A 162,588-nucleotide genomic window follows, 5' to 3' on the forward strand; every position below is an offset into this window, starting at 1 on the left:
AGAATAATAGAAGCTTTTTTAGAAACTTCTAAGTTTTCCAATACATTCAAATTATACTTAGCAAGTCCATCAATTTCTTTTTTGAAAATAATTGGATCGAGTACAACGCCATTACCAATGATGTTTTGTACATCCTGACGGAAAATTCCAGAAGGAATTTGGTGCAAAACATGTTTAAAACCATCGAATTCAAGGGTATGTCCAGCATTTGGGCCACCTTGAAAACGTGCAACTACCTGATATTTAGGGGCTAAAACATCTACTATTTTACCCTTTCCTTCATCACCCCACTGCAAACCCAACAATACATCTACTGCCATTTTTTTGTTTTTTGGTTGTCAATCTCACGAAGGAAGCATCTGGCGGTGGCAGACCAGTTCCCTCCTGACGTTAAGATAACAGGAAACAGAAAAATCAAAAAAGAATAAACCACCTAATCAAAGTCGCAAAGATAAACAAACAAAAATAAAACCTCACAAGAATTTCAATAATGCTGTAGTTTTAGTGATGAGTATTTCAAAATAATTTCCTAGAAAACATAAAATCTGCCATATCATTCATAACCCGAATGATATGGCAGATTTTATGTGGTTGATAAATAATGTTAATTGTGGTCTCTGTTAGACATTTCTCTTTCAGCTAACATCGCTTTTTTATGTTCGCATTCAGTTTTAGTACAAGCACCATAAAAAATCAATGAATGGTGCATCACATTAAACTGTAACATTTCACCTACCATTGATTGTATTGTTTGGACTCTTGGGTCACAAAATTCGGTAACATGATGGCATTCCGTACAAATCAAATGATCGTGTTGACGACGTCCGTAAGATTTCTCATACTGAGCCTGGTTTCGACCAAATTGATGCTTTGAAACTAAATCACATTCTACTAGCACATCCAATGTGTTATAAACTGTAGCACGTGAGACTTGATATTTCTTATTTTTCATCGAAATATACAATTCCTCCACGTCGAAATGATCATCTCTTGTGTAAATCTCCTCCAAAATAGCAAAACGTTCTGGAGTTTTTCGAAGACTTTTATTTTCAAGATAAGCAGTAAAAATCTTCTTTACTGCCTCTAATGTGGCGTTTGATGGCATTACTGACTGTTTTCAGAAAAACAAAAAATAAAATTCATTGATTCAGTATTTAGACTAAATCAATTTTGGAAAGTAAAATAAATCAATTTTTAAGAGAAAAAGAAATTCTACTCACCTCTTTCAATTTGAATAACGCCATCAACTTGCTCTAAAGAATGAACAAGTGTTTCAAGATGTTGTGTATCTTGAACCATTAATGCGATTTTTCCTTCGAAGATTCCTTCTTTTACTCCAATAGATAGATTTTGGATATTTACTTTTAATTCTTGTGAAATTACTCTTGTCACATCGTTCATTAAGCCCATCCTGTCAGTTCCTCTGATAATTAAATGAGCGACAAACGACATCTTCACTTGGCTAGTCCACAAGGCTTTGATTACTCTATCACCATGACGAGACAATAATTCTGTTGCATTCGGACAAGACGTTCTATGAATTTTAATACCTTCATTAATCGTAACAAATCCAAAAACGGTATCACCAGCAATAGGATTACAGCATTTGGCGAGCGTGTAATCTACTCTGTCCATGTCTTCTCCAATCAAAATCGCATCGGCATTTTTCACATCGCCATGTAATTTTTTGAGTTCTTTAATGACATTTTTGGTATTGGTTAATGGCTCTTGAATCGCTTTTGTCGCTTGCTTGCGTTCATGAGCTTCACGATCAGACTTCCATTTTTTGATTTCATCTAAACTGATATAAGCTTTTCCGAAACGATAAAAAAGGTCATTAGAATCCTTCGCATTAAAATATGCACGAAGTTGATTGGTGATTTCGAGCGTTAAAGTATTTACACCAAGTACTTTTAAGCGATGTTCAATCATATCACGCCCCATGATGACGTGCTGCTTATTGGCTTCTTTTATATAATCTTTGATACGAGCTTTCGCCTTGGTCGTCGCCACAAAAGCCAACCAATCTTCTGAAGGTTTTTGCTTAGGCGAAGTCATACATTCAATAATATCGCCAGTTTTGAGTTTATGACTCAAAGGGACTAACTTATTATTTACTTTTGCCCCAATACACCTCGCTCCTACTTCAGAGTGAATCTCAAATGCAAAATCTAGTGCAGTTGCACCATCTTTTAGCACAATTAGTTTACCTTTTGGAGTATAAACAAAAATTTCATCATTGTACAAACTACTTCTAATATCATCTACCAATTCAACGGCAGACTGCGATTTATCAGAAGTATCTAAAGCTTCACGTATCTGGCTTAACCAAGATTCAAAAGCTTTATTGGTACGAGTATCGTTTCCTTTATATTTCCAGTGAGCAGCAAAACCTTTTTCGGCAATTTCATCCATCCGAGTCGTTCGGATTTGTACTTCTACCCAACGTCCACGCCTTCCAGAACTCATTACTGTAGTATGTAAAGATTCATAACCATTTGATTTTGGGTTAGAAATCCAATCTTTCAAACGTTCTGGATTAGGTTTGTAATGGTCGGTTACCATCGAATAAACAGCCCAACAAGCAGATTTCTCTAATTCAGTAGGAACATCTAAAATTACCCGCACCGCAAAAAGGTCATAAATTTCCTCAAAGGGAGTATTATTCTTTTTGAGTTTATGATAGATAGAATAAATTGATTTCGGGCGACCTTTCACAATGTGTTTGTAACCCATCAGGTTTAAGTCTTTCTCAATCGGTCGAATAAAGTTTTGAATAAAACTCTCTCTTGAAGTTTTGGTTTCTTTTAACTTCTTAGCAATATCTTTATAGGCTTCTGGTTCAGTATATTTCAAGCATAAATCTTCTAATTCAGATTTGATAGCATGAAGCCCCAAACGATGCGCCAATGGTGCATACAAATAAAAAGTTTCAGAACTGATTTTCAATTGTTTATCACGAGGCATACTTCCCAAAGTTCGCATATTATGCAAACGGTCGGCAAGCTTTATCAGAATTACTCGAATATCATCCGAAAGTGTCAATAACATTTTACGGAAGTTTTCCGCTTGTTGCGAACTTCCATAATCAAAAACACCTGAAATTTTAGTAAGTCCATCAATGATTTTAGCCACATTTCTCCCAAAAATGGCTTCGATTTCTGACAACTCAATTTCTGTATCTTCTACCACATCATGCAGTAAAGCACACATAATCGAAGTAGCACCTAAACCTATTTCCTCAACACAAATCTGAGCTACCGCAATAGGATGATAAATGTAAGGCTCACCAGATTTCCTCCTCATCTCTTTATGAGCTTCGGCAGATAACATGAAAGCTTTTTTTATCAGTTTAGCATCATCATCTTGCAGGTATGGACGGGCAATATTGAGTAATTTTCGGTATCGCTTTAGGATCTCTTTTCGTTCTTGCTCTAAATCTATTTCTTTTACTTCCACGGTGTTATTCAAGGACAAATGAGTATTTTTTGAAAGACTATGAATTAGTGTTTAATCTAAATTAGCGAATTTTAAGGGAAACGACAAATTGAAGTCTATTTAATTTTATAGACTTGTGTATGCTTTTTTCAGAAATTAGAGTAAAGTCCTGATTGATAATTAGTCGCAATTATTTTATTGAATCACGGGGCATTTTATATTTGGAGAGAGATGGTAAATTAAACGAAAGCTAGTCAATACATAAATATCATCTAATCTACTTGCTCCATTTCTAGCAGAACCTTGAGGAAAAATATTAGGGAAAGAGCTTACAGGTGTTAATGAGGGATTGGCATAAATAGGATTCACATTTCTAGCTAAATATTGCCTTATTGCAGCTTCTCTATTATTACCTGAATTAACAGCAATCAATTCGTACTCTCTATGACCCATAGCAGCAGCAAGTGGACTTATTGCAAGCAATTCATTGGAGCTAGCATAGTTCCCTCCAATATCATCAAGATAATCAGTTAAGTTATAACGTACTCCAATTTCTACTCCTAAGTCAACCTTTCTGTTTATTTTGTATTTTAATCCAAAACCGAGTGGAAAATTCAAGGCAAATAGCTCATATTTTGATTTTGGATTAATTGCCAGACCTTGCCCTTCTGTATGAAGTGGCTGAAGACTAACCCATTCACCAGCAGTTGCTTCAGAACCAACAAAATCTAATGGTACTTTAGCAACAGGATTATGGTGAAAAAAAGCAAATCCTAAAAATAAGTACGGAGTGATAGTTGCTCGTTTTTGAAAATTTCTACTTCCTCTAATGATATTAAAAATACCTTTAAATGATAATTCTTGTATATCATTTCTAAAATGCGCATTTCTCATAAAAGCATTTTGCTGAACAGCAACTCCTTCTAATTCGTTATCATCTCCAGCAATTCTTACCCATGTTAACGCTATATTTCCGGAAAATCTAGGAGAAAAATGTCTTGTTAAATCAAAGGAGAGGTTCCAACGTATATTTTGTAAAGTAGATTGTATTGGTCTATTAATAGGAACAATGTCTCCATAATAGTTTGCTGTTCCTATTCCAAAAGCAATATCAGAGTGTTTTTCAAATAGTTTTTTCTGTGAAAATACCTGAAAACACAGGCATAGAGCAATCATTATTTTACAAAAGGTTCTGACTAGCATCCGTAAATCTGTCTGTTTTATTTTTAAACGAGCAAATAACTATAAAAATACAAAGAATTTCACAAATTAAGCCACCGTTACTTTTCAATCGATATTAAATAATTTTATTTCACTATCTATATCCTTTGTTTCTTTTATAAAACAAAAAATCTCCTGAGTACGACTTAGGAGATTTTTTGCAAAAATGATACAATTGAGGATTAAGCAACAGTAGAAATCGCTTTCATATCAGTCATCGCTTGACGCAACTCAGCACCTACATATTCAATATCGTGTGAACGAAGTGCTTCGTTTACTGCAATGATTGTTCTGTTATCAACACCATTATCTTTCCCTGCATTGAAGTTAGTACCGATAATATCTGTTTCAACAGTTGTCATGAAATCAGCTAATAAAGGCTTACAAGCGTGGTCGAATAAATAACATCCGTATTCAGCAGTATCTGAAATTACAGAGTTCATTTCGAATAATTTTCTACGAGCAATCGTGTTAGCAATTAGCGGAGTTTCGTGTAATGATTCATAATAAGCAGATTCTTCTTTGATACCTGCTTCAACCATTGTTTCAAATGCCAATTCAACACCTGCACGAACCATCGCAACCATCAATAAACCGTTATCGAAGTATTCTTGTTCTGCAATTTTAACATCACCTGCTGGCGTTTTTTCAAAAGCAGTTTCGCCAGTAGCAGCTCTCCAAGTCAACAAGTTTTTGTCGTTGTTTGCCCAGTCAGCCATCATTGTTGAAGAGAACTCTCCGCTCATGATGTCGTCTTGGTGTTTTTGGAACAACGGACGCATAATATCTTTCAATTCTTCAGAAATTTCAAATGCTTTAATTTTAGCAGGGTTTGAAAGTCTATCGAACATCGCAGTAATACCACCTTGTTTCAACGCTTCAGTGATTACTTCCCATCCGTATTGAATTAATTTAGAAGCATAACCAGCATCGATTCCTTTTTCAACCATTTTGTCAAAACAAAGGATAGAACCCGTTTGTAACAAACCACAAAGGATAGTTTGCTCACCCATTAAGTCAGATTTTACTTCTGCTACGAAAGATGATTTCAACACACCCGCACGGTGTCCACCAGTACCGACACAATAAGCTTTTGCGTAAGCCCAACCTTTTCCTTCAGGGTCGTTTTCTGGGTGAACGGCAATCAAAGTAGGCACACCAAAACCACGAACATATTCAGCACGTACTTCTGAACCTGGGCATTTTGGAGCAACCATGATTACAGTAATATCTTTACGGATTTGCATTCCTTCTTCAACGATGTTGAAACCGTGTGAATAAGAAAGTGTAGCACCTTCTTTCATCAAAGGCATTACAGCGTTTACTACTGAAGTATGTTGTTTATCTGGCGTAAGGTTGATTACTAAATCAGCCGAAGGAATCAATTGCTCATAAGTACCTACTGTGAAATTATTTTCAGTAGCACTTTTCCAAGATTGTCTCTTGCTATCAATTGCTTCTTGACGTAAAGCATAAGAAACATCTAAACCTGAATCTCTCAAGTTTAAACCTTGGTTCAAACCTTGTGCTCCACAACCTACTACTACGATTTTCTTTCCGATTAATGCACTTACTCCGTCAGTGAATTCAGTGTTATCCATGAATTCACAAACACCTAACTGATTTAATTTTTCTCTTAATGAAAGAGTATTGAAATAATTTGCCATTTTTTGAATGTTTTTGATTTTAAAGAACGCTGTCGAGACCTAAAATTCACGACATCGTTAAAATATTTACAAAGTTGATAAAAATCATTAATTAATGATTGGTAAATTCATGTTTAATTTAGGTACTTTTTATGGCTAAGTTATATTTACTTAAATACTTTTTATTTTAAACAGATGATTTTAAAACTTTTACAGAAAAAAGCAATTGTGTAATTTTATCAAATGAAACAGCTTGACATTCCCGTTTATAGCATTGATAGGTTTAATAATAAATCTGAAAAAACGATTCAATTTCAGATTGAGCACTATGATATTAATCGAAATTTTAAAGTAACGTATCCACATCGTCACGATGATTTTTATGAAATACTCTTTCTTACACAAGGAGAAGGCATTCATACGATTGATTTTCAGAATTATACCATCAAGCCTAATACGATTTTCTTTCTTTCTCCCGGACAAATTCATGAATTGAATCTCTCAGAAGATGTGAAAGGTTATATATTTCTGTTCACTTCTTCTTTTTATCATTTTAATAAAACCGACCCTTACAAACTTTTTGAACTTCCGTTTTTCTATAATTTGAATCAAGAAACGCCACCAATTTATTTGGAAAATGAAAGTGAGAAACAAGTAATTACGGAGCTTTTCAAAAATGCTATTTACGAAAATCAGCAAAACCTAACTGATTCAGAAGAAGCTATTCGGGCTTTGTTGGATTTAATTTTGATTCAGTGTAAGCGAATTTATCCACTCAGTAATTATGACGATAAAACCAGTAAAGGTAAAATCATGGTGAAGCGTTTCAAGCAATTGATTGAAGAAAAAAGTCAGGAAAATTTATCGGTGAAAGATTATGCCAGCTTACTTTCCATCACACCTAATTACCTTAGCGAAACCGTAAAAAGTGTAACAGGAAGAACTTCTACCGATTTAATTAATGATAGAATGATTATGGAAATAAAGCGTTTTTTAACCCATACCGATTTAGGAATCTCAGAAATTGCTTATCAATTAAACTTTTCAGACCAATCGTATTTTTCGAAGTATTTTAAAAAATTGACGAATCAATCGCCCTTAGAATTCAGAAATTCACTTTCAAAATAAGGAAAGGCATTTATTCCTTACAAACTATCTTATATTTGTAAAATAAAAATTAAAGGCTTTATTTCATCAACATGGCTAATAAAACAGATCAAAAACAAGATGCTATTTTCCCCACGCTCGAAAGTATTTATGAAGCGGCTGAGCGCCTTCGTGGTGTAGCAGTTCATACTCCACTTACCGAAAACATTGTTCTTTCCGAACGCTATGATGCTAATATCTTTTTAAAAAGAGAGGATTTACAAATTGTTCGCTCCTATAAAATCAGAGGTGCATACAATAAAATGGCTAGGCTTTCTGCGGAAGAATTGGCGAAAGGAGTAGTTTGTGCTTCTGCGGGAAATCATGCACAAGGCATGGCTTACGCTTGCCATAAAATGAAAGTAAAAGGCACGATTTTTATGCCTACAACTACGCCTAATCAGAAAATCAAACAAGTAAAAATGTTTGGGAAAGATGATATTGAAGTAATGCTAGTTGGCGATACTTACGATGATGCGTCAAATGCTGCCAAGCAATATTGCGAAGAACACAATGCTACTTACGTTCATCCTTTTGATGATATGGATGTGATTACTGGTCAGGCGACTGTCGGGCTTGAAATCTTTAAAGATTCGGATGTTAAGATAGATTATATCATTTTGGCAATTGGTGGCGGTGGAGTTTCAGCTGGTGTTTCTACGGTTTTCAAACAACTTTCTCCACATACCAAAATCATCGGTGTTGAACCTGCTGGTGCGGCTTCAATGAAAGCAAGTCTTGAGATTGGTCATGTAATTGAATTGGAAAGCATTGACAAATTTGTAGATGGAGCAGCCGTTAAGCGTGTTGGCGAAAAGACTTTCAATATTTGTAAAGAAACATTGGATAATATTATTGTTGTTCCAGAAGGCAAAGTATGTACAACTATTTTAGAACTGTATAACGAATCTGCCATTGTAGCCGAACCAGCAGGAGCTTTAACCATTGCCGCTTTGGATTTTATGAAAGAGGAAATAAAAGGTAAAAATGTGGTTTGTTTGGTTTCTGGTGGAAATAATGACATTACTCGTACCGAAGAAATAAAGGAACGTTCACTCCTTTATGAAGGCTTAAAACATTACTTTATTATTCGTTTTCCACAAAGAGCAGGCGCATTGAAGAATTTTTTAAATAATGTATTGGGAGAAGAAGATGACATTACTTTATTTGAGTACCAGAAAAAAACAAACCGAGAATCTGGTCCTGTATTGTTAGGCATCGAACTGAAACACAAAGAGGATTATGAACCCATGTTAGAGCGAATGATTGAACAAAATATAGTCTATCAAAAATTGAACGAACAACCTGATTTATTTTCGGTGTTGGTGTAAAGAATTAGGATTTGTCTTAGCTGGGTAAAAACTCGTTTGAAATATTTCGAGATTTTGCCCAGTAAGAAGCCATCATTTCTTCTGAACCCCCAAGATTATACCAAAAATGTTCAACAGTATCGGGAGATTGGTAAGCAAAGAAAAAATGCCATTGAAATAGATATTTGGCTTGGGGTTTATCAATTTCAAAAGTATCTGCATACAAAGTAACCTCCTCAATAATAGCCAAATATTTATACTTCAACTTTGGGTCATAGCTTCTAATGTCCTCTATTATTTGCGGGTCTTTCTTTTCTGCAAGATTAAGTAAATTGAATAAATCAAGCATTTTCTCATCTCCCAGAAATGATTTCCACAAAGAAGATAAATTTTGTAATCGCTTAAACTTTTGTTGTTTTTGGTACTGGTACAAAGCAAAAATACCTCCAAAAATTACCATTAAAGGCTGAATAATATCTTTTAAAATGTTCATTATTTCGTGTTTTTTGCTTGCTAAGGTATTATTTTTTCACACAATAGTCAAGAATTTGTGATTCATTAAATCAAAAATTAAGGCTATGTTTAGTGTACTCCTGAGAAGTATCAAAAACATAGCCTTATTATACTAACGCAAATTATGGAAATTGAAGCTTTATAATGCTGAGTCAAAAACTTTTAAATCTTCGCTTCTTTAAAGCTATTTTTCTCTGCTTTAGAAACACTCAATATCAACTCTGCGACAAGACCAGTCCAACCCGTTTGGTGTGCAGCTCCTAGCCCTTTCCCAGTATCACCGTCAAAATATTCATTGAAAAGAATCAAATCTTTGAAGTGAGGGTCGCTTTGCATTTTTTCGTATTTCTCATACATTGGACGTCTTCCTTCACTGTTTTCAGTAAATAGATTTATCAAACGCTCTGAAATACTTATCGCAGCTTCTTTAATACTCACCATATTACCAGAATTGGTAGGATATTCTACCTCATAATCGTTTCCATAATATTCTTGGAACTTCATCAGCGAATCAATCAATAAGAAATTCATTGGGAACCAAATTGGTCCACGCCAGTTTGAGTTTCCACCAAACATACTTCCAGTTGATTCGGCAGGTGTATAATCCACTCTGAGTACATCGCCATTTACTCTGAACTGATAAGGATATTCTAAATGATATTTTGAAAGTGAACGAATACCAAAATCAGAAAGGAATTCTGTTTCGTCAAACATTCTTTTCATAATCATTTTCATACGGTGACCTCTCAGAATTGCGAGTAATCTACTTTCTCCTTTACCTGATTCATACCAACGGGAAATCAAACTTGCTAAGTCGGGTCTATTCGCTAAAACCCATTCTACTCTTCGACGGAAATCTGGTAACTTTTCAAGCATTTCAGGATTCAAGACTTCTACTGCAAAAAGAGGAATTAAACCAACCATCGACCTGATTTTCAACAACATACTATTATTGTTCGGTAAATGAAGCATATCATAATAGAATTGGTCTTCTTCATCCCAAAGACTAATTTCATCTCCTCCAAGCGATTGCATCGCTCCTGCAATATGCAAAAAGTGTTCGAAGAATTTTGAAGCCATGTCTTGATAAACAGGACGTTCCAAGGCAATTTCTACGGCAATTCGTAACATATTCAAGCTGTACATAGCCATCCAACCAGTACCGTCAGCTTGTTCTAAACGTCCGCCAGTTGGTAAAGTAGCCGAACGGTCGAATACTCCGATATTATCCATGCCAAGGAAACCTCCACCAAAAATATTATTACCTCCTTCATCTTTTAGGTTTACCCACCAAGTAAAATTTAGTAATAATTTATGAAAGATTTTTTCAAGGAAGGCAATATCGCCTTTGCCATTCATTTCTTTGTCAATTTCATAAACCTTCCAAGTTGCCCAAGCATGTACAGGCGGATTCACATCCGAAAACGACCATTCATAAGCAGGAATTTGTCCGTTCGGGTGCATATAATACTCACGGAGGACTACAGCTAATTGACGTTTCGCAAAATCTGGGTCAACCCTAGCCAATGGCAAAGTATGGAAGGCTAAATCCCAAGCTGCAAACCACGGATACTCCCATTTATCGGGCATCGACAAAATATTGGCTGAATACATGTGTCGCCAACCTGCATTTCTTCCATACTTTCTATATTCCGAAGGCTTTGGCATAGCAGGGTCACCTTTTATCCATTCGTTGATATTATAATAATACCATTGCTTCGTCCAGAGCATTCCTGCGTAAGCTTGTCGCTGGATTTTTAACAATTCTGGATTTTCTACACCTTGCTGTACTTCTTCATAAAACTGATTTCCTTCACGAATACGTTTATCCATTGTATCTTCAAAACCACCAAATGGTTCAAGAATAGAATGGTCAACTAAACGAAGTCTAACCGTATAACTATCACCGCCTTTAATGGTTTTAGTGTATCTAGCCGCTGCTTTTGTACCAATGTTATTCGGATTTATAGCGGTTTTCTTATCATCAACAATATAATCATTGATACCATCCTTACAATAAGGCGAAGCATTTCCTACTTTATAAAGACGTTCAAAATTGGTTTCGTTTTCACAGAAAAGTAATTCCTGAGCATTTTCGCAGTACAGTTTGTAATGACCAATATTTTTATTGTCAATATCGATGGCTTTCTTCGCCACACCAGTCATCATTGGTTTGTACTTGTAGTTTTCGTAGCCCCAGCTCCAAGTATTTCTAAACCAAACAGTTGGTAAAATAGTAAGTGGTGCTGCTTTTTTACTTCTATTATGAGCCGTTATTTTGATAAGAATATCTTGTTCGTCTGCTTTAGAATATTCTATAAAAATATCGAAGTACTCATTGTTATCAAAAACACCTGTATCAAGAATTTCATATTCAGGCTCTAAACGAGAACGCTTTCTACTTTCAGAAACCAATTGATCATAAGGATATGAATTAATTGGATATTTATAGAGCATTTTCATGTAGGAGTGTGTCGGCGTAGAGTCAAGGTAATAATATAATTCCTTTACATCTTCTCCGTGATTAGACTCGCTACCAGTTAAACCAAAAAGACGTTCTTTTAAAATATGGTCGTTATGATTCCAAAAAGCCAAAGCAAAACAAATATGAGATTTGTTGTCTGAAATACCAGCAATTCCTTCTTCGCCCCAACGATAAGCAATTGAACGTGCCATATCATGTGTCACTGAATTCCAAGCATCCTGATTGGCTGAGTAATCTTCTCTAACTGTACCCCATTGCCGCTCTGAGAGATAAGGCCCCCACTTTTTCCACCCCTTATTATCTTTGCGAGTATTCAATCGCAGCTTCTCCGCACTTATACTTTTACTCATACCTTTTTATATAAATGGTTATCAATAAGTTTCTAATAAAAATTTACTTTTTTATTTATAATTTTAATATGTAAAATACCAAAAGATGCAAAGTATTGCAATATTCTATTCACTCAATGCACTTGTATGCAATAATACCTCCAAATTTAAAAAAAACACCCAAACCTTTATCATAATAGCCTTGCTAAATAGCTTAAAATGCAACTTTTAGAGTAATTATACTTAATAAATGCTATTGTTCCATCATTAAAAGGTTAAAATTTCTATTATTTTTTTTGCGTTTTACCTTCAATAAAGCCTAAAAATAGCCCAAAAAGTTGCTATTATTAAATCTTGTAAGACCCAACAATGGATTGCTTCATTTATAGCGCATTTTTCCGCATGATAGTACAGGACGGTTTAAGATACGGAGAATTCTAGTTTTGCTAAACATTAATTATTATATTTTTTATAAAAAAATGGCAACCAAGACATTCAAATACGTAAGCTATCTTTGGGACGAAGCCAAAGCTGCTGAACTAGCAGGCGACGAAGTAGCTTTATTCATTTATCGCTCAAACCTCTTAGGAGCGGATCTCCGTTTAACAAATTATGGCGGTGGAAACACTTCTGTTAAAATCGTAGATAAAGACCCATTAACGGGAAATCAAACTGATGTGATGTGGATTAAAGGCTCTGGTGGTGACATCGGTACTTTGAAAAAATCAGGTTGCGCAGCTTTATATGTTGACAGACTTCGTGCTTTAGAAAACGTGTATCGTGGCATCGAATTCGAAGATGAAATGGTAGAATTATTCAACCACTGTATCTTCGATTTAGCTTCTAAAGCTCCTTCTATTGATACTCCTCTTCACGGGTTTTTACCATTTGCTCATATCGACCACTTGCACCCAGATGCAGCCATTGCCATCGCAGCAGCAAAAGACGGTAAGCAAATCACAGAAGAATTATTTAACGGTGAAATCGGCTGGGTAGGCTGGCAACGTCCAGGTTTCGACTTGGGTCTTCAATTACGTGAATGTTTGGAAGAAGCAGCTTCTCGTGGTATCAAATTAAAAGGTATCATGTTGGGTTCACATGGTTTGTTTACTTGGGGCGATACTTCTTTCGATTCTTATATCAATACTTTAGAAGTAATCGAAAAATGTGCTGAATACTTAGAAGCAAACTATGGTAAAAAAGCACCAGTTTTCGGTGGACAAAAAATTGAAAGTCTTCCTGAAGCTGACCGTAAGAAACAAGCAGCTTCTATTGCTCCTATCTTACGTGGTTTCTGTTCTTCATATCGTAATATGATTGGACATTTCACTGATGATGCTCGTGTGTTAGAATTTACTAATTCAAACGACCTTGCAAAGTTAGCTCCACTTGGTACTTCTTGTCCTGACCACTTCCTACGTACAAAAATTTCTCCTTTGGTGCTTGAATTAGAGCCAAACGAAGATTTGACAGACGTAGCTGCTATCAAAGCAAAATTAGAACCTGCTTTTGAAGCTTACCGTGCGATGTACACCGAGTACTACAATACTTGCAAAAGAGATAACTCTCCAGCCATGCGTGACCCTAACCCAGTGGTAATCCTTTATCCAGGTGTAGGTATGTTTACTTTCTCGAAAGATAAAACAACAGCACGTTTAGCTTCAGAATATTATGTAAATGCTGTGAACGTAATGAAAGGTGCAGAAGCTGTTTCTGAATATACTTCATTGCCACGTCAGGAAGCATTTGATATTGAATATTGGTTATTGGAAGAAGCTAAATTACAACGTATGCCAAAACCAAAAGCACTTTCTGGTAGAATTGCTTTAATCACTGGTTCGGCTGGTGGTATTGGTAAGGCAATCGCTAAGAAATTTGCAGAAGAAGGTGCTTGCGTAGTAATCAACGACATCAACCAAGAACGTTTGGACGGAGCAAAAGCTGAATTCATTGGAAAATTCGGAAAAGATGCTGTTTCTTCTACTTTACTGAATGTGACAGACGCTACTTCAATCGCTTTAGCTTTTGACGAAGCAGCCTTGGCTTTCGGTGGTGTTGACATCGTAGTAAATAATGCTGGTATCAGTATTTCAAAATCTATTGCCGAACATTCTATCGAAGAGTGGGATAGATTATATGATATTTTAGTAAAAGGTCAATTCTTGGTTTCACAAGTAGGAGTGGCAATGATGCGTAAACAAAATTTAGGTGGCGACATCGTGAATATTGTTTCTAAAAATGCCGTAGTAGCTGGACCAAACAACCCTGGTTATGGTTCTGCGAAAGCTGCTCAAGCACATTTAACTCGTTTGATGGCGGCAGAATTAGGCGGAGACAAAATCAGAGTAAACACAGTAAATCCAGATGCAGTAATTTCAGATTCAAATATCTGGGCAGGCGGATGGGCTGAAGGCCGTGCGAAAGCTTACGGAATCACAGTGGCTGAATTACCAGCTTATTACGCAAAACGTACTTTATTGAACGAAATCATTCTTCCAGACGATATTGCTAATGCTTGTTTTGCTTTTGTAGGTGGTTTATTAAGTAAATCAACTGGAAATGCCTTAAACGTAGATGGCGGTGTGGCAATGGGCTTCTATCGTTAATTGAATTATGAGTTAGTAATTATGAATTATGTGAATGAAAAAGGAAACTTGAAACATCTCATAATTAATAATTCATAACTCATATTTAAAATTCATCTTTTTTCCTTTCTCTCCAATGCAACTCGAAAAATATAAAATCCAATCACATAACGAAGATGTACTTGCGGGTCATCAACGTAAATTAGCATACACACTTTCGGAAGTAGAAAATGCTGAGAATATCATCCAAAAATTAGTTGATTTCCAAATTGCGATTCCTTCTTGGGCTTTAGGCACTGGTGGTACACGTTTTGGTCGTTTTTCAGGCGGCGGAGAACCTAGAAGTTTGGAAGAAAAAATTGAAGATGTAGGTTTACTTCATTCATTAAACCAAGCAAGTGGTGCTATTTCTTTACACATTCCTTGGGACATACCACAAAATGCACAAGCTATCAAAGTATTGGCGGCACAACATGGTTTGAAATTCGATGCAGTAAACTCAAATACTTTCCAAGACCAAGCTAATCAAGAGTACTCTTATAAATTCGGTTCACTTCAAAACGTTAACAAGGCTATTCGTAAACAAGCGATTGACCATAACATTGAAGTAATTAAACAAGGAATTGAATTGGGTTCTGAATCTTTAACAGTTTGGTTATCTGATGGTTCTTGTTTTCCGGGTCAATTAAATTTCCGTAAAGCTTACCAAAATACTTTGGAAAGTTTAGAGGAAATCTATGCAGCTTTACCAGATAACTGGAAATTGTTCCTAGAATATAAATGTGCTGAACCTAATTTCTATTCAACTACGGTTGGAGATTGGGGACAGTCGTATTCATACGTTAAAAAATTAGGTGATAAAGCTTTTACTTTGGTTGACTTAGGTCACCACTTGCCAAATGCTAACATCGAGCAAATCGTTTCGTTATTATTAATGGAAGGCAAATTAGGTGGTTTCCACTTCAATGATTCTAAATATGGTGATGATGATTTGACTGCTGGTGCATTAAAGCCTTACCAATTGTTCTTAATCTTCAACGAATTAGTAGAAGGAATGGATGCAAGAGGAATGAATCACGCTACAGATTTAGGTTGGATGATTGATGCTTCACACAATGTGAAAGATCCTTTAGAAGATTTATTACAATCTGTTGAAGCTATCATGACTGCTTATGCTCAGGCATTATCGGTTGATAAAAAAGCTTTAGAAATAGCTCAAGAAGAAAATGATGTAGTGCGTTGTCAGGAAATTTTGCAAGATGCTTTCCGTACTGACGTTCGTGCATTGGTAGCAGAGGCTCGTCTTCGTGCTGGTGGTGCATTGAATCCAATTGCATTGTATCGTAACTTGAAAATTAGAGAAAATTTGATTCAAGAAAGAGGCTTGAAAGCCGTTTCTACTGGGCTTTAATGTTGTATGGCAAATAAAACTTCTGTCATTGCGATTTTTGACATTGGCAAAACCAATAAAAAACTGTTTCTCTTTGACGAACAGTATAAAATTGTTTTAGAAAAATCAACCCAATTCGACGAAACCAAAGACGAAGATGGTGATAATTGTGAAGATTTAGACCTCCTCAACTCATGGGTAACCAAAACGTTTGAGGAGGTACTAAACCTTCCTGATTTTGCTATAAAAGCATTAAATTTTTCAACTTACGGAGCAAGCTTTGTTCATCTTAATGCTGATGGCGAAGCCATTGCACCTTTGTATAATTATTTAAAAACGTATCCAGAAAATCTAAAAAAGCAGTTTTACGATACTTATGATGGCGAACAGAAATTCTCACAAATTTCGGCTTCACCAGTATTAGGGAATTTGAATTCTGGAATGGTTTTGTATCGTCTGAAATACGAAAAGCCTGAATTATACGCTAAAATCAAGTATTCGCTTCATTTGCCACAGTACTTGAATTTCTTGTTTACAGGAAATTATTATTCAGATATTACAAGTATTGGTTGCCATACAAACCTTTGGGACTTCACTAAAAATACTTATCATAGATGGGTGCATGAAGAAGGAGTTGACGAGAAATTAGCACCAATTTTTCCTTCTAACCAAGTTCAGCAGAAAAGTATTGGCGAACATGAATTACAAGTAGGCGTAGGTTTACACGATAGTTCGGCAGCTTTGATTCCTTACTTGGCGAGTTTTACAGAACCTTTTATTTTACTTTCAACGGGTACTTGGTGTATAAGCTTGAATCCTTTCAATCATATTCCATTAAGTGCTGAAGAATTGCAATACGATTGTTTATCGTACATGCACTACGAAGGTAAGCCCGTAAAAGCTTCAAGATTATTTGCAGGATATGAACACGAACAACAAACCAAACGTTTGGCTTCGCATTTCAATTTGGCAAATGATTATTACAAAACAGTAAAATGTGATGATGAGCTTTTACAAGCATTAAGGGAAAGTCAATTGCATGGTGATGACGACCATTTGCGAGAAGCAAAGCGTCCGCCATTGCAAGAATCACTTTTTGGAAGTAGAGATTTAACCGTTTTTAGTAATTACGAAGAAGCTTATCACCAATTAATTATCGACATCGTTGCTCAACAATTAATTGCTACCGAATTAGTATTGAATAATTCGCCTGTGAAAAAACTCTTTGTAGATGGTGGTTTTGGAAAGAATGAAATCTTCATGAAACTTTTGGCTATGGCATTTCCAACGTTGGAAGTTTATGCTGCATCGGTAGCTCAAGCCACTTCGTTAGGAGCAGCACTTTCAATTCATAAGTATTGGACAGCGAAAGCTTTACCTGAAAACTTAATTGAATTAAAACATTATCAGCTTTAATTTAAGCTTAGTAATTAAGCCACATATAGAAATTCTTCAAGAAGCGAGCATCTAAAAAATGCTCGTTTTTTATTTTACGGCACAAAAAAAAGTGATTAAACGTATTTGGGGCGTTTAATCACTCAGCTCTGTTAAAAGCACAATTCAACCACGAATTGATTATTATGCCACAAAATTAGTATAAATACTCATACTACAATAAGTATTTGTACTTATTTTTAAAAATAATTTTGATTCATCATTTCACCCTTAAATTGTAATAACACATAAGTACTTGTAAATTGCATTCGCATTGAATTCAAACAAAAGGTAAATGATTGTTTGACACACAATTATAATTAACATGAGTGTTTTAAAAAAACTAGCGAGCGAAACAGCATCGTATGGCATAAGTACTATTTTGGGTAGATCACTAAATTTTCTATTGGTGATTGTTCATACTGCGGCTTTTTTGCCAAAAGAGCTTAACGTAAATGTAAAGCTTTATGCCTACGTAGCCATTGCCAATATTATTTATACTTATGGCATGGAAACAGCTTTTTTCCGTTTTGCAGCAGACGATAAAGCCAAGTATTACAATATCATTCAATCTGCCATTATTGTTAGTAGTTGTATTTTCTCTGGAATACTCATTGTTTTTTCAACGCCCATTATTACAGCTTTAGGTTTTCCCGGCAAAGAAATTTTCTTAATTTGGATTTCACTCATTGTAGCAATTGATGCCATCACTGCCATTCCATTTGCAAGATTGAGATTGGAAAAACAAACCAAAAAATTTGTCAAAGCAAAAATTTTCAACATTCTGGTAAATGTTTTACTAAACGTTATTTTCTTGTTAGGATTCAAAAAAATTGCCGAAGGAGATTATTTACTTTTCTTGCAACCCTTGGCTCAGAAACTGTATTTACCAAGTGTTGGTGCTGGTTATATTTTCTTAGCAAACCTACTTGCCAATGCTTGTTTCTTTTACTTTTTAAGAGCTGAATTCAAAGACTTCAAATTTCAGTTTGATAAAGCTGTTTTAAAAAATTTATTGATTTACGCTTATCCAATCATGGTAATGGGTTTGGCAAGTACATTCAATTTGATGTTTGATAGAATTTTATTAGAAAGATTACTTCCCGAAGGTTTCTATCCCAATCGTACTTCTCAAGAAGCCCTTGGCATTTATGGCAACGTTTATAAACTTTCCATTTTTATGGCTTTGGCTACTCAGGCTTTTCGTTATGCGGCTGAACCATTTTTCTTGGCAAAAGCAGAAGACAAAAATTCACCAGAAACTTTGGCTGATGTTACAAAATGGTTTTTAATTACTTGTGTATTTATTTGGCTTGGAGTATGCTTAAATCTTGATATTTTAAAAGTATTGTTTTTACGAAAACCAATCTATTGGGAAGGCATGAAAGTAGTACCCATTTTACTTTTGGCAAACCTTTTCTTAGGTATTTATTATAATATTTCTGTTTGGTTCAAACTGAATAAAAAAACCTATTTTGGTACTAGAATCACTTTTGCGGGTTTAGCCATTACTATTCTTTTCAACTTTATTCTCATACCCAAAATGGGTTATATGGGCTGTGCAGTCGCTTTTTTGATTTCATGCTTTTCGATGACAGCCCTGTGTTATTACTTCGGTCAAAAGTATTATCCAGTACCTTATAAAATTTTCTCAGGCTTTGGTTATATCATTTCTGCGGGCGTGTTAATTTATTGTACCATGCAAATTCATATTGAAAATCTATGGATTTCTATCCCCTACCATTTCTTATTATTGAGTTTATACACGGCAAGTGTTGTTTTGATTGAGCGAAAGACAATTATTCCACTGAAAGTCAGAGATAAGTATGCTTTTTTAAGATAAAAACATAAACTTTTCGAGTAAATTATAGAACTTTGTATTTATATAGGATTAAAGCCAATATAAATTTTAGGCTTTTCAATAATGTATCGTTTTTTATTTAGATTTTTAATATCTAAAGAGTTTACAGGAAAAATCACAAACAGACGGCATGATAACTGACAATCAAATTCGGAATCAATTTGAGGCCTTAGAAGTAAAACTAAGGAATGTCGTCTTGAGATATAAAGAACTGAAGAATAAACTTGAACAAGCCAATAAAGAAAACGAATCGCTGAAAAATACCTTGGCGGAAACATTAAAGGAAAACCAAGAATTAAATAAAAAATTAAACCAAAGAATAAAAAACTTTAAAAAATCAGATAAAATCAGTAAGATTGCAGTAAACAATCTAAATAGTACAGGCAATAATGCCGAATTGAAAGAAAAACTTGACCAATATATCTTAGAAATAGACAAGTGTATTAGTCAACTTAGTAAATAACAAAGTTTCAAAAATCAATCGTTTAATAGTTCATAGTCTCATTAACTAAATAACTGAAAACTTTTAATTTAAAACTTGAATATAATGGCCGAGAAAGTCCCTTGTAATATAGTCGTTGCCCATGAACCCTTCAACCTATCTGTAGGTAGAGAAGAAGAGGAATTCGTTCGCAAGGCTGCTAAGTTGATTAATGAAAAAATGGATTCTTATCGAGAAACGAAAAAGGTTGAATCTCACCAACGTCTGTTAGCAATTGTTGCTTTAGATTTTGTAATGAGTAACCTTAAATTTGGTGCCAAACACAGTGATCTTCAAAAATCAGTGATGGGGAAGGTTTCTGAATTGGACAAATTATTAAGTTCTGTTACAGAATGAGTTAATATATTTCTTTATTATTTGTTTAAACGTTTTTGTATAAAATTGAGCGAATTAAATCATCCTTTATAAAATTAATACAAGTAACTGAATTCCATAAATTAAACCTTATACATTCTAACGACATGATTTTGACTGGATTCGTTCCCAAAAACAACGCCATACAAATTTCTAGTTTACTTGTTTGATTTATTTTTGAAATAACATTCTCAATTTTAAATAAGATAATACCAACGTTTATTTTTCTTTTCACATTCAAGGCATCTGTCTGTTTTAGTTCCTTTTTTTCACTCAATAGTTGGTCGGATTGCATCACAAAATGCACGAAAACTATTAACTAAAACGATATAAATAATGCTAACTCCCATCATTGCCGCAGTTGCTTCGCTGATAGCGGGAATATTTGTCGGTAAACTTGCTTTTGCAAAGAATACCCAGAGAATTGAAGAAGAAGCAACTTCCAAAGCTGCAGATATTGTCAAAAATGCTGAATTACAAGCAGAAAACATCAAGAAAGATAGAATACTAGAAGCCAAAGAAAAGTTTCTAAAACTTCGTTCAGAATTTGAAGATGATTCAAATAAGAAAAAGCAGATTTTGGTTCAAAATGAGCAAAAATTAAAGGAGCGTGAGCGTAATATTCAGATTTCTATGGAACAAACCAAGAAATTAGAATCTGACTTAAATTCACAAAAACAATCGTTGACTTCTAAAGAAGAAAATCTTAGAAAGAAAACTGAAGAGGCTGATAGAAAAAGAATACAAGCAGAAGAAATGTTGGCTTCGCAAGTAACGCAATTAGAGAAAATTGCAAGCTTAACGGCTGAAGAAGCTCGTCAACAATTGATTGATGCTTTGCGTGCTGAGGCTGAAACGAAGGCTTCGTCTATCATTAAAAATACCATTGAAGAAGCGAAATTAACGGCAACCAAAGAAGCAAAAAAAGTAGTTATTGAAACCATTCAAAGAACGGCTGCTGAAAATGCAATTGAAAACTGTGTATCTGTTTTCAACATTGAATCAGACGATGTGAAAGGTAAAATCATTGGTCGTGAAGGTAGAAATATTCGTGCTTTAGAAGCCGCAACTGGTGTAGAATTTATCGTTGATGATACGCCAGAAGCGATTATTATTTCTGGTTTCGACCCAGTTCGTCGTGAAATTGCTCGTTTGTCATTACACCGTTTAGTACAAGATGGGCGTATTCACCCAGCTCGTATTGAAGAAGTAGTAGCAAAAACGAAGAAAAATATTGATGAAGAAATCATCGAAATTGGAGAACGTACTGTGATTGACTTAGGTATTCACGGTTTACATCCAGAGCTAATTAAAATGGTTGGTAGAATGCGTTTCCGTTCATCTTATGGACAAAACCTTTTACAACACTCTCGTGAAGTAGCAAAGCTTTGTGCTACTATGGCTGCTGAATTAGGTTTAAATGCGAAGTTGGCTAAACGTGCTGGTTTATTACACGATATTGGTAAAGTTTGGCATGAAGAAGCTGAATTGCCTCACGCTATTTTGGGGATGCAATTGGCTGAAAAGTATAAGGAAAATGTAGAAGTTTGCAATGCAATTGGTGCTCACCATGATGAAATTGAAATGACTTCTATGATTTCGCCAATCATTCAGGTTTGTGATGCGATTTCGGGTTCTCGTCCGGGAGCTAGACGTGAGATGATGGAATCTTACATGCGTCGTTTAAAAGAATTAGAAGAATTAGCAGTAAGTTTCAGTGGTGTTCAGAAATGCTATGCCATTCAAGCTGGTAGAGAATTAAGAGTATTGGTAGATTCTGAAAATGTATCTGATGAAAAAGCAAGTATGCTATCTTATGATATTTCTCAAAAAATAGAAAAAGAAATGCAGTATCCGGGGCAAATCAAAGTAACGGTTATTCGTGAAATGAGAGCTGTAAATTATGCAAAGTAATTTTAAAATTAGTTTCAAAAGTGGGATTCAAAATTAGTTTTTGAATCCCACTTTTTTATTAAAACTGTTTTGGTTTCAGTTTTTGACTTGCCAATTCAGCAATTTCTGTAATTCTTCTTTGTCGAGTTTCCGCTTGTTTAGCAAGGACTAACCATTGTAAAATAGCTTTTCTGACAGACTTACTTAAACTTAAAAAGAAGTCCTTTGAACCCGATTTAGTGTTGAATTCATTTTCTAAATCTTCAGGAATGATTAATTCTTCTACTTCATCTAAAATTGACCAAGAACCATTTTGCTTCGCCTTTTCAATACTCTCAAAACCTGCTTCTGTCATCAGTCCTTCATCAATTAAGCGTTGAATCTTTCCTTTATTTATCTTCGACCAAACACTATTAGGTTTTCGTTTACTGAAAAACTGCATAAATGTATCATTCCCAAGCGATTTCTTAGTACTATCTATCCAGCCAAAACAAAGTGCTTCGTCAACAGCATCATTATAACTTACTGTTGGAATATTAGCCTGTATTTTATAATAAACAAGCCAAATTGATTGTTTTGAACGATGATTTTCTGCTAACCACTCTCGCCAATTTTCTCGACTAGTTGGGCTAAAAGTTTCAATTGCTGTTGTCTGCATTTTCACTATTTCATTGAAACGATGATAAAACTTACAATCAAAATACCTACTAAATGATATGCTCCACTTATCATTCCATAAAGAATTGGTCGAGGAATATTTGGATTAATAGCAATGTTAATCGTATTGGCAACCAAATAACCAATGCCAATAAGTAAGGCGAATTCAAAGGCTGAACCCAAAGACTGAACTTTTAAGGCTTCAATCAAAATAGCACTTGCCAGAGTAATCACGAATGAACAAATTGCTGGACCGACGATAAAAATAGTTTTGTTAGGCAAGATTTCTTTATCTCGCCCCAATGAAACTTTGTAGGATTTATTGAAAAACAAAGTGAACCATAAAGCTCCCAATAAAAAATAAATGATAAATGCGAGTAAAACACTCATCCAATTTAAGTTTGTAAGTTGACTAATCATGATATTATTTTTTAGATTATGTCACAAAACTATATTGGAGAAATGACAGCCCTATGTCAGGGGTATAAAATAAATTAATAGAATTTATCAAAATATTCTTGTAAGGTCATTTTATGAGGAGTAAATTTTTCGGTAAGGATTTCCAATTTTTTAATCCTATCCAAACGGAAATATCGAAATTCATTTCGTAAACGGCACCACGCTACCAATAACCAATTTTCTTGTGTACTCAGTAGCGCAAATGGCTCAATCAATCTCTCTGTCGTACTATCGGCTTCGTTGGTGTATGCTATTTTGGTTAGATAAAAATTCGTTAGTGCAAACTGTAAATCAGATAAATTATTACTGTTTCTTTCACCGTTAACATTCTGGCTGAATCTAGTTCGTTCAGCAAGTAAGTTTGCGTTGTCTTTCAGATTATGTTTTAAAACCGCTTTAATTTTGTCGATAGCTTCTGTGTAATCTTTAATAAATGAAGCATCCTTATTTTTCATCACTAACTGTTCTGCAAGAATCAACGCATTAGCTTGATTTTCTGTAAACATGATAGGCGGGATACTATAATGCTCCATCATTGAATAACCTTTTCCCTCTTCTGTAATAATAGGAATTCCTGCCTGTTCCAAAGCTCTAATATCTCTATAAATTGTACGAACACTTACTGAAAATTTGGCAGCCAATTGTGGAGCAGTCGAGATACGCTTTGTTTGCAATTGAGTTAAAATTGCATTCAGTCGTGAAAGACGTTTAGTATCACTATCATTCATTTTTTAGATTTTATGAGTAGCAATTTCGTTAACACAAATTGAAATAGCTAAGACTAATTCCACAAAGTTCCGTCTAAGCCTAAAACAATACCTAGCCAAAGTGAAATAACGAATGAAAGAATGCTGAAAGCAAAAGCCAATACTTTTTTCAAAGTACCTTGAGAACCTACAAAGTCGATTGAATAAAAAGACAAACTCCCAAATGCAGTAGCAATAGGAACAATTATTAAAGGTCTAAGCATCCAAAATTTTCCCCATTCAGGATTAGGTTCTCCAGTTCCAGAAAGGAATAATGAGATAACGATTAATCCTACTCCTCCACCTATTAACATCCTTGTAATAAGCGATTTTCGATTAATTCCTTGTATTGTAAAATTGTTTCTCTGTGTCATAACGAATTGATTTAAAATTTTAAATACAATAAAGTACTTTGAAATACAAAGTAAAATTAAATAATAATCTTATACAAGAAAAGGTTTCAATCTTTATTAAAAAAAGAGAACAAAAAAAAAGAGATTACCTTGATTGAAGGTAATCTCTTTTTGATAAAACGAGTTATTTACGAATACTCTACACAATTTCCCATTCATGCTCTGGTAAATATTCTACCAAACCTTTTTCGGTTTTACCTACGGCTACTCTTCCAGACTTTAGGTATTCCAAAATTTCCCAATTTTTCATGTATTGGTAAAATTCTGCGATTTCAGTTTCTGTACCGTTTTTTTCAATCACTACGTAGTCAAGTCCCCAGTGAACTACTTTCGCATTCCAATCGAGATTGATTTCTTTGATGTTTAAAGGTGAACCTCCAAGCGGTGTAGCCAATTTGAAAAGGGCGATTTCGTTGAAAACAATTTCGTGGTCTAAATAACCGAAAACTGCAAGTACATCAACTACTTTACGAATTTGACGAACCAATTTTTCAACAGCCTCACGACTTTCGTGACGAATTACAATCGTAAATCTTGAAACACCTTTGCGTTCAGTTTCGCAAACATTCAAGGATTCAATATTCAACCTTCTCCTTGTAAAAATAATGGTAATTCGATTTAACAAACCAATGGTATTGGTCGTGAAAACGGATAATGTGTATGTTGTCATTTTTAACTTCTAAATTTAGATTTTAGCTAACAGAATAAACCGTGATTAGAATAATCTGAGAAAAAATGATAGAATGGTAAAAAAATCACTCAATCAGCAATCACTCATTCACTCAATAAATTTACTCTAATCTAATTGCCGAAACACTTGCACCTGCAGGTACCATTGGGAAAACATTTTCTTCTTTCTCACAAATGATTTCTAACAAATAAGGTTTATCAGAAGCCAATAAAGTATCTAAGGAATCTGACAAATTCGCTCTGTCACTAACAGTATGTCCTGCAATACCAAAACCTTTGGCAATAGTAATGAAATCTGGGTTTTGTAATTCTACAAAAGAGTAGCGTTTTTCAAAAAACAGTTGTTGCCATTGGCGAACCATTCCCAAGAAATTATTATTCAAAATAATAATCTTAACTGGCAAACCACTTTGGGCAATCGTTCCTAATTCTTGAAGTGTCATTTGGAAACCACCATCACCAATAATAGCAATTACTTCACGGTCTGGCGCACCAACTTTTGCACCAAATGCTGCTGGCAAAGCAAAGCCCATTGTGCCTGCCCCTCCTGAAGTAACCAACGAATTCCAAGTATTGTATTGATAATAACGATTTGTAACCATTTGGTGTTGACCAACATCTGTAACGGTTACTGCTTCACCTTTTGTTTTATTAGAAAGCATCGTAACGGCCTCTCCCATCCTGATTTTATCACCATCATGGAATACGTCACGCTTCGTAATCTTCTCAAATTCAGCTTCGTCGTACTTCTTAAATTCAGCCTTCCACGTTTCGTGTTTACGCTCTTTTACCAATGGTAATAATGCTTTTAAAACTTGCTTAGCATCGCCAATTACTGGAGCATCTGCAAACACGTTTTTATTGATTTCAGCTGGGTCAATATCAATATGAACAACTTTTGCTTGCTTGATGAATTTTGATAAATCACCTGTAACACGGTCATCAAAACGCATACCTATTGCAATGATTAAATCTGCTTCATCCGTTAACACATTGGCACCATAATTTCCGTGCATACCCAACCAACCGATATAATTCGGATGGTCTGATGGCAATGCCGACATACCTAATAATGTTGTAGCAACTGGAATATCTGTTTTACGAACAAAATCATCAAATTCTTGCTGTGCATTAGAAATAATAATACCATGTCCAGCAAAGATATAAGGCTTCTGTGCAGCATTAATTAATTTGGCTGCCGCTTCCACTTGTTCTTGTTTTGGAGTAAGTCTTGGTCGATAACTTACAATTTCAGTACAAGGTTTGTATTCGAAAGGAATCGTCATCAAATCTGCTTGTGCAGTACGAGTAATGTCTAATAAAACTGGACCCGGACGACCAGACTCAGCAATGTAAAATGCTTTCGCCATTGCCTCTGGGATTTCGTTAGGGTCGGTAATCTGAAAATTCCATTTCGTTACTGGCATCGACATCCCGATAATATCACATTCTTGGAAAGCATCAGTTCCTAATAAATTTGCTTTTACTTGACCAACCAAACAAACCATCGGTGTTGAATCTAATAAAGCATCAGCAATAGGTGTCATTAAGTTGGTTGCTCCCGGTCCAGAAGTTACCATGGCAACCCCAGCACGACCCGTCATACGAGCATAACCTTGTGCTGCATGACCAGCACCTTGTTCATGACGGACAAGAATATGTTTGATTCTATCTTGATAATCGTAGAGGGCATCATACGTTGGCATGATTGCGCCACCCGGATAACCAAAAATGGTTTTTACATTATTTTCTACCAAGCATTGCATGATTGCTTGCGCTCCTGTCAAAAACTTAGCAGGTTCTGTTTTCTTTTCCTCTACGGTCATGGTTTGTGAGTTTTCCATGGTTAACATTATTTATTTTTAATGAATAAATATATTATTGTGGTTTTGTTAGTCTAATCTATTAATGGCTTTCCTATTTTTTCAAATTTTCAATATCATTCAAATCTCTTGGACGACCAGCTGCTTTTTTTGCTAAAATCAAATCATCATAATGTATCAACTTTATACTTAATTCATTATCTATCTGATAATCAATATACTTTTCAAAGGAGTCACCAAAAATCAAACCTTTAACATTAGTGAGAATTTCTATTGCCACAGGTGGCCTTCCAAAAGTAAAGACATCTATTAAGGGATTATTTAAAAAATTATCAATGGTCATATCAAAAATTGGCATACCAAAATCTGCAAATGCACTAACAATTCTTTCATAATTTTCACTGGTTTTTTCAGCCCATAAATCCATATCACCTGTTGTGCGAGGATAACCGTGTAGTATTACAGAATATCCTCCTACCAACAAATATTTCACTTCATACTTGTTAAAAGCTTTAAGAAAGTCTTGAAAGTCCTCATTAAAAATATTACTCATAAGTGTTTTCTATGTGAAAAAAGAGTTTTGTCCATTTTAGGAGGATTCTTAATGTCAAAATTATAAGAGATACTATTCAGATAAAATGATGCTTCTAATCGTTCTATTATAGTTTTATCCTTCCAAAAATTCCGGTTATCACCACTTTCTAAATGGCTTCCCATCTTGAAAAAGTTACGATCTAATTTCATATACTTCTCTTAGTTTTTTAATTATCGAGAGCTTTCAAAAATAGGAATTAATACTAAATTCCTACAAATCCGTCACACAGCCATCGCTTGCTGATGATACGTTTTTCACGTATTTACGTAAAACACCTTGCTTAAATGGTGATTCGATTGGCTTCCAAAGTTTACGTCTTTCAGCTAATTCTTCATCTGAAACATGTACATGAAGAATGTTATTTACGGCATCAATCGTGATTAAATCTCCGTCTTTTACTAAACCAATATTTCCTCCTACTTGAGCTTCAGGCGTAACGTGTCCAACCACAAAACCATGTGTACCACCTGAAAAACGTCCATCGGTAATCATCGCAACTTTATTTCCTAAGCCCGCACCCATCACTGCTGAAGTTGGTTTTAACATTTCTGGCATTCCTGGTCCACCTTTTGGTCCTTCATTACGAATTACAACTACTTGTCCTTCTACGATTTCACCTTTTTGTAAAAACTCAATTACTTCTTCTTCGCATTCGCAAACTTTGGCTACGCCTTCAAATTTCTCACCTTCTTTTCCAGTAATTTTTGCTACGGCGCCACCAGTGGCTAAATTGCCATATAAAATTTGCAAGTGACCAGTTGCTTTGATAGGTTCAGTTAAAGGTTTTATAATCTTCTGAGTTTCAAAATTAATTTCAGGAATTTTAGCCAAGTTTTCTGCAATTGTTTTTCCTGTAATTGTCATACAATCACCGTGCAATAAACCTTCTTGTAATAAATACTTCATTACAGCAGGAACTCCACCAATTGCCAACATATCTTCCATATAGTATTTTCCAGAAGGTTTTAAGTCAGCAAGTAAAGGAGTACGGTCTGAAATATCTTGAATATCTTTTAATGTAAAATCAACTTCTGCGGCACGAGCAATTGCCAAGTAATGAAGTACTGCATTTGTAGAACCACCCATTGCCATTACTACAGTCATCGCATTTTCAAATGCTTTGCGAGTCATAATATCACGTGGACAGATGTTTTTCTCCAACAAGTTCTTCATTGCTGCACCAATAGCTAGACACTCTGCTTTTTTACCTTCGTGAGTAGCTGGATATGATGAAGAGTTTGGTAAAGTTAAGCCCATTGCTTCCATTGAAGATGCCATTGTATTAGCCGTGTACATACCGCCACAAGCACCAGCACCCGGAATTGCATTTTTAATGACTCCTTCATAATCTTCATCAGAAATATTTCCTGCGAATTTTTTCCCTAAAGCTTCAAAAGCCGAAACGATGTCTAATTTTTGTCCTTTATACTCTCCAGAACGAATTGTTCCACCATACACTAACATTGCTGGGCGGTTTAAACGGGCAATTGCCATCATTGCACCCGGCATATTTTTATCGCAACCAACTACGGCAATTACGCCATCGTACCATTGCGCTCCAACTACGTTTTCTATTGAATCGGCAATTAAATCACGAGAAGGCAATGAATAAGACATCCCATTGTTTCCATTCGTCATCCCATCAGAAACCCCAATTGTATGAAAAATCAAACCTACCATGCCATTTTCTTGGATTCCTTTTTTCACATGAACCGACAAACCGTTGAGGTGCATGTTACAAGTATTTCCTTCATAACCCGTACTGGCAATACCAATTTGGGCTTTTTGCATATCTTCAGTAGTTAAGCCAATGCCGTATAACATTGCTTTTGCTGCTGGGTTTGTTACTTCTTGCGTAAGGGTTCTTGAGAATTTGTTTAGTTCTTGTGACATCTTGAATTGAAATGTTTTGAATCAGCATTTAGTGTTTTCACTAAATTTCAACATGATTACTTGGTTAAGTTATTATATCAAAAATGAGATTTGTACTTTATCTGCTTTTTTTACATTTTTCTAAGAATTGAAATCCTTTTAAACAAAAGACCTTTCTCCGGTGTGAGAAAGGTCTTGGTATAGTAAAAATATCAAACCGTCTCACACCTGTTGGGGGAGTAGAATAACCACTAGGACGATATTGATAATTTGATTGAACATCTTTTCTTAGAATTTTTTCTAGCGAAATTTCGCTATTGTTTCTTTGTTTACTTAACAAATATACAGGAGTTAATTTCTTAATTCCAAAGAAACACCAAATAATATTTTAGTAATAAATACTTATACCAATTATTATTTTCTGAATAAACCTTTCGCTTCAAAAGATAATTCTTTAAATAGTTAAAATCATTAGGTTTTATTTTGCAAAACTTTTAAGATTCCAGAGAAAATATTTTTTATTATAATTACCGATTTTTCATTTAGCGAAAATTCGCTAAATGAAAAATCGGTAATAAATTTCAGTGTCAGCTTTATGTGTGTTAATACTTCAAGACAAATATGAGATAGTATTAGAAAGTATAAGCTATTTTATAAGCTTTAGAAATCTAAATAAACAATGATAAAGCCTATCAAACTACATGGCTATTTATATTACATTTGTATAATGTGAAAACAGCTCATATTTGTTTTTATCGGAATAACTATTTATAAAATAACAACGATTTCAAAACTTCCCTGAATTTTATTTAAATGACTTACCTTGCTAATCCTGCTCGCTACGACCAAACGGGTAGCCGTCCGATGGAATTTCGCCGTTGTGGAAATAGTGGCTTACAATTACCTGCTATTTCTTTAGGTTTATGGCATAATTTCGGTGGTGTTGATGTCTTTGAAAACTACCGTGCTATTCTTCAAACAGCTTTCGATAATGGTGTCACGCATTTCGATTTAGCCAATAATTATGGTCCGCCTCCGGGTTCTGCTGAAGAGAACTTTGGCATAATCATGAAAAAAGACTTCATTCCTTATCGTGATGAACTCGTGATTTCTACCAAAGCGGGTTACTTGATGTGGCCTGGTCCTTACGGAGATTGGGGTTCAAAAAAATACTTGGTGTCTAGTCTCGATCAAAGTTTAAAACGCATGGGTTTAGACTATGTGGATATTTTCTATCATCACCGTCCAGACCCAAATACGCCATTGGAAGAAACAATGGCAGCTTTAGACTTAATCGTTAGACAAGGAAAGGCTTTGTATGTTGGTATCTCTAATTATCAAGCGGAAGAAGCTGAAAAAGCCATCGCCATTCTGAATAGATTAGGTACTCCTTGTTTAATTCACCAACCCAAATACTCAATGTTTGAGCGCTGGGTTGAAGGTGGTTTATTAGATGTACTCGGTCGTGAAGGCGTGGGTTGTATTCCTTTTTCTCCTTTGGCACAAGGACTTTTAACCGATAAATATTTAAAAGGTATTCCAAGTGATTCGAGAGCTTCTAAAGCACATGGTTTTTTACAAACCAGTCAAGTGACGCCAGAAGTGATTGCTAAATTAGAAAAACTCAATGCAATTGCGTTGGAACGTGGACAATCTTTAGCTCAAATGGCTTTGGCTTGGTTATTAAAAGATTCAAGAGTTACTTCGGTGTTGATTGGCGCAAGTAGAGTTTCGCAATTATTAGATTCTTTAGATTGCTTGAAAAACAAAAATTTCAGTCAAGAAGAATTAATGAAGATTGAAGAGATTTTAAGCTTTTAGCTATGAGCCGTGAGCTTTGAGCTTTTTAGATTATTTTAGAAAAAAAAGGCTCAAAGCTCATAATTCACTGCTCAAAGCTTTTCTAATAAAAGATAAACAAAAATAACAATCCTAAAAATGCAATATAGAAAGTTAGGAAAAACAGGTTTCGACATCTCAGAAATCAGTTTGGGTACTTGGCAAGTAGGTGGAAAATGGGGTGCTGATTTTAGTCATGAAACGGCAGACGCTATTCTGAATACTGCCGTAGATGCTGGTATTAATTTTATTGATACTGCCGATGTCTATGGCAATGGCGAAAGCGAAAAAGCAGTTGGAAGGTTTGTAAAATCTCATTCTGAACGCCTTTTTGTAGCAACAAAATGTGGGCGACAATTGAATCCACACGTAAACCAAGCGTATCAACCAGCGGTACTTCGCAAATTTGTGGAAGATAGTTTGACCAACATGGGTTTAGAAACCCTTGATTTGATACAACTACATTGCCCACCAACGGAAGTATATTATCGCCCAGAGATTTTTGAATTATTCGACCGTTTAAAAGATGAAGGAAAAATCTTGAATCTGGGTATCAGTGTCGAGAAAGTGGAAGAAGCTTTGAAGGGAATCGAGTACAATAACGTTACTTCGGTACAAATTATCTTCAATGTTTTCCGTCAGCGTCCTGCTGAATTGTTTTTTGAACAAGCCAAGAAAAAGGACATTGGTGTAATTGTAAGAGTACCTTTGGCGAGTGGTTTATTGACTGGTAAATTCTCTAAAAACTCTACTTTTACCGAAGGCGACCACCGCAATTTCAACCGCAATGGCGAACATTTTGATAAAGGTGAAACTTTTTCGGGTATCGACTACGAAACTGGTTTATCGGCTGTGGATGAATTGAAGGCTTTATTTCCAGAACACCCGAATTTAGCGCCTATCGCCTTGCGTTGGATTTTACAACACGATGCCGTAAGTACGGTTATTCCGGGGGCTTCTCGTCCAGAACAAGTATTGTCGAATTTAGATGTTTTCAATATTGCAGATTTAACAACGCAACAAGTTTCTAGTATTAATCAAGTATATCAACAGCGTATTAAACCATTAGTTCATCACTTATGGTAGTGAACAATGGTTATTAATAATCTGAAATTCGTTAATTGCGACAGATTGCTGAAATATTACAACAATATTCTATTATCTTCTTATTCAACTATCAACTATTTCAAGAAAATGAAAAATAATCTCTTCAAAAGTACTCTTTTGTTTTTGTTGGCTTTATCATTTACCAGCACGACTTTTGCACAGCAATTTAAAGTGTTGTTATACACTAAAACTGCTGGCTTTCACCATGAATCAATTCATGAAGGCGTAGCAGCGATTCGTCAATTGGCGGCTCGCCATAATTTCTCGGTAACTTGGCAGGAAAATGCTACTGTTTTCAACGATAAAGATTTGGCGAATTTCAGTGCTGTGATTTTTTTAAATACAACTGGTGATATTTTGAATGATGAACAACAAGCAGCATTCGAGAAATTTATTCGTTCGGGAAAAGGTTATGTGGGAATTCATGCGGCATCGGATACTGAGTACGATTGGACTTGGTACACTAAAATGGTGGGTATGATGTTCAAAATTCACCCTGCACAGCAAACGGCTTATTTGAAAGTTGAAGATAGCAACTTTCCAGGAATGGAGCGTTTCCCTAAAAAATTCCTTTGGACAGACGAATGGTATGAATTTGGCGACCTAAAATCAACAGATTTACACTATTTGATTTCGGTAGATGAAAAATCTTATGAGCCTTATGCAAAATGGGGAACAAACGAAGGAAAAGGTATGGGTAAATTCCATCCAATTTCTTGGTACCATAACTACGATGGTGGTAGAGCATTCTATACTGGTTTAGGACATATTCCATTGACGTTCTCTGACCAAACTTTCTTAGATCATATCTATGGCGGTATTTACTGGGCAGCTACTGGTAAAGGTTTATAGAACTGGTCAGTCTAACGAATTCGATTCTGGTTTATACCTCAAAAAAAATCCTCATATCAACGATATGGGGATTTTTTTGTTTGCCCGAACAACCGCAAGGCTTTGCATCTACAATGATAATATGTTCCAAAATGATTGACCTAATCCACATTTGTATCTAAGCATTTTCCAATAGAAACAGGCTAGATACAAGTATTTCTAAGTATTTCTCAATTGAAACAAATTAGATACAAGTGTTTCTAAGCATTTCTCAATTGAAATATACTAGATACAAGTGTTTCTAAGCATTTCTTAACAGAAACAGATGAGACACAAATGTTTCTAAGCATTTTCCAATAGAAATATACTAGATACAAGTGTTTCCAAGCATTTTCCAATAGAAATAGATTAGATACAGAATTTTCTTAGCATTTCCCACTCAGAAATACTAAGAAACACTTTATGATTTTCACATGAATTATGAAAGGAATGGTCATCATCATATCAATCGCTAAAAATGCTCAAAGCTGACAGCTCATCGCTCAATACTATCTCACAGCCCCTTCAAATAAGTAATACTCAAAGGTACATTTTCTAATTCGTGTTCGCTTTCGTCTTCAATAAAGTAATGTTTGATACCAATCTTTTTGGCTATCTTCAAAATCGCTGGCCAATTGGCTTGTCCTGTTCCCAAAACTACATCATTCTCTGCGGGAGTATGTCCAGAAAAATCACCCACAATACCTTTTTTCAAATCTTTCACGTGCATCAATTTCCAGCGAGAACCATATTTTTGTAACAAAGCTTCTGGATTCGCTCTACCATGAAGTGTCCATAAAACATCCATTTCAAAAGACACATAAGCAGGATTGGTATTCTTTACCAAGTAATCGAAAAGCGTTCCATCTTCGTAAGGTCTGAATTCATAACCGTGGTCATGATAACAGAAAGTAAGTCCATTTTCTTTCAATACTTTTCCTGCCTTGTTGAAAACTGCTACCGCTTTTTTAATGTCCTCAATGGTAAATTCATTGCCTTTGTGAGGAATCCAAGCACACATCACATATTTTGCACCCAAAGCCTTGGCGTTATCCACAACCTCTTGCGGGTTTTTCTCTAATTGTTCATAACTACAGCCCGCCGAAGGAATACTGATACCTCTGTCGTTACAAAGTTTTTTATAATCAGCATTACTCATTCCTTTTGCCCCGCTACTTTCTATTTCTGTAATGCCCATCGCCTTGATTTTATCCAAAGTATTTTCAACAGAAACAGGGAAATGATTACGAAAAGTATAAGCCTGCACACCAAACGGAAAGTTAAATAATGGTTTTGCTTTTTGAGCAAAAGTATCGCCGATACTCAACAAGAACAGCAAAGTAAGAGCGATAATATAAGATTGTTTTTTCATGATTTGTGAAATTTATAATTGAATTGGATGATTGAATGCTAAAAAAATAAGAATCGTTTTTTACGATAAATATGCTTTAAATCTTTCTCGAAAAGCGTATAAGGGTCGTCATAGAACTTCAAGAAATCGGGAACGCTTGTTTGTGTAGGAAAAGGTGCATAAAAATGGGTTGGACTTTTAACATCATTTCGCCAAACCAAGACATAAGCTAGATTCATTTTTTCAGATTTCAGGGCTTTCAACAAAGTCTCCGTCCACCAAGTAGGATTAGGAATTGACTCTAAACCGGTTTCCGTTAAAGCCGCCAAACGATTGGCTTTTTTGGCATAATCAGATACGATTTTTAATTTCTTAATACCCAATGCCAGATTATATTTTCCATTTCTTCCAAAGTCTGCATAATTATCCATTCCCAACATATCTACCCATTCGTCGCCCGGATAACGCTCCAAAAACTCTTGTTCAGTAGTGAATTTACAATCAGGCGAAAAGGCATAAATAAAATTATGAACATCCAGACTATCACGCAGATAAGTAATGGTAAACTGCCACACCGAAATAAAATCTTCCCGAGAACAATAGCTTTTTCCCCACCAAAACCAATCGCCATCAAATTCATGATATGGTCTGAAAATCATCGGTGCTAAAGTACCATCTTGTCCTTTTACCGAATGAGCAAAGTCTGCAACAGTTTTCAAGATTTCCTTATACTTTTCATGATGCGAACCACCCGGTTTTATCAAAGCCATTGAAGCCAACGAAACGGAATCTTTCCAATAAAAACCGCCCTCAGAAGCTGGATTTGAAAAATGCCAAGCAACTGTTATAATGCCCCCACGGTTATAAGTATCGACAACATTTTTGCGTAAAGCCTCCGCCGTTTTGGCAATTTGTTCTTTAGAACGACCCGACAAACCACTAAAATCAACACCAATTACAGCAGGATGCGAACCTGTAACCGATTTTACATCTGAACGATTTTGGTCGCCAGCCCAGCCATGTCCATATTCGGTAGCATGCTGATGTCCAAAAAGAATATTTTTCTTGGAAATTTTTGCTAAACTTTGATAAAGCCTTTTCGCTTCTTTAGTGGCTTTTTTGTCGATTTGTGCCAGCGTAGATTCTACAAAAACGGTACAGAATAATAAGAGTACAAATAGTTTTGGCATAGTTCAACGCTTTAAATGGAGTGAATAATAGATAATTCTTTAAAAATATTGCGTAGAAAATCGACTTCTACCCTTTTCTGAGTGTAAGCAGGTCAGCCAGAAGGCTAAAATTGCATTTTAAAAATATTTTTTAAAATCATTTAGGGATTTTGACGACTTGTTTGACTATACATCAAATATTGATTCCGGAACAATCACATGAAGCATTCACAATTAAGCGATGAACAATTAATAGACTTTCTGAAAAAGGACGATAAAAAGGCCTTTGAGGAAATCTATCATCGTTATTGGTACAAACTTTTTGGCGTTGCCTATCACGAAACAGGTACGAAAGAAGAGGCGGAAGAGCTTGTTCATGATTTGTTTGAGAGTCTTTGGCTAAAACGAGAACAGTTGAATATTCGTTTTTTGAGTGCTTACTTGGTAGTTTCGATAAAACATCTAACAACCAATTATATCAAATCTCAAATCACGAATAGAAAATTTCAGGAGTACATCATTTTCCATGAAATTCAGCAATCGTTCTCTACAGAAGAAATTGTACATTTTGCAGATTTATCAAAAGCAGTAGATGAAGTATTGAAAAAATTACCAGAAAAAACCTGCGAAGTATTTAAGATGAGTCGATTTGAAAATCAATCTGTCAAAGACATCGCCCAACGTTTAGAACTAAGTGAAAAAGCGGTAGAGTATCATATTACCAAATCGTTGAAAGTACTTAGAGAAAACTTAAAAGTATATCATTCTGATAATTAATTCATCAACGCCTATTGTTTACAATTTCAAATCAAATTACAGCAAATACGAAAGATGAACCAATACGATTTCGATAAATTACTAGAAAAATACCTTGAGGGCGCTTGCACAGCAGAGGAAGAAGCGATGGTAAAGGAGTGGTCGGACAATATGCTAAAACATAGTGAACTTAGATTGAATTCAAGCGAAAAAAGCAATATTGAACAACAGCTTTGGGCAAGAATTCAGCAAAGTTTATTTCCTAAAAACATTGTTGCATTACGCTTCAAATGGACGGCAGTTGCCGTGGCGGCTTCCTTGATTATAGGATTTTTTGGCTTATTTTATTATCAAAAAACTACGGCGTACAGCCATTCATTCACAGAAAGTATCGCCAGCAATTTGGGCGTTATTGAAGTAAAAAACACCTCTAATAAACCTCAAAAAATTAAATTAGAAGACGGTAGCGAAATCGTACTAAAAGCAGAAAGTAGCATTAGTTATCCTGAACATTTCAATGATAAAACCCGTAGCGTATATTTAAAAGGCGAAGCATTTTTCAAAGTAAAAAGAAACCCTTCAAAACCTTTTATTGTACATACCCGAGATTTAGTGACAGAAGTATTAGGCACAAGTTTCACCATCAAATCTTACGATGATTCAAAAGCCATTGAAGTATTGGTGGCTACAGGAAGAGTATCGGTTTATGAAAATTCAGAGAAAGATGGCTTTCATAGAAATGGCGTAATTCTGACACCGAACCAGAAAATTGTTTTTGATAAAGAAACGAAAAAACTGATTCCAAGTTTGGTTGAAAATCCAGTTATCGTAAATATTCCTGCTACAACATTAGATTTCATTTTTGAAGAAACGCCACTGACAGAAGTACTTGAACGTTTGAAAGAAGCTTATCAAATAGAATTTGTGGTTGAAAATCACGAACTCAACAAATGTGTATTCACGGCAGATTTAAACGAAATTTCATTACACAGTCAGCTTGATTTAATCTGTAAATCGGTCAACGCTACTTATGAACAGCGTGGAACGGTGATTTTTATCAACGGCTCAGGATGTCAGTGAGGAGTTATGAGTGAGGAGTTGTGAGTTGCGAATGAGGAGTAAAAATTATTCATTCTCAATTCATAACTCACAACCCCTCACTCAAAACTCTTCCCTCAAAAATTCTTAATTCCAAACTCATAACTCAAAACTCTTAATTCCCTTTAACTCCATGAAAACATAGTCGCTTTCAAATGAAAAGCCGATAATGTTACGAGCATTACCGGCCTAAGAAACCCCACCAAACGCCAATTCGGTGACATCAGGACGATGTTCAGGGTTTGTTTTTCCACATTTCACAGTTTAAAAACAGTTAAAAGTATGAAAAAAAAATTATCATTTAAAAAGATTCTCTCCAAAGCGATGCGAATTACCATTACTCAATTATTCCTCTCGATTATCTGTTGCGGAATTTCTCTGGCAAACAGTGCTTTTTCGCAAGAGGTACTCAATAAAAGTATTACGCTAAGAACTGGGACGAGTACAGTTAAAAAAGTATTATTCCAGATAGAGAAGAAAGCAGATGTAAAGTTTGTGTATAGTTCAAATGCCATTCAGGCAGAGCAAATTGTGTCTTTTGACTTTACTGACGATAAATTATCAAAGGTTTTAGAGAAGCTTCTTAGTCCATTAAATATTTCGTATGAAGTAATGGATAATCGTATTCTTCTTCGTAAAAAAACGGTTACTGAAAAAGAAAACATTCAAACAATCATCCCAAACGAAATAATCGCCGAACAAACCATCACGGGAACAATCACCGATGAAAAGGGACAATTTTTACCCGGTGTTTCGGTACTCGTAAAAAATACCAACAGAGGTACAGCAACAGACAGCAAAGGTCAATACAAAATTGCAGTGCCAGACGGTAACAATACTTTGGTTTTCTCATTTGTAGGTTACCAAAAACAAGAAATTGCTGTGGCTGGTCGCTCGGTAATCAACGTTTCGATGTTAGTTGAAAACCAAAGTTTGGAAGAAGTAGTAGTAGTTGGTTATGGTACACAATCACGTAAAAACTTAACCAGTGCGATTACAACCATCAAACCAGAAGACTTGAATAAAGGAGCCATCAGTGATGTTGGGCAGTTATTACAAGGTAAAGTTCCGGGATTGAACATCACAAGAAGTGGTGACCCTAACCGTGCGGCGGCTATCATTTTACGTGGTGCATCTTCATTACGTGATGGCGCACAATCACCATTATTCGTAATTGACGGTGTACCGGGTGCAGATATTTCTTTGATTGCACCAGATGATATTGCTACAATGGACATTTTGAAAGATGCTGCTGCTACTGCAATTTATGGTAACCGTGCTGCCAATGGTGTAATCATGGTTACGACAAAACGTGCTAATAAAGGACAAATGCAGGTTTCATATAGTTCGTATATGGCAATCGACAAAGTGTCTAAGCAATACAACATGATGGATGCTAATCAGTTGAAAACATTTTTAACGAAAAATGGACAAGCTTTATCACCAGAAGATGATTTAGGTGCAAATACCAACTGGCAAGATGCTGTTCAACGTAGTTCAGCGATTAGCCAAAACCATAATGTTTCATTTGGTGGTGGAAACGAAAATACGATTTACAATGCAAGTATCAACTACTTCGACCAAGAAGGTATTGTAAAATCAAGTGCTTTAAACCGTGTGGTAGCAAGATTATCTATCGAACAAAAAGCATTTAACGATAATTTGAAATTAGGTTTATCAGTAACCAATTCAGTAAGTGATGCAAAATGGGTTCCATATAGAAACACTGTTTTAGCACAAATGTTGACTTATTTGCCAACTGCTCCTGTACACAATGCAGACGGTTCTTTTTATGATAACTTCAACAAATCTAGTTATTACAACCCTGTTTCTTTGATTGAAAATGGACAAGAACGTTTGAAATACAAGAGTTTAATCGGTACTTTCTTCGGGCAGTTAAAACTTCCTTTAGGTTTTACTTATGATGTTAAATTCTCGTACCAAAACTTCCAAACGAATTATGGCGCTTACTACAACAGTTATTATACACAATATTATAATAACATCCGTAGTACACCAGAACCTCCGGGAAACCCATCTTTCATCACTTTAGTAGGTGCAAATGGTTTGGCAACAAGAAATGCGTATCAGAATACTCAGAGTTTATTAGAAACATATCTTACTTGGGATAAACAAATCGGCGACCATTCAATTAATGCTGTTGTGGGTTATTCTTGGCAAGAAAGTATCAATGGCGATGGCTTCCAAGCAACTAGCACAAACTTTCCAGTTGATGCCGTTGGTTACAACAATTTAGGTTTAGGAAACCCTTATGCGGTTAACTCATTCAGAGTAAATTATGGTGGTGATAATTACCAACAAGTACGTTTAATTTCAGATTTCGGACGTGTTAACTATAATTATAAAAACAAATACTTATTACAAGGCTCAGTTCGCCGTGACGGTTCGTCAGTATTTGGGTTGAACAAACAGTGGGGATATTTCCCAGCAGTAGGTTTTGCTTGGAGAGTTGACCAAGAAGCATTCATGGAAAAACAACGAATTTTTAGTGAATTAAAATTACGTCTTAGTTATGGTGTAACAGGTAACTCCGCAGGCTTTAGCCCATATACCACGAAATTGATTTACGGAAACGTTGGTACATTTTATTACAATGGGGCACAACAAGCAGCGATTGGTGCATTACAAAACGAAAACCCAGATTTAGGTTGGGAAAAAACAGCGACTTCTAACTTAGGTCTTGATTTTGCCATTGCTAAAGGAAAAGTAAGCGGTACATTAGAAGTATATGATAAAACAACTTCTGATTTGATTTGGACATATCCAGTAAGTACTGTCTTATATCCAAATGGTTCATTAACTGCCAATGTTGGAAAAATGAGCAACAAAGGGGTAGAATTTACCTTAAATGTAAATGCGGTTAAAACCCAAAACTTTTCTTGGAATACTACTATCAACTTAGCGCATAATCAAAACAAAATTGTTAGTCTTTCGAATTCAACGCTTAAAACAGATTCAGTTAAAATTGTACAACCTGATGGTGCTGGACAAACTGGAGAAACTGTACAGGTAATCGTAGCAGGACAACCAATCGGTCAATTCTTTACTTATGAATATGCAGGAAAAGATGCAAATGGTGTTTCGCAATACTACAATGCAAAAGGTGAATTGACGACCAAACCAATTAGTGTAAAAGACTATAAAGCTTTGGGAAATGCACAACCTAAATTATTAATAGGCTGGTCAAACAATTTTACATACAAAAACTTCGATTTGAATATTTTCATGCGTGCGGTTTTAGGAAACAAAATCATGAATATTACTCGTGCAGATTTGTTCAGACCAAGTACAGCAAGATTTACCAACATTCCTGTTGAAGTTGCCGAAGAATCAGCAAACGATTTTAACTCTTATCGTTACTCATCACGTTTCTTAGAAAATGGTAGCTACTTGCGTTTAGATAATGCTACTTTGGGCTATTCGTTCAAAAACATTTCTAAAGACGTCAAACGTATTCGTTTGTATGCCTCAGTAAACAACTTGTTTGTGATTACGGGCTATAAAGGTATCGACCCTGAAATCAATCAAGGTGGTACAGCTCCGGGTGTAGATGCTAACAACTTCTATCCTAAAACACGTACATTCTTGTTTGGTGTTTCCGCCTCATTCTAAAAACATTTACAATAATTCAAACAGTACCTAGAAGCAATTACTGAATAAATGATGCTTTTGGAGAAATTCTTCTTAGAGAATTAGGTACTGTTCAAAACTATTAATGCTAGAAACAGATGAAAAAAATATTTCAATTGATAATAACCATTGCAAGCATAAGTGGATTAATGGCTTGCCATGACCTTGACGTCCCCGTAACAACACAACTAACGCCAGATATTTTCCCTCAAACGCCTACTCAGTTTATCCAAGCTGCGGGACCAACGTACAATGCTTTTCGTCAAAATTATTCAACTGACTACTGGTTTTTACAGTCGTTGAGTACTGATGAAGCTATTTTACCTGCACGTGGAGGAAACTGGTATGATGGCGGACGTTATGAGCAACATCATAAACACACTTGGAACCAAGATAACCCACACGTACAAAGTGCTTGGTCATGGTTAACAAGTACCATCAGTACAAGTAATCAGAATATTTTCTTGATTTCAAAAGCACCAGAATCTCCCGCAAAACAAACCAGTCTTGCTGAACTAAGAACAATGCGTGCGATGTGTTATTTTATGATGATGGATATGTGGGGAAATATCCCAATTTCAACAAAATTTGGTGATACAACCACAGCTAGAACAACTGCAAGAGCTGATGTATTTAAGTTTATCGAGAAAGAATTACAAGAAAGTATTCCAAACTTAAGCACAGTAGTTGGTCAAGAAACATACGGTCGTCCAAACAAATATACTGCTTATACAATATTAGCGAAAATGTATTTGAATGCTGAAGTTTACACAGGTACTGCACGTTGGAACGATGCCATCATTGCTTGTGATAATGTCATCAGTTCAGGAAAATATGCTATCGAAAGTGATTATCGAAAAATGTTTTTCGTGAATAACGGACCACAAATCAAGGAATTTATTTTTGCCATTCCTTACGATGCCTCCGCTCCTAACGGTTATATGTTTTATGCTCGATACTCGCTACCAAGATCATTGCGTGCGAAATACAGCTTGCCTTTTACTCCAAGTTCAGCAGCAAGTACACTTCCAGAATTTTATGCTTATTTCAACGATGCAAAAGATGTAAGAAATCAGCAATGGATTACTGGAAAACAATTTGATTACAAGGGCAATCCAGTAATGGTAAGTACAACAAAACAAGGTTATGACGAAGATTACAAAGGTGCAGATGCTGGAACGGCTTTATCTTATCAAGTTGACATAACACCAGATGTTATCATCAAAAAACCTGCAACGTTTGACTTAGGAAATGATGAAAAAGCATGGAATATGGGTTACCGTAACAACAAATTCTATGCAGACAGTACTTCGGCAACTAGAAATCAAAATAACGATGTGCCGATTTTCAGATATGCTGATGTATTGTTGATGAAAGCTGAGGCAATTGCTAGAGGTGGTTCTGCGACAAACGGACAAACAGCAATCTCTTTAGTAAACGAAGTAAGAAGCAAACGTACTACTTCAGCGGCTTGGACTTCTGTTACTTTACAACAACTTTATGAAGAAAGAGCAAGAGAATTCACTTGGGAAGCTTGGCACCGTAATGATATGATTCGTTTTGGTAAATACGAAGATACTTGGGGAGCAAAAACGGATAAAGATGTTAAAAAACGCCTTTTCCCGATTCCAACCAATGCTTTGCAATTGAACAGATCGTTAACGCAAAACCCTGGTTATTAAAATTTAATTGACTGACTAATTATCAATAGCTTTGTATTAAAGAATTTTCTTGGTGCAAAGCTATTGTTTTCAAAAGCCATCTTGAAAATCTGTTCAGACTATTATTACAAACATTACTTATGCAAAAAGGTATAAATTCAACTCGATTACAATCCTTGGATGCGCTTCGAGGTTTTGATATGTTTTGGATTATTAGTGGCGAAGGCTTGATTCACGAATGGGCAAAAGCTTCTGATAACAGCACAATCAACTGGATCTCTAGTCAATTACATCATTCAGAATGGAACGGTTTTACCTTTTACGATTTAATATTTCCACTTTTTATTTTCATTGCTGGTATTTCAATGCCATACAGTATCGGCAAACAATTAGCAAATCCACAAAATACTAAACTCTTTATTCTAAAAAGTTTATTCAAGAGAACGATTATCTTAATCATTTTAGGAACAATCGTCAATGGTTTATTCAAATTCCAAGGCTATGAAAATACTCGTATCGCCAGTGTTTTGGGTAGAATTGCCCTTTCTTGTTTATTCGCAGGAATTATTTTTATTTATACTGAACTCAGAACGCAAATCATCCTTTTCTTCGGTATTCTCATTGCTTACTTTTTACTTTTAAAATACGTTCCTGTTCCAGATTTTGGTGCTGGAATATTCACGAAAGAAGGCAATTTATCAGCCTATATCGACCGATTATTTTTACCGGGAAAACTTCACCGAAAAGTATATGACCCGGAAGGTTTACTTTCTACTTTACCTGCCATTTGTAATGCTTTATTAGGTGTATTTGTTGGGCAATTTTTACGTTCAGTAAATATTTCAAAAATCAAAAAAGTAATAGCAATGTCAGCAACGGGCATTGTTTTGATTCTCTTCGCTTGGGCTTGGAATCCGATTTTTCCAATTAATAAAATCATGTGGACAAGTTCATTCGTACTTTGTTCGGGAGGATTCAGTTTACTTTTTATGGCTTTCTTTTACTTAATTATTGATGTATTGGAAATCAAATTTTGGATAGCGCCATTCGTTTGGATTGGTATGAATTCCATCACAATTTACTTGGCAGCACACGGATTAATTAATTTTGAATCAACAACACTTTATTTATTTGGTGGTTTAATACAGCAAGTAGCCATCACTTGGCAACCAGTAGCTTTAGCAGGCGGAATCGTAATAGTACAATTAGGGTTTTTATACTTTTTATATCGTCAGAAATGGTTTTTGAAAGTATAAATTCAAGATAGCATTTACCAAAAAATCGAAATAAGTATTCGGAATAAATTAATTAAGGATATTAATTGAGCTTAAAGTCTCATCATTAAACATCATACAAATCCTTATAGGTTTGAGTAAATTCCTCCGAATACTTCACATATTCTAAATAAACATGAATTATAAAAAAATTCTTTTTGCGCTGTTATTGCCTCTAGGAAGTGTGGCACAAAAACAGCCCGCAGATTATGTCAATCCGCTGATTGGTTCAGCACCAAGTACCACAGAAAGTGCCAAAAAACACAGCGAAGCAGGTTCTGAAATGAAAGGGCAAATTGTACCAGCCATTGGCGTGCCACAAGGTATGACTTCTTGGACGCCCCAAACCAGAGCAACGGAATTAAAGTGTATTCCACCATTTTATTATAACGATACTAAAATTCAAGGTTTCAGAGGAACGCATTGGATGAATGGCAGTTGCGTACAAGACTACGGAAGTGTTACCATCATGCCAATGTCTGGAAAATTAAATGTAAATACTACAGACAGAGGAAGCGATTTTGACCGAAAAACGGAAACTGTAAAACCATCCTATTATCAAGTAACGCTGAAAAAAGGCAACATTAAAGCTGAAATGACTGCTCTTTCTCGTGCAGGATTTTTACAGTTTAATTTCAGTCAAAATCAGGAAAACTATATTGTTGTTGAACCAAATTCTGATGAAGGCGAAGGCTTTGTGGAAATTCATCCAGAAAAAAATGAAATCGTAGGTTATAATCCCGTTCACAGAATTTATCAAGGTGTTGGAAAACCAGCAGGTTTTAGCGGTTATTTCGTCATTCAATTCGACCAAACTTTTACTGATTTTGGCGTTTGGAAAAATAATGAAATAAATAATAAAGTAACAAAAGCACAAGGAAACGGACAGAAACAAACTGTTGGTGCTTATGCCCAATTTGGCAATAAATTAGTAAAAGTACGCATCGGTACTTCTTTCACAAGTTTGGAAGGAGCCAGAAAAAATTTGGAAGGCGAAATCAATCATTGGGATTTTTCTAAAACTCGTCAAGCATCCAATAATGCTTGGAACAAAGCTTTAGGGAAAATAGAAGTAAAAGGCAGCGATTACGACAAAACCTTATTTTATTCTGCACTTTATCATGCCAAACTTACTCCAAGAGTATTCTCGGATATTGATGGTACTTACACTGGTTTTGCCGACGATGATAACATTTATCAAGCCAAAGGATTTGATTATTATGAAGATTATAATCTTTGGGATACTTATCGTGCAGTGCATCCATTGCATACTTTATTAGAACCAAAAATAACGGCAGATATGATGCAGTCTTTGGTTAAAAAAGCCGAACAAGGCACTTGGTTACCCATTTTCCCATGCTGGAATAATTATACCGCTGCCATGATTGGCGACCACGCTACTGCTGCCATTGGCGATGCTTATATCAAAGGAATCAAAGGTTTTGATATAAAAACGGCCTACCAATTCATGCGAAAAAATGCTTTTGAAGTAAATACAGACCAAAAAAGTTATGAAGAAGGAAAAGGCAGAAGAGCTTTGGCATCGTATTTACAATACAATTATATTCCTTTAGAAGATTCTGTTTGGCAAGCTTTTCATAAAAGAGAACAAGTTTCACGTACTTTAGAATACGCTTATGATGATTTTGTATTAGCACAAGTAGCCAAAAAATTAGGCGAAAAAGCGGATTATGAAGCGCTAATGAAACGTTCTAAAAACTATCAAAACGTCATCGACCCACAAACTGGCTACGCTCGTGGACGCTATGCCAATGGCACTTGGATTAAAACTTTTGACCCATTTGCGCAACGCAGTAGTTTCATTACCGAAGGCTCGCCTGCTCAATATACTTTCTATGTTCCACAAGATGTGGAGGGTTTGATTAAACACATTGGTGGAGAAAAATGCTTCATTGAAAAATTAGATACATTGTTCGACCAAGGTTATTATTGGCATGGAAACGAGCCGAATAATCAGATTGTGTATTTGTATCCTTTCGCAAATCAGGCTTGGAAAACACAAGAAAAAGTACGCCAAATTATTAGAGAAGAATACGATATTTCAGCGGGTGGAATGAGTGGAAATGAAGACGGCGGACAAATGTCGGCTTGGTTGGTTTTCAGCATGATGGGCTATTATCCTGTTTGTCCGGGTACACCAAATTATATCATCGGTAGCCCAACATTTGAAGAAACGACTTTGAATTTACCGAATGGTAAAACATTTAAAATCATCGCCAAAGGTAACTCTGCCAAAACACCTTACATTCAATCGGCAACACTCAACGGAAAACCATTTACTCAGAATTTCTTGACACATCAGCAAATTATGGCAGGTGGTATTTTAGATTTGAAAATGAGTAGCCATAAAAGTTTATGAGTTTAGGGTTTATGAGATTATGAGTTCTAGGTTTATTGATTGTACTTGCTATAAGCATGAATTACTTTTAATGGACATTTTCATTTAAAATGTTTGGCAACCCTTTCGGTTGTCAAACTGATTTTTTTTATTGTATAAAAATATTTTATCTATGATATAAATTTGTCCAGCATTCAGATTTCAAGATTAATACAATGTCTTAAAAGCTTCAAATCCAACTACTTATCAGAACAGCTGTTGATACTTCTAAAAAATCTAAATACAACAAACTCTTCAACCTTAAACTCATAATCTCATAGACTCATAAACTCCATAATAACACAGGGCAGAGTTAAACTATTTCATTAAAAAGTTTAATTCTGCGTCAATTGATAACGTTTTTTTCTTTACTTTACTATCTAATAAAAACTACCGAGTACAGCTTTTTATAAAAATCTAATAATCAATCATTTAACTAAAATATGAACCGTAGAGAAGCCGTCCAACGAGTTGCCCTTCTAATGGGAGGCGTACTTTCTGCTCCATTAATGGCAGGAGTAATGGGACAAATTATCAATACTGGAGACAGTGTAGCCGTAAGTATTGAACAAGAAACATTACTGGCAGAAGTAGCTGATATTATCATTCCAACAACTGACACTCCGGGTGCAAAAGCTGCTGGTGCTGAGAAATTTATTGTACGTGTAATGCGTGATTGTTACAAGAAAGAAGACCAAGATAAGTTTTATGCAGGTTTGGCAAAATTAGATGCTGATAGCAAAACTAAATTTGGTAAAGGTTTTATAGAATTAGATACAGCTCAGAAGAACGAAATGGTTAAATTAAGCACAACTGCCGACAAACCTTTCTTTATGAGAATGAAAGAACTAACAGTAACTGGTTATTTTACTTCAGAAATTGGTGCTACTAAAGCATTAGCTTATTTGCCTATTCCGGGTAAATTCCAAGGTTGTGTTCCTTTGAAACCGGGACAAAAAGCATGGGCGTTGTAATAGCTTTTTAGCTTTGAGAAGTGAGCCATGAGATTTTAGATTTTATGCTAAATTCATCCGCTATTTCTCAAAATCATTATCTAATTTTTTGTTTAAACTCAAAGCTGATAGCTCATCGCTCAGGCTTAAAAATATCAAGAGATGTCAAATTTGAATATAGATGCAGTAAAAGGGATGACTTACGATGCCATTGTAATTGGTTCGGGCGTTTCTGGTGGTTGGGCTGCTAAAGAACTAACCGAAAAAGGTTTGAAAGTACTTATGCTCGAAAGAGGTAAGCAATTAGAACACGTTACTGGCTACGAAAATGCCATGAAAGACCCTTGGGAAATGAAATACAATGGTCGCTTAACAATAGAACAAAAAGAATCTCATCCAAAATTAGCCCGTGATTATCCATACAATGAAATGACGGAAAAGTACTGGATGAACGATTCTGACTCATTATATAAAGAAGAAAAACGTTTTGACTGGTATCGTCCAAACATCGTTGGTGGGAAATCAATCATGTGGGGTCGTCAATCTTATCGTTTAAGTGATATTGACTTTGAAGCGAATTTAAAAGATGGTATTGCGGTCGATTGGCCAATTCGTTATAAAGATATTGCTCCTTGGTATTCTTATGTTGAAAAATACGCTGGAATTTCAGGAGAAAAATTAGGTTTGCCTCAATTGCCAGATGGCGAATTCCTTCCTCCAATGGAAATGTTCTGTGTGGAGAAAGAAGTAAAACAACGTCTTGAAAAAACATTTCCGGGTCGTAACCTTACGATGGGACGTGTTGCCAACCTTTCGGAAGCGGCGAAAGAACAATTAGGAATTGGTCGTTCTTCTTGTCAATACCGTAACAAATGTTCTTTGGGTTGTCCATTCGGAGCTTACTTCAGTACACAATCTTGTACTTTACCTCCAGCAGCTAAAACTGGTCGTTTAACTTTACGTCCTGATTCAATCGTAACAGAAATTATGTACGATGAAAACAAGAAAAAAGCAACTGGTGTCCGTGTACGTGATGCTGTAACGATGCAAGATCGTGAGTATTTTGCTAAAATCATCTTCGTGTGTGGTAGTACAATTGGTTCTACTTCATTGATGATGAACTCTGTTTCACATCGTTTCCCAGAAGGTATGGGTAATGATTCTGGTCAATTAGGACATAATTTGATGGATCACCACTTCCGTACAGGTGCTTCGGGTACTTGGGAAGGTGATTTAGATAAATATTACTACGGACGTAGAGCAAATGGTATTTATGTACCACGTTACCGTAACATCGGTTCTGACAAACGTGATTATTTACGTGGCTTTGGTTACCAAGGTGGAGCGAGCCGTCAAGGATGGCAACGTAATGTAGCTGAACTTACTTTTGGTGCTGACTATAAAAACGAAGTAACACAACCGGGTAACTGGTCAATGGGTCTAGGAGGTTTCGGTGAAACTTTACCTTACTACGAAAACAGAATGTTCCTTGACAAAACTACTAAAGATAAGTGGGGAATGCCAGTAGTTGTATTCGATGCTGACTTACGTGAAAACGAAAAGAAAATGCGTATTGATATGATGAACGATGCTAAAGAAATGTTAGAAGCATCTGGCGTGAAAAATGTGAGAACTTATGACAATGGTTCGTATTTAGGAATGGCGATTCACGAAATGGGAACGGCTCGTATGGGACGTGACCCTAAAACTTCGGTATTGAATGCACATAACCAAGTACACGCTGTGAAAAACGTATTTATGACTGACGGTGCTGCCATGACTTCTGCTTCATGTGTGAATCCATCGCTTACTTATATGGCTTTAACAGCAAGAGCAGCAGATTTTGCAGTGAAAGAATTAAAGAAATTGAATCTTTAATAATCAATATTCAATCCAATAAAAATCCCTACAGGAATTGTTTCTTGTAGGGATTTTTTGTTGACTTTATCACTAGAACTGGACTTGAGTGATAAGATTGTATTTAATCTTTCTCTTCCGTCGAAAACTCATGCCATGATTTCAAGTCATGGCATGAGTAAAACTTACAAAGCCTTCGTCTGTTCTGCCACAACAGCAATTCCCTCTTCAAAACTTACTGGATTGTATCCTAATTCAGCAATAGCTTTATCCAAAATAAAACCTGTTCTTGGTGGACGTTTGGCAGGCTGAGTGAAATTACTTGAATCGGCTTCGCTGATTAGTGATTTATCTAAATGGAAAAAATCAGCCGTTTTAATCGCCATTTCATAAGGCGTTAAAAAGTCTTTTCCCGAAATATGAAAAATCCCTTCTTCTTCTTTATCAGTCATCAACCAACAGCCTTTGGCTAAGTCTTCTGCCAAAGTTGGTGTACGAAATTGGTCGGTAACCACTTTGATATTTTTGCCTTCTTCTAAAGATTTTTTTACCCATAAAATTATATTACTTCTGCTCATATCTGAAACAATACCATAAACCAAAACCGTTCTGGCAATACTCCAACGGCATGTTGAACGTCTTACGACTTCCTCCGCTGCATACTTCGTCCAGCCATAATAACTTACTGGACTTGGTTGTGCTTCTTCTGAATATGGCCCAGCCGCACCGTCGAAAACAAAATCCGTTGAAAGATGACAAAGGTAAATATCGTGCTTTTCGCAGGCTTCTGTCAAATACTCCACAGCTTTTACATTCATTACCCAACATAAATCTTTTTCAAATTCGCATTGGTCAACATTCGTCATGGCGGCTGTGTGAATAATGGCATTTGGTTGTATTTTATCAATTACTTCTGCTACTTGTTCAGCATTGGTAATATCCATTTCCTGATATTCGTAGCCTTCTGTAAATGGCAAACGGTTTTTACCTCTTGCCGTAGCAACTAAATGAATATCATTTTGGTTTGCTAATAACAAAACTAGCTTTTGCCCTAGCAGACCATTTGAGCCTGTAATGAGTATTTTCTTTTTTGACATTATATTCTCTATTTCAAGATTTACTCTCCAAAACTATAAGCATACAGTTTTGTAATCTTCTTTTTACGCATTTTTTTACAAGTAATTTTCATCGGAATATCTTTTAAAGGACGATTATTTTTGTCTCTCGCCTGATTTGCTACCGAATCTACGACCCATAAATTATCAATTACTTGTCCGAAAACAGTATAATTTCCATCCAAATGTGGTGTTCCACCAATGGTTTTATAAACGTTTTTCTGTTCTTCTGTATAAGTTCTCAACGGACTTCTCGCCATTTGCTTCGTCAAACTTGAATCATTCCAAATCTGACCTTGTACAATATAATACTGACAACCCGAAGACGCTTTTTCTGGATTATTATCTCGTGCCGCCGCCAAAACACCTTTTTTATGAAACAATTCTGGTGTAATTTCTGCGGGTACTTTGTAGCCCACATCGCCATTCCCTAATACTTCTCCTTCTTTTGCTTTTTTAGAATTCGGGTCTCCACCCTGAATCATAAAAGCCTTAATAACACGGTGAAAAAGTAAACCATCATAAAATTTATGATTCACCAATTTCAAGAAATTCTTTTTGTGCTGTGGCGTTTCATTGTGCAAAATTGCGTGCATTTCGCCAAAAGGCGTGCTAAAAGTAACCAGATAATCTTTTCTTTTACTTTGCGAAAAAGTCTGCAAAGAAATGAATGATGCAAGTAGGAATAAGAGTGTTTTTTTGTTTGAAATCATGCCAAACGAGACCATTTTAGTGAGATGAAATGTTAAAAACTAAATGTACTATTTTTTTCTTGATGCGCAGAATCTCACTTCATAAAAACCAGCATCAGTTTTTGGAATTGGCATATTGTTAACTGGTAATTCATGATTAACTTCAAGCATATTTTGTCAGACATCGAATTATAATCATGCTGCTTAATTCATTACAATCTCAAATATAAATAACTATGAAAAAAACACATTACAGTTTAATTTGCGCTTTACTCCTCAGCTCATCAGCTTTTGCACAGGAAGTCACCAAATTGTATTCAGGTAAAGCCCCAGATTCTGAAAGTTGGACTTGGTCGGAAGCCGAAAGTACGAATAACATTTTCAAAACCAGAGTAATCTATAACGTAGCCGAACCAACCATCACGGCTTTTTTACCCGACAAAGATAAAGCGACTGGAACGGCAATGCTGATTGCACCGGGCGGAGCATTTCATACACTTTCTATTGACAGCGAAGGAATTGAAGTAGCCAAATACTTGAACTCAAAAGGTATTGCGGCATTCGTTTTGAAGTACAGAGTAGCCAGAAGTTTTACCGACGACCCCGTGAAAGAATTAATGGGCAAAATGGGTAACTTCAAAACTTTGGATGAAGAAAACGCTCCAGTGATTCCTTTAGCCATTCAAGATGCTTCAACAGCGATTAAATACATCCGAAAAAATGCAGAAAAGTACGACATCGACCCGAACAAAATTGGGATGATTGGCTTTTCGGCTGGCGGAACACTTACTTTAGGTGCAATGTACAAAGCTACCGAAGAAAGTAAACCTAATTTTATCGCTCCTATTTACGCTTACACAAAAGCAGTAGAGGAAATCAAAAATATTCCTAAAGAAAAAACGCCCATTTTTATCGCTTTGGCTTCCGACGACCAATTGGGTTTTGCACCAGCAAACGCACAATTATATTTAGATTGGAAAGCCGCAGGACAACCTGTGGAAATGCACATTTACGAAAAAGGTGGACATGGTTTTGGTATGAACAAACAAAAAATTCCAACAGATACTTGGTACGAACGTTTTGGCGATTGGCTAAAACTACAAGGTTATCTCAAAAAACGTTACCCTAACAAATGGGAACAACAATTTACCGAAGAACAATTAGAAATGTTTTCAAAACAAAATGCTGAAAGAGAAAGAAGAGATTGGGCAAACTTGGTAAAATACAAAAAAGCCAATGCCGAAATCGGCGAGCCTAAACAAGGACAAACAAGAGTAGTTTTTACAGGAGATTCTATCACAGAAGGCTGGGTTGGTGCTGACGCTGACTTTTTTAATAGCAATAATTATGTAGGAAGAGGCATCAGCGGACAAACGTCTCCACAAACTTTATTACGTTTTCGTCAGGATGTGGTGGATTTGAAACCTAAAGTAGTCATTATCAACATCGGTATCAACGACATTGAAGAAAACACGGGGGATTATATGCAAGAATATACTTTGGCAAACTATAAATCTATGATTGAAATCGCCAAAGCAAATAATATTAAAGTGATTTTGGCTTCGGTGATGCCAGCGGCTGCTTTTCCGTGGAGAAAAGAAATTAAAGATGTACCCATTAAAGTAATGGCTTTGAACGAAGGCATCAAACAATTGGCGAAACAATACAACTTGGTATATCTTGATTACTTCACGCCTTTGAAAGATGAAAGAAATGGATTGAGCAAAGAAATGGCAGAAGATGGCGTACATCCAACAATTACTTGCTATAAAATCATGGAGAAATTAGCTAAAGAAGCTATTACAAAAGCTTTGAAGTAGTTTTTTGATTTGAAAATGTGGGATGATTTGAAGATTTGAAAATGACTTTTTGGTAATTATGTGTCAATAAGTAATTTTCAAATTACCACATTTTCAAATCTTCAAATCACCATTTTATCATTTTCCCACCATAGAAACAGGTCTGCCACGCAAGGCTGACCAAGTTTCATCAATGGCTACTTGTGAAACCGCTTGAAGTCCGATTAAATCAAAAGCAGTCCAAACCGTTTCACGTTTAATATCACTTTTTATTTTACCTGTTCCTTTCGGATAACAAGCCCAAAATACACAATCGAATTTCCCAGCCTTACTTACAGACTGCATTAAAGTCTCTAATTCAGCTTGCTGAACGGCAAATACTTGTACAAAATCGTAAATTCCCTCCGCTTTGGGTTCAGTATCATAATTAGAGCCTACCAATAACGATAAGTAACTTTCAGGAGCATTCACAATCAAAAGCTGTTTATTGCTATCCAAACGAAGTTTTTTGAAGATATTTTCAGCAGACATAAGTAAAAACGTTAATTGTTTATCTATTATCAGTATTTCTAAAAAAGCGGTTTACTAAAACATAATCACTCAATCAAAAATCACTAATTCACTAACTGCTTAGTCCCTCACGAATTTCTTTCAAAATTCTATCTCCGCCCAGTTTTAAAATCTTTTCTGCTAAAGTTTCGCCGATTTCAATCGCATCCGTTCCTGATACTCTTTCTTTTAATACTTCTTGTCCGTCTAAACCGATAATTCCGCCTGTCATCGTCAATTCGCCATTTTCAGCAGTTTGTGCCAAGCCAAAAACTGGAATACTACAACCACCTTGCAAGCGTCTCAAGTAAGCACGTTCTGCCAATAGTTGTTGCTCCGTTTCGGCATGATTACACAATTCACGAATTTTTGCTTTCTTTTCAGCATCCAACGAAACGGCACATTCTATCGCCACAGAACCTTGTCCGACGGCCGGCGTAAACTTATTTAAAGAAATCAACTCAGCAATATGTTCTTCGTAGCCCATGCGATGCACTCCTGCATAAGCCAATAACAAAGCATCACAAACGCCACTTTCTAATTTGCCCATACGAGTTTGCAAATTGCCACGCATATCCACGGTTTTGATGTGCGGATAAAAATGCTTCAACATCGCTACTCTTCGGGTTGAAGAAGTACCAACTACAAAAGGTTTTCCACTTTCCAGCGATAAACTTTTATCATAACTTACCAAAACGTCGTTTACTTTTTCACGCTCGGTAAAGGCAATTAATTCTAAATCATCCGCCAATTCCGATTGTAAATCTTTGGCAGAATGTTGTGCTATATCTATTTCGCCAGAACGAAGTTTTTCTTCTAATTCTTCTGTAAATACTCCTTTTGAGCCAATTTTCGACAAAGAACGGTCTAAGATTTGGTCTCCTTTGGTATTGATAATAACGATTTCAACAGATAAACCGCCTTTTTCTAATGTTTCTTTGATGAAGTACGCTTGCCAAAGTGCTAATTTTGACCCTCTCGTTCCTAATTTTATTGTACTCATGGTTGGATGATTATTAGCTCTGAGCTATAAGCCTTGAGCTGTAAGCTTTTAGTTTTTGGATAATTCCATTTAAAGTAGCTGGAATTATTAAATGATAAATCTTTTACCCTTATTACTCAACAAATTCCAATTAGCAGGCGAATTAATTCGCCTGCTAAAAAGGTAATATTTTCTATCTGCTTGTTAATAATAAAATACAGATAACGGATATACTGTTGACGAATAACGTCTTTTTACTTAGCTTTTGAACAATCGGGCGATGGTTAATGATAAATCTAAATGTAAAATCTTCGCCCTTGCGTTGCGTTCTAAATAATAATATACTTGACTGAATTCTTGTACAATCAGTTCGATAGCTTCAATTTTTACTGCTTTTGAAAAATTTTGCACAAAAGTAAGCTCCTCTCCTTCCAATCTCACCAAAGCTTCTGCTCCGTTTTTCCAAAGTAATAAATCTCTGAAAATATTCAAGCCGTACTCCATCATGCCTTTTTGGTCTTCTTTCGACATTCCGTCAAATTCATCAGCCAATTTTATTAAAGCTGGCACATTGGGTTTGTACGCCATTCGCATCCAATTGGCAAACCATTCGTGCTGTACTTGGCCTTCGTGCGTAGTTAAAGCAACTGCTTTTGAAATATTTCCTTCAGATAAGTACGCAATTTGTTTGGCTCTTTCTGTTGTTACTCCTGTTTTTTCGGTAAGATATTCAACCGTATTTTCATCTGAAAAAGCAGGAATCATTACTCTTTGCGTTCTGGAAAGTATCGTTGTTAATAACTTGTTGGTATCGTTACATACGAGAATAAACAGCGTTTTGGTAGGCGGTTCTTCTAAAATTTTCAATAAAGAATTCGCCGACTCGATGTTCATTAATTCTGGTTGCCAAATAATCAGGATTTTGTACTCCGCTTCAAAAGCCTTGAGCGAAATTTTCTCAATAATATTATGAGCTTCCTTGATAGGAATAATTCCTTGCTTATTGCCAGTTGCACCCGTAAACTCCAACCAATCTGTTAAACTTCTGTACGGACTTTCAATCAAAAACTTACGCCAAGTAGGCAATAATTCCAAAATGGTTTCCTTCGCACTCGGAGTCGGGAAAATATGGTGAATATCAGGATGCACCATTTTTGCCATTTTGATACAAGACGCACAACGTCCACAAGCATCAGTTTCGGTCTTATCCTCGCAATTAATATAAGTTGAATATGCCCAAGCCAAAGCCAAGTTTGCTCCGCCAACTGCTCCATGAAACAATTGTGCATGAGCCACATGGTTCATTTGCACCGAACGAATCAGCGTATTTTTGATGGCACTTAAACCTGGGATTTCTTTAAATAACATTTATTCTTTTTCGATTTGAAAATTTGATGATGTGGGAGAATTTGAAAATTTGATGATTTGAAGATTTGAAAATAAGTAATTGCCCTTTATTTCATTTTCAAATTACCACACTTCCAAATCATCAAATCATCTCAAAAATTGCTTTTAAAATTTGTTCTTCAACGGCATCAAATTCTTTTCCTCTACGTTCCAAGACGGCACGAGCCACTTGGTTTGCTTTACGCAAATGATACGTTTTGAAAGTACCATTTCCATTACTCCACGAAAACGAAGGAATATGTTTTGGTTGAAAATCTGCTCCGAAAATATTGCAATTCACGCCCACAACCGTTCCAGTATTAAACATCGTATTGATACCACATTTAGAATGGTCGCCCATGATTAATCCCACAAATTGCGAACCTGTATTTTCGTAGCGATTACTTACATAACTCCACAATTCTACTTTTGAATAATCATTTTTCAAGTTAGAATTATTGGTATCAGCTCCCCAATTACACCACTCGCCAATCACAGAATTACCCATGAAGCCTTCGTGTCCTTTGTTTGAATTGCCAAAGATAACGGAATTACTGATTTCTCCGCCTACCTTACAATGCGGGCCAATGGTTGTATTTCTACGCATTTTTGCGCCCATATTCACGACAGATTTTTCGCAAATGGCAAAAGGACCTTGAATTAATGCTCCAATACTCAGACTTACATCTTTGCCAATATAAATCGGTCCATGAGTAGCATCGAGCACAACAGATTTTAAATCAACGCCTTCTTCAATGAAAATCTGTGATTCATTATAAAAAGCAGTAAAGCGGTCGCTGATTGGCTGTGAAGTTCTTCCCTGAGTAATTCTCTCAAAATCGCTAATAATTTGCTCGCCGTTGTGTGTATAAATATCTATTGCATGGCGAATGATTCGGAGAGAACCTTCAAAAGTAACCGTATTTTCAAAAGTATTTTTCGTTTCTTTACTTCTATAAGCAAGAATCGTTTCTCCTTGAAGCAAAGCAGTTTCTGGAGCTAATTCTTGAATGGCTTCAACTAACGTTTTCGTCGGACAAACCGCTCCGTTGATAAATATATTATCTTCAGTCAAGATTAATGGATACTTTGTCTGTAAATAATCTTGTGTATCAAATGAAACTTCACTTTGTAAGTACGCTTGCCATTTTTCACTGATGGTTTGAATTCCGATGCGGATTTCGCTGACAGGACGAGTAAAAGTTAGAGGCAACAAAGACTGACGAATCTGTATCTCATCAAAAAGGATAAAATTCATAAACTTAGTACGGAGTATCCCATCCGCTGGGCAAGATTAGTTTAGCGTTTGTAATCGTACAAAATTAATGAAAGTGCTACATTTCACTAATTTTCAGTGTTATCTGTTCATCATTAACAGATAATCGCCACAAATATAAGTTATATATTACCGATAATTTATCATAAAAAAACCTTTCAGATTGCTCTAAAAGGTTTTTTTTCAATTTCGACACCAGTTGGGTAGAAGAATTATTTCTTGCCACCGAAACGTTTGTAGAATTTATCAACACGACCCGCAGTATCCAATAATACATTTTTACCTGTATAGAATGGGTGCGACTCAGAAGAAACCTCGATTTTGAATACTGGATAAGTTTCTCCTTCAAATTCAGTTGTTTCAGTTGTTTTTACACATGATTGTGTTAAAAACTTGTAATCAGCAGACAAATCATGGAAAACCACTGGTCTGTAATCTGGATGAATTCCTTGTTTCATGGTAATATTTTGATTTTGAGACGATTCCCCGCCGTCTCTGGATTGTATATAATGAGTCGTTTGTTAAATTGGGAGATACAGTATTCAAGATGTTTAAAATAATTAAACGAATTACTGATAACAATCGACAAAAGCACTTTTTCTATTTGAGGGTGCAAAATTACATTTTTTTTGGTGGTTTCAAAAACTTTTTTAAGGTAATTTGATTTAAGTTTTCAAGAAAAAGTATTCTTAATTTTTTATAAAAAACTTCAGTATGATTATTCCAAGTTAGACACTTGGCTGAATGGCACTGGGCTTGAATTCTTGTTGTACATAACAAATAGTTTGCTTTTTTTCTTGCTTTTTAATGGTTGGTTATTCGTTGCGAATAGATTAAGAAATTGTTATCTTTGAAGTGCATACCAAAATCATTCATTATTAAAGTTTCTGTTTTATTTAAAGATTTAGCCCATCGAATCAGTCCTTGATTTCTTTGAGATTGCTAACACAAAAATTCTTAAAATTTTAGCCGAATTAATTCTTAAATCATTTTTCATCTTCAAGAAAAAACAATGATTTAAGTAAAAAATAATGGAGATTAAGGAATGAAAAACAAAAGGTTTGTGTTGAAGAGAACACCCACAAAATGGTTTCAACAATATACTCAAGGAATGATTATTTGATTTCTTTGAATGATTATATTCAAGCCTTCTTTCTTTATTTTAATAGAACTGAACACAATAAAAAACCCGAGTTAATATGTACGTTATCAAAAGAGATGGCAGACGTGAGTCTGTAAAGTTTGACAAGATTACCGCCAGAATCGAAAAACTTTGCTATAGTCTCGATCCATTCTTTGTGCAGCCCCTCGAAGTAGCCAAAAAAGTTATTACTGGGCTTTATGATGGAGTAACCACGAGCGAATTAGATAATTTGGCGGCAGAAACAGCTGCGTCGATGACGACGAAGCACCCTGACTATGCCGTACTTGCAGCCAGAATTGCTGTTTCTAATTTGCATAAAGGGACTTTAAAATCGTTCTCGGCAACGATGAAACGTCTCTATAATTACACAGACCCAAAAACTGGCGAAAATGCCGCTTTATTGTCGAAAGAAGTATATGATGTCATTAAGAAAAATGCAGGTGAATTAGACGCTGCTATTATTTATGACCGTGACTTCGGCTACGATTACTTTGGGTTCAAGACTTTAGAAAAATCTTATCTTCTAAAAATGGAAGGTAAAATTGCTGAACGTCCACAACACATGTTGATGCGTGTATCTATTGGTATTCACGGTAGCGATGTTGAAAAAGCCATTGAAACTTACAATTTATTGTCAGAACGTTGGTTTACTCATGCTACTCCTACCCTTTTCAATGCAGGTACACAAAAACCACAAATGTCATCTTGTTTCTTATTAACGATGCAAGACGATTCAATTGAAGGAATTTATGATACATTAAAACAATGTGCTAAAATTTCTCAATCGGCTGGTGGAATTGGTTTATCAATTCACAATGTTCGTGCTACGGGTTCATATATTAAAGGAACAAACGGTACTTCAAACGGTATTGTACCGATGTTGAAAGTATTTAATGATACTGCTCGTTACGTTGACCAAGGAGGAGGAAAACGCAAAGGTTCATTTGCGGTTTACTTAGAACCTTGGCATGCAGATATTTTTGATTTCTTAGAATTAAAGAAAAATCACGGTAAAGAAGAAATGCGTGCAAGAGATTTATTCTACGCATTATGGATTCCAGATTTATTCATGAAACGTGTTAAAGATAATGACACTTGGTCATTACTTTGTCCACACGAATGTCCAGGTTTAGCAGATACTTATGGTGAAGAGTTTGAAAAACTTTATACCAGCTATGAATTAGCTGGAAAAGCACGTAAAGTAATTAAGGCTCAAGATTTATGGTTCGAGATTTTAGAATCTCAAACAGAAACTGGAACGCCTTATATGTTGTTCAAAGACCACGCTAACCGTAAATCAAACCAGAAAAATTTAGGTACAATCAAGTCTTCAAACTTATGTACTGAAATTATGGAATATACTTCTAAAGACGAAGTAGCGGTTTGTAACTTAGCATCTTTAGCTTTACCAAAATTCGTAAAAACTAACGAAAGAGGTTTCCAAGAATTTGACCACCAAGCTTTATATAAAGTAACAAAGGTTGCAGCGAAAAACTTAAATAAAATCATCGACCGTAACTATTATCCAGTTGAAGAAGCAAGACGTTCAAACATGCGTCACCGCCCGATTGGTTTAGGTGTTCAAGGTTTGGCTGATGTATTTATTTTGTTAAGAATGCCTTTTGAATCGGCAGAAGCTAAACAATTGAATAAAGATATTTTTGAAACCATGTACTATGCAGCGATGGAAGCTTCAATGGAATTGGCTATTCAAGAAGGTCCTTATGAAACTTGGGCAGGTTCACCAATCTCGCAAGGTATTTTCCAATTTGATATGTGGGGAGTTACGCCAGAGTCTGGTCGTTGGAATTGGGAAGATTTAAGAGAAAAAGTAAAAACACATGGTGTAAGAAACTCATTATTAGTAGCACCGATGCCAACGGCTTCGACCTCACAAATCTTGGGTAATAACGAATGTTTTGAGCCTTATACTTCAAACATTTACGCACGTAGAGTACTTTCTGGAGAATTCGCTGTAGTGAACAAACACCTTCTTCGTGACTTGGTGAAGTTGAACTTATGGAATGATTCAATGAAAAATAAATTGATTTCTGCCAACGGTTCGGTTCAAAACATTGCTGAAATTCCGCAAAGTTTAAAAGACCTTTATAAAACAGTTTGGGAAATCAAACAAAAAGTAATTATTGAAATGGCTGCCGACAGAGGTGCATATATTTGCCAGTCGCAATCATTAAATATTCATATTCAAGACCCGAACTTTGGTAAACTTACTTCGATGCACTTCTACGCATGGGAAAAAGGCTTGAAAACTGGGATGTATTATCTTAGAACAAAAGCTGCTGCCGATGCTATCAAGTTTACAGTCGAAAAACAAGCCGAAGTGGCCATTGAGCAAGCAAATGTTGTGCAAGAGCACGAGATGAGTTATGAAGCTTATGCCGCACAAGCAGCACAAGCGAAATCATCAGCTGCCTCACTCGTTGTAGGAGGCCTAGACAGCGTAGTCGAACAAAATTGGTCGGCGATGCAATGCTCAATTGACGATCCTGATGGATGCGAAGCCTGCGGGTCTTAATCATTTCAGTTTTTAAAAAGCCCTCATTCCACAAGATTGAGGGCTTTTTTTATAAACTTCATCTAAAATACTGAAAAGAGTAGCAGAAAATTATTAATTTAACTGTTCATTCTTTGAAGTACATGCAATTACTTTGACAAAGATTAAATTGCTTAACATAAAAACAAATCAAGTAACCCGATGAAATCCAAAAATTACTTAATACTTTTAGTCACTTTGTGCTTTTCTATTTTCCTACATATTCATGAAAGTAATGCTCAGTATGGCGGTGGATATGGCTATGGAGGTTACGGAAGAGGTGGAATGGGAAGAAGTACACTACCTCAAGCAGGTGAAGGTACTACCCGAAAAGCAGATTTAGACCCTGAAAAAATGGCTAATGAGGATACTCGTTGGATGATAAAAAAATTAAAACTAACCGAAGAGCAAATTCCAAAAGTTGAAAATGCTAACATTAACTTTGCCTTCAAACGTTTAGATTTTTCGGAAGAAGTAAAGAAAATTGTACCTCCAATTACGGAAGAAGTACGTTCAAAAATCAGAGCAAAAGCTGTGACTATCAAAGAAGAAAGAGATAAAGAAATGAAAGCTATTCTAACAGAAGAGCAATTTCAGATTTATTTGAAAAAGAAGGATAATTATTAAATTGAAACGTAAAGTTGAGCAATAGATAAAAGTATCTTGATTAAAGTAAAATATAACAAAACATCGGAAGTCATCAGCATATATTGCTGATGGCTTTTTTTATGTTAAAAAAATAATTAAAAACATAAAGGTTTACTTCGTAAAAACGCCTAAATTAGTCATTGATTCTTTACCCATTAAACGTTAATTATGAAAAAGCTACTATCCTACTTATCTCTTGCTTTGCTAGCAAGCAGTTGTTTCAAACTTGATAGCCCACCTGATTTCCCAATCACTAGCGAAGGGTATCGACCTATTTATGCAAATGCCGACGAAATAGACAAAGTAGTTATCACTACTCCACAACCATTAAAATCTCCCGGTAAAATTTATATCAAAGACCAGTTTTTATTTGTGAACGAACTTGGTAAAGGCGTTCATATCTTTGATAATAAAGACCCGAAAAGCCCCAAGAAAATTGCCTTTTTGCAAATTCCAAGCAATGTAGATATTGCCATTAGGGGCGATATTTTATATGCCGATAACTTGAAAGATTTGATAAGTATTAATATTAGCAAACCTTCAGAAGCCAAGCTAGTACATCGCCTAAAAGACGTGTTTGAATCTCAAGATTATCCACCAGTTACCAATGTGCGTTTTGAATGTGTTGACAGTAACAAAGGCGTAGTAATTGGTTGGGAAAAAGTTTTAAACGTTGACTACACACTAAAATGCTACAGATGAAAAAGACACAATTATTATATTGTATTTTGGGGTTAATATACCTTCAAAGTTGCCAACAAGGAGCTAACGATTCGGTGTCTCCCTTTGGAAATGGTACAGGTGGTTCTATGGCTCGTTTTACTTTAGGAGATGGCTATCTTTATACAGTAGGCACTAGCAATATGTCTATTTTCGATATTAAGAATACTTCTCCTCAAAAAATCAAAACTATCAATTTAAGCTTTGGCTTAGAAACCATTTACCCTTATAAAAACATGCTTTTTATTGGAAGTAATACGGGAATGCAAATTTTCAATAACCAAGACCCTGCAAATCCATTTTTGCTTTCTACTTATACACACATAAAGAGTTGTGATCCCGTGGTGGTTCAAGATAATTATGCTTATGTGACCTTAAGAAATGGAACATTATGCCAAAGAGGAGTAAATTCTCTGGATATTGTCAATATCAGTAATCCCTCAAACCCTACATTAGTAAAATCCATTCCAATGAAAAACCCTCATGGATTAGCTGTAGATGGGAAAAACCTATTTATCTGTGAAGGTAGTTTTGGGTTAAAATCTTTTGATTTATCAGACCCAGTAAATCCTGTTGAAAAGGAGTTTTTAACTGATGTGGTTTCGTATGATGTTATTCCAAATCAACAAAAACTAATAGTAACTGGTCAGAATGGTATTTATCAATACGATTATAGCGACCCAAAAGCATTAAAACTTCTCAGTAAAATACCTATCGAATGAAATATTCTATCTTAATTATATTATTAGTCTTCAGTCGAATTTTCACATTTGCCCAAAGTGATACTACCATTTCGCATCGACACTTACTTCTCAAAATAGCACCATTGACATATCTAGGAGCCCATGCCGCAATTCAGCTTGGGCTTGAAACAAATATTAGTGCCAGAACCACCATTGCGTTTGATTACGCCTATGGTAATGCTGATATTTCACTATCTGGCACAAAGGGTACTTATGATGAAGGCGAAATATCACAACGATACAGATTAGAATTTAGAAGATATACAAAACCATTTGCTTTGAGAAATAAGGGCATAAATTCTTTTTATGGACTTGAACTCTTCAACCGCACCAATACTTATCCAAGTACTACAACCATTGGTAGAGGGGGAAATTCTTGGAATAATGATTATAAATATTATGAAAAACTCTCTGACGATACTATTTATAAAGTTTGGGGAGCTTATGGAAAAATAGGAGTAATGGGACAAATCAGTGAGCGATTTTGGCTAGAATGGTATGGGGGAATTGGTATGGCTACTCATACAAATACAACTGGTGAATACACATTAGAGCCCAATGACCATGTTTTCTCTGAGAATGGGCGTCCACAAACGATATACTTTAATTTTCATAATCCACTAAACTTTAAAATAACAGGTGTGGATTTTTTATGGTCTTTAAAGTTGAGCTATCAAATTTTATAGAATGGTTATTAACAACATGAGTCATCCCGAATTTTCTCCTAAAATAGCGAGTTTTAGAAGATTTAAAAGTTTTTTGGATTTGTTCTCGTCCTTACTTTTTGTCTTGATACAAAAAGTAACCGCAGCGGCGGCCGCAAAAAAATCAAGAATTCCTAAACTCGCTTCGCTCAAACAGTAGGAATTCGTTACCCATCAATCACCAAAAAGCGGTCGAAAAACTAATTTCGACCGCTTTTTGGTGATTTTAAAATTCGGGATGACTCATGTTTTAATTATTTACTAATCTCCAACATTGCTTTCAACGCCTTTAAAGCAGGAATTCTTACTTCTTCAGGCACTTGAATTTCTGGTAATTCATAGAACATTGCATTGTAGAGTTTTTCCATCGTATTCATTTTCATATATGGACATTCTGAACAAGCACAAGCATTTTTTTCATTCGCTGGTGCAGGAATAAGCTTTTTATGAGGCACAGCCATTTTCATTTTGTGCAAAATACCTGCCTCTGTCGCCACAATAAACTCCTGACAGTCTGATGATTGAACAAAACTTAAAAGCGCCGTAGTTGAACCTACAAAATCTGCTTGAGATAAGATTACTTCCTTACATTCTGGGTGAGCAATCAATAAAGCATTCGGATTTTCTTCTTTCGCTTTCTTGAGTTTTTCCAAAGAAATATCAATATGAACAATACAAGCACCTTCCCACAAAATCAAATCACGACCTGTTTTTTTCGCTACATATCTTCCTAAATTGGCATCAGGAGCAAAAATAATTTGTTTATCGGCAGGAATTGATTCAACCACTTTCACTGCATTTGACGAAGTACAAATAATGTCCGTCATCGCTTTAATATCTGCGGTACAATTGATATAACTCACCACAACAGCCTCCGGATATTTTGCTTTGAAAGCAGCAAATTCCTCTTTCGGAGCAGCATCAGCCAAAGAACAACCAGCGTTTAAATCTGGCAATACTACTTTTTTATTCGGATTAAGAATCTTAGCTGTTTCACCCATGAAGTGTACTCCACAGAAAACAATCATATCAGCATCGGTTTGTTCCGCCGCTTGTGCCAAACCCAAACTATCTCCTAAAAAATCTGCGATTTCCTGAATTTCAGCATCAACATAATAATGAGCTAAGATTACCGCATTTTTCTCTTTTTTAAGTTTTAAAATCTGTTCTTTTAAATCTTCTCCTTTGAACGGAACAGAGCGACTCACATAGCCAACTCGTTGTGATTCTTCTAATAAATTCATTGTTAAAATTTTATATCGTGAGAAAAGACACCTTTTTATTGAGTGATTAAGTAAATAATATTAAAATTGCTAATTACTATTCACCAATCACTCTAATAAGCTTTTAAGCTTAAATCCAAACTATTTACATGATGTGTTAAAGCGCCACAAGAAATATAATCTACACCACAGTCTGCATATTGTCGGACGGTCTTTTCATTAATTCCACCAGAAGCTTCAGTAGGATATTTACCATCAATGATGCTTACAGCCTCACGTAAATCATCAAATGAAAAATTGTCTAACATAATTCTGTTTACTTGTCCTATTGCTAAAACTTCCTGAAGCTCTGTTAAGTTTCTTACTTCAATTTCAATACTTAATGCACGTCCTGTTTCTTTCAAATAATCGTTTGCTTGTTTGATAGCATTGTGAATTCCTCCAGCATAATCCACATGATTATCTTTTATCAAAATCATATCGAACAATGCGTAACGATGATTTTCGGCACCCCCAATTTTACAAGCCCATTTTTCGCAAAGGCGGAAATTTGGCGTTGTTTTACGAGTATCCAATAATTTGGTTTTCGTTCCTTCCAATAATTTCACCATCGAATCGGTATAAGTAGCAATACCAGACATTCTTTGCATACAATTCAGCACCAAGCGTTCTGCCTTTAAAATTGATTGCGAAGAACCTTCAACAGTCAAAACAATTTCTCCTTTTTTTATCGTCGTGCCGTCTTCCAGCAATACTTTTACTTCAAGGGCTTTATCAACTTCTTCAAAAATCATCGTTGCTAAAGTTACTCCCGCTAACATTCCATCTTCTTTTACCAATAGCTTTGCTCGTCCAGTGGCTGTTGCAGGAATCGTTGATAGTGAAGTATGATCACCGTCACCAACATCTTCGGCAAGAGCAGTTTGAATGAATTTTTTGATATATGATGGTTCTAAATAATTAAACATTTCTGCGCTGTTTATGAATGACGGCTCAAAAGTAAGAAATAATTTCTAACAGGTGGAACAATTATTTTAAGTGAGAATTTGGAATTACCAAACAAAAAGTGATAGTTTTGTAATTCAGAATGCAAAAAAATTCACACATAGCTCGTTTGTTCAGCGTCTTTTTGATGTCGCTCGTTATTGTTTTTACCGTTTTTGGTAAAACAATTAATGTTACTCAAAAAAGCCAAAACTTGCTTAGTAAAGTAAAAACAGAACAAAGACAGGACAATCAGGTACCTAAACAATGTTCTGTTTCTGAACTTTCGGTGATGCAGGTTTCTGTACCTGTTAACATTGATTTTGCACAAGAATTCATTTTCCATCCTTGTGAATTTGCTTTTTTATCTTTTGAACGCACCATTCAATCTGTTCAAAATTTAGCATTTCGCCTTCCGCATCTCGAAGTACTTTTCGAGCATTTTATCGTTACCAACGCCCCATAATTTTTTCTTGATAAACATTTTTGATAGAAAATTTCTATCAAATCAAAGACGTTTTGCTATGTCGGCTAAAATGTTACAACCCTAATCATCCGTTTATTTACTCACAATTACTTTTTCCCTACAAAAATGCGTTATAAAAGTGCCATAATTTGGCTGACTGGAATTATTTCAGCCTTATGTTTATTTTTCCTTTCGTTTACTTGGAAAGCAAGCTCAGTTCGTGAAGACGCTATTAATTATGCGACTTCAAAATCTGGAGAATTAGATCCAGCAAAGAAAACTCATTACATTGACTCTCTTTGGAAACAACCTATTTATTTAGGCTTTACTTTACAAGAAGTAACTACTTATGCACTTCATAAAGGTTTGGACTTAGAAGGCGGTCTTCATGCAGTGTTAGAAGTTTCTCCAGTAGAAATCCTTCGTGCATTGTCAGGAAAAAGCAATGATCCTAACTTCGAAAAAGCAATTCAAGAAGCATCTGCTGCACAAGCAACTTCAACAAAAACTTTCAATGAATTATTCTATGAGGCTTTTGCTAAAATTGCTCCGAATCAAAAATTGGCATCAATTTTCGCTAACTCTGTAAATCGTGAAAAATTAAATTCTAATTCTTCAGATTCACAAGTAAAGAAAGTAATCAACGATGAAATTGATGGAGCTGTTGATCGTGTTTATAAAACAGTTCAAACTCGTATTGATAAATTAGGAGTTGCTAACCCTAACATCCAACGTTTACCAGGAACAAACCGTATTCAAGTAGAATTACCAGGTATTGATAATCCTGAACGTGCTAGAAAATTATTATCAGCAGCTTCTAAATTAGAATTTATAGAAGTAGCTGAAATTTCTGAATGGGGACCAGGCTTAAATTCTTTAGGTGAATATTTAACTGCGGAAGAAAAGGCTAAAAAAGCAAGTACTGCAACAGCGACAACTTCTACCGATACTACAAAAGCTGGTGGATTGGCTGGTCAATTATCAGGTGCTGCTAAAGTAGCGAAAAAAGATTCTGCTGTAAAAGACACAACTGCTGGTTCGGCACTTACAAAATTGTTTTTGCCTTTGGATAACCAAGGAAGATCTTGGGGTGTTTTCCGTAAAGATACTGCTCGTGTAAATGAATTGTTCAGTCGTCCTGAAGTAAAAATCATGTTCCCTTCAGGTCTGCAATTTGCTTGGAATGCCATTGGAATTCCTGCAACAAATGGTGACGAAATTATTCCTTTTGAATTCTTGAGAAAAGCAGAAGGACAAAAAGCACCATTGGATGGAGAAGTAATTACAGATGCGGCTCAAGATTTTGACCAAAACGGACGCCCAGAAGTAACCATGAATATGAATGGTACTGGTGCTAGAATTTGGAAAAATTTAACAGCTGCGAATGTTGGAAAACGTATTGCAATTGTATTGGATAACTATATTTACTCTGCTCCAAATATTAACGGAGAAATCGCTGGCGGACGTTCATCAATTTCTGGTTCATTCACAGTTGAACAAGCAAAAGATTTAGCGAACGTAATTAAATCAGGTAAATTATCTGCTCCTACTCGTATCGTTGAAGATGCTTTTATCGGTCCTTCATTAGGTGCTGAGGCTATCAACCAAGGTTATTTCTCAATGGCATTGGGTTTATTGTTAGTTGTTATCTTCATGATTGGTTACTATGGTAGCCCAGGTTGGATGGCTAATGCTGCACTTTTCTTCAACGTATTCTTTATTGCAGGTGTACTAGTACAAATTCAAGCAGCATTAACATTGCCAGGTATCGCAGGTATTGTGTTAACATTAGGTATGGCGGTTGATGCTAACGTATTGATTAACGAGCGTATTCGTGAAGAACTTCACCAAGGAAAAGGTTTATTAGAATCTATCAAACTAGGTTATGAAAAAGCACTTTCGGCTATTATTGATGGTAACGTTACCACAATCATTATCGGGGTTATTTTGATTATTTTTGGTTCAGGTTCTGTAAAAGGATTTGGTGTTACTTTGTGTATCGGCTTAGTTACGTCTGTATTTACTGCTGTATTTGTTTCTCATGTTTTTGTAGATTGGATGGCAAATCGTGCTATCAAAGCTGGAAAAGAAAAAGACGTTACTTTTGAAACATTCATTTCTAAAGATCTTTTCAAAGGACTTAACTTTGACTTTATCGGAAAACGTAAGTATTCATACTGGTTCTCATGGGGTTTAATTGCTGTTGGAGCTATCGTATTAACAATCCAAGGTGGTTTTAACTTAGGTGTTGACTTCAAAGGTGGTCGTTCTTACGTAGTAGAATTATCTAAACCAGTAGAAGCTGGAACAATTAAAGATGGTTTAGCGGATAGCTTTGAAGGAAAAGGTGTTGAAGTAAAAACTTTTAATGGTGACACTAAATTAAAAATCACTACGGCATACTTAGTAGAAGACGAAACGATTCAAGCAAACCAGAAAGTTCGTAAAGCATTAGAAAATGGTTTGAAGACATTTGCTGATGCTAAACCAACAATTGTTTCAGAATCTAAAGTAGGTGCAACCATTGCAGATGATATTTTAAAACAATCATTCATTTCAATTCTTTATGCTCTAGTTGGTATTTTCATTTACATTTTATTACGTTTCCGTAAATGGCAATATTCATTAGGTGGTATTATCGCCCTTTTACACGATTCATTAGTAGTATTAGGAATGGTTGGTATTACTCGCCTTTTCGGATTTGAGTTAGAAGTTGACCAAATCTTTATTGCAGCGGTATTAACTGTAATTGGTTACTCTATTAACGATACCGTGGTAGTATTCGACCGTATTCGTGAAGAAATTGGTCTTGATGCCGATTTGAGCAACAAAGAATTGATGATTAAAACAATTAACCAATCTATTAACCATACTATGAGCCGTACAGTAATGACTGCTACAACAGTATTCTTGGTAGTAACTGTATTGTTATTCTTTGGTGGAGATATTCTAAGAGGTTTCTCATTCGCCATGTTTATCGGTGTTGTTTTCGGTGCTTATTCTTCAATTTTCGTAGCTGCGCCAATCGTAATCGATTTAGGTACGGGTAAGAAAAAAGTTGAACCTGCCGCAAAAGCTTAAATAGTCCATTAAAAGACCTGTAAGTTGATTGACTTGCAGGTCTTTTTTTGTTTTGACACAAAATATTCTGTATCTTCAAAGATGTTTAAACAAAATATACTTTCGTAGAATGAAGTATTAATACTTTTTTATCTCGAAAGGATTTCTTTGAACAAAAAACAGATTTATTAAACTAACCAAAATCTAAAAATCACTTCAAATTCACACAAAAACTAAAACCCTATGAATAACAGTATTTGGCGTAAAAAACCAATGGCAGCCTACGAAGCTGACATGAAAAAATCTGAACTTAAACGTGTTCTTACAAAGTGGGGGCTTACTTCACTAGGTATCGGAGCAATTATTGGTGGAGGTATTTTTACTTTAACGGGTATTGCTGCCCACGACCACGCCGGTCCAGCTTTAGCACTTGCTTTCGTCATTGCAGCCATCGGTTGTACATTTGCTTCCCTTTGTTATGCTGAATTTTCATCCATTCTTCCCGTTGAAGGTTCTGCGTATGCGTATTCTTACGGTACCGTTGGTGAAATCTTTGCTTGGCTAATTGGCTGGAACCTTATCCTTGAATATATGATGGGCGCTACCACAGTAGCGGTAGCATGGTCTGGTTATTTCGAAAAACTCGTTCATTTATTTGGAATTGAATTGCCAGTAACTTTAATGAACGACCCTTATACGGCTGGTACAAAACTAGGTGTTGATGGCCCAGTTCCAGCTTTCAATATTGCAGCCTTTTTTATCACATGGATTGTAACTTCTGTATTAGTAAGAGGTATTCAAGAATCTGCTAAAACAAACAATATTATTGTAATTACTAAACTTTCGGTAGTATTATTCGTAATTATTGTAGGTGCATTCTTTGTAAAAACAGAAAACTGGCATCCATTCATTCCAGAAAGAGTATTTGATGCAGATGGTAAAGGACACTTCGGCTGGGATGGTGTTGTAACTGCAGCAACCATTGTATTCTTTGCTTATATCGGTTTCGATGCCGTATCTACGCAAGCTGGTGAAGCCATCAACCCTCGTAAAGATATTCCTTTTGCTATCGTAGCATCTTTAGTAATCTGTACTATTTTATATATTTTGGTATCTTTAGTATTAACAGGAATGGTAAAATACGACACCCTAGATTTAAAAGCACCAGTAGCTTCGGCTTTTGCTGATGCTGGCTTACCTTGGGCAGTGTTTATCATTACCATTGCTGCTGTAGCTGGTCTTACTTCTGTAATGTTGGTAATGATGCTTGGACAAACTCGTATTTTCTTAGGAATGGCGAAAGATGGTTTATTACCAGCTTTCTTCAAAACGATTCACCCAAATTTCAAAACACCTTGGAAAAGCACAATCTTAGTTGGTCTTATCGTATCAATTGTATCAGCACTTACACCAATTGATAAAGTATCTGAAATGTGTTCAATGGGTACTTTGTTAGCTTTCGCTATGATTTCGGGTGCAGTACTTTTATTGCGTTACCAACAGCCAGACATCGAACGTCCATACAAAGCGCCACTTATCTGGTTTGTAGCACCGATGGGAGTACTTTTCAATGTGTTTTTAATGACACAAGTAAGAAGAGAAACTTGGCACGCATTCTTGATTTGGAGTACTTTAGGTATTTTAGTGTATTTCCTTTACAGTAGAAATAAAAGTAATTTGAATAAGAACTAGTAATTATTTGATTACTCCATTTAAAAACCTCACAGAAAACAAATTTCTGTGAGGTTTCTTTTTTTATGAGTAATTTTGCAACTTATTTAAAAGATTTTTCAGGATTGAGGTGAATTAAAGTACTCAATCACTCATTTATAGATTGAAAATGGCAACCATACAAGAAGAAATACATAAACGCCGTACTTTCGGTATTATCTCTCACCCCGATGCGGGAAAAACAACACTTACCGAAAAATTACTTTTATTTGGAGGTGCTATCCAAACGGCTGGTGCAGTAAAATCAAATAAAATCAAAAAGGGAGCAACTTCCGATTTCATGGAGATTGAACGCCAAAGAGGTATTTCGGTAGCTACTTCTGTAATGACTTTCGAGTACAATAATCTTAAAATCAATATTTTGGATACTCCTGGTCACAAGGATTTTGCTGAAGATACTTATAGAACTTTAACGGCTGTCGATTCTGTAATTTTGGTTATCGACTGCGTAAAAGGTGTAGAAGAGCAAACCGAACGTTTGATGGAAGTTTGTCGTATGAGAAATACGCCTGTAATCGTATTCATCAATAAAATGGATAGAGAAGGACAAAATCCTTTTGATTTACTAGATGAATTAGAACAAAAACTGAATATCAAAGTACGCCCGCTTACTTGGCCAATCAACATTGGTTCAAACTTCAAAGGTGTTTATAATATTTATGAAAAATCGCTGAACATCTTCAATGCGAATAAAACCAAAATTGAAAAAGAAGTTGTTTCAGTAGATATTTGGTCGGAAGAATTAGACAAAAAAGTAGGCGAAAAAGATGCTAATCAATTACGTGAAGATATTGAATTGATTGAAGGCGTTTACGGAGATTTTGACAGAAGTATTTATTTGTCGGGAGAAGTAGCGCCAGTTTTCTTTGGTTCGGCTGTTAATAATTTTGGTGTGCAAGAATTATTGGACACTTTCACTGAAATTGCCCCAAGTACGCAAGCACGAAAAACTGACGTAAGAATTGTAGAACCAGAAGAGAAAAAATTCACTGGTTTTATTTTCAAAATCCACGCCAATCTCGACCCAAAACACCGTGATAGAATTGCTTTCTTAAGAGTTTGTTCAGGAACATTCGAGCGTAATAAATTTTACAAACACGTTCGTTTAGATAAAAACCTTCGTTTCAACAATCCATATAATTTCATGGCTCAAGAAAAAGAAGTAATCGAAGAAGGTTTTCCGGGCGATGTAATTGGTTTATATGATACTGGAAACTTTAAAATTGGCGATACTTTGTCGGAAGGAGAAGTAATGCAATACCAAGGTATTCCAAGTTTCTCTCCAGAAATTTTCAAAGAATTAATGAACCTTGACCCTATGAAATCTAAACAATTGGAAAAAGGAATTCAACAATTGACTGACGAAGGAGTAGCACAATTATTCGTTCAACCACATTTAGGAAATAGAAAAATTGTAGGAACAGTTGGAGAACTTCAATACGAAGTAATTCAATATCGTTTGGAGCATGAGTACGGTGCAAAATGTCGTTTCGACCACCGTGACATTGCCAAAGCTTGTTGGGTAACTTCTGATGACGAGAAAAAACTTACAGAATTTGTAAGATTAAAAGCTCAAAACATCGCACAAGATAAAGACGGGAACTTTGTATTTTTAGCAGAATCAGAATGGATTTTAAGAATGAATATCCAAAATAATCCAGATATTCAATTTCACTTTACTTCGGAATTTAAGAGAGCGGTTGAAGCATAATTATAACTTTTCAAAGAAAATCGACCGTATAATAAGTTTTAAACTCTTGGTAATAATAAATATCAGTATTTTGGCTATATTGTTCTTTTAAATAGATTTAGAACTCACTTAAATCCTGTCTTTTCCATGAAAAAAATTATCGTCTTATCATCTATGCTGTTTTTAACAGTATGTTCAAAATCATTCGCTTCTACGCCAAGTGAATATTTAGCTAATGATGCTGCCATAGAAGCAACATTGAGCAATGGTGTTGAAGTAGCAAGTTTAATGCCTTCTGTTAATGCTGAAGCATCTAATAATGCATTGGCTACAACAAGCAGTTTACCTACAACTTCAGTAGCTGGTAGTAAAAATGCAGCAACAGCATTTATATTATCAACATTCTTAGGGGGTTTAGGGATTCACCGTTTCTACATGGGTACAGCAACATTAACTGGAGTGGGGTATATCCTAACTTTAGGAGGTTGTGGTATTGTAGCTTTTGTTGACTGGGTAGTGTTGTTAATCGCTTTAGTTAACGACGAAGGTATTTCAAAATATGAAGACAACCCTAAATTCTTTATGTGGTAGGTTTAATAGTCTTCAATTTTTTCTTAATAAAAAAAGCCAAGAACAAAATATCGTTCTTGGCTTTTTCAATTTTCAAGTTCTATTAATGCCTTGGTTACTTTCATTGTATATAAGTCTATCAATTGGCGATTCTTTTGCTCTGCCAATAATTCTGTACGTCTTATTCCTCCAAAATAAAATGCCTGAAACAAACCAAAACCAGTAAAAAAACCCGATAAGTAATATCCTTTAGAAATATTATGAAAGCCAAAACCAAGTGTGGCAATTTGTAAACCCAATGAAACCAAGCCTTCTGTAGTATTTCCAACATAAAGCATTCCTGCACCGGGTAAAAAAGTAGCCAAAGCAGCTGCTTTTTTCACATTTTTAAATTTGTTTGACTTTTCAAATGCAAAAACGGAATCGACATTCATTTTTACATTTTTAGCGCTGGCATAAGCACCAAATACTTCTTTTGCTTCGGGATAGCGTTTAAGTTGTGTTAAGCAAAGTATTTCCCACAGTTTGCTATTTTGTGTTAGTAAAGAATCTTTTACAAAAAATCTTAATTGCTGAATCTGACTAAGTGCATCCTCATAAAAACCTGATAAATAATAACATACAATCAACTCGTTTCGCAAAAGAAACTGACTTGAATCCGATAAATTTGACAAATCGAATCTCAAAGCTGTTTTCCCAGCCTCAGCATACTTTCCCATTACTTTCAAGCAATAGACTTTCTTTAATAAACAGTTATTTTTCGCTTCTTGTAAACTGATTGCAGAAAGTGTAGTATCTGGAAATTCTACTAATTCAAAATAACTCCTTTCATAAGTCAACAATGCAACATCATATTGTTTGTTCAACAATAAGCTATCTCCTTCCCGAAAATCCTGAGCATAAGATTTAGTTGAAAATAGTACGCAAAGGAATGTGCATATCAAATAATATTTGTTCATCTATCTTATCGTTAAATTCTTGTCTTTTGATTTTTAAACTCAAAGCACTTCCCCAAATATTGCCTATATAAAATAAACTAAATAAACCTCCATAAATAATAAATCTAGGGCTTGATACTCCATCTTTTCGCAAACCTTCGTAAGCTTGCATACCCAATATAGCATTTTGTATAAATGTTGAAACCCCTTGTCCTAATTGCCCACCAACATATATTTTCCCTGCTCCAGGTATAATGGCAGATAGTAAAGCGGCTTTCAATGGCGACTTCCGTTGTTGTTTCTGAATAATTTCTCTGTAATCTTTAAAATTACTTTGTTGCTTTTGGAGTGGATAATATTCCTCTGAAAAATGATTCTTAAGAGAATCAAATACACTAAGGTTACGATTTAAAAGATTAAGACCTGCCAACTCAAAAGTACGAATTGCCGTAGTCAGACTATCTTTTGCATCAACAGCAAGAAACAATTTTTGAGCCTGATTAATATTACGAAGATAACTATAGGAAATGCCTGATAAGAATAATGATTTTTTAAAGTATTGACTCGAAGGATTTACTTTCGAAAAATAAAAAGTGCAAGAATCAAGTTTTTTGAGAGAGTAAAAAGCTAATCCTTTCCAATATGGAAGTTCAAATCGTTGCTGTGTAGCGTCTGGATAACGATTTTGTAATTGAGAAATTAAAGTAATAGCATCTCGATGCTCATCTTTTGCTAACAAATACTGTAAAAACAAACTATCTTTTTTGATTTGAGAGCAAGCTATTTTAGGCATTATAGCGACAAAAAGCATCAAGATTAAGCTTTTTGAGATAGGTTTTCTAAAAAGAGAATTGTGTAGTTCCATTATTCTATTTTATACATCTTGGGAGAATCTATTACTTTACCTTGTTCATTTACTCTGAATGGATTAATTGTAGTTCCACTTATTCTATTGCATCTAGCCAAACGGTCAGCAGTAAGTGCCAGTCCTTTTACAATACCATATTCTTGAATAGCTGATTGGCTAAATCTTGAACATGAAAGTTCATATAAACAATTGGCTGAAAATTGTGGAGATATTACTTTCTGATAAACCTTTAATGAACCATTCAAAAACAGTAATATCGGATTGAATGTTTTAGGTTTTTGTGTTTGAGCCGAAAGCTTTGAGCTACTGTCTTTTTGAATCAAATATGTTAAATCTGTTTTTAAACTTTGTGCCCTAATTCCTTGAGCAAGAAAAAAACAGGAAATCAACAAAATCACATGAACCGAAACTTTATTTAAGGACTTTCGCATTGGCAGGAATTGTAAAATCTGACAGTTTGCTATTTACAGCTTCATTGATTTTTATATCAGCGTATGTTGTCTTCGCAATGACAGAATCTTTAGCAGAGAAATAATCTATTTGAGTAACAGTAAGTGGAAAATCAAGCCCGCCAAAGTTCTGATAATTATAGTAATACATCTTTTTGATTACTTGTCCATTCCCACCGATATACTTCGTATAAATTGGATTAGCACCATCATGCACTAACTCAACCGACTTTATATCTTTCGCCAATCGTGCTGGTGCAGCCCAAGTACTTATCATTAAGTTTTTTTCGAACTTGGTATTTTTATTAACAAAACCCATTGCTCTTAAACCTAAATCTGCCTTTTGGTTATTCAGGAAATAATAAAACTGAGAAGTCTCTGTACTAAAAAGATAATTCACTTGTTGAATTACAGTATTTTTAACAGGATCGTAAATAGAAATTTCTCCTTTAGAAGTATTAATAATATATTGGTTACTTGGTAGAGAATAATGACTAATCATTTTGCCACCAGCTAATTGATAAAAAATATCAGCTTTTACAGTAACAGTCTTCCCTGCTCTTACTGAACGAGAAATCATCGATGCTCCTATTTTTTTGATATTACTAGAGGAAGTAAAAGCTAGTGAGAAGAAGGTTATCAGAACCCCAAAAATAAATGTTGACCTTTTATTAAGCATAGTTAAAATAAGATAGGGATTTCAGACTCAGTTTCTTGGTAGAATAAAATTAGGCCAAACCTGATTTATAAAGATAATAGTGATACAAAAACGATGGTTCTTGCATCACTATTATTTGTGATTGATTTCTTTACTTCAAACCCAAATCCTCTTGAATCGCTGAAACCTTTTGTTTCAATTTAGCAAGAACAGCATCAAAATCTTCTGCTTTTTCTAATGGTTCATTGACAGAAACATAGAATTTAATCTTAGGTTCAGTTCCTGATGGACGAGCAGATACTTTCGTTCCATCTGCTAAAACCAATTGAATTACATTGGAAGCTTCCATTCCTAATCCTGTTGGAATGCTTGTAATTACTCCAGATTTTAAATCTGTTGAAGTTAAGTTCGTATAGTCAATTACTGTTACTGGTTCTGAACCTGCCACTGTTGCCGGAACATTACTGCGTAAATCAGCCATCATTTTCTGAATTTCTTCTGCGCCAGCCTTTCCTTTTTTCGTTAATGAAATCAAGCCTTCGTAATAGAAATTATTTTCCATATACATACTCGTCAAGAAATCGAATAATGATTTTCCATTATCTTTAGCATAAGCCGTCAATTCAGCAATCATTGCACAAGAAGCAACAGCATCTTTATCACGAACAGCATCACCAATTAAATAACCATACGATTCTTCGCCTCCACCGATAAACTTCTCTTTTCCTTCTAATTCACGAATTACCGCAGCGATAAATTTAAAGCCAGTTAAAGTATTATAACATTTAACGCCTTGTGTTTCACACATTTTATCAATGATATTCGTCGTAACAATGGTTTTTGCGATGAACTCCTTTCCTGTCAATTTCCCTGCCTTTTTCCAAGCATCTAACAAGTAATAAATAATCAAACTTGCCATTTGGTTACCGTTCAAAAGTACCCATTCGCCCGCTGGATTTTTAACTGCTGCTCCTACTCTATCCGCATCTGGGTCAGTAGCAATTACCAAATCTGCATCAATTTCTTTTGCCAAATTCATGGCTAAAGTCATCGCTTCTGTTTCTTCTGGATTTGGATAAACCACTGTTGGGAAATCTCCATTTGGCTCTGCTTGTGCTTCAACGATGTTTACATCTTCAAAACCTAATAATTTTAACGCTTTTGGTACAAGTGTAATACCTGTTCCATGAATTGAAGAATAAACGATTTTTAAATCTTTCTGACGAGTAATTACTGCTGGATTTATTGAATTTACTTGAATTGTTTTCAAGTATTCAGCATCAATTTCTTCGCCAATTGAAGTAATCAAATCTGGATTTCCTGTAAAATTGATTTCATCTACCGATTGAATTTTGTTTACTTCTGCTACGATATTTTTATCGTGCGGAGCAACTACTTGTGAACCATCGTTCCAATAAGCTTTATAGCCATTGTATTCACGTGGGTTGTGCGAAGCCGTAATTACTAAACCAGCATTACATCCTAAATGTCTAACAGCAAAAGATAATTCAGGCGTTGGGCGCAATTCTTTAAATAAATAAACCTTGATGCCATTCGCCGAAAAAATATCTGCAGCTACTTTCGCAAAGTATGAAGCATTATTTCTTGAATCGTGAGCAATCGCTACGCTAATACTTTCGCCAGTGAAATTAGCTTTCAAATAATTGGCAAAACCCTGTGTGGCAGAGCCAACCGTGTATTTATTCATACGGTTTGAACCAACACCCATTTCACCACGCATTCCACCCGTTCCAAACTCTAAGTCTTTATAGAAAGAATCTGTCAATTCTGTTTCTTTTCCTTCATCTAAAAGTTGTTGGATTTTGGCTTTTGTGTCAGCATCATAGTTTCCCGAAAGCCACAAGTTGATTTTTTCTTGGGTAAGTGCGTCTAAGCTAGCAATCATAGTATTATTTGTTAAGTTAAAGTCTGAGATTTTTCGACCAACAAATATAAAAATTATTTGTTGTATTGAATACTGTTCTATGCCTTTAGTGAATAGTGATTTATTGAGCGGTACTTTTTAGCAATTAGCTAATAAAATAATGTATTTTATTAGCTTTTGTATAGTAAAATATTACCAACAAATGCTATCTTTGAAATACCTAAAGTATCAATATTTGTTTACTTATTGTTAATTTTCAAGAATAAATTTTGCGACTTAGTAAAACCTAGTTTATCAAGCAATTCTAACTAAACATTCAAATTAAACAACAAAATCAACAACATGAACAGAAAATTACTAATGATTTTTGTGCTGATGCTGACTTTAACGCTGAAAATGGCGGCTCAGGACAGAATTGTCTCAGGAAAAGTAACCTCCTCTGAGGATGGAGCAGTACTTGCTGGTGTGAGTGTTTCGGTGAAAGGTACATCCAAAGGAACAACTTCTGCAGCCGATGGTTCGTATAAAATTAGTGTTCCAAATAATGCAACATTAACCTTTGGTTTTGTTGGCTTTATTAAACAAGATATTGCTGTTGGAACAAAAACCATTATCAATGTTGCTTTAGTAAATGATGTAACTGACATCGAAGAAGTAGTTGTAGTTGGATATGGAACAACCAAAAAACAAAACCTTACGGCTTCTCAAGCCAATATTTCAGGGAAAGCTTTAGAAGGGAAAGCTGGAGGTTCAACATTTGATAATCTTTTGCAAGGCAAAGCAGCTGGATTACAAATTACTTCAGTGAATGGTCGTCCTTCAGGACAAAACTTTATCCGTATTCGTGGAGAAGGTTCATTAACGGCTGGTTCACAACCATTAGTTGTAATTGACGGTGTGCCAGTTGCCAATAGTGAAGCGCAAGGTGGCATCAATATTTTAAATACGATTAATCCAAACGAAATTGAAGATGTTCAAGTATTGAAAGATGCTTCTTCAGCAGCAATTTATGGTTCAAGAGGTGCCAATGGGGTAATTCTTGTTACTACCAAACAAGGGAAAAAAGGGTTACCAAAAATTACTTATTCTTTCCAAGCAGGATACTCAGAAAAAACACCTGACAATTTCAAAATGATGACTTTTGAAGAAAAGCTTCGTTATGAAAAAGACTTGGGTTATACCAATGGATATTTTCTGGATGATGTTACAACGATGACTGATGCAGAGTATCAAGCAGAAGTAACAAGATTGTCTGCTGGTAAAACAGATTGGTTCAAAACACTTTTACAGAAAGGTCAGTTAAGAACACATCGTTTGGGTATTAGTGGAGCTAATGATGCCTTTTCGTATAACATCGGCTTACAAACTTCTAAAGTTGGTGGTTTGGTAAACGGTTCTAACTCTGATTTGAACACTGGAAGAATCAATTTGGAATATCGTGCTTCAAAATGGTTAAAAACTGGTTCTAATTTACAGTTTTCTGTTATTCAAACGAATGAGCAAAGAGATCGTTACAACGTTCAAAACCCATTTTATGCCATTTATGCTTACAATGCTTATGAACCAGAATTTAATGATGATGGAACTTACAACCTTACAGCCAACGGTTTCAGTATCTCGGAAGCAATCTTAAACAATACAGAAAAGCAAAATATTGTGAATGGATTAGGAAGCTTTTTTGTAGCATTAACTCCTATTAAAGATTTAGAAGTACGTTCTCAGATTGGTCTTACTTATACTGATTATGCAAGAGAATATTATATCAAGCCTAATTCAATATTAGACCAATACGTTGGTGACCCAGCCGCAAGAGGTTCAAAAACAGATAATGGTTTTCAAAACTTCAACTATGTATTTACCAATACTGCTACGTATTTTAAATCAATTGATGACACTCATAACTTCAAAATATTAGGAGGTATAGAATTTACCAGAGATAGAATAAAAACTTATACATTGTCATCTAAAGGCTTTCCATCAGATAAAGTAAGTACACAAGATAACTCATCAACTCCAACGGGTGCATCTACTGGTAAATCAGATTGGGCATTATATTCATTATTTGGTCGTATCAATTATGATTTTAATCAAAAATACTTCCTTGATTTATCTGTTCGTCGTGATGGTTCTTCTCGTTTCGGGATAAACAATCGTTATGGTCTATTTGGTGCTGCTAGTGCTGGCTGGCATTTAGATAAAGAATCATTCATACAAGACTTAACCTTTATCAATTCATTAAAACTTAGAGCTAGTTATGGTTTAACAGGTAACGACCGTATCGGTAATTATACTTCATTAGGTTTATATCGTTACAATAGTTATGGCTTGACTTCAGCTACTTTCCCTTCACAGGTACAAAACCCTGATTTAACTTGGGAAAAACTAGCAGCTACTGATATTGGTGTTGACTTCTCGGTATTGAATAATCGTCTTTATGGTACAGTGGATTGGTACAACAAAAACAATTCATCATTATTATATGATCGCCCTCTATCGTCAACAACTGGTTTTCAATCAAGAACTGAAAATGTAGGAGCTGTACAAAACAGAGGTTTAGAGTTTACGCTTGGCTATAAAATTCTCAATACAAAAGACTTGAAATGGGATGTAAATGTGAACTATTCTATCAATAAAAATAAGGTTACAGCCCTTACTGAAGATGGAATTAACCGTCCGGGAGGTCTTAGTAAACTTCAAATCGGACAACCTATTGATGTTTATTTTATGACTCGCTATGCAGGAGTAAATTCTCAAACGGGTGCTCAACAATTCTATAATATCAATGGTGAAATCGTTGAAAATTATAGCCCAAGCGATGCAGTAGTATTAGAAGGAAAATCACGTTTGGCAACTCGTTTTGGTAATTTCCATACAGATATTAGTTATAAAGGCTTTTCTTTAGGGGCTGATTTATATTACTCTGGTGGTAATTATATCTTTAACTCATTGTGGAATGACTTGACCTCTGATGGTGAATACATTTATAATAACCAAGCTGCAGATGCTTTGAATTATTGGAAAAAAGCTGGTGATACTGGTGTACTTCCTGAACCAACTGGAATCAGTTACACTACAGACCGTTATTTACAAAAAGGAGATTTTATTCGTTTAAGAAATGTTACTTTAGGTTATACAATTCCTACAGGTATTACAAAAAAAGCAAAAATTCAATCTGTAAGAATTTATGCGCAGGCTCAAAACTGGTGGTATCACGCATTTGAAGCTAAAGGTGACCCTGAAATTGGTTTCGGACAAGCAGAAAGTACAGGTGGACAAACACAAGGTTTATTCCGTGGATATAGCTATCCTGTTGCTCGTCAATTAACATTCGGTATTGATTTAACCTTCTAAATTCATCCATAAATAGACTTTCAAAATATGAAAAAATATATTTTAACTCTTGGCATTTTTACTCTGATAGGAGTAACAAGTTGTAGTGAAAAAGAACTTGAATTAACGCCCTACAACTCAGTAACGGATTCACAAGCATTTGAAACACAAACAGATTTTGATAATGCTGCACGAGGTATGTATGCTCGTAATGTTGGTGGTTTATCAGGTTTATCGGGTGGTTCATATTATGCTGGTTCATCCATTAGTCTTCCAGATATTATGTCTGATAATGCTATCATGAGCCGAACAGGTCGTTTATCAAATCGCTTTTTTCATGAATGGCGTTATAATGGCGACATCGCTTGGGATTTATGGACACAAGCATACTCTTCTATTCGTAGAGCCAATGGAATCCTTGTTAACATCAATAAATTGCCAGATGGAGCTGCCAAAAATAACTTTAAAGGCGAAGCATTAGCAGTAAGAGCGCTTGCTCATTTTGACATGGTTAAATTGTACGGAAAAGCCTTTACACAAGCAAGTGATGCTGATTTAGGTGTTCCTTTCGTTACAAGTATCGACCCAACTGCCAGACCATCTCGTGAAACCGTGAAATCTAATTATGCAAAAATTGAAGCAGATTTAGTAGAAGCAGCAAGCCTAATCGGTAGTGGGAATGGTATTTATCGTTTCAACAAAGCCGCAGTTTATGGCTTACTTTCACGCTTGTATTTGTATGAAGCTCAATGGCAAAAAGCTGCCGATGCTGCTACACAGTCTTTAGCGTTAAGTTCAAGTCCGGGTTCAATTGCCAATTTCTCAAGCATTTGGAAAGATGCAAGTAACGACGGAGTATTATTGAAACTACAAATTGTTGATAAAGACGCTGTATCGCCCGGTGTTGAATATAGCCAAAGTTCAGCATCAGGAGTACGTTCTGAATATGTTGTTGACTTTGACCTTTTTAGATTATACAAAGACAATGATATTCGTAAAACGGCATATATCGGTTCAAGTACTTTTGGTGGATTCAGATATAACAATATCATCAAATATTTCGGACGTACTACTGGTAATGCAAACGTAGTTGACCCTAAGGTAATCAGAGTAGCAGAAGTATTATTGAATCGTGCAGAAGCTTTGGCACAATTGAACAAAGATGCTGACGCACTTAAAGATTTGAATGCTTTGAGAGCAAGCCGTTACATAGGTTTTGTAGCTGCTGACAACCAAGAAGGTGGTACTGCTTTGAAAACTGAAATTGATTTGCAAAGACGTCTTGAATTAGCTTTTGAAGGACATCGTTTCTTTGACATTAAACGTAAAGGATTGTCTATTGCTCGTTCAAATTGGGGAGATAGATACGACGGAACAGGAACAACTTATGGTTTCAAAAGCTTAACGGTTGGTGATGCTAGATTCCAGTTACCTATTCCAACTAATGAAATTCGTACAAATGCCAATGTTAAACAAAACCCTGGTTATTAGTATTTAAAATAAATTTATGAAAAAGGCTTTCTTGATATAAAAAGAAAGCCTTTTTTTTCGTTTACATAATGCTTGCTCCTTGATTAATTATCGTTTCTAAATCCTTTATTAATTTCTATCAAAAATAGTTATTATCTTGTGTAGCAAACACTTCAATTTCTATTTAATAAGTCTCCTAAAAACATTTGAATATGAAAAAAATATTACTTTTTACTTTCTTTATAATGGGAAGCATTGGGGCTTTCTCTCAAAAAATCAAAATTGAGTCTATTCCCGGTACTCAAATTGTTGATTATGCCCAAACTCCTGAGCAAGCCAAAGAACGTGTTTTCCCAATGGGCTATACAGAGATGATGAAAGCTAAATTAGAAGCTGACAAAAAACTCGCTGCCAATACTCGTAAATCATCAAGCCAAGCGTCAAACTTCCAAGTGTTTTATGAACAAGGTTCAAATTTATCTACAGAAGTAAAAGCCATATTCGAAAAAGCGGCAGCTACTTGGGCAAATGCTTTAAATTCAGACGTCCCTATTAAAATATTAGTACGTTGGAGAAGTCTTGCCACTGGTGTTTTAGGTTCAGCTGGTGCTTCTACATATTATCGTAATTTCCCCGGAGCGGCTAAAGCAGGCACTTGGTATCCAATTGCACTTGCTGAAAAAATGGCTAGAAAAGATTTGAACGGAGAAGACCAAGCTGATATCGTTGCTACTTTTAATTCTGACCGTACAGACTGGTACACTGGCGAATCAACACCAACTCGTTTACAGTATGACCTTTATTCAATTGTATTACATGAGTTTGGACATGGACTTGGTTTTATTGGTACTTTCGGGGCAAATGAAACAGTCGCAGGTTGGGGAAGTGGTAGCTTTGTAGGTTCAGCAGGTATTTTTGATAATTTTATAGTAAACAGTACGGGAGTATCTTTAATTGACTCTACTACGATTGACAACTTTTCGGAAGCTCTTCGTAAGGAAATTACTGGTGGAAAATTGTTCTTGAATAGCCCATCTGCAACAAAAGCAAATGCTAATAAGCAAGCCAAACTGTATGCCCCAACAACCTATAGTGCGGGTTCAAGTATTTATCATGTTGACCAAGCTACCTATCGTATCGGCGACCCAAATGCTTTGATGACTCCATCCATTGCTGCTGGAGAGTTAACTCGTGACCTTGGACCAATTATATTAAACTTTTTTGCTGATATGGGCTGGGTTAGTAGTTCTATTACTCATGACGCTTTCACTGATAATGAAGATACTAATAAAGATTACGTTTTTACGGCTAAAGTGTTCGGAGATACTGCTATCAAAGATGGTTCTGTAAAACTTTACATGACTACCTCTAACCTCATTGCTGATGCCAAAGAAGTACCTTTAACAAAAAGTGGTAATCAGTACTCATATACACTTCCAAAGTCAACAGATAGAAGACAAATTAGTTATTATTGGCAAGGAGAAGATTTAGCTGGTAGAAAATTAGCGACACCAGCAGAAGCACCATTGAGTACCAAAGGCTTTACTAATTTCTATCGCTTTACTATCGGTGCCGATACTGTAAAACCAGTCATTGCTTATACCAACAATATTTACTCTATTTATACAACCGATACTGAAGTAAAATTACCACAAGGACAAGCCTTTGATAACATCGGGATTGATAGTGCTTATGTAGAATATTATATCAATGATGTAAAGCAAGCGCCAATCTTATTGACTTATACAACGGCTGATAGAACCATTACTTTTGATGGTAGCTTTAAATTTACGGCAGCCCAATTCAAAGGAAATGATGTTGTAAAATATCGTATCGTCGTGAAAGATAAAGCGAAAGCCCATAATACTAGGTTCTCTCCAGAAACTGGTTTTTATGAATTTAAAGTATTGAAATTATTTCCAGCAGTGAATACCTACAATAATAATTTTGATACTTCGCCTGCTGCTCCAGAAGATTTTTATTTGAAAGGATTTACCTTTTCGAAACCAACTAACTTTACCAGTATTGCTTTAAATTCAGACCATCCTTATAAAAATGGTTCTGAAGAAGTATTTGAATCTGATGGAAATCTTTTCTCAAATTATATTGCTCAATTATTAAGACCAATTACTTTGAGAAGTGATACGGCTAAAATCTATTTTGATGAGGTAGTTTTAGTAGAAACAGGTGCTGATGGTTCAGTTTTTCCAGATAGAGATTTCTTCGATTATGTTGTTGTTGAAGGTTCTAAAGACGGTGGTAAAACTTGGCAGTGGTTTCAAGCTGGATGGGATTCTAACGATGACCCTGAATGGGCTAAAGCTTGGACAAGCTTAAATGTTGATAAAGACCAAAACTCAAAAACAGTTGGTAATCCTAATCTTTTCAGAAAAAGAGAAATTGATATGCTAAGTTCTGGTGATTTTAAAGCAGGTGATAATGTTTTAGTTCGTTTCAGACTTTTAGCTGACCCTTTAGCACATGGTTGGGGCTGGACTGTGGATAATTTAAATATTCAAGGGCCATCTGGCAAGCCTGTTACGCCAACAAATCCAACCGTTTTAGGTAACGAAACAAGTAATGATATTGAAATAGCGATTTCGCCAAATCCATCAACTACTGGCGAATACAAAATAAAAGCAAGCTTTGCGAAAGCTACTAAAAATGTAACTATCAATGTCGTAAATATCTTTGGATTATCTGTTTTCAACGAGCAACATAACAACTCAGGAAACGAATTCAACCATATTATTAACCTTGGTGGTGTTTCAAATGGTACTTATTTATTGAAACTTCAAACTGAAAATGGAGTAATCAATAAAAAGATAATTTTAGCGAAATAATCATTTTGAGTGAATTTAAACGAGCCTTTTTGTCTATTCAATCAGGCTCGTTTTTGTTGTGACTCATACAATTTTTCACAAAAATGTTATAAGTCGAATAGCAATACCTTATCTTTGCGAAGATTTTTCGCTTCCTAGCAGTGAACTAACCACACTAATAAATTGGAACAAAAGGCTTTCAATCATTAACATTTGAATTTAGAAATCATAAAATATGTCTTGGTTTACCAGAAAAGATAAGGGTATTTTAACCCCTACAGAATCAAAACGTGAAGCTCCAGATGGGCTTTGGTATCAGTGTCCATCTTGCAAGAAAGCAATGCACACTCGTGAACATCGTTTGTTCGCTTATACTTGTTCAAACTGTAATTATCATGAGAAAATTGGCTCACAAGAGTATTTTGAGCTACTTTTTGACCAAACAAAATATACAGAATTGGACGCAATGCTTTCATCAGGTGATCCTCTGAACTTTGTGGATACAAAACGTTATCCAGACCGTATCAAGGCTACTGAAAAGAAAACTGGTTTGAAAGATGCCGTTAGAACTGCGCATGGTAAAGTGAACGATATTGAAATCGTAGTTTCTGCAATGGATTTCTCATTTATCGGTGGTTCAATGGGTTCGGTAGTTGGTGAAAAGATTGCTCGTGGTATCGACTATGCCCTTGAACACAAAATCCCATTCTTGATGATTTCAAAATCGGGTGGTGCAAGGATGATGGAAGCAGGTTTCTCTTTAATGCAAATGGCTAAAACTTCTGCAAAATTAGCTTTATTGGCTGAGGCAGGAATTCCTTACATTTCATTATTGACTGACCCAACGACAGGCGGTGTTACGGCTTCTTATGCAATGCTTGGTGATTTCAACATTTCTGAGCCGGGTGCTTTGATTGGTTTCGCTGGACCAAGAGTAATTCGTGAAACAATTGGTAAAGATTTACCTAAAGGTTTTCAAAGTGCAGAATTCGTTTTAGAACACGGATTCCTTGATTTTATCGTAGATAGAAAAGATTTAAAAGATAAGCTTTCTTCTTTATTGGGAATGTTAGCTTAATAGCTTTAAGCCTTGAGCAATGAGCTTTGAGATTATAAAAGGGGTTGTTGATTTTGAATCAACAACCCCTTTGTATTTTAAAATTCCCTAGTCAAAAATTTGTTTTGTATAATTATATTGTACGGCAAATATTCGTACTTTTATGATGGTAATTCAAAGACTATTTAGTAAAATGTTGTGTTTGATATATAATATTAGATAATTTGAGAGGTAACAATATGAATTACAGAAAATACATTAACAAGTAATAAAGCATAAAGTCATGAGAACAATAATTAATGATAGAATTGATGTTCGGATTAGCAAAGAGCAAAAAGAGTTCGTTAAATATGCTTCTGAAATTAGTGGATTTAAAAATTTATCTGAGTTTGTAATTTATTGTATTAATAAACATGCAAACGAAATAATACTAGAAAACAACTTAATTCTAAAGTCGATTGAAGATAAAAGAGTTTTTGTTGATGCTGTACTGAATCCACCAAAACCTAATAGCAAATTAAAACGAGCTCAATTAAGCTACAAAAAATTTATTGAGACCAATGAAAGCTCAGATTCAGAAATTAGCTAATCTACATAAAAAAGATACATTTAGCTGTGGTCAACTACTGTTAGACAATTATATAAGTAAACAAGCAAGCCAAGATGTAAAAAGGAAGCTATCGGTATGCTACGTTTTAGTGGATGATGAACAAACAGTAAAAGGCTACTATACATTGTCTGCCAATGCTATCCAAAAAGAATCTTTGCCCGAAGAATTAAGTAAAAAACTACCCAAAAGTTATGAAGATTTACCTGTTATATTACTGGGTAGGTTAGCCATAGATAAATCCTTTCAAGGAAAAGGTTTTGGAGAAATTTTATTGTTAGATGCTTTAAACGAATGTTATAAATTATCTAATCAATTAGGAACGATTGCAGTGGTGGTTGATGCGATTGATATAAAAGCTCAAACATTTTATGAATCTTATGGTTTTATTTTACTACCAAGCTCTGGAAAAATGTTGCTTCCAATGAAAACTATTGAAGATTTAATTTCGAACAACCTTTAAATTTCTTTTTCCATAAAAAACTCATGCCATGAATTGAAGTCATGGCATGAGTAATAACGGTCATTGCTTATATCTTTCCGCTAAAAAACGCTTAATGCGCCATCCCTCCTTTTTTACAGCAAGAAGGTAATTTTTCATAACCCTTTGCATCAGCTGCTACTTCTTCTGCATCGTAACCTACTTCAGAAATCGCTTTCTTAATTTTGTCCACAGAGGTTTTCTTTGGATTGAATGTTACTGTAACCACTTTGTCTTTACTTTCTACATTCAAATTAGACTCTGATACTCCTTTGGTAAAAGCTAATTTTTTCTCAATACGCTCTTTGCACATTTCACAAATGGCAGAAGTTTTGATTTTTACAGTTTCTTTCTTAGGTGTTTCTGCAAAAGTGAACACTGAAACCAATAAAAGGATGAATACTAAAATGTTCTTTTTCATGTTGTTATTTGTTTATTATGTTGTTTAAAAATTTGTTCCTGTTTTATTTCCAGATTTGACAACTTTTGTAAAGTTGTCAAATCAATTGGCATCAAACCTGAGTATTTAAGCTCTCGCTTTTAGAATATAGCCACTCGCTCGGAGAATATAGCCACTCGCTCGAAGAATGTAAGCACCTTCTCGGAGAATATAGCCATCCGCTCAGAGAATATAGCCACCCACTCGAAGAATGTAAGCACCTTCTCGGAGAATATAGCCATCCGCTCGGAGAATATAACCACCCGCTTTTTAGCTTTTTAAGCCCTTGTTGGAGATAACTCCAACGAAGGCGGAATTTACTATTTACCAATCACTACCTAAATCGCATCAATGGCTTTTCTTTTATGATTTTGCAATTCTTTAAAGCGACTGGGCGTTAGTCCCGTTACTTTTTTGAATTGATTCGATAAATGTTGAACGCTACTGTAATGCAATTGGTCGGCGATTTGGCTTAATGTCAATTCATCGTAAATTAATAATTCCTTTACTTTCTCTATCTTCTGGAAAATCAAATATTGTTCTATCGTCTTTCCTTCTACTTCCGAAAACAAGGTACTTAAATATTTATAATCTCTGCCAACACGTTCTGAAATCAGAAAAGAAGGCGTAATTTTATCGACATCCGCATCGGATTGATGCACCATTTCAATCACTACATTCTTTATCTTCTCAACAATTTTTTTACGTTTATCATCCAACAATTCAAAGCCAATATTTTCTAATTGTTTCGCTAAAGTACTTTGGATATTTTCGTCTAAATCCTGTTTAATGCTTACTTCGCCCAGTTCCATTTGTTGAACTTCTATATTTAACTGAGTAAGTATTTGGCTAACCGCCATTTTACAGCGGTCACAAACCATATTTTTGATGTATAATTTCATGACAGCCTATTTAATTTTATAACGCATCCCCACATAAACCATTCGGCCGATAACTGGTCCCCAAACCATTGAGGCATCGAAATTTTTCCGGAAAGGGTCATTTGCCGCAATAATCGGATTGCTTTGTGTAAAGTTATTTAGGTTTTCTCCACCCACATACATTTCCCATTTCAAGAAAGCCTTCGTAACCTGTGCATTAATATTTGAAAAAGCAGGAGCGAAAACCTCTGGAGAAGTAGCAGAATGTACGTGCCCTTCAGTACTATTTGGAATACGACGTTTGCCATTCCATTGCCAAGTGAAATCAAACTTCCATTTGTTATAAGGCAAGGCATAAGCAATGTTGAATAATACTCTTTCACGGTTGACAAACTGTTTCGGCAACAAAGTAAGCTCGCCCGTTGGGGTTAAAACATCATTTTGAACATCAAATAAACGATAAGCCAATTTAGTTTCTATGCGTTTGCTTGGAGCATAATTTACTTCTGCCTGAAAACTATTCGAGAACGAGCGACCTTTTAAATTATAGAAACGGACTAAATCAGCATTTTCCATATCTACGATTAATTGGTTCTGGAAGTTGGTTCTATACACATCTAAAATGATAGTTCCTTTTTTGCCAAAGAGATAAAAATCGTTACTTAAACTCGCTCCGAAATTCCAAGATTCTTCTGGACGAATAACTTCTGGCACAGAAAGTTGTCTGGAATTGACTAACATGCCGAAGTTTTCAGCAATGGCATTGGGCATTCTCCAACCTTTTCCTGCACTTAAACGAAGATGTGTTTCTGATGTAATATCATATTTCAAATGCGCACGAGGCGTAAATCTTGTTCCGTAAAGATTATGAAAATCTACTCTTCCACCCAACACAAGCGTTAATTTATCAGGAATGGTTTCAGTATATTCTACAAAAGCACCTGGTACAGATTCGGTTCTTTTGAAAGTAGAATCAAGATACTTTTCGTTATAATCGTCTAACAAATAACTTAAACCAGCTTTGTATTGATGATTGGTATTTCCAAAAATGTTTTGATAGATTAAGTTAGCATACAAACCTTTCTGAGTACCCGAATAGTTTTTAAAACCAAAATAAGAAACATTATCATGATAAACGCCATTGACGATAAAGCCCAAACCTTGATAAGGCTTTGTTTCATAAAGTTTGGCGGTTTTGCTAAAGAATTCATAACGTTTGGTAGTACTTCCGAAACCATAAGCTTTGGCAGTATTGCGGTCGGTATCAGGATTAAAATTTACTTGTCCGCCCAAACGGTCTTCATAAAGTGCTTTAATTCCAAAAGAAGCCATCATTTTATCACTTTGATACTTCCAACGATTGATAGCATTGTATTGAGTATAAAGTGGTAAATCTAAAAAACCATCTTTGTTTTGGTCTAACTTAGTTTGTAAAGTACTGGCGTGCGTCAATAAACCAACAGACCATTTTTCATTGATTTTATTGGCTAAATTCAAATTGATTTCTCCCCTACCCTGACTATTCATGTAAGTATTCAAATACAATTTTTCGGCTACATCGGGTTTAGCTAATTCAACATTTAAAGCACCCGTCATAGACTCGTAGCCACTTACTACCGAACCCGCACCTTTGCCAACATCAATCGAAGAAATCCAAGTACCGGGAATATAATTCAACCCAAAAGTGCTGTTTAATCCACGGATGGCGGGAATATTTTCAACATTTGTCTGGATATAATTGCCCGATAAACCTAATAATTGGATTTGCTTTGCTCCCGTCACAGCATCTGCATAACTCACAGAAACAGAAGCGTTGGTTTCAAAACTTTCGGATAAATTACAGCAAGCCGCTTTGGCGAGAGCCTTTGAAGTAATGATTTCGGTATGAATAGGATTCATTCTATCCATAGAAGTAGCTTCGGCTTTTACAACAACTTCCGATAAAGCCGCATTTTCTGGATTGAGATAAATCTCTAAAAATGCTAAGGAATGAACCATCAAAGTATCAGTTTTATATCCTACTGAACTAACGATTAGTTGATGGTTTTGTGGAGCTTTTGATAAGGAGAATTCTCCTTTTTCGTCGGAAGAGGTTCCTCTTTGTGCATTCTGCCAACGGAGTGTTGCACCGATAATGGCTTCTTTTTTTCCGTCAGATTTTTTTTCTAAAACGATTCCACGAACAATTTCTCCACTTTGAGAAAAAGTCTGAAAGCTAAACACTATATTACTGATTATAAGGATAATAAATCCAGAGAGTCTTTTTAAAACAACAGTAGAATCCATGATTTTTTGATGTTAAAATTTTTAAACGAAGAGGCTTTTGCTTATTTATCAACAATAAGATAACGCAATTACCTGAAAGATAACGTTTGAGATTCTAACAAAAAATCAGATTAAGAAAGACTGGATGAAAATAAGGCGTTCTCGCCCAAACAAAGGCGGAGCAGTATTGTAGTAATGAGGAATTTTAAAAGAAACCGATTGAGCAACCCAAGCAAAAGCAGGGAAAACAGGTGTTTCTACCAACCAATCGAAAGCAGGGAAATGAAAATCTACTTTTACTCCTTGCGAAGCATTCGGAGTAATTTTATAATGCGTAACAGCATCAGAACAACATTTCGCTCTTTTGATGGTAGTCTTAGATGAACTATTAGTCATCTTAGCTTTACTGGCGCAACAAGAACGTTTGGGTTGCGTATAAGTAACTTTACTTTTACCACTAATTTTACAAAGATGCTCATACATAGCAAATCCAACGCTTGCGAAAAGCACTTGGAAGGCCATCAAAAGGCAAAATATGCGTATGAGTATTTTTTTCATTTTTGGCTATAAGAATAAAGCTTTCAGTCTTCGGCAATCAGCTTTCGGATAATATATATAAAGAAAACTGCTTTGTATCTAATGCTAAATCTTATTGTTAAACTAAAGCTGATAGCCGACGACCGAAAGCCGAATGCTAAAACCTTCCACAAAGATACACATTTACAACATTACAAGTATTTATATTTGTTTCTGATAATGTTGCATAATTTTCTGATTTGTACTGCTGGAATATTTTCATCCTTCAAAACGAAGTATTCACCCATAAAAAAGACAATTGGTGTATAATTATAGCCAATATTCAGAAAATCAATCCACCTTTGATTCACAATGAAACACAAATTCAATATCGAACTGATTTTCTGGCTAGGTGCATTAATCTGGTTGTTTTTTGATAATCCAATGGAACATCATTTTACGCTTTGTCCGATAAAGAATTTAGGATTTTCATTTTGTCCGGGTTGCGGAATTGGGCATTCGATTTCGTTTTTATTACACGGAAATTTAGAGCAATCATTTGAAAGTCATCCACTTGGAATTTTCGCTTTGATTGTCATTATTCACAGAATTATTACTTTAATAAAAACATACTTACCAACATTTAAACATACAAAACTATGAATCCGAACCTAATGATGATGCTTTCTAACCTTGAAGCTGAGGAAGCCATGTTTATCCAAAATTTAATCAAAGATTATTCAGAAGACCAACAAAAAACCTTCGTGATGATGTATCAAAACAAACGCCGTGACAGCACACTTATTTTAGTAACAACTGTGGTTGGCTTCTTTGGTTTTGCTGGTATTCAAAGATTCTTGACAGACCAAATCGGAATGGGAATACTTTATTTCTTTACGGGCGGTTTATGCTTTATCGGTACAATTGTCGATTTAGTAAATTATAAAAGCTTGGCTTTTGAATACAATCAAAAAGCCGCTTACGAGACTTTACATTTAATGAAAACTTGGAATCCATAATTTGTGGTCCAATTTCCATAAAAGGCTTTCTATCAGGTATTAAAAACATTAATATCTTGTTAGAAAGCCTTTTTTTATTATCCTTTTCATGAATCAACAGAGGTTATCAGGATTGTTTTTTCAAAAAAATATCCTAAATTTCATAGAATTTGAGTATTAATTCTTTCAGCTATACTCTTTAGGTTCAAATCAGCAATAATATAAACTATGGAAAAAACTTTTTCACGCCGAGCGGCTCTACAGGGAGTCGGTGCGGTAACTGCAACCATGCTTACTTCTTCGCTCAGCAATCGCATTGAAGCGGCAGACACACAGATAGGTGCCGCATTAAAAGGTCGAGTAAATCACTCTGCCTGCCGTTGGTGTTATTCATCTATTCCTTTTGAAGATTTATGTAAATCTGCGAAAGAAATCGGAATGCAAAGTCTTGAATTGACTGGACCTTCGGAATGGGAAATCTTAAAAAAATATGATTTGACATCTGCTATGGGTTGGCCAGAGGCTAACAACTGGGGAAATGGCATGGGTTTAACAAGCTGTTTCAACAATGTCAAAAATCATGATGCTTTAGTGGCTTTGTATGAAGATTTAATTCCGAAAGCGGCTAAAGCTGGTATTAAAAACCTAATTACTTTTTCTGGAAACAGAAATGGTTTAAGTGATGAAGATGGATTGATTAATTGTAAAAAAGGTTTGCAAAGAATCATGAAAACAGCCGAAAAACATGATGTAACCATCACGATGGAGCTGTTGAACTCTAAAGTAAATCACAAAGATTATCAATGTGACCATACCGATTGGGGCGCTGCTTTATGCGAAATGGTTGGTTCTGATAAATTCAAATTGCTTTATGATATTTATCACATGCAAATCATGGAAGGGGACGTAATTGCAACGATTAAAAAATATCATCAATACATTTCTCATTACCACACTGGTGGCGTTCCGGGCAGAAATGAAATTGACGATAGCCAAGAATTATATTACCCTGCTATCATGAAAGCAATTGTTGATACTGGTTATAAAGGTTTCGTTGGACAAGAGTTTATTCCAGCAAAAGCTGATAAAATTGCTTCATTAAAACAAGGTGTTTTAATTTGCGATATATAAAATAAAAAGCCTTTTAATTCAAATCAAGAATTAAAAGGCTTTTTTATTTCAAGTTGCTATATTTAGTTCATCACTAATACTTTCTTCACTTTTTCAAAACTATCTGTTCTGAGTTTGATATAATAAACATTGCCGATTGAACCCGTCAGCTTTATCGTTTTGGGCGTATCGAATTTCCCAATTTTAAATTCTTCAATGATTTTTCCTTCCATAGTATATACTATTAATTCGGCACCTACTAAGTCTTCCACCACTTGAATCGTAATATCGCCAGAAGCACTTGGATTAGGATAAACATTTACACCTTCAAAACTTAGATCTTGCGTATATTTATACACATTTGATGGTTTCGAATAGCACATCAATTTTCCACCCGGCAAGGCTACTTGATTGTACACGACACTTGCCTGTACTTGATAATCACCATCTTTCTTTACTTTAATAGTTTTTGTGATAAAGCTCTTTTGGACTTCGTTATTGTACTTCCAAATATAGCCTTCTTCATCACCAGAGCTTTGTGCTTCTAAATAGAAAGCTCCAGCTTGTGAAATAACTGGCATCGTTGGAAGCGCACGTACATCAACCGTGATGCTATTAGAAGGAGCTGAAAAACATGAATTCCTATCCTCTACTCTGGCAAAATAATTCCCTGATTTATTGATAGCAATCGCATTGTTCGAACCCGTTCCAAGAGAATCGTTAGTACTTTTAAACCAATAAGCTTTATTTGAATTTACCGTAGATAAAGTAACACTTTCGCCATCGCAAAATACAGTACTTGAAACATTAGCAATCTGTGGAGCGGCAGGCAATGGATAAATATTTAAAATAATTGGTTGAGATGGATTAGAAAGACATGCAAATGCACTTACCGCCTGAACCGTTACATTTCCAGCCGTATTTACCGTAATTGTACTGCTAGTACTTGAAGAAATACTCCATTTATAACTATTCGCTTGCACACCGATGGCTGTTAAAACAACATTTTTATCCGCACAAAAAGGGTTTGAACCCTTGATAGTAATAGACGGTGCTGAAGGTAATGGATTAACAGTTGTTTTTATCGTATCAGAGCTTGCGACAGATTTACAACCATTTGTATCAATCACTGTTACTCCAATTGAATTTGCTTTTTTCCAAATAAAAGTTCTTCCATTGATATTACTTTGTAATTGCCCATCAACTGTCCATTGATAGATATTTTTGCTACCATTTGTGGTTGTACTTGGTAAACTTGCTTGCAATAAAGTGCTATCGCCATCACAGAAAATCTTAGGGCGAACAATTGTTAAAGTAGGTTTATTCGGCAATGGATTCACTGTTACTTTCAATACTTTTGAATAGGCTGAAAAGCAACCAAAGGTATCTCTTACTTTAACAGAATATCTTCCAGAAGTATCAGTTGTGATGGCTGAAGTCGTGGCGATTTCTTTCTGATTATCTTCATTTCTCCAACTATATCGGTCAACATTTCCGTTGGCAATCAACGCTCTTAAAGTAACATTTCCTCCTTTGCAAAAAGTAGCAATTGGCGATGCCAAAATACTAGCAGGTTGAGGTGCCTCACGTACATTTATTTTAACACTTTTCGATATTTTAGAAACACATTTTTTAGCACTGATAGCCTGAACAGCATACTCTCCCGGCTCTGCAATAACAACAGATTGTGTTTTATTGAACACTGTGCTATTAAGAGTATTCGTCCAAATATATTCACTTCCGATTACCGAAGACGACAAAGTAACGGTAGAATCTGGACAGAAAATTAATGGACCATTCGCTAAAACAGTTGGAGTATTCGGCAAAGGATTTACCACCACAGTTAATGGATTTGAAGCATCTTTTGATTTACAACCTTTATCTGAAACAGCTACTACAGAAACGATAGAGGAAACTTTTACATCAATTTGAGCACTTGTTTGTCCATTACTCCAAATATAGCCTGATGAAACCGATGACTTCAACGTAGTGAAATCTTCATCACAAAATTCAAGAGGACGACTAGCAGTAATCGTTGGCTTCGCAGGCAAAGGATTTACCGTCAACACCGTTATTAATGATGCCGCAGAAGTACAAGTATTTCCATCAGTATAAGTTAAACTGTAGTTTCCAGCAGTATTTACCGTGATACTTTTTGTTTTCTTTCCATTATTCCATGAATATATCCCATTCCCTTTATTGTTTGCATTCAATACTGTACTGTCAAGATTACAAATACTAACTGCAGTTCCTTCTAATATAACTGGTGGGCTTGGATTTGCATTTACTGTAACAATCTGAGGTTCAGACGAAACCGAAAAACAACTATAGATATTTTTTGCTTTGACTGTGTAGGTATCGCTTGCCGTGACTGTAATGCCATTTACCCCAGAAGTTTGTATATCTGTTCCATTTATTCTACTCCAAACATTGCCATTACTAGTATAGGAAGAAGTTAAAACAACACTTCCACCTTCACAAAAAGTAGTCACGCCTCCAGCAGTGATAGTAGGTTTTGCAGGATTGACTGAAAGTACTAAAGCTTGTACTGCTGAAGTATCAGATACACAGCCAACTACGTTTTTTAACGTAACTGTAAAATTAAAAGTACCGTCTGTACTCACATCGGTTCTTGCAACAGTTAAGGTATTGACTTTTGATGAAAGAATAGTTGCCCCACGTTTCCAAATATATGAACTTCCACCACTGGTAGCCGTTAAGGTTTTAGTTTCTGAACCACAAATCAAGGTTGAACTTGGAGTAGTAATGACTGGTGTAGCTGGTTTTGGGGAAACTTTTAAACTGGCAGCTACCGAAGTATCTGATAAACAACCAACTGAGTTCTGTAATATTACTCTGTACAAATAAGTCCCTGCTTTTAACACATCATTACCCGTAACGATTAAAGCATTTATTTTTGAAGACAAAGTAGTAGTATCTCGTTTCCAAATATATGAAGTCCCACCAGTTGTTGCTGTAAGTGTTTTAGTACTTATTCCACAAATCGCATTGGTATCAACTGGAGCAATAACAGGTTTAACAGGTTTCGGTGAAACCTTTAAACTAAGTATAACTGAAGTATCAGAAACACAGCCAACTGCATTTTTCAAAACAACTTTATAACTATAAGTACCAGCCGTTAAAACATCCGTTCCTTTAACTGATAATGTATTAATTGTTGAAGCTAATGTTGTGGTATCTCGTTTCCAAACGTAAGAAGTACCACCACTTGTAGCGGTTAAAGTTTTTACTTCTGTTCCGCAAACTAAGTTTGGACTTACAGATGAAATTACTGGAGTAGCAGGCTTCGGAGAAACTTTTAAACTAATCGCTACCGAAGTATCTGAGAAACAGCCCACAGTATTTTTTAGAACAACTTTATAATTATAAGTACCTGCTACTAAAACGTCTGTTCCTTTAACTGATAAAGTATTGATTACAGCACTTAGTGTGGTAGTGTCACGTTTCCAAATATAAGAAGCACCACCACTCGTAGCGGTTAAAGTTGTTGTGTTAATTCCACAAATTAAATTAGGGTTTACTGGCGAAATAATTGGCGTTACTGGCTTCGGAGAATATGTTAGATTGATGACCGCAGAAGTGTCAGAGGCACAACCAACTGCATTGATAAGGACTACTTTATACTTATAAACTCCTGCCGTAACAAGGCTTGCTCCACTAATCGCTAAACTATTGGTCGTTGAACCCAGCACCGTTGCATCTCTTTTCCATGTATATGAACTTCCACCACTGGTAGCAGTTAACGTTTTGCTTTCTGTTCCACAAATCAAGCTAGAACTTACAGGCGAAATTACGGGTGTAGCTGGTTTGGGCGAAACTTTTAAACTAACAGCTACAGAAGTATCAGATGCACAACCAACAGAGTTTTGATAAACTACTTTATAGTTGTAAGTTCCAGCCGTAGAAACATCATTCCCTGATACTGCTAAAGTATTAATCGTTGAACCAAGAGTAGTTCCATCACGCTTCCAAACATAAGAAGTTCCACCTGACGTTGCTGTTAATGTTTTTGTATCAGTTCCACAAATTAGATTTGGACTCAAAGCTGAAATTACTGGTGTTGTGGGCTTCGGAGAAACCTTTAAACTAACAGCCACAGAAGTATCAGATGCACAACCAACTGAGTTTTGAAGAGCTACTTTATAAGTATAAGTTCCTGCAAGCGAAACATCATTCCCAGTAACAGACAAAGTATTTGTGGTTGAACCCAATACTGTTGCATCTCGTTTCCAAACATAAGAAGTTCCGCCTGTCGTTGCTGTTAATGTTTTTGTATCAGTTCCGCAAATTAGATTTGGACTCAAAGCTGAAATTACTGGTGTTGTGGGCTTCGGAGAAACCTTTAAACTAACAGCTGTACTTGTTGATGTACAACTTGTTGTACTATTAGTTGTTGAAACTGTGTAAGAATAAGTACCCGCTGTTGTCACAGAAGTTCCGGCAACTGACAAAGTTGCTGTGGTGATGCTTAAAGCTGTTCCGTCTCTTTTCCAATCATAATTAGTTGCTCCACTGGCTACAATATTCCTAGTACTTGTGCCACAAACTGCCGTTACAACATCGCTCGGTGGAGTAACCGTTGGAGCAGTAGGAACAATCTGCGTAACCGTAAAAGCACTTACTGAAGTATAAGAACCAAGCGCAGTTTGTTTCACTTTTGCCGTGTAAGTTCCGGGTGTGGCAAGATAGGTTTGTGTTGAAGCAACTAAAACATTACTGGCATTATACCATTCATAAACAACATAGCCACTTGGTAAAGTGAGCTTAGAAGTTCCTGTACCAGTACAAGTATAAACACCAGCAGCAGTAATTGTTGGAGTTTGTGCAGACGATACCTTTAATGATAGGATCAACCAAATCATTAAAAGATATGAACAGCTTGTTTTCATAGTTATTGAGTTGATTGCTTTTGTTACAAACGGATGCTGTAATCAAATGGAGTTGATGGGTACTATAATAATCTACATTTCATTCATATTATCTGAAATGTAGATTATAAAATATTTTTACTCAGAATCACTTTCGAGTTGTTCAACATCTTCAGTAGCTTTTTCTACTGGTGGTTGAGCATTCTGTAAAGTTGTCCACAATAAATCTTTCAATTCTACCAAACCTTGTTGCATCACTGAAGAAATCAAGATATAAGGTAAATTCTCTGGAATTTGCTTGATGATTCTTTCTCTGTGTTCGTCAGATTCAACTAAGTCCATTTTAGAGACTGCTAAAATTCTTTCTTTATCCAACAAAGCAGGGTTATATTGCTTTAATTCATTGAGAAGAATCAAATACTCTTCTTCGATGTTTTCTACCGAAGCAGGTACTAAAAACAACAAAATAGAATTTCGTTCGATATGTCTTAAGAATCTAGTTCCTAAGCCTTTACCTTCAGCAGCACCTTCGATAATCCCCGGAATATCAGCCATGATAAATGACTTGAAATTTCTATAAGCTACCACACCTAAATTTGGTGTTAATGTTGTAAAAGGATAATCTGCAATTTCTGGAGTAGCTGCCGACATTACTGAAAGTAGAGTTGACTTTCCTGCATTCGGGAAACCTACCAAACCTACGTCAGCTAATACTTTAAGTTCTAAAACTACCCACATGTCTTCGCCTATTTCACCAGGCTGTGCATAGTGTGGAGCTTGATTTGTTGATGATTTAAAATTGGTATTTCCTAAACCGCCTCTTCCACCTTTTAATAAAATTACCTCTTCGTCGTGTTTAGTAACTTCTGCTAATACTTCACCCGTTTCTGGGTCTTTTACAATCGTTCCTAATGGTACTTCGATAATTGCATCTTCTCCTTGAAGCCCTGAACGGCGTCCGCCTTCGCCACCTTTTCCGTCTTTAGCAAAAATATGTTTTTGGTATTTTAGGTGGAGTAAAGTCCAGTGTTGTGAGTTTCCTCTCAGAACAACGTGTCCTCCACGACCGCCATCACCACCATCTGGACCACCTTTAGGTACGTGTTTTTCACGACGGAAATGGCTAGAGCCGCTTCCTCCGTGGCCCGAACGGACGTTAATTTTTACGTAGTCAATGAAGTTGGATGCCATGATATTTTGGATATTATTGATTGATTTAAAAATGGGTTACTTCTAGCAATATAAAATCACTACAAATAACCCACAGATAAATTATTTTACTGCATCAATTGCAGTACAGATATTAGTAAAAATTTCTTCGATATTACCGATTCCATTTACTTTTGATACTTTGCCTTGGGCATCGTAATATGGTAAAACATGAACAGTTTTAGAGAAGTATTCGTCGATACGCTTCAACAATTTATCAGCATCGTCATCAGCACGACCTGATACTTTTTGTCTTTCAGCAATTCTATTTTTGATTTCGTCTTCGTTAACATCTAACTGAACTACACCATTAATTTTTTGTCCGTTTTTGGTCAAATAAGCATCTAATGCTTCTGCTTGTGTTACAGTACGTGGAAAGCCGTCAAAGATAAAGCCTTTTGCCTCAGGATTATTCTTTACTTCTTCTTCTAACATATCTATCGTCACCGAATCTGGTACTAAAAGCCCATCAGCTAAGATTTGTTTCACACGTTGCCCTAGTTCAGTATTATTAGAAATGTGCATGCGAAACATATCCCCTGTAGAAATATGTACTAACTGATACTTTTCAATTAATTTAGCTGACTGTGTTCCTTTACCTGCACCTGGAGGGCCGAATAAGACGAGATTTAACATTGGTTACACCGTTATTTTTAAAGTTCTTTATTATCGTTTTGTTATAAGACTACAAATTTACGAGAACCATAATGAAATATCAGCTAATTGTCTGATAATTTAGCAAATGAGGTATAGATGAATCAAAACTAGCGATGATAGACAAGGCAATATCCAGTAAACTTTACTAGTTTTATGCTTATTTTGTTAGAATAAATTTATAAACAGACTCCCAATAAATAATGCTCAATGTTGCGCTCATTGGTTTTGGTTTATCAGGTAGATACCTCCAAGCCCCATTTTTCTCGGTAAATCCTAATTTCAATCTTAAAACGATTGTTTCGAATAGTCAAAATCCAAAAGAATATTTTCCTGCTGTTGAAGTAATGAAAAGTTTGGAAGAAGTATTAGCCGACGATTCTATCGACTTGGTAAGTATTTGTTCGCCAAACGCTACACATTACGAATTTGCTAAAAAATGTTTGTTGGCTGATAAGCATGTGTTGGTCGAAAAACCTTTCACCGCTACTGCTGAAGAAGCAGAAGAGTTAATTCAACTATCGCAAGAAAGAGGTAAAATAATCTCTATTTACCAAAATCGCCGTTTTGATAGCGATTTTATGACAGTAAAAAAAGTAATTGAAGATGGTTTATTGGGTGATTTATTAAGCTATGAAGTGCATTTTGATCGCTATAAACCAATTTTGAATGCCAAGAAATGGAAAGAAACCAACAATGCTGCTAACGGTATTTTGTATGATTTAGGTTCACATATTATCGACCAAGCAATTGTGCTTTTTGGTACACCAGAAAAAGTTTGGGGCGAAACCTGTACGGAAAGAATAGGTTCTGAAATAGACGATTCATTTGATATTAGACTCAATTATGGAAAGCTAAAAGTTACTTTAAAATCAAGTTTATTAGTGCGTGAAGAAGGTCCACGATATATTTTGTACGGAACAAAAGGTTCATTTGTAAAGTATGGAATAGATGTACAAGAAGACCATTTAAAAGCGGGCATCATGCCAAATATGGATACTTTCGGCATTGAACCAGAAAGTAATTCGGGCATTATTAATACAGACATCAACGGTTTGCATTTCAGAGGAACGATAGAAACCCTAAAAGGCGATTGGGGAATACTTTTCCAAAATCTTTATGAAGCCATTACTGGGAAAGCTGAACTTTTGGTAAAACCAGAAGAAGTTTTGGAGCAAATTAAGATTATGGAGCAAATTAAGAGATATTAAGCGAACAGCTTTCGGTCTTCGGTCTTCGGTCTTCGGTCTTCGGTCTTCGGTCTTCGGTGGTCAGTCAAAATTTACATTAGAGTTCACTTAAAGTGGTCTTATAGAGCACTTCGAGTGCATTAGAGTTCACTCAAAGTGGTCTTATAGAGCACTCCGAGTGCATTAGAGTTCATTTGAAGTGGTCTTGTAGAGCACTCTGAGTGCATTAGAGTTCACTCGAAGTGGTCTTATAGAGCATTCTGAGTGCATTAGAGTTCACTCGAAGCGGTATTATAGAGCACTCTGAGTGCATTAGAGTTCACTCGAAGCGGTATTATAGAGCACTCAGAGTGCATTAGAGTTCACTCGAAGCGGTATTATAGAGCACTCAGAGTGCATTAGAGTTCACTTGAAGTGGTCTTGTAGAGCACTCTGAGTGCATTAGAGTTTACTTGAAGTGGTTTTGTTCAATGAAGAACAAATCTTAAAGTAAAAAATCTTGTGTCTTGCTTTCTATATCTTTCAGTCTAAAAATCCTAAAGTCTTCAAATCAAAAAAAATGCCCTCTGAAATGAATCAAAGGGCATTTTTTATATTGCTACAAAATTAGATTACACAATCCAACGAGCTTTACGATAACCTCCAACCTTTTCTTGGGCTTTGGCTTCTTTAGCTGTTTCAACTTGTTGTAATTCTTCTTTAGAAGTAATCACGTAGTCTGCATATTTACGAACACCCGTACCTGCTGGGATTAAGTGACCAACAATTACGTTTTCTTTCAAGCCATCTAATGTATCAGCTTTTGCACGGATAGATGCTTCAGATAATACTTTCGTTGTTTCTTGGAAAGAAGCCGCAGAAATGAATGAGTCAGTTCCTAAAGATGCTTGAGTGATACCTTGTAAGTTTGGTTGAGAAACCGCTGGTGAAGCATCACGTACTGTAACAATCTTCATATCACGACGTTTCAATGAAGAGTTTTCGTCACGCAAAGCACGAGCAGAAACAATCATACCTACTTTCATTTTATCAGAATCACCTGCATCCATAACTACTTTCTTATCCATGATTTTATCGTTTTCCTCACGGAATAAGAATCTATCAACATTTTGTCCATTCAAGAACATTGTATCTCCAGATTCAACGATGATTACTTTCTGCATCATCTGACGAACGATAGCCTCGATGTGCTTATCGTTAATCTTCACACCTTGCAGACGGTAAACGTCTTGGATTTCATTTACTAAGTACTCTTGTACAGCAGTTGGTCCTTTAATAGCCAAAATATCTGAAGGCGTAATAGCACCATCTGAAAGCGGTACACCAGCACGCACAAAGTCATTATTTTGAACAAGGATGTGTTTAGACAATGGCACCAAGTATTTACGTTCGCCACCATCTTTAGCACGTACATAAATTTCACGGTTACCACGTTTGATACCTCCTAAAGTAATAACACCGTCAATCTCAGAAACTACTGCTGGGTTAGATGGGTTACGTGCTTCAAATAATTCCGTTACACGTGGAAGACCACCCGTAATATCACGAGTTTTACCAGCAGCACGAGGAATTTTCGCCAAGATTTGTCCTGGTTTAATTTTCGTTTTGTTTTCTACTGATAAACGTGCCGCTACTGGTACGTTGTAAGCTACTGGTTCATCAGCACCTTTCACAACAACCAAGATTGCAGGGTTTTTAGTTTTATCTTTAGATTCGATAATTACTTTCTCACGTAAACCTGTTTGCTCATCGGCTTCTTCCTTGTAAGTAACATTTTCTTCGATAGCATCGAATTGAATAGTACCTTCAACTTCCGATAAGATTACAGCGTTATATGGATCCCAAGCACAAATTTCTTCACCTTTAGTAATCGTCTGTCCGTCTTTAACTCTCAAATAAGAACCGTAAGGAACGTTATTAGCGATAAATACTTGTTGAGGATTGTTAGCATTCAAAATTTGAACCTCACCTGAACGACCCATTACAATTTCAACTGGTTTTCCTTCTGGGTCAACCGAAGAAACTGTACGCATCTCTTCAAATTTAATGATACCGTCGAATTTCGCTTTGATAGCTGCATCCAACGTTACGTTTTGAGCAGTACCCCCAACGTGGAATGTACGAAGTGTAAGCTGCGTACCTGGTTCACCGATTGACTGCGATGCAATTACACCTACAGCTTCACCGATACTTACCATTCTACCTGTTGAAAGGTTACGTCCATAACATTTAGCACAAACTCCATAACGAGTTTCGCAAGTTAATACCGAACGAATTTCAATTGAATCAATCGCAGTATCATCTACAGAAAGAGCTGCCTCTTCGCTGATTTCTTCACCTGCTGTGATTAATAATTTACCAGTAACAGGATCATACACATCATGGATAGATACACGACCCAAGATACGTTCTGATAATGGTTCAATGATTTCTTCGTTATCTTTCAATGCTGAAGTTTGGATACCTCTTAAAGTACCGCAATCTTCTTCATTTACGATTACATCTTGAGCAACGTCATGCAAACGACGAGTTAAGTAACCCGCATCGGCGGTTTTCAAGGCTGTATCGGCAAGACCTTTACGAGCACCGTGAGTAGAGATAAAGTACTCTAATACGTCAAGACCTTCTTTAAAGTTAGAAAGGATTGGGTTTTCGATGATTTCACCAACCGAACCTTGTAAGTTCTTCTGAGGTTTCGCCATCAAACCACGCATACCACCTAACTGACGAATCTGTTCACGAGAACCACGAGCTCCAGAGTGCATCATCATATAGATGGCATTGAAACCTTGTTTATCGTTTTCCATTTGATTCATCAAGGTATCAGTGATTTTCTTGTTCACTGATGTCCAAATATCAATTACAGCATTATAACGTTCATTATCTGTAATTAAACCCATCAAATAGTTATCTGTTACTTCAGATACTCTATCTTTTGCTTGCGCAACTAAAGCAGCTTTTTCTTCAGGAACGATGATGTCACCGATACCCATTGAAAGACCACCTTTGAATGCCATTTGGTATCCTAGGTCTTTAATATCATCTAAGAATTTCGCAGTACGAGCAACTCCAGAGATTTTAAATACTGTAGCAATGATTTGTTGTAATTTCTTCTTAGTCAACAATTCATTGATATATCCTACTTCTTCAGGAACGCAAAGGTTGAACAATACACGGCCAGCAACAGTTTTCACCATTTCGTCAACCAAAGTACCATCTTCTTTACGCACTTTCGCTTTTACTTCAATATTAGCGTGTTTAGAAACAACTCCTTCGTTCATCCCGATTACAACTTCTTCGAAACCGTAGAACTTCATGCCTTCACCTTTCACTTCATATTCTGGTGTATGTCTACGTCCTTTTGTTACGTAGTATAAACCAAGAACCATATCTTGTGAAGGTACAGTAATAGGCGCTCCGTTGGCTGGGTTCAAGATATTGTGCGAACCTAACATTAAAAGAGATGCTTCCAAAATTGCTTCTTGTCCAAGTGGTACGTGTACCGCCATCTGGTCACCATCAAAATCGGCGTTAAATGCCGTACAAGTTAATGGGTGCAATTGGATTGCTTTTCCTTCAATCAATTTAGGTTGGAATGCCTGAATACCCAAACGGTGAAGCGTAGGGGCACGGTTTAGAAGAACAGGATGTCCTTTCATTACGTTTTCCAAAATATCCCAAACTACAGGGTCTTTTCTATCAACAATTTTCTTGGCAGATTTTACCGTTTTCACGATACCTCTTTCAATCAATTTTCTGATAACAAATGGTTTGAAAAGCTCGGCAGCCATATCTTTTGGCAACCCACATTCGTGCATTTTCAATTCTGGACCAACCACAATTACCGAACGACCAGAGTAATCGACACGTTTACCTAGTAAGTTCTGACGGAAACGTCCTTGCTTACCTTTCAACATATCTGAAAGTGATTTCAAAGCACGGTTACCTTCTGAACGAACAGCATTGATTTTACGTGAGTTATCGAATAATGAATCGACAGCCTCTTGTAACATACGCTTTTCGTTACGCAAGATTACTTCTGGCGCTTTGATTTCGATCAAACGCTTCAAACGGTTGTTACGGATAATTACACGACGGTAAAGGTCATTTAAATCCGAAGTCGCAAAACGACCACCATCTAAAGGTACAAGCGGACGCAATTCTGGTGGAATTACTGGTACCATTTTGATAACCATCCATTCTGGCTTGTTCTCGATACGAGTACCCGCTTCACGGAAAGCTTCAACTACTTTCAAACGTTTCAAGGCTTCAGCCTTACGTTGTTGAGAAGTATCGTTTGCTGCCGAGTGACGTAAGTCATAAGATAAATTATCTAATTCAGTACGTTTCAACAACATATCCAACGCCTCAGCACCCATCTTAGCAATGAATTTCTGAGGATCTTCGTCTGGTAACAATTGGTTTTCACGAGGTAACTTGTCGATAATGTCCAAATATTCGTCTTCAGTTAAGAAGTCCATTTTGTTAACACCATCTTCAGCTTTTACCCCAGCTTGAACTACTACGTATCTTTCGTAATAAATTACTTGGTCAAGTTTTTTCGTAGAAAGACCTAACAAGTAACCAATTTTGTTTGGTAAGCTACGGAAGTACCAAATGTGAGCAACAGGCACAACTAATTCGATGTGTCCCATACGCTCACGACGTACTTTTTTCTCAGTAACTTCTACACCGCAACGGTCGCAGATGATACCTTTATAACGAATACGTTTATATTTCCCACAGTGACATTCCCAGTCTTTTGTAGGGCCGAAAATACGCTCACAGAACAAACCACCCATTTCTGGTTTGTAAGTTCTATAGTTGATTGTTTCCGGTTGAGTAACTTCTCCGTGTGATCCTTCAAGAATCGACTCAGGTGACGCCAATGAAATGGTTACCTTAGAGAACTCACTGTTTAATTTTCTATTCTTTTTGAATGACATATAAGAATGTATTTTATTGACGTTCAATTAATTATCAATCAGATGAAAACTATTAAAATATTACTTTTTCAATCGAAATCTCAGTAGAATCACTGAAGCCCCATTGATAAGGACTATCTAATTGAATTGATTTAATCTTGGTGTTTTTCAAACCTTTAGTATTAAAAAAAGTACTAGCATCTGAAAAACTCTTTACTTTAATATTGGCAATAACTCCTCCTTTTAGTACTGATGGAATTACTCTAAACCTTTCTACACGATTATCGTCATAAACAAAGTTCACAAACAAATAAGGCGGCTGAAAAGCTAATCTGGTAATTTGTCCGAACAAAGAATATTTCAGGTTGAATTTCAAAAAAAGTAATTCATCTGAATCAGGTAAGTCAATTTTTTCAAAAGTCTTTACTGTAACTTTTTTTGCCAGATTGTACTGAACTGTTTTCTTGTTCGTATTTTGCTTTAAAACCAACAGACTGTCGTAACCTACAGATTGTTTAACGGCAAGTGTATCAACAACTTTGTAATTGGCAAGCATACACAGTTTTGTTCTGTCTTCATCCCAAAAAAAGTACTGTTCTCTGTAAGGGAATTCCTGATATAATAAATAATCTGGAGCCGTTGAAGATTGGTACTTCTGGGCGTTCAAACTATCTAAGTAACCAGAATATGCCTGATAAGTTTGCACGATGGGTCTTGGATTATACTTTAGTTTATTAACCATTATATAAGATATTTCCCAAGGCAAAATATCAACTGTTCCTTTACTCAAATACTCATTTACCGAATGGGGGAAACTTCTTTCAAGCACATCTTCTTTGGTATAAGTAATATTTTCATCATCAAATGAATGACTAAAAAATCTTACTACCGAAGAAGTACTGATAAAAGTACCGATGCCTTCAATAGTGGATTCTCGGTGTTGCCAATTTCCTAAGTCTTTCTTAGCTGTTGGCAAAGCTGAAAATACGTAATCTCTTAAATTGCCCGTCCAGTACCAATGAATCGCATTTCTAAACAAAAGACTACAGAGAATCAAAACGATTACTTTTATCTGTATTTTTTTGCTGTTTTCAACCAATAAGATTAACCCTATCATTACTGGGAAAAACAAGAAAAAGCCATATAAATTGGTTGATGATAAAGAAGCAAAACTTTGTTTATAACTCAAAAACAAAGACATTGCTATCAAACAAATCACATAGAAACGGTCTGCAATTAATTCCTTATTGTTTACTTTGAATGGTAGATAGTCCCAACAAATTCCTAGAAACAGAGATATTATCACCAATAATGCCAATAAAGCTAAAACAAGCCTAATTCCATTAATATCGTTCATCACAGCCTGAGCATCTATATATCCATCAATTAATTTTACACCTGATGTCAGGTAAATCAAAATATCAGTTTGTAATATAAATGCCAATATTAACATCAGTACGATAGTCGAACTTGCTAAAACTGTGGCAAACTTTATTGTTAAATAACGCCTTAAAACAAAGAACAATAACGAACCGAACCATATTACTAGCATCGCTAGGCTTAAATTCAGTTTAATAAAAAAGGCAATAATCGTAATGATTGTAACGATGCCTAAACTGTAAATTTTCTTATTTTGTAAAAAGAGTAACAAAAATCCTATTTGAAGAATCAATAATGTAAATGATAAATCTCCTACAAAACGATAAGGGAAAAAACACAGCCCAGCAAAAAACAATGCAATCACTTTTGATGCTGACTTTTTTACGATTTCAATGATTAATACAACAAAACCGACTTGTATTAATAAATGAACTAGAAAAGAAACGAGTTGATAAACAAAACCACTTGGAATATAACCTGTATTTAAAAAGCCCAAAGGGCCATAAGTAAACAAGAAATCCTGTCCGAAACGAAATTTATTTTCAATCGCAACTTTCAATGCAATACACCAAGAGGGGTCGAGTCCTTTAGTATATTCGTGAACACCTTCAAATGTTGGCATCAGAAAAAAAATCATCCACATCCAAGCAATCCAAACGAAGGTTTTTTTTGAATATTGACGCATAAATTACTGATTGACCTTTACATTTTACGTTTCTTATCTTTTAATTGGCACACGATTACTCGTGTGCCAATCTATATATTATTACTCTAAAGTAATCTCTAATGCTAAACCTCTTAATTCGTGAATCAAAACGTTGAATGATTCTGGAATACCTGGTTTTGGCATGCTTTCTCCTTTAACGATAGCTTCGTAAGCCTTAGCTCTACCAATCACGTCATCAGATTTCACTGTCAAGATTTCTTGTAAGATGTTAGCTGCACCAAATGCTTCTAATGCCCAAACCTCCATTTCACCAAAACGCTGACCACCAAATTGAGCTTTACCACCCAATGGTTGTTGTGTAATTAATGAGTATGGTCCGATTGAACGAGCGTGCATCTTATCATCAACTAAGTGACCTAATTTCAACATATAGATAATACCTACTGTTACAGGTTGGTCGAACATTTCTCCTGTCAAACCATTGTATAAGTAAGTACGTCCCCATGATGGTAAACCTGCTTCTTCTAATTCTTTCGCAACCTCAGCTTCAGTACCACCATCAAAGATTGGAGAAGCGTATTTACGACCAAGTTTTTCACCTGCCCATGCTAATACGGTTTCATAAATCTGACCAATGTTCATACGTGAAGGTACCCCTAGTGGGTTCAACACGATTTCAACTGGCGTTCCGTCTTCTAAGAATGGCATATCTTCATCACGTACAATACGGGCAACAACCCCTTTGTTACCGTGACGACCCGCCATCTTATCACCTACTTTCAACTTACGTTTCTTAGCGATATATACTTTCGCTAATTTCACGATACCTGCAGGCAATTCATCTCCTACTTCTAAAACAAACTTCTCACGTTTGTAGCGACCTACTACTTCGTTACGACGAACGTTATAGTTTTTCACCATTTGCAACAACAAGATGTTGATTTCAGATTCTTCAGTAGCATTTTCAAGAATTAAATCAGCTAATAAGTTAGCTTCTTCAGGAACGCTATATGAACTATCGTCACGGTATAAGTTTTTAGCTGGGAACAACGCTTCCTCGATCATACGACCAGTCAATTTCGTTCCTGCTTCAATAATTACCGTTCCGAATTTATGCTTGATACCACCAGAAATTTTACCTTCTAACAATTCAATCATCTTACCAATCATCATTGCACGGATGGCAGTCAAATCTTTTGATAATTGTTTTGATAAAGAAGCGATTTCTTTCTTAGCTTTCTCACGTTCGTCTTTATCTTTCTTAGGACGGCTGAAAAGTTTTGTATCAATTACAACACCTTTCAATGATGGAGGCGCTTTTTTAGAAGCATCTTTCACATCACCTGCTTTATCACCGAAGATAGCACGCAATAATTTTTCTTCTGGAGTTGGGTCAGATTCTCCTTTTGGTGTAATCTTACCAATCAAGATATCTCCTTCTTTTACTTCTGAACCTACACGAATCACACCGCTTTCATCCAAATTTTTCACAGTTTCTTCTGCTACGTTCGGTATTTCCGCTGTTAATTCTTCTTCACCACGTTTTGTATCACGTACTTCCAATTCAAATTCTTCAATGTGAATAGAAGTAAAAATATCATCACGAACAACTTTCTCAGAAATTACAATAGCATCCTCGAAGTTGTAACCTTGCCATGGCATGAAGGCCACTTTCATGTTACGTCCTAATGCTAATTCTCCTTGCTGAGTAGCGTATCCTTCACAAAGTGCTTGTCCTTTTGAAACACGCTGACCTTTACGAACGATTGGCTTTAAGTTGATAGTAGTATCTTGGTTGGTTCTACGGAATTTAATTAATTTATATTCCTTAGTATCTCCGTCAAAACTTACTAAATATTCTTCTGGCGACATATCGTATTTTACTACGATTTTGATACTGTCAACATATTCAATTACACCGTCAGCTTCAGCAACAACTAAAGTACGTGAATCTAAAGCAACACTTGCTTCTAAACCAGTACCTACAATTGGATTTTCAGGACGTAACAATGGTACAGCCTGACGTTGCATGTTTGAACCCATCAAGGCACGGTTAGCATCATCATGTTCCAAGAAAGGAATCAAAGAAGCCGCAACCGATACAATTTGGTTTGGTGCAATATCCATTAATTGAGCCTCTTTAGGATCTACTAATGGGAAGTCACCTTCAAAACGAGCTTTTACACGGTCTGAAGTAAATACGCCATCTTCGTTGTAACGAGCATTTGCTTGTACAATGTTTTTGCCATCTTCTTCTTCAGCAGTAAAGAATGTAATTTCATCTACTTTCACTTTACCGTCTTCAATAGTACGATAAGGTGTTTCGATAAAGCCCATCGAGTTGATTTTAGCATGCACACAAAGTGATGAAATCAAACCGATGTTTGGTCCTTCTGGAGTTTCAATCGTACACAAACGACCGTAGTGCGTATAGTGAACGTCACGAACCTCGAAACCTGCACGTTCACGAGATAAACCACCTGGCCCAAGTGCTGAAAGACGACGCTTATGCGTAATCTCAGCCAATGGGTTGGTCTGATCCATGAATTGTGAAAGCTGGTTGGTACCGAAGAATGAGTTGATTACTGACGAAAGTGTACGAGCATTAATCAAATCAACTGGCTTGAAGTCTTCGTTATCACGAACGTTCATACGTTCTTTGATAGTACGAGCCATACGAGCCAAACCAACACCAAACTGTGCATATAATTGTTCCCCTACTGTACGAACACGACGGTTAGACAAGTGGTCAATATCATCAATTAGTGCTTTTGAATTAATTAATCCGATTAGGTATTTCACGATAGAGATAATATCTGCTTTCGTTAATACTTTTGTTTCCATCGGAATATCATGACCCAATTTCTTGTTGATTCTATAACGACCTACTTCACCTAAATCATAACGTTTGTCAGAGAAGAACAAGTTTTGGATAATATCACGAGCTGTTTGCTCATCAGGTGCTTCTGTATTACGCAACTGACGGTAAATTTGCTCAACCGCTTCTTTTTCTGAGTTAGATGAATCTTTCTGTAAAGTATTATAGATGATGTTATAATCATTCACGTTCATATCTTCTTTATGAAGAATGATTGTGTCTAAATCAGCATCAATGATTGTATCGATATCGTCAGAAGTAATCGTAGAATCACGTTCTAATAATACTTCGTTACGGTCGATAGAAACTACTTCACCAGTATCCTCATCTACGAAATCTTCTTGCCAAGTTCTTAAAACCCTAGCAGCCAAACGGCGACCAACAGCTTTATTCAAGTTAGCACGATCAACTTTGATTTCTTCTGAAAGGCCAAATAAATCTAAAATGTCTTTATCAGAACCATAACCAATAGCACGCAAAAGCGTAGTTACTGGAAACTTCTTCTTACGGTCGATATAAGCATACATTACGTTGTTAACGTCTGTAGCAAATTCAATCCAAGAACCTTTGAATGGGATAATACGTGCTGAATATAATTTAGTACCATTTGTGTGACGACTCTGAGAGAAGAACACACCTGGCGAACGGTGTAATTGAGATACGATTACACGTTCAGCACCATTAATTACGAAAGAACCACGCTCAGTCATGTAAGGGATATTCCCTAAGAACACTTCCTGTTCGATAGTTTCGAAATCTTCGTTGTCTGTATCATTACAGATAAGGCGCAACTTTGCTTTCAAAGGTACTGAATACGTAAGACCACGGTCGATACACTCATCAACAGAGTATTTCGGTGGATCTACTGAGTAATCAATAAAGTGAAGGACAAAGTTTTCACGAGAATCGGCAATTGGGAAGTTCTCAGCAAATACTTTGAAAAGACCTTCGTCAGTACGATTCTCCGCTGCGGTTTCCAACTGGAAGAAATCCTGAAACGACTTAACCTGAATATCCAAGAAATCTGGGTATTCGAGTAAGTTTTTGACTTTGGCAAAAGAAATTCTGCCCGTTTTTGTCATCTGTGTCAAGGCTGTTACTGTTTTGAAGTTTACAATCTGATATTTCTTAATCGGTAAAATGTAAGGGCAATAAAAAAGTCTTTGATGTTCAACAATGGAACATCAAACTGAAAACTTTTGCATTGAAATACCTTTCAATTCCGAATAAAAACATATCTAAAAAATCTTTAAATCAATGACTTACAGCAAATTAGCGTAAGAAAAAAATGGAGCCTCGTAGAAGTGAGTAAATTATTTCCCTTGCATTCTTCCTACGAAAAAAGGATGTGTCTCGGAAATAACTACCTTTATTAAAACTCAATGAGATTTCGTCGAATTTCAACTAGCTTGCAAAAGTACAGATTTTAATTTGATTATCAAGGGATTAGACTAGAAAATTTAAGAATTTTTCAATTTTATTTAATCCCTTCAAAGAATAAATATAAAGCATTACAAACTCTGGCTTTGTTAAGTATTTTTGTAAAAATGCTGTATGCTATAAGCCTTTTTGCATCTTGGCTAAGAGAAAAGCTTGAGCTTTTATGTTTACCTATATCATCTTAAACTAAACAACTTTAAGTCAATCATCCATCGATTATCAATCACTAAATCACAACTCACTCATTCACTCAATAATTCATCAACATGAAAAAAAGCTTATTAACAGGGATTTCACTCCTATTTCTATGTTCACAAACTTTACTTTTCGGGCAATCCGTTCCAAAAAAAGCCCTTCAAGCGATTAATCCTGATGCTATTAAAGCCACGATGACCTATCTTTCAGATGATTTATTAGAAGGTCGCCAGCCCGGAACACGTGGTTTTGCTTTGGCTTCAAAGTATACTGAAACACAATTTATGGCTTTGGGTTTGAAGCCCGCCATCAACGGCAATTCTTATTTGCAAAAAGTACCGCTTAGAAAAGGCGTTGTTCGAGAAAAAGAAAGTACTTTATCTTTGTTCGTCAACGGGAAAGAGGAGGTTTTAGATTACAACAAACACTTTATTTTCAGTCCAAATTTTATCAATGAAAATTCTGAAATCGAAGCCCCTTTGGTTTTTGTGGGCTTTGGCGTTCATGCTCCCGAATTGAATTATGACGATTACCAAAACATTGATGTAAAAGGTAAAATTGTAGTAATGCTCAATGCCGCACCAGAATCTTTTGGTTCAAACGAGCGTGCATACTTTACCAACAATACCGTAAAATTCAACGAGGCAATCAAGCGTGGAGCTATTGGAGCAATTACTTTCAGCGTACCAACCGACAAAAGAAGTACTTGGGATGCCACAGTGCGTCGCTCGAAACAAGGCTCTTTTAAATGGTTGGACGAAAACAATATTGCCAAAGACGGTTTCCCCGAATTGAAAGGAATCGTTATTCTAAACAATGAATATGCCGAAAAACTATTCAGTAATTCAGGCAAAAAAGCAGAGGAAATTTACGCCAATGCTAAAGCTAATAAAGCTCAATCTTTTCCGCTAAATATCATTGCAAAACTGAAAGTAAAAACGGCTTACCAGTTTGTGCAAGGTTCAAATTTAGTGGGAGTAATCGAAGGAAGCGACCCGAAATTAAAAGATGAGTACGTAGTGTATGCCGCCCACCTCGACCACTTTGGTATCGGTGCAGCCGTGAAAAACGATTCAATTTATAATGGAGCTCACGACAACGCTTCTGGGGTTTCTATTCTTTTAGAAATTGCTCATGCTTATCGTGCCTTGCCCAAAGCTCCCAAGCGTTCTATCATTATTGCAGTGGTTACGGGCGAAGAATATGGCTTATTGGGTTCTGATTATTTCGCCAATAATCTTCCTATCAAAGATGCCAAAATGGTAGCCAATTTAGCAATTGATATGCCATTTTTCTTTCACCCGATTTTAGATATTGTGCCTTACGGAGCACAGCATTCAAGTCTTTCAAAACAAGTAGCACAGGCTACGAAAATATTGAATTTAAAGGTTAGTCCCGACCCATTTCCAGAGCAAGTAGTTTTTGTAAGAAGCGACCATTTTAGTTTTATCAAAAAAGGCATTCCAGCATTATTTATCAAAAGTGGTTTTATGACTGTGCCAGAAGATAGCGTTGATAGAAGTAAATCGGACGTAGCTTGGCGAAGTACCATTTACCATACGCCACAAGATGACATGAATCAGCCTTTTGATTTCCAAGCAGCGGCAACACACGTAAAAGTGAATTTCCTAATCGGCTATTTCACCGCCAACGAAAACACAGCCCCAACATGGAACAAAGGCGATTTCTTTGGAGGGAAGTTTGGGAAGTAGCTTTCATGCTTTAAGCTGTAGGCAATAGGCTTTAAGCTTTTTGACGAGTATAAACATAGCTTTTCAGAGTCGTATTGATTTGGGGGGCTATGTTTGTTTTAAGGGGAAAGTAATTTTGAAATGCTTGTTAGGAAAATTAAATAGGTTTAGAGGAAAAGAGTTATTCTTGTTTATTGTTCCATAAATACGTTTGACAGCGGAAGTAGGATATTCGCATAATTCAATGAAAACAAAAGAACTATTAAGCATTATCAAAAATAGTGATTTACCATTTGAGGTGATTAATCAAATAAGTCAAGTAGAGATTTTAGAAAAATTTGTACAAACGAGAGTCCTTCTATTAGATATTTATGGAGTCCGAAATAATATGTTTTCAGATGCTAATTTTAGACAGAAATCAGGAGATACTAATTTTTATGAAGGGCTTAATGAGGTTGTATCCAAATTAGATAAAAGTAAATCTGAAAACATTTTATTTATTGAAGTCAAAACTGAGGAGGGAGATGAAATAAGTCTTTTCTTTCAAGAGAATGATAATTTATTTTTAGGATATATTTATATCTGTTAATGTACTAAAGAATGAAAAGGATTTTAGATTTTTTATATTATTTCATGTATCAACTTAATAGAAGAGGATACAAAAGGAATAATTATGAAAATGCCAGATTTGGTTTAAGTGTGTATATTTTCATATACATTATGCCCCTAAAATTAGTTATTTCTCCTTTAGTAAAACATTATCTAAATACTGATTTTTTAAATGAATATTGGGTTATGTTTTTTTTAATTGTGCCAATATACATTTTCTATTTGGCGGGTAAATATTACAGCCCCAATGGTTCAAGAGCATGGGTTGTAAAACATTATGATAAAACCACATATATTAAGCATCAGTATTATATAGTGCAAATTTTTATAGCTGTTATTGTCTGGTTGATTATTTACTTATCGTGTTTGAAAATAGGAGGCTTGTTAAAAAGACATTTTAATCCGCCTTATGTCTTTGAACAAAGTAATGTTGGGATGTTCAATAAACAAGACCAATTTAAGCGAACACTAATGCACTCTGAGTGCTCTATAAGACCGCTTCAAGTGAACTCTAATGCACTCTGAGTGCTCTATAAGACCACTTCGAGTGAACTCTAATGCACTCTGAGTGCTCTATAAGACCACTTCGAGTGAACTCTAATGCACTCTGAGTGCTCTATAAGACCGCTTCGAGTGAACTCTAATGCACTCTGAATGCTCTATAAGACCACTTCAAGTGAACTCTAATGCACTCTGAGTGCTCTGTAAGACCGCTTCGAGTGAACTCTAATGCACTCTGAGTGCTCTATAAGACCGCTTCGAGTGAACTCTAATGCACTCTGAGTGCTCTATAAGACCGCTTCGAGTGAACTCTAATGCACTCTGAGTGCACTGATGGCATGACTTGAAGTCATACCATCAGTATTATTGGTAATTCCTTATCTAAAGACGTGGAACAGCGGCGATGTAGTTCGTGAGACACGAACTACGGCAAAAAAGCTCACCTCTCATAGCTCAAAGCTAATAGCTCAAATCTCACCCCTTAACGCTATCAAAATACTCCTTCTTCACAATTTTCGCTGTTTTATGATTGCCTGAATGATGCCAGCCCGGAGGCATAAAAATATATAAAACCTTAGCTTTTAGACTTGGGGCTTGATAAACATCTTTCAGCAATAAAGTGATTTCGCCAAAATAAGCATCTAAAAAATCACCTGACTTCATTGGTCTGCTAATACCATATTCTATCACTTCCTCTTCTTTTTCGTCTTGCAGCGTGCCAAAAGCTTTGTCCCAAATATTCAATAGATTACAAAAATTAGTATCCATATATATAGGGTTTTTGGCATGGTGTACTCTGTGGTGTGAAGGTGTAAGAATAATTTTATTCAAAAAACCCAAACGAGCATCCACCATAATATTTTCGCCAATATGAATAAATGCTCCCCAAGTACCATCTATAAACATGATGAGAAATAACAAAGGAGGATTTACACCCAACAAAATACAAATCGTAGTACGAATAATATCAGCATAAGGCCCTTCCAGAAAAAAGTGTGTGTATGTCACCGACAAATTCATGTATTCGGGTGCGTGATGGGTAGAGTGCAAACACCAAAAAAGACGTACTTTATGCCCAAGAAAATGGTAAATAAAATGGGCAAATTCCCACACTACATAACCGTAAATAAACCAATACCAAGTAAATTCTGTCTTGAAAATGGCGTAAGGTTCAAAGAGAGCAATACACAGCCCGACCATTCCGATAGAAATAAACCGAGAAATAAATCGGTTGAAAACGTAAGTAAAAAATGAGATTTTGTATTGCGTAAAAGTAAGTCGGCGATAAAAAAAGGCACGGATAATTTCAAAAAGCAACAAAACGGGAATCAGTGGGCCTAAAGCTTTACCGATGCCGTCTTGGGTTAATAAGGCTTTGTAATTGTCTGTTTCGATAATTTCAATCAGTCCGCCAAAGCTAAAAAAGCCGATGATTTCGTTATAAAGTGTTTCTAAAAATTCCATAGATAATTAGTGAGTTGTGAATGAGTGATTTAGTGATTGTTTTTGATAAAGTCTCATTGAAATTATCCTTTATCAAGTGATTTAATAGTCATGCCATGCGTATTTTTAGCTTTTTTTCTCATCAATAAAAGCGAAAATATAAATACCATTAATAAATTCTCTACTGATTTGTGGGGAGGTGTTTTATTGAGTGATTTTAAATTCAATAAAGAAATCTATTCCGAAATCCGACATCCCAAATCCCAAATCTCTCCGCTTATTAACAATTAAATAAAATAGAGAATGATAGACTTGTGAAGAAGAAGTATGAATTTTGTTGAAAAATAGCTTTTAGCCTTTGGCAATAAGCTTTCATTAACAAACGATAGATAGACAAAACCATGAAAATCTTCCAAATTCTTTTTTATATACTAATTGTTTCATCGACAACTTTTGCACAAAAAACAGCTAAAAAAGTAGTTTTTATGATAGTTGACGGCATTCCTGCTGATGCCATCGAAAAAGCTGAAATGCCTAATTTAAAGAAAATTAGTGCCATCGGAGCGTACAAAAGGGCATTCGTTGGCGGTGAAAAAGGACAATACTCACAAACGCCAACGATTTCGGCAGTGGGTTACAATAGTTTGCTAACGGGTACTTGGGTGAATAAACATAATGTTTGGGGCAATGATATTAAAAAACCGAATTATCATTATTGGAATATTTTTAGGTTATTGAAAAGTCAATATCCCGAAAAGAAAATAGGCGTTTATTCTACATGGTTAGACAATAGAACCAAATTGATTGGCGAGTCTTTGACCAATGCAGGCAATATTAAAATGGATTTTGTAGCCGATGGCTATGAGTTGGACACGCTTACTTATCCACACGATAAACAAAGCGAATACATTCATAAAATCGACGAAAAAGTAAGTGATGAAGCGGCTAAAAGTATCAAAGAAAACGCCCCAGATTTGTCATGGGTATATTTGGAATATTCTGATGATATGGGACATAAGTATGGCGATAGTGAGCAATTCTTCACCAAAGCTTTGGGCTATGTGGACAATCAAATCGGCAAAGTGTGGGAAGCGATAGAGTACAGAAAGAAAAACTTTAAAGAAGATTGGCTAATTGTGATTACGACCGACCACGGGAGAGATGCTAAAACAGGTAAAAATCACGGTGGACAGTCGGAAAGAGAACGTACTACTTGGATAGCAACCAATGCCAAACCTTTGAATAATTACTTTCAGGAAAACCAACCTGCCATTGTAGATATTATGCCTACGATAGCTCGTTTTATCGGACTGAAAATTCCAGCAGAAAATCTGGTAGAAATAGACGGCGTAGCTCTAATCAATCCTGTTTCAGTAGCAAACCCGAATGCAGTTTTAACAAAAGATAGTTTACAAATTTCATGGAAAGCCTTAGAGAAAAAAGGCAAAGTAAAAATATGGCTGAGTACAACCAACCATTTTGAAGAAGGAGGCAAAGACCTCTATGAATTAATCGACACTGTGCCGAATACCCAAGAAAGTATCACGGTAGATGTAAGTCAAAAAAAATCGTCCTTCTATAAAATCTTGATAGAAGGACGAAACAATACGGTGAATCGTTGGGTTTTGGTGAAGTAGTTTACTTCACCAATTTCATCAAAACTCCTACTTTATCCGAATTTCGAGTATAAATCATGACTTTGTTTTGATTGGCTAATTGAATCGTGCTCATATCTCTGACATCACCTTTTAGCATTAAACCAGCTTCTTGATTAGGAACTGAAGTAAATTTACCCTTCCCATTTCCTAATAAGAGCGAACCCATAGAAGCATCATTTTTACCCAATTGTACCCGCCACGGATAGAAATTTCCAGCTACAAGTATGTCTTTTTTGCCGTCTTGATTAAAATCCTCAACAGTAATACAGGAAGCTAATGAAACTTGAGCAGACAAAGGCAAAGTTTTGGCGGTGAATTTACCATTCCCTGCATTTTCGAAATAGGTAGTGCTTAATGTATTAATTTTTAAAGTATTGGCTCCTTTAAGTTGTTCTGGCGAAAGTAAATCTTCTAAACTAGCCTCCGCATAATCTTTATATTTCAAAAACTTCTTCCTAACAACTGGCAATTGATTGGCTAATTCATCCAATGAAGCAAGTGGATAGCTTTTGCCTTGAACATAATAGCAAATCAATGGGTCGATTGTTCCATTTTGGTCGAAATCTGCATAGCAAAGCGTAACAGGCTCTTTTTCAGAAGCTTTAAATTGGGTATTCTGTCCTAAGTTTCCAGCAATAATATCTAAATCCCCATCATTATCCATGTCTTCAATCACGACTTTTGCCCAAAATCCGTTGGTGTTTTCTAAGCCATACTTTTGGATTTGATTGACCAATTGTCCACGCTGATTTTCATAAATCGTAATCGGCATAAATTCTCCTGCAATGATTAAATCTATCCAACCATCTTTATCGATGTCCGTCCAAGACGCCGAAGTAACGATGCCTGGACGACGAAGAGACGACTCTTTTTGTTCAGTTGCATATTTAAAAAGAGGCTTTCCTCCTTTACTTTCATTCCTTAATAAATAACAATAATCAGCTTCTGGAAAGCGACTTGGCATTGAACGACCACCTACGAAAATATCCAAATCTCCATCTTTGTCATAATCGGCAGTGGCAACACAACTTCCGTTACTGGCTAAATCGGGCAGAGCTCCAGAAGTATTTGTAAAAATGCCTTTCCCGTTATTTATATACAGTTGGTCTTGATACAACGGCGAATGAGCTTCTAATTCTGCCCCTCCTCTGACGATGAATAAATCTAAATCTTTGTCATTATCAGCATCAAAAAACGTTACTCCAGCATCTTTTGCAAGACTTTCTTTTACCCAAGGCTGAGAAGGCGATTTTTGAAATGAACCATTACTTTTTTGCAAGAATAATTCTCCAGCCTTTTGTTGGTTTCCACTGATAAAAATATCTTCTAATCCATCTCCATTTACATCTCCTTTGGCAATAAATGGTCCTTGTTTGGAAAGCTGATAAGGCAAAAGCGATTGATGTTTAAAATCGACAAAGGGTGTTTCTTGATGTTGATAATTTAGATTTGACGTCAGTGTATAATCTGAAAAGAGTGGTGATGATTTCGATTCAGGCTGAATATTTGGAGCAATGCCAGTATTACTTTGAATCGTAAGCGTAGTATCCGCTTTTACGTTATTTAAAGTTGTTACTTTGCCATTCGTCCAGTAAATTTTTAAGATTTTAATCTGTTCGTCTTTTCCTAAACCAAAGTGTAAAGCAGGCTCAACGCTACTTTGAAAACCATGTGCAGCATACAATTCTTGCATTTGTGTGCCACTTTTGGTTTGTAGCATTACTTTCGCTCCAAGCGCAAAAGTATTTGCTGTACTTTCTTTTAATTTTAGTTTGATATAATGATTTTTAGAAAGCTGACGACTACGGTTTTCAAAAACCATAGCGGGCGAATTACTGTTATTTACAACCAAATCGAGGTCGCCATCATTATCTAAATCAGCATAAGCCGCACCAGTACTGATAGAAGGTTCTGCTAAACCCCATTTTGAGGTAGTATTTTCAAAGATTAATCCTTCATCTGTATTTTTATTCAAGAAACAATAATTGCTTACTTTGGTGCTAGACATCTTTTTGATTAATTCCCAAGTATTGATTTTTTGTCCTTGTGCTCGGGCTTTATCGGCTTCTTCTTGATAAGTATATTTCAAGAAATCCATATTGGTGTAATCTCGCAAGTATCCATTGGTGATGTATAAATCCTTTTTACCATCATTATCAAAATCACAAACTAATGGACTCCAACTCCAATCTGTATTCGACATACCAGCTAATTGACCGATTTCACTAAATTGTGGAATGCCTTCCTTGTTATTTCCAACATTTACTTGAAGCATATTTCGCATGTTTTGATGATGGAAACCACTATCAACTAACAATTTATAAGTATCGTATTCGTCTGGACCTTTCAGTAATTTTTGACGATGATTATCTTCTGGAAGCATATCCATTGTAATAATATCAGCTTTATCATCATTGTTAAAATCAACAATATCAGAACCCATCGAAAACTTAGAAATATGTCCGATACTCTCTTTGAGGGTTTCAGAGAAATGTCCATTTTTCTGATTGATGTATAAAAAATCTTGTTCGTTATAATCGTTTGTTACGTAAAGGTCAGGCCAAGTATCGTTGTTGACATCGCCAACAGAAACGTTCAAACCAAAATTCAAGCCACTCCCATGTATTCCAGCTTCGTCACTTACATCATTAAAGAAGCCCTTATCATTTCTGTAAAGTCTATTTCCATATTGAGGATGTCTTGTTTTGCGAAGTCGTTGTGTATTAAAAAAGGCATTGTAGAACATTTCGGCATGGTTTACCATAAACATATCTAGGTCACCGTCTTTGTCCATATCAAAAAAAGCTACTTGTGTTGTGTAAGTTCCAACAGCATCTAAACCATATTTTGCAGCACTTTCCACAAAAGTTGGAATACCATTTTTAGTACCAGTATTAATGTACAATTCATTTTTACGCTCAAAATCCGTCCCAGGACCAGAGTAACATACATAAATATCCAATTTCCCATCGCCATTCACATCCGCCATGCTTACTCCTGTTTTCCATCTTTCTCTTCCTGCCACACCAGCAATTTCTGTGATGTCTTCAAAATGAAAAGACGCATCATCCGATTTCCCTTTATTCAGATATAATTTATTTGGCACCATATTTCCAGAGAAATAGATGTCTGATAAACCATCATTATTCACATCGCCGATGGCAACACCGCCACCGTTGTACAAATATTGATACTCTAATAAATTAAGCTTTTCGTCTTCTTGAATATTATTCACAAAGTTAATTCCCGAATTTTCAGGCTTAACAAGCTGAAAAAGGGTTTCATCAGAAGAAGCCGTATTACAGGCATAAATAATTGGAAAAAGCAGTAAAAGGATGAGTCTTGGTTTCATTGGAAAAAATATTAATAGTAAAAGAGGTTATCAAGTAATACTCCTGATAACCTCTTTTTGTTAGTCAAATCTCAAAAATCTACCAACCAGCAATTTGCTTGGCAGCAGGGTTTTTGTCAATTTCTCCTTGCGGAATTGGCAATACATATAATTTAGAGGGAAAATTTCTTGATTCAAAAGCATAACGTGTATAAGTCACGGTATTTCCTGTTTTACTTACTTTCGTACCATAAAGAGGTCCATTCAATAAGCTTTCAGCAATTTTCCATCTACGAATATCAAAGAAACGATGTTCTTCAAAAGCTAATTCAATTCTACGTTCATTTCTGATTTTAACACGCATTTGTTCTTTCGAAAGTCCTGTTTCTAAATCTGGCATTCCTGCTCTTTTTCTGATGGCATTGATGGCATTATAGATAGATGCATCCGGACCTGTAGCTTCATTTTTTGCTTCAGCATAATTCAACAAAACTTCTGCATATCTGATAAAAATCCAATCTTGATCGCTACTTTTTGTATAAATAACGTATTGCTCTTCGTGGAATTTACGAAGCATATAGCCTGTTTTGGTATCTTCTGGTTTACCTGTTACATCTGCACCACCCGGAAATAATTCAATTAATCGTCCACGGAAAGTAGAGCCATTATGTACAACAGTTGCTTCAAAACGAGGGTCAAGATTTGTGTAAGGTTCATTCGCTTTATACAAAGGCGAAGTAGCTTGTGATTTTCCGTCAAGCATTTCATAAGAATCAACAAAATTCTGAGTAGGCACATTACCGCCCCAACCTGCATCACTTCCTCCTTTGATTGATGGCGGTGAGTTAACCACATCAAATCCATTATTCAAGCCAAAATGTACTTTATCTGGTGCTTGAAATTTCTTTGCAAAAACTACTTCATTATTATTTTTTGTTAGAAATAACGTTCTGTAATCGCTGAATAAAGTATAGTCTGTATTGATAACTTTATTGGCTGCATCTGCTGCTGCTTGCCAACGTTCTGCATACAATAACACACGACTTTTCAAAGCATTCGCCGCACCAGAAGTTGCTCTACCTGCTTCGATTGCTCCTTTTTTAGGAAGCAAAGAAGCAGCCTTATCCATATCAGCAATGATAAAATCTACTACTTCATCATACGTTGAACGAGGCAATTGAAAATTATCATTCAAAGTCAAACTTTTACTGATAAGTGGTACTCCTGTTGGTGCACCTCCTGTAGCCTTCATTCCATACAATCTTAAAAGTTCATGATAAATAAATCCTCTCAAGAAGTATGTTTCGCCCATCAATCGGTTTCTAAGGGTTTCATCTTTTAGCCTTACAAGGTTCTCTAGTGCAACATTCGTTTTTCTTACTAAAGCATAATAGTCGCCCCAAGTTTCACCCCAAGGAGTTCCCGAAGGTAAAAAGTTACCAGATTGTAATTCATTAGAGTGCGTCCAAGGCATACAAACGTCTCCATCGTCAGTAACACCATCTAATAAATAGAGTCCTTTTGCCCATCCTTGGTAATTACGGTCAAAGCCCGAAGGCATTCTACCATAAATAGCATTTACAAATTGTGTTGCTCCTTGTGGGTCTGTCCAAACGGTTGCTTCTGTAAGTGAATCTTTTGGTATTTGATTTAAAATATTGCTGTCGCAACTAATTAATAATAATATTGATATGCACACAAGGGTACATCTATACCACAATGCTTTTGTATTTATTCTTTTCATTTTAATGCTTTTTAAAATTATATTTTAAAATCTAAAGTTTACACCCACGTTCCAAATTCTAAATTGAGGATAATCCCACCCTCTACCGCTTGCATTTTCTGGGTCATAGTTTTTAATTTTCGACCACGTAGCGATATTGTTTGCATTAATATAAATACGTAAGCCTTTGATGAATTTTTGCTTTAATTTCTCCACAGGAAGATTATAAGCTAATTCGATATTTTTAAGACGAACATAAGAAGCATCTTTCATCCAGAATGAAGATTCACTATGATTAAGATTACTTACATCAATCAATACACGTGGTTCACTAGCATTTGGGTTTGTTGGCGTCCAACGGTCTAAATTTGCTTTCAAAGCTCCTGAGCCCACAAAAAATGGCCATGCTCCTTCTCCAGCATAATATTGATCTACATTGGTAGCACCTTGGAATAAGAATGAAAATTCAAAGTTTTTGTATTGTACATTTCCGTTGTAACCAAAGATAATTTCAGGTGTATTTGACTTCCCAATAGCTACTCTATCAAGGTCGTCTATTTTATTATCTTTGTTAATATCTTCATAACGAATATCGCCAGGAGCGGTTTTACCAATTTGTTTTGGCGCACTGTTTACTTCCTCTTGTGTTTGGAACAATCCAATCGCTTTTAAACCAAATTGTGTATAAAGTGGTAATCCTGTTCTTCTGATATTTGGATTGTCTGAATTAGCTTCATCGATAAAAACAATTTTGTTTCTCACAAAAGTGAAGTTCCCGCTCATTGAATAGTGTAAATCTTTATTGATTCTATTCTTATGACCCAAAGTAAATTCAACACCACCGTTATTAACTTTTGCCAAGTTTTCAATAGGTAATCCTATACCGAGAAGACTAGGAACAGAAAGGTTTCTATCAGCCAAAATATCACTTCTTTTATCGAAGAAATAATCCACACTTGTTGTTAATTTTCCTTTCCAAAGTGTTGCGTCAACTCCAATATTTAGTTTTTTAACAGTTTCCCAAGTTACATCAGGGTTCGATAAACGTCCTTCGTTAATACCAGGCTGTACATTTCCATTACCAAATACTGCCGAGCTATTTACATAATAAGATTGTAAGTAAAGAAATCTCTGATTTCCTAAACGGTCGTTTCCTAAAATACCATAAGAACCACGAATCTTTAAATAATCAATCGTTGATGATTGCTTTAAGAATGACTCTTGAGAAATCACATAACCCAAAGAAACCGATGGGAAAAAGCCCCATCTTTTGCCCGGAGCAAATTGCTCAGAGCCATCGGCTCTAAAACTACCTTCAAGGGTGTATTTGTCATCATAAGACCAGTTAAATCTACCAACAATACCTTGTCTTCCGCTACTTCCTGAATAACCACTGTTGTTACGATTAGCAGCAGCTCCAAAATTTAACTCATCAATTCCTAAAGTATAGCCATCTCTGGTAGCCCATGTAGAATTCCATGTTTGTGATGTCTGTGTGTATAACAGCAAACCAGATAACACACTTAATCCAACTGTCTTTTTGTAATTCAAATGTGTTTCTAACGTTACAGACTGATTGTCATCATAACCTTGTTCTAATAAACTTGCTCCTTTTGCTCCCTCAGTAAAAGTTCCATCAGGAAGTCTGTTGTAGAAAGGCGTTTTGGTGAAAGTCCAATTTTTATTATTTGTAAAAGTTTTGTCGTAAGCTGCAATTCCCTTTATTGATAAGCCTAAAATAAATGGTATTTGTTGTTCTAATTCTATTCGACCTCTAAACGACTGAATACCTGTTTTTCTATATCCATTTTCAGGCAAGGTTAGGTAAGTTGGACCATTTGAATATTCGCCGTTCGACCATTTGATTGGCGCTCTATTCGGTGGTGTTCCCGACATCCAACGAAATACTTCTGTTGATGCTACGTTGCTTGTTTTTTCATCTCTACCTGAAATATCAAAAGATAACTTAGTCGTACTTGTTACGTTAGCATCTATGTTAGTTCTAAAATTATATCTATCAAAAACATTTGAAGGTATAATACCATCTTGTTTCAAATAGCCAAAAGAAGTTGCATAGCGTACTTTATCAGAACCACCATTCGCAGAAAGATTGTAACTACGCATTAAAGCACTTTTCTTTAATGTAGAAAACCAATCTGAATCTGGATGAGTATCTGGGCTTGAATGTGTACGATATTTCTCTAAGTCGTCAGCTGAATAAAGTGGAGTTTTTCCTTCGTTGGCTAATGCCTCATTGTAGAGTGATGCAAATTCATAAGAATTCAAAAATTGAGGGTTTCTTGTTCGCTCTTGTAAACCGACATTAGAAGAAAAATTGATTTGCATTTTTCCCTCAACACCTCTTTTAGTGGTAACAAGAACGACACCATTACCAGCACGAATTCCAAAAACGGCAGCACTGGCGGCATCTTTCAAAATAGAAAAAGACTGTATTTCACTTGAATTCAATTGAGCAAAATCGCTTGATGAACGTACAATTCCATCAATCACAAAAATTGGTGAAGCGTCTCCAGTTGTACCAATCCCTCTAATCAAAAGAGTTGAACCATCTTTTCCTGGTTCACCAGAACGCTGCGTAGCGATAAGCCCTGCGGTTTGCCCGACCAATGAATTACTCAAGTTTGGTGAAGGATTTTGCGAAATTTCTTTTGGAGTAACAACTGATACTGCTCCCGAAATTTCACTTTTCTTTTGCGTACCATAACCTACAACGATTACTTCGTCAAGGTTTCCAATATCTGCTTTTAGAACAACATTCAATGAAGTTTGCTTGCCAACTGCTACTTCTGTTTTGATATAACCTACCGAAGTAAAAACCAACACTGTTTGCTCGTTAGGAATTGATATTTTATACTTCCCGTTTGGGTCGGTCGTCGTACCACGAGTCGTCCCTTTAATTTGAATACTCACCCCAACAAGTGTTTCTCCTTTTTCATCCGTAACCGTCCCTGTGATAACCTCTTCAATTTTTTCGGATTCTTGAACGATGTTGGTTTTGTTTTCTACTGGGATTTCGTTTTTTCTTTTTAACAGAATTTGCTGTCCAGATACTTCATAATTAATACTTAATGGAGACAAAAAATCTGTTAAAACTTCTGATAAAGGTTTGCTTTCAGCATCAATTGAAACTTTTCTTTTTGATTCAATCAATTCTGGGCTGTACATAAAATTGATGCCTGCTAGTTTTTCAATTTTCTGTAAAACATCCTCTACTTCATTCTTTTTCAAATGAATCGTTACTTTCTTGTTTAACAAATCTTGTGCTTTGGTGTCATGAGCAAAAGAAAAGCTCATGCACAAAACTGATAAGGCGATTTGCAGTAAACTGATTTTCATGATTTTTCGTAAAATTTGATACGATGGCAATTTTTTTTTCATACTTTTGAATGATTTGTTAGTTGGAAAGAATTGGCAAAGCAATCCCCTCATCCATTTCTGGATGTTTGTGTCAAAGCAAAGCGAAGGGGACTTTTTCGGGTGAATGATGCGGGAACATCATTCACCCTTTTTTTATAATTGATTTTAGGAATTAATACAATTTATTTACAGGGTTTTCCAGTGATAATAATTTGCCCATCCGAAACTTCGTAACTCGCTTCTGTGATAGAGCAAATCCATTTTAATTTTTCAAAGAGTGGCTCATCGCCCAGTTTAGCGGTAATGCTACATTTAGACATCACTTCTTCATCATACACAATATCAACACCATAAGATTTTTCAAGAATACTAAATACTTCTGAAATGGGCGTTGCGACGAATTCAAATTTTTGATTTTCAATTGGTAAAGTTAATATCACAGGATTATCAACAATGGCTTTCACCAGTCGAATTTCCTGTCGTTGATAAATGGCTTGTTGATTGGCGGTCAAAACCATTCCTGTTAATTCACGATTATTTTTAAGTTGAGTGGCGTTGTTATCCGTTTGGGTAAATACCGATACTCTTCCTGTTTTTACTATCACTCTGATGTCTTGGTCTTTGCCAAAAGCTTTGATGGTAAAACTCGTTCCCAATACTTTCGTTACCAATTCGTTGGCATATACAAAAAACGGACGTTCTGGATTTTTGGCTACTTCAAAAAATGCTTCTCCAACCAAGTAAACTTCTCTTTTATCAGCATCAAAAGCTTTCTTATAACTCAAGCGACTATCTTTTTGCAAAACAATCGAACTCCCATCTGGCAATTGCACCAACTTGCCTTGTTGTCCTTCATTAATTACTTCTACGAGTTCATTACTTAATTGGGCTTCTAAAACTTGTTGTTGATATAATGCAAATTCTTGTTTACTAGCATCTTTATTCAGCACAAACCAAGTTGCTCCAAGCAATACAATCACTGAAGCCGCAACTGCCCAATAGCGTTTCCAAAGTGGTACCACTTCGGTGATTTCTATTTCTTCGACAATCGTTTTTTCTTCTTTTTTAGCTTGTTGAATAGCTTTCTGAATTTGTAAATCAATATACTGTTCTTCTAAATCAACAGATTTACCTTGTATAGAAAGCAAAAAAGCACTCGCTTTTTCAACTAATTCCTTTCGGGATATATCTTCAGCTACCCAAGATGTCCAATAAGCATCATCTTGTGCATTTTTTTCGAATACCCAAGTCCTAAAACTTGTGTTTTCTAATAGCTCTTGAAACTCTTTATTAGTTATCATATAAATGTTTAAATAGACATTCTACTGCTAACATCCATAAAGTGCGTTTCGGATACTCACAAAAAAGACAATTTTTTAAAAAAATTATACAATAAATATTTTCATGCTATTTTTCAGCATGTTAGGAAGATAAAATACTGTCGAAAAGTAATTGGAGGAAGAAAGGCTAACAGATAAACCAGCAAAAAAGCATCAAAATGGTTTCCCAATTTTCACGAAGCGTTGCTAAAGCTCTTTGAATCGTATTACTGACTGATTGCGGTTTGATTTGAAGTAATTGAGCGATTTCCTCCACACGAAGGTCTTGGTAAAATCGCAAATAGAGGATTTCCCGTTGCCTTTCTGGCAACTGTTGTAAAGAATAGGAAACTTTATGAAGCATAGTTTTTGAAGATTCTTCTTCGATAAAGGACGTTTCGGAAGAATCTTCAAAATGAATATCGTCAAAATCATCTTCCAAAGGCACAGCTTTGAAAGTTTGTAAAGTCTTGAAAAGTTGATTTCTGAAAGCTCTCAGTAAATAAAACTTCACAGATTCCACTTCTGTTAGCGAAGCCCGACGAAGCCAAAGTTTAATAAGTAAATCTTGAATGGCATCTTCAATGATTTGGCTATTTGAAGTAAATTTTCCACCATAATGCACCAACGTCTTATAAAACTGTTTCGACAGTTGAGTAAAAGCCACCTCATCGCCCTCTCTGAAAAGATTCCAGAGTATTTGCTCTTGCGACAATTGTTTGCTTTTAATATTGTGGTTCATGTTTCAACACAAAATTTACACGAAATAACCAACAATATCTAAAAATAACAATACTTTATATTTTTAAGAATACTTCCAAAGATTAAAGAAAGAGTATTTGGTGTGATTACCTCACCAAATACCGTTCATCAATTATCTGTAAATGATGTGTACAATGCCCTAAAATAGCATAACCTAAACCACGTACAGAAATGGTAAAATTACTGGCAATGCCTTTTTCGTTGAGCATTTCTTCGTTGAAACTTTTGAATAAAGTAATGGTTGCTTTTCGTACTGCTAGGAATTCTTCTAATAAATCTTGAATATCTCTTTCTCCAGCATTAGAAGTATCACCGTACAAAACTTCGTCGTAGCCAGCCAAAGCGGTTTTGTCTTTTCGGGCAAAACGTAAAGCACGATATGCAAAAATCCTTTCAGTATCAATTACATGACCGATTACTTCTTTAATCGTCCATTTATTGGGTTGGTACTTGTAATTCAATGTTGCTTCATTTAAAGAAAGTATCTTTTGAATCAGTGTTTCTTGGTTGTCTTCTAAGCCTTTTAGCAATTCCACTGTATTTACTTTATTGATATAATTGCTAAAATTTCCAAAATTTTCTTCGGGTAATGGAGGTAGGATTTGCATGTTTTTTAATTGTGATTTAGTGAATTGTGAATGAGTGAGTTAGTGATTAAAAATTCACAACTCACTAATTCACAATTTAAACCTCATTCACAATTAATTTACTAACATATTCTGGAACAGGTAAATCAAATTGCATTTTTGGGTCGGTTATCGGGGTTTGTGCCTGTAATTTCAGCGGTAAAACTCCTGCCCAAACTGGAAAATCATAATCTTCTTCATCATCGTTTGGTGGTCCACTTCTGGTTTTGGCGGAAGCTTCTTCTAATGGAAATGAAATAATCATCGTTTTCTGCATTTCACTTTTTGAAGGCAAACGTACATTGTCCCAACGTCCTGAGATAAATTGCTCAGTAATGGCAATCAAAGAATCCCAACGTTCCTCTTCGTCCGTCACAACTGTTCCTTTGGCAAACATCACCACCGAACGATAATTGACAGAATGACTAAACGCCGACCTTGCCAATACCAATCCATCAATTAAAGAAACACTCAAACAAACTGTTCTGCCGTCGGCAATAGCTCGCATAAAATGACTGCCCACCGAGCCATGGATATATAATTTATTGCCAATGCGTCCGTAACCTGTGGGAATACACATCGGAGTTTCTTTTTCTACATAAGAAACATGACAAAAAAGTCCTTCATCTAAAATACTGTAAATGGTTTCTTCAGTATAATCGCCTTTTTTGGGCGCACGGCTAATTTTTGTTCTTTCAGTAATTGGTAATGTTGCCATAATTTTAAAGGGTTTATCTCCAAATCTTTCTGCAAATCTCTATCTTTACTGGCTTGTTATAGTATGCCACAATTTTAACATCAAGTAGTCCAGATGGAAATACCTTTTAAAACTTTACTTGACATCAAGAAGGATTCTTCATTGCCTGTTTACGTACAAATTGCTAATGAAATCATCAAAAATATTCAATCGGGTATTCTGAAAAAAGGTACCAAATTGTTGAGTTCTCGACAAATGGCAGAGCTTTTGGCACTTCACCGAAAAACGGTTGTGGCGGCTTACGACGAACTGTATTCACAAGGTTGGATTGAAATTTTTCCGAAGAAAGGTACTTTTATCGCCCAACATCTTCCGAACGTAAAGCCTGTTCAGCTATCAAAACAAGATTTTGAAGCAAAAAGTAAAGATGATTTTTCGATGAATTTCACTAAAAATACTTTGGTAAAAATTCCTCCAATTATTACGCAAAGATTGGCTTTTAACGATGGTTTGCCTGATGTACGTTTAGCTCCTCGTGACGAACTAGCCCGTTTATATGCACATTATATCAAATTTGGCGAGCCGTCGGTTTTGCAATATACTTCTGTGTATGGGGCTTTGCGTCTTCGTGAAGTTTTTGCCAAAGTATTGAACGAAACTCGTGGTATGAACACTTCGCCCGAACAAATTATTACAACTCGTGGTAGTCAAATGGCGATTTATTTGGTGGGTTTGGCTCTTTTTGAAAAAGGCGATGAAGTAATCGTTGGAGATTTGAATTATCCTGCTACCAACATGACTTTCGCTACTTTAGGGGCAAAATTGAACACAATTCCGATTGATGAAGAGGGAATTGTGGTAGATGCTATTGAAGAAATTTGTCGGCAAAAATCTATCAAAGCGATTTATGTTACTTCACATCATTATCATCCTACAACGGTAACGCTTACGCCCGAACGAAGGATTAAACTTTTGGCTTTAGCAGAAAAGTATCGTTTTTATATCCTAGAAGACGATTACGATTATGATTTTCATTATGCCAATCGACCTGTTTTGCCTTTGGCGAGTGCTGACCGACATGGTTTGGTGGTGTATATTGGTTCTTTTACTAAGAAAATTGCTCCGACTTTTCGAGTGGGTTATGTGGTGGCGAAGCAGGAAATTATTGAAGAATTAGCCAAATTACGACGCATCATCGACCGACAAGGCGATACTATTTTAGAATTATCTTTGGCAGATATGCTAGAAAATGGCACGCTGAAACGGCATGCAGCTAAAGTATTGAAGATTTACAGAGAACGAAGAGACTTTACTTGCGATTTATTGAAAAAGGAATTGGGCGATGTTATCAATTTTAAAGTACCAGACGGCGGTATGGCGATTTGGGCAAAGTTTGATAAAGATATTTCTTTGATAGAGCTTGCTCCAAAATTAATTAAAAACGGTTTGTACATTTCAGATGGAGCGGCATATCCAACAGAAAATGCGTGTAGAATAGGCTTCGCTTCCATGAATTTTAAAGAAACGGAGGATGCGGTGAAGATTTTGAAGAATGGGATTTTGTAATCTTCCGTATTTTCTATCATTATGTATTTTTCTTTTTAGTAATCCAAAATTCATGGTCTTTATCAAGAAATACTACATTAAAAATATTGTCCTCGAAATATCCAATAACACAAGGCTTATTACCAATGTGCATAGAACACCAATCAACATCAAGTGGAATATGTTTAGGATGAACAAATGCTGATTCGGGAGGAAATGAAACTTTGGTATAGATTTTCAATAATCCTATATTAGTTGCTTGTGGAATAGTATAGCCACACAATGTTTTTAGTTTATTTATTGCCTGAGCTAAAAGCATATCTTGTTCCCAATCTTCAAAGGATTGCCCTTGATTTATATCAAAATCTTTAAAACTTAATACGATTAACGAGTCTTTCTTCCCTTGACGGATTTCTAAACTTTTGGTTTCCCTCTTATAAGTTCCCCCTTTTCTTTCCTTAAATTTATCCGACTTGCCCATATAAAAGTTGATTTAGTTTTTCATCCATTTCAAAATATGGGATTGCACCGTACTTTCCAAGGGCGTAATTTTTGTCAAATGCAGATTTATTTCTGACTTTATCTGTCTTGAAGTCAGCTAATGAAAATAATTCAGACACTCCAAATTGATTTTTTTCAATAAAATAAATCTGGTCTCTTCTAAATGTATCCTTATTTAATAGAGATATATCATGTACTGCAAAAATTAATTGTGCATTATTTTTATTGAACTTATGAAAAAAACTAATTAGTTTTTGAGTCAAATTTGAATGCAATCTCGAATCAAGCTCATCAATTACTAAAATGTGTCCATTTCTCAATGTGTCATATAAAGGTCCTAATAAGTATAGTAGTTTTTTTGTACCTTCTGACTCCTGATTATCAAAATTAAATGGAATAGAATCAATAAAAATATTATTCTCATCATACTTTCTATGATAAGTAATTAGGTGGTCTCTTCTTGGCTGTCTTGATTGAATCTTCTGAATACTTGCAAAAAGATTTATCATTTCCTCATCTTTTGCTTTTTCTCTTAAAACTTCAAAATCTATTTCTCTAACATCCTCTTCAGTTGTTGATAAATTAGCAATTTCAAGATATTTAATGAAATGAGTAACCCAGTTTAAAAATTGGGAGTCATTTTTTAATTTATTTATTGTATATCTTTTGTGACCTTGATCGTGAATTCCGTTGATAAACCTTAGTTTCTGAAACCAATCTACAACAATACTTGATATTTCCTTATTATTAGTTGCTAGCATGGAAAGAAACAGTACTGTTTCTTTAGTATCATTTTCTCTACCTATTCCTTCTTTAAAAGCTGATTTATTTACTTCAATTGTTTGAAAATCTCTTTTGAATAGATAAACTTCTTTACTCGTAGTATGATATAACCATTCAGCAACTACCTTTTTATAATCTAATTCAAATCCATATCTATATTTAATCTCTTTATGAATAAAAGAAACCTCAAAAAAGCTTGACTCATTTTCATTTTTTGAATTTAGTTTGAATTTTTCAAGAGAAAAACCTTTTTCAGTATCCTCTAAAGCATTTTTATAGGAGGTCAAAACGATTTCCTTCATAAAACCCATTGCTTCTAATAGGTTACTTTTTCCACTTGCATTATTACCATATATAATAGCTGATTTCAAAAGTTCTAATTTCTTATCAACTTCTATAAGATGAGTATTTGAATGCTCTTTAAAAGATTTAGTAGCAACCATTGATAAGGTTGTTAAATCTTTAAAAGATAAATAGTTTTCAACGTTAAATTCGATTATCATGTCTTTTGTATTGAATTACAAGACAAAAATACATCAAAACTAAAAAAATGCAATTTTTTTTCATATTTTTAGTTTTGATGTGTTGTAAATAGATAGCAATACTTTTAATAGACAGGTTTTATTCTCCCTTCAACAACCTTACAGGCCCTAAAAGCCCAGAAGGCATTAATTTCCAATCGGGTTTGATGGTGATATTGGTTTTGGTAAAACGTTCGTTAGCGGGTTTTTCACGGTCGCCGATGAGTCGGTTTCGCCAAGTGTTTACTATTTCAATTTCCAATTCATTGCCCTTTTCTTTCAATAAACCTTTTACGGAAACGCTAAAAGGTGGACACCATAAAATGCCTAAATCTTTGCCATTCAATTTTACTTTGGCAATGCCCACATCTTTTACTTCGCCCAAATCTAAGTACTCATTATTTTGAATATTGCTTACATCAAACTGCGTTTTGTAAATAGCTGTGCCAGAATAATATTTGATTCCTTCTTCTGGGCGTTCCGTCCAGTCATACAATTTGTCGAAAGTTATCCAATTTGTTCCGCCCCATTTTGGGTCAAAATATACTTGCCAAGTATTATTTAAAATTTGCTTTTCTTGATATTGTACAAAGTTTGTCCCTTCTATTTTGGGCGATTTAGGCATGGGCTTTCTAAAAACTACAAAGACTGAACTATAAGGGTTAAATTCCAAAGGAATACTAATTTGCCCATTCGCTAAAGTATAATTTTTAGCAGGAATAATGTTTCCCGTAACAGCATCCCACAATTCTGGTACTCTGTCACCAATGCTAAAATTTGCGGTTACTTGTGCTTTTTCTTTATTCTGACTACTGATAAAGTAAAAATCCATTGCTCCCGCTTTTCGGTGGATATAATCAAAGTTTTGGGTCGCTTCTTTGTTTGTCCATTCACAATCAGGTAAAATACTATTGGATTTCAGTACTTCTCTAGCAGTTTTACCCCAAATGATTTTACCTTTTCCGTATTGTTTTTCGCCTGTTGTACTTTCATCATTTCCCCAAATTTGTTGAGCAATTTTGGCTCTTTCTAATTCAGCATTTGGCGATGCCACCAAACTGGCGGTACTCAAAGGTTTTGTACCGATTATCTTTGCTCCTTGCAAGAGTAATTGTTGTACTTTTTTCAGAGCGGCTAAAGATAAAATTTTATGATTTGGCAAAACCAAAACTTGATAAGAATCACCATGTGGTAAGTAGATTTTGCCATCTTTTACTGATAGTGCTAATAATCTATCTTCGTTAATCACATCATAATCATATTCAGGCAAAGCTCCTGCGGGGTCATCGGCTTTGTAGCGTGCTAAGTTCGGTGCATGATCGCCATAATAATACAATACATCGGCTACGGCTCTAGCTTCTTGCATCATATAATGGCAACGACTTAAGTACTGAATAAATGCCGTTGAATAATTCCACCAAGTAACGTTTGGATTGAAATGCGTTCCCGCAAAATACTCTTGTCCGGGCAAACCCATTTCTTTGGGCGAACACGTAAAAGTATGTAAATAAATCAGGTTTAAACCTGCACAAAATTCATGGTCGGCACTGGGTTTCATATCCGACCAAATAACGTCATTCCAATGTGGTCCAATCGTTGTAAAAGATTCTGCCCCGACCAATTTTTTATTAAAAATCTTTGCGGCACTGGCTGCTTGCTTCACAAAAAAGCGGTCAATGTCTTTTGAGCGATGTGGTGAAGGCGACCAAAATTCGCTCATCATAATTTCAGAATGTCCATAGTTTTTCAGTCCGTCAAAAGGCCCAGCGTGTGGCCCAGCCGACTCTGGCTGAATGCCCATGCCATACTTTCTAGCTCGTAAAGCAAATACTCTGTAATGATTATCCGAGATACAATCGCTCAAAGTTTTTCTTAAATCATTCAAGAAATTATTACTTGCTTCACGGCTTTCAATGATTTTTCCTGCCAATATGGGCAAATATGGAATTGGGTCATAGCCTCTTCTTTTTTTGAATTCATTTTCAAAACCATCCGACCAGTTCATTCCTCCTGCTTCAAAACTATCGGTTTGTAAATAGCGTAGGGTTTTACCAGCCATTGTGCCAATCATTTTCAGTAAAGGCTCAACGTTGGTATCCCAGTAACGATTAAAATGTTTTTCGCTGGTATAGTCAATCACCATGCCTTGCCATTTGCCACTTGATGTCGAAACCTCCGCACCCGTTACAGTATAACCCATGCGTAAAATAAGCCAATTCCCTTTGGGCGCTTGCCAGTGGAGTTTGCCATTTTTTACCCATTGCGATACATTGATTACTTCTTTTTTCTGAGCATCCTCTTCGCCAGTGGTAGCAGGAATATCCACTAACAAAGGTCTGGTTTCGGGTACAGACCAACCTACTTCACGAGTAGCGGCTTTATTTTCAAAATCTTTGATGGGTTTGCGGTCTTTAATAGCTTTATCTGGAATTGCCAACACTACAATTTCTCTATAGAAATCATCTTTAATTTTGGGTAAAGTCAAAGTAATATCAACCATTTTGCCCCCTTGTAATTGGGTTTCAGATGAAACTACTTGCTTGGCAGCTTCGGCTGGCTTAATATCGGGACCACCCAAATTCCAACCACTTTGAATACTCAGTGACATCACTAAACCCAAACGATTCGCTTCTTTGATAGCATGTAAATAAAGTGCTCGCCAAGCTTTCGAGCCAAACATCGGACCTTCTGGCACATCGCCATTTCCTCTTTGATTGTAGCCTCCCGCATCAAAAATACAAGCTCCACTAAAACCTTTGGCTTTCATTTCTTCTAAATCACGAGTAATGGCTTCTTTGGTAACATTGCCATTCAGCCACCACCACCAGCAACGAATACCGAATTGTTGGGTTGGTTTTTGGAAAATATCTTCAGTAATAACTGTTGCCTTTTGTTGAGAAACACTTCGATAACTTGCTAGTAAATAAGCTAATAACAGAAAGAGTAAAGGAGTTTTTTTGCGAATATTATTCATGGAAAGAGTCTTTTAGAGGAGCGAGAATCGCAATAAGGTAAAAGATTAGACAACTTTTTGAAAGTTGCCTAATCTGAAAATTTTCCAACATTGTTAATATAGCCACCTGCAATGGTAATATTAGTAACTGCATTCATGATATTGACACCTGCAATGGTAATATTAGCGACTGCATTCATGATATTACCACCTGCAATGCTAATATTAGCGACTGCATTCGTGATATTACCACCTGCAATGCTAATATTAGCAACTGCATTTATGATATTGCCTCCTGCAATGGTAATATTAACGACTGCATTCATGATATTACCTCCTGCAATGCTAATATTAGCGACTGCATTCATGATATTACCTCCTGCAATGCTAATACTAGCGACTGCATTCATGATATAGCCACCTGCAATGCAGAAATTATCTACTTCGTTGTCGTGATTTGCGTTTCACGATATGGATAAGGGAATTTCAAAGCAATTGTTGCAAATGAACTTGGTAGAATATAAGACTTCAAAGCTTTTTCTTTGATAGCATGAGCCGTCATTACCGCTACTGCATCACCAGTACGCACTAAGTCGAACCAACGGTGATTTTCAAAAGCTAATTCTACCCTTCTTTCTTGCTGAATAGCCGCTCTCATTGCTGATTGTGAAGTAATATTCACTTGCGTTTTAGCCGACAATCCTGCTCTAAGGCGTACTCTATTCAATAAATCAAAAGCCGTTTGATTGGGGAAACTAATCTCATTCAAAGCTTCGGCTTGCATCAATAAAACATCCGCCAAACGAGTAACGATAAAGTTATCTCCCGTATTAAAACGCTCCAAATAAGGCGGATTCGCATACTTTTGAATATATGGAATAACTTTCTTAGAAGTAGGATCGGTAAATGCTGTATTGATAGATGCCGTAAAACGCTTATCGCCAGCTTCATAAGCATCCATAAGGTCTTGCGTAGGAATATTCCAACCCGCTGCTGCACCAGATGCCAAAGCAAAACCAGTAACGATAGTTCCCGAATTATAAGGAGCAAATGAATAAGCAAAATTGCTACTCTTTCCACCTGGTCCTTCTACGTATTGAATCTCAAAAATAGATTCAGCCGTATTTTTCTTCTTGAAATTATCAGCATAATTGGCATTTAATTGATAAGCTCCTTCTGTTTCAATGGTTTTTAATAAATCATTGGCAGCAGTATAATTCTTTTGGGTCAGATATACTTTGGCTAATAAAGTTTTAGCCGCACCAGAAGTAGCTCTACCTAAATCAGCGCCTAAAAATGAAGCTGGAAGTTTTGCAATTGCTACTTTAAAATCATCAATAATGGCTTTATATACTTCTGTTTCAAGTACTCTTGGAGCAGTAGAGAAGGCATCTTCTGGAGAATTTACTTCTTTCAAAATCAAAGGCACATCACCAAATACTCTTGTTAAGTTGAAGTAATAAAAAGCTCTTAAAAAACGAGCTTCGCCTTCTAATCTATCACGAGTGGCTTGGTCGAATGTAGCTGAAGAAAGCTTCGTCAATAAAAGATTGCAACGACTGATGCCCAAGTAACTTGCACTGAAAAATGACTGGAAATTAGCATTCTGGTCGTTTTCTCTGAATTCATCCAACTCTTCACGAATCGTTCCAGAGCGGTCGGATGTGTTTTGTTGATAAGAAGTATTATCAGAACGCATTTCAGCAAAAAGCCATAAAGAACCCGTTTCAATTCCTTGAAGCGGAGAATATGCCGCATTCACAGCTTGAATGAATTGCTCTTTGGTTTGGTAGAAATTATCTACCGAACCGTTTGTATCAGGCGTTAATTCAAGGAAAGAATCCTTACAAGCAACTAAAGCCAAAGAAAGTAATAGTATCGTTATTTTTTTCATGTCGGTTCTTGATTAAAATTTACAATTAACTCCTAAAGTGTAAGTTGCCGCAACAGGATAACTACCATAATTTACGCCCGGAGCTAATGAATTACTACCATTGAAACCTACTTCTGGGAATGAACCTGTATAAGAAGAAACCGTGAAAAGATTTTGACCAGAAACATAAGCTCTTAATCCTTTGAAGTATTTCTTAGGTTTGAAATTATAACCCAAAGTAATGTTTCTCACAACCATATAAGAACCATCCATTACCCAAGCATCACTAGTATTTCTTGAGAAAGAATCACCAGCCAAAGCAGAACCTGCACTTTGAATTCTACCAGTTCCTTGATTATTGATGTCTTTGTAAGCATTAATTACATCTTTGTGAAGATTAAATACGCCATCTTGGTTGTAAAGAAATCTTTTGTAAAAATCTAAGATTTGTCCGCCTTGCGAGCCATTAATAAGCATTGAGAAATCGAAATTACCATAACTTACACGGTTGGTCATGCCCCAAATAAAGTTTGGATATGGACTACCGATAACGGTTTGGTCGTTTCCATCAATCTTTCCGTCTTTGTTAATATCTTCAAAGCGAATACTTCCAATCGTTTGCACCGAAGCACGAGGATATTTCGTTAAATCTTCTACTGTATTAAAGAAACCACCTGCCATTTTATAGCCAAAGAATAAGCCCATTGGTTCGCCAAGCATGGTTACACTACCATTATCTCCTGATTGAATTCTGGTTCTATTTCCTAAACTGATTACTTTATTTCTGTTGAAAGAAATGTTGAAATCAGTATCCCAATGGAATTTGCCTTTATTGATGTTTCTGCTACTTAAAGATATTTCTAAACCTTGATTTCGTACATTTCCTAAATTGGTAATGGTTGAATTAAAACCCGAAGAAGAAGGAATATCAATACTTTGCAACATGCTTTCTGTAAATCTTTCATAGAGTTCGATGATAAGATTTAGCTTTCCTTTCAACAAAGAAGCATCTAAACCAATGTCAGTTTGTTTAGATTGTTCCCAACCTAAATTGGTATTTCCCAAAGAATTAATCGCCTGACCTGTTACAATTTTTCCACCAAAAACATAATTATCTAAGCCCAATAATTTCTGAGCAGTAAAGTTTCCGATGTTGTTATTTCCAGCTAAACCATAACTTACTCTTAGTTTTAAATCATCAACAATGTCGGATTTAGGAAAGAATTTCTCTTCTGAAACTCTCCAACCAACAGAAGCAGAAGGGAAAGTACCCCAACGATTATCCAAACCAAATTTTGAAGAACCATCTCGTCTAACTGTTGCATTGAATAAATACTTGTCTTTATAAGCATAAGTAGCTCTTGCCAAATACGAAAGTAAAGCTCCTTTTCCACCACCAGCCGAAGCACTTACGCCCGTTGCAATAGCCGAGTTAATGGTTTGAATAACATCATCTGCATAACCATTTCCATTAACCGTAGTTGACTTAAATATCTCTTTCTGAGCAGAATATCCTACCAAAGCCGTAAATCTATGCTCCTTAATGCTATGGCTATAAGTAAGAGTATTTTCTGATAACCAGTTGAAAGTACGAGCAGAGTAATTACTTCCCGTAGCCAAAGTTGGCGGAGGATTACGGAAACCTCCAACGGTTGATGGAGTAAATTTATCCTGTGTATCAATCAATAAATCGGTATTAAAAGTTGTTAAGAATTTTAAATTAGGCAGTATTTCAATCCCTAAATAAGTATTAGCAAGTGTACGAATATTATTGCCATAATTAGTCGTATTCACTAACATATTCACAGGATTGGCATTGTTGAAAAAACCAGCCGAAGTAATATTTGGAGTAAAACTTCCATCTGCTTGATATACCGAAGGAAACGGACTATTCAAATAAGATTGCGTAACAATAGCTGTATTGAAATGTCCTTCAGTTTCAGCCAAATGTCTGATGGTAAACGAAGGAGAAATATTCAAACCAACCGTAATTTTCTTAGAGATATTCGCATCAATATTTCCACGAATTGAAAAGCGTTGAAAATCAGTATTCAATAAAACACCTTGTTGATTAAAATAACCCAAAGAAACCATTGAACGTAGGTTTTCAGTTCCTTTTGTAATCGTTAAATTATAGTTTTGCATAGGTGCATTTCGGCTCATTGCATTAAACCAATTTGTTCCTGCACCAATGCTACTTGGATTACGATATGCCTCCGCAACAGTGTTGATATCAAAAGCTTGTCCTTTGATTGCAGCTAAACCTTGCGCAGCATCAATTCTATTCTGAGCAAATTCCGATGCACTCATTACTTGTACTCTGTTACGGTCTGAAACCGTTTGGATTCCCGTATAAACATTGAATTCTATATTGGTTGCTCCATTTTTAGCATGTTTGGTCGTAATCAAAACAACGCCATTAGAACCTCTCGAACCATAAATAGCCGTAGAAGAAGCATCTTTTAAAATACTGATAGATTCAATATCATCAGGAGAAATCGTACTTAATGGATTGGATGTTTTGCTGTAATAGTTCGTCATCGGGAAACCATCAAGTACGTACAAAGGGTCATCACCTGCACCAATAGAGCCAGAACCTCGAATCCTGATAACAGGGCCACTTCCTGGCGTACCAGACACTTGGCTTACTTGCACACCCGCTACTTGTCCTGCTAATTTTTGGTCAACACTGGTAACTGGTAAATCTTTGATATTTTGAGTTTTAATCGTTGCTACTGCACCTGTTACATCACGGCGGTCTTGTGTACCATAACCCACTACCACAATCTCTGATAAAGTAACATTATCAATTGCTAAAGTAACGTTGATGATACTTCTATTCCCTACAATAACATCTTGAGGAAGATAACCCACAAAAGAAAAAGTAAGTACACTCTGAGCATCAGGGACTGCTATTTTATATTCACCTTTACCATCTGTTGCTGTTCCTTTAGAAGTATCTTTTACTTTGATTGTTACGCCGGGCAAGGGTTCTCCTCTATCATCAACTACTTTTCCTGTGATAGTGATTGCTAAATTTTGTCTGAAATCGCTGTCAAAATCTTTCATTTGCATCAATTTCAAATCACTCAATTGCTTGCTTAGAATGATGTACTTGTCCGTTACTTCATAGTCAATCTTGTAGGGTTTTAATAAATTATCAAGAATCACCGCTAATTTTTCATTGCTGAAATTGGCAGAAATTACTTTGTCTGAGGGAATAAGATTTTGGATATAAGTAAATCTGATTCCTGCCGAATGTTCTATGCTTTTCAGCACACTTTTCATATCCCTTTTATCGGCATGTAAGGATATTTTCTTTTCTAAAATAGTCTGGGCACTCGTATGAGCAAAACTCATACTGGTAAACAGCACTGCTATAAGAAATTGTTGAAAAGATAATTTCATGATTTTTAGAAAAATCTGGGGAATTTTTCGATGTTTTTCCATACTTTTGAAATGGTTTTGTAAATGGTAAAAAATTGCAAAATGCTTCCCATCCTCTATCTCATTAGCGTGCGAAGAAGAGGGACAAATTAAAGTCGGTTGATGCTGGTACCATCGGCCGGCTTTTCCATTAAAAATAAATTGGTTAAGGAATTATGCTGTCATAGTAAATTATTTAGGTTGGTAATTATTGATTGATTTTTATTCACATCCTTTACTGTAAACGACTACCTGCCCGTCGATAATTTCATACCTCGCTCCTATCGTTTTACAGACTACTCTCATTTTTTCAAATAGTGATTCATTTCCTAAGGGAGCCGTTAAAAAACAGGCTTTCATCAAATCTTCATCATAAACGATTTCAATGCCATAGGCTTTTTCTAATGTTGTAAAAACCTGACTGATTGGTGTATTATCAAATTCAAAATTATGATAGTTTGCAGGCAAAACTAAAATGTCTGGCAAAGCAACCAAAGTTTTATTTAACCTATCTGTATTACGTTCATAAATAGCTTGTTGATTAGGTTTTAGCACCACGCCTTTTAATTCATCTTCCAGTTTTTCGTCTTTCTCAGTAGCCGATTTATTAGCAAAAACTGATACTTTACCGGTCTTTACCGAAACCACAATATCTTTGGCATTTTCGTAGGCCGTTACTCTGAAACTTGTTCCCAACACTTTAGTAATTACTTCATTGGCATATACCAAAAATGGACGTTTAGGGTTTTTAGAGATTTCAAAAAATGCTTCTCCCGTTAAATAAACGACTCTTTTACTCGCTTCAAAGCCTTTTTTGTACCTCAGTTTAGAGTTCTTTTCTAAACTCACTACACTACCATCACTTAAATATATTTTCTTAGTTGTACTTCCTAGGTTTACTTCTTCTACCAAATCTGTATCAGATTTTGAGCCACTGAATATTGTTGTGTATAAAGATGATGATTGGTTTTGACTAAACCACCAGTATGATAAACCTACACAAACCACTAACGCTGCCGCTATACGGAGATATGGAATTTTTAGTCTGAAAAATCTACCGCCTAGTTGTCTATCTTCATTACTTTGTATCTTTTGTTGAATATTGTCCCAAATCTTTGTTGTTTTTTCAACAGGAAAATGTTGTGCTTCAGCTTCCCTCAAACCAATAATGAGTAAGCGAGCATCTTCAACTACAGCGCTTCTTTCTGGAAATTGCGCCAAATAATGATTCCAAAAGGATTCGCTTTCTGCATTGGGTTGCAATACCCAATTTTTGAAATAATCATCTGCTACAAAATCTTCTATTTCAAAATTTTGATAATTCATCGACATAGTTTTAACGTCTTACATTTACTAATGCACAGGAATGCTTCTTTTAATCCATTTTTTTATAAAAATATTTTAAAACTTATCCAAGTAATTAGCAATCAATACAATAAGGATTGGGTAAATGACATGTTCTTTTAAAAATCGTAAACCTGTGTAGATAAATTTACAGGCAGATTGGTAGTTTACGCCCATCAGTTGCGCCACTTCTTCATTACTAAAATCATGGAAGAATCGTAGATTAATGGCTTCTTGCTGGCGTTTTGGCAGTTTTTGAATGGCTCTTTTTAAATGATTGAGTTGAGATTCTTCATGTTCTTGAAGAATCATACTGTATTCGGTTGATACTTCGTTCAACCAATCTGGCAAAGCTTGATTTTCATCGATAATATCAAAATTGTTTTTCTCTTTATTACGATAAATCTTATTCCTTAATGCTTTAAACAAGTAAAATTTTATAGAATCTGTTTCCGAAAGATTATTCCTACTATTCCACAATTCATAAAATAAATCTTGAATACTGTCTTCAATCAAACTTTCATCTTGGGTAATCTTATGTCCATAATTCAAAAGTGCTTGAATGTATTGTTCATAAATCATGGCAAATGCTTGTCTATCACCTTGTCGGAAGGTGTTCCATAGTACTTTCTCGGAAGTAAGACTCATCTGGCTTTGCATCTGCAATAAAAAAGAAACAGTATGATAAAATACAATTAAAAGACCTATAGGATAGGATAATTACTGAATAAATTTGTATAAATATAATAGCAAAAAATCTTCGTTAGAGCCAATTCTCTTTATTTATCTTTCAACAAAGCTAAAAGACAAAAGCAATCACTTTATAATCAATTAATATACAATAACTTAACAGTATTTTTCAAAATAAAAAACATGGTTATTTCAATTTTCGTGATGTTGGGCTAATTAAAATTAAAGTAGATACTTCTATAAGAATTTCACAAAATATTAAGTATTTTGAATCTCTTTTCAAACCGTATTCTTCATCCAACAAACATCATGAACTTTCAAAAACTACTTTTCCTTTTTTGTTGTAGCATTGCCATTACGTTTAACCAAGCAAAAGCCCAAGACGAGCGACTGAAAAACATCAAAGAAGCTTTACCGAAAATCGACCAAATTTTTAAGGATTATGCCGAGAAAAACCATTATCCAGCTTTTGTGTATGGTTTGGTGTTGGATGGAAAATTAATTCATTCAGGAAATATTGGTTATACTAATCTGGAGAAAAAAGTACTTGCAAGCAATCAATCTGATTTTAGAATTGCCAGTATGTCCAAAAGTTTTACTGCAATGGCGATTTTGAAGTTAAGAGATGAAGGAAAATTGAAACTGGATAATCCAGCTTATTTGTACATTCCTGAATTAAAAAACCAACAATTACTTAGTAAAGATGCGCCAGCGATTACTGTTCGTAATTTATTGACACATTCGGCAGGTTTTCCAGAAGATAATCCGTGGGGCGACCGACAATTAGCCATCAGCGACGAAGCCATGTTGAAGATGTTCCGAAAAGGCATTTCATTCTCTAACAACCCAAGTACTGCTTATGAATATAGCAACATGGGTTTTGCAATGTTGGGTTATATCATCAAAAAAGTATCAGGAAAAACGTATCAACAATACATCAACGAAAACATTTTGAAGCCTTTGGGCATGAACCATACTTATTGGGAATACAGCCAAGTACCAGCAGAACAATTAGCGCACGGCTATCGTTGGCTCAATGAAAATTGGGTAGAACAACCATTATTGCATGACGGAGCTTATGGCGCAATGGGCGGAATGATTACCACGATTGATGATTTTGCGAAGTACGTTGCTTTTCATCAATCGGCTTGGCCTGCGAGTAATGCACCAGAAAAAGGACCAGTGAAAAGAAGTTCTGTGCGTGAAATGCAACAGCCTTGGCAGTTCATTGGTGTGAATCCAAATTACAAATATCCGACTGGTCGCAAAACACCGATGGCAAATGCCTATGGTTATGGTTTAGGACATGCTACGGATGGAGAAGGAAGACGTTCGGTAGGTCACAGTGGAGGTTTACCCGGTTTCGGAAGTAATTGGCGTATTTTACAAGATTATGGTTTGGGCGTAATTTCATTCAGTAATCTTACTTATGCCAATGCGGGCTATTTTAATGTACAAGTTTTAGATACTTTGGTAGCACTCGCCCATTTAAAACCAAGAGCCATTCCAGTTTCTCCGATTTTGAAACAAAGAACAAATGAGTTAATTGCCATATTGCCTACTTGGAAAAATGCAGAAAGTACAGGCATTTTTGCAGAGAATTTTTTCCTAGATTACTTTGAAGAAAGTCTAAGAAAAGAAGCAACTCCAATTTTTGAAAGTGCCGGAAAGATTATCGGTTTAAAAGAAATCAAACCTGAAAATAATCTAAGGGGCGTTTTCACTTTAGAAGGCGAAAAAGCTAATATTGAAATAAGCTTTACGCTAACGCCAGAAAATCCAGCTTTAATTCAGGAGTATCATATTAAATTGGTTGGGAAATAAGAAGGACGTTTGCTGTTGTTGGTAAAAAATACTAACAACAGCACATTCCTTTATAACCCCAACCTCATCTCAATCATGTGTTTTGTAAAGCCAATTTTCTCATAAGCTTTAATGGCTGAAATATTATCGTGATATACATCTAAACGCAATTCTGTAATGTTTTGAGAGCAAACCCAATCTTTCAACCCATCCATAATTTTCTTGTTTACTCCTTTTCCACGATGAGCAGGTGCCACATACATAAAACCTAAATAAGCATAACGACCATGTTTTAAATAAGGTTTCGCACTTTCAATACGAGCATATCCCGAACCTATTACTTCCCCTTCAGATTCCGCCACCAACAATTCTATGTGCGAAGCCCTTATCATTCCTTCAATATCATAATAGTGTATTTGCTCGTCTTTTAAGGTAGAGTCAAAAGGTCTTTCGGCTTCGATAACGCCTTGTTCGAAAAGAAAAAGTGTAGCTAAATCATCAAATGTGGCTTTCCGTATCGTAATTTGGTTCATGGGTTTTGTATCTAAATATATTAATAAAATTAACTGAATACTTTTCTAAATTTCATTTGAAGATACTAAAAGACGAAGGATTAATCAGCAACATTGTAAATCCTTTAGAGATTTTCTGCAACAAAAAGCATTTGAAGTAGAAATACATAACCTTTGCTGAAACCTAATATCTGAAAACTCAATTAGCGTATTTATTGGTAAAATACAACAACAAATACGCTAATCATTTATTCAAAATTAGAATTTAAACTAAACTTCTTCCGAATCAAAAACCGTTACTTTTTCCCACAGATGTGAGTAATCTGCGATAAATTTTAAATGAATCGGATGTGTTTGATATATTTCTTCTTCTGCCAGATTATCAAAAAACAACATCCACGAAACTGAATAACTACGCTCTATCACACTACGATTGGTACTGGCAGGTAAGCCAATATGATGGAAACGAATGGTTGGTACTTTCGATAAAGCCGTTAGTCCTTCAATAAGCTTACTTCTATCGGCTTCACTTGATGGATTTTTTAACCAAAAATACACGTGATGTATAAAGGTTTTTTTCTTAGATTTTGCCTCTGATGGCAAAACAACTGCTCCTAAAGCAGAAGTAATTGCTACATTCGTCAAGAATGAACGTCGTTTTATTGTTTTCATTTATTTAACAATTTGTTATGGTTTGTAAAATACTTAAAATAATTTTTCATAAACTTTAGGCATCGCCGTTAACGGTTTTATACGAATGTCTCTATAAAACACTTCGGCAGCTTCGCTTTGTAATTGAATTTTCCCGCTGGTTAATGGTACTTCTTTTCCTTCTGGAGTGATATAGCGTGAATTTTTTAAAACCATTACTACGTGTCCATTTACTATGTGTAGGCTTTTCCCTTGATAGCAAATAAGTTCTATCGTCGTCCATTCACCAGCAGGACTTTCATAGTTTCCCGAACGCATACAATAATAGTCACTCCCTTTTTTGAAAGTAATAAATGGCTGTTTTTCATCAGCAACGCTACTGGCAACACCTTCTGATGGAAATGAACGTATATCAATGGCAGAATTAGCTTGACACCAAAAGTCACCGGTATGTCCTTCCATGATTTGAAATTCTTGAGAAAGCATCCATGAACGAAAATATTCTGCCCCTGCTTCGCCGATAGAATGATAGAGAATCCCGCTATCTCGTCCTTTGTTCACACGTGGTTCAAACTTCTTTTCGCCCCATTTTACTTGAAGTTTAAGGTGATAGTTTTCGTAAGACTTCTTTGTAAACAAACAACCGTATATCTCTCCACTTACTTTTAATACTGGACCATTGGGTTCATTCAGAACAGAAAAGACATGCGTATTATCTTTATTATAACCAATAGGCTGAATAGGAGTTCCCAATGAATCTTTCGGTATTTTTCCATTATAATCACTTTTATGACGATAGCTCAAATAATTTTCCCATTGTGTAAGATTTTTATCTAAAAGTAGCTCCCATTCGTCTGATTGATTCATGGATGGCAGTAAAATAAGGGATGAAAAAAGCGTAATCAACAGTAATATGCGTTTCATAGTTGTATGGGTTTATTGGTATAATTGATTATACTTCACAAAACTACTCCAAAGCAAAGCTGTATAAGTTGTAAAAATCCAATATATGTCGGTACTTTTATAACTATATTAAATACGATGATAATGAAAAGATATATCCTCCATACTCCTTTTAATATTTATCATTTCGAGGCTAAAAAATGGATGCACTCGGTTCATAAACATACTTACTTCGAGATTATTTTTATCTTGAGAGGAAATGGTATTCACAACATCAATGGAAATACTTTTCAATATGCTGAAGGTGATGTTTTTCTATTGGGTCCAGAAGATTATCATGATTTTGAAATTCATGATTTAACTGAATTTTGCTTTATTCGTTTCAATGAATCTTTTCATCAACAGATTGGCGAAAAAGACAGCACTTGGCAGCAAATTATGAAAACGTTATTATATACTTCTTCGCAAAGTCGTGGTTCTATCGTGAAAGATAAACAAGAAAAACAGAAGCTTCATAATCTGCTTACTGTATTAGAAGGTGAATATGAAAATCATCAATCTCAATACTTTGAAATCATTCGTGATAGCTTAATGAGAAGTATGATGATGATTCTGGCTCGTAATTTATTTGGTCAAACGCCTGTAAAACCAGTTTTGCAAGATTCGGTAGAAACGATTTTAATGTATATCAAACAACATATTTACAATCCGTCCGAACTCAGTGTGGAACATTTAGCCGAGGTTTTCAATTACGCTCCTGCTTATATTAGTATTTTTTTCAAAAAGCACACTGGCGAATCATTGAAACAATACATTACCAAACATAAAATCAAGCTTATTGAAGCCCGTTTGTTGTACAGTCAATTAACGCTGACAGAAATTGCGGATGAATTTGGTTATACCGATGAAAGTCATTTTTGTAAACAGTTTAGAAAATACACGGGAAAAACACCAACTGCTTTTAGAAAAAATACTACTATTGCGCAATAGGCAATAGGCAAAATTGCTATTGATTTTTTTGTCAACCTATTTTAGGCAAGTACAACATTTTACTTTTAGCTTAATACTTACAGCATAAAGCTTATAGCATTTTGCTGATTCCAATAAAAATTACCAATCACTTCTTATGCAACAAAATACATTTGAAATAGAAGGTCACAGAGGTTGCCGTGGACTGATGCCCGAAAATACTATCCCAGCTTTCCAAAAAGCTTTGGATTTGGGTGTTGATACTTTGGAATTAGATGTTTGTATCAGCCAAGATCACCAAGTACTTGTATCGCACGAGCCTTATATGAACTCACTTTTTGCTTCGCATCCAAATGGTTCACCTGTGCTGAAAAAAGAAGAGAAAAATCTGAATTTATATCAAATGAATTATCAGGAAATTCAGCAATTTGATACGGGTTTACGTGGAAATAAATTTTTTCCTGCACAACAAAAATTGGCAACTCATAAACCTTTGTTGAGCGAAATGTTGGCTTTCTGTGAAAATTATATTCAACAAAAAGGACTCAAAGCAGTTCATTATAATATAGAAATCAAGTCGGAAGAAAAAGAGTATGGTATTTCTCAACCTGAAAGTATTGAAGTATTTTCTGATTTGGTTTATCAGGTTTTGAAACAATTCATTCCTGCCGAAAGAGTAATTATCCAAAGTTTTGATTTTAATGTACTGCGGTTTTGGCATCAGCAAATTCAAAACAATGAGTATCCTAAATTCACTTTGTCGGCTTTAGTCGAACGTGAAGGCGTTGAACCTTCCTTGCAGAAATTAGGCTTTTTGCCAGACGTTTTTAGTCCATACTTCAAGCAATTAACAAAAGGGAAAGTGGCGATGTGCCACCAAAAAGGCATCAAAGTTATTCCGTGGACAGTCAATGAAATCGACCATATGTTAGCCATGAAAGCATTAGGCACAGACGGGCTCATCACTGATTATCCAGACAGGGCTTTAAAATTATGGAAATAGCTTTTTTGTAAAGTATTTTTGTTTTTCAATTCCAATAAACAAACCCAATGGTTACTTTTCCAAACGCAAAAATCAATATTGGTTTATACATCACCGAAAAACGTGCAGACGGCTTTCATAATCTTGAATCTTGTTTTTATCCTGTTGGCTGGTGCGATATTTTAGAAATTTTACCCGACGAAACTTTAAGCTTTAGAAGTACAGGCTTGGATATTCCTGGCAATCCAGAAAGTAATCTTTGCCTCAAAGCTTATCATCTTTTAAAACAAGATTTTGATATTCCTCCCGTAAGTATTCACCTCCACAAAGTTGTGCCAATTGGGGCAGGTATGGGTGGTGGTTCAGCTGATTGTGCTTTTACAATCAAAACTTTGAACGAGCTTTTCTTGTTACACTTATCAACGGAACAAATGGAAAACTACGCTCGTAAATTGGGAAGCGACTGTGCTTTTTTCATTCAAAATCGCCCACAATATTGTTTTGGCAAAGGCGATGAATTTGCTAATATTTCAGTCCATTTAGCAGGAAAGTACATTGTATTGGTGAATCCGAATATTCATATTTCAACCGCTGAGGCTTATTCGGGAGTGAAACCGCTGAAAAATGAAATTGATTTACAAGAAGTTTTACAGAAACCCGTAAACGAGTGGAAAAATTTGGTGAAAAATGATTTTGAGAAACATCTTTTGCCCAAATACCCCATTATCGAAAATATCAAAAATCAATTGTATGAACTCGGTGCAGCTTACGCAAGTATGACAGGCTCAGGCTCAACGGTTTTTGGGATTTTTGACGAAGAAATAGATACAAAAACGCATTTTGAAAATTATAGTATTTGGCAAGGGAAACTATAATCGGTTATCGGTTATCGGTTATCGGTTATCGGTTATCGGTTATCGGTTATCGGTTATCGGTTATCGGTTATCGAAGAGTACATTTTGGATGAAATAGTTCCCTAAATTTATTCCTTTTACTAAACCATTAACGGATAACAATTAACAGATAACTGTTAAAAAGATATGCAACGCAGAGAACCTTTTAAATTTATGCTTCAAATGTCAATCTTCGGAAGTGGATTGATGTTTTTAGGCTTATTAACAACCTATTTAGGCTTAGAAAGACCCAACGCTGGCTTTGGAAAAATACAATTACCTGCCGTTTTTTGGGTAAGTACTTTACTGATTTTAATAAGTAGCCTAACGCTTCATTTGGCAAACTTAAATTTTAAAGAAGATAAATTTCTGAGTTATAGAATTTATATGGGCTTTACGCTTTTGCTCGGTTTTTTGTTTGTAGGAATGCAATTATGGGGTTGGCAACAGCTTTTTGCATTAAATGCCGATACAACTTTACGTACATCAAGAGGTTTTATTTATATGCTTTCTGGGCTTCACATTTTACATATTGTAATAGGATTATTCTTTCTTATTAAAATTTTTATTGAAGCCATCAAAAGAGCATCATATATTGAATCATTCGTCTATTCTGTAAATCCACCCAACCAATTAAAAATCAATTTAATTGTATTTTACTGGCATTTTGTAGATTTACTTTGGGTGATATTATTTCTGTTTTTACTTTGGCAGAATTGAGAATTTTGGATTTGTGATTGCTACAATCACAAATCCAAATACAGTTTAAAGGTTAAACGTAGCACTCAAATAATAAAAACCACCTACACTTGGCCCTGCCAAAAAGTTATAATAATACTTATTCAGCAGATTTGTTCCGCCTAACTTCAAAGTCAAATTTTGTGCGGGTAAAGTATAAGTAATTTGTCCATCAATGGTAGAATAAGCTGGTACATTTCCCGTTGCTAAAGACGATTGCCACAGAAAATCTTCTTGCCATTTCCAATTCACGTTAAAGCCCAAACGTTCCGTAATTTTTCGATTATTGAGTGAAACATTCAAAACCCAACGAGGCGTATTGAAAGCTTCTTCCAAACCATCATTTGTCGTTTTATGATCTAATTGTGCATACGAAGCATTCGTTGAAAGCATAAAATCTTTGTAAACTCTGTAACGTAAACCAATACTTCCACCATAATTAAAAACCGTAGTTTTTGAGTTTGTCCACAAACGATAACGCTGATTTTTGGTGCGGTCATTTAAAGCAAAAGCGATAGAATCAGTATTTGCACTTTGTGTTAAAGCTAAATTCGTTTCTACTTGTGCCATAAAATTTTGGTATTGATTATAGTAAAAATCGACATCCACATACAAGCGTTTATCAAACCAAAGCCCTTTATAACCAATTTCAAAACTATTTACAGATTCTGGTTGAATGTAGCCATAGTCATTCTTTTTCAACAAACCTTTGTTTTTCACAACCGCTTGAGCCGTCGTTAAACCATTTTTATTCACATCATTAGTAATTGCAGTTTGAAAAGCATCAACTGAAGTTTTGAAGTATGAATTCTCAAAAATTCCTTGTGACATAATCGGCAAGCCTCCTACTCTTTTTACACCTCCGCTATTTACATTCGAAAAAGCCTCAAAAAGACTTGGGAAACGATAAGCATTTTGGTAAGAAATTCTAATATTTTGGTCGTCGGTTGGGGAATAAACAATCGCCAATCTTGGATTCCAACGTAAATCAAAATATTGATTTTTATCGGCTCTCAGCGAAGCATTCAGTTTTAGTTTATCATTCAACAATAATTTTGTCAACTGTACAAACCCGGCCACTTTATTATAAGTAAGATTTTGATTGGGTTCGGTCGGATTGATAAAATAGTTTCCGTCAGGCAATACTTCAAACATTCTATAATCAAAACCCGTCAAAATACTCAATCCATATTTTTCACGTAAAGTACTAAACAATTGCTGAGTCAAATCCGCCTGAGTTTCCACGTGATACAACCACGATTGTACTCTCAAAGCTGCTCCAACATCCCAGTTATTAATGTCTCCCAGTTTTTTAATTAAAGCATCAAATTCAGCTATATGGGGTTGTGGTCTGCCTTTGTCAGCCAGATTTCTTGCTGATTCTAAAGCATCTGTCACACTCATCCCAGCTTTTGTATTGGCATTAAATTGATTGGAAAAATCTGAAAACCAAGCATCATCTGTTTTAAAAGTACGCTCGATATTCTCTGCCATCGAACGAATATTATAAGATTGCCCCGTATTTTCATGCGTCAAATAGGCTTTTGCTTGAATCGAAGGCAATTTAAAACTAATACTGTGTTGGTCGATACGATAATCGCTCAATCTAAAACGGTTTGTACGCTGATAAAGATTATCTAAAATGCCGAAGCGATAAGTATAAGAAACTTCCCAATCTTTCTTCGGACGAACGAATAAGCTAACATCACCTTTAATATTTCTCAATGAAAAATCAGCGATTTCTTTTTCTAAATAGCCAGTTCGGGCAACGGAATAGCGTTTTCCGCCTAAAGTCAAATTTCTTCGATTCGACGACTCATTTCCGTAAGCATTGATGCCATCATAAGCAGGATTATCTGTTCCGAAAAGATTCAAAGTAGCATTTCCATTCGGATTCAAATCGGTATTATTGTCTGAAATCCAATCGTAACCCGTTAAATATTCAAAGTTAATTTTGGTAGCGAAAGTATTGTTAAATGCCTTTGCCCAACGAATATTACTTTCGCTAAATAAATGCACGGAAGCATTATTATCGTTGAAATGATTCGCCCCTGTTTTTTGTTGAAAACTCAATCCTTGATGTTCAAAAGGATTTTTAGAAAAAATATTCACCAAACCATTCAAGGCATTCATGCCATACAAAGCTGAAGCAGCACCGTGCAGGATTTCCACATGGTCAACATCCAAATCCGTTGGGGCTAAAGCCCCAGCAATCGGTGAACCAATATGTGGTGCTTGGTTATCCACACCGTCAACCAATTGCACAAAACGAACGTTAGTCGGATTGGCAAAACCACGAGTATTATATACTTTGAAACCCAAACTTGGCGTAAGTAATTGAACACCTTTGATATTTTCAATGGCATCATAAAACGATGGTGCTGCCGAATTTTGAATGGCACGATTATCCAACAAAGCAATACTAATTGGCGATTTCAAAACATTTTCGGGCATTCTTGAGGCCGTTACGACTACTTCTGATAATTGTCGAACAGTATCTTTATAAACTATTTGCTGGATTTTCTTTTGAGCTTTTAGATTGAACAACAATATGCAAACGAGTAAAGAAGTATTAGTTATTTTCAATACGTTATATTTATTAAAATATAACGATAGATAAAAGAGTATATATTTTTTCATAAGTCTAAAAAATAAGTTTCTAAGTAAAAATTAATTTGGCACAAGCAATCACTAAACCCAATGCCAACAAGTAACGAAGTGTAGGTAAATTAAACTTCTGACTTCCGAAGTAAGAGCCTAACAAACCTCCCAAAACAGTAGCACAAATAGCCCATTGTAAGTTTTCAGGAATTTGAATATTCCCTTTTACGAGCTGACCATATAAACCAGAAAGTGAATTCACAAAAATAAAAAGTGCCGAAACAGCAGCGGTTTCTTTGAGTTTTGCCCATTTCATCAACAACATTAATGGACTCAAAACGATGCCTCCACCAATGCCAATCATGCCCGAAAGTAAACCAATTACGCCACCAGAAGTCAATCCAGCCCAAAGAGGCACTTCACGATTTTCCGTTTCTTCTTGCTTGAACTGATAAAGTAAACGTGCAATCGAAATCAAAATACAGATGGCTAAAATTTTCTTGTAAATCGCATCAGAAAGCGTCATCGTTCCGCCTAAATATGCCAATGGAATACTGGCAACGGCAAATGGCCAAAAGAGTTTAATTTTAAAAAAACCTGCCCGATAAAAACCGAAAAAAGAAAAAAGAGAAACGGCAAGATTCATGATTAAAGCCGATGATTTCATCAAAGTAGGCGAAACGCCCACAATCGCCATCACCGCTAAGTAGCCACTTGCTCCGCCATGCCCCACAGATGAATATAAAAAAGCCACAATGCTTAACAGCAAGAGCATCAGTAAGAAAGTTGAATCCATAGTAAACGTTATATTTTAACAAATATAGCGAACTATCTCAAAAATCCGAAATCTGATTTCGGAAAAGAAATAATATGATTTTAATTAAGAAAAGTACTTAAAAAAGCGTTTGCTAAAGCTGACAGCTAATTCAGCTATTTTCTTGAGCAAGAAAAGCTTGAAAGCGTGTTTGAAGAGATTTATAGGCTTCAATGGCTTGAAGTCCTTCGGGAGTTACAATTGCACCACCACCACTTTTTCCACCAACTTGAGTGACTACGAAAGGCTTTGTGGCTTGTGAATTCATAGAAGTAATTAAATCCCAAGCTCTTTTGTAGGACATTTCCATCGCTTTGGCGGCTTTGGAAATTGAGCCATGTTCGATGATGAGTTCTAATAATTGAATTCGTCCTTTTCCTAAAAAACGCTCTGAACCATCATGGTTTTCTATCCAAATTGCTCCAGTGATTTTTACTTTATTTGTTGTAGGAAGAAGGTTTTTCATTTTTTTGACTTGAAGACTTTAGGATTTTTAGACACAAGAGACAAGAAGCAAGATTCAAGAGTTTTAAAAGGCGATAGGACATTAGAGTTTAAGAGTTTTAGACACAAATATTCCAAAAAATCCGAAATCTGAAATCCCATATCCAAAATCCTTAAACGCAGACTTCTTTCGCCAATAGTAAAATTTGTTCTAAAAATTCTCTTGAATTACTCAATCTTGGTACTTTATGTTGCCCGCCTAATTTGCCTCGGTTTCTCATCCAATGATAAAAAGTATCTTTGGGTACCACATTAATTTTGGGTGCAGACAACACCATATCTTTATATCTTTTGGCATCATAATCAGAGTTAATTTCTCTGAGTGTTTCATCCAAAATTGTATTAAAAATTACTTGGTCATTCGGTACTTGCGAAAATTCTATAATCCATTCATGGCAGCCTTGTTGCTTGTTGTCCATATAAACTGGTCCAGCCGTATAATCACTCAAAATAGCATTGGTTGCTTCGCAAGCACGAGTAATAGCTTTTTCAGCATTTTCAATAATGAGTTCTTCCCCAAAAGCATTGATAAAGTGTTTGGTTCTGCCAGAAATCTTGATTCTGTAAGGACTACGTGAAGTAAATTTTACAGTATCACCAATTTTATAACGCCATAAACCTGAATTGGTAGAAATCAGAATTGCATAATTCTTATTTAATTCTACTTCGGACAAAGTCAACACTTTAGGGTTTTCAGATTCAATTTCTTCCATTGGAATAAATTCGTAGAAAATACCATAATCAAGCATTAACAACATTTCATCTTTGCGATTGAAATCATCCTGAATACCAAAAAAGCCTTCCGAAGCATTATAAATTTCAAGGTAATTTACCGAACTTGATGGAAAAACTTGATGACTAAACAATTCTCTGTAAGGCTGAAATGCAACAGCACCATGAATAAAAAACTCAAAATTAGGCCATACTTCTAAAATATTCTTTTTGCCTGTAATTTCTAATACTTTATCAATCAACACTAAAGTCCAAGTCGGAACGCCCAAAATACTTGTCACATTTTCTTGAGAAGTAACCTCCGCCATTTTCTGAATTTTCTCTTCCCAAACATCCATCAGAGCTACTTCCAAAGATGGAGTACGAATGAGTTGCGCCCAAATTGGTAAATTTTTCATCACCACTGCCGAAACATCGCCTAAATAAGTACGAGAATTCAATTGACTTGACTGTAAACTCCCACCAATAGAAAGTCCTTTTCCAGAGAAAACCTCTGTATCAGGTTTGTTTTCTACCAAAAGCGTCATCATATCTTTTCCGCCCATGAAGTGACAATCTTCAAGCGATTCTTTAGAAACAGGGATGAATTTACTGCGAGCGTTGGTTGTACCAGAAGATTTTGAAAAATATTGAATGTCTGAATTCCAGAGAACATTTTGTTCGCCACGCATCATACGTTCAATGTATGGAAATAGACTTTCGTAATTTGAAACGGGTACTCTTTCTTGAAAAGTTTTAATAGAAGCAATAGATTGATATTCATATTTTTTTCCCCATTCTGTGTACTTAGCTGATTGAATCAGATTCCAGAACATTTCCTCCTGCGTTTCCATAGGTCGTTCCATAAACGACTGGATTCGAGGCAAACGTCTTTTCATCAACCAAGCGATTGTTTCATTGAGAATATCCATAAGTTAAGAATATCGGCTTTTATATTAGAGATTGTGTATTTACAAACTTAATAGAATTTATTGAATGTATCAAGTAGGTAAATTTTGGTGTCGCTGGCTTCCAAAATAGAGAAGTCAGCCTTGAACAGCCGACTTCTCATTTTATTTATTTTCTTCTTTTGAGTGCTAAATCTTGAGCTGTGTCGTAATAAGCTCTCAGGTTACTCCAGTCAAAAGTATCTGAAATACTTTCAACTCGGTTTCTTTGCGTAATTCTTTCTCGGAGTGATTGTTTCACAAATTTCAACATCATTTCAGATAATTGTTCTGCTGCTTTGTGGAAATCTTGTGTTTTACGATTCACAACCATTACGCCCCATTGTTCATAATCACGCATGATTTGCATCATATAATCTCCAAAACCTGAAAGATCTGAAGTAATCGTAGGAACACCACGAGCGATACATTCTAGCGGAGTATATCCCCAAGGCTCATAATAACTTGGGAAAACGCCCAAATTACAGCCACGTACAAATTGTCCATAATCAAGCCCGAAAAGTGGATTTGTCGAAACAATGAAATCTGGGTGATATACAATCTTTACTTTATCGTCTGGATTATTCAACAAATTAGCTTTTTTGGTATAATCCGTAATGCCGTCTTCATTTTTCAATAAATGTGTTACAACTTTCGGACGCTTATTTGTTTTCCAAGTTTGAATCGTTCTACGCAAACGCAAACGCCAATATTCATCAATAAATCCGTTCAAATCTGGCATTTGTAAATCTGTTGCCGAAGCCGAAGCGTTGAACAATTTCTCCCCGATTTGCTTTTCAATCGCATTACAAGTTTCGTGGATTTCGTCCATTACTGCTCTCGACTGTAATACTTCTGGGTCAATTGAATGATAAGGTTGTTTCGTAATAAAAAACATAACCACCGTTTTATCAATCTTAGCTTGTTTCATTTTCCAGTTCAAACGAGCCAAGGCTTCAAGCGTAATGTCATAACCTTTGTTTGAAAACTCATAACGACCAGAAGTAAAGAAATAAAGTGTTTTACCAAGATCGAAAGGTTGGCTTTGGAAGAAATGTCCCATCACAAATTCATTGATACGATCTTTGAAAAGCGTATGTAAATTTTGATGTTCGTGCATTGCCGAAAATCTAGTAATATTTAAACCATTCGGTAAAATTAAATCTGGTACTTTGCCTAATAAAAATTCGCATTCACGAGCGGTCACATCACTTACCGTCGTCATCACATGACACATATTTGCTGCCAAGCGTTCAATGGTTGCTTGTGCTTCAATACCATAATGACGAGCTTCGTCTAGCCAATTGAAAGTATGTAATTTATCATAAAAATCAGGTACATTTCCAGCTAAATAACGCCCAAGCATGGTAGCATGCGTGGTAAAAACTGTCGCTATTTTCACGCCATCTTTTTTCAAATCAGGAATACAAGTACCTGACATCCATTCATGAATATGTGCTACAATTTCAGCTTTGCTGGCTTGATCGTTCGCTAATTCGGTTAAGAAAATACGAATCATTTCACCAAATAAAATCGTTTGGTTCACAATGTCCTCCACATGTAAAGTCGGAACTTGATGTTTTTCCCAAAGACTCGCCTTAATTTGATTCAATTTAGGCGTAACCGTTGCCAAATCAAACAATACAATTCTTGGTTTTCCAGTCACTAACCAATATCCATAATGTACTCCTAAACCCATTGAACGCATTTTTTGGATAGTTTTACCCAAAATAGAATCGTCCAAATCATGAATTGGCTCAAACTCTGCCGTAGCTGTTTGCGGAAAATATGGTCCTAATAAAAAATAATTATTACCCCACTTTTCAACCATTGATGGCACTTTGGTACGAATTACAGTGTAGATTCCACCAACTTGATTACAGGTTTCCCAAGCAATCTCTATTAAAATTTTTTGCTTATTAGCGGATGATGTGAGAGGATTTTGAATTTCCATTCGTCGGTAATTAAGTTTTAGGATATTTTTTGTTAGATAAATATAAATCTAAAAAATATTCTTATTTCAAGAAAAACTAAAATAAAATCAATTTACAAATAATCGTAATTCTAGTATCTTTTCAAACCAAAAGAATAATTTATAATCTATATTTATTTATAAAAATTGCTTTCAGTTAAATAAAGCTCAGCTTTCAATTTAGTATTACAATGCTATACTGTTATTCAGGAATGAATACTCATTGAAAATTAATTGAATACAAATCTAAAAGAATGAAGACAATTTCGTGCTTAATTTTAATTAATATTTAGTGCTTTTAGGATTATAGAGTAATTAATATGGTATTTACTCTTTTTAGCGATTAATGTTCAGTTTTTTTTCACATTTTCGGGGTATCACTGAACAAAATAATACTTTATCGTGGTTCTAAAAGAGATGGATAAAAATGGCTGATATTTCTTTGAAACAAAGCAAAAAGCCTGAATTGATTCAAAAAATCAGATAATACTTCCCATATCAGGATAATATTAAAGTTAAAATATTCCAACATTTGTTTAATGGTTTTACGAACTTTGTATCCGAGTAAATCAGCAAAAACCAGAGAATAATAATTATAATTATGCTAAGAAGACCCAGAAGAAACCGCCAGTCAGCCGCAATCCGTGCGATGGTTGAAGAAACAACTTTGTCGGTAAATGATTTTATCTATCCGATGTTTGTCATGGAAGGCAATAATCTTACAAGTGAGGTAAAATCTATGCCCGGTATTTACAGATACTCTATTGATAAGATATTAGAAGAAATGTCGGTTGTACAAGATTTAGGCATTCGTTCAATCGCACTTTTTCCACTATTGGCAGAAGATAAAAAAGATAAAATTGCTTCTGAAAGTTACCGCAAAGGCAACATCTATTTAGAAGCTATTCATCAAATTAAAAGTAAGTTTCCTGAAATCGCAATCATGTCAGACGTAGCGATGGACCCTTACTCTTCTGATGGACACGATGGTTATGTTGATGAAAAAGGAAATATTTTGAATGATGAGAGTTTAGAAATTTTAGCAAAAATGACAATTGCTCAAGCAGAAGCTGGTGCTGATATCGTTGGTCCTTCTGATATGATGGACGGACGAGTAAGAGTACTTCGTGAAGCATTAGATAGCAAAGGTTTTATCAATGTGTCGATTATGGCTTATTCTGCCAAATATGCTTCTGCTTTTTATGGCCCTTTCCGTGATGCTTTGGATTCTGCTCCAAAATTTGGAGATAAGAAAACCTATCAGATGAATCCTGCCAATGTGCGTGAAGCGTTGATTGAAGCAGAACTTGATTACAGCGAAGGAGCAGATTTTTTGATGGTAAAACCTGCTTTGGCTTATTTGGATATTATCAAATCTTTGAATGATAATTTTGATATTCCGATTGCTGCTTATAATGTTTCTGGCGAATATGCGATGGTAAAAGCTGCGGCTCAAAATGGTTGGTTAGACGGCACCAAAACAATGGTAGAATGTTTAACGTCTATCAAAAGAGCTGGTGCAAAAGTAATTTTAACTTACTTCGCCAAAGAATACGCAAGCCTTACAAAGTAATGAACCTTGTAAACATGAATCATCCCGAATTTTAAAATCACAAAAAAGCGGTAAAAAACTGATTTTTTACCGCTTTTTTGTGATTGATGGGTAATGAATTCCTACTGTTTGAGCAAAGCGAGTTTAGGAATTCTTGATTTTCTTTTGCGGCCGCCGCTGCGGTTACTTTTCTTGTATCAAGGTGCTGTGTTAAGAAACAAGTTCATTTGATTAAATATTTTTATAAATTGCATTACCAAATCAGGAATTCATTTCCATGCACTTTAGGCAGGGCAATTTATTATTGACTCTGCCTTATTTTTTTGAGTCTCATTACGTTCTTTGTCATATTGGTAATTTTCATCATAAGGTATATTATTCTTGTATATGGTATAAATCAAGATAAGCATTTTTCTTTGCACAGCTACATTTCCTTTCATTTTTATGGCTGTTCTTTCGCTGATTTTTTCATAGGTACTTTTCATTTTAGTATTGAATCTGCTTGCAGTTGTAGCAGGGAAAAATAGGGCTTTTCTAATATTTTTATTTCCTTTTTTAGAGATTCTAGTTTTAGCTTCACTGTTTCCAGATTGTTTTCTTACCACATCATATCCCGCATAACTGATGAGTTGAGCTTTATTATTAAATAAGGCAAATCCATTAGTTTCTGCAATGATAACGATAGCTGAGAGCAAACCTACTCCTTTAATGGTACAAACATTAGCCACACGTTGAGCTAACTCTTGATCATTTTTAACGATACTTTGAATTTCTTGTTCAATCTCTTGAATTTGCTCTTTTATAAAGCTTAATCTGTTTTCTAATCTTTTTAAGATGCTTTTCTCAGGTTTATAGGTATATTTCCAAGCATGAGATTGATTTTTAACAGTAGTCTGTTCTGCTTGGAGCATTGTTCTTTCACGGCACAGATGTTTTAATACTCGCATTCGAGTACTTCCTGGTTGCCATAGTTTAAGTTTTCTTTCCAGTCCCATTTGAGCGATAGCCTGAGCATCAATATCATCTGTTTTTGACTTAATATTATGACTTTGCATAAAGAACTTGACATTCTTTGCTAA

118 protein-coding genes (1 of these 118 running past the window's edge) are annotated in these 162,588 nt (G+C 35.6%); 52 read left to right on the forward strand and 66 right to left on the reverse strand.

Features of this window, described 5'->3' with window-relative positions:
* The 5 genes from VB798_RS04855 to ilvC form a co-directional block, all read right to left on the reverse strand.
* Window positions 1–320, reverse strand: the 5' portion of a protein-coding gene (locus tag VB798_RS04855; RefSeq protein ID WP_323256532.1) for an adenylosuccinate synthase. Its footprint begins 961 nt before the window's first position; the window shows 320 of its 1,281 coding nt (coding positions 1–320); the start codon lies at window positions 318–320; the stop codon falls past the left edge of the window.
* Window positions 321–604: 284 nt separating this feature from the next.
* A complete protein-coding gene (locus VB798_RS04860) occupies window positions 605–1,105 on the reverse strand; it encodes a Fur family transcriptional regulator (protein ID WP_184128870.1) in 501 nt (166 codons plus the stop codon).
* 107 nt (window positions 1,106–1,212) lie between these two features.
* Entirely contained in the window at window positions 1,213–3,471 is a 2,259-nt protein-coding gene (locus VB798_RS04865; RefSeq protein WP_323256536.1) for a RelA/SpoT family protein, read from the reverse strand.
* 162 nt (window positions 3,472–3,633) lie between these two features.
* A complete protein-coding gene (locus VB798_RS04870) occupies window positions 3,634–4,641 on the reverse strand; it encodes a DUF6089 family protein (protein WP_323256539.1) in 1,008 nt (335 codons plus the stop codon).
* 200 nt (window positions 4,642–4,841) lie between these two features.
* On the reverse strand, window positions 4,842–6,326 hold the full coding sequence (gene ilvC, locus VB798_RS04875; RefSeq protein WP_323256541.1) for a ketol-acid reductoisomerase: 1,485 nt from the start codon (window positions 6,324–6,326) through the stop codon (window positions 4,842–4,844).
* 222 nt (window positions 6,327–6,548) lie between these two features.
* Here ilvC and VB798_RS04880 point away from each other — a divergent pair, with 222 nt between their 5' ends.
* Together VB798_RS04880 and ilvA are read left to right on the forward strand one after the other, a co-directional pair.
* A complete protein-coding gene (locus VB798_RS04880) occupies window positions 6,549–7,433 on the forward strand; it encodes an AraC family transcriptional regulator (RefSeq protein WP_323256542.1) in 885 nt (294 codons plus the stop codon).
* 71 nt (window positions 7,434–7,504) lie between these two features.
* Complete coding sequence (gene ilvA, locus VB798_RS04885) at window positions 7,505–8,782, forward strand: threonine ammonia-lyase (RefSeq protein WP_323256544.1); 1,278 nt, start codon at window positions 7,505–7,507, stop codon at window positions 8,780–8,782.
* Between the two features lie 16 nt (window positions 8,783–8,798).
* Here the strand turns inward: ilvA and VB798_RS04890 are convergent, their stop codons facing one another.
* Together VB798_RS04890 and VB798_RS04895 are read right to left on the reverse strand one after the other, a co-directional pair.
* Window positions 8,799–9,254, reverse strand: coding sequence for a hypothetical protein (locus tag VB798_RS04890; protein ID WP_323256546.1), 456 nt, complete (start codon window positions 9,252–9,254; stop codon window positions 8,799–8,801).
* Between the two features lie 182 nt (window positions 9,255–9,436).
* Window positions 9,437–12,109 (reverse strand): MGH1-like glycoside hydrolase domain-containing protein, encoded by a 2,673-nt coding sequence (locus VB798_RS04895; RefSeq protein ID WP_323256548.1) that lies wholly within the window; start codon window positions 12,107–12,109, stop codon window positions 9,437–9,439.
* A 458-nt stretch (window positions 12,110–12,567) separates the two neighbouring features.
* Between VB798_RS04895 and VB798_RS04900 the strand changes: the two genes are divergently transcribed.
* The 7 genes from VB798_RS04900 to rny all read left to right on the forward strand — a co-directional run bounded on the left by VB798_RS04900 (window position 12,568) and on the right by rny (window position 22,128).
* On the forward strand, window positions 12,568–14,694 hold the full coding sequence (locus VB798_RS04900) for a bifunctional aldolase/short-chain dehydrogenase (RefSeq protein WP_323256550.1): 2,127 nt from the start codon (window positions 12,568–12,570) through the stop codon (window positions 14,692–14,694).
* 115 nt (window positions 14,695–14,809) lie between these two features.
* Window positions 14,810–16,084, forward strand: a complete 1,275-nt coding sequence (locus VB798_RS04905; RefSeq protein ID WP_323256552.1) for a TIM barrel protein — start codon at window positions 14,810–14,812, stop codon at window positions 16,082–16,084.
* A 6-nt stretch (window positions 16,085–16,090) separates the two neighbouring features.
* Window positions 16,091–17,479 carry an FGGY-family carbohydrate kinase gene (locus VB798_RS04910; RefSeq protein WP_323256554.1) on the forward strand — a complete coding sequence of 463 codons (1,389 nt, stop codon included), beginning with the start codon at window positions 16,091–16,093 and terminating at the stop codon, window positions 17,477–17,479.
* 343 nt (window positions 17,480–17,822) lie between these two features.
* Window positions 17,823–19,340: a lipopolysaccharide biosynthesis protein gene (locus tag VB798_RS04915; protein ID WP_323256557.1), complete on the forward strand. Its 1,518-nt coding sequence runs from the start codon at window positions 17,823–17,825 to the stop codon at window positions 19,338–19,340.
* A 148-nt stretch (window positions 19,341–19,488) separates the two neighbouring features.
* On the forward strand, window positions 19,489–19,821 hold the full coding sequence (locus VB798_RS04920; protein ID WP_323256559.1) for a hypothetical protein: 333 nt from the start codon (window positions 19,489–19,491) through the stop codon (window positions 19,819–19,821).
* An 84-nt stretch (window positions 19,822–19,905) separates the two neighbouring features.
* Window positions 19,906–20,196, forward strand: coding sequence for a cell division protein ZapA (locus tag VB798_RS04925; protein ID WP_323256561.1), 291 nt, complete (start codon window positions 19,906–19,908; stop codon window positions 20,194–20,196).
* A gap of 354 nt (window positions 20,197–20,550) precedes the next feature.
* Window positions 20,551–22,128, forward strand: a complete 1,578-nt coding sequence (gene rny, locus VB798_RS04930; RefSeq protein ID WP_323256563.1) for a ribonuclease Y — start codon at window positions 20,551–20,553, stop codon at window positions 22,126–22,128.
* 58 nt (window positions 22,129–22,186) lie between these two features.
* Here rny and VB798_RS04935 read toward each other — a convergent pair whose 3' ends face one another.
* From VB798_RS04935 to ilvD, 8 genes are all read right to left on the reverse strand, one after another.
* Complete coding sequence (locus VB798_RS04935; RefSeq protein ID WP_323256566.1) at window positions 22,187–22,765, reverse strand: YdeI/OmpD-associated family protein; 579 nt, start codon at window positions 22,763–22,765, stop codon at window positions 22,187–22,189.
* 5 nt (window positions 22,766–22,770) lie between these two features.
* Window positions 22,771–23,184, reverse strand: coding sequence for a DUF1761 domain-containing protein (locus VB798_RS04940; RefSeq protein ID WP_323256568.1), 414 nt, complete (start codon window positions 23,182–23,184; stop codon window positions 22,771–22,773).
* A 74-nt stretch (window positions 23,185–23,258) separates the two neighbouring features.
* Window positions 23,259–23,951 (reverse strand): helix-turn-helix transcriptional regulator, encoded by a 693-nt coding sequence (locus tag VB798_RS04945; protein WP_323256570.1) that lies wholly within the window; start codon window positions 23,949–23,951, stop codon window positions 23,259–23,261.
* Between the two features lie 53 nt (window positions 23,952–24,004).
* Window positions 24,005–24,343, reverse strand: a complete 339-nt coding sequence (locus VB798_RS04950) for a potassium transporter KefB (RefSeq protein ID WP_323256572.1) — start codon at window positions 24,341–24,343, stop codon at window positions 24,005–24,007.
* A 178-nt stretch (window positions 24,344–24,521) separates the two neighbouring features.
* The gene (ilvN, locus tag VB798_RS04955; RefSeq protein WP_184134927.1) at window positions 24,522–25,052 is read right to left on the reverse strand and encodes an acetolactate synthase small subunit; all 531 of its coding nucleotides are present in this window, start codon (window positions 25,050–25,052) and stop codon (window positions 24,522–24,524) included.
* A 121-nt stretch (window positions 25,053–25,173) separates the two neighbouring features.
* Window positions 25,174–26,916 (reverse strand): biosynthetic-type acetolactate synthase large subunit, encoded by a 1,743-nt coding sequence (gene ilvB, locus VB798_RS04960; protein WP_323256574.1) that lies wholly within the window; start codon window positions 26,914–26,916, stop codon window positions 25,174–25,176.
* Window positions 26,917–26,989: 73 nt separating this feature from the next.
* Window positions 26,990–27,448: a DUF6036 family nucleotidyltransferase gene (locus tag VB798_RS04965; protein ID WP_323256577.1), complete on the reverse strand. Its 459-nt coding sequence runs from the start codon at window positions 27,446–27,448 to the stop codon at window positions 26,990–26,992.
* 252 nt (window positions 27,449–27,700) lie between these two features.
* A complete protein-coding gene (ilvD, locus tag VB798_RS04970; RefSeq protein ID WP_323256579.1) occupies window positions 27,701–29,383 on the reverse strand; it encodes a dihydroxy-acid dehydratase in 1,683 nt (560 codons plus the stop codon).
* Window positions 29,384–30,175: 792 nt separating this feature from the next.
* Between ilvD and mgrA the strand changes: the two genes are divergently transcribed.
* The 3 genes from mgrA (at window position 30,176) to VB798_RS04985 (ending at window position 33,160) form a co-directional block, all read left to right on the forward strand.
* Window positions 30,176–31,183, forward strand: a complete 1,008-nt coding sequence (mgrA, locus tag VB798_RS04975) for an L-glyceraldehyde 3-phosphate reductase (protein ID WP_323256580.1) — start codon at window positions 30,176–30,178, stop codon at window positions 31,181–31,183.
* A gap of 117 nt (window positions 31,184–31,300) precedes the next feature.
* A complete protein-coding gene (locus tag VB798_RS04980) occupies window positions 31,301–32,287 on the forward strand; it encodes an aldo/keto reductase (RefSeq protein ID WP_323256582.1) in 987 nt (328 codons plus the stop codon).
* Window positions 32,288–32,395: 108 nt separating this feature from the next.
* Window positions 32,396–33,160: a ThuA domain-containing protein gene (locus tag VB798_RS04985; RefSeq protein ID WP_323256584.1), complete on the forward strand. Its 765-nt coding sequence runs from the start codon at window positions 32,396–32,398 to the stop codon at window positions 33,158–33,160.
* A 532-nt stretch (window positions 33,161–33,692) separates the two neighbouring features.
* Here the strand turns inward: VB798_RS04985 and VB798_RS04990 are convergent.
* Together VB798_RS04990 and VB798_RS04995 are read right to left on the reverse strand one after the other, a co-directional pair.
* Entirely contained in the window at window positions 33,693–34,550 is an 858-nt protein-coding gene (locus VB798_RS04990; RefSeq protein WP_323256586.1) for a sugar phosphate isomerase/epimerase family protein, read from the reverse strand.
* A gap of 38 nt (window positions 34,551–34,588) precedes the next feature.
* Window positions 34,589–35,719, reverse strand: coding sequence for a glycoside hydrolase family 26 protein (locus VB798_RS04995; protein ID WP_323256588.1), 1,131 nt, complete (start codon window positions 35,717–35,719; stop codon window positions 34,589–34,591).
* Between the two features lie 198 nt (window positions 35,720–35,917).
* On the opposite strand from VB798_RS04995, the gene VB798_RS05000 reads away from it, so the two are divergent.
* From VB798_RS05000 to VB798_RS05035, 8 genes are all read left to right on the forward strand, one after another.
* Window positions 35,918–36,475, forward strand: coding sequence for an RNA polymerase sigma factor (locus VB798_RS05000; RefSeq protein ID WP_323256590.1), 558 nt, complete (start codon window positions 35,918–35,920; stop codon window positions 36,473–36,475).
* Between the two features lie 54 nt (window positions 36,476–36,529).
* Complete coding sequence (locus VB798_RS05005; protein ID WP_323256592.1) at window positions 36,530–37,534, forward strand: FecR family protein; 1,005 nt, start codon at window positions 36,530–36,532, stop codon at window positions 37,532–37,534.
* A 300-nt stretch (window positions 37,535–37,834) separates the two neighbouring features.
* Window positions 37,835–41,185, forward strand: coding sequence for a TonB-dependent receptor (locus VB798_RS05010; protein WP_323256594.1), 3,351 nt, complete (start codon window positions 37,835–37,837; stop codon window positions 41,183–41,185).
* Between the two features lie 116 nt (window positions 41,186–41,301).
* Window positions 41,302–42,885, forward strand: a complete 1,584-nt coding sequence (locus VB798_RS05015; RefSeq protein ID WP_323256596.1) for a RagB/SusD family nutrient uptake outer membrane protein — start codon at window positions 41,302–41,304, stop codon at window positions 42,883–42,885.
* A 119-nt stretch (window positions 42,886–43,004) separates the two neighbouring features.
* A complete protein-coding gene (locus VB798_RS05020; RefSeq protein WP_323256598.1) occupies window positions 43,005–44,120 on the forward strand; it encodes an acyltransferase family protein in 1,116 nt (371 codons plus the stop codon).
* Between the two features lie 154 nt (window positions 44,121–44,274).
* A complete protein-coding gene (locus VB798_RS05025) occupies window positions 44,275–46,518 on the forward strand; it encodes a GH92 family glycosyl hydrolase (protein WP_323256600.1) in 2,244 nt (747 codons plus the stop codon).
* A 461-nt stretch (window positions 46,519–46,979) separates the two neighbouring features.
* The gene (locus VB798_RS05030) at window positions 46,980–47,510 is read left to right on the forward strand and encodes a gluconate 2-dehydrogenase subunit 3 family protein (protein WP_323256602.1); all 531 of its coding nucleotides are present in this window, start codon (window positions 46,980–46,982) and stop codon (window positions 47,508–47,510) included.
* Window positions 47,511–47,651: 141 nt separating this feature from the next.
* Window positions 47,652–49,367 carry a GMC family oxidoreductase gene (locus tag VB798_RS05035; protein WP_323256604.1) on the forward strand — a complete coding sequence of 572 codons (1,716 nt, stop codon included), beginning with the start codon at window positions 47,652–47,654 and terminating at the stop codon, window positions 49,365–49,367.
* A 164-nt stretch (window positions 49,368–49,531) separates the two neighbouring features.
* On the opposite strand, the gene VB798_RS05040 is transcribed toward VB798_RS05035, so the two are convergent.
* Window positions 49,532–50,443, reverse strand: coding sequence for an SDR family oxidoreductase (locus VB798_RS05040; protein ID WP_323256606.1), 912 nt, complete (start codon window positions 50,441–50,443; stop codon window positions 49,532–49,534).
* A 20-nt stretch (window positions 50,444–50,463) separates the two neighbouring features.
* Window positions 50,464–51,174 (reverse strand): peptidylprolyl isomerase, encoded by a 711-nt coding sequence (locus VB798_RS05045; protein ID WP_323256608.1) that lies wholly within the window; start codon window positions 51,172–51,174, stop codon window positions 50,464–50,466.
* A 215-nt stretch (window positions 51,175–51,389) separates the two neighbouring features.
* Between VB798_RS05045 and VB798_RS05050 the strand changes: the two genes are divergently transcribed.
* A complete protein-coding gene (locus tag VB798_RS05050; RefSeq protein WP_323256610.1) occupies window positions 51,390–52,973 on the forward strand; it encodes a GDSL-type esterase/lipase family protein in 1,584 nt (527 codons plus the stop codon).
* A gap of 117 nt (window positions 52,974–53,090) precedes the next feature.
* On the opposite strand, the gene VB798_RS05055 is transcribed toward VB798_RS05050, so the two are convergent.
* The 5 genes from VB798_RS05055 to VB798_RS05075 all read right to left on the reverse strand — a co-directional run bounded on the left by VB798_RS05055 (window position 53,091) and on the right by VB798_RS05075 (window position 57,603).
* Entirely contained in the window at window positions 53,091–53,483 is a 393-nt protein-coding gene (locus VB798_RS05055; RefSeq protein WP_323256613.1) for a hypothetical protein, read from the reverse strand.
* Window positions 53,484–53,574: 91 nt separating this feature from the next.
* Entirely contained in the window at window positions 53,575–54,504 is a 930-nt protein-coding gene (gene hemC, locus VB798_RS05060; protein WP_323256615.1) for a hydroxymethylbilane synthase, read from the reverse strand.
* Window positions 54,505–54,741: 237 nt separating this feature from the next.
* Window positions 54,742–55,851, reverse strand: coding sequence for a DNA polymerase III subunit (locus tag VB798_RS05065; protein WP_323256617.1), 1,110 nt, complete (start codon window positions 55,849–55,851; stop codon window positions 54,742–54,744).
* A gap of 121 nt (window positions 55,852–55,972) precedes the next feature.
* The gene (locus VB798_RS05070) at window positions 55,973–57,127 is read right to left on the reverse strand and encodes a GlmU family protein (protein WP_323256620.1); all 1,155 of its coding nucleotides are present in this window, start codon (window positions 57,125–57,127) and stop codon (window positions 55,973–55,975) included.
* A gap of 230 nt (window positions 57,128–57,357) precedes the next feature.
* Window positions 57,358–57,603 carry a type B 50S ribosomal protein L31 gene (locus tag VB798_RS05075; protein WP_323256622.1) on the reverse strand — a complete coding sequence of 82 codons (246 nt, stop codon included), beginning with the start codon at window positions 57,601–57,603 and terminating at the stop codon, window positions 57,358–57,360.
* A 741-nt stretch (window positions 57,604–58,344) separates the two neighbouring features.
* Between VB798_RS05075 and VB798_RS05080 the strand changes: the two genes are divergently transcribed.
* The 6 genes from VB798_RS05080 to VB798_RS05105 all read left to right on the forward strand — a co-directional run bounded on the left by VB798_RS05080 (window position 58,345) and on the right by VB798_RS05105 (window position 63,818).
* Window positions 58,345–60,825: a ribonucleoside-diphosphate reductase subunit alpha gene (locus tag VB798_RS05080; RefSeq protein WP_323256624.1), complete on the forward strand. Its 2,481-nt coding sequence runs from the start codon at window positions 58,345–58,347 to the stop codon at window positions 60,823–60,825.
* A gap of 180 nt (window positions 60,826–61,005) precedes the next feature.
* Complete coding sequence (locus VB798_RS05085) at window positions 61,006–61,470, forward strand: hypothetical protein (protein ID WP_323256626.1); 465 nt, start codon at window positions 61,006–61,008, stop codon at window positions 61,468–61,470.
* Window positions 61,471–61,659: 189 nt separating this feature from the next.
* On the forward strand, window positions 61,660–62,193 hold the full coding sequence (locus VB798_RS05090; protein ID WP_323256628.1) for an LVIVD repeat-containing protein: 534 nt from the start codon (window positions 61,660–61,662) through the stop codon (window positions 62,191–62,193).
* Window positions 62,190–62,933, forward strand: a complete 744-nt coding sequence (locus VB798_RS05095) for an LVIVD repeat-containing protein (protein WP_323256630.1) — start codon at window positions 62,190–62,192, stop codon at window positions 62,931–62,933. Before VB798_RS05090 ends, VB798_RS05095 begins: the two co-directional genes overlap by 4 nt.
* Window positions 62,930–63,640, forward strand: a complete 711-nt coding sequence (locus VB798_RS05100; RefSeq protein WP_323256632.1) for a hypothetical protein — start codon at window positions 62,930–62,932, stop codon at window positions 63,638–63,640. Before VB798_RS05095 ends, VB798_RS05100 begins: the two co-directional genes overlap by 4 nt.
* A 16-nt stretch (window positions 63,641–63,656) precedes the next feature.
* Window positions 63,657–63,818 (forward strand): hypothetical protein, encoded by a 162-nt coding sequence (locus VB798_RS05105; RefSeq protein WP_323256634.1) that lies wholly within the window; start codon window positions 63,657–63,659, stop codon window positions 63,816–63,818.
* Window positions 63,819–63,912: 94 nt separating this feature from the next.
* On the opposite strand, the gene nadA is transcribed toward VB798_RS05105, so the two are convergent.
* Window positions 63,913–64,902: a quinolinate synthase NadA gene (nadA, locus tag VB798_RS05110; RefSeq protein WP_323256636.1), complete on the reverse strand. Its 990-nt coding sequence runs from the start codon at window positions 64,900–64,902 to the stop codon at window positions 63,913–63,915.
* Window positions 64,903–64,994: 92 nt separating this feature from the next.
* Window positions 64,995–65,849 (reverse strand): carboxylating nicotinate-nucleotide diphosphorylase, encoded by an 855-nt coding sequence (gene nadC, locus VB798_RS05115; protein WP_323256638.1) that lies wholly within the window; start codon window positions 65,847–65,849, stop codon window positions 64,995–64,997.
* A 119-nt stretch (window positions 65,850–65,968) separates the two neighbouring features.
* On the opposite strand from nadC, the gene VB798_RS05120 reads away from it, so the two are divergent.
* From VB798_RS05120 to VB798_RS05140, 5 genes are all read left to right on the forward strand, one after another.
* Window positions 65,969–66,331 (forward strand): hypothetical protein, encoded by a 363-nt coding sequence (locus VB798_RS05120; protein WP_323256640.1) that lies wholly within the window; start codon window positions 65,969–65,971, stop codon window positions 66,329–66,331.
* Between the two features lie 126 nt (window positions 66,332–66,457).
* Window positions 66,458–69,412: a protein translocase subunit SecDF gene (secDF, locus tag VB798_RS05125; RefSeq protein ID WP_323256642.1), complete on the forward strand. Its 2,955-nt coding sequence runs from the start codon at window positions 66,458–66,460 to the stop codon at window positions 69,410–69,412.
* A gap of 222 nt (window positions 69,413–69,634) precedes the next feature.
* Complete coding sequence (locus VB798_RS05130; protein ID WP_323256644.1) at window positions 69,635–71,083, forward strand: APC family permease; 1,449 nt, start codon at window positions 69,635–69,637, stop codon at window positions 71,081–71,083.
* Window positions 71,084–71,231: 148 nt separating this feature from the next.
* Window positions 71,232–72,833 carry a peptide chain release factor 3 gene (locus VB798_RS05135; RefSeq protein ID WP_323256646.1) on the forward strand — a complete coding sequence of 534 codons (1,602 nt, stop codon included), beginning with the start codon at window positions 71,232–71,234 and terminating at the stop codon, window positions 72,831–72,833.
* A gap of 126 nt (window positions 72,834–72,959) precedes the next feature.
* Window positions 72,960–73,403 carry a TM2 domain-containing protein gene (locus VB798_RS05140; RefSeq protein WP_323256648.1) on the forward strand — a complete coding sequence of 148 codons (444 nt, stop codon included), beginning with the start codon at window positions 72,960–72,962 and terminating at the stop codon, window positions 73,401–73,403.
* Between the two features lie 65 nt (window positions 73,404–73,468).
* Here VB798_RS05140 and VB798_RS05145 read toward each other — a convergent pair whose 3' ends face one another.
* The 5 genes from VB798_RS05145 to VB798_RS05165 all read right to left on the reverse strand — a co-directional run bounded on the left by VB798_RS05145 (window position 73,469) and on the right by VB798_RS05165 (window position 78,201).
* Window positions 73,469–74,341 (reverse strand): hypothetical protein, encoded by an 873-nt coding sequence (locus tag VB798_RS05145; protein ID WP_323256650.1) that lies wholly within the window; start codon window positions 74,339–74,341, stop codon window positions 73,469–73,471.
* Entirely contained in the window at window positions 74,289–75,131 is an 843-nt protein-coding gene (locus tag VB798_RS05150) for a tetratricopeptide repeat protein (protein WP_323256652.1), read from the reverse strand. The genes VB798_RS05145 and VB798_RS05150 overlap by 53 nt, the downstream gene beginning before the upstream one ends.
* A 53-nt stretch (window positions 75,132–75,184) precedes the next feature.
* Window positions 75,185–75,619: a membrane protein insertion efficiency factor YidD gene (gene yidD / locus VB798_RS05155; protein WP_323256654.1), complete on the reverse strand. Its 435-nt coding sequence runs from the start codon at window positions 75,617–75,619 to the stop codon at window positions 75,185–75,187.
* Window positions 75,600–76,217, reverse strand: coding sequence for a hypothetical protein (locus VB798_RS05160; protein WP_323256656.1), 618 nt, complete (start codon window positions 76,215–76,217; stop codon window positions 75,600–75,602). The genes yidD and VB798_RS05160 overlap by 20 nt, the downstream gene beginning before the upstream one ends.
* A 229-nt stretch (window positions 76,218–76,446) precedes the next feature.
* A complete protein-coding gene (locus VB798_RS05165) occupies window positions 76,447–78,201 on the reverse strand; it encodes a phospho-sugar mutase (RefSeq protein ID WP_323256658.1) in 1,755 nt (584 codons plus the stop codon).
* A 321-nt stretch (window positions 78,202–78,522) separates the two neighbouring features.
* Here VB798_RS05165 and VB798_RS05170 point away from each other — a divergent pair, with 321 nt between their 5' ends.
* The 6 genes from VB798_RS05170 to VB798_RS05195 all read left to right on the forward strand — a co-directional run bounded on the left by VB798_RS05170 (window position 78,523) and on the right by VB798_RS05195 (window position 87,929).
* A complete protein-coding gene (locus VB798_RS05170; protein ID WP_323256660.1) occupies window positions 78,523–81,531 on the forward strand; it encodes a SusC/RagA family TonB-linked outer membrane protein in 3,009 nt (1,002 codons plus the stop codon).
* 27 nt (window positions 81,532–81,558) lie between these two features.
* Window positions 81,559–83,001, forward strand: coding sequence for a RagB/SusD family nutrient uptake outer membrane protein (locus VB798_RS05175; RefSeq protein WP_323256661.1), 1,443 nt, complete (start codon window positions 81,559–81,561; stop codon window positions 82,999–83,001).
* Window positions 83,002–83,192: 191 nt separating this feature from the next.
* A complete protein-coding gene (locus VB798_RS05180) occupies window positions 83,193–85,823 on the forward strand; it encodes a T9SS type A sorting domain-containing protein (RefSeq protein WP_323256662.1) in 2,631 nt (876 codons plus the stop codon).
* A 214-nt stretch (window positions 85,824–86,037) separates the two neighbouring features.
* Window positions 86,038–86,880: an acetyl-CoA carboxylase, carboxyltransferase subunit beta gene (accD, locus tag VB798_RS05185; RefSeq protein WP_323256664.1), complete on the forward strand. Its 843-nt coding sequence runs from the start codon at window positions 86,038–86,040 to the stop codon at window positions 86,878–86,880.
* Between the two features lie 262 nt (window positions 86,881–87,142).
* On the forward strand, window positions 87,143–87,448 hold the full coding sequence (locus VB798_RS05190; RefSeq protein ID WP_323256666.1) for a type II toxin-antitoxin system TacA family antitoxin: 306 nt from the start codon (window positions 87,143–87,145) through the stop codon (window positions 87,446–87,448).
* Complete coding sequence (locus tag VB798_RS05195; RefSeq protein WP_323256668.1) at window positions 87,420–87,929, forward strand: GNAT family N-acetyltransferase; 510 nt, start codon at window positions 87,420–87,422, stop codon at window positions 87,927–87,929. The genes VB798_RS05190 and VB798_RS05195 overlap by 29 nt, the downstream gene beginning before the upstream one ends.
* Window positions 87,930–88,020: 91 nt before the next feature.
* On the opposite strand, the gene VB798_RS05200 is transcribed toward VB798_RS05195, so the two are convergent.
* The 4 genes from VB798_RS05200 to VB798_RS05215 form a co-directional block, all read right to left on the reverse strand.
* Complete coding sequence (locus tag VB798_RS05200) at window positions 88,021–88,368, reverse strand: heavy-metal-associated domain-containing protein (protein WP_323256670.1); 348 nt, start codon at window positions 88,366–88,368, stop codon at window positions 88,021–88,023.
* 356 nt (window positions 88,369–88,724) lie between these two features.
* A complete protein-coding gene (locus tag VB798_RS05205; protein WP_323256672.1) occupies window positions 88,725–89,288 on the reverse strand; it encodes a helix-turn-helix domain-containing protein in 564 nt (187 codons plus the stop codon).
* A gap of 6 nt (window positions 89,289–89,294) precedes the next feature.
* On the reverse strand, window positions 89,295–91,553 hold the full coding sequence (locus tag VB798_RS05210; RefSeq protein ID WP_323256674.1) for a TonB-dependent receptor: 2,259 nt from the start codon (window positions 91,551–91,553) through the stop codon (window positions 89,295–89,297).
* Window positions 91,554–91,658: 105 nt separating this feature from the next.
* Complete coding sequence (locus tag VB798_RS05215) at window positions 91,659–92,090, reverse strand: HYC_CC_PP family protein (protein ID WP_323256676.1); 432 nt, start codon at window positions 92,088–92,090, stop codon at window positions 91,659–91,661.
* A gap of 330 nt (window positions 92,091–92,420) precedes the next feature.
* On the opposite strand from VB798_RS05215, the gene VB798_RS05220 reads away from it, so the two are divergent.
* The 3 genes from VB798_RS05220 to VB798_RS05230 all read left to right on the forward strand — a co-directional run bounded on the left by VB798_RS05220 (window position 92,421) and on the right by VB798_RS05230 (window position 94,177).
* The gene (locus VB798_RS05220; RefSeq protein WP_323256678.1) at window positions 92,421–92,711 is read left to right on the forward strand and encodes a DUF2752 domain-containing protein; all 291 of its coding nucleotides are present in this window, start codon (window positions 92,421–92,423) and stop codon (window positions 92,709–92,711) included.
* Window positions 92,708–93,067, forward strand: coding sequence for a TM2 domain-containing protein (locus VB798_RS05225; RefSeq protein ID WP_323256680.1), 360 nt, complete (start codon window positions 92,708–92,710; stop codon window positions 93,065–93,067). Before VB798_RS05220 ends, VB798_RS05225 begins: the two co-directional genes overlap by 4 nt.
* Before the next feature lie 207 nt (window positions 93,068–93,274).
* The gene (locus VB798_RS05230) at window positions 93,275–94,177 is read left to right on the forward strand and encodes a hydroxypyruvate isomerase family protein (RefSeq protein ID WP_323256682.1); all 903 of its coding nucleotides are present in this window, start codon (window positions 93,275–93,277) and stop codon (window positions 94,175–94,177) included.
* 62 nt (window positions 94,178–94,239) lie between these two features.
* On the opposite strand, the gene VB798_RS05235 is transcribed toward VB798_RS05230, so the two are convergent.
* From VB798_RS05235 to VB798_RS05245, 3 genes are all read right to left on the reverse strand, one after another.
* Entirely contained in the window at window positions 94,240–99,066 is a 4,827-nt protein-coding gene (locus VB798_RS05235) for a T9SS type A sorting domain-containing protein (RefSeq protein ID WP_323256684.1), read from the reverse strand.
* 117 nt (window positions 99,067–99,183) lie between these two features.
* Complete coding sequence (obgE, locus tag VB798_RS05240; protein WP_323256777.1) at window positions 99,184–100,239, reverse strand: GTPase ObgE; 1,056 nt, start codon at window positions 100,237–100,239, stop codon at window positions 99,184–99,186.
* Window positions 100,240–100,317: 78 nt separating this feature from the next.
* Entirely contained in the window at window positions 100,318–100,890 is a 573-nt protein-coding gene (locus VB798_RS05245; protein ID WP_323256686.1) for an adenylate kinase, read from the reverse strand.
* Window positions 100,891–101,111: 221 nt separating this feature from the next.
* Here VB798_RS05245 and VB798_RS05250 point away from each other — a divergent pair, with 221 nt between their 5' ends.
* Window positions 101,112–102,119: a Gfo/Idh/MocA family oxidoreductase gene (locus tag VB798_RS05250; protein WP_323256687.1), complete on the forward strand. Its 1,008-nt coding sequence runs from the start codon at window positions 101,112–101,114 to the stop codon at window positions 102,117–102,119.
* Between the two features lie 590 nt (window positions 102,120–102,709).
* Here the strand turns inward: VB798_RS05250 and rpoC are convergent.
* From rpoC to rpoB, 3 genes are all read right to left on the reverse strand, one after another.
* Complete coding sequence (rpoC, locus tag VB798_RS05255; protein ID WP_323256688.1) at window positions 102,710–107,044, reverse strand: DNA-directed RNA polymerase subunit beta'; 4,335 nt, start codon at window positions 107,042–107,044, stop codon at window positions 102,710–102,712.
* A 52-nt stretch (window positions 107,045–107,096) separates the two neighbouring features.
* A complete protein-coding gene (locus tag VB798_RS05260; RefSeq protein ID WP_323256690.1) occupies window positions 107,097–109,088 on the reverse strand; it encodes a hypothetical protein in 1,992 nt (663 codons plus the stop codon).
* 81 nt (window positions 109,089–109,169) lie between these two features.
* On the reverse strand, window positions 109,170–113,030 hold the full coding sequence (gene rpoB, locus VB798_RS05265; RefSeq protein ID WP_323256779.1) for a DNA-directed RNA polymerase subunit beta: 3,861 nt from the start codon (window positions 113,028–113,030) through the stop codon (window positions 109,170–109,172).
* A 624-nt stretch (window positions 113,031–113,654) separates the two neighbouring features.
* Here rpoB and VB798_RS05270 point away from each other — a divergent pair.
* Window positions 113,655–115,295, forward strand: coding sequence for a M28 family metallopeptidase (locus VB798_RS05270; RefSeq protein WP_323256692.1), 1,641 nt, complete (start codon window positions 113,655–113,657; stop codon window positions 115,293–115,295).
* 223 nt (window positions 115,296–115,518) lie between these two features.
* Entirely contained in the window at window positions 115,519–115,863 is a 345-nt protein-coding gene (locus VB798_RS05275; RefSeq protein WP_323256694.1) for a hypothetical protein, read from the forward strand.
* Between the two features lie 995 nt (window positions 115,864–116,858).
* Here the strand turns inward: VB798_RS05275 and VB798_RS05280 are convergent.
* Window positions 116,859–117,848: a sterol desaturase family protein gene (locus VB798_RS05280; RefSeq protein WP_323256696.1), complete on the reverse strand. Its 990-nt coding sequence runs from the start codon at window positions 117,846–117,848 to the stop codon at window positions 116,859–116,861.
* A 380-nt stretch (window positions 117,849–118,228) separates the two neighbouring features.
* Between VB798_RS05280 and VB798_RS05285 the strand changes: the two genes are divergently transcribed.
* Window positions 118,229–119,464 (forward strand): alkaline phosphatase family protein, encoded by a 1,236-nt coding sequence (locus VB798_RS05285; protein ID WP_323256698.1) that lies wholly within the window; start codon window positions 118,229–118,231, stop codon window positions 119,462–119,464.
* 1 nt (window position 119,465) lies between these two features.
* Here VB798_RS05285 and VB798_RS05290 read toward each other — a convergent pair whose 3' ends face one another.
* The 7 genes from VB798_RS05290 to VB798_RS05320 all read right to left on the reverse strand — a co-directional run bounded on the left by VB798_RS05290 (window position 119,466) and on the right by VB798_RS05320 (window position 131,342).
* Window positions 119,466–122,837, reverse strand: coding sequence for a VCBS repeat-containing protein (locus tag VB798_RS05290; RefSeq protein ID WP_323256700.1), 3,372 nt, complete (start codon window positions 122,835–122,837; stop codon window positions 119,466–119,468).
* Window positions 122,838–122,916: 79 nt separating this feature from the next.
* On the reverse strand, window positions 122,917–124,560 hold the full coding sequence (locus VB798_RS05295) for a RagB/SusD family nutrient uptake outer membrane protein (protein ID WP_323256702.1): 1,644 nt from the start codon (window positions 124,558–124,560) through the stop codon (window positions 122,917–122,919).
* 24 nt (window positions 124,561–124,584) lie between these two features.
* Window positions 124,585–127,938 (reverse strand): TonB-dependent receptor, encoded by a 3,354-nt coding sequence (locus VB798_RS05300; RefSeq protein WP_323256704.1) that lies wholly within the window; start codon window positions 127,936–127,938, stop codon window positions 124,585–124,587.
* 161 nt (window positions 127,939–128,099) lie between these two features.
* Window positions 128,100–129,218: a FecR family protein gene (locus tag VB798_RS05305; protein ID WP_323256706.1), complete on the reverse strand. Its 1,119-nt coding sequence runs from the start codon at window positions 129,216–129,218 to the stop codon at window positions 128,100–128,102.
* Between the two features lie 166 nt (window positions 129,219–129,384).
* A complete protein-coding gene (locus VB798_RS05310) occupies window positions 129,385–129,978 on the reverse strand; it encodes an RNA polymerase sigma factor (RefSeq protein WP_323256709.1) in 594 nt (197 codons plus the stop codon).
* A 106-nt stretch (window positions 129,979–130,084) separates the two neighbouring features.
* On the reverse strand, window positions 130,085–130,606 hold the full coding sequence (locus VB798_RS05315) for a DinB family protein (RefSeq protein ID WP_323256711.1): 522 nt from the start codon (window positions 130,604–130,606) through the stop codon (window positions 130,085–130,087).
* A gap of 76 nt (window positions 130,607–130,682) precedes the next feature.
* Complete coding sequence (locus VB798_RS05320) at window positions 130,683–131,342, reverse strand: pyridoxamine 5'-phosphate oxidase family protein (RefSeq protein ID WP_323256713.1); 660 nt, start codon at window positions 131,340–131,342, stop codon at window positions 130,683–130,685.
* Window positions 131,343–131,435: 93 nt separating this feature from the next.
* Between VB798_RS05320 and pdxR the strand changes: the two genes are divergently transcribed.
* A complete protein-coding gene (gene pdxR / locus VB798_RS05325; RefSeq protein ID WP_323256715.1) occupies window positions 131,436–132,887 on the forward strand; it encodes a MocR-like pyridoxine biosynthesis transcription factor PdxR in 1,452 nt (483 codons plus the stop codon).
* A 19-nt stretch (window positions 132,888–132,906) separates the two neighbouring features.
* Here the strand turns inward: pdxR and VB798_RS05330 are convergent, their stop codons facing one another.
* From VB798_RS05330 to VB798_RS05365, 8 genes are all read right to left on the reverse strand, one after another.
* Complete coding sequence (locus tag VB798_RS05330) at window positions 132,907–133,347, reverse strand: hypothetical protein (protein ID WP_323256718.1); 441 nt, start codon at window positions 133,345–133,347, stop codon at window positions 132,907–132,909.
* Complete coding sequence (locus VB798_RS05335) at window positions 133,331–134,653, reverse strand: AAA family ATPase (protein ID WP_323256720.1); 1,323 nt, start codon at window positions 134,651–134,653, stop codon at window positions 133,331–133,333. Before VB798_RS05335 ends, VB798_RS05330 begins: the two co-directional genes overlap by 17 nt.
* 118 nt (window positions 134,654–134,771) lie before the next feature.
* Window positions 134,772–137,645, reverse strand: a complete 2,874-nt coding sequence (locus tag VB798_RS05340) for a glycosyl hydrolase (protein ID WP_323256723.1) — start codon at window positions 137,643–137,645, stop codon at window positions 134,772–134,774.
* Window positions 137,646–137,713: 68 nt separating this feature from the next.
* Window positions 137,714–138,034 carry a hypothetical protein gene (locus VB798_RS05345; RefSeq protein WP_323256725.1) on the reverse strand — a complete coding sequence of 107 codons (321 nt, stop codon included), beginning with the start codon at window positions 138,032–138,034 and terminating at the stop codon, window positions 137,714–137,716.
* Between the two features lie 29 nt (window positions 138,035–138,063).
* Window positions 138,064–139,518: a RagB/SusD family nutrient uptake outer membrane protein gene (locus VB798_RS05350; protein ID WP_323256727.1), complete on the reverse strand. Its 1,455-nt coding sequence runs from the start codon at window positions 139,516–139,518 to the stop codon at window positions 138,064–138,066.
* A gap of 12 nt (window positions 139,519–139,530) precedes the next feature.
* Entirely contained in the window at window positions 139,531–142,905 is a 3,375-nt protein-coding gene (locus VB798_RS05355; RefSeq protein ID WP_323256729.1) for a SusC/RagA family TonB-linked outer membrane protein, read from the reverse strand.
* Between the two features lie 240 nt (window positions 142,906–143,145).
* A complete protein-coding gene (locus VB798_RS05360) occupies window positions 143,146–144,249 on the reverse strand; it encodes a FecR family protein (protein ID WP_323256731.1) in 1,104 nt (367 codons plus the stop codon).
* A 75-nt stretch (window positions 144,250–144,324) separates the two neighbouring features.
* Window positions 144,325–144,915 (reverse strand): RNA polymerase sigma factor, encoded by a 591-nt coding sequence (locus VB798_RS05365; RefSeq protein ID WP_323256734.1) that lies wholly within the window; start codon window positions 144,913–144,915, stop codon window positions 144,325–144,327.
* A 351-nt stretch (window positions 144,916–145,266) separates the two neighbouring features.
* Between VB798_RS05365 and VB798_RS05370 the strand changes: the two genes are divergently transcribed.
* Entirely contained in the window at window positions 145,267–146,781 is a 1,515-nt protein-coding gene (locus tag VB798_RS05370; protein WP_323256736.1) for a serine hydrolase domain-containing protein, read from the forward strand.
* 50 nt (window positions 146,782–146,831) lie between these two features.
* On the opposite strand, the gene VB798_RS05375 is transcribed toward VB798_RS05370, so the two are convergent.
* The 3 genes from VB798_RS05375 to VB798_RS05385 all read right to left on the reverse strand — a co-directional run bounded on the left by VB798_RS05375 (window position 146,832) and on the right by VB798_RS05385 (window position 148,847).
* Window positions 146,832–147,293, reverse strand: a complete 462-nt coding sequence (locus VB798_RS05375; protein ID WP_323256738.1) for a GNAT family N-acetyltransferase — start codon at window positions 147,291–147,293, stop codon at window positions 146,832–146,834.
* A gap of 249 nt (window positions 147,294–147,542) precedes the next feature.
* Window positions 147,543–147,944: a Dabb family protein gene (locus VB798_RS05380; RefSeq protein WP_323256740.1), complete on the reverse strand. Its 402-nt coding sequence runs from the start codon at window positions 147,942–147,944 to the stop codon at window positions 147,543–147,545.
* A gap of 33 nt (window positions 147,945–147,977) precedes the next feature.
* Window positions 147,978–148,847 carry a 3-keto-disaccharide hydrolase gene (locus VB798_RS05385; RefSeq protein ID WP_323256742.1) on the reverse strand — a complete coding sequence of 290 codons (870 nt, stop codon included), beginning with the start codon at window positions 148,845–148,847 and terminating at the stop codon, window positions 147,978–147,980.
* Between the two features lie 123 nt (window positions 148,848–148,970).
* Here VB798_RS05385 and VB798_RS05390 point away from each other — a divergent pair, with 123 nt between their 5' ends.
* From VB798_RS05390 to VB798_RS05405, 4 genes are all read left to right on the forward strand, one after another.
* Window positions 148,971–149,816: an AraC family transcriptional regulator gene (locus tag VB798_RS05390; protein ID WP_323256744.1), complete on the forward strand. Its 846-nt coding sequence runs from the start codon at window positions 148,971–148,973 to the stop codon at window positions 149,814–149,816.
* Window positions 149,817–149,952: 136 nt separating this feature from the next.
* A complete protein-coding gene (locus VB798_RS05395) occupies window positions 149,953–150,798 on the forward strand; it encodes a glycerophosphodiester phosphodiesterase family protein (protein WP_323256746.1) in 846 nt (281 codons plus the stop codon).
* A 47-nt stretch (window positions 150,799–150,845) separates the two neighbouring features.
* On the forward strand, window positions 150,846–151,652 hold the full coding sequence (ispE, locus tag VB798_RS05400) for a 4-(cytidine 5'-diphospho)-2-C-methyl-D-erythritol kinase (protein ID WP_323256748.1): 807 nt from the start codon (window positions 150,846–150,848) through the stop codon (window positions 151,650–151,652).
* Between the two features lie 165 nt (window positions 151,653–151,817).
* Window positions 151,818–152,390, forward strand: a complete 573-nt coding sequence (locus tag VB798_RS05405) for a cytochrome c oxidase subunit 3 (RefSeq protein WP_323256750.1) — start codon at window positions 151,818–151,820, stop codon at window positions 152,388–152,390.
* 45 nt (window positions 152,391–152,435) lie between these two features.
* On the opposite strand, the gene VB798_RS05410 is transcribed toward VB798_RS05405, so the two are convergent.
* The 5 genes from VB798_RS05410 to VB798_RS05430 all read right to left on the reverse strand — a co-directional run bounded on the left by VB798_RS05410 (window position 152,436) and on the right by VB798_RS05430 (window position 159,939).
* Entirely contained in the window at window positions 152,436–155,048 is a 2,613-nt protein-coding gene (locus tag VB798_RS05410; RefSeq protein WP_323256752.1) for a TonB-dependent receptor, read from the reverse strand.
* Between the two features lie 19 nt (window positions 155,049–155,067).
* Complete coding sequence (locus tag VB798_RS05415; RefSeq protein WP_323256754.1) at window positions 155,068–155,805, reverse strand: sulfite exporter TauE/SafE family protein; 738 nt, start codon at window positions 155,803–155,805, stop codon at window positions 155,068–155,070.
* A gap of 130 nt (window positions 155,806–155,935) precedes the next feature.
* The gene (locus VB798_RS05420; protein WP_323256756.1) at window positions 155,936–156,289 is read right to left on the reverse strand and encodes a winged helix-turn-helix domain-containing protein; all 354 of its coding nucleotides are present in this window, start codon (window positions 156,287–156,289) and stop codon (window positions 155,936–155,938) included.
* A 151-nt stretch (window positions 156,290–156,440) separates the two neighbouring features.
* Complete coding sequence (locus VB798_RS05425; protein ID WP_323256758.1) at window positions 156,441–157,970, reverse strand: GH3 auxin-responsive promoter family protein; 1,530 nt, start codon at window positions 157,968–157,970, stop codon at window positions 156,441–156,443.
* Window positions 157,971–158,115: 145 nt separating this feature from the next.
* On the reverse strand, window positions 158,116–159,939 hold the full coding sequence (locus VB798_RS05430) for a glycosyltransferase (RefSeq protein ID WP_184135154.1): 1,824 nt from the start codon (window positions 159,937–159,939) through the stop codon (window positions 158,116–158,118).
* 619 nt (window positions 159,940–160,558) lie between these two features.
* Between VB798_RS05430 and hemB the strand changes: the two genes are divergently transcribed.
* Window positions 160,559–161,530, forward strand: coding sequence for a porphobilinogen synthase (gene hemB / locus VB798_RS05435; RefSeq protein WP_323256761.1), 972 nt, complete (start codon window positions 160,559–160,561; stop codon window positions 161,528–161,530).
* Between the two features lie 263 nt (window positions 161,531–161,793).
* Here the strand turns inward: hemB and VB798_RS05440 are convergent.
* A partial coding sequence (locus VB798_RS05440; protein WP_323256762.1) for a transposase occupies window positions 161,794–162,588 on the reverse strand: 795 nt, incomplete at its 5' end.

It is taken from the genome of Arcicella lustrica, from assembly GCF_034930985.1.
Taxonomy (GTDB): Bacteria; Bacteroidota; Bacteroidia; order Cytophagales; family Spirosomataceae; genus Arcicella; species Arcicella lustrica.

What these genes read in the sequence shown, in the direction of transcription:
- VB798_RS05420 (WP_323256756.1), bottom strand. Translation starts at nt 156,289, where the DNA reads ATGAAAAACCTTCTTCCTACAACAAATAAAGTAAAAATCACTGGAGCA.
- VB798_RS05425 (WP_323256758.1), bottom strand. Translation starts at nt 157,970, where the DNA reads ATGGATATTCTCAATGAAACAATCGCTTGGTTGATGAAAAGACGTTTG.
- VB798_RS05290 (WP_323256700.1), bottom strand. Translation starts at nt 122,837, where the DNA reads ATGAAACCAAGACTCATCCTTTTACTGCTTTTTCCAATTATTTATGCC.
- VB798_RS05040 (WP_323256606.1), bottom strand. Translation starts at nt 50,443, where the DNA reads ATGTCAAAAAAGAAAATACTCATTACAGGCTCAAATGGTCTGCTAGGG.
- VB798_RS05065 (WP_323256617.1), bottom strand. Translation starts at nt 55,851, where the DNA reads ATGTTATTTAAAGAAATCCCAGGTTTAAGTGCCATCAAAAATACGCTG.
- VB798_RS05030 (WP_323256602.1), top strand. Translation starts at nt 46,980, where the DNA reads ATGAACCGTAGAGAAGCCGTCCAACGAGTTGCCCTTCTAATGGGAGGC.
- mgrA (WP_323256580.1), top strand. Translation starts at nt 30,176, where the DNA reads ATGACTTACCTTGCTAATCCTGCTCGCTACGACCAAACGGGTAGCCGT.
- VB798_RS05405 (WP_323256750.1), top strand. Translation starts at nt 151,818, where the DNA reads ATGCAACGCAGAGAACCTTTTAAATTTATGCTTCAAATGTCAATCTTC.
- VB798_RS05415 (WP_323256754.1), bottom strand. Translation starts at nt 155,805, where the DNA reads ATGGATTCAACTTTCTTACTGATGCTCTTGCTGTTAAGCATTGTGGCT.
- VB798_RS05105 (WP_323256634.1), top strand. Translation starts at nt 63,657, where the DNA reads ATGAGTCATCCCGAATTTTCTCCTAAAATAGCGAGTTTTAGAAGATTT.
- VB798_RS05395 (WP_323256746.1), top strand. Translation starts at nt 149,953, where the DNA reads ATGCAACAAAATACATTTGAAATAGAAGGTCACAGAGGTTGCCGTGGA.
- VB798_RS04925 (WP_323256561.1), top strand. Translation starts at nt 19,906, where the DNA reads ATGGCCGAGAAAGTCCCTTGTAATATAGTCGTTGCCCATGAACCCTTC.
- VB798_RS05085 (WP_323256626.1), top strand. Translation starts at nt 61,006, where the DNA reads ATGAAATCCAAAAATTACTTAATACTTTTAGTCACTTTGTGCTTTTCT.
- VB798_RS05230 (WP_323256682.1), top strand. Translation starts at nt 93,275, where the DNA reads ATGGAAAAAACTTTTTCACGCCGAGCGGCTCTACAGGGAGTCGGTGCG.
- VB798_RS05160 (WP_323256656.1), bottom strand. Translation starts at nt 76,217, where the DNA reads ATGATTTCTCGTTCAGTAAGAGCAGGGAAGACTGTTACTGTAAAAGCT.
- VB798_RS04920 (WP_323256559.1), top strand. Translation starts at nt 19,489, where the DNA reads ATGATAACTGACAATCAAATTCGGAATCAATTTGAGGCCTTAGAAGTA.
- VB798_RS05235 (WP_323256684.1), bottom strand. Translation starts at nt 99,066, where the DNA reads ATGAAAACAAGCTGTTCATATCTTTTAATGATTTGGTTGATCCTATCA.
- VB798_RS05180 (WP_323256662.1), top strand. Translation starts at nt 83,193, where the DNA reads ATGAAAAAAATATTACTTTTTACTTTCTTTATAATGGGAAGCATTGGG.
- VB798_RS04910 (WP_323256554.1), top strand. Translation starts at nt 16,091, where the DNA reads ATGGCAAATAAAACTTCTGTCATTGCGATTTTTGACATTGGCAAAACC.
- ispE (WP_323256748.1), top strand. Translation starts at nt 150,846, where the DNA reads ATGGTTACTTTTCCAAACGCAAAAATCAATATTGGTTTATACATCACC.
- VB798_RS05245 (WP_323256686.1), bottom strand. Translation starts at nt 100,890, where the DNA reads ATGTTAAATCTCGTCTTATTCGGCCCTCCAGGTGCAGGTAAAGGAACA.
- VB798_RS05295 (WP_323256702.1), bottom strand. Translation starts at nt 124,560, where the DNA reads ATGAAAAGAATAAATACAAAAGCATTGTGGTATAGATGTACCCTTGTG.
- VB798_RS05360 (WP_323256731.1), bottom strand. Translation starts at nt 144,249, where the DNA reads ATGAATTATCAAAATTTTGAAATAGAAGATTTTGTAGCAGATGATTAT.
- VB798_RS05380 (WP_323256740.1), bottom strand. Translation starts at nt 147,944, where the DNA reads ATGAAAACAATAAAACGACGTTCATTCTTGACGAATGTAGCAATTACT.
- VB798_RS05130 (WP_323256644.1), top strand. Translation starts at nt 69,635, where the DNA reads ATGAATAACAGTATTTGGCGTAAAAAACCAATGGCAGCCTACGAAGCT.
- accD (WP_323256664.1), top strand. Translation starts at nt 86,038, where the DNA reads ATGTCTTGGTTTACCAGAAAAGATAAGGGTATTTTAACCCCTACAGAA.
- pdxR (WP_323256715.1), top strand. Translation starts at nt 131,436, where the DNA reads ATGGAAATACCTTTTAAAACTTTACTTGACATCAAGAAGGATTCTTCA.
- VB798_RS05340 (WP_323256723.1), bottom strand. Translation starts at nt 137,645, where the DNA reads ATGAATAATATTCGCAAAAAAACTCCTTTACTCTTTCTGTTATTAGCT.
- VB798_RS05175 (WP_323256661.1), top strand. Translation starts at nt 81,559, where the DNA reads ATGAAAAAATATATTTTAACTCTTGGCATTTTTACTCTGATAGGAGTA.
- VB798_RS05345 (WP_323256725.1), bottom strand. Translation starts at nt 138,034, where the DNA reads ATGAATGCAGTCGCTAGTATTAGCATTGCAGGAGGTAATATCATGAAT.
- ilvD (WP_323256579.1), bottom strand. Translation starts at nt 29,383, where the DNA reads ATGTCACAAGAACTAAACAAATTCTCAAGAACCCTTACGCAAGAAGTA.
- VB798_RS04880 (WP_323256542.1), top strand. Translation starts at nt 6,549, where the DNA reads ATGAAACAGCTTGACATTCCCGTTTATAGCATTGATAGGTTTAATAAT.
- ilvC (WP_323256541.1), bottom strand. Translation starts at nt 6,326, where the DNA reads ATGGCAAATTATTTCAATACTCTTTCATTAAGAGAAAAATTAAATCAG.
- VB798_RS05385 (WP_323256742.1), bottom strand. Translation starts at nt 148,847, where the DNA reads ATGAAACGCATATTACTGTTGATTACGCTTTTTTCATCCCTTATTTTA.
- VB798_RS05050 (WP_323256610.1), top strand. Translation starts at nt 51,390, where the DNA reads ATGAAAAAAACACATTACAGTTTAATTTGCGCTTTACTCCTCAGCTCA.
- VB798_RS05375 (WP_323256738.1), bottom strand. Translation starts at nt 147,293, where the DNA reads ATGAACCAAATTACGATACGGAAAGCCACATTTGATGATTTAGCTACA.
- hemC (WP_323256615.1), bottom strand. Translation starts at nt 54,504, where the DNA reads ATGAGTACAATAAAATTAGGAACGAGAGGGTCAAAATTAGCACTTTGG.
- VB798_RS05015 (WP_323256596.1), top strand. Translation starts at nt 41,302, where the DNA reads ATGAAAAAAATATTTCAATTGATAATAACCATTGCAAGCATAAGTGGA.
- rpoB (WP_323256779.1), bottom strand. Translation starts at nt 113,030, where the DNA reads ATGACAAAAACGGGCAGAATTTCTTTTGCCAAAGTCAAAAACTTACTC.
- VB798_RS04985 (WP_323256584.1), top strand. Translation starts at nt 32,396, where the DNA reads ATGAAAAATAATCTCTTCAAAAGTACTCTTTTGTTTTTGTTGGCTTTA.
- VB798_RS05045 (WP_323256608.1), bottom strand. Translation starts at nt 51,174, where the DNA reads ATGATTTCAAACAAAAAAACACTCTTATTCCTACTTGCATCATTCATT.
- VB798_RS05090 (WP_323256628.1), top strand. Translation starts at nt 61,660, where the DNA reads ATGAAAAAGCTACTATCCTACTTATCTCTTGCTTTGCTAGCAAGCAGT.
- rny (WP_323256563.1), top strand. Translation starts at nt 20,551, where the DNA reads ATGCTAACTCCCATCATTGCCGCAGTTGCTTCGCTGATAGCGGGAATA.
- VB798_RS04895 (WP_323256548.1), bottom strand. Translation starts at nt 12,109, where the DNA reads ATGAGTAAAAGTATAAGTGCGGAGAAGCTGCGATTGAATACTCGCAAA.
- VB798_RS05350 (WP_323256727.1), bottom strand. Translation starts at nt 139,518, where the DNA reads ATGAAAAAAATAACGATACTATTACTTTCTTTGGCTTTAGTTGCTTGT.
- VB798_RS05000 (WP_323256590.1), top strand. Translation starts at nt 35,918, where the DNA reads ATGAAGCATTCACAATTAAGCGATGAACAATTAATAGACTTTCTGAAA.
- VB798_RS05370 (WP_323256736.1), top strand. Translation starts at nt 145,267, where the DNA reads ATGAACTTTCAAAAACTACTTTTCCTTTTTTGTTGTAGCATTGCCATT.
- VB798_RS04890 (WP_323256546.1), bottom strand. Translation starts at nt 9,254, where the DNA reads ATGAACATTTTAAAAGATATTATTCAGCCTTTAATGGTAATTTTTGGA.
- VB798_RS05355 (WP_323256729.1), bottom strand. Translation starts at nt 142,905, where the DNA reads ATGAAATTATCTTTTCAACAATTTCTTATAGCAGTGCTGTTTACCAGT.
- ilvN (WP_184134927.1), bottom strand. Translation starts at nt 25,052, where the DNA reads ATGACAACATACACATTATCCGTTTTCACGACCAATACCATTGGTTTG.
- VB798_RS05390 (WP_323256744.1), top strand. Translation starts at nt 148,971, where the DNA reads ATGAAAAGATATATCCTCCATACTCCTTTTAATATTTATCATTTCGAG.
- VB798_RS05310 (WP_323256709.1), bottom strand. Translation starts at nt 129,978, where the DNA reads ATGAACCACAATATTAAAAGCAAACAATTGTCGCAAGAGCAAATACTC.
- VB798_RS05410 (WP_323256752.1), bottom strand. Translation starts at nt 155,048, where the DNA reads ATGAAAAAATATATACTCTTTTATCTATCGTTATATTTTAATAAATAT.
- VB798_RS05145 (WP_323256650.1), bottom strand. Translation starts at nt 74,341, where the DNA reads ATGAACAAATATTATTTGATATGCACATTCCTTTGCGTACTATTTTCA.
- VB798_RS05320 (WP_323256713.1), bottom strand. Translation starts at nt 131,342, where the DNA reads ATGGCAACATTACCAATTACTGAAAGAACAAAAATTAGCCGTGCGCCC.
- VB798_RS05305 (WP_323256706.1), bottom strand. Translation starts at nt 129,218, where the DNA reads ATGATAACTAATAAAGAGTTTCAAGAGCTATTAGAAAACACAAGTTTT.
- VB798_RS05225 (WP_323256680.1), top strand. Translation starts at nt 92,708, where the DNA reads ATGAATCCGAACCTAATGATGATGCTTTCTAACCTTGAAGCTGAGGAA.
- VB798_RS05335 (WP_323256720.1), bottom strand. Translation starts at nt 134,653, where the DNA reads ATGATAATCGAATTTAACGTTGAAAACTATTTATCTTTTAAAGATTTA.
- VB798_RS05035 (WP_323256604.1), top strand. Translation starts at nt 47,652, where the DNA reads ATGTCAAATTTGAATATAGATGCAGTAAAAGGGATGACTTACGATGCC.
- VB798_RS04905 (WP_323256552.1), top strand. Translation starts at nt 14,810, where the DNA reads ATGCAACTCGAAAAATATAAAATCCAATCACATAACGAAGATGTACTT.
- VB798_RS05270 (WP_323256692.1), top strand. Translation starts at nt 113,655, where the DNA reads ATGAAAAAAAGCTTATTAACAGGGATTTCACTCCTATTTCTATGTTCA.
- VB798_RS05430 (WP_184135154.1), bottom strand. Translation starts at nt 159,939, where the DNA reads ATGGAAATTCAAAATCCTCTCACATCATCCGCTAATAAGCAAAAAATT.
- VB798_RS05020 (WP_323256598.1), top strand. Translation starts at nt 43,005, where the DNA reads ATGCAAAAAGGTATAAATTCAACTCGATTACAATCCTTGGATGCGCTT.
- VB798_RS04945 (WP_323256570.1), bottom strand. Translation starts at nt 23,951, where the DNA reads ATGAATGATAGTGATACTAAACGTCTTTCACGACTGAATGCAATTTTA.
- VB798_RS05100 (WP_323256632.1), top strand. Translation starts at nt 62,930, where the DNA reads ATGAAATATTCTATCTTAATTATATTATTAGTCTTCAGTCGAATTTTC.
- VB798_RS05025 (WP_323256600.1), top strand. Translation starts at nt 44,275, where the DNA reads ATGAATTATAAAAAAATTCTTTTTGCGCTGTTATTGCCTCTAGGAAGT.
- secDF (WP_323256642.1), top strand. Translation starts at nt 66,458, where the DNA reads ATGCGTTATAAAAGTGCCATAATTTGGCTGACTGGAATTATTTCAGCC.
- VB798_RS05135 (WP_323256646.1), top strand. Translation starts at nt 71,232, where the DNA reads ATGGCAACCATACAAGAAGAAATACATAAACGCCGTACTTTCGGTATT.
- ilvB (WP_323256574.1), bottom strand. Translation starts at nt 26,916, where the DNA reads ATGGAAAACTCACAAACCATGACCGTAGAGGAAAAGAAAACAGAACCT.
- VB798_RS04900 (WP_323256550.1), top strand. Translation starts at nt 12,568, where the DNA reads ATGGCAACCAAGACATTCAAATACGTAAGCTATCTTTGGGACGAAGCC.
- VB798_RS05330 (WP_323256718.1), bottom strand. Translation starts at nt 133,347, where the DNA reads ATGGGCAAGTCGGATAAATTTAAGGAAAGAAAAGGGGGAACTTATAAG.
- VB798_RS05285 (WP_323256698.1), top strand. Translation starts at nt 118,229, where the DNA reads ATGAAAATCTTCCAAATTCTTTTTTATATACTAATTGTTTCATCGACA.
- VB798_RS05220 (WP_323256678.1), top strand. Translation starts at nt 92,421, where the DNA reads ATGAAACACAAATTCAATATCGAACTGATTTTCTGGCTAGGTGCATTA.
- VB798_RS05215 (WP_323256676.1), bottom strand. Translation starts at nt 92,090, where the DNA reads ATGAAAAAAATACTCATACGCATATTTTGCCTTTTGATGGCCTTCCAA.
- VB798_RS05170 (WP_323256660.1), top strand. Translation starts at nt 78,523, where the DNA reads ATGAACAGAAAATTACTAATGATTTTTGTGCTGATGCTGACTTTAACG.
- VB798_RS05200 (WP_323256670.1), bottom strand. Translation starts at nt 88,368, where the DNA reads ATGAAAAAGAACATTTTAGTATTCATCCTTTTATTGGTTTCAGTGTTC.
- yidD (WP_323256654.1), bottom strand. Translation starts at nt 75,619, where the DNA reads ATGCGAAAGTCCTTAAATAAAGTTTCGGTTCATGTGATTTTGTTGATT.
- VB798_RS05315 (WP_323256711.1), bottom strand. Translation starts at nt 130,606, where the DNA reads ATGCAAATCCTACCTCCATTACCCGAAGAAAATTTTGGAAATTTTAGC.
- hemB (WP_323256761.1), top strand. Translation starts at nt 160,559, where the DNA reads ATGCTAAGAAGACCCAGAAGAAACCGCCAGTCAGCCGCAATCCGTGCG.
- VB798_RS05010 (WP_323256594.1), top strand. Translation starts at nt 37,835, where the DNA reads ATGAAAAAAAAATTATCATTTAAAAAGATTCTCTCCAAAGCGATGCGA.
- VB798_RS05210 (WP_323256674.1), bottom strand. Translation starts at nt 91,553, where the DNA reads ATGGATTCTACTGTTGTTTTAAAAAGACTCTCTGGATTTATTATCCTT.
- VB798_RS05095 (WP_323256630.1), top strand. Translation starts at nt 62,190, where the DNA reads ATGAAAAAGACACAATTATTATATTGTATTTTGGGGTTAATATACCTT.
- VB798_RS05260 (WP_323256690.1), bottom strand. Translation starts at nt 109,088, where the DNA reads ATGCGTCAATATTCAAAAAAAACCTTCGTTTGGATTGCTTGGATGTGG.
- VB798_RS05140 (WP_323256648.1), top strand. Translation starts at nt 72,960, where the DNA reads ATGAAAAAAATTATCGTCTTATCATCTATGCTGTTTTTAACAGTATGT.
- VB798_RS04980 (WP_323256582.1), top strand. Translation starts at nt 31,301, where the DNA reads ATGCAATATAGAAAGTTAGGAAAAACAGGTTTCGACATCTCAGAAATC.
- VB798_RS05120 (WP_323256640.1), top strand. Translation starts at nt 65,969, where the DNA reads ATGCAAAAAAATTCACACATAGCTCGTTTGTTCAGCGTCTTTTTGATG.
- VB798_RS05275 (WP_323256694.1), top strand. Translation starts at nt 115,519, where the DNA reads ATGAAAACAAAAGAACTATTAAGCATTATCAAAAATAGTGATTTACCA.
- VB798_RS04990 (WP_323256586.1), bottom strand. Translation starts at nt 34,550, where the DNA reads ATGAAAAAACAATCTTATATTATCGCTCTTACTTTGCTGTTCTTGTTG.
- ilvA (WP_323256544.1), top strand. Translation starts at nt 7,505, where the DNA reads ATGGCTAATAAAACAGATCAAAAACAAGATGCTATTTTCCCCACGCTC.
- VB798_RS04965 (WP_323256577.1), bottom strand. Translation starts at nt 27,448, where the DNA reads ATGAGTAATATTTTTAATGAGGACTTTCAAGACTTTCTTAAAGCTTTT.
- VB798_RS04950 (WP_323256572.1), bottom strand. Translation starts at nt 24,343, where the DNA reads ATGACACAGAGAAACAATTTTACAATACAAGGAATTAATCGAAAATCG.
- VB798_RS05190 (WP_323256666.1), top strand. Translation starts at nt 87,143, where the DNA reads ATGAGAACAATAATTAATGATAGAATTGATGTTCGGATTAGCAAAGAG.
- VB798_RS05005 (WP_323256592.1), top strand. Translation starts at nt 36,530, where the DNA reads ATGAACCAATACGATTTCGATAAATTACTAGAAAAATACCTTGAGGGC.
- VB798_RS05055 (WP_323256613.1), bottom strand. Translation starts at nt 53,483, where the DNA reads ATGTCTGCTGAAAATATCTTCAAAAAACTTCGTTTGGATAGCAATAAA.
- nadC (WP_323256638.1), bottom strand. Translation starts at nt 65,849, where the DNA reads ATGTTTAATTATTTAGAACCATCATATATCAAAAAATTCATTCAAACT.
- VB798_RS05365 (WP_323256734.1), bottom strand. Translation starts at nt 144,915, where the DNA reads ATGAGTCTTACTTCCGAGAAAGTACTATGGAACACCTTCCGACAAGGT.
- VB798_RS04870 (WP_323256539.1), bottom strand. Translation starts at nt 4,641, where the DNA reads ATGCTAGTCAGAACCTTTTGTAAAATAATGATTGCTCTATGCCTGTGT.
- VB798_RS05165 (WP_323256658.1), bottom strand. Translation starts at nt 78,201, where the DNA reads ATGATTGCTAGCTTAGACGCACTTACCCAAGAAAAAATCAACTTGTGG.
- VB798_RS05280 (WP_323256696.1), bottom strand. Translation starts at nt 117,848, where the DNA reads ATGGAATTTTTAGAAACACTTTATAACGAAATCATCGGCTTTTTTAGC.
- VB798_RS05150 (WP_323256652.1), bottom strand. Translation starts at nt 75,131, where the DNA reads ATGCTTTTTGTCGCTATAATGCCTAAAATAGCTTGCTCTCAAATCAAA.
- VB798_RS04915 (WP_323256557.1), top strand. Translation starts at nt 17,823, where the DNA reads ATGAGTGTTTTAAAAAAACTAGCGAGCGAAACAGCATCGTATGGCATA.
- VB798_RS05250 (WP_323256687.1), top strand. Translation starts at nt 101,112, where the DNA reads ATGCTCAATGTTGCGCTCATTGGTTTTGGTTTATCAGGTAGATACCTC.
- VB798_RS04995 (WP_323256588.1), bottom strand. Translation starts at nt 35,719, where the DNA reads ATGCCAAAACTATTTGTACTCTTATTATTCTGTACCGTTTTTGTAGAA.
- VB798_RS04940 (WP_323256568.1), bottom strand. Translation starts at nt 23,184, where the DNA reads ATGATTAGTCAACTTACAAACTTAAATTGGATGAGTGTTTTACTCGCA.
- VB798_RS05080 (WP_323256624.1), top strand. Translation starts at nt 58,345, where the DNA reads ATGTACGTTATCAAAAGAGATGGCAGACGTGAGTCTGTAAAGTTTGAC.
- VB798_RS05195 (WP_323256668.1), top strand. Translation starts at nt 87,420, where the DNA reads ATGAAAGCTCAGATTCAGAAATTAGCTAATCTACATAAAAAAGATACA.
- VB798_RS05205 (WP_323256672.1), bottom strand. Translation starts at nt 89,288, where the DNA reads ATGAAATTATACATCAAAAATATGGTTTGTGACCGCTGTAAAATGGCG.
- VB798_RS04860 (WP_184128870.1), bottom strand. Translation starts at nt 1,105, where the DNA reads ATGCCATCAAACGCCACATTAGAGGCAGTAAAGAAGATTTTTACTGCT.
- nadA (WP_323256636.1), bottom strand. Translation starts at nt 64,902, where the DNA reads ATGAATTTATTAGAAGAATCACAACGAGTTGGCTATGTGAGTCGCTCT.
- VB798_RS05300 (WP_323256704.1), bottom strand. Translation starts at nt 127,938, where the DNA reads ATGAAAAAAAAATTGCCATCGTATCAAATTTTACGAAAAATCATGAAA.
- VB798_RS05075 (WP_323256622.1), bottom strand. Translation starts at nt 57,603, where the DNA reads ATGAAACAAGGAATTCATCCAGATTACAGACCAGTGGTTTTCCATGAT.
- VB798_RS05070 (WP_323256620.1), bottom strand. Translation starts at nt 57,127, where the DNA reads ATGAATTTTATCCTTTTTGATGAGATACAGATTCGTCAGTCTTTGTTG.
- rpoC (WP_323256688.1), bottom strand. Translation starts at nt 107,044, where the DNA reads ATGTCATTCAAAAAGAATAGAAAATTAAACAGTGAGTTCTCTAAGGTA.
- VB798_RS04935 (WP_323256566.1), bottom strand. Translation starts at nt 22,765, where the DNA reads ATGCAGACAACAGCAATTGAAACTTTTAGCCCAACTAGTCGAGAAAAT.